Genomic DNA, 226845 nt, shown 5'->3' with positions numbered 1-226845 from the left:
GCGGCTCGTCGGCGCCGAGGACCCAGTCCAGCAGGTCGACGCTGACGAAGTCGGCGAACCGGGGGACGAGGAGGTCGACCACCTCCTCGGTGGTGCGCACCATGTCGAGGGTGGTGCCGATCGAGGCCGCGGCCTCGTTCAGCAGGGTCAGCCGCTGGCGGGCCAGGTACTGCTCGGTGCTGTCGAAGGAGGCCAGGGCGACTCCGACGACCTCGCCCGACGGCTCCCGCACGGGCCACATCTCGGTGGTCCACGCGTGCTCCCGGTTGAGGGAGGGGGCGCCGGTCCAGCTCTCGTAGCGGATCGGGCGGCCGGTCTCGGCGACATGGCGGAGGTGCCAGTCGAAGCCGAGGCTGTGCTCCTCCTCCTGGACGGTGTCCGGGAAGTGGCGGCTGAGCAGGGCCTCCTCGGGGACGCCCATGACCTTGCAGGCGACCTCGTTCAGACGCAGATAGCGCTGCCGGGGGTCGAAGACGGACATCGACATGGACGCCTGCTGGAAGGCCCGCTCCGCGAGGGTGGGTTCCGGGGCCGCGGACCGTTCGGCGGTGAGGGTCCAGCCGCAGGGCTCCCCGTCGGGGCCGAGCACCGGGCAGGCGGTGACGGTCAGGGTGACGGGCCGGCCGTCGCGGTGGCGTACGACGACGGGCCGGGTCCACGCCCGTCCCGGAACCCGGGTGAGCTCCTCGGCGAGCAGGCCGGTCACCGCCTGTCCCACGGCTTCCGCGGCCGCATGGCCCGTCAGCAGACGGGCACCCTCGCTCCAGCCCGTCACGATGCCGCGAGCATCGATGACCGCCGCAGCGACGACATGCTCCATGTCGTCCAGAATGGTCCCTTTGTCCCGGCGCCTCAACCGCGACGGGCCGGGCCGGGACGCACGGCGGCCCCGGCCGGCCCGGGTTCCCGGGCTCGCCGGGCTCCCGTGGCTGCCCGTCGGCGTCGCTCAGGCGCGGTGGGCGCGCAGTGCGGCGAGGGCCCGGTCGGCGTGGGTGTTCATCCTCAGCTCGCTGCGGACGACCTCCAGCACGGTGCGGTCCTGCGCGATGACGAAGGTGACCCGCTTGGTGGGGGCGAGGGAGAAGCCGCGCTTCACGCCGAACCGTTCCCGCACCGCTCCGTCGGCGTCGGACAGCAGCGGCATGCCGAGCGAGTGCCGTCCCGCGAACTCCTGCTGGCGGTCGACGGAGTCGCCGCTGACGCCCACCGGCCGGGCGCCCACGGCGGCGAACTCGGCCGCCAGGTCGCGGAAGTGGCAGGCCTCGGCGGTGCAGCCGGTGGTGAGGGCGGCGGGGTAGAAGAAGAGGACCACCGGCCCCTCGGCGAGCAGGCCGGTCAGGCTGCGCACCGTGCCGGTCTCGTCCGGCAGCGCGAAGTCCTCGACGAGGTCGCCGGTCTCCGGAGCCTTGGTCATGACCGTCCCCCCGTGATCTTCGCGGAGCCGGCACCGTCGGCGACGTTGCGGGCCCACAGGACGAGGGGCACCTGGAGGGGCAGCCGGGCCACGGCGGCGGTCTTGAGCGGGGTGGGCCGGTGCCGCCAGTCCCACGCCATCTTGACGTTGGCGGGGAAGACGCCGACGAAGAGTCCGGCGGCGGCCAGCGCCGCCGTCCTGCGGGTACGGGGCAGGGCCACTCCCGCCGCCAGAGCCAGCTCGGCGACACCGCTGGCGTACGTCCAGGCCCTGGGCGAGCCCGGGAGCGTGCGCGGGACGATCGCGTCGAACGGGCGCGGGACGGCGAAGTGGGCCACGCCCACGCCGGCCAGCAGGCCCGCCAGCAGCAGGGGTGAGCGTTCGGACCGGGGCACGGTTCCTCCTCTGATGACCTGGCGGCCGACATTACTGGAGGGTAGGCCGGCGTCCGGAGGCGGGGTCGCGAGCCGGGCCCCGGGGGCGGGCCTGCCGCCAACCCGACCGGGACGCACCGAGGTTGCCCACGGCGGGAGATAGCCTGCCGGGATGACCGTCTATCTGCTGTGGCACATCGGGCACCGCAACGAAGCCGGTGAAGGCGGGGCGACCCTGCACCTCGACGGCGAGACGGTGTATGTCGACGAGGAGGACGGCGACGACGCCAAGCTGCTCGGCGTGTACTCCTCGGCCGAGCGGGCGGCGGAGCGCAGGCGCCGGGCCCTGCTGCTGCCGGGTTTCGCCGACGAGCCGGACTGCTTCGTCATCGACGAGCACACCGTCGACGAGGACGAGTGGACCGGCGGTTTCGTGCGCGTCTAGGACAGGTCCCCGATGCTCCCGGGGTGCCGGCCCGGGGTGTACCCGTACGCCCTGCGGAAGACGTCGATGAAGGCGCTGGCGGAGGACCAGCCGCAGCGGTGGGCGACCGTCGTGACGGGCGTGCCGTCGGCCAGCAGGCGCAGGGCGTGGTACAGCCGGGACTGGGTGCGCCACTGGGGGAAGGTCATGCCGAACTCGCGGCGGAAGAGGCGACTGAGGGTGCGTTCGCCGCTGCCGGTGGCGGCACCGAGCGCGGCGAGGGTGCGCCGGTCGGACGGGTCGGCGTGGACGAGGGCGCAGACCTCGGCCAGCCGGGGGTCGGTCGGGGTCGGCAGCCGGGCCGGCTGCTGCGGGGAGGCGCGCAGCTGGTCGCGCAGCACGGCCAGCAGACGGGCGCGTTCGGGGCTCGTGTCGTCCGGGGCCCGGGTGTAGGCGAGGATCAGCTCCCGCAGCAGCGGGCCGACGGCGAGGACGGTCGGCACGTCCAGGCCGAGCGGGTTGTCGTCGGCGGGCAGGCCCACCAGATGCAGGTCGAGACGGCCGTATGCCCGGTGCGCGTGCACGGTTCCGGCAGGTACCCACAGCGCGCGGGTGCCGGGTGCGAACCAGGTGCCGGCGTCGGTCGTGACGGCCAGGACACCGGAACCCGCGTAGACGATCTGGTGGTCGTCGTGCCGGTGCGCGTCGATGCGCCCGCCCGCGGCCAGCGGCTGGAAGCGGGTGGGTGCGGTCGGCGTGTGGCGGATGTCCGGCACAACACGGCAGATTATCGGAAGCGCGACAGACCCGGCGGCCGTGACGATCGCAGCGTGCCGAGAAACCGAAACATCACCCTGATGTCCCTGGGCCACGCCTGCGTCGACGTGTACCAGGGAGCCGTGGCCGCGCTGGTGCCCTTCTTCGTCGCCGAGCGTGCCTGGTCGTACGCCGCCGCCTCGGGGATCGTGCTGGCGGCCTCCTTGCTGTCGTCGGTGGCGCAGCCGCTGTTCGGTGTGCTGACCGACCGGTGGGCGATGCCCTGGATGCTGCCGCTCGCGGCGGCGGCGTCCGGCGCGGGGATCGCCGTCAGCGGGATCGCCGGCTCGTACCCGCTCACGCTGGCGGCGGTGGCCGTGTCCGGGATCGGGGTCGCCGCCTACCACCCCGAGGCCGCGCGGGCGGCGCGGGCCGCCTCGGACGGTCGTCACTCGGCGATGGGCTGGTTCGCGCTCGGCGGCAACGTCGGCTTCGCGCTCGCTCCGCCGCTGGTCGCCGCCGTGGTCGCGACCTGGGGCCTGCGCGCCTCGCCGCTGCTGGGGGTGCCGGCCCTGGCGGGCGTGGCGCTGTGCGCGGCCGCCGTGCGCGCGGCGGCCGGCCGGGGCGGGTCCGTTCCGGTGCCGGCCGAGGGGGCGGGCCGGGACGACTGGCCGGCGTTCCTGCGCCTGTCGGGTGCCGTGGTGTGCCGCTCGGTCGTCTTCGTCGGGCTGAGCACGTTCGTCCCGCTGTACGTCCGGGAGCGCGCCGGAGGCGGGACGGCGGCGGGGACGGCCGCGCTGTTGGTGCTCTACGCGGGCGGCGCCGTGGGGACGGTGGCCGGGAGCCGGCTGGCCGGGCGTTGGGGGCGGCTGCGGGTCGTACGGCACTCGTACGCCGTGACGGTGCTCGCGGTGGCGGGCGTGATCGTGGTGCCGGGGCCGTCCCTGTACCTGTTCGTGGCGCTCGCCTCGGCCGGGCTGTACGTGCCGTTCTCGCTGCATGTGACGCTGGGCCAGGACTGTCTGCCCCGGCGCGTGGGCACCGCGAGCGGCGTCACCCTCGGACTGACGGTGAGCATCGGGGGCGCGACCGCGCCGGCCCTGGGCGCGCTCGCGGACGCCGCGTCCTTGCGGACGGCTCTGCTTCCCCTGCTGATACCGCCGGTGGTGGCCTGGTTCCTGCTGCGCGGGCTGCGCGAGCCGGCTCCCATCGCCGCCACCGCTCCGTCGGCGGTGGCCCGCTCACGCGTCTGAGGGGCACTCGTCCAGCGGTCAGGCGCGGGGGACCGCGGCGGGCTGCTCGGTGTCGTCGTCCACGGCGTAGGACAGGAAGTCGTCGACCATCCGGTGGAAGAGCGTGGCGAGCTGCCCCAGCTCGTCCGGCGACCAGTCGGCCAGCGCCAACTGCATCCCCCGGGCGCCCGCGTCCCGGACCCGGTCGACGGCCGCGCGGCCGGACTCGGTGAGCTGGATCCGCTGGGCCCGGCCGTCGTCGGGGTCGGGGACCCGGGTGACGTAACCGGACTTCTGGAGCTGCTGCACCGTGCGGGTCACATGGGAGGCCTCCACGCCCAGCCGCTGCGCCAGCTCCCCCGGCCGCAGCGGCTCGGAGTCGGCGACCTGCCGCAGCAGCGCCACGGCGGCGCGGTCCAGGGGGACGCCGGCCAGCGTCATCAGCCGGTCGTGCTGGCGGGCGCGGGTGCTCAGATAGGTGATGCGAGTGAGCGCCCGCTCGATCTCGATCACTTCCGGGGTCGCGACGGAGGGCAACGGGAGCGGTTCGGTGGACATGCGACCCACTTTACCATCTTGTTGCGTAACTCAAGTAATTTACCGCGCGCGTGGACGACGCCCACGGCGGACGGATGACGCCCGGACGGCACCTGGGCGACATCGGGATGATACGAGCTCACCCCCACCTCGCGGCAGCCCCGGCTCAGATCCGGCCCGCGCCGCGCTCCCCCCGCAGCAGCCACGCCAGGTACGCGCCGCCCGCCACGCCCGTCACCACGCCGACCGGCAGCAGCGCCGAGCCGGTGAGGCGCTGGGTGGCCAGGTCGGCGGCGGAGACCAGCAGGGCGCCGGTCCAGGCGGCGGGCAGCAGGTTCGGCCCCGAGGCGCGGGTGACCCTGCGCGCCAGCTGGGGGGCGGCCATCGCCACGAACGGGATCGGACCGGCCGCGGCGACCGCCATCGCGGTGAGCCCCGTACCGGCGCACAGCAGGACGAGCCGGCTGCGTTCGGGGGGCACGCCGAGCGCGGCCGCGGTGTCGTCACCCATCTCCAGGAGGGTCAGCCGCCGCGCGTACACCAGGACGAGCGGCACGAGCGGGACCAGGCCGAGGGCGGCGACGCGGACGTCGGTCCAGTCGCGCGCGTTGAGCGAGCCGATCATCCAGCTCGCCGCCTGCGCCGCCTTGCCGATGTCGGCGCGCACGTACAGGAAGCTGGTCGCCGAGCCGAGCACGGCGGAGGCGCCGATACCGACGAGGACGAGCCGGTAGCCGTGCACACCCCGCCGCCAGGCGAGGAGATAGACGGCCGCGGCGGTGGCGAGTCCGCCGCACACGGCACCGAGCGCCGTCTGCGGCCCGCCGGGGTCGAAGAGGATGATCGCGACGAGCGCGCCCGCCGAGGCGCCGTTGCCGAAGCCGATGACGTCCGGGCTGCCGAGGGGGTTGCGGGTGAGCGACTGGAAGACCGCTCCCGCCAGGCCCATCGCGAAGCCGACCAGAAGGGCCACCAGCGCCCGGGGCAGCCGCAGGTCGTTCACGATGAAGCCGGCGCCGGGCGGGCCGCCGCCCGCGAGGGTGTCGAGCACCTCCGCGGGGGTGAGCCGGTAGGTGCCCGTACCGAGGGCGAGCAATAGCGTGCCCGCGGCGAGCAGGGCGAGCACGGCGCAGGTCAGCAGCGTGCGGCCGGTGTAGCGCAGGGACCAGCGGCCGGTGCGCACCACGCCCGCGGTCCCGCGGTCTTCGAGCAGGGTCACAGCTGGGCCGCCTTCCGCCGCCGCACCAGGTGGATGAAGAGCAGACCGCCGAGGAAGGCGGTGACCGTGCCGACCTCGATCTCCGAGGGCGCCGCGACGATCCTGCCGAGCACGTCGGAGACGAGGAGCAGGACGGGCGCGTAGAGCGCGCAGTACGGCAGGAGCCACCGCGGGTCGGGGCCGCAGAAGGCGCGGGCCGCGTGCGGGATCATCAGTCCGACGAAACCGATCGGGCCGCACAGGGCGGTCGCGCCGCCGCAGAGCAGGGTGATGGCGACGAGGGAGAGCACGCGGGTGCGGCGCACCCGGGTGCCGAGGGCGCGGGCGTGGTCGTCACCGAGGGCGAGGGCGCCCAGCGGGCGGGCCAGGGCGAGCGCGAGGGCGGCTCCGGCCACGAGCAGCGGCAGCACGGTGAGCAGCAGGCCGGCGTCGCGTTTGGCGAGGGTGCCGACGGCCCAGTACCGCATCTCGTCCAGGGTGCCGAGATCCCACTGCTGGAGTCCGTTGACGTAGCCGAACAGGGCGGCGTTGACGGCGGTTCCGGCGAGGGCGAGGCGGACCGGGGTGGCGTACCGGCCGCCGCCGAGCGCCTGGACGGCGGTGGCGGCGAGGGCAGCGCCGGCGAGCGCGAACCACAGGTAGCCGGCGAACGAGGTGATGCCGAGCACGCTGATGGCGGTGACCACGGCGGCCGAGGCTCCCGCGTTGACGCCGAGGAGACCGGGGTCGGCGAGAGGGTTGCGGGTCAGGGTCTGCATGAGACCGCCGCCGAGACCCAGCGCCGCCCCGACGGCCACGCCGGTCAGCGTGCGCGGGAGCCGCAGGTCCCGCACGATCGCGTCGTTCTCGGTGCCGGTGGGGGCGAACAGAGCGGACCAGACCTGGTGCAGCGGTATCTGCCGGGTGCCCACGGCGAGCGAGAGCGCGGCCGCCGCGAGCAGCAGAGCCAGGCCCAGAAGGAGTCCCGCGGTGCGGACGGGTGGCCGTCTTCTTCCGGCGCGGGGGTGCGATCCATCGAACATGTGCTTAGCTTAGGCTAACCTAACAAGCGTTGTTGACGATTTCGTTGACCAGGTGCATTCCCATGCCCAACTACCCCTGAAAGCAAGCTTGTCGGCTTGCGGAAGGGGCGAACCTAGGGGGAAAGATGTCCGGAGGAACCCGATGATCCCGGGCCCACCACCCGCCCTGCGTCCCACCGCGGCGCCCGGGAGCGCCGGTGACTCCGTACGGCCGGCGCGTGTCACCGGTCCGCGGGTCGCGCGCCTCCTGGAGGACCTCGAACGCCTGGAACCCGCCGACGCCGCAGGGCGGGCCACGCTGACAGCCGCCTTCTGGAGCGAGGTCGAACGGCTCGGCACCCCGCTCGTGGAAGAGCTCGACGGGCGGCCCGCACACCGGGCGGTGACGTTCCTGTGGCGCGGGCACCGGACCACCCGTCAGGTGCTGCTGAACGCCAACCGCATCGTCGAGCGCGACCGGCTCGCCGAGGCGCTGCTGGAACGGGTGCCCGGTACCGACGTCTGGCACCTCGGTCTGCGGCTGCGGTCCGACCACCGGGGCTCCTACCGGATGGCGGCCGACGTCTCGGTCAAGGAACCGCCCACGGAGCCGGACCGGTTGCAGCAGCGGCTGCGGTCGCTGTCCGTGCACGCCGCCGCGGACCCGCTCAACCCGCGCCGGGTGCCGACCCGTTGGCACGGGGCGGACGGCTCGGTCTTCGCCCTGCCCGACGCGCCGTCCCGGCCCCGGGCCGAGGGACCGGGCGGCGGGCCGAAGGGGCGGGTGGAACGGCACCGGGTGAGCGCCCCGGCACTCGGCGGCGACCGTGACACCTGGGTGTATCTGCCGCCGGGGCACGACGGCGGGGACCGGCCGCCGCTGCCCGTCCTGGTGCTGTGCGACGGTGACATGTGGTTCGGCCGGCTCGGTCTCGGCCACACCCTCGACGCGCTCGTCGCCGACGGGATGCTGCCCCCGCTCGCCGCGCTCGCCCCGGACGCGGTGGACCGGGACACCCGCTGGCGCGAACTGGGCGCCCGCGAACCGTTCGTGACCTTCCTCGCGGACGACCTGCTGCCCTGGGCGGCGGGCCGCTGGCCGCTCACCACCGACCCGGCACGGACCGTCGTCGCGGGCCAGAGCCTGGGCGCGGTCACGGCACTGCACGCCGCATACCGGCGGCCGGAGCGTTTCGGCAACGTCCTCGCCCAGTCCACCTCCCTGTGGTGGCGGCCCGGCCTGCCGCCGCCCCGGGGCCCCAAACCCCCGGTGTCCGGCGTGCCCTGGCTGGTCTCGCGCTACGCCGCCTCGGGTCCGCGGTCGGTCGCCGTCCACCTGGACGTCGGTCTGCACGAAGGCCCCATGGTCGACCACAGCCGCGCCCTGTACCGGACGCTGCGCCGGGCCGGCCACCGCGTCTCCTACGCCGAGTACAACGGCGGCCACGACTACGCCTGTTGGCACGGCGCGCTGGCCGACAGCCTGGTGCGGCTGCTCGGCGCCTGACCTCTTCCCGCTCTCCCCCTCGTCCCCCCTCTTCTTCAAGGAGCCCTTCCGATGTCCTCTGCACGTACCTCCCGCCGGGCGGTCCTGAGGTCCGCCGCCGTCGCGACGGGAGTCCTCCTCCTGTCCGGCTGCGGTGACGACGGGCAGGACGCGAAATCCGGCGACGCGGCGGCGGGCACCCGTACCCTCACCGACGCGACCGGCCGCACGGTCCGGGTGCCGACCGCCCCGGCCAAGGTCGTCGCCCTCAGCGAGCCCACCCTGGACGCGGCGCTGGCCCTCGGCGTCACGCCGGTCGGTGCCACGGCCGGACGCGGACAGCGGGACGTATCCACCTACCTCGCCGACAAGGCGGGCAAGGCGCAGGTGGTCGCCACCGTCGCCGAGGCCGACATGGAGAAGGTGGCCGCGCTGCGGCCCGACCTGATCCTGCTCGACGAGACGACGGCCGTGAAGAGCGAGGTCGCCGAACTCCAGGCGATCGCCCCGACCGTGGTCACCGCACGACTCGACGAGGACTGGAGGAAGGCGTTCACCGCGACCGCCGACGCCCTCGACAAGAAGGCCGACGCCGAGCGGATCCTCACCGGCTTCGACGCCGACGTGGCCGCCGCCAAGGCGAAACTCGGCACGAACGCGGGCGCGGTCGTCAGCGTGGTCCGCTGGCAGAACGGTGCGCCCTCCGTGGTGGGCAAGGGCGTCGGCCACGTGGGGTCCACCCTGACCTCCCTGGGACTCGCGCGCCCGGCGGACCAGCAGGGCGCGAGCGCCGGGCACAGCGAGCCGGTCAGCCTGGAGAAACTGTCCACCGTCGACGGGGACTGGCTGTTCTTCGGCACCCTCGGAGACCGGGCGGACGGCGAGAAGGCGTACGCCGAGGCGAAGAAGGTGCCCAACTTCGGCCGGCTGAAGGCCGAACAGGCCGGCCGGGTCGTCGTCGTCCAGGGCTCGGCGTGGAACAGTGCGGGCGGCCCGCTGGCGGCCGGGATCGTCCTGGACGACCTGACCAAGGCGCTCATCCCGTGAGCCACGGGCTGGACGGCCGGTTCGCCCTGGTGACGGGCGCCGGCCGCGGCATCGGGGCCGCCGTGGCCACCGCCCTCGTCGAGGAGGGCGCCCGGGTGCTGGCCACCGACCTCGACCCGGCCGGGGTGCGCTCGCTCGCGGCGCGATACCCGGGCCGGCTGACCGCCCAGGCACTGGACGTCACCGACGCGGCCGCGGTGGAGTCCCTGTTCGACACCGCGGAGCGGGAGGCCGGGCCGGTGGACATCGTCGTCAACGTGGCCGGGATCCTGCGCAGTTCGGAGGTCGTGGAGCTGACCGACGAGGACTGGGCGGCGACCTTCGCGGTCAACACGGACGGTGTCTTCCACGTCTCGCGCGCGGCCGCCCGCCGGATGACCGAACGCGGCGCGGGCAGCATCGTGACCGTCGCCTCCAACGCGGCCGGCGTCCCCCGCGCGGGCATGGCCGCCTACGCCGCCTCCAAGGCCGCCGCCGTCATGTTCACCAAATGTCTCGGCCTGGAGGTGGCCGCGCGGGGCGTGCGCTGCAACACGGTCTCCCCCGGCTCGACCCTCACCGACATGCAGCGCGCCCTGTGGAACGGCGACGCCGAGGCCGCGGCCCGGCGCGTCGTCGAGGGCGACCTCGCCACCCACCGCACCGGCATCCCGCTGGGCCGCATCGCCGAACCGTCCGACGTCGCCGACGCCGTCGTGTTCCTGGTCTCCGACCGCGCCCGGCACATCACCATGCACGACCTGTACGTGGACGGCGGCGCCACCCTCCGGGCCTGACCCCGCCCACACGTCCCCCACTGGAGACACACCATGTCTGCCTCACTGCGTGACCATCCCGCTCCCGCTCTCCTGTCCCCCGGCGCGGCCACGGCCCTCCTGGAGGCCTACCGGCCCGCCACCGACCGCTTCCTCGCCTCGCCCCGGCACACCCTGCTGGGCCGTGGCAGCGCCGCCGCGATACCCCACGGCACGAGCCCGCTCGCGCACCGCGTCCGGGACGTCCTCGACGCGCTGCGCCGGCCGGACGCCCCGCCGCCGGTCGTCATGGGGTCGCTGCCCTTCGCCCCCGACGCCCCGCCCGCCCTCGCGGTGCCGGACATGGTGCACTGGGCGCCGCCGCTGCGGGAGGACCCGCTGGTCGCCCTGCCCGTCCCCCGCGACGAACGGCGGCCGGACTGGCGGGTGCGGGAGGTGCCCTCGCCCGAGCGGTACGGCGAGGCGGTCGCCACGGCCGTGGCCCGGATGCGGGCCGGGGAGTTCGACAAGGTCGTCCTCGCCCGCACCCTGGAACTGGCCTCCTCGCGGGAGCCGGACCTGCCGGCCATGCTGCGCAGGCTCGCCCGGCGCGACCCCGACGGCTACGCCTTCGCCGTGCCGAGCGGCCCCGGCCGCACCCTCGTCGGCGCCAGCCCCGAACTCCTCGTCTCCCGCCGGGCCGGCCTGCTGACCGCCAACCCCCTCGCGGGGAGCACGCCACGCAGCGCCGACCTCGCCGAGGACGTACGCCGGGCGGCGGCGCTCCTGGAGTCCCCCAAGGACCTGCACGAGCACGCCGTCGTCGTGACCGCCGTACGGGAGGCGCTCGCGCCGTTCTGCACCCGCCTGGAGGTGCCGGCCCGCCCCACGCTGGTGCGCACCGCCGCCTTGTGGCACCTGTCGACGACGGTCACCGGGGAGCTCCGCGACCCGGACGTGACCGCGCTGGACCTGGCGTCGGAGCTGCACCCCACGCCCGCCGTGTGCGGTACGCCGACGGACGTGGCCCGTGCCGTGATCGCCGCGTCCGAGCCGTTCGACCGGGGCCCGTACACGGGCATGGTCGGCTGGCAGGACGCGGACGGCGACGGCGAGTGGGTCGTGACGATCCGCTGCGCCGAGGCCGAGGGCCGCACGCTGCGGCTGTTCGCGGGCGCCGGGGTCGTCGCCGAGTCGACGCCGGAGGCCGAGACGGCGGAGACCGCCGCCAAGTTCCGCACGTTCCTGCACGCCGTGGGGGCCGACCTGTGACCCTCACCCCGGGCGCGGACGCCCCCACCTGGCCCGAGGAGTTCGCGGCCCGCTACCGGGCCGCGGGCCACTGGCGGGGCGAGACCTTCGGCGGCGTGCTGCGCGCCCGGGCCGCCGAACACCCCGACCGCGTCGCCCTGGTCGACCCCGCGCCGGAGCGTCGGACCTGGACGTACCGGGAGCTCGACGAGCGGGCCGACCGGCTGGCCGCCGGGTTCGCGGCACGCGGGATCGGCCGCGGCGACCGGGTCGTCGTACAGCTGCCGAACGTCGGCGAGTTCGTCGAGGTGGTGTTCGCGCTGTTCCGGCTCGGCGCGCTGCCGGTGTACGCGCTGCCCGCGCACCGGTACACGGAGATCTCGTACTTCTGCTCCTTCACCGAGGCCGTCGCGTACGTCGTCCCCGACAGCCATGCCGGCTTCGACCACCGGGAGCTCGCCTCCCGGGTGCGCGAGTCGGCCCCGGCGCTGCGGCACGTGTTCGTGGTGGGGGAACCGGGTGCGCACACCCCGCTGTCCGAGGTGCCGTGCGCGCCGCACGGCCGGCCGGCCGGACCCCGGCCGCACGAGCTGGCGTTCCTCCAGCTCTCCGGCGGCACGACGGGCGTGCCGAAGCTCATCCCCCGCACCCACGACGACTACCTGTACTCGATCCGGGGGTCGAACGAGATCTGCGGCGTGGACGCGGACACCCGCTTCCTCGTCGCGCTTCCGGCGGCGCACAACTTCCCGATGAGCTCGCCCGGTTGGCTGGGGGTGCTGTACGCCGGGGGTACGACGGTGCTGTGCCCGAAGCCCGATCCGGCGACCGCGTTCCCGCTGGTCGAACGGGAGCGGATCACCATGACGGGTCTGGTGCCGCCGCTGGCGCTGGTGTGGACGGAGGCCGCGGCCGCGGGCAGGCACGACCTGTCCAGCCTGGAGCTGACGCTGGTGGGCGGCGCGAAGTACAGCGCCGAGGCGGCCCGCCGTCTCGAACCCGCCCTGGGGTGCCGGCTGATGCAGGTCTTCGGGATGGCCGAGGGGCTCGTCAACTACACACGGCTGGACGACGATCCGGAGACGGTCGTCACCACCCAGGGCCGCCCGATCTCCGCCGACGACGAGGTCCGGATCGTCGACGACGCCGGACACGACGTGCCCGAGGGCGGGTTCGGGCAGTTGCTGACCCGCGGCCCGTACACGATCCGCGGCTACTGGAAGGCGCCGGAACACAACGCGAGGGCCTTCACCGAGGACGGGTTCTACCGCACGGGCGACATCGTGCGCCGTACACCGAGCGGTCATCTCGTCGTCGAGGGACGGGCGAAGGACCAGATCAACCGGGGCGGCGAGAAGATCGCGCCGGAGGAGATCGAGAACATCCTCCTCGCCCATCCGTCGGTGCACGACGTATCCGTGGTCTCCGCCCCCGACCCGTATCTGGGCGAACGCTCCCTCGCCTACGTGATCCTGCGCGAGGGCGCCGAACCGCTGAGGCCGGCCGCCGTGAAGCGGTTCGTGCGCGAGCGCGGTGTCGCCGCCTACAAGGTTCCCGACCTCGTCGAGTTCGTCGACGCCTTTCCCCACACGGGCGTCGGCAAGGTCAACAAGAAGCAGCTGCGGTCGTCCGCCGAGCAGCACTGAAAGGCCCCTGTTCCCATGGCACTTCCCGCCATCTCCCCCTATCCGCTGCCGTCCGCCCACGAGCTGCCCGACAACCGGGTGACCTGGAAAGCCGATCCCGCCCGCGCCGTACTGCTCGTGCACGATCTCCAGCAGCACTTCCTCTCCGCGTTCCCGGCGGACGAGCAGCCGCTGACCGGCATGCTCGCCAACACCGCCCGGCTGACGAAGGAGGCCCGCGGGCTCGGCGTGCCCGTCGCCTACTCGGTGCAGCGCGGCGGCCAGAGCGCCGAGGAGCGCGGGCTCCAGCTCGACTTCTGGGGCCCGGGCGTGGCGGACGACCCGGTCGCGCTCGCGGTGCCCGACGCGGTGGCGCCCGAGCCGGGCGACACCCTGCTCACGAAATGGAAGTACAGCGCGTTCGTGCGGACCGGGCTGGCGGAGCTGCTGCGCTCCACGGGCCGCGACCAGTTGGTGATCGCCGGCGTGTACGCGCACATCGGCGTGCTGATGAGCGCCTGCGACGCGTGGATGCGGGACGTGCAGGCGTTCGTGGTCGCCGACGCCGTCGCCGACTTCTCCCGCGCGGACCACGACATGGCGCTGCGCTGGGCGGCGGGCCGCTGCGCGTTCGTCACCACCACCGACGCGCTGTTCGAGGAGGCCGGACCGCCCCTGACCCTGGACCGGATCCGCGCCGACGTCGCCGACGTGCTCGGCGAGGAACCCGCGGACATCCCCGTCGACGAAAACCTCCTCGACCACGGCCTGGACTCGGTGCGCGTCATGGCCCTCCTGGAACGCTGGCGCCGGGAGCACGCCGTCACCGCGGACTTCGCCGACCTGGCCGAGCGGCCCGCCGTCGACGCGTGGGCCGCGCTGCTGGGGGCGACCGCATGAGCGCGACGCCGCCCCGCACCGCCGACGTCTCCCGGGAGACGCTGCCGCTCACCGCGGCCCAGTCGGGCATGTGGTTCGCACAGGCCCTGGACCCGCTCAGCCCCGCCCAGAACACCGCCGAGTGTCTGCGCTTGGACGGGCCGATCGATCCGGCGCTGTTCGCCGAGGCGCTGCGGCGGGTCGCCCGGGAGGCGGAGTCGCTGCGGGTACGGATCGAGGACACGCCCGACGGGCCGCGCCAACGCGTCGTGGACGCCGTCGAGTCGCCCCTCACGCTGCTCGACGTCCGCGACGAGGAAGAGGCCGACGCCTGGATGCGCGCCGACCTGGCCGAGCACTGCGACCTGACGGCCGGGCCGCCGTTCCGGCACGCTCTGTTCCGCGTGGGCGGCGACGACCAGCGCTGGCTGTGGTACCAGCGCATCCACCATCTGGTCATGGACGGCTTCGGCTACTCCCTGCTGGTGCGCCGTACCGCCGAGGTGTACTCGGCGCTGGCGCGCGGCGCGAAGCCGCCCGTCCGTTCCTTCGGGCGGCTCGCCGACCTGGTCGCGGACGACGCCGCCTACCGTTCCTCGGCGGCCTTCGCCACGGACCGCGCGTACTGGACGCAGGCGTTCGGGGACCGCCCGCAGGCACCCCGGCTCGCGGGGCGCGGGGCGCTGCCGTCACGGACGTTCCGTCGCCGGACGGCGCACCTGGCCCCCGAGGTCACCGACACCCTCCGTGGCGTGGCCACCCGGCTCCGGGCGACCTGGCCGGACGTGTTCATCGCCGCGCAGGCGCTGTACACCTCGCGGGCGACCGCGCAGTCGGACGTGGTGCTGGGTCTGCCGCTGATGGGCCGGATGGGCTCGGTGGCCCTGCGGGTGCCCGGCATGGTGATGAACGTCGTGCCGCTGCGGCTCGCCGTCTCCCCCGGGGCGACCTTCGCCGACCTGGTGCGGCAGGTCGTGCTGGGCATCCGTGAGGTGCGCCGCCACCAGCGCTACCGCTACGAGGACATCCGCCGCGACCTGGGGCTGCTCGGTGAGAGCCGGGGCCTGGTGGGCCCGCTGGTCAACGTGATGCCGTTCGACTACGGCGTGGACTTCGCGGGCACCCCGGCGCGGGCCCGCAACCTGTCCGCCGGTCCGGTCGACGATCTGACGGTCAACGTCTACGACCGTGCCGACGGCCGCGGCCTGCGCGTCGACCACGACGGCAACCCCGCCCTCTACGACGACGCCGGTCTCGCCGCCCACCAGGAGCGGTTCCTGCGGCTGCTGGAGCGACTGGCCACGAGCGACCCGCATCTGCCGCTCGGCGCCCACGCCATCGCCACCGCGGGCGAACGGGCGCTGGTCCTCGACGAGTTCAACCGCACGGACCATCCTGTCCCCGCCACCACCCTCATCGGGCCCATCGAGGCACAGGCCGCCCGCACTCCCGACGCGGCCGCGCTCGTGTACGGCGCCACCTCCCTCACGTACGCCGAACTCGACGCCCGCGCCAACCGGTTGGCCCATCACCTCCAGAGCCTCGGCGCCGGGCCTGGGTCGTCGGTCGCGGTGTCGGTGCCCCGTTCGACGGACCTGATCGTGTCCCTGCTCGCCGTACTGAAGGCGGGCGCCGCCTACCTGCCCCTGGATCCGGACTACCCGGCGCCCCGGCTGGCGTACATGCTCGACGACGCCTCCCCGGTGTGCGCCGTCACCGACCGCCCGGGCCGGCTTCCCGACGGGGCCACGCCGGTCGTGTGCCTGGACGGGCTGGACCTCTCCGACCGGCCGGCCGTCACCCCCGCCCGGGCCCTCACCCCCGCCCACCCGGCGTACGTCATCTACACGTCCGGTTCCACGGGCCGGCCCAAGGGCGTGGTCGTGTCGCACCGGGCGATCGACAACCGGCTGCGCTGGATGCAGCACGAGTACGCCCTGGACGCCGGCGACCGGGTCCTGCAGAAGACACCCTCGTCGTTCGACGTGTCCGTGTGGGAGTTCTTCTGGCCGCTCAGGACGGGGGCGACGCTGGTCGTGGCCGAGCCCGGCGGGCACCGGGACCCGGCGTACCTGGCCCGGCTGATCCGCGAACAGGCCGTCACCACCTGCCACTTCGTGCCGTCGATGCTCCAGGTCTTCCTGGCCGAGCCGGACGCGGCCGACTGCCGTGCGGTGCTGCGCCGGGTGTTCGCCAGCGGCGAGGCGCTCCCCCGCGAGACGGCGAACGCCTTCGGGCGCGCGCTGCCGGGAGTCGGACTGCACAACCTGTACGGGCCGACCGAGGCGGCCGTCGACGTCAGCTTCCACGCCTGCGCGCCGCACGGGACGGGCCCGGTGCCGATCGGGCGGCCGGTGTGGAACACCCGGCTGTACGTCCTGGACGCGGCCGGGCAGCCCTGCCCGCCCGGCGTGCCGGGTGAACTGTTCCTGGCGGGCGTGCAGTTGGCGGACGGCTATCTCGGCCGCGCCGAGCTGACCGCGTCCCGGTTCGTCGACGACCCGTTCGGGCCGCCCGGCGGCCGTATGTACCGCACGGGCGACCTCGCCCGCTGGAGCGCCGACGGCGAGGTGGAGTACCTCGGACGTACCGACCACCAGGTCAAGCTGCGCGGGCAGCGCATCGAACTCGGCGAGGTGGAGGCCGCGTTGGCGGCTCTTCCGGACGTCGACGCCTCCTGCGCGGCGGTCGTCGAGGACCGGCTCGTCGGCTATGTCACCGGGGACGCCGACGCCGTGGCCGTACGGGCGGCGCTGGCACGGGAGTTGCCGGAGCACCTGGTCCCGGCCGTGGTCATGGTCCTGGAGTCGTTCCCGCTGAGTCCCAACGGCAAGCTGGACCGGCGTGAACTGCCCGCCCCGGTCTTCGCGGGCGGGACGGGTGGAGCGGGACGGCTCCCGGCGAGCGGGTGGGAGGAGGTCCTCACCCGGCTGTTCGCGGAGGTGCTCGGCGTCGAACGGGTCGGACCCGACGACGCGTTCTTCGATCTGGGCGGCACCTCACTGCTCGCGGTGCGGCTGGTGGCGCGGGTCCGGGAGGAGTGCGCGGCCGAGCTGACCATCGGTTCGCTCTTCGAGGCACCGACCCCGGCCGCGCTCGCCGGCCGGATCGAGGCGGCGGGACCGGCCGCTCGGGACGCCCTGGACGTCGTCCTGCCGCTGCGGGTACGGGGCGGACGGGCACCGCTGTTCGCGATCCATCCCGCGGGCGGGCTGGCCTGGTGCTATGCGGGCCTCGCCGCACGCCTGGGGCCCGACCAGCCGGTGTACGGCGTCCAGGCGCGCGGCCTGGCCGGGGACGAGCCGCTGCCGTCGACGCTGCTGGAGGAGGCGGCCGACTACGCCCGGCGGATCCGGGAGATCCGGCCACAAGGGCCGTACCGGCTGATCGGCTGGTCGGTGGGCGGGATCCTCGCGCATGCCGTGGCCGTCCTGCTCCAGGAGGCCGGCGCGGAGGTCGAACTGCTGGCGCTGCTCGACGCGTTCCCGGCCGAGCAGTGGCGGGAGCGGCCGGCGCCCGAAGAGGGCGACGCCCTCACCGCAGTCCTGCGGATGGCCGGCTTCGACCGCACCGGCGAGCGCGACCGCGAGGACGTCCTGGCCACTCTGCGCCGGGCGGGCAGCCCGCTGGCGGGACTGTCCGACCACACGCTGTCGAAGATCGTCGACATCGTGCCGAACCACGCCCGCATGATGCGCGAGCACCGGCACCGGGTCTTCCAGGGCGACCTGCTGTTCTTCACGGCCGCCGCCCCGCGCGCCGAGGACTGGCTGAGCCGGGAGGCCTGGCGGCCGCATGTGAGCGGCGTGATCGTCAACCACGACGTGGACTGCACCCACCCCCAGTTGATGGCCGGCCGCCCTCTGGACGAGGTCGCCGCCCGACTCGCCGCCCGGCTCAAGGAGCTGGACGCATGAGCTCCACCAGTCCGTCGGCCAGTTCCGTGCGCCAGCAGAGGTAGTCGTGACCACCGTTGAACTCCCGGTAGGAGGAATCGTGACAGCCGAGGGCCCGCAGGGCGTCCCTCAGTCGGCGGGCGGCGGGCAGTGCGACCCACTCCTGCTCGCCGAAGGAGAGCCGCAGCCGCACCGAAGGCCGGACACCCTCGGCCAGGGTCCGGGTGAGCCACTCCGGCTCCGGGCCGACGGGCCACCAGAACGAGCCGGACTGCACCAGGGCGTTGCCGAACCGGTGCGGGGCGGCCAGGGCGGCGTAGGCGGCGGTGAGCCCGCCGAGGCTCTGGCCGGCGATGACGGTACGCGCCGGATCGTCGGTCAGCGGGACGGACTTCGCGGCCCACGGCAGGAGTTCGTCCGTGAGGAAGCCGAGGTACTCGGGACGGCAGGCGAGTTCACGCCAGCGGGTGGGCTCGTCGACGGACTCCGGCAGGACGGCGGCCGTCGGCGGGATCCGTCCGTCGGCGATGAGGTTGTCGAGGAGCCGGGACACACCGAGCCGCGGCTGCCAGTGCTCGCCGTCGAGCAGCACCAGCACCGGAAGCCGTTCCGGCCGGCCCCGCGTGCCCGCCGGCCGGTACAGCCAGCACCGGCGGGCGCCGCCCGGCAGGGCGCTCGGGACCGTGTGCTCGGTGACCGTGCCCCGGGCGACGTCCGGTCGTGGCTCCCAGTCCACCGCCCGGGGAGCGGCCGGCAGTTCGGCGTACGGCACCGGGGTGCCGTCCCAACGGTGCGGCAGCGAACGGGGGTTGAAGGGGTCGGGACGCCTTCGGGTGCGCAGCCACTGCCAGTGGGCCGGGCTCCCCGGCGCATCCCGGTCCGGGCCGTCGCCCTCGTCGACGTACAGGTCGTAGGTGCCGCGCCAGTCGTGCCGCAGCCGCAGCGTCCAGTGCCACACGTCGGTGCCCGGGACGCGCTCCATCAGGTTGTCCTCGGGCGCGCGCGGATCGCCGAGCTTGTTCGGCAGGACCTGCACGGCCCGGGTGGCCGGGGTGCCGCGCCACAGCCAGGTGACGGCGCGATGGTCCTCGCCGCCCTGCGGATCCGGTCCGACGATGGGCGTCCCGCGCCGGTGGACCTCGGCCCAGAACTCCTCGACGCCGTCCGGGGCGGGCAGCGCGCAGACCGGCCGTGTGAGGCGCGGAACCGGGTGGGGTCTCGGCAGCCGGGGCGGACGGTGCGGGGCGCCCTCGGGCGGCGCGGACCAGGACATACCAACAGACTCCCTCATTCGATAAGGCAAGCCTAACTTCACCGTCTTCCCGCTTGCCGTGCGGCACATCTCTCTCATCTGCCAGGAGCAGTTCTCATGACCTCTCACAGAATCGGCGGCCGGGTGCTCGCGCTCACCGCCGGAACCGCCCTCGGGCTCGGCGCGCTGGCCGTGGCCCTGCCCGTCGCCGGGGAGCGGCACGCCGCCGTGGCGCTCGCCGCCGACGCGGTCTCGCCCGCCGTCACGCTCGGCACGGACACCGTCCAGGCGGGCGGCGAGGTGTCGTTCGCCGTCGCCGGGTTCCCGGCCGGCGGCACGCTCAGCGTGAAGTTCGACGACGCGACCCTGCTCGGGCAGTTCACGATCGGCGACGACGGGATCGCGGCCGGGGCGGTGACCGTGCCGGCGGGCACGAGCGCCGGCGCCGGGCACTGGCTGCGGTTCCTCGCCCCGCAGACGAGTGTCAGGAGCACCGACCTCACGGTGACCACGGCGTCCCCCTCCCCCACGCCCAGCCCCTCCGCCGTACCCGCGGTGAAGCTCACCGGCGGCGCCTCGGTCACGGCGGGAAACAAGGTGGCGTTCACCCTGTCGGGGTTCGTCGAGGGCCAGACGGTCACGGTGAAGCTGGACGACACGTCGATCCTCGCCCAGTTCGGCAAGGCGGTCGCCGCGGACGGCACCTTCGCGGGCTCGGTGACGATCCCCGCTTCCACCTCGGCCGGAGCCCACTGGCTGCGCTTCCTGGCCCCGGATCCGGCGACCAGCCTCAAGGCCGACCTCGAAGTGACGGCGGCCGACGGCGGCAGCGGCACGGGCGGGAGCAGCACGGGCGGGAGCGGCGGCACCGGCTCGGGTTCCTCGGGATCCGGGGGCAGCGGTTCCGGCGGCACGGGCTCCACCGGTGGTTCGACGTCCACCGGGGGCTCGGGTTCCGTCGGGGGATCCGGCTCGTCCGACTCGTCCTCCCCGTCGGTCTCCCTCACCGCGGGAACACGCGTCGCCGCCGGCGGCGAGGTCTCCTTCCGGGTGAGCGGCTTTCCCGCCGGTCGGCAACTGACCGTCAAGCTGGACGACGCGGAGATCATCGGTCAGTGGCAGGGCGGCATCGGCTCGGACGGGACGTTCTCGGGCACGGTCACCGTCCCCGCCGACACCCCGGCGGGCGCGCACTGGCTCCGTTTCCTCGCTCCGAACCCGGCGACCAGCCTCAAGGCGTCCTTCACCGTCACGTCCTCGTCGGCCGCCACGTCCTCCCCCACCACTGGTGACGGCACGACGGGAGCGTCCGCGACGCCCGTACCGGCCGCGTCCGGCGAGCCGGCCTCCGCCACCAACTCGGCAGGCGCCAAGGCCGAGATCACCGCCAGCCAGGTGCAGGCGGGCGGCACACTGCACTTCGAGGTGACGAAGTTCCCGGCCGGCGAGACGGTCACCGTCAAGCTCGACGACGAGAGCATCCTCGGCCAGTGGAAGGCCGACGCACAGGGCTCGTACGAGGGTGACGTCACCGTCCCCGCGGGCACGTCGACCGGCGCGCACTGGCTGCGCTTCCTCGCCCCGAACCCGCCGACCTCGCTGAAGGTCGCGTTCACCGTGACCGGCGCGGCCGACGCCGGTTCCGCGTCGTCGTCCTCGTCGGCCGACGCGTCCGGCGCGACGGAGGAGCGCACCCTCGCGGCGGCGGCCTCGCTGGAAGCCCCCGTCTCCTACGCCACCATCGCCTGGTCCGCGGCCGCCGCGGCGGCCGGCGGCGCCGCCGGAGCCGCGGCCACCACGCTGTTCGTCGTGCGCCGCCGCCCCGTCGCGGCCGGCTCCGGCGACTGACGGGCCCCGGAGCCCCCAGAACCCCCACGGACTCCGGCACGTTCCGTGCCAGCCGGGGTGGAACCCCGGATCCCTCCTCACCGACACCGCACACAAGGGAGCACATCCATCATGACCACTCGTATCAGCCGTCGTCACACCCTGGCCTCGGCGGCGATCGCCGTGGCCCTCACCGCGGGCAGCACCCTGGCGCTGGCGGGGACCGCGTCGGCCCACGCGACGGCGTTCTCCGCGAAGACCCTGCCGCTGGCGGCCGGGCAGTACCAGTCGGCGTACTCCGAGCGCAACGACGCGCTCTGGGTGACCACCGCCGTGGGCCGCGCGGCCACCAGCACCAGTCTGCTGAAGGTCGACCCCGACACCCTGACGGTCGAGCAGACCATTCTCCCGCCGGTCCTCGACGCCACCACCGGTGCCCGCGAGGCGGTGTACGGCGTGGCCGTGGACGACGAGCACAACACCGTCTGGGTGACCAACACCCGCAGCAACACCGTCGCCGTCTACAGCCAGCGGACCGGCGCGCACCTGGCCACACTGGCGGACGTCGCGCACGCCCGTGAGATCGTCGTGGACGAGAAGCACGACACGGTGTGGGCCTCCGCGTTCGGCGCGGGCGCCCTCGTCGCGTACGACTCCAGGACGTTCACGGAGAAGAAGCGCGTCACGGTCGAGGGCTCCGGCCCGGCGGGTCTCGCGGTCGACGAGAAGACCGGCACGGTGTACGCCGCGGACCTCTCCAACGACCGCATCATCGAGGTGAACCGCGCCTCCGGCACCCCGCGTCTCATCCCGACCGGTGACGGCCCGATCTCCATCTCCCTGTCCAGGAACGGCCGTACGGCGTACACGGCCGACCAGACGGCGGGCGGCGTCTCGGTCGTCGACCTCCGTACCGGCACGGTGACCAGGTCGGTCGCCACCGGCGCGGGCACCCTGTCGGTCGCCACCGACGACCGCTCGGGCGATGTCGTCGTGGTCAACCGCACCGCCGCCACCGCGACGGTCGTCGACCCGCGCACGGGCGTCGTCGAGGAGACCGTGGCCACGGGCGCCAACCCCAACCACGTCGAGGTGGCCGAGGGCGTCGCCTACGTGGTCGACAAGTCGGGCGCGGGCGCCGGCGGCGAGGACCAGGTGACCGTGATCCGCCTCGGGCACTAGACACGACCGGGCCCCGGCAGGCTCGCACCGCCTGCCGGGGCCCCTGGGTGGTGGCGCGCGTCAGACCGGCACGCGCACGTGTTCGCTCCAGGTCGCGCCGGCGGCGATCAGCCCCCGCCAGAGCCGGATCGCCTTGGGCGGCATGCCGACCGCGAGCGCACCGCTCACCCGGTCACCGGTGCGGTACGCGGCCACGAACCGGCGCTCGGCGAGGTCGCCCTCGACGACGGCGACCTCGTCGTGGCCGCGCAGGAACCCGTACGCCTGGATCCTCATGTCGTACTGGTCGGACCAGAAGTACGGCACCGGCGCGAACGGCTTACGGCCGTCGGGGTGCAGCAGGTTGCGGGCGACGGCCATGCCCTGCTCGGCCGCGTTGGTGCGGTGCTCGATCCGCATGGACGTGCCGAACAGCGGGTTGTACCAGCGGGCCACGTCCCCGGCGGCGTACACGCCCGGGGCTGCCTCCAGGTACGCGTCGCACACCACGCCGTCGCCCACGGTCAGACCGCTGCGGGCCAGCCAGTCGGTGTTGGGCAGCGAGCCGGCCGCGACGAGCACCTCGTCGGCCTCGACGACCTCGCCGTCGTCGAGCCGTACGCCGTCCTCCGTCACCTCGGTGACGGTGACCCCGCAGCGCAGCCGTACACCCCGGTCGAGGTGGGCCTGCGCGAGGACCCGTCCGACCTCGGCCCCGACCGCGTGGGCCAGCGGCACCGCCGCCGGTTCCAGCAGCGTGACCCGCGCCCCGAGCCGCCAGGCCACGGCGGCCGCCTCCGCGCCGAGGAACCCCGCGCCGACGACGACCAGGTGCCGCCCCGGCAGCAGCCGTTCCCGCAGGGTGAGCGCGTCCTCCAGGGTGCGCAGCACATGCGCGCCCTCGCCGGGCAGCCGGCGCGGACGGACGCCGGTGGCCAGGATCAGCCGGTCGTACGGTACTTCGCTGCCGTCGGCCAGCCGCAGGTGGCGCCCGGCGGCGTCGAGGCCGGTCGCCGCGACGCCGAGCCGCAGGTCGAGGTCGAGGGCGGCGAGATCGGCAGCCGGACGCAGCCGGAGCCGGTCCTCCCCCCATGCGGAGGCGAGGACCTGCTTGGACAGCGGCGGCCGGTCGTACGGGAGATGGGGTTCGTCGCCGACGAGCGTGAGGGTGCCGGTGCAGCCCTCACGGCGCAGGGTCTCCACCGCCGCGAGTCCGGCGGCCGAGGCTCCGACGACCACGATCCGGTTCACCGCTCGACCATACGGATGGCCGCGGCGGGGCAGACCGCGATGGCCTCGCGGACGTCGTCGAGGTGTTCGGGCGCGGGACGCTCCTCCAGCAGGATCGCGATGCCGTCGTCGTCCTGGTCGAAGATCTGCATGGCGGCGACCACGCACTGCCCGGAGGCGACACATTTGTCGGCTTCCAGCTCCACCTTGGGTGCGCTCATGGGGTTCCCCTCTTCTTCACGTTCTGTCGTGGTCGGGCTGCGGGACGGGAACCGTCACCAGGTCACGGGCAGGGAGTGGACGCCGTAGATGAAGGCGTCGTGCTTGAAGCGGACGTCGTCCAGCGGGACGGCCGACCTCAGTCCGGGCAGGCGCTTGTAGAGGGTTCCGTAGACGACCTGGAGCTCCATCCGGGCCAGCGGCTGGCCCAGGCACTGGTGGATGCCGAAACCGAAGGCGACATGGCGGCGGGCGTCGCGGGTGAGGTCGAGCCGGTCGGGGTCGGGGAAGACGTCGGGATCCCGGTTGGCCATCTCGTTGACCATGATCACGCCCTCGCCGGCGCGGAGGACCCGCCCGGCGATCTCGATGTCCTCGGTGACCGCGCGACGCCGCCCCAGGTGGGTGATGTGCAGGTAGCGCAGCAGCTCCTCGACGGCGGAGGCGACGATCTTCGGGTCGTCGCTCTCGCGGAGCAGAGCGAGCTGGTCGGGGTTCTCGAGGAGGGCGAGGGAGCCGAGCGCGATCATGTTCGCGGTGGTCTCATGCCCCGCGATCAGCAGGAGCAACGCCATCTCGGTGGCCTGCCCGTGGTCGATCTCACCGGCGGTGACGCGCCCGGCGATGCTCGACAGCAGGTCCTCGCGCGGTTCGGCGATCCGCTTGCCGATGAGCCCGGCCAGGTATCCGGCGACCTCACGACTGGCCCGGCCGCGCTGTTCCGGGGTGGCGTCCCGGTGGACCATCGTCTTGGTGTTCTCCTGAAAGAACGCGTGGTCGTCGTAGGGCACGCCGAGCAGTTCACAGATCACCAGCGAGGGCAGCGGAAGCGCGAACCGCTCGACCAGGTCGGCCGGTCGGGGGCCCGCCAGCAAATCGTCGATCAGGTCGTCCACGATGCGCTGGACGGCGGGCCGCAGGGCCTCGATCTTCTTGATGGCGAACGGCGCGGTGACCATCCGGCGCAGCCGGGCGTGTTCGGGGTCGTCCATCATGATGAAGCTGAGCTTGCCCTCGCCGGCGTCGGGCGAGGCCTTGGTCGGGTAGCCGGGGCTGTCGGTATCCGCACTGACCCGCGGGTCGCCCATGATCGCCCGCTGGTCGGCGTAGCGGGTCACCAGCCACGGTTCGCTGCCGTCCCAGAGCCTCACCTTCGTCAGCGGCGCCCGCTCCTGGAGCTCCTTCAGGGCGGGCGGGGGGTCGAAGGGGCAGCGGGCGGCCCGGGGCATCGGGAACTCGGGTACCAGGTCCGGGGTTTCGGGGGCGGGGCCGGTCAGGATGTCGGCCATGGCTCTCCTCGGGGTGGGGGGCTCCGGTGGGGTCGGAGCGGCGGGGGGGAAGGGGGTCGAGGCCTCGATGAGCACATGCAAACAGAGGGGCCTGACGCCTGCCGGTCAGTCACCTGACGAGAACCTGACGTGACGTGGATCACATGACGTGTCGGCGCGGGCGGTCGCCGCAAAATGGTCACGTAACTCGGTTCAGTGCAGAACTATTTGATGGGCACTCAGCAAATCCGCCCACACGTCGACGGGCGGCGCCGCACGCTCGCGACGCCGCCCGCCGAGGGTGACACCTCACGACCTCGGTGTTTGCTCCATCGGTTTTCAGCTCTCGCCGGTCTCCTTGCCCAGCCAGTAGCCGAAGCCCCGCCGGGTATGGATCAGCGCGGTCGCTTCCCGGTCCACCTTGCGCCGCAGCCGGGAGACGAGTTGCTCGATCGCGTTGTCCCCCCGGAAGTCGCCCCAGACGTACCGGCTGATCTGCTCCTTCGACAGCACCCGGTGCGCGTTGCCGAGCAGGTGACGGAGCAGGCGGTACTCGGCAGGCGTGAGGTCGAGGTCGCGGGCGCCGCGCCGGGCCCGGCACAGGGTGTCGTCGAGGACCAGGTCCCCGTAGCCGGGGGCGCCACCGGCGGTACCGGCGGACGTGCCGCGCAGCAGCAGTCGCATACGGGTCAGCACCTCGGGAACCCGCAGCGGCTTGGTGACGTAATCCTTCTCGCCCAGGCCGAGTTCGGGCACGATCCGGTCGAGGCAGTCGTAGGAGGCGAGGTAGAGGACCGGCGGCCGATGGGCGATCACCGGGCGGCCCACCGCGTCGGCCCCGGTCAGGTCCGGCAGGGCGGTGTCGACGACCAGCAGATCGAATCGGTGGGCGCCGAGCCGGGCCAGCGCCTCGGCGGCCGTGCCCGTGAGGCCCACCCGGTAGCCGGTCAGTTCCAGGGTGGTGGCGAGCAGTTCGGCGAGATCCGGCTCACCCACGACGACCAGGACCGACTGACCGGCACCCCGGGCGAGCGAGGGTCTGCCCCTCACAGGTGACGACCCCTCCCCCGGACCGACACCCACGGGCGGAACCGGTGGCGGGGCGAGCCGACGGGTCGACGGCCCGCCGGATGCGGCGACACCCCGGTGGCCCCCGGGAGCGACCCGACCGTCGTCGCCGCGTGGGTGTCTTCGTGCCGGCATCAAAGGCGTGCCCTTCGTCGGCGGGATGAACCAGGAAGACGTCCACCGGACGGTGGCCCGATCTGCGGACGGGCACCGTCGGCCGGGTAACCGGTGCGCATGCTCAGCCGGCCGTGGCGCCGGACACGGGAGCCCGGAAGGGAGACCCGGGTGAGAGCACGCGCCCTCTCGACCGGCGCGGGCGAGGCGGGCGGCGGCGCCGACTGCGCGGGGGACATGACCCCACCTTACTCTTATGGTTGCCTAACTCAAGCAAATCAGCGGGCAACGGTGCGCGGGGCGCAACGCTTGCTTGACTCAAGTAATCGAGATGTGGTTGCCTAACTCAAGCAATCCGGGAGCCGCCCTGAGCGGAGTGTGGCTCCCGGCCGCCGAACCCGTGGGGACGGGGATCGGCGCGGTCCCCGGGCCCGGCAGCCGGCATCCCACCCGCCAGGCGCCGGGCCCCGGGACGCCTCCGACCTGCACGCACGCTCGGCCGCCCCGTGGGGGGTCGCGGTCCCCCGAACCGCCCCGGGCAACCGAGCGACCGAGTTGTCTCCAGCGAGAAAGGCCCCCTCATGAGCACGATGAAGTCCGTCCGGACCGGCGGTGCAGGCAAGATCGACGTCGTGGACGTCGAGCGGCCGGTGCCCGGGCCCAAGGACGCGCTCGTACGGATCCGCGCTTGCGGCATCTGCGGCACCGACGTCACCTTCCTGCACATGGGCGGCATGCCCGCCCGGGCCCATCTGGGCGGCGAGCTTCTCCCCGTGGCGCTCGGCCACGAGCCGGCCGGTGAGGTCGTGGAGGTCGGCGCCGAGGTGGACGGCCTCAGGGTGGGCGACCGCGTGGTCGTCAATCCGCAGGACGCGCCCACCGGCATCATCGGCTGCGGCGGGAAGTTCGGCGGTATGAGCGAGTACCTGCTGATCGAGAACGCCGAGGTCGGCAAGAGCGTCGCCGTCTTCCCCGACACCGTGCCGTTCGACGTGGCCTCGCTCAACGAGCCGATGGCGGTGTCCCGGCACGCCGTCAACCGCTCCGAGGCGGGGCCGGACGACAAGGTCGTCGTGTTCGGTGCCGGACCGATCGGTCTGGGCGTGGCGATCTGGCTGAAGCTGCGCGGCGTGCGGCACGTGGTGGTCGCCGACGTCATCCCCTCCCGGCTGGAGAAGGCACTGGCCGTCGGGGCGGACGCGGTCATCGACTCGGCCGAGGAGGACGTGGCCGCACGGCTGACCGCACTGCACGGGCAGAGCGCCAACGCCCTCGGGCAGCCCCGTCCGGGCACCGACATCTTCATCGACGCGGCCGGCGCCCCGGCCGTCTTCAACACCGTGGTGCGGTCGGCGAAGTGGCACGCGAAGCTGGTCATGGTGGCCGTGCAGAAGAAGGGCGAGATCGACCTCGGCGGCATGCTCCGCAGCGAACTCACCCTCATCGCCTCCCAGGGCTACCCGACCGAGATCTTCGAGGTGACCCCGGAACTGGTCGAACACCAGGAGCGGTTCGCCAAGCTGATCAGCCACCGTGTCCCGTTCTCCGAGGCAGGCCGCGCCTTCGAACTGGCCCTGACCCCGGGCGCGGCGGAGAAGGTCGTCGTCACGCTGGACGACCAGGACCTCGTGGACGACCGGGACCTCCGCACGCGGGGCCGACGGTCCGCGTGACCCCGCGGGCCGCCGGAGCGTAGGTGTCTGCCGGCCACCGGTTCGGGAATGTCCCCCGGCCGGCGGTCCGGGCCCCCTCGACCCGCCCCCCTCGGCCCACGGCCCCTCCCCCACCGTCCCGTCCCCCCTTCCCCCGCTTCTCCTCACGACAGGAACGGCACCCCATGCGCGCGACCCTGCGGCAGGCGGCGCGGGCCACGGTCCACCTCTTCCTGGCCGCCGCCATGGCCTTCGGGTCGTACCTCTTCATCACCGTCCTGCTGATCGCCGCCACCGGCACGGTCACGGGGGTCGGAATCTGGCTGCTGCCCGAGACCGTGCTGCTGATCCGCCGGATCGCCGGCGCCAAGCGGCGGTTGACGGCGTCCTGGACCGGCCGGGAGATACCGGAGGCGTACCAGGCGGTCACCGGCCCGCTGCGCGAGCGGCTGCGCACGTCCGTCGGGGACCCCGGCACGCTCACCGATCTGCGCTGGATGGGGGCGTACTACGCCTACGGATGGCTGACCGTGCTCGTGCTGCCGCTGTGGCCGGCCGGCCTGCTGGTCGACGGGGTGCGGCGCGGGCTGCTGGGCCGCGAGGCGATGGCGCTGCCGTTGCTCGGCCGGCTCGCCGACCTGGAGGCGGGCTGGTCGACGGCCCTGCTCAGGCCCTCCCCCGAAGCGCTGCTGGCCAGACGGGTCGAGCAGCTCACCGCGACCCGGGCGGACGCGGTCGCCACGCACGGCGCCGAACTGCGCCGCATCGAACGGGACCTGCACGACGGCGCCCAGGCCCGCCTGGTCGCCCTGTCGATGCGGATCGGACTGGCCGGCCGGGCGTACGGAACCGACCCCGCCACCGCGCGCAGACTGCTCTCCGACGCGCAGGACCAGGCCGAGGCGGCACTGACCGAACTGCGGCACGTCGTACGCGGCATCCATCCGCCGATCCTCACCGACCGCGGGCTCGTGGGCGCCGTGCGGGCGCTGGCGGGCGGCAGCGGACTGCTGGTGACCGTGCGGACCGACCGGCTCGCGGAGGAGCCGAGGGCGCCGGCCGCGGTGGAGGCGGCCGCCTACTTCGTGATCGCCGAGGCGCTCACCAACGCCGCCAAGTACAGCGGGTCGGACCGGGCCGAGGTCGTGCTGGCCCGCTCGCGGACCGGGCTGAGCGTGCGGGTGCGCGACGAGGGCCGCGGCGGGGTCGACGAGAGCGCCGGAACAGGGCTGCCGGGCATGCGGCGCCGGGTCGCCGCGCTCGACGGGACGGTGCGGGTGACGAGCCCTGCGGGCGGGCCCACGGTGATCCAGGTGGAGCTGCCGTGCGTGTGGTGAGGGCCGGCCCGTCGAGCGACGGTCGGGGCGGGCGGCCCTCCCCGCGCCACAGCCCCCTGACGGTGCGCACCCATGTGCACCGCGCCATGACGGAACTCCGCGCCCGGGACCGCGCCCAGCCGGTCGTCATCGCCTTCCGGTCGGGCCTCGTCCGGGTACCCGAGCCGCTGCCCGGCGACCGCTGAGCGCACGACCGGCACAGCGCCGTTCAGGCGAAACCGCGGCCTCTTCCGCGTGCCGCGGCCCGGCGGCGTCCACAACTCACCCGTGACCCTCCCTCTCATCGCCCCCATGCTCGCCACCCCGGGCCGGCTGCCGCCCGTCGCCCAGGACGCGCGCTGGGCCTACGAGACCAAGCAGGACGGGCAGCGCGCCGTGGTGTACCTCGCCGGAGACGGGAGCGTCACCCTGCGCGCCCGTTCGGGGGAGGACATCACCCGCGCCTATCCCGAGCTGCGGCCGCTGGGCGAAGCGCTCGGCGGCACGCCCGCCGTACTCGACGGCGAGATCCTCGCCCTGGACGGACAGGGCCGGGCCGACTTCCAGCTGCTCCAGTCCCGGATGGGCCTGGTCCAGGCGCCCGGCAAGGCCGCACGGCTGGCGGCGACGGCTCCCGTGCACCTCGTGCTGTTCGACGTGCTCCATCTCGGCGGGCGGTCCCTCCTACCGCTGTCGTACACGCGGCGCAGGGCGCGGCTGGAGGCGCTCGCGCTGGACGGCCCGTCCTGGTCGACGCCGGGCGCCCTGGTCGGGCACGGGCGCGAGGCGCTGGAGGCGACCCGCGCCCACGGTCTGGAGGGGCTGGTCTGCAAGCGTCTGGACTCGGCGTACGAGCCGGGGGTGCGCTCCCGCGCCTGGATCAAGATCCGGAACATGCGGGTCGCGGACGTCCTGGTCGGCGGCTGGCTGCCGGGCAAGGGCCGGCTGACCGGGCTGCCGGGCGCCGTCCTGGTGGGGCAGCGGGCCGCGACGGGACTGCGGTACGTCGGCGGGGTGGGCACCGGCTGGAGCGAGGCCGAGCGGGTCGAACTCGCGGCCCTGCTGCGGGCCGCCGCGACCGACGCGTGCCCCTTCGACGACGTGCCGCGGGCGCCGGGCGCCCGGTGGGTGGTGCCCCGGCTGGTCGGCGAGGTCCGGTACAGCACGCGGACCCGGGCGGGGCTGCTGCGCCAGCCGTCCTGGCTCCGGCTGCGACCGGACCTGACGCCCGAGGAGTCGGCGGCGGACCTGCCGGACATTTCCGCCTGACCTCCCCCCGGCAGCCAAGTATTGGGCCGTGCTTCACCACTGATACGCCTGCGGCCTCTTGGCGCGGCGGGGAAAACCCGGGAAGCTGAGCTGCTTTTCAACTCCCTCTCCCCACACAGCCGTTCGGCTGCGCCCGAAACCCCGAGGAGGACGCAGTGTCGTCACCGAAGTTCAAGGTCCACCGGAGGAGGTGGCTCACCGGGTTCGCCGGTGCCGCCGCGCTCGTCCTCGCCCTCCCGTCGGCGGCCTTCGCCGCCCCGCCGACGGCGCTGCCGTCCAACGCCGAAGCCGCCGAGCTGACGTACCAGCCCGCGTTCGACTACGACACCGACGGCTGCTACTCGACGCCCGCCATCGGTCCCGACGGCACGATCAACGGCGGACTGAACCCGACCGGCGCCCTCAACGGCAGCTGCCGGGACGCCTCCGACCTGGACAACACCAACAGCTACTCGCGCTACAAGTGCAACAACGGCTGGTGCGCGTACCTGTACGGCCTCTATTTCGAGAAGGACCAGGCCCTGGCGGGCAGCAGCATAGGCGGGCACCGGAACGACTGGGAGCACGTCGTGATCTGGGTGCAGAACGGCCAGGTCCAGTACGTCTCGACGTCCAACCACGGCTCGTTCACGGTGACCGCGGCCTCCGGCGTCCGCTTCGACGGCACGCACGCGAAGATCGTCTATCACAAGGACGGCATCGGCACCCACTGCTTCCGGCTCGCGAACACCAACGACGAGCCGCCGGAGAACCACAAGGGCACCTGGCAGTACCCGCCGTTGGTCGGCTGGAACGGCTACCCGGCGGGCCTGCGCGACAAGTTGAGCGCGTACAACTTCGGCAGCGCCAACTTCGGTCTGAAGGACGCCAACTTCACCAACCACCTCTCCTCGGCGAAGCCGTCCGGGATCGCCTTCGACCCGGCCGCGTGAGCCCCGGCCGCCGTCCACGGCCGGGGTGCGCGGTCCCCGACCGTGGACGGCGGCGCCGCCACGCCCCCATGATGTCCGGATGGATCTTCACGACGAACTGCCGCCGGCCGTACCGGCGAAGGAGCTGCTCGCCCTCGCCGACAGTCATCACGCCCGCGTCGCACGGCCGTTGGGGACGCAAAGGATCGCCGGGCACCTGGTCAAGGCGTACGCGCTGGAGGCCCCGGGACGGACGGTGACGGAACCCGCCGCCCGGGAGGCGCTGCGGGTCGCCGCCGGCCATCTGGAACTCGGGCCGTCGCGGGGCTCGCTCGGGCTCGCCGTCGTCCTGGCGCACGCGGGCGGCGACGGGGACTACCTCCTGGTCCACACCTGGATCGAGGGCCATATGGCGGACCTGGCGGTGTTCACGGGTCCCGCGGACCGGCCGAAGGACCTGCGGCCGGGGCGGTCGGGCCTGGCCCCCTGTGTGTGGGAGGCGGCCGTACTGGCCCATGAGCGCGACGCCTTCGCGCGGCACGTGCTGGACGGCACCGGTCCCCTCGTGGAGCGGCTGGCCGGCTGGGGCGCGGACACGATCGAGGGGGACGTCAGGTGAGCGCCGTCGCACGGGTCCGGGAGGCCGAGCGGTCCGATCTGCCGCGTGTCGCCGAACTGTGCGCCCAGCACGCGGAGTACGAGCGTGCCGCCCCGCCGGTGCCGGACCTCGCGAAGCGGCTGGCCCGGCTGCTCTTCGACACCCCGGCTCCCCGGATGTACTGCCTGGTCGCCGAACTGCCGGACGGCGAGGTCGTCGGCTACGCGACCTGCGCGCCGGAGCTCGCCACCTGGGAGGGCCGCGAGTACCTCGTCATGGACTGTCTCTTCCTCACTCCCGGCCATCGCGGCCTGGGGCTGGGCGCCCTGCTGGTGGAGGCCGTGGCGGCCCGGGCCAGGAGTCTGGGCATGAGCGAGGTGCAGTGGCAGACCCCGGCCTGGAACGAAGGGGCGATCCGCTTCTACGCCCGCCTCGGCGCGCTCGGCACCGACAAGCGGCGCTTCGTACTCGACGTGCGCTCCTGACGGGGCGCGAACGGCCGATCGCCACTCGACCGGGTTCCCTGCGGGCTCCGGCTTCGACGGGCCGGCCGCCGGTGGCCGAAACCGACCATCGGCACGGCGCACGGTCCACGAGGGTCTATCGTGTCCCGCATGTCCGTTCCGGAAATGATCCGTATCGTCTCCCGTGACTCGCCCATGGCGCTGGCCCAAGTGGAGCGCGTGCGCTCGGAGTTGGCCTCCCTGCATCCCGGTGTGCGCACCGAGGTCGTCCCCGTGAAGACGACCGGCGACAAGTGGATGGGCGACCTGTCCCAGGTCGACGGCAAGGGCGCCTTCACCAAGGAGGTCGACGCGGCGCTGCTGGCCGGTGCGGCGGATCTCGCGGTGCACTGCGTCAAGGACGTGCCGGCGGACCGGCCGCTGCCCGCGGGCACGGTGTTCGCCGCCTTCCTGCGGCGGGACGACATCCGCGACGCCCTCGTTCACCCGGGTGGCCGCACCCTGGACGAGCTCGCGGCCGGGACGCGGATCGGCACCTCCTCGGTGCGCCGGATCGCCCAGCTCGCCGCCACCCATCCCCACCTGCAATGTGTGCCGTTCCGGGGCAACGCCAACCGGCGGCTGGAGAAGCTGGCGGCGGGCGAGGCCGACGCGCTGCTGCTCGCCGTGTCCGGACTGGAGCGCATCGACCGGCGGGACGTGATCACCGAGGTGCTGTCGCCGGAGACGATGATGCCGCCGATCGGCGCGGGCATCCTCGCCCTCCAGTGCCGCGAGGGCGACACCGACGTCATCGACGTCGTCAGCGGACTGGGCGATCCGGCCACCCACCGGGAGGCCACGGCCGAACGCATGTTCCTGCATGTGCTCCAGGGGCACTGCAACAGTCCGATCGCGGGCTTCGCGCGTGTGGACCGAAGCGGCGAACTGTCCCTGCGCGCCTGCGTGTTCACCCCGGACGGGAAGACCCGGCTGAACGCCCACGAGTGGGCCGGCCGACTGGACCCGGCGACGCTCGGCACGTCGGTGGCGGTGTCGCTGCTGCGTCAGGGCGCGCGCGAGATCATCGACGGCATCCCGCGCTGACCGTCCGGCGGACCGGCGGCCCGCCGAAGGGCGCGGCACCCCTCAGGCGCTGCCCTCTTCGGCCTGGTCGCGCAGGAAGTTGCTGACCTGCCGGGCCAGACTGTCGCGTCCCGCGCCGGCCGGCGCCCCGGCGCTTTCCTCGGCCAGGCCGATGCCGCCCGTCCACAGCCGGCGGTCGGCCCAGTCGTCGTCGACCCGCAGCTGGATCTGGACGTCCACCTGGCCGAGCGACGCCTCGGGTCCCGCCGCGTACAGCACGGCGGTGGCCCGGCGCAGCGGATAGACGTCGAAGCCCTCGATGAACTGCGAGTTGCGCCAGTCGATGAACGCGCTCTCGCCCTCGGAGCCCAGCCGCACGTCGATCTGGCCGTCCTCGAGGTGGATCGTGGAGTGCTTGGCCCCCCGGTTCTCGACGGTGACGCGCAGACAGAAGTACGTCAGCCCCTCGGCCGCGTCGTCGCGTCCTCTGGGCGGCTCGCTCTGCTCCAGACGGTGGACGCTGACCCGCAGACCGGCATACTCGTCGTACTCCTGCCAGTCCCCGACCACGTTCGGCTCGTACACAGTCCACCTCTCGACTTCTACCGGCTGCTTCCTATCCGTGCGCCGATCGCACTGTCAAATGAGCAGAATGCGCTGTGGCCAGGGAATTCATCCCTTTTGATCGCTGATCAAGCCGTGCGCAGGAAGAATCCGCCGGCACGCCGCGACAGGGCTTGTCGCGGGCGTGCCGCACATCACGTTCCCGGGCGGGGGTCAGCGGGCCAGCCGGCCCAGGAGCGAGGAGGCCGCGGCGACGCCGAGCGCGGCGGCCACGATCAGCACCCCGAAGTCGAGGGCGAGGTGCGCGGGCGTGCCGAGGAGCAGCCCCCGCAGCGCGTCCACCTCGTAGCTGAGCGGGTTGACCTTGCTGACGGCCTGGAGCCACCCCGGCATGATGTCGACCGGGTACAGCGCGTTGGAGCCGAAGAACAGCGGCATGGTGATCGCCTGCCCGAAGCCCATGAGGCGGTCGCGGCTCAGGACGATGCCCGCGATGGTCATCGACAGGCAGGAGAAGAAGGCCGAGCCCAGGACGACGATCGCGGCGACCCCGAGCAGCTTCAGCGGGTTCCAGGTCAGGGCGACGCCGAGCAGGGCGGCGATGACGACCACGACCACCGCCTGGATCACCGACTTCAGACCGGCCGCGAAGGCCTTGCCGGTGATCAGCGCGGAGCGCGGGGTCGGTGTGACGAGCAGCTTGTTCAGCACGCCGGCGTCCCGCTCCCAGATGATCTGGATGCCGTAGAAGATGGCGATGAACATGGCGGACTGGGCGATGATGCCGGGCGCCAGGTAGTCGATGTAGGGGATGCCGTCGGTCGGGATCGCCTTGATGCGGGTGAAGGTCTGGCCGAAGATCAGCAGCCACAGGGCGGGCTGCACCGCCCGGGTGTACAGCTCGGTGCGGTCGTGGCGCAGCTTCTGGAGTTCGACGGCGCACAGGGCGGCGACCCGGGCGGGCACCAGCCGCCAGCCGACACGGGGCCGGGGCGGCCGCAGCAGCAGGTCGATGTTCTGCGGGCGGGCGTGGTCAGCCGACGCGGTGAGCGGTGCGGCGGGTGCTTCGGACATCGCGGAAATCTCCTGCCTGCTCGTCGAGGCCGCTGCCGGCGACGTCCCGGAAGACGTCCTCCAGGGTCGGCAGCGGGGCCGTGGTCGGTGCGCCCTCGGCGCGTCGTCGTTCGCCGAGGCCCTGCCGGAGCTCGGCCGGGGTGCCGAGGGCGCGGATCCGGCCGCGGTGCATCAGGCCGACCCGGTCGCAGTACTGGTCGGCCTCGTCCATGTAGTGCGTGGTCACCAGGACGGTCATGCCGGTGGCCTCGCGTACGGCGGTGATGTGCTCCCAGACACCCGTTCGGGCGATCGGGTCGAGACCGATCGTCGGCTCGTCGAGAATCAGCAGCCGGGGCGCGCTCACCAGCGCCTGGGCGAGTTCGAGACGGCGGACCATGCCACCGGAGTAGGTGCCGGCGAGCCGGTCGGCGGCGTCGGTGAGGCCGACGGCGCCCAGCGCCTGGTCGACGCGTTCGGCGCGCTCGCGCCGCGACACGTCGAAGACGCGGGCGAACAGGGAGACGTTCTCCCTGCCGGTGAGCCCCGAGTCGGCGGAGAGTTGCTGCGGGACGTAGCCGAGCAGCCGCCGTACGGCCATGCGGTCGCCGGCCGCGTCGTGGCCGAAGACCCGCACCATGCCGGACGGGACCGGCAGCAGGGTCGTGAGGCAGCGGATGGCGGTGGTCTTGCCGGCTCCGTTGGGCCCGAGCAGGCCGAAGACCTCACCCTCCCGGACGGTCAGATCGAGCCCGTCGACCGCCTTCGTGTCACCGAAGGCGTAGGCGAGCCGGGTGCAGGCGACGGCGTCCGTGGCGCTGTCGGTCGTCATGACTCCTCGGCCTCCTCGTGCAGGTTGACGGCGAGCGCGCGCAGGGCGGGGAGTGCCGCGCGCAGGGCTTCCCGGTCGGCGGCGTCCAGCCGGGCGACATGCCGGCCGACGAGGGCGGCGCGACGTTCCCGCCACGCCCCCAGGCGGGCCTCGGCCGCGTCGGTGAGCAGGAGCCTGGCGGCGCGCCGGTCGGCGGGGTCGGTCTCGCGGATGAGGTAACCGTCCTTGACCAGCTGGTTGACGAGAGTCGAGACGGAGTTGCCCGCCAGGTACAGCTCCTTGGCCGCGTCGGAGACGCCGATGCCGGGCCGGGCCTCGACGAGGCGCAGCAGCTCGACCTCGGCGCCGCGCAGCCGCGGCAGGGTCAGACCGGCCCGCAGCCGCCGTCTGAGCAGTCGCTGGACGCCGACGAGTGCGTCGGCGAGCTCTTCCGGGAACGTCTCCCGGTCCGTCTGCTGGTCCCACCGCTCCTGATCCACACGAGTGAGATTACCTCTGTGTCAGAGGTAAACCACCAAGGGCGCGTCAAGAGCACGGGTCGGGAAAAGGGCCGGGAGCGAGAGACCGGGTGACCGGGGCGCCGAGGCAGGAGACAAACGGAACCATAGGGAGCAAACAGTGAGGAACTGTTTCAAGATGGTTCATGACGGGAATCCATATGAGGTGCTTCGGACAGGAGGCACTTCCGTGGGATCCCGCCGAGCGGCCGGTCCCGGGTGTTCTCCCGTCCCCCCGAGTACGCGTTTCCCACGGTGTCCGGCCCTTTCTCGGCATCCTCCTGGAAGGCGCGCGAGATGCGTAGCACCGTCAGAACGAAGCAGCACCCCCACGACGACGCGCCGGACACCGGCGAGTCCTTCGTGCGGCTCGTCGGCCTGCCCGACGGGCCCGAGCGGCAGGCTCTGAAGGACGAGCTGGTCCGCCTCTGGCTGCCGATGGCCGAGCGGATCGCCGTACGCTTCCGGGGGCGCGGCGAGAACCTCGAGGACCTGTACCAGGTCGCCGCGCTGGGACTCGTCAAGGCCGTCGACCACTACGACCCCGAGCGCGGCCGTGCCTTCGAGGCGTACGCGGTGCCGACGATCACCGGTGAGATCAAGCGGCACTTCCGCGACCACATGTGGACGCTGCACGTGCCGCGCCGGGTCCAGGACCTGCGCAACCGGGTACGCAACGCCGCGAAGGAGCTGTCCCAGACGACTCCGGGGCGCCCGCCGACCGTCGCCGAGATCGCCGCGCACGCGCAGCTGAGCGAGGACGAGGTGCGGACCGGGGCGGAGGCGCTGGAGTGCTTCTCCGCGCTGTCGCTGGAGGCCGAGCTGCCCGGTACCGACGGTTACGCGCTGGAGGACGCCCTCGGCGACCCGGACCCCGGTTACGACGCCGTCGTCGACCGCGTGGCCGTGGCGCCCTGTCTGCGGGCCCTGCCCGAGCGTGAACGCACGATCCTGTACATGCGGTTCTTCGCGGGCATGACGCAGAGCCGGATCGCCGATCAGCTGGGCATCTCGCAGATGCACGTCTCACGCCTGCTCAGCGGCTGCTTCGCGCGGCTGCGCGAGGAGATCGCCGCCGAGGCGGACTGACCGCGCCCGGCCTGCCCCCACCCCCGACCGGACTCCGCCCCGAGGGGCCTCACTCCAACGGATCCAGGGGCGGCGCGCCGGGGATCTGGGTGGGACCGAGCCGGTCGAGGGAGTCCTCCAGCCGGGCCCGGATCTCGTCGGGCATCTCCCCCGTGCGCCCCCAGACGAGGATCAGCTCGGCGACGTTGCGCAGCCTGATGTTGGAGTGCTGGGAGACCTCCTTCAGCACGGTCCAGCCCTGGTCGGGCGTCATCCGCCCGAGAGCGACCACCACTCCGATCGCCTGGTCGACCACGGCGTGGGAGGCGACGGCCTCCTTGAGCTGGTCGACTTCCGCCTGGAGTGCGAAGACCCGGGCCGTTTCATCGGTCGTCGTGTGCGGTACTCGTGCCACCGCTCCATCGTGCCACCGGGTCCCTCGGCAGGCGCCCGGGACGGTTCCGGTCGGACACTGGTGGTAGCCCCCCGCCGTGGTGGCCCCCGCCGCCCGGCCGAGAGACCAGAAACGCGAGTGCCATGAACCGTCGCCCGACCTCCGCCCCCGGTGCACGGGGAGCCGTCTCCACGCACTCCGTGTTCGGTGCGCCCTGCTGGGTGAGCCTGACCAGCCGCGACCTGGACGCCACGCAGGAGTTCTACGGGGCCGTCCTGGGCTGGGAGTGGCGCCGGGGCGTGCTCGGCGACCACTTCCGGACGGCGCTGGTCGGCAGCGTCCCGGTCGCCGGGGTGGCCGCCGTGGCCTCGATGTGGCAGATGGCGGTCGCCTGGACGCCGTATTTCGCCGTACCCAGCGCGGACGACGCCGCGTCCCGGACCCGGGAGCGCGGCGGAACCGTGGCCGTGGGCCCGATCTCGCTGCCGCCGGGCCGGGCGGCACTGCTCGCCGACCGGGACGGCGCGACCTTCGGTGTCTGGGAGGGGGACCTGATCGGCAACTGGGAGGCCTGGCGGCAGGACGCGCCCGCCTTCATCAGGCTCCACACCCGCGACGCCTTCGACTCCGCCATCTTCTACGGCGAGATCCTCGACTGGGCCACGGACCGGCCCGGCTGCTGCGAGGTCCACTACGAGCGCGGCGAGGTCGTGCTGCGCAGCCGGGGCGATGTCGTCGCCCGGATCGAGTCGGGCGCGCTGGAGGCGGCGCCCGACCCGACGATCCGTCCGCACTGGCAGGTCCACTTCGCCGTCGCGGACGTGACGGCCTGTGCCCGGGCGGCGGAGAAGCACGGCGGCAGCGTGCTGATCGAGACCGCCCACGAGGCCGTGCTGCGCGACCCGGACGGCGCCCAGTTCACGGTGACGTCCAGCCGGCAGCGCTGACCGAGCGCCCCGGTCTCGGCCGGGGCGCCCTGACACTCGGCGGGAACGGCGGTCTCAGTCGGAACGACGCGGGGGCCGGGACAGCACGATCAGGCTGCGGGCCTCCAGCATGACCTCGACGCCCGCCTTGCACTCGGTCTCGTCCGGACCGCCGTCCGGCTCCGCGGTGTCGGCGCACACCGTCCAGCGCTCGCCGTACGCGGCGTCGGGCAGCCGGAAGACGACGGGCTCCCAGTAGCTGTTGAACAGCAGCAGGAACGAGTCGTCCACGACGGGCCGGCCGCGGGGGTCGGGTTCGGCGATGGCGTCGCCGTTGAGGAAGACACCGACGCTGTGCGCGTCGGCGCGCTGCCAGTCACGGTCCGTCATCTCGTGCGCGTCGGGCCGCAGCCAGACCAGGTCGGGCAGCGGCTGCCGGGCGTGCCGGACGGTCTCCCCCAGGAAGAACCGGCGCCGCCTCAGCACGGGGTGGGCGGCGCGCAGGGCGACGAGGCGCCGGCAGAAGTCCGCCAGGCCCCGCTGCTCGTCGGTCAACCGCCAGTCGATCCAGGAGACTTCGTTGTCCTGGCAGTACGCGTTGTTGTTGCCTCCCTGCGTGCGGCCGAGTTCGTCGCCGTGGCCGATCATCGGGATGCCCTGCGACAGCAGCAGCGTGGCGAGCAGGTTGCGCTGTTGCCGGGCCCGTAGTTCGAGGACCGCGGGGCGGTCTGTGGGGCCCTCGGCTCCGCAGTTCCAGGAGCGGTTGGTGCTCTCGCCGTCCTGGTTGTCCTCGCCGTTGGCCTCGTTGTGCTTGTCGTTGTACGAGACGAGGTCGCGCAGGGTGAAACCGTCGTGCGCGGTGACGAAGTTGACGCCGGCGCGCGGCCGGCGCCTGCTGTGGGCGTAGAGGTCCGAGGAGCCGGTCAGCCGGGAGGCGAACTCGCCCAGCGAGCCGGGTTCCGCGCGCCAGAAGTCGCGTACGGCGTCACGGTAGGGGCCGTTCCACTCCGACCACAGCGGCGGGAAGTTGCCCACCTGGTAGCCGCCCTCGCCCACGTCCCAGGGTTCGGCGATGAGCTTGACGCGGCTGATCACGGGGTCCTGCTGGATGAGGTCGAAGAACGCGGACAGCCGGTCCACCTCGTGGAACTGACGGGCGAGGGTGGCCGCGAGGTCGAAGCGGAAGCCGTCGACATGCATCTCCGTCACCCAGTACCGCAGTGAGTCCATGATCAGCTGAAGGACGTACGGGTGCCGCATGAGCAGGCTGTTGCCGGTGCCGGTGGTGTCGTAGTAGTGCGACCAGTCGCCGTCCACGAGCCGGTAGTAGGAGGCGTTGTCGATACCCCGGAAGGAGAGGGTGGGGCCCTTCTCGTTGCCCTCGGCGGTGTGGTTGTAGACGACGTCGAGGATCACTTCCAGGCCCGCCGCGTGCAGCGCCTTCACCATGGACTTGAACTCGGTGACCTGTTCACCGCGGGTGCCGTGCGCGGCGTAGGCGTTGTGCGGGGCGAAGAAGCCGATGGTGTTGTAGCCCCAGTAGTTGGACAGGCCCCGATCCGTGAGCACGCCGTCCTGCACGTACTGGTGCACGGGCATCAGCTCGATCGCCGTCACGCCCAGCGAGGTGAGGTGCTCCGTCACGGCGGGGTGCGCGAGGCCGGCGTAGGTACCCCGCAGCGCGGGCGGAACCTCGGGGTGGGTGCGGGTCAGACCGCGCACATGGGCCTCGTAGATCACCGAGTCGGCGTAAGGGCGCCGGGGCGGCGCGTCGTCGCCCCAGTCGAAGGCCGCGTCGGTGACCACGCCGAGCAGGGTGTGCCCGGCACTGTCCGCCGGGTCGGGACGGTCGCCGGCCCGCTCGAAGAGGGAGGCGTGGTTGTCGATCTGGCCGTCCACGGCGCGCGCGTAGGGGTCGAGGAGCAGCTTCGCCGGGTTGCACCGGTGGCCGGAGCCGGGGTTCCACGGCCCGTGCACCCGGAAGCCGTAGCGCTGCCCGGGACCGATCCCGGGCAGATAGCCGTGCCAGACGAAGCCGTCGACCTCGGTCAACGGGACCTGACCGGTGGTGCCGTCCTCGTCGACGAGGACGAGGTCGACGCGTTCGGCGACCTCGCTGAACAGCGCGAAGTTGGTGCCCTGTCCGTCGAAGTCGGCGCCCAGCGGGAAGGGGTGCCCGCTCCAGGCGGGCACCCCGCCACTCCGGTCCGTCCGGTCCGTCCGGTTCCCGCGGTCCTTGCGGTCCTCGGGGTCCTGCCGTTTCGGCCGTGAGGTCACCGGGCGGCCTCCAGGACGCCGTGCGACTCTTCCGCGGGGGCGGCCAGCGCCGCCACCGGCAGTTCGCGGGGCACTTGACGCACCTCGCGCAGGCTGGGCGCGGGCGCGGTCGGCACCAGCGGGACGCGTTCGCCGGAGCGGGCCCGCTGGGAGAACCAGATGACCTGGCTTCCGGTGCCGGTGGCGCAGCATCCCCAGCCGTCGCTCATCACGGCGATGCGTTCCAGACAGGCTCGCAGGTCCAGGTCGGGGCGCAGCCGGCCGTCGCGACCGCCGACGGCCGTGATCAGGTGCTGTCCGTTCCACCACATCTCGATCGAGGTGTGCTTGTCCGTGGCGTGCTCGTCGATCGCGGTCAGCAGCATCTCGGTGCCGCGACAGACGGTCTCGACGTGTGTCTCGAGTTCCCAGTAGGACAGGTGAGCGGCCAGGATGCGCCTGACCTGTCCGACCCGTTCCGGGCAGACGTCCACGTCGAGGTGGTAGTAGCAGGGGACTGCTGTCTTCATCGTCGTTCGCTCCTCACCGGCGAGGCTCCCACTCCTGCTCGGCCCGACGGGCCAGAGTTCCCCAATACGAAGCGTGAGCGGTAATCGCTTCAGAGTCACAACCACAGTGGGGTTGCTACGCCATTCGTGCAACACGAGCACACCACAACCAAGATCCAACAGGACGTTGGGTGATGCGCCGTGCACCATAAGTGAAGGCCTCGCAGGGATCGACACTTTCGCGCCTCCGCGCACGGGCCGACCCGGCCGCCACGAACGATCCCCCTTGCCCGAACTCCCGGAAGGTGCTGAGCGCGATGCTGCAACCAGCGAAGACAGAAGTCGCCAGGACCTTGCGCAGTTACCGGGCCCGGGAGCGGGACATGCTGGCGCGACCCGACGACCGCACGGCGCGGGCCGCGTTCGAGGACTGCGGCTACACCCTCTGTGTGCTGATGGGCAAGCGGTGCGCACGAGAGGCCGCGGACGCCGCCGAGCAGTATCTGCGGGCCGGTGTCGACGCCCTCCACCGGGAGCGCTGGAGCCGGAACCGGAGGAACGGCGTCGCGCGGCGTTCCGCGACGCGGCCACTCCCCTGCCTGCCCGCGGAGACATAGCCCTCCGCGCAGGTGCAGTCCGGCCGCCCAACACCGGGCGGACGAAGCCATTTTCGAGCTAGCGGAGGTGCAAGGGTGAAGTCCACCAGGGCGATCGGCCGTATCCCGGTGCGGGACGTCGAACCGCGTGTGGAGTGCGGTAGGCGGCCGGCGAAAGCCGTGACCGGGGAGACGGTGCGGATCTCCGCGACGGTGTTTCGCGAGGGCCACGACGCCATCGGCGCCAACGTGGTCCTCAAGAACCCGGACGGCGGCCGCGGGCCCTGGACGCCGATGCGCGAGCTCGCCCCCGGCAGTGACCGCTGGGGAGCCGATGTGACCCTGGAGGCCATGGGCCGCTGGACCTTCACCGTGGAGGCCTGGAGCGACCCGATCGCCACCTGGCGCCATCACGCGGAGATCAAGATCCCGGCCGGGATCGACCCGGGTCTGGTGCTGGAGGAGGGCGGTCAGCTCTACGAGCGGGCGGCGGCCCGGGCTCCGCGCGGACCGGAGCGCACCCTGCTGCGGGACGTGGCGAAGAAGCTGCTCGACGACTCGGCTCCGGTGGCCGAGCGCTACGCGGCGGCGCTGACCCCGGAGGTCGACGCCGTCCTGGGCCGCCATCCGCTGCGGGAGCTGGTCACCGCTTCCGAGCCGCTGCCGCTGCTGGTCGAGCGCGAACGCGCCCTGTACGGCGCCTGGTACGAGTTCTTCCCGCGTTCCGAGGGGACCGCCGAGCGCCCGCACGGCACGTTCCGTACCGCCGCGCGCCGGCTGCCCGCCATCGCCGCGATGGGCTTCGACGTCGTCTACCTCCCGCCGATCCACCCCATCGGCACCACGTTCCGCAAGGGCCGCAACAACGCGTTGAACGCCGCGCCGGACGATGTCGGGGTGCCCTGGGCGATCGGCTCGCCGGAGGGCGGTCACGACGCCGTCCACCCGGAGCTGGGAACGCTGGAGGACTTCGCCTGGTTCGTGGAGCGGGCACGGGGACTGGGCCTGGAGATCGCCCTCGACTTCGCGCTCCAGTGCTCCCCCGACCACCCCTGGGTGCACAAGCACAGCGACTGGTTCCACCACCGCCCGGACGGGAGCATCGCGTACGCCGAGAACCCGCCGAAGAAGTACCAGGACATCTATCCCCTGGCGTTCGACGCCGACATGAAGGGCCTGGTGGCCGAGTCCGTGCGGGTCCTGCGGCACTGGATGTCGCAGGGGGTGCGGATCTTCCGGGTCGACAACCCGCACACCAAGCCGGTGGTGTTCTGGGAGCGGGTCATCGCGGAGATCAACCGCACCGACCCCGACGTGATCTTCCTCGCCGAGGCCTTCACCCGCCCCGCGATGATGCACACCCTCGCGCAGATCGGCTTCCAGCAGTCCTACACCTACTTCACCTGGCGCAACACCAAGCAGGAGCTCACGGAGTACCTCACCGAACTGTCGGGGGACGCCGCGTCCTACATGCGGCCCAACTTCTTCGCCAACACCCCCGACATCCTGCACGCCTACCTCCAGCACGGCGGCCGCCCCGCGTTCGAGATCCGCGCCGTCCTCGCCGCCACCCTCTCGCCTACCTGGGGCGTCTACAGCGGCTACGAACTGTGCGAGGGCACCCCCTTGCGCGAGGGCGCCGAAGAGTACCTCGACTCGGAGAAATACCAGCTCAAACCCCGTGACTGGGCGGCCGCCGAGAAAGCCGGCCGCAGCATCGCGCCGCTGCTCACCCGGCTCAACGAGATCCGGCGGGCGAACCCGGCCCTGCACTGGCTGCGCAACCTCCGTTTCCACGGCACGGACAACCCGTCCGTCATCGCGTACAGCAAGCGCGCGGGTTCGAACACGGTTCTGGTGGTCGTCAACCTCGACCCCCACCACACCCAGGAGGCGACGGTGTCGTTGGACATGCCGCAACTCGGCCTGGACGACGGCGCGTCCCTGACCGTGCACGACGAACTGACCGGCGCGACCTACGCCTGGGGCAGGACGAACTACGTGCGCCTGGAGCCCGGCCGGACACCTGCCCACGTGTTCCACGTCCGGTGACCCGCACCGCCGATCGGAGGCCCCAGACCGCCATGACCGTCAACTCCCCTGTCCCGGACACCTTCGAGGACACTCCCGCCAAGGACCTCGACCCCGAGTGGTTCAAACGCGCCGTGTTCTACGAAGTCCTCGTCCGCTCCTTCCAGGACAGCAACGGCGACGGCGTCGGCGACCTCAAAGGCATCACCGCCAAACTCGACTACCTGCAATGGCTGGGAGTCGACTGCCTCTGGCTGCCGCCCTTCTTCAAATCCCCGCTACGGGATGGCGGATACGACGTATCCGACTACACCGCCGTCCTCCCCGAATTCGGCGACCTCGCCGACTTCGTCGAATTCGTCGACGCCGCCCACCAACGCGGCATGCGCGTCATCATCGACTTCGTGATGAACCACACCAGCGACCAGCACCCGTGGTTCCAGGAATCGAGGAAAGACCCCGACGGACCCTACGGCGACTACTACATGTGGGCCGACGACGACAAACAGTACGGCGACGCCCGCATCATCTTCGTCGACACCGAAGTCTCCAACTGGACCTTCGACCCGGTCCGCAAGCAGTACTTCTTCCACCGGTTCTTCTCCCACCAGCCGGACCTCAACTACGAGAACCCGGCCGTCCAGGAGGAGATCCTGGCCGCCCTCCGCTTCTGGCTCGACCTCGGGATCGACGGCTTCCGCCTCGACGCCGTGCCCTATCTCTACGCGGCCGAGGGCACCAACTGCGAGAACCTGCCGGCCTCGCACGCGTTCCTCAAGCGGGTACGTCGCGACATCGACACCCACTACCCGGACACCGTGCTCCTGGCCGAGGCCAACCAGTGGCCGGAGGACGTCGTCGACTACTTCGGCGACTACGCCTCCGGCGGCGACGAATGCCACATGGCGTTCCACTTCCCCGTCATGCCCCGCATCTTCATGGCGGTCCGCCGGGAATCCCGCTACCCCGTCTCGGAAATCCTCGCCAAGACCCCCGCGATCCCCTCCCGCTGCCAATGGGGAATCTTCCTGCGCAACCACGACGAGCTCACCCTCGAAATGGTCACCGACGAGGAACGCGACTACATGTACGCGGAATACGCGAAAGACCCGCGTATGCGCGCCAACATCGGCATCCGCCGCCGTCTCGCGCCCCTCCTCGACAACGACCGCAACCAGATCGAGCTCTTCACCGCGCTGCTGCTCTCCCTGCCCGGCTCGCCGATCCTCTACTACGGCGACGAGATCGGCATGGGCGACAACATCTGGCTCGGCGACCGCGACGCCGTCCGCACCCCCATGCAGTGGACACCGGACCGCAACGCGGGTTTCTCGTCCTGCGACCCGGGCCGACTGTCCCTTCCCGTGATCATGGATCCCGTCTACGGGTACCAGGTCACCAACGTCGAGGCGTCGATGTCGTCGCCCTCCTCGCTGCTGCACTGGACCCGGCGCATGATCGAGATCCGCAAGCAGAACCCCGCCTTCGGCCTCGGCACCTACACCGAACTCCCGTCCTCCAACCCGGCCGTCCTCGCCTTCCTGCGCGAGGCCCCGCTGGCGGCGGACGGAGGAGACGACGTGGTGCTGTGCGTGCACAACTTCTCCCGCTCCGCGCAGCCCACCGAACTGGACCTGCGCCGGTTCGACGGCCGCTATCCCGTCGAACTGTTCGGCGGGGTGCGCTTTCCGGCCATCGGCGAACTGCCCTACCTGCTCACCCTCGCGGGACACGGCTTCTATTGGTTCCGGCTCACCAGAGCCGCGTCCCGGATCGGCCGCCGCCCGTGAGCGAGCACCGGGGAAAGGATGGGTCACCGTGACGAAGACCGCACCCTTGCGACCGAGCAGCGCGAGCGGCGTCCGCTCGGTCGGACCGCTCGCCGCGCTGCTGTGCGAATGGCTGCCGCGGCAGCGCTGGTTCGCCGGCAAGGACCGGCCCCTCACCGACCTGCGCATGCTGTCGATGACGGAGCTGTACCCGGGCTGTCTGCATCTGCTCGTGCACGCCGATCAGTCGGGCGTCCCGACCCCCGGGGGCACTCCCCCGGCCGGCGACTGCTACCAACTGCTCCTCGGCGTCCAGGAACACCTGTCGCCGCGGCTGGGACGGGCGCTGATCGGCAGGGTGGAGAGCGGGCCACTGGCCGGTCTGACGGTGCACGACGCGCTGCAGGACCCACGGTCGGCGCATCTGCTCCTGGAGCGGATGCGGCACCCCGGCACGCTGGGCCCGCTGTGCTTCGAGTCGGACCCGTCCGTGTCGCTGCCCCCCGGGCTCGCCCCACGGCTGCTGGAGGCCGAGCAGTCCAACACCTCGCTGGTGTACGGGGACGCGTTCATCCTGAAGATCTTCCGGCGCATCCAGCCCGGGGTGAACCCCGATCTGGAGGTGCCGGTAGCGCTGGCCGGGCAGGGGTGCGGGCGGGTGCCCGCACCCGTGGCCTGGTTCCGCACCACGCATCCGCAGGAGGCGACCCTCGGCGTGCTCCAGCCGTTCCTGCCCGACGCTTCGGACGGCTGGACGCTGGCGCTGCGGGCCCTGGCCCGCGGGGAGGACTTCACGGCGGAGGCCGAGGAACTCGGACGGGCCACGGCCGACGTGCACCTCGCGCTGGCCGCGGCGCTGCCGACCGGACCGGACGCCGAGGACGGGCGGACGGCGGCGGCGATGACCGAGCGGTTGGAGGCGGCCGCGCACCATGTGCCGGCGCTGCGCCCGTTCGTGCCGGGCCTGACCACCGCCTTCGGCGCGCTCTCCGTGTGCGACGCCGGCCCGCCCGCCCAGCGCATCCACGGGGACCTGCACCTCGGGCAGGTCCTGCGCGCCGGGCGCGACTGGTTCGTCATCGACTTCGAGGGCGAGCCGTCCCGTCCGCTGGCCGAGCGCCGCAGTGCCCACTCCCCGGTCCGCGACATCGCCGGGATGCTGCGCTCGTTCGACTACGCCGCCCGCCAGCGCCGCCCGTGGCGGCCGGAGTGGGCGCGCCGCTGCCGGGAGGCCTACTGCGCCGGCTACGCGGCCCGCGCGGGCTGGGACCCCCGCAAGAAGCATGCCCTGCTGCGTGCCTACGAGACGGACCGAGCCGTGTACGAAGTGCTGTACGAGGCCCGTAACCGTCCCGACTGGCTGCCCGTACCCATGGCGGCGATCGAACGACTCGCCGTCCGAGGAGGCTGACCCCTGTGGCCCTGCGTGACACCTCTCCGCCCGAGTCGGCCGGCCCCCGCCCGCGGACGGCGCCCGCGCTCGACCCGGCCGACCGCGGACGCCTGCTCTCGGGCGCCCACCACGATCCGCATGCCCTGCTGGGCGCGCACCCGGTGCCGGGCGGGATCGTCTTCCGGGCGTTGCGGCCCTTCGCGGACGGTGTGAGCGTCGTGATCGACGGCGATCCCACCCCGCTGGTGTCGGAGGGCGACGGTCTCTTCTCCGTCGTCCTGCCGCTCGACGCGGTGCCCGCGTACACGCTCCTGGTGTCGTACGAGGGCGCCGAGCAGAAGGTGGACGACCCCTACCGTTTCCTGCCGGCCCTCGGCGACCTGGATCTGCACCTCATCCGTGAGGGGCGGCACGAGGAGCTGTGGAAGGCGCTCGGCGCGGAGCCGATGGCCCACCAGGGGGTGACCGGCACCCGGTTCACGGTGTGGGCGCCGAACGCCCAGGGGGTGCGCGTCGCCGGGGACTTCTGTTTCTGGAACGGGACCGCCTTCCCGATGCGGTCCCTCGGTTCGTCCGGGGTGTGGGAGCTGTTCCTGCCCGGCATCGGCGAGGGCACCCGGTACAAGTTCGAGATCACCTCGCGCCACGGGCACCGCTTCCTCAAGGCCGACCCGATGGCCCGGCGCGCCGAGGTGCCGCCGGACACCGCGTCGATCGTGCACGCCTCGCGCTACGAGTGGGCGGACGAGGAGTGGATGGCGCACCGGGGTGACGTCCCCGTGCATGAGGCGCCGTTCTCCGTCTACGAGGTTCATCTGCCGTCCTGGCGACCGGGCCTGACGTATCGCCAACTCGCCGAGGAGCTCCCGCCGTACGTCAGCGAACTCGGTTTCACCCATGTGGAGTTCATGCCGGTCGCCCATCATCCGTTCTCGGGCTCCTGGGGCTACCAGGTCACCGGCTTCTACGCGCCGGCCGCGCGCCTGGGCACGCCCGACGACCTCAAGTTCCTGGTGGACGCCCTGCACCGGGCCGGGATCGGCGTGATCGTGGACTGGGTGCCGGCGCACTTCCCCAAGGACGACTGGGCGTTGGGCCGGTTCGACGGGGAGCCGCTGTACGAGCCCGGTGACTCGCGGCGGGCCGAGCATCCGGACTGGGGCACGTACGAGTTCGACTTCGCACGTGTCGAGGTGCGCAACTTCCTGGTGGCGAACGCCACGTACTGGTGCGAGGAGTTCCACGTCGACGGGCTGCGGGTGGACGCCGTCGCCTCGATGCTCTACCTGGACTACTCGCGGGACTCCGGGCAGTGGTCGCCCAACGTGTTCGGCGGCCGGGAGGACCTGGACGCGATGGCGTTCCTTCAGGAGATGAACGCGACGGTGTACCGCCGCAACCCGGGGGTCGTGACGATCGCCGAGGAGTCCACCGCCTGGGAAGGGGTGACCCGGCCGACCGACAGCGGCGGTCTGGGGTTCGGGCTGAAGTGGAACATGGGCTGGATGCACGACTCGCTGGAGTACATCGGCAAGGAGCCGGTGCACCGCAAGTACCACCACAACGAGATGACCTTCTCGATGGTGTACGCCTACAGCGAGAACTACGTGCTGCCCATCTCCCACGACGAGGTCGTGCACGGCAAGCAGGCCCTGGTGTCCAAGATGCCCGGCGACTGGTGGCAGCGGCGCGCAAACCACCGCGCGTACCTGGGGTTCATGTGGGCGCACCCGGGCAAGCAGCTCCTCTTCATGGGCCAGGAGTTCGCCCAGGGCGCGGAGTGGTCCGAGGCCGAGGGCCCCGAGTGGTGGCTGCTGGACCCGGGGTACGCGTCCGCGGGCGATCACCGGGGGATGCGGGACCTGGTGCGTGATCTCAACACGGTCTACCGGGCCACCCCGGCCCTGTGGGAGCGGGACACCGATCCGGCCGGTTTCCGGTGGGTGGTCGGCGACGCCGCGGAGGACAACGTCTTCGCGTTCCTCCGCCACGACGCACACGGCGCTCCGCTCCTCGCCGTCAGCAACTTCTCCCCGGTCGTGCGGCACGACTACCGGCTCGCCGTGCCCGACGGGGTGCCGGCCTGGCGCGAGCTGCTGAACACCGACGCCGAGTGCTACGGCGGCAGCGGCGTCGGCCGGTCCGCTCCCGTCGCGGCGCGGGACGGGGGGATCGCTCTCACCCTGCCACCCCTGGCCACGGTGTGGCTGGCGCCGACGTCCGTGTGAACGGTTGCGGACGGGGCATTCGGGTGCGTACCAGCCGCCAGAGAGAGGTCGACATCCCGTGCGCACCGTCGGAGTGGAGGAAGAACTCCTCCTGGTCGATCCGGAGACCGGGGAGCCGCAAGCGCTGTCCGCCGCCGTCCTCGCCCGTGCCTCCCGGCGCGGGGCGGAGGAGGACGTCTTCGAGAAGGAACTGCACAACCAGATGCTCGAGTTCAACACCCACCCGCAGTCGGGGATGGACGAACTCGGCGCGGAGATCGTCCGGATACGCGGGGAGGCGGCCCGGCACGCGCGGGAGGCCGGGTGCGCGGTGGCCGCGCTCGCCACGTCTCCGCTGCCGGTGCTCCCGTCCGTCGGCAAGAACAAGCGCTACCAGTGGATGGCCGAGCAGTACGGCATCGCGACGCGTGAGCAGATGGTGTGCGGCTGCCATGTCCATGTGTCCGTCGACTCGGACGACGAGGGCGTAGCGGTCGTCGACGGGATCCGGCCCTGGCTGTCGGCGCTGACGGCGCTGAGTGCCAACTCGCCTTTCTGGCAAGGCCGGGAGACGGACTACAGCAGTTACCGCAGCCGGGTGTGGCAGCGCTGGCCGTCGGCCGGTCCGACCGAGCTGTTCGGGTCGGCGGACCGGTACCACCAGCGGGTGGCGGACATGGTGGCCACGGGCACGATCCTCGACGAGGGCATGGTCTACTTCGACGCCCGGCTGTCGGCGCGCTATCCGACGGTGGAGGTGCGGGTGGCCGACGTCTGTCTGCACGCGGACACCGCCCTGCTGATCGCCACGCTGGTGCGGGGGCTCGTCGAGACGGCCTCCCGGGACGCGCAGGCGGGCCGGGAGCCGCTGGACCACAGCGTGAGCCTGCTCCGGCTGGCCGGCTGGCAGGCCGCCCGCACGGGGGTCACCGGGGATCTGCTGCACCCGGCGACCATGCGGCCCGCGCCCGCCGAGACGGTCGTACGGGCGCTGCTGGAGCATGTCGAGGACGCGCTGGCGGACAGCGGCGATCTGGAGCGGGCCCGCGCCTCCTGCGCCGAACTGCTGCGGCGCGGCAACGGTGCCGTGATCCAGCGCGAGGTGTGGGAGCGCACCGGCAGTCTGCGCGACGTGGTCACCGCCTGCGTGGAGCACACCCAGGCCTGAGGTTCCACGTGCCGGTGCGGTTCCGTCCCGGTTCCGGTTCCGGTTTCCGGATCAGAGCATCAGGACGATGGCGTACGCCAGGAAGAACGCGGCGAACAGGACGACGAGGACGATGATCAGGGTGAGCGGGCCCTTGGCCCAGCCCTTGGTCGGGTTGTGCGTCTCCCGAGGGCCGGCGCCGGGCATGCTGCTCTCCGCGGGCGGGGTCTCGCCCGGGGGGACGCCGCCGCCCGGTTCCAGTCCGGTGGTGCGTTCGGGTTCGGGGTCGGGATTGATGTGGTCCATGTTCGCCGAGTCCCCCCGGAGCACCGACTTCACCGGTCGTGGGGCGCCGGAAGTGCCGGAAGCCGGGGGGCCGAGATCATCAACGCGGATTACTTATTCGTTCCAGGCCACAACCGGTCCCTCCTGGGCTAGATTCGACCACCGTCGATAACAGTCACCGTCGGCGGAGTCACAGTCCGTACACCTCAGGAGCAGCGCATGCGCGACTTCGCCCTCGCTCCCCCAGCCGTCACGCCCCTGACCGGGGGGCTCGCCGACACCGTCTTCGAGACAGCCGCCCGCACTCCCACCCTTCCCGTGCTCGCGCGCCGTCCGGACGGCGCCTCCACGGAGTGGGAGGAGGTGACGGCCGTCGAGCTGCGGGACGAGGTGATCGACCTGGCGAAGGGGTTCGTGGCGTCCGGGATCTCACCCGGCCACCGCGTCGCGATCATGGCGCGTACCCGGTACGAGTGGACGGTCCTCTGCCACGCGCTGTGGACGATCGGCGCCGAGGTCGTCCCCGTCTATCCGACGTCCTCGCGCGAGCAGGTCGAGTGGATCCTGCGGGACTCCAACTGCGTGGGTGTCGTCGTCGAGGACGAACAGAGCGTCATGACCGTGGGATCGGTGTGCGCGGCCCTGCGTTCCCTGCGCAATGTCTGGCAGTTGGACGCCGGTGCGTTCGAACAGCTCACGCGGCGCGGCGAGTTGGTGCCGCTCACCACGGTGGACTCGCTGCGCCGGATCGTGCTGCCCGACTCCACCGCGGTGATCGCCTACACCTCCGGGACCTCGGGCCGGCCGCTGGGCTGTGCGCTGAGCCACCGCAGCCTGGCCAGCCCCTGCGACACCCTGCTGGCCGGCTGGGGGCACACGGCCGCGCCCGCCGGCCGGCAGCCGAGCGTGCTCGCCTTCCTGCCGTTCTCCCACGTGTACGGGCTGATGATCCAGGGCCTGTGTCTGCGCGGCGGCATCCTGATGGCCCACGAACCCGATCTGAGCGCGGAGGCGCTCGCGGAGTCGCTGCGCACCTTCCGCCCGACGTATCTGCACGCCGTGCCGTCGGTCTTCGAGAAGATCTACAAGAACTTCCTGCGGGCGGCCCAGGAGGCCGGCCGTGGCGCTCTCTTCGAGCGGGCGGCGGAGACGGCCCGGGACTTCGCGGCCGCCGTCGAGCGGCAGCGGCTGGGCCGGGGCACGGGGCCCGGTTTCGACCTGCGGCTCCAGCACGCCCTGTTCGAACGCACGGTGTACCGCAGACTCCGGGCGGCGCTCGGCGGCCGGGTCCACCGCGCCACCTCGGGCGGTTCCCCGCTCCACCGCGACCTCTCCCTCTTCTACGAGGGCATCGGCATCTATGTGCACGACGGCTACGGCCTCACCGAGACCAGCGGCGGGGTCACGATGCAGCCGCTCGGCCGGGAGAAGTCGGGCACCGTCGGGCAGGCACTGCCGGGCATGGACATCCGGGTGGCGGACGACGGGGAGATCCTGGTGCGCGGCCCGTCGGTGTTCCAGGGCTATGTCAACGACGAGGCCGCGACCCGGACCGCGCTGTGGGGTGGCTGGCTGGCCACCGGCGACCTGGGGTTCCTGGACTCCGACGGGTACCTCACGATCACCGGGCGCAAGAAGGACGTCATCATCACCAGCAGCGGCAAGAGTGTGGCGCCGGCCTCGCTGGAGCAGCGACTGCGGATCCATCCGCTCGTTCATCAGGCCGTGGTCGTGGGTGACAACCGGCCCTGCGTGGGCGCGCTGATCACCCTGGACCCGGACTTCCTGGCGCACTGGCGCGGGAACCTGATGCTGCACGGCGACACCCAGAGCCGGGACGCCCGCGAGGAGAACGCCCTGCGGGAGGAGATCGGGCGGGCGGTGGCCGCCGCCAACAGCACGGTGTCCCGTTCGGAGTCGATCCGTGCGTTCCGCATCCTGCCGCAGCCGTTCGACCAGACCAACGGCCTGCTGACGCCCTCGATGAAGCTGCGCCGCGACTCGATCGTCACGCACTACGCGGCGGAGATCGAGGCCATGTACCAGGCGCGGGCGCGGCTGCCCCGGCAGAGCGCGCCGGAGGAGGTGCTGGGCTGGGACGACGCCGACGACGTGTTCCGGTGAGCCCGTCGGCCGGTGGACGGCGCCGGCCGGAGCCGGCGTGGTTGCGGGGGTTGTGCAACGAGTTCCGCCGGAGCCATATGCCGTCGGATGACGGACGCGTAGCCTGGCAGCCCTCGGGAACCCTGTAGGGGCGACGCCAGAGAGCCGTACGAGAAAGGACGACGGTCCCGGAGACTCAAGGGGCCGCACTGACGACATGGCAACCGAGCCGCGTGGAAACGACGCACTGTCCTCCTGGGCGATTCCCAGCCGCACGACCCGCTTCGCGGGCGAACCCCAGGACGTGACGGGTGCACGGCTGGCCACGGAGGAGTTCCTCCATGAGCTGGCCCGCACCGTGCCGCCCACGGCACCGGAGTGCTGGCACGACATCGTGCTGATCGTGACGGAGCTGTCCGCCAACGCCGTCCAGTACGCGCCCGGCCCCTTCGAACTGCGCCTGCGCCCGACCTTCGACGGTGTGCACGTGACGCTGCACGACAGCAGCAGCGTCCTTCCGTCCCCCCGGCCGTTCCACCCCGACAGCGGGGGCGGCGGTATCGGCTGGTATCTGGTGCACACGCTGTGCAGTCAGGTCAGCGTGGTACCGAACGAGGCGGGGCAGGGCAAGGGGAAGGACGTGCACGTCTTCCTGCCGTGGTGACCCGCGGCGCGCAGGGGCCGGAGGATCCCGCCCGGCCCGACCGACTCGCCAGGCCCGTCAGGCCGGGCGGCCGACGGTCCGGATCGGCACGAACACCCTGATCGTCTTCCCGCCGCCGCTCTCCCTGTCGATGGCGATGTCCCGGGCCAGACGGACGACGAGCGGCCAGCCGTAGCCCCCCACCCGCCGGCCCGCCGGACCGGAGCCCGGTCCGGCCATCGGGGCGGACACCATGTCGCTGTAGTCGCGCACGGCCAGCCGGACCCCGTCCCGTACCGGTGTCATCTCGAACCCGGCCAGTCCTCCCCCGTGCCGGAGGGCGTTGGCCACCAGCTCCGAGACGACCAGCAGCAGGTCGATGACGTCCTCCTCGCACGCCGGCCGGGCCGAGCCGCCCCACCGGGCGTCCACCACGGCGCGGGCGTGGGCCCGGGCCGCCGCGGCGGTCGTGACCGAGGTCTGCGGCGCCTCCCGGAGGGGTCCCGGGCGCGCGGGCGCGAGTCCTTCCTCCCTCATACCGATGGCGTCCCCCGAGGGGTCGGCCGGCGATAGTGGTCACCGACGGCGGTGAGGTAGGCCGGGTCCGTCGTCTCGCTGTCGGTGCGGAAGCGGGGCGCGTCCTTGACCTCGTCCCCGGTGCAGGCCAGCGACACCTTGCGCTCCGCGTGGTCGACGGCCGTCACGACGCCCACCGGGACGACGGCGCTCCTGCCGAACAGCCACACGCCCGTGTCGACGACCAGATGCCGCATTCCGTGGGGGTCGGCCTCGCGTTCCACATGGCCGAGGGTGCCGTCGGCCGTCGTGACGGCGTAGTCGGTCAGGTCCTCTCCTTCGGCGTGTCCGCTCTCCGGCGTGTACGACCAGATTCCGTCGATGGTCACACTGCTCCCTTCTCGCGCTTCACAGCTGCCATTACCCGCCCGTGGCGGACACATTCGAAGCGTGTCCGTCCCTTCCGGACCGAAGGAGGCGGGTTTCGACACCCGGGGAAGAGCCGTCGGAAAACTTCTTGCGGATTGCCCGGCATGGGATGCGGAACCCGGGGCAGACGCCCTTCGTCATCCATCGGTTCGACGAACGGAGTGAGCGGCATGAATGCCGTGACGGCACAGGCAACGACGGCCACGGCAGTGCGGGCGGGCACGGAGAGCTCGCAGGGTGGGGTTCCGCTCATCGAGATGCCCACCCAGGTGAGCCCGAAGGACGCGCGCGAACTCTCGCGCCGCTTCTTCGACCGGCTGGCCGTCGTGGAGGAGGGCACCCACGAGTACCAGTACGTGCGCAACACCCTGATCGAGATGAACCTCTCCCTGGTGCGCTACGCGGCCTCCCGCTTCCGCGGCCGGGGCGACTCCATGGAGGACATCGTCCAGGTCGGCACGATCGGGCTGATCAAGGCCATCGACCGGTTCGAGCTGACCCGCGAGGTCGAGTTCACCTCGTTCGCCATTCCGTACATCGTCGGCGAGATCAAGCGCTTCTTCCGGGACACGAGCTGGGCCGTGCACGTGCCGCGCAGACTCCAGGAGGCGCGGGTCGAACTGGCCAAGGCGACGGAGGAGTTGCAGACGCGCCTGGGCCGCATGCCCACGACGCGGGAGCTGTCGCAGCTGATGTCGCTGTCGGAGGAGGAGGTCATCGAGGCGCGCAAGGCGTCCAACGGCTACACCTCCGCCTCCCTCGACGCGGCCCTGACCTCCGACGGCGGCGCGGACGGCGAGTCCGTGCTCGCCGACTTCCTCGGTGCCGAGGAGCCGGCGCTGGAACTGGTGGAGGACTTCCACTCACTGGCGCCGCTGATCGCCGAGCTCGACGACCGGGAACGACGGATCATCCACATGCGGTTCGTCGAGGAGCGGACGCAGGCGGAGATCGGCCGGGAGCTCGGTATCTCGCAGATGCATGTGTCACGACTGATCAGCCGCATGGTGCAGCGGCTGCGGACCGGTCTGCTGGGAACCGAGGTCGCCTGACCCCGAAATCATCCGGTGGTGACATCGCCCGGGACGGCTTCTCGCCGCCCCGGGCAAAGCTGTTCGTGTACCCCGCTTCCGCTCGTGTATGCACGGTGCCCGGCTTCTGGAGTTCCTGTGTGTGCGAAGTGACGTGAGGCTTTGTTGCACCGCGCCCCGGTGGGTTAGCCTGCGGCGGATTTCTCTCATCGCGCACATCCGTGAACTGCGGAAATCCACGCACGACATGCGGGGCCGTCCACCCGGGCGGCCCGGTTCCGAGTCCCCGTCCGGGGGCTCCTGGGGAGTGGAACGAGGGTAGGCATGACCAGCAACGCGACCGAGTCCTTGGACACGGTTCCCGGCGACCACGAGCTCAGGCAGCTCCTGGCCGGTCTGACGGCCGTACGGGACGGGGACTTCGGCACCCGGTTGCCCACCGACGGCGACGGTCTGCTGGGTGACATCGCCAACGTCTTCAACGGCATGGTCGACCAGCTGTCCGTCTTCACCTCCGAGGTGACCCGGGTGGCCCGGGAGGTGGGCACCGAGGGCACCCTGGGGGGTCAGGCGGAGGTGCCGGGCGTCTCCGGGACCTGGGCCGACCTCACGGACTCCGTCAACGCCATGGCGGGCAACCTGACGACCCAGGTGCGGGACATCGCCCAGGTGGCGACCGCGGTGGCCAAGGGCGACCTCTCCCAGAAGATCGACGTTCCGGCCCGCGGCGAGATCCTTCAGCTGAAGGAGACCGTCAACACGATGGTCGACCAGCTGTCCGCGTTCGCCGACGAGGTCACCCGCGTCGCCCGCGAGGTCGGCACCGAAGGGCGCCTCGGCGGCCAGGCACAGGTGCCCGGGGTCGCCGGGGTGTGGCGGGACCTCACCGATTCGGTCAACTTCATGGCCGGAAACCTCACCAACCAGGTCCGCAACGTCGCCCAGGTGACGACGGCGGTGGCCAAGGGCGACCTCTCCCAGAAGATCACCGTCGACGCCCGCGGCGAGATCCTCGAACTCAAGAACACCATCAACACGATGGTCGACCAGCTCTCCGCGTTCGCCGACGAGGTCACCCGCGTCGCCCGCGAGGTCGGCACCGAAGGACGCCTCGGCGGCCAGGCCGACGTCAAGGGTGTCAAGGGCACCTGGCGGGACCTCACCGATTCGGTCAACTTCATGGCCGGAAACCTCACCAACCAGGTCCGCAACGTCGCCCAGGTGGCGACCGCGGTGGCCAAGGGCGACCTCTCCCAGAAGATCACCGTCGACGCCCGCGGCGAGATCCTCGAACTCAAGAACACCATCAACACGATGGTCGACCAGCTGTCCGCCTTCGCCGACGAGGTCACCCGCGTCGCCCGCGAGGTCGGCACGGCGGGCAATCTGGGCGGGCAGGCCACCGTCCGCGGGGTGTCGGGCACCTGGAAGGACCTCACCGACAACGTCAACGTCATGGCGTCGAACCTGACGGGACAGGTGCGCTCCATCGCGCAGGTCGCCACCGCCGTGGCCCGCGGCGACCTCTCGCAGAAGATCACCGTCGAGGCCAAGGGCGAGGTCGCCGCGCTGGCGGACGTCATCAACACGATGGTGGACACGCTGTCCGCGTTCGCCGACGAGGTCACCCGCGTCGCCCGCGAGGTCGGCACCGAGGGACGCCTCGGCGGCCAGGCGCAGGTGCCGAACGTGGCCGGCACCTGGAAGGACCTCACCGACAACGTCAACTCGATGGCCAACAACCTCACCGGCCAGGTCCGCAACATCGCGCTGGTGACCACGGCGGTGGCCCGCGGCGACCTGTCGAAGAAGATCGACGTGGACGCCCGGGGCGAGATCCTCGAGCTCAAGACGACCATCAACACGATGGTCGACCAGCTCTCCGCCTTCGCCGACGAGGTCACCCGCGTCGCCCGCGAGGTCGGCACCGAAGGACGCCTCGGCGGCCAGGCCGAGGTGGAGGGCGTCTCGGGCACCTGGAAGCGCCTCACGGAGAACGTCAACGAGCTGGCCGGGAACCTGACCCGGCAGGTGCGCGCGATCGCAGGGGTCACGAGCGCCGTCGCGGAGGGCGATCTGACCCGGTCGATCACCGTGGTCGCCTCCGGCGAGGTCGCCGAGCTCAAGGACAACATCAACTCGATGGTGGAGTCCCTGCGCGAGACCACCCGGGCCAACCAGGAGCAGGACTGGCTCAAGACCAACCTGGCGCGGATCTCCGGCCTCATGCAGGGCCACCGCGACCTGCCCGTCGTCGCCGAACTGATCATGGACGAGCTGGTGCCGCTGGTGTCGGCCCAGTTCGGTGCCTTCCACCTCGCCGAGGACGGCGAGCACGGACCGGAGCTGCGGCTCGTGGGCGCCTACGGCTACCCCGCCGACGACGAGCGTCCCACCCGTATCCCGTTCGGCCGCTCGCTGGTCGGCCAGGCCGCGCGCAGCCGCCGGACGATCATCGTCGACGAGCTGCCGGCCGGTTACGTCACCATCTCCTCGGGCCTCGGCCAGGTGGAGCCCAGCGCCCTGGTCCTGCTGCCCATCGTCTTCGAGGGGCAGGTGCTCGGCGTCATCGAACTGGCGTCGGTCGGCGCGTTCACCCAGATCCACCGGGACTTCCTGGAACAGCTGAGGGTGACCATCGGCGTGAACGTCAACACCATCGTGGCGAACGCCCGCACCGACGAGCTGCTCGACGAGTCCCAGCGGCTGACCGCCGAACTCCAGGCCAGGTCCGCCGAGTTGCAGTCCCAGCAGGAGGAACTCCAGCACTCCAACGCGGAGCTGGAGGAGAAGGCCTCCCTGCTGGTCGCGCAGAACCGGGACATCGAGGCGAAGAACCTCCAGATCGAGCAGGCCCGGCAGGAGCTGGAGGCGCGGGCGCAGCAGCTGTCCCTGGCCTCGAAGTACAAGTCGGAGTTCCTGGCGAACATGAGCCACGAGCTGCGCACCCCGCTCAACAGCCTGCTCATCCTGGCCCAGTTGCTGGCCCAGAACCCTTCGCGCAACCTCACGCCGAAGCAGGTCGAGTACGCGGGCATCATCCACTCGGCCGGCTCGGACCTGCTCCAGCTGATCAACGACATCCTGGATCTGTCGAAGGTCGAGGCGGGCAAGATGGACGTCTCGCCGGAGCAGGTGTCGCTGCGCCAGCTCATCGAGTACGTCGAGGCGACCTTCCGGCCCATGACGACGCAGAAGAGCCTGGAGTTCACGGTGACCACGGCCACCGGCGCCCCGGCCGACCTGCTCACCGACGACTCCCGGCTGCGCCAGGTTCTGCGCAACCTGCTGTCCAACGCGGTGAAGTTCACCGAGCGGGGCAGTGTCGAGCTGCGCATCGAGCCGGCCTCCGACGAGGAGGTGCCGAGCGGCGTGGTGCGCGGCAGCACCGTGGTGGCGTTCCGGGTGAAGGACACCGGCATCGGCATTCCGGAGCAGCAGCTGGAGACCATCTTCGGCGCCTTCCAGCAGGCGGACGGCACGACCAGCCGCAAGTACGGCGGTACGGGTCTGGGGCTGTCCATCACGCGGGAGATCGCGCATCTGCTCGGCGGCGCGGTCACGGTGGACAGCACACCGGGCCGTGGCAGCACCTTCACGCTCTACCTGCCGGTCGCGCGGCGCGACTTCCAGGAGGTCCTCGAGGGCGGCCGGCCGGTGGAACGCGCCCTCGCCGGGCCGCCCGCGGCGCTCCCCGTCGGCTCCCCCGGCACGCCCCCGGCCGCCGGCACGGCCGCACGGCGTCCGCGTCGGCTGCTGGTGGTGGAGGAGCGGCCCCGCGGTCTGCTGACCCTGGTCGCCGAGAGCGTCGTGGCGGACATGGCTCGCGGCCGGGAGGACGGCACGTCGGCGGCGCCGGTCGACATCGTCACCGCCGTCGGTGCACACGAGGCCGCCGGCGCGCTGGCCGCCGAACCCTGCCACTGCGTCGTCCTGGAACTGGGCATGCCCGACGCGGAGGCCTCCCGGTTCCTGGAGGCCCTGCACGACGACTCGGTGCTGACGGGCGTTCCGGTGCTGGTGCACAGCGGACACCGGGCGGACCTCGCCCAGGAGGAGAGCCTCCAGTCCCGGGCGGCCGGCAAGCCGATGGAGTTCCTGTCCAGCCTGGACGAGCTGCGCGAGCGCATCACCCTGCATCTCTCCGCCGAGCAGCCGGGGGACGTCCTCGCGCTGGTCCGTGCGGACGAGGCGCAGCACGTGGCGCCGCACCTCCCGGACGACGCGGTCGTGGGCCGGACGGTCCTGGTCGTCGACGACGACGCGCGCAACCTGTTCGCGCTCAGCGGGATCCTGGAACTGCACGGCATCCGCGTCCTGCACGCGGAGAACGGGCGCGAGGGGATCGACACGCTGCGCAACAACCCGGACATCGCGCTGGTGCTGATGGACGTGATGATGCCGGAGATGGACGGATACACGGCCACGGCCGAGATCCGGCGCATGTCCGAGTACGCCGATCTGCCCATCGTGGCGGTGACCGCGAAGGCCATGCCGGGGGACCGGGAGAAGAGCCTCGACTCGGGCGCCAGCGACTACGTCACCAAGCCCGTCGACACCCATGACCTCATGTCCTGCGTCCGACGCTGGCTGACCGTCTGAGGACGTCCGCCGCCCGAGCCACCAGGCGTCCCAGCCGAGGAGTCCGCACACCGTGAGCATTCCCGCACAGCCCACCAAACCCGGCGAGGGCCGGTCCCTGCCCGTACCGATGGCGGAACAGACCGGCCCCGAGGAGGGTGTGAACCTGCCGGAGGGCGCCGCCGCCGCGCCCTCCCCCGTGGGCCGACTGGCCGCCACCGTGGACCGGCTGCGCCGCGAGGTCATCAAGGCGCAGGCGGAGGCCGACGGGCGGGCCCTGGTCGAACTCGCCAAGGGCATCCTGGTGGAGCGCCTGGGCTGCGGCCCGAGCGAGGCGGCCCAGCAGCTGTCCGCGCTGGCCGGGCAGTCCGGTCTGAGTCCGCTGGAGTTCGCGGTGGACGTCATCAACCAGGCGGCCAAGGACCGGGTGTCCGAGGTGACGCAGGCCTTCCTGGCGTCCGTCGACAGGCCGGACGATCCGGCGGCGCAGTCGGCGGCCGTACGGCTGCGGGCCGCCGAGAGCGGGGCGCTGGCGGCGGCGCACGACACCCAGGCCGTCGCCGACGCCCTGCTCCAGCACGCGCTGGGCCCGCTGGGCGCGGTCGCCGTGGCGATCTGGGCGGCGGGCTCCGACGGTTCGCTGACCCTCGCCGGCAGCGCGGGCTTCTCCCCCGGCGAGGCCGAGCGCTGGCGGTACGTACCGCCGGACGTGGCCACGGTGGCGCGCTGCGGCCTCACCGAGGGGGCGACGCAGTGGATCGAGTCGCTGGCCCTGACCGGGCTGCCCACCATCGGCCGCCAGTCGCACCCGGACGGCGGCCGGGCGGCCGTGCCCGCGGGCAGCGCCGGCCGTGTGGACGGCGTCCTGGAGATCGCCTGGCCGGCCCCGCTGGAACGGCAGCCGCCCCAGGTGGTGCGCCAGGTGGAGGCCCTGGCGGACCTGTGCGCGCACACGCTCCAGGCCTACTCGCATGTCCGGGGCCCCGACCACGGGCCCCTGGTGCTGCCGGACACGGCTGAGCTGATGGACCTGACGGACGGGCTGCACGACCCGGCCCTGGTCCTGGTACCGCACGTCGACGCGGGCGGAAAGCTGGTGGACTTCCGTATCCAGCACGTCAACGACCGCTTCCTCGACCCGGCGGGCCGGCCCCGCGCCGTGGTCAACGGGGCCCTGCTGCTCGAGGCCTATCCGATGGCCGCCGGCGGCGGCGGTGACCTGTTCCAGCGGATCGAGCGCGTGCACGCCACCGGCGAGCCGTTCCGGGCGCGCCGGATGAGTCTGACCGCGCTGGTCGGCGAGGTGCCGCTGGCGGCGGTCGCGGACCTCAGCATCAGCCGGCACGGCGACTGCGTGCTGCTGATCTGGCGGATCGAGGACGAGGCGGCGCGCCTGGCCAGCCTGTTGCAGAACGCCCAGCGACTCGGCCGCATCGGCGGCTTCGAGGAGGACCTGCTCACCGGCGAGACCACCTGGAACGGCCAGCTGTTCACCCTGTACGGGCGGCCCGAGTCGAGCCCGCCGGTGCCGCTGGAGGACCTGGCGGCGCACACCCATCCCGACGACGCGGTCGTCGTCGGCCGGCTGCTGCGCACGCTGCTGCACCGCCGCCGTCCGGCGTCCGCCGCCTTCCGGCTCCAGCGGCCGGACGGGGTGACCCGGCACATGCGGATCGTCGCCGAGCCGGTGCTCGACACCGACGAACGGCTGGTCGCCGTGCGCGGCGCCTACCAGGACATCTCCTCGCAGCACTGGACGGAGGTGGCGCTCGCCGCCACCCGCGACCAGCTCGCGCAGAGCGAGCAGCACGCCAGCGAGCGCAGCCGGCTGGCCCTCCAGCTCCAGCACGCCATCATGCCGCCCACCCGGGCGCCGCTGGAGGCCCCCGGGCTCCAGGTGGCGGTCCGTTACCGGCCGGCCGAGGAGGAGCACCTGGTGGGCGGCGACTGGTACGACGCCGTCATGCTGCCCTCCCGGCTGGTGATGCTGTGCGTGGGCGACGTGGCCGGGCACGGCATCGAGGCGGCGACCAGCATGGTGGTACTGCGCAACGCGCTGCGCGGTCTCGCGGTGACGGGGGCGGGGCCGGGCCAGCTGCTGTCCTGGCTCAACATCGTCGCCCATCACCTGACGGGTTCGATCACGGCCACCGCCGTGTGCGGCCTGTACGACCCCTCCCGGCACACCCTGCGCTGGGCGAGGGCGGGGCATCTGCCGCCGGTGCTGGTGCGGGACTCCCAGGCGGCGCCGCTGCCCCTGCTCAGGGGCATGCTGCTGGGCGCCGTGCCGGAGACGGTGTACGAGGAGGAGGAGGTCCAGCTCGCGGCCGACGACACACTGCTGATGTACACGGACGGCCTGATCGAGCGACGCGACCGGTCGGTGGAGGAATCGCTGACCCAGTTGCTGGTGCAGGCCCGCACGGTGCCGCCGACGCTGGACCAGCAGCTGGACCGGCTGCTCACGTACAGCAGGTCGGACACGGACGACGACACGTGCATCGTCGGCATCCGGCTGCGCTAGGCCGTCCGGTCCCTCGGCGGACTCGGACCGGGTACGCATGGTGCGGGGATTCGGGGGTATCCGCCTGTGCGCGACACCAGGTCGGGGTCAGCGGGCGGAAGGGCGGGACACGCGGAACATGACGAACGTCCCGTGCGGCTTCCCGCACGTGCTCGCCCTCGGTAGCCGCGCATCGAAGTCGCCCACCGGGGTAGACGCTCCCGACCGTCAGCTTTCGGAGGTACGTGTGTCCATCGCCCAGAACCCCTTGTCCGTCGAGGTCACCCTCCCTCGCGAGGACGTCGCGCTGGTCACGGTCGAAGGCCATCTCGACCTCGACACCGCGACCGATCTACAGGCCCATCTGGCCAATCAGCTGCACCACGGCCGACGGCATTTCCTCCTGGACCTCTCGGCGGTCCCGTTCATGGACTCGTCCGGCATGAACATCATCCTGCGCGTGTACCAGGAGGCCCGGGGTCTGCCGGGGAGCGTGCACGTGATCGCTCCCACGCCGGCCGTGCGCCGGGTCCTGGACCTCACCGGGGTCAGCCTGACCGTGCCCATATCCGAGAAGGTGGACGAGGCTCTGGAGCTCGTCGACCGGCAACAGCTCGCGGAGGGCTCGCAAGACTGACCGGCGGCCGTCCCGGCCGTCCGGAGGACCTCGGGAAACCGAGCGGAGACGGCCGACTTCCGTCCAATACTTGTCATTTGACAACTGTGTACATAAGGCAACAAAGTGAGCGGGACAGTGATGCGAGAGGGAAGACGGATGTGCCGGTGGGCGAATCCGATCACCCGTGGCCCCCGTCAGGCGGTACGGGCGTCAGGGGCGTCGTCGTCGTGGATCTGTTCGGCCGCGGCCGAACAGAACGCCTCCAGCCCTGTCAGCAGCGCGGCCCTCTGCATGGCGGGCATCTGCTCCAACACGCTCTCCAGCGCGGCCTCCCGGCGTGATCTGAGGTCGACGAGGAAGGCACTCCCCCGGCGGCTCAGGAAGAGTTCGAGCTCCCGGCGGCTCTCGGCGGCGACCCTGCGCTCGACGAAGCCGACGGCCTGGAGGCGGTCGCACAGGCGACTGGTGGACGGCGGCGTGGACCCGAGGAACTCGGCGAGGGTGCGCAGGTTGATGCCTTCGTGGTGCTCCAGGATGAACAGCACGCGCAACTGGGAGGCGGAGACCGGTGCCGTCGAGGCACGGCCCCAGAGGACTTCCAGCAACTCCGCCGCCTGCGAGGTCACACGCGCCACCTGGAGTGGTTGCGGTCGCGAGGAGGGGGACATCACGGTCACACTCTCGCAGGCTTCTCCACGGCTGTCAGCCCGCACCCGCCGCCGCGGGGGCAGGGGGCTCGACGCCACGGCATCCCGGAGGGCGAAGTGAGCGACCCCGTGAACAGACTCGTCGCCGCCGGGCGCGCCCTGCGCTCCGCGGCCCCGCACCATCTGCCCGACACGCTGAGCCAGGTCCTGCGCGCCCAGTACGCGGCCGAGGCCGTTGAGCTGCGGCTGGCCGACTACGGGCTGAAGGTGCTGCTGCCCGTGCCGCCCGCACCGAGCGGCACCGAGCCGGTGCCCGTGCAGGGCAGCGCTCCCGGCCGGGCCTTCGGGTCGCAGCAGCCGTACGTCGAGGAGCCGGACGGCGCCCGGACGCGGGCGCATCTGCCCGTGACCGTGCGCGGCGACCGGCTGGGCGTGCTGTCCCTGACCCTGCCCGCGCCCGCCGGGGAGTCCCTCACCGAACTCACCGAGCTGGCGGAGCTCCTCGCGCACGAGATGGTGGTCGCCGAGCGGGACACCGACCTGTACGCGCGGGCGCGCCGCAGGGAGCGGCTGACGCTGGCGGCGGAGATCCAGTGGCAGCTGCTCCCGGCCCGCTCGTGCGCACGGGAGGAGTACGCACTGGGTGCCCAGCTCGAGCCCGCCTACGCCATCTTCGGCGACAACTTCGACTGGGAGGCCTCGGCCGACCATCTGATGATCTACGTCACCAACGGGATGGGCGAGGGCATCGAGGCCTCCCTGCTCACCAGCCTCGGCATCAACGCGCTGCGCAACGCGCGCCGCGCCGGCGTTCCCATCGAGGACCAGGCGGCCCTGGCCGACCAGGCGCTGCACGCCCACTACCGGGGCGAGGCGCATCTGTCGGTCCTGCTGGTGGACATCGAGCTGTCCACGGGGCGGATGCGGGTGGTCGACGCGGGCTCGCCGCGGCTGCTGCTGCTGCGCGACCGGGTGCTGTCCGTCGTGGATCTCGACGCGCAGCTGCCGCTGGGCATGTTCGAGGAGACCGACTACGTCGCCCAGGAGCTCACGCTGCTGCCCGGCGACCGGCTGCTCTTCGTCAGCGACGGCGTCCACGGGGTCGCCGCGCCGGGCGGTGAGTCGTACGGCGAGAACGCCCTGGCACGGGCGGTCGGCAACGCCTCCCTGCTGCCGGCGGCGGACGTCCCGGCCGCGGTGCTGCGCGGGCTGACCGGGCACCGCGGAAGGCCCGAGCCGGACGACGACGCGCTCGTCGTCTGTCTCGACTGGTTCGGGAAACGCCCCGCGTCGTAGGCCGCCGCCCACCGACCGCCCCACCGGCCGCCTCACGCGGGACCGCGGCGGCGACACAGAAGCCACGAGGACGAGGAGAGACTGACGTGCCGGAGCACGAAACGGCAGCGGAGCACATCACGCCGGCGAGCGACGTCGGCAGGTTCCTGCACCGCCGCCGTGAGCAGATCGCCCAGCGCTGGGCCGACGAACCCCTGTTCCGCACGGTGTTCACCGTCTCGCGGGACGAGGCGGTGGAAGCGGGCCGGGTCGTCGCCGACGCGCTCGCCCAGGTGGCCGACACCGGCCGGGTGGCGGACACGGACGCGGCCGGATTCACCGTGATCCGCGAGCAGCTCGCCGCGATGGCGGCCTCCCGGGTCCGCTTCGGGCTCACCTCCGGCCAGGTGTCCACCGAGGTGGACGGCCTGCGCGCCCCTGCCGTGGACCTCCTGGTCGCCGACCTGCCGGACGCGCCGCCCGACCACCTCCGGGAGTGCACCACGCTGCTGACCGTGCTCATGGGCACCCTGCGGCTGGTGGTCCTGGAGACCTCGCTGAGCGAGGGCCAGGCGCTCATCGACCGGCAGCAGACGGAGCTGCTGGAGGCCGCCACGCCGGTGATCCGGCTGTGGGACGGCATCGTCGCCGTGCCGCTCATCGGCACGCTCGACAGCGCCCGCAGCCAGGTCGTCATGGAGACGCTGCTGACGGCGGTCGTCGACCAGCAGGCCCGCTTCGCGATCCTGGACATCACCGGAGTGCCGATGGTCGACTCGCTGGTGGCCCAGCACCTGATGAAGACCGTCGCGGCCGTACGGCTGATGGGCGCGGAGTGCGTCGTCTCCGGCATCCGGCCCGCCATCGCGCAGACCATCGTGCACCTCGGTCTGGACCTGGGAACGGTGGTGACCAGGTCGAGCCTCGCCGACGCCCTGGGGTACGCACTGCACCGGCTGGGCGCCGACATCGTGCTCGCGACGCCCGGTGGTGCGGGTCCCCGGTGAACCACGACCTCTCCCTCTCGGGCACCGCCCACGTACCGGTTCTCCGGCTCGGCGACGTCCTGCTGATCACTCTCCAGGGCGACCTGCACGACGGTACGGCGGAGCAGCTCCAGCAGGACATCGCCGAGCAGATCGTCCGCAGCCGGGTGACCGGCGTGGTCATCGACATCTCCGGGGTGGAGATCGTCGACTCCTTCCTGGGGCGTGTGCTGGCCGAGATCGCCGCGAGCTCCCGGCTGCTGGCCGCGCGGACCGTGGTGGCGGGCATGCGTCCCGCGGTGGCGATCACGCTGGTGGAACTGGGGCTCTCGCTGCCGGGGCTGCGCACCGCGCTCAGCACCGAGGCGGCACTCGAACGGCTCGCCATGACGGCTCCGGGCGGCCCGCCCCGGGAGCCTCGGTGAGCGGCACGGTCGCGGGCGTCGAGGCCCGCCTGCCGATCCGCTCGGACCGGGACCTGGTGTGGGTGCGGCAGCATGTGCGCCAGGCGGCCGCGGCGCTCGGCTTCGGTCTGGTGGACCAGACGAAGCTGGTCACCGCGGCCAGCGAGCTGGCCCGCAACACCCTGGTGTACGGCGGTGGCGGCGAGATGGCGGCGGAGCACCTCGCCGACGGGCGGGCGCAGGGGCTGCGGCTGACGTTCACGGACCAGGGGCCGGGCATCGCCGACCCGGAGCGGGCGCTCAGCGACGGCTACACCTCCGGCGGCGGGCTGGGGCTCGGCCTGGGCGGGGCGCGTCGTCTGGTGCACGAGTTCTCGCTGGACAGCACGCCCGGAGTCGGCACCACGGTCACGGTGACGTCCTGGGCGGTGCGCTCGCCACGGCAGCGTGAGGAGCCGCGATGACGCAGGTGTGGGACGTCCCGGTGCACGACTCGACGCGGGTGCGTGACGCGCGGGTGGCCGCGGAGGACGCGGCGGCGCTGGCCGGTCTCGACCCGTCGCGCGCCGCCGACGCCGCCCTGGTGGCGACCGAGCTGGCGACGAACCTGCTCAAGCACGCGCGCGGCGGGCAGCTCCTCGTCGAGGCGGTCTCCCCGCCGAGCGCGCGGGAGGGGGGCCTCCTCGTGCAGCTCACCGCCGTCGACCACGGACCGGGCATGTCCGACGTGTCCGCCGCCCTGGGCGACGGCTTCTCCACGGCCGGGTCGCTGGGCGCCGGCCTCGGTACCTGCCGGCGGCTCGCCGACGACTTCGACCTGCACAGCGTCCCGGGCCGCGGGACGGTCGCGCTGGCCCGGATCGGCGGTCCGGCACGGACCCGCGGCCGCCGCGAACCGGCCTCCGGGCAGGGTCCCGGACAGGGTCCCGGCCGGACCGGGGCAGCCGCGCCGGACGAGGCCTCCCCCGGGTCCGCCCGCTTCTCCGTACGGGTCGGAGGCGTCAACATCCCCTTCCGGGGTGCCGCGTGCTCCGGGGACGCCTGGACCTGCGTCCGTGAGGGCGACCTGCTGACCCTGATGCTGGCCGACGGTCTGGGGCACGGTCCCGAGGCGGCCCGTGCCTCGACCACGGCGGTCCGCGAGGTGCGGCGCTCACCCCATCTGCCCCCGGCCGAACAGCTGCGCCGGCTCGACACCGCGCTGCGCGGTACGAGGGGCGCGGCGGTCGCGGTGGCCCGGCTCGACCTGCGCACCGGACGGCTGCTGTTCGCCGGCGTCGGCAACATCGGGGCACGGCTGCGCGAGGGCGACTCCTGGCGCCACCTGCTCTCCCGGCCCGGGATAGTCGGCACCCACCGGCCCACGACCCTGCCCGAGACCGAGGCCGCCTGGGCTCCGGACCGCCTGCTCGTCCTGCACAGCGACGGACTGCCCAGCCGCTGGGCGCCGCCGGTCGACCCCCGCCTGCTGTCCTGCGACCCCGCGGTCACCGCCGCCGTGACGGTCCGCGACGCCGGCAGCTCCGCCCGCCCGGTGCGTGACGACACCGCCGTGGCCGTCCTGTCCCCGACACCGCCGGATGGTCCATGAACCACACCTGGCCGATCAGCACGGTCGGCGACGCGGCACGCGCGCGGATCACCACCACACGGGTGGCCGCCGCGTACGGCGTGCCGCCGCTGGAACGCACCCGGCTGGCCGCCACGCTCGGCGCGCGGCTGCGCCGGTGTCTGACCAAGGGCGGCGGCTGGCAGTTCGTCCTGACGGTGACCGGGGGTTCGCTGCGGGTCGAGGTCTCCCCCTCGCCCGCCGACGGCGAGCGGCCGTGGTGCGTCACCGTGCCGTGCCCGGAGCCGGCCGCGGGCCCCGTCTGCGATGCGGCGGCGGGTGACCCTGCCTCCCTCTCCGAGGCCCTGCTCGGCGCCGACGAGGACACCGCGCTGGTGCTGGAGCGGTTGGCCGACCAGGAGGAGCTCGTAGCCTTCCACCGGGAGGAACTGCACCAGACCAACCAGGGCGTGCTGGCCCTGCACGCCGAGCTGGACGCCGCCGGCCGGGCGCAGCGCGAGGCCTTCGCGGCGGAGCGTGCCGCGCGCCGGGAGGCGGAGGACGCGCGGCGCCGGCTGACGTTCCTCGCCGACGCCAGCGCGGCGCTGACGGCCTCCCTCAACCACGAGGAGATCGCGCGCCTGCTGCCGGAGCTGCTGGTGCCCGAGTACGCCCGCACGGCCGACGTCTGGCTCTTCGACGCGGAGGACGAGCGGGTCCCGTCCGTTCCGCGTCCGGCGGCCGCCGTGATCGCGGCCCGCACCGGACGGCCGCAGTACGCGGCCGCGCACCCCGGGGGCCTGCCCGGGGTGGACGACCAGCCGCCGTCGGCGCTGCATCCCGGCCGGTCCCTGCTGTGCGTGCCGCTGCCGACCCGCGGCGCGCCCCTGGGCGTCGTGACGCTGACCCCGCCCGGCGAGCGCTGGAACCCCGACGACGCCGTCATGCTCGTGGAACTCACCCGTCGGGCCGGTGGCGCCCTCGACAACGCCCGTCGTTACGAGCACAACCGGGACATCGCCCAGACCCTCCAGCGCGCCCTGCTGACCGACCTGCCGACCACCCCGGGCCTGCGGCTGGCCGCCCGCTATCTGCCGGCCACGTACGGGCTGAACATCGGCGGCGACTGGTACGACGCGTTCCGGCAGCCCGACGGCAGCCTGATCACCGTGATCGGCGATGTGACGGGGCACGGGCTGCACGCGGCGGTGATGATGAGCCAGCTGCGTACCGCGCTGCGCGCCTACGCCGTGGACGGCGGCAGCCCGGGTGAGCTGCTGACCCGGCTGCACATGTTCCTGCACCACCTCCAGCCCGATCTGTACGCGACCGCCGTGATCGCCCGCTTCCAGCCCGGCGAGCCGGTGCTGACGTGGGCGGCGGCAGGGCATCCGCCGCCCGTGCTGCGCGGCCCGGACGGGCGGGTGCGCACCCTGGACGCCAAGCCGGGGGCGATGCTCGGCATCCCGCTGCACCAGGAGATCGCCGACCACCGGGTGCCGCTGGAGCCGGGTTCCACGCTGGCGCTCTACACCGACGGGCTGGTCGAGCGGCGGGCCCAGGGCATAGACCCGGGCATCGAGCGGCTGTCGGCGGCGCTCGGCGCGTTCCGTACCGAGGAGCTGGACGCTGATCTGGACGGTTCGGCGGAGCGCATCCTGGAGCCGATGCTGAGCGACTCCGAGCGGGACGACGACGTCTGCCTGCTGCTGTGCCACGTGGACGGCCAGGCCGGCGGCCTCGCCGGCGGACGTCCGCTGCCCGCGGCCTGAGGAGCGGTCAGCCGTCCGCCGGGCCCTCGGCCCCCCGGCCCGACGTGTGCGCCTGGTGGAAACCGCGGAGTCCGTGCTCCAGCGCGGTGCGCTGGGCCGGGGTCATCGCCTCGAACACGGACGCGAGTCGCCGTACGCGGCGCTCGGCGACATCGGCGAGCAGGCGTTTTCCGTAAACGGTCACCACGAGCTGCACTTCGCGCCGGTTGCTGGGCTGCACGGTGCGCTCCAGCAGCCCGGCGGCCTCCAGCCGGTCGCAGAGACGGCTCGCGGTGGGCAGTCCGACGCCCAGGTGCTCGGCCAGGGCCGTCAGATTGAGTTCCGGACTGGCGCGCACCGTCCGCAGGGCCAGCAGTTGCCGGGCGGGCAGCCGGGGTCTGGTCTCCTCCGCCGCCATGAGCCAACAGGCCACCAGGCTCTCCACGGCCTCGGCGAGTTGCCCGGCCTGTGTCCGACGACTCTCCCACCCGTCGTCGTCGGAGCCGTCCGCGCGCCACACCGCCACTATCCTCCGGCTTCCGCGATTGTCATGTACGACGGCCTACCCGAAGGCAACGGGCGTACACAGGCCCTTCCGGGGGTACGTCGGTGACCTCAGGAGAAACGTTCGTCTGCATGCCTCGCCCGGCTGGCGGATCCAGTCCGCGCGCGATGGGATCGACGAGGTGCGAGGGGCCCGCGGGCGGGGCACGCGCAACGTCGGGGCAGACCGCCTGGAGCCGCAGAAAGGGATGGACATCGTGACACGACCCAAGATCCTGGTGGTGGGCGCGGGCTTCGCGGGAGTGGGGTGCGTTCGACGTCTGGAACGCGCGCTCTCCGACGCGGAGGCCGACGTCACCCTGGTGACGCCGTTCGCCTACCAGCTCTATCTGCCGCTGCTGCCACAGGTCGCCTCAGGGGTGCTGACGCCGCAGTCGATCGCCGTTTCGCTGCGTCGCAGCAAGAAGTACCGCACCCGGATCATTCCCGGTGGCGCCATCGGCGTGGACCTGAAGTCGAAGGTCTGCGTCATCCGGACCATCACCGACGAGATCGTCAACGAGCCGTACGACTACATCGTGCTGGCTCCCGGCAGCGTCACCCGCACCTTCGACATCCCGGGGCTGACCGAGCACGCCTTCGGGATGAAGACCCTCGCCGAGGCCGCGTACATCCGCGACCACGTCATCAGCCAGCTCGACCTGGCCGACGCCAGCCGCGACCCCGTCGAGCGGACCTCGCGGCTCCAGTTCGTGGTCGTCGGCGGCGGTTACGCCGGCACGGAGACCGCCGCCTGCCTGCAGCTCCTCACCCACAACGCGGTCAAGCGCTATCCGAACCTGGACCCGAGCTTGATCAAGTGGCATCTGATCGACATCGCGCCGAAGCTGATGCCGGAGCTCGGCGACAAGCTCGGCCGCAGCGCCCAGGAGGTGCTGCGCAAGCGGGGCATCGACATCTCGCTGGGCGTGTCGATCGCCAAGGCCGGTCCGGAGGAGGTCACCTTCACCGACGGCCGGGTGATCCCGACCCGGACCCTGATCTGGACCGCGGGAGTGGTGGCCAGCCCGCTGATCGCGACGCTCGGCGCGGAGACGGTCCGCGGCCGGCTCGCCGTCACCGCCGAGATGAACCTGCCCGGCAATGACGGGGTCTTCGCGCTCGGGGACGCCGCCGCCGTACCCGACGAGGCCAAGGGCGACCAGGGCGCGATCTGCCCGCCGACGGCACAGCACGCGATGCGCCAGGGCAAGGTCGTCGCCGACAACGTCATCGCGGCGCTGCGGGGCCGGGCGATGCGTCCGTACGTGCACAAGGACCTCGGTCTGGTCGTCGACCTCGGCGGCACCGACGCCGTCTCCAAGCCGCTCGGCATCGAGCTGCGCGGGCTGCCGGCGCAGGCGGTGGCCCGCGGCTACCACTGGTCGGCGCTGCGCACCGGGGTGGCCAAGGCGCGGGTGCTGACCAACTGGACGCTCAACGCGCTCGCGGGCGACGATTTCGTCCGCACGGGCTTCCAGGCGCGCCGGGCGGCGAAGCTGAAGGACTTCGAGTACACGGACAGCTATCTGACGCCGGAGCAGGTGCGGGCACAGATCGAGGGGCCGGGGTCGCAGACCGCCTGAGGTCGGACGGACGGCGGGAGAGAGTACGGCGGCGTGAGGGCGGCGGCACGGGCGTTCGGGGCACGGTGGCGGGATCGGATCGCGGCGTCCGACCCCGGGCTGCTGCGGCTGGCGGCCGGGTTGCGCACGGTCGGGGCGATCTCTCTCACGCTGGCCGTGCTCTCGCTGCTGGGCGCGGACGTCTCGCACCTGGTGGCGGGGGCCATCGCCTCGATGGTCGCCACGTTCGCGATCCGGGAGAAGCAGCGCGACCGGCAGGCCGTCACGCTGGCGCTGGGTCTGCCGGTGGCGTACGCCTCGATGTCGCTGGCGGCGCTGCTCGGCTCCCGGCCGCTGGCCGGTGACGTCTTCTTCGTGGTGCTGATCTTCTGCGCCGTCTACGGCCGCCGGTTCGGCGACCGGGGCACGGCGCTCGGGCTGGTCGGCTTCCAGGTGTACTTCCTGTCGCTGTTCGTCGGCGTCACCGGGTCGACCCTGCCGGGGTTCTACGCGGTGCTGGCCGTCGCCTTCGTGTGCAGTGCCGCGGCGCGCTTCGCGCTGGTGCCGCAGACGCCGACCGGCATCCTCCAGCGGCTGCGCGAGGCCTTCCGGGCGCGGCTCGCGCAGTTGCTCGCCGCCCATCTCGAACTTCTCGACGCCGGTCCGGACGACATCGACAAGGCGCTGGCCCACGTGCGCGAGGGCACGGCCCGGCTGCACGAGACGGCCATGCTGATCCAGGGCCGGCTGGACGAGGGCACTCCGGACGAGGCGACGGCCCGGCTGGTGCAGCGCAGGATCGCCGACGCGGAGATCGCCGCCGAGCGGCTCGGGCTGCTCCTGCTGACGGCCCGCAGCGCCGAACGGGCCGACACACTGACCCTGCACCTGCCGGGCGCGCCGCTGCCGGAGGGCGGTCATCTCCCCGTACGGGACGAGGCCCTCGCCGCCCTGCGCCGTGATCTGGGGGCCCTGCGGCTGCTGGTCCGGATCTCCGTCGCGGAGGGCACGGCCACGGCCCAGGTGCGCAACCGGCTGCTCGGGTACCGGGACGAGGAGAACCTGCCGAAGGCGTCGCCGGCCGTGCAGGACGTCTTCCGGGGCGTCGGTGAGGCGGCGCGCGCGGTGCTGGGGCTGCGGGTCGCGCTCGACGGGCCGCAGGACGAGTCCGACGACAGTCCCGAGACGGCCCGCTCACGCGAGGAGCTGGACGCGGAGGACGCCGCGATCGGCGGGAGCGAGGACGACGAGGAGGCGGCCGGGGAGACGGGCCTGCGGCGGCCGACCACGCGGGCCGCCGTGCAGGTCGCCGTCGGGTCGTCGCTGGCCATCGTCGGCGGCGAGCTGCTCTCCGCGCACCGCTGGTACTGGGCGGTGCTGACCTGCTGGATCGTGTTCCTCAATACCGCCTCCACCGGGGAGATCCTGGTCAAGGGATCCCGACGGCTGCTGGGCACCGTGCTCGGAGTGGTCGCCGGCATCGCGCTGGCGGGGCTGGTCGGGCACCACACGTGGACGGCCTTCGCGGTGGTGCTGCTGTGCGTGTTCGCGATGTTCTACACGGCGCCGCTGTCGTACACGCTGATGTCGTTCTTCGTGACGGCCGCGCTGGGGGTGCTGTACACCCTGCTGCACACCTACAGCACGGCGGTACTGGTGCTGCGGGTGGAGGAGACGGCACTGGGGGCGGCCTGCGGCATCTTCGCGGCGGCGCTGGTGCTGCCGGTGCACACGGACCGGCGGACGAACGAGCTGCTGACGACCGTGCTGGACCGGCTCGCCGAGGTCACCGAGGCGGCCGTGGAGCAGCTGAGCGGCGGTGCGCCGGCCGAGCTGCTGGACCGGGCCCGTGATCTGGACCAGGCACTGGCCGATCTGCGGGGGGCCACCCAGCCCCTGACACACCCGGTCACGCCGTTGCGGACCCGGCGGGACACGGCCAGGTACGTGGTCGCGCTGCTCGAGACCTGTGCGTACCACGCGCGGACGCTGGCGGCCATGGCCGAGCTGCTGCCGACGCAGCGATCCATCGTGGCGGATCCGGGGCTGCGCCGCGCCGGGCAGCGTATCCGGCACAACATCGGGGCGATCTCCGCGCGCGTGGCGGGCGAGCCGAGCACCGCCGAGGTGCTGACCGGGCCGAGCATCGCCTCGCTGCTGGCGACCGGAGGGCCGGGAACGCCGCGCTACGGCCGGGTGACCGACCGCGTCCTGCGGCACCTTCAGCGCCTGGACGAAGCGGTCGTCGGTCTGGCCCGGCCGCTCGGCGCGCCGGTGGCCGCGCCGCCGAAGTGACGGCGGCTCCGTGCACGGTCAGAAGTCCGTGGGCATGTCGCTGGCCGCCGCGATGCCCCGCAGCTCCTCGGTGTCCTGGTGGCGCTGCCGGATACAGCCGGCGATCTCGGCGAGGCGGCCGGGGTCGGCCGCGGTGCCCGCGTCCGTGACCACCCGGACCGGGCCGGTTCCGTCGACGTCTATCTCCACCAGCTGGTTGTCCAGCCGGCCGGTGACTGCGGTGGCGATGACCAGGGCGGCCTCGTCACGGATCTCCTGGGGCAGTTGCCGGGTGTCCTGCGGGTCGAGGGCGAAGTCGAGACTTTCGGGTCGTTGTTCCTCGAGGGCGCGCAGCGCGGGAGCGACGACCTTCAGCAGCAGCTGGTAGTCCTCACTGTCCATGCGCACGCGCAGGAGGTCGAGGTACATGTCCACGGGCCGTCCGTCGCGCGGGAACTCTGATTCGTTCATCTGGTCCGTGTTCCCACGCATCCGGACGTCAGACCTTGCGCCAGCGGGCCATGGCGAACGAGAAGAGTCCGAAGAGCACGAGTCCGGCGGCTACGCAGGCCAGCAGGCCGGGGCCCGCGGGCGTGCCGGCGAACGATCGCAGGGTGTCGTCGATGCCCTTGGCCTTGTTCGGCTCGTATTCGACGGCGGCCCGGACCGCGAAGACTCCCGCGGCGGCGAACACCACACCGCGGGCGGCACCGCCGCCTACCCCGGTGACGTCGACCATGCGCCGCACGCGCGGGGACATCTCCCCCAGCCGCAGATGCTTGCGGTAGGACCGCATGACGGCGCGGGCGCCGATCCACACTCCCGCGATGATGATCCCCACGCCTCCGGCGCCGACGATCCACTGCCCGGCGGGCAGGTCCAGCGCCCGGGCGGTGACGTCCCGGGACTGCTCGTCGCCCCCGCCTCCGCTGCCCGATCCCGCGGCGAAGGCCAGCACGGAGTAGGCGACGAAGGAGTAGAAGGCGCAGCGGCCGAGGGCGAGCAGGCGCTTCTTGGCGCTGCGCCCGTCGGCGCCGACTCCGCCGAAGACGACCTGGGACAGCCGCCACAGGGCCATGCCCACGAGTCCGATGCCCAGTGCCCACAGCACCACGGCGCCGAAGGGCTTTTCCGATATCTCGGCCAGGGCCCCCTGGCGGTCGGCCTGTTGGCTGCCGTCGCCGAAGGCGATCTGCAACGCCAGCAGTCCGACCAGCAGGTAGATCACGCCTCGCGCGGCGAGCCCCGCCTTGGCGGCGCCCTTCGTCAGCGAGCCGCGCGCCGCCCGCTTCGCCTCGACCCGGCCGTTGCGCGCCAGAGCACTCGTATCCATGCCGCCCTCCCCGAACTCTCCCCGATTCCTGCGGGATCCGCATGCCCCGGCTCTCGCGCCGCACACGTCCGGTGCTCGTGGACGAGGCCTCCGCGCAAAAAAGCGGCGGGGTGGACGCCGGATCCGGTCGCGTCCACCCCGCCCTGTCAGGCGTACACGTGGGGGTCTTGGTCGGTCGGCGGGCTTATCGCGGCGTCGGCGCGCGACGCGGCGTCCAGCCACTGCCGGGCCGTCTCCAGGGCGTGCCTGACGTCGCGCGTGCCGGTGGACACGCACAGCGTGTAGGCCAGATCACGCGCCTGGGCCTGGTGCTGGGGCTTCGCCTCGGCGGGTCCGGCCTGGGTCAGCGCTTCGTACTCGTCGACGAGTCTGCGCAGGACTGCGGGGTGCGGCATGAGCATCGGTCTGCTTCTCCTCCGTTCGGATCGGGTGGGTGTCGCGTTGTTCAGCGCAGGGCTTCCTGGCGCACGCGCTCGCAGCTGCGGCTGATGAGCCGGGACACGTGCATCTGGGAGATGCCCAGTTGGTCGGCGATGCTGCTCTGGGTCATGTCCTCGAAGAACCGCATGTAGAGAATGGCCCGCTCACGCTCCGGCAGTCGGCGCAGGCCTTCCTTGGCGGACTCGCGATCGACCACGACGTCGAAGGAGGAGTCGGAGTCGCCCAGGGTGTCGGCGAGGCTGTAGCCGTCGTCACCGGCCGAGGTCTCCGCGTCCAGCGACAGGGTGCTGAAGCTCTCCAGGGCTTCGAGGCCGGCGCCGACCTCCTCCTCGGTGAGCCCGGTGTGGGTGGCGATGTCGGCCACCGAGGGCTCGGCCGCGCCGGGGTTCTGGGTGAGCTCCCGGCGGGCGATGCGCACCTTGTTGCGCAGTTCCTGTACCCGGCGGGGCACGCGCAGCGCCCACATCCGGTCCCGGAAATGCCGCTTGATCTCGCCGGTGATGGTGGGCACGGCGTAGCTCTCGAAGGCCCCGCGTTCGGGGTCGAAGCGGTCGACGGCCTTGACCAGTCCGAGCGCCGCCACCTGCCGCAGGTCCTCGATCGACTCACCGCGGTCGCGGAATCGCCCGGCGATGCGGTGGGCCATGGGCAGCCAGGCGGTGACGAGCTCGTCGCGTACGGCGTCCCGCTCGGGGCCCTCCTCCAGGGTGACCAGCCGCGCGAACCGGCTCATGGTGTCGGGCGCGTCGGCGTGGGTGCGACGCAGTTGCGCGGTGGCGGTGGCGGGGGCGGATGCGGAAGGACGGCTTGTCGACATGTCGATAGGCATGCGGTATCGCTCTCCTGAACGGTGGTTTCAGGGACTGACGACGGAGACTTCTGCCGTCCGGGGCGCGCGCGGCGCCCCGGAGCGGGCAACCCGCTCCGTCGGCGCGCCTCCGGTCCGAAGCACGAACCTCCGTCTGCCCTACCCCTGGAGGAACAAACTCCGCCTACCGAAAAGGCGTTCACAGGTTCGTGGTCCATGTCCCGGACCGGGCGGCGCGGGGGTCAGAACACGGGGACGACGGCGGTGATGCGCTTCCCGCCAGAGGGCAGGCAGGCCACCCTGACGTTGCGGGCCAGCCGGCAGACGATCGGCCAGCCGCGTCCGCCGCTGCGCTGTCGCCCCTGGTCGTCGAGCGGGTCGGTGGTGACGGGCAGCCGGTCGCTGCGGTCGCTGACGGAGACACACACGGACGGCCCGTCGATGTCGACGTCGAATCCGGTGATGCCGCCGCCGTGCAGAATGGCGTTGCTCGTCAGTTCCGAGGCGACGAGCAGGGCGTCCGAGAGGCCGTCCTCGTCGTACGGGCAGCCGATGGCCCCGCAGCGCCCGGTCACCGCCTGCCGGACGGCACTGCGGACGTCGGCCGGCCGGCACTGTTCGTGCCCGCGCCCGAAGACGCCGTCCTGCGTGGTCCCGAGGTCGGTCGAGTCGTTCGTACGCATCCCTTCGCTCCCCTGGCTGGTCCCGGCTGGTCGGGCGGCCGCACCGGCGCGGCGGTTCGGCGCCCCTTCCGCACCCGGTGCGCTTGCACCGGGGGATGCGGTTGTCTCCTTTTCGGCTGGCCGCCCCCGCGGCCGCCAAACCTCCCGGACAGGGAGCATTCGTCCCGCCGGATCGGGGTACGCGAACCGGATGACCGATGTGGTGGACTCGGACGAACTGCTGCGGCGCATCCGGCGGGCGAGGAGCTGCGCCCACGAGGAACTGCTGGCCTGGCGGGCCCGGAGCGCGGACCTCTCCCGGGCCGACGCGGACCGGGCGGACGACGCGCGGGACGCCCGGAGCCGGGCTCTCGCCTACGAAGCCGTGCTCAGGGTGCTGGACGAGATCGTGACGCCGGGCCGGAGCGCCGAGCCGCACTGACGCCGCCCCACACCGACGCCGGGCCGCGTCGACCGGGGGCGGGCGCGATTGGCGTCGCCCCACGCGGGCACCCGCCGGCCATGGCCGCCGATCACGCACGCGCACCCGTTCTGGAAGCACTGGTCGACTACCGCAGGCAGGGCCGCCTGTCGTTCACCCCGCCGGGGCACAAGCAGGCCCGCGGTGCCGATCCCGAAGTGCGGGCGGTGCTGGGGGACGCGGTCTTCCTCGGTGACGTGCCGGCGTCGGGCGGACTGGACGACCGGCTCACCCGGGGCCGGGTGCTGGAGCGTGCCGAGCAGCTGATGGCGGACGCCGTCCACGCCGAGCACACCTTCTTCTCGACGTGCGGGAGTTCCCTGTCCGTCAAGGCCGCCATGCTCTCGGTGGCCGGGCCGCACGAGAAGCTGCTGATCGGGCGGGACGCGCACAAATCGGTGGTGTCGGGTCTGATCCTGTCGGGGATCGAACCCGTGTGGGTCGAGCCGAACTGGGACGCCGGGCGCCACCTGGCGCACCCGCCGTCGGCCGAGAAGTTCGAGAAGGCCTTCCAGATCCACCCGGACGCGAAGGGCGCCCTGGTCACCAGCCCCACCCCGTACGGCTCCTGCGCGGACCTGCGGGCGATCGCCGACGTGTGCCACCGCCGTTCGGTGCCGCTCGTCGTGGACGAGGCCTGGGGGGCGCATCTGCCCTTCCATCCGGACCTGCCGTCCTGGGCGATGGACGCGGGCGCCGACATCTGCGTCACCAGCGTCCACAAGATGGGCAGCGGCCTGGAACAGGGTTCCGTGTTCCACCTCCAGGACGGACTCGTCACGCCGGAGCTGCTCGCCCTGCGCGCGGACCTGCTGGGCACGACGAGCCCCTCGGTGCTTCTGTACGCCGGACTCGACGGCTGGCGCCGGCAGATGGCGTTGCACGGCGAGCGGCTGATCGGCGCGGCTCTCGGGCTGGCGCGGGAGGTGCGGTCCGCGATCGAGGAGATCGACGGGATGCACGTCGAGGGCCGGGAGGACTTCTGCGGCCCGGGGCTCGCCGACGACTTCGATCCGCTGCCCGTGGTGATCGACGTGCAGGGGCTCGGGATCACCGGGTTCCAGGCCGCGGACTGGCTGCGCGAGCACCAGCTCATGGACATGCACCTGTCCGACCACCGGCGGATCGGCGCGCAGCTGACCCACGCCGACGACCGCGGGACGACCGGCGAACTGCTCGCCGCCCTCAAGGATCTCGCGCATGCCGCGCCCGAGCTGGACCCGGCCCCGCCGGTCGAGGTGCCGGCCCCCGCCGAACTGCGCCTGGCGCAGGCGCTGCTGCCCCGGGACACGTTCTTCGGGCCCGCCGAGAACGTGGCGCTGAGCGGCGCCGCCGGACGGATCGCCGCCGAGATGATCACGCCGTACCCGCCGGGTATCCCGGCCGTCCTGCCCGGGGAGCGGCTGACCGAGCCCGTGCTGCGCTATCTGAGCACCGGCCTGGCGGCGGGCATGAACCTCCCCGACCCGACCGATCCGGAACTGGGGACGATCAGGGTCGTCGTCCAGGACACCGGACGGAAACCGGGCACCGGACAGACTCCGGACACCGGGCGGACACCGGGCGGCGAGTGAAAGGCGAGTGAAACGGGTCACGTACCCGGGTTTCGGGTACACAAAATCTCCGCGAATGGTTTACCTTTCATTCATACCTGGTGAGCGGGGTCGCAGACACCTCTCCTCCGTGCACCACCCTTTACTGCCCTGGCTGGCCTCCCCCGTCCAGCCAGGGCTTTTCCGTGCTCGCCGCGCCCTTGTACGAAAAGTGCGGCTCTCCGAGGTGCCCGAGGCGTCGCCAACGGCTCAAATGGGAAGGGGAAGCACCCCCACGGATCGTCGGCGAGGAGCTCCGGGCCATGACCAAAGCGACCAAACTGCTGACCGCGCTTCCCCCGCCGCAGCGCCAGCGCCTGATGACCCTCGCGCGTGAGGTGTCCTTCCCGGAGGACGCCCGGATCTTCGACGCGGGCGGCACCGCCGACCGCTTCTGGGTCATCCGCTCCGGCGCGGTCTCGCTGATCCAGCAGGTGACGTCGCTGCGCCGGGTCACGGTCGCGAGCCTCGGCGCCGGCGACCTGCTGGGCTGGTCGTGGATGTTCCCGCCGTACCAGTGGGACTTCGGCGCGGAGGCCTTCAGCCCGGTACGCGCCTACGAGTTCGAGGCGCGCCCGGTGCTCGCCCTGTGCGACGAGGATCCCGCGCTCGGGCTGTCGCTGATACGGATCGTGGCCGAGATCCTCGCGCACCGACTGGAGGCGACCCGGGGCAAGCTGATGGACCAGTACGGGGCGAACCGGCGCGGGGTGCTGTAGGCCCGCGCCGCGCGCCCGTCCCGGGGGCTGCGGACCCGAACCGCGCACGCCGCGGGGGGCGGTGGACCCGAACCGCGCCGGTCTCGGGGAGCTGTGGGGCCGAACCGCGCTCGCCGCGGGGGCTGCAAACCCGCACCCCGCCCGCCTCGGGCGCCGTGGACCTGCGCCCCGCCCGTCCCGGGGGTCTTTGGACCCGCGCCCCGCTCGTCACTCAGACGCGGTAGCGGCGCAGCGCGGGGACTGCGGCCGCCAGGCCCAGCATCGACGCGACGACCAGCAGGCCGCCGCCCGTGACCGCGACCCGGGGTCCGAAGGCGGCGCCCGCCGTGCCGTGCAGGGCGTCGGCCAGCCGGGGGCCGCCCGCGACGACGACCGTGAACACGCCCTGCATGCGGCCGCGCATCTCGTCGGTGGCGGCGGACAGCAGGATCGCCCCGCGGAAGACCATGGAGACCATGTCGGCGACGCCGGCGCAGGCCAGGAACACCACCGCGAGCCAGAGGCTGCCGCTCAGCCCGAAGCCGGCGATCGCCGCGCCCCAGGCGACGACCGCGCCGATGACCATCCAGCCGTGCCGCCGGGCCCGGGAGAACGTGCCGGAGAACAGTCCGCCCAGCACCGCGCCGATCGGGATCGCCGCGAACAGCAGGCCCAGGGCGAGCCCTTCGCCGTAGGAGGCGTACGTCTCGGCGGCGAGCTGCGGGAACAGGGCCCGTGGCATGCCGAAGACCATGGCGATGACGTCGGCGAGGAAGGACAGCAACAGGACCTTGTGCCGGGAGATGTAGCGGAAGCCCTCCGCGATCTCCCGCACTCCGGCACGCCGGGCGGTGGCGCTCGCCAGGGGCGGCAGCGCGGGCAGGCGGGCCACGGCCCACAGCGTGACGCACAGCGCGACCGCGTCGAGGAGATACAGCTCGGGCAGGCCGATGACGGGGATCAGGGAGCCCGCGAGCAGCGGCCCGGCGACCAGGCCGGTCTGCATGACCGTCGATCCGAGGGCGTTGGCGGCGGCGAGCTCCTCCGCCGGGACCAGACGGGCGATGGAAGCGTTGCGGGCGGGCGCGTTGAGGCCGAAGAAGGCCTGCTGGGTGGCGAGCAGCACCATCAGCACGGCGACCGAGTCGAGTCCCGAGACCGCCTGGAGCCAGAACAGCACCGAGGTGACGGCGATACCGCTGTTGGTCACCAGCAGCAGTTTGCGCCGGTCGACGGTGTCGGCGACCGCGCCGCCCCACAGCGCGAACAGCACCATCGGCACCAGTCCGGCGAGGCTGGCGTAGCCGACCCAGGCGGAGGAGCCGGTGATGTCGTAGATCTGCTTGGGCACCGCGACGGCGGTGAGCTGGCTGCCCACGGCCGTGACGATGGTCGAGGACCACAGACGCCGGTAGGCCGGCCGGCGCAGCGGCCGGGTGTCCATCGCCCAGCGGCGCCAGCCGCGCCGCGGCCGGTCCTGCGGACTCGGGTCGGTCTCCTCGGCCTGGGGTGCGGTGCCGCTCTCGCTCGTGTCCACGCGATTCCTGGTTGCTCGTTACATCTTTCGGGTCCGGAGGTCACTATCCCAGCACCTGCTGTGCTTTCCCCGCTGCGTGGACACATGATCTCGAAGTGCGGACGCGAACAGCGGACTACGATCCGGGGGCTCGACCCCTCAGGCCCCGACGATGAGCGTCACCCCGAGGACGATCATCGTGGCGGCGACGAGGCCGTCCAGGACGCGCCAGGCGGTCGGCCGGGTCAGGAACCGGCTGAGCAGCCTGGCCCCGAAGCCCAGCGCCGCGAACCAGCACAGGCTGGCGAGGACGGCGCCGAGACCGAAGGTCCAGCGCAGCGGGCCACGGTCGGCGGCGACGGAACCGAGCAGGAAGACCGTGTCCAGGTAGACGTGCGGATTGAGCCAGGTCAGCGCCAGGCAGGTCAGCACGGCCCGGCGCACGGAACCCGCTCCCTCCCCCTCCGTCGCCAGGGCGCCCGTGGGCCGGAACACCCGCCGGGCCGCCAGCGCCCCGTAACAGAGCAGGAAGAGACCGCCGATCCAGCCGACCGCGGTCAGCGCCCCGGGCCAGGCCACCACCAGCGCGCCCACCCCGCCCACCCCCAGGGCGATGAGCAGCGCGTCCGACAGGGCGCAGATCCCGACGACGGCGAGGACGGCGTCACGACGGATGCCCTGGCGCAGGACGAACGCGTTCTGGGCGCCGATGGCGACGATGAGCGACAGACCGGTGCCGAATCCGGCGGCCGTGGCGGTGAGCGTGGGGGACATGACGTCCACGCTAGGGAAGCGATCACCGCAGGTACAGCTAAAGATTCTTACGTATCATCAGCTCTCGTGATGATCCGATGATGACGGACCTCCCGCTCGACCAGGTGCGCACCCTGCTCGCGGTGGTGGACGAGGGCACGTTCGACGCGGCCGCCGCCGCCCTGCATGTGACGCCGTCGGCGGTCAGTCAGCGCGTCAAGGCACTGGAACAGCGCACGGGCCGGGTGCTGCTGCTGCGCACCAAGCCGGTGCGGGCCACGGAGTCGGGCGAGATCGTCGTCCGGTTCGCCCGTCAGCTGGCGCGGCTCGAGCGCGACACACGGTCCGAGCTCGGCATGAGCGGCGAGGGCGAGCCGGCCCGGGTGACGGTGGCGGTGAACGCGGACTCGCTCGCCACCTGGTTCCTGCCGGCCCTGACCCGGGTGCCCCGGGAGCCGCAGCTCTGCTTCGAACTGCACCGCGAGGACGAGACCCGCACGGCACAACTCCTGCGGGAAGGGCTGGTGATGGCCGCGGTGACCTCGTCGCCCGAGGCCGTGACCGGCTGCTCCGTGCGGGCCCTGGGCACGATGCGCTACCTGGCCGCCGCCACCCCGGACTTCGTCTCCCGGCACCTGGCCGACGGCCCGCTCCACGCATCCCTCACCCGGGCGCCCGTGATGATCTTCGACCGCAGTGACGACCTCCAGGACGCGTTCGTGCGCGGCCTGCGCGGGGGCGCCGGCGGCGCCAGTCCGGTACGGCAGGCCGTGCCGACCTCCGAGGGTTTCGTGGCCGCCGTGGCCGCCGGCCTGGGCTGGGGCATGGTGCCCGAGGTGCAGGCGGACCTGCTGCTGCGCTCCGGCCGCCTGGTCTCCCTCGCCCCCGAGCGCCCGCTGGACGTCCCGCTGTACTGGCAGCAGTGGAAGCTGGACTCCCCGGCGCTGGCGGCGGTCGCGGACGCGGTGACGGCGGCGGCCGCCGAGACCCTCAGGAGCTGAGCCCGGCCAGCGTCGCCCGGGCACTGTCCAGCAGCATCTCCAGCGCCGTCGGATAGGCGCTGGTCACCATGCGGGTCGACAGCAGCGGGGCCGCCTCGGCGATCCGGGGGTGGGTCTCGGCGGGCAGCCGGGCGTACGTCGAGCGCCAGACCGCGTCGTCGGCGCGCTGCGCGGCGCGCGGCAGGGCCAGCGAGGCGGCGTCCAGCGCGGCGAAGGCCAGCGTCTGGTCGATGAAGGCATGGTAGATCCGCACGGTGTCCGCCAGCGGGAACCCGGCGGTGCGCAGCACGTCCAGGACGGCCTCGTCGGCGGCGAGTTCGTTGGCCCGGCCGGTCACCCGGCTCGCGGTGAGCTGGGCGGCCTGCGGATGGGCGACGTAGGCGGCGTGGATGCGCAGCCCGACGGCGTGCAGATCCGTGCGCCACTCCCCCGTCGGCCGCCAGCCGCGCAGCGCCTCGCCGACGAGCGCGTCGCCGATGGCCAGGGTCAGCTCGTCCATGCCCCGGAAGTACCGGTAGAGGGTGCTGGGGTCGCAGTCGAGGGCGATGCCGAGACGGCGGGCGGTGAGGCCGGCGCTGCCGTGCTCGCGCAGCAGGCGCAGCGCCGCGTCCACGATCAGCCGCTCGGACAGCACGGTGCCGCTCCTCGTGGGCCGGCGCCGGCGCCGCTTCTCCTCGGGTACGACCTGCTTGGCCACCGTCCCTCGCCCCTCTCGTCCCTCGTCCTCGCGCTTCGGTCCGCGGTTCTCGGTCCTCGGCGCCGGGTGCCCGGTGCAGGGTTCTCGTGCTCCGCCCGGCCTTATGCCAACGCCATTGACCTTACGCGCGCACACGGCGTTGTATCTCTCTCAGGGCCCCCCTTCGCACACCTTCGTTCCCATCCCAGCCGAGGGAGTTCTCGTCATGCGTGTCCTTCTCGTGGGCGCCGGCGGTGTAGGCACCGCCATCACCCGGATCGCCACCCGCCGTCCGTTCTTCGAAGCGCTGGTGGTCGCCGACTACGCCCCCGCCCGTGCCGCGGCCGCCGTCGCCGCGCTCGACGGCGACGACCGTTTCCTCGCCGAGCGTGTCGACGCGGGCGACGAGGCGGCGGTGGCCGACCTGCTCGCCCGCCACCGCTGCGACGTGCTGCTCAACGCCACCGACCCGCGGTTCGTGATGCCGCTGTTCCGCGCGGCGCGTGCCACCGGGGCCACCTATGTCGACATGGCGATGTCACTGTCGCGGCCGCACCCCGACCGGCCATACGAGGAGTGCGGGGTCCGGCTCGGCGACGCGCAGTTCGCCGAGGCCGACGACTGGGCCGCGGCGGGCGCCCTGGCCCTGGTCGGCATGGGGGTCGAGCCGGGCCTCTCGGACGTCTTCGCCCGGTACGCCGCCGACGAACTCTTCGACGAGATCGAGGAGATCGGCATCCGCGACGGCGCGAACCTCACCGTCGAGGGCCACGACTTCGCGCCCTCCTTCAACATCTGGACCACCATCGAGGAGTGCCTCAACCCCCCGGTGGTCTACGAGGCCGACCGCGGCTGGTTCACCACCGCGCCCTTCAGCGAGCCCGAGGTGTTCGACTTCCCCGAGGGCATCGGACCGGTCGAGTGCGTGAACGTCGAGCACGAGGAGGTGCTGCTCGTGCCGCGCTGGGTGAAGGCGCGCCGGGTCACCTTCAAGTACGGCCTGGGCGACGAGTTCATCGAGACCCTGAAGACGCTGCACCGCCTGGGCCTCGACCGCACCTCGCCCGTGACCGTACCGAGCGCGTCGGGACCGGTGCCCGTCTCGCCCCGGGACGTCGTGGCCGCCTGTCTGCCCGACCCGGCGACCCTGGGCGAGTTGATGCACGGCAAGACCTGCGCGGGCACCTGGGTGCGGGGCGTAAAGGACGGCGCGCCGCGCGAGGTGTACCTCTACCACGTGGTCGACAACCAGTGGTCCATGACCGAGTACGGCAGCCAGGCCGTGGTGTGGCAGACCGCCGTCAACCCCGTGGTCGCCCTCGAACTGCTCGCCACGGGCGCGTGGTCGGGCGCCGGCGTCCTGGGCCCCGAGGCGTTCCCGCCCCGCCCGTTCCTCGACCTGCTCACCGCGTACGGCTCCCCGTGGGGGCAACGGGAGCAGTGAACGTTTTTCCGGCCTGCCCTGTTTCACCGCCACCCTCCCGGTGACCCGATCGGGAGCAACTCATCCGGAAAAGCACATACGACGAGATCGCAGGTGACTTCGATGGACGACTGGCGAGAGCACGCCGAGTGCCGCCACGAGGACCCCGACCTCTTCTTCCCGATCGGTACCTCCGGTCCGGCACTGCTCCAGACGGAGCAGGCGAAGGCGGTCTGCCGACGCTGCCCTGTGCGGGAGCAGTGTCTGGAGTGGGCGATGGAGACCGATCAGACCCTCGGGGTCTGGGGCGGTACGGGCGAGAACGAACGACGTGCCCTCAAGCGGCGCATCAGGGCACGACGCAGTTCGTGACCAGGGCCGGGACGGGAGAGTCGGTGATCCCGAACGGTGATCCCGGTGTTCCCGAGGGTCGTGGCCCAGGTGGGGCAGGGTGGCCGGGCGGGAGCGGCCGGAGGGCGGATCGGCACCGGAGCCGGCCGCTCCGGCGTGTCGGCCCTCACCGGGCGGCGCCCAGTCGCAGCGGGCCGCCGGTCAGCCGTCTCCGGGGGCTTTCGCCGCGGGCAGTCGCAGGGTGAAGACGCTGCCCTCGCCCGGGGTGCTCGTCGCCCGCGCCGTGCCGCCGTGGGCGTCCGTCAGCTGACGGACGATCGGCAGGCCCAGGCCACTGCCGCCGGTGCGACGGCTGCGTGACTTCTCCGCCCGCCAGAACCGCTCGAAGACATGCGGCAGGTCCTCGGCGGAGATCCCCGTGCCGGTGTCGGCGACTTCGAGGACGACGTGCTCGCCGTCGCCCCGGGCGGTCAGCGTGACCGTGCCGTCGGGCGGGGTGTGACGTACCGCGTTGGTGACGAGGTTGCCGAGCGCCTGCCGCAGCCGCACCGGATCGGCGTCCAGCCAGACAGCGCCGTCTTTCCCGGTCTCCGTCTCGGCCATGGTGCGCAGGCGCACGCCGGCCGCGTCGGCGGCGACCCGGTGGGCGGCGGCGACCTGGGCCAGCAGATCCTCCACGGGCACCGGTTCGCGGTGCAGACGCAGGGTGCCGGCGTCGGCGGCCGCGAGGTCGCGCAGGTCGTCGATGACCCGCTGGAGTATCAGGGCCTCCTCGTGCAGGGCGCCGAGCAGTTCGGTGTCGGGTTCGACGAGGCCGTCGCGGGTGACCTCCAGCCACCCCCGGATATTGGTGAGCGGGCTGCGCAGTTCGTGGGCCACATCGCTGACGAAGGCCTTGCGCTGGGCCTCCAGCCGTTCCCGGCGCTCGGCCAGGTCGTTGAAGGCCTCCGCGAGGATCCCGGTCTCGTCGCGCGTCGTGACGGGCACCCGGACGTGCCGGTCCGGGGGCTGTTGCGCGGCCTCGGTCAGGGCGCGCAGGGGCCGGACCAGGCGGGTGGCGACGACGGCGGTGACGGCGACGGTGACGGCCAGCACCAGCCCGGCCGCGCCGACGACCTTCGCCTTGTTCGCCGGGGACATCACCCAGCGGGGCGCCGCGCCGCTCTCCCCGACGCCGAGGAACAGTTCGGCGACCGGGGCGACGTAGGGGTCCAACTGGTCGCGCCGGGCGGTCTCCAGGCAGGTCTGGGCCGCGCGCACGGCCTCCTTGCCGTCCACGTCCCTGCCGCCCCTCACCTTGACGAACGTGGGCGCCGGGGTAGGGGTCCGGCCGGACGTGCCCGGGAGGCCGGTGCCGAACAGCAAGGGCGTGTCGGGGTCCAGGCCCGCGCGGGTCAGGCAGCCGCCCGCGCGACCCTGGAGCGCGGTCAGCGCCTTCTCCTCCGTGGGCGCCGGCGTGTCCAGCCGTCCGTCCCCGCACTCTTCGAGCGCGTACGCGGACACGGCTGTGGAGTCCGTGGTGGCGACCACCGGTCGCCCGCTCGGGGTGTGCGTGACGGTCGTGTCGATGCCGTAGTGGGAGAGGCACTTCTGCCGGTCGCGGGCCACCGCGTCGAGCTTCGTGCGTTCGATCGCGGTGAGCCGGTAGGGGCCCACCACCCGCGGGTCGGTCCCGCTCAGCTGCGCGCCAGGCTCGCTGTAGGTGTCGGTGCGCAGCGGGTCGACGGTGGCGGCGGCACGCGGCGGCAGGGGCGTTCCGCGCGGCGCGGAGTCGGCCAGGGGGGTGCGGACGGCGGTGGTGAGGGCGATGCGCCGGCCGGTCCGCGCGGACAGGTCACGGAGCGTCGCCTCGACGCCCTTCCAGTCGGGGTGGGTGGCCGCGTAGCCGCTCAGCCGCGCGAGGATGTCCATGTCGTCGGCGAGGGACCGGGCCTGTTCCTCCCGTAGTGCGCGCGTGGTGGTGGTGACGGCGAGCCAGGCGGTGGCGGCCACCGAGCACACGGCGATCAGAACGGACGCGATCAGCAGGCGGACCAGCAGCCGCTTGCGCAGCGGTATGCGGGTACGGGTGCGGCTCGTCCTGCCGGGACGGGTGCGGGCGCCGATCACGCGTGGCCGCCGCTCAGCTTGTAGCCGACGCCGAACACCGTCAGCAGCCGCACCGGTCTGCGCGGGTCGGTCTCGATCTTCCGCCGCAGGTTCATGATGTGCACGTCTATCGCCCGTTCGGTGGAGGCCCGATCGAACCCGCGGGTGCACTGGAGCAACTGCCGTCGGGAGAAGACCCGTTCGGGTTCGGCGGCCATGGCCATCAGGATCTGGAACTCGGCCGGAGTGCACTCCACCGGCTCGCCGTCGCACCGCACCTCGTGCCGCTCGGGATCGACGGCGAGCCCCGCGGCCCGTACGACGGGACCGTCCCGCCGGTCGGCGCCGGTCCGCCCGCTGCGCCGCAGGACGGTTCGGATGCGGGCCATCAGCTCACGCGGGCTGTACGGCTTGGTCATGTAGTCGTCGGCGCCCAGTTCCAGGCCGAGCAGCACATCGTCCTCGCCGGCGCGGGCGGTCAGCATCAGTACCGGGATGTCGTCGTCCCGGCGCAGCACCCGGCACACCCCGAAACCGTCGATGACCGGCAGCATGAGGTCGAGGACGACGAGGTCGGGCCGGCTCCGCCGCACGGCGTCCAGCGCGGCCGCGCCGTCGTGCACGACGGTGGCGGTGTGCCCCTCGGCGAGCAGCGAGCGGCGGATGAGTTCGGCCTGCATCGCGTCGTCCTCGGCGACCAGTACATGAGCGCACACGCGACAACTCCGTTTTTTCAGCGGGCCAGAGAGGCATGGTCGCCCATGACGACCACGGGGTGCAGGGCGGGGTCGAGGGCGAGGAGCAGGTCCCTCATGTGCTCCTCGGCGATGCTCACGCAGCCGTGGGTGGGGCCGCCGTGGTCGACGTGCAGCCAGATGCCCCCACCGCGTCGCGTGCCGAGGGGACGGGTCCAGTCGAGGGGCGAGGTGCCGGGCCGGCGGTTGTAGTCGATGGCGATCACGTAGTCGAAGGAGCCCCGCAGCGACTCGCCCTCGAATCCGGTGCCCGGCGAGGTGAATCCGACGCCGCGGTCGTAGGAGAGCCGGGTGCCGGGGTCGCGCAGCAGCCCACCGGCGTCGGTGAGGCCGTAGACGCCGGTGGGCGAGCGCAGGTCGCCACCCATGTGGTGGTCGCTCCAGCCGCGCAGCGCGTTGTGCGCGGGCCAGTTCTCCCCCGCCTCCCAGCCGGCCCCGGTACGCCGGTACAGGACCACCGTGGAGAGCGGGGAGTCGCGGCCCCGCCCGGTCACCACGACCACCTGGTCCGCGTCGTCCGGTACGGCGGCCCGGGTCCTGGTCCCCAGGCCGGGGATCCCCTGCGGTGCCGCCTCGACGGAGACCGCCGGCGCGGAGGTGTCGGGCGCCGCCGGTGTGCCGGCGGCGGTGGCGCCGGGCCGGCGCTCGGGGGTGGCCGCGGCGCCGCCGCATCCGGTGAGCAGAAAGGACGCGGCGAGCAGCACGGCCCGGCGGCGATGGATGATCATCGTTCGACCTTCGCCGACAGGTGTGTGGAACTCGTCAGGTTCCGGGGCCTGTTCGGGCGTCAGGGCGTGCCGGGCTTGCCCCGGCCGTACAGCCAGGTCCGCAGCAGCGCGCCGAGGTCTCGTCCGGACTCCCGTTCCGCGAGCCGTTCGAACTGTGCGGTGGTGCCGTGGCCGTACCGGTGCCCGGCGGCCCATGCGCGCAGGATACGGAAGAACGCGCGGTCTCCGACCGTGGTGCGCAGGACGTGCAGGGTCATGGCACCTCGGGCGTAGACGGGGGTGCCGAAGATGTTCGCGCCGCTGCCGGGATCGCCGGGCGGGAACGCCCACAGGCCGTCGGTCGCGGGGCGGGCGTACAGGGCGTCGAAGGTCTTCTGAGCACTGGCACCGCCGTGCTGCTCGGCGTAGAGCCACTCGGCGTAGGTGGCGAAGCCCTCGTTGAGCCAGATGTCCTTCCAGGAGGTGAGGGAGACGGAGTCGCCGAACCACTGGTGGGCGCTCTCGTGGACGAGGGTGCTCAGGGAGGGCGCCTGGTCGTACACGGGCCGCGTCTGGGTCTCCAGGGCGTAGCCGACGTCCGGGGCGTGGTCGACGATGGCGCCGGCGGCGCGGAACGGGTAGGGCCCGAACAGCCCGCTCTCCCAGTCCAGTACGGAGGGCAACTGCCTGAGGACGGGCGCGGCGGCCGTGGCCTCGCGTGGGTCGACGGCGTCGTAGACCTTGATCCCGTCGCGGGTCGTGTACTGCTCGACTTGGAACTTGCCCACGGTGGCGGTCGCGAGGTAGGCGGCCATGGGTTCGCTCTGGCGCCAGCGGAAGGTGGTGCGGCCGTTCGCGGTGCGCTTTCCGAGCAGGACACCGTTGGCGACGGCGGCGCGGTCCGCCGGGACGGTGAGGGTGAAGTCGTAGGAGGACTTGTCGCGGGGATGGTTGTTCGCCGGGAACCAGGTCATGGCCCCCTGCGGTTCCCCCGCGACGAAGGCCCCGTCGTCGGTGGGGATCCAGCCGTCGAGGGAGCCGTCGGGGTCGGTGACCGGGCCGGGCGTGCCGTCGTAGGTGACGGCGACCTGGAACCGCTCCCCCTTGCGCAGGGCGCGTCGTGGGGTGACGACGAGTTCCTGGCCGGCGCGCTTGTGTGCGGCCTTGACGTGGTCGACGGTCAGGCCGGTGACCTTCAGCCCCTGGAAGTCGAGGTCGAAGCGGGTCAGCCGCCGGGTGGCGCGGGCGGTCAGCACCGCCTTGCCGTCGAGGTGCCGGGTGCCCGGGTCGTAGCGCAGGGTCAGGTCGTAGTGGGTGACGTGGTAGCCGCCGTTGCCGGCGAGCGGGAAGTAGGGGTCGCCGACGCCCGCGGTGCCCGTCGGTCCGGCCGCCGTGGCGGGACCGGCCGCCGTGAGCAGCGCCGCCAGGGCGACGGGGACGGTGGCGGCGACGGTTTCGCGACGAAGGAGGGTGGTGGCGCGTCTGCGAGGGTGTGTCACGTGCGCTCCTGGGGGGTGGCGTGTGATCAGACGTCCTCAGAGTAGGGACCGGGCGCCCCGGTCCTCTGCCTCGTTCAGGTCAAGCCGAGCGGTGTCGTCGGGCGTCCCGGGGCTACCCTCGACAGGACCCGCCAACCCGAGGACGGCCGCCCATGAGTGTCCGCGTGCGTCGCGTCTACGACCCGCCCGAACCCGACGACGGGGTACGGGTCCTGGTCGACCGGCTGTGGCCGCGCGGGGTGTCCAAGGACGCGGCCCGCGTGGACGAGTGGCCCAAGGGCCTCACCCCGTCCACCGAACTGCGCCGCTGGTACCACGCGGGCGAGGGGACGTACGAGGAGTTCGCGCGGCGCTACGAGGCGGAGCTGGCCGACCCCGGGGCGGCCGAACTCCTCGACACCTTGCGGGAGTCGGCCCGCGAGGGTCCGGTGACGCTGCTGACGTCCGCGAAGTCCCCGGAGCGCAGTCACACGGCGGTGCTGGTCCGCCTGCTGGAGGCGCGGGCGGACCGGCGCTGACGATGCGTGGGGCGTCGGCGGCGGGCAGGCCGAGCAGACTGCCGGTGCCGGTGCCGAGGGCGATGCCCACCGGTCGGGCCCGGCCGCAGCCCGTCGACCCGACCGGGCCGGCGCCTTGCCGGTGCCGCGTCGCTTAGCTCCCCCGCCGTCGCCGGTCAGGCCGCCCCTGCTGCCCCTGAGCCCGGGCCCGTCTGCCCGGCCGTCAGCCCGTCTGACGGGCCGCTGCCCGTCCAGCGGCCCGTCCCGAGAAGAGGCAGCCGCCGAGGAAGGTGCCTTCGAGGGCGTTGTACCCGTGCACGCCGCCGCCGCCGAAACCGGCCACCTCGCCCGCCGCGTACAGGCCCTCGACCGGCTGCCCGTCGGCGCCCAGCGCGCGCGAGTCGAGGTCGGTCTGGATGCCGCCGAGGGTCTTGCGGGTGAGGACGTGCAGCTTGACGGCGATGAGCGGGCCGGCCTCGGGGTCGAGGATGCGGTGCGGGGTAGCGACCCGGCCCAGCCGGTCGCCGATGTAGCGGCGCGCGTTGCGGATGCCCTGGACCTGCGCGTCCTTGCTGTACGGGTTGGCCATCTGCAGGTCGCGCGCCTCGATCTGCCGGCGCAGGGTGTCCACGTCGAGCAGCGCCTTCCCCGTCAGCCCGTTCATCTTCTCGACGAGCCTGTCGAGGGTGTCGGCGATGACGAAGTCCGCGCCCCGGTCGAGGAACGCCTGCACCGGCGCCGGGGCGCCCTTGCCGAGCAGCCGGTCGCGCAGGACGGCCTTGCGGTCCTTGGCGGTGATGTCGGGGTTCTGCTCGGACCCGGAGAGCGCGAACTCCTTCTCGACGATCTTGCGGGTGAGGATGAACCAGGAGTGGTCGTGCTCGGCGATGTCCTCGGTCGTCCGCAGGTGCTCGAGCGTGTTGAGGGTGTCGTAGCCCGGCAGACACGGGTCGGGCAGCCGGCGGCCCAGAGCGTCGAACCACAGGGAGGACGGGCCGGGCAGGATGCGGATGCCGTGGCCGGGCCAGATCGGGTCCCAGTTCCGGATGCCCTCGGTGTAGTGCCACATGCGGTCGCGGTTCACCAGCCGGACGCCGGCCTCGGCGCTGATGTCCAGCATGCGGCCGTCGACGTAGGCGGGGACACCGGTGACCATCTCGGCGGGCGGTGTGCCCAGCCGTTCGGGCCAGTAGCGCCGCACGATGTCGTGGTTGGCGCCGATACCACCGCTGGTGACGACGACGGCCTGGGCGGTCAGCTCGAAGTCGCCGACGCGCTCGCGGTTGGAGGCGACGCCGCGCGCGGAGTCGTCGGGGGCGAGGACGGTGCCGCGTACCCCTCGGGCGGCGCCGTCCTGGAGGACCAGCTCGTCCACCTGGTGCCGGTGGTAGAAGGTCAGCAGCCCGTCCTTCGCCGCCTGCTTGGCATGGCGCGCGAACGGCTCGACGACACCGGTGCCGGTGCCCCAGGCGACGTGGAAACGGGGCACGGAGTTGCCGTGGCCGTCGGCGCGCAGGTCGCCGCGCTCCGCCCAGCCGACGGTCGGCACGAAGGATATCCCGTGCCCGGCGAGCCAGCTCCGCTTCTCCCCCGCCGCGAACTCGACGTAGGCGCGCGCCCAGCGCACCGCCCAGGAGTCCTCGTCGTCGGCGCGGTCGAACTGCGCGCTGCCCTGCCAGTCGTTCCAGGCGAGGTCGAAGGAGTCCTTGATGCCGAGGCGGCGCTGCTCCGGGGAGTCGACGAGGAAGAGCCCGCCGAAGGACCAGAACGCCTGGCCGCCGAGGTTGGCGGCGTTCTCCTGGTCGACCAGGGCGACCCGCCTGCCCCTGCTGGTGAGTTCGTGCGCCGCGACCAGGCCCGCGAGGCCCGCTCCGACGACGATGACGTCCGCGTCCATGGCGTCCGCTGCCTTTCCCTAGAGGGTGTCATTCCGGGGTGCCGCTGCCGTCGGTCAGCAGCGCGGTGAGCAGTTGCTTCAGCCAGACACGAGCACCCTCGACGTCCTTGTCCAGCAGCAGTTGGGCGGTGACCCCGTCGTAGGCGGCGACCACGGCGTGCGCCGCGCTGTCGACGTCCCCGAGCACGGCCGGGGGTGCGGCGAGACCACGGGCCCGGGCGAGCCGGTCGGCGATCGCCCGCCGCAGCCGCGCGCGGTGTTCCAGCAGGGTCTGCGCGACGTCCGGAGCCCGCGCGGCGTGCACCAGGAAGTCCGTCTTCACCAGGAGCCAGTCCAGGTCGAGGAGGAGCACCTCGGTGACCCGGTCGACGGCGGCGGGCACGTCGAGGTCGGGGCCGTCGAGCGCGAGGGCCCCGGACACCTGCTCGGCGATCAGGTCGGCCCGTTGCCGGTAGAGGGCGAAGAACAGCTCGTCCAGGCTGTCGAAGTTGGAGTAGAAGGCGCCCCTGCTGTAGCCGGCGGCCTCGCAGACCTCCTCGATGGAGACCCGCCCGAAGCCCTTGGCGGCGAACACCTCGAAGGCGGCGTCCAGCAGCCTGGCGCGCGTGCGGACCCGGCGCCGGGTGACGCGCCCGGTCGTCCGCTCACTCTGCTCCGCCGCCATCCCGGACCTCCGTTCGATACGGGAATGTATCCGATACACCGATGTATCGAAAGCCCTCTCGAACCGGACCGCACGGCCCCCGCCTCCCCGTCACTCCACCCGTGTCCGCGCGCCGCACCACCCCCGTCTCCCGTCTCCCGCACGCACTCCGGGCTCGTGACAGCCGAAGGGAACATATTTTCGATTAAGGCGTACGCTGGACCCATGACCGCGCACCACCTCCAGGGCTCCCTCTTCGACCAGACCGACGAACCGCGACTCGGCCCTCTCGACGGCATCCGCCGCACCACGCTCGGCGCGGGCGCCTGGATCGACGTGCTGCCGGCCTGGCTCACCGGATCGGACGCCCTGTTCGAACAGCTGGCGGCCGAGGTCCCGTGGCGTGCCGAGCGCCGCGAGATGTACGACCACCTCGTCGACGTGCCGCGACTGCTGGCGTTCTACGGAGCCGGCGAGGAACTGCCCCACCCGGTGCTGACCCAGGCCCGTGAAACCCTGTCCGCGCACTACGCCGAGGAGCTGGGCGAGCCCTTCGCCACCGCCGGCCTGTGCCACTACCGCGACGGCCGGGACAGCGTCGCCTGGCACGGCGACCGGATCGGCCGGGGCGCCCGGGAGGACACCATGGTGGCGATCCTCTCCGTGGGCTCCCCGCGCGACCTGCTGCTGCGCCCGGCGGGCGGGGGCGAGACGGTGCGGCGCCCTCTGGGGCACGGCGACCTGATCGTGATGGGCGGCTCCTGCCAGCGGACCTGGGAGCACTGCGTCCCCAAGTCCACCCGCGCCGCCGGGCCGCGCATCAGCGTCCAGTTCCGTCCGCACGGGGTGCGCTGAACGGAGCCGCCCGGTGATCTGCTTTGCTGTCCCCGTCGGGCACGAATCTCCAGGACACGGGACGGCCATGCGGGCAGACGTACGGCAAGTGGCGGACGGCACCTACCTGGTGCACGGCAGCAACACCAACTGGGTGATCTTCACCGAGGGGGACGCCGTCACCCTGATCGACACCGGCTACCCGGGAGACCGGCAACTGGTCCTCGACTCGCTCGCCGCCGTGGGCAGTTCACCGGAGGCCGTCACGGCCGTACTGATCACCCACGCCCACAACGACCACCTGGGCTCCGCCGAACACCTGCGCTCCGCCTACGGCACCCCGGTCTATCTGCACGAGGCCGAAGTGCCGCACGCCCGCCGGGAGTTCCTCCAGCAGGTGACCGTGGGCCAGGTGCTGGGCAACATCTGGCGGCCCGGTGTGCTGCCCTGGATGGTGCACGTGCTGCGAGTCGGCGGCACCGAGCAGCACCCGGTCACCGCGCCCGAGGCGTTCCCCGGCGCCGGTGGACCGCTCGACCTGCCCGGCCGTCCCGTCCCGGTGCACACCCCCGGCCACACCAGCGGTCACGCCGTCTTCCACCTGCCGGCGGCGGGCGTCGTCATCTCCGGCGACGCCCTGGTCAGCGGCCACGCGACCGCGCGCCTGAAGGGGCCGCAGCTGCTGCCGGACATGTTCCATCACGAGCGGGCCCGCGCGGTGGAGTCCCTGGACGTGATCGAGGGGCTGGCGGGCGACCTGCTGCTGCCCGGGCACGGCCCGCTGCACCGGGGGTCCGTGAAGGCGGCGGCCCAGCAGGCCCGCGAACGCGCCGTCTAAGGTCGGGCCATGGCTTTGCAGATCAGCGCCACCAACCCGGAGCATCCGGCACTCCTGCTGGAGCTGCCCTGGCACCTGCCCCTGGAGGAGTGGCCCGAGGAGGTCCTCGTCCCGCTCCCGCGCGGCATCTCCCGCCACGTGGTGCGCTACGCCCAGGCCGGCGAAGAGGTGATCGCCGTCAAGGAGCTCGCCGAACGCCCCGCGCTGCGCGAGTACGAACTGCTGCGCGACCTGGACCGGCTCGGCATCCCCGCCGTCGACCCACTGGCCGTGGTCACCGGCCGCGCCGACACCGGCGGCGTCCCGCTGGAATCGGTGCTGGTCACCCGGCATCTGGGCGGCTCGATGCCGTACCGCTCGATGTTCGAGACGACGATGCGCCCGGCGACCATGCACCGGCTGATGGACGCCCTCGCCGTGCTGCTGGTGCGGCTGCATCTGGCCGGGTTCGCGTGGGGCGACTGCTCGCTGTCCAACACGCTGTTCCGGCGGGACGCGGGCGCCTACGCCGCCTACCTCGTCGACGCCGAGACCGGCGACCTGCACCCCCGGCTGAGCCCCGGCCAGCGCGACTACGACCTCGACCTCGCCCGCGTCAACATCAGCGGCGAACTGCTCGACCTGGAGGCCTCCGGGGCGCTGCACCCCTCGGTGGACCCGATCGAGTTCGGCACGGAGATCTGCGCCCGCTACGGGGCGCTGTGGCAGGAGCTGACCCGTACCTCGATCTACCCGGCGGGCAAGTACCACTACATCGAGCGCCGGATCCGGCGGCTCAACGAGCTCGGCTTCGACGTCGCCGAGATGCAGATCGAGCACTCCTCCAACGGGGACACGGTCACCTTCGTGCCGAAGGTCGTCGACGCGGGCCACCACCAGCGTCAACTGCTGCGCCTCACCGGCCTGGACACCGAGGAGAACCAGGCCCGGCGGCTGCTGAACGACCTGGAGAGCTGGATGGCCACCCAGGACGACTACGCCCCGGGCGACCCCCTCGCGGCCCGCCCGGAGGTGCTGGCGCACCGCTGGGTACGGGACGTCTTCCGGCCCACCGTGCGCGCGGTCCCCCTGGAGCTGCGCGGCTCCATGGACGCGGCGGAGATCTACCACGAGCTCCTCGAACACCGCTGGTACCTCTCGGAGCACGCGCAGCAGGACATCGGGCTCGACACGGCGGTCGAGGACTACATCAAGAAGATCCTTCCCAAGGCCCGGGAGACGCTGGAGCCTACGGTTCCGCAGTGAGCCGGTCCTGGGGGACGACGGCGACCGGGCAGTCGGCGTGGTGCAGGACGCCGTGCGCCACCGAGCCGATCCGGGAGCCGACGGCCGTGCGGTGGGCACGGCGGCCGACCACCATCAGCTGGGCCCGTCCGGCCACCGACAGCAGGACCTGACCCGCGCTGCCCATCTCCACGTGTTCCACCACCGGCACGTCGGGGAAGCGCTCCCGCCACGGTCGCAGGGCGGCGGCCAGCGCTTTCCTCTCGTACGGCTCCAGGCCGCCGGCGTCGTCGAGGAGCTTGAGCGAGCCGGGGCTGTAGGCGAACACCGGCGGGAGCGTCCAGGCCCGTACCGCACGGACGCCCGCGCCCCGGGCGGCCGCCGTCTCGAACGCGAAGCGCAGCGCGGGGCCGCTGTCCTCGGGTTCGCCGTGCTGGCCGACGACGATCTCGTGGCCGGCCGCCTCGGACGACGGCTTGTCGTCGGCCCGGACCAGCACGACCGGACGCGCGGCCTCGGCGATCACCTGCTGGCCGACCGAGCCGAGCAGGAACCCGACCACGGGTCCGTGACCGCGCGAGCCGAGCACGAGGAGTTCCGCGTCCGCCGCGGCGGCGACCAGCGACTCGACCGGGCCGCCTTCCTGGACGTCGGTGGTGACGGCGAGCGCCGGGTGCCGTTCGGCGACCGCCGCGACGGCCTGCCGCACGGAGTCCCGCACCCACCGCTCCTGGGCGTCCCGGTCCGCCACGTCGGCCGCCGCGTGCGGCTGGAAGCGCCAGGCGTGCACCACCCGCAGCTCCAGATCGCGCCGGACGGCCTCGCGGGCCGCCCAGGCGAGCGCCGCGAGGCTCTCGTCCGTCCCGTCGACCCCTGCCGTGATCGGGCCCGTCATCCCGCCGCCTCCTCGTGTCGTGATCACATCCGCCGGACCCCAGTCTTCACTACGCTTCCGGCATGGCACTGGAATGGGAACAAGTGATCGTCGATTCCGCCGACCCGGCGGAGCTGGGACGCTGGTGGGCCGCCGCCCTCGGGTGGGTCGTGGTCGACGAGGCACCCGGCGAGTACGAGATCCGGCCGGAGCAGGACCGGCTGCCGGGCCTGCTGTTCGTGACGGTGCCGGAGGGCAAGACGGTCAAGAACCGTCTCCACCTGGACTTCCGCCCGGAGGACCAGGAGGCGGAGGTGACCCGCCTGCTGTCGCTGGGCGCCCGCCGCACGGACATCGGACAGGGCGAGCAGCCGTGGGTGACGCTGGTCGACCCGGAGGGCAACGAGTTCTGCGTCCTGTCGGCGCGGCGGCCGTCTTGACCGCGTGCGCCCTGCCCTGGCCTGGCGGCGCACGGTCCGCCGGTATCCCGGAGCGGACGGGGGCGATCGAACATACGATGGGCGGAGCCGGCGCGGGCTTCGCCGTGCCGCCGTGAGTGACGACCCTCTCGGGGTGGGAGACGTATGGCACAGGCCGCCGATTCGGCGCGGACCGTCATCCTGACCGTGGACGACGACCCGGGGGTCTCCCGGGCCGTCGCCCGTGACCTGCGGCGCCGTTACGGCGCCGCGTACCGGATCGTGCGGGCCGAGTCCGGGGAGTCCGCGTTGGAGGCGCTGCGCGAGCTGAAGCTCCGGGGCGATCTGGTGGCCGTCATCCTCGCCGACTACCGGATGCCCCTGATGAACGGCATCGAGTTCCTCGAGCAGGCCCTGGACGTGTATCCGGGCGCCCGGCGGGTGCTGCTGACCGCGTACGCGGACACGAGCGCGGCGATCGACGCGATCAACGTCGTCGACCTCGACCACTATCTGCTGAAGCCGTGGGACCCGCCGGAGGAGAAGCTCTACCCCGTCCTGGACGACCTGCTGGACGCCTGGCGTGCCAGCGACCACCGGCCCGTGCCCGCCACGAAGGTGGTCGGGCACCGCTGGTCGGCACGGTCCTCGGAGGTGCGGGAGTTCCTGGCCCGCAACCAGGTGCCGTACCGCTGGTACTCCGCCGACGAGCCGGAGGGGCAGCGGCTGCTGGCCGCGGCCGGGGTCGACGGGCAGCGGCTGCCGCTGGTGGTCACCGCGGACGGCACGCCCCTGGTCGAGCCGGACGCGCCCGAACTGGCCGCCCACGTGGGGCTGGCGACGACGCCGACGGCCGAGTTCTACGACCTGGTGGTGATCGGCGGCGGCCCGGCCGGGCTCGGGGCGGCGGTGTACGGGGCCTCCGAGGGGCTGCGGACGGTGCTGGTCGAGCGGTCCGCGACCGGCGGACAGGCCGGGCAGAGCTCCCGCATCGAGAACTACCTGGGCTTCCCGGACGGGGTGTCCGGAGCCCAGCTCACCGACCGGGCGCGGCGGCAGGCCACCAAGTTCGGGGCCGAGATCCTCACCGCGCGTGAGGTCACGGGGCTGGAGGTCAACGGCTCGGCACGGGTCGTGCGGTTCTCGGACGGCTCGGCGGTGGCCGCGCACAGCGTGATCCTCGCGACGGGCGTGTCGTACCGGCAGCTGGCGGCGCCGGGCTGCGACGACCTGACGGGCTGCGGGGTGTTCTACGGGTCGGCGCTCACCGAGGCGGCCTCCTGCCAGGGCCAGGACGTGTACATCGTGGGCGGCGCCAACTCGGCCGGCCAGGCGGCCATGTACCTGGCGAGGGGCGCCAAGTCCGTCACGCTGCTGGTGCGCGGGGAGTCCCTGACGGCCTCGATGTCGTACTACCTGATCCAGCAGATCGAGGAGTCGCCCAACATCTCCGTGCGCCCCGGCACGATCGTCGACGCCGCGCACGGGGACGGCCGGCTGGAGCAGCTGACGCTGCGGGACGTGACCACCGGCGAGACCGAACTCGTCGACGCGCAGTGGATGTTCGTGTTCATCGGCGCGGCCCCGCTGACCGACTGGCTGGACGGCACGGTGCTGCGCGACGAGCGCGGGTTCATCCTCGCCGGGCCCGACCTCACGCCGGACGGGCGACCCCCGGCGGACTGGGAGCTGGACCGGCCGCCGTACCACCTGGAGACCAGCATTCCCGGCGTGTTCGTGGCGGGCGACGCGCGCGCCGAGTCCGCGAAGCGCGTCGCGTCCGCCGTAGGAGAGGGAGCCATGTCCGTGATGCTCGTCCACCGGTATCTGGAGCAGTCGTGAGCGGGCAGCCGATGCCGTGCAGCCCGACCGAGATCAGCTCGCTGTTCCTCTTCGAGAAGCTCTCCCCCGAGCAGCTCGGGCGGCTGTGCAGCGAGGGCCGGGTGGAGCGCTTCGAGCCCGGTCCGGTGTACACCGAGGGCGATCCGGCGACCTGCTTCTACGTGATGGTCGAGGGCACGGTCGTGCTGTACCGCCGGGTCGGCGGGGACGACGTCGAGGTGAGCCGCACCTCCCAGCGCGGGGTGTACGCCGGGGCCATGCAGGCCTATCTGGGGGACCAGGTGCCGCAGGTCTACAACAACTCGATGCGGGTGACCGAGCCGACGCGGTTCTTCGTGCTGCCCGCCGAGTCGTTCTCGGCGATCATGCGGGAGTGGTTCCCGATGGCGGCGCACCTGCTGGAGGGGCTGTTCTTCGGCTCGAAGAACACCCAGCGGGCCGTCGGTCAGCGTGAACGGCTGCTGGCCCTGGGCTCGTTGTCGGCGGGCCTCACCCATGAGCTCAACAACCCGGCCGCGGCGGCCGTACGCGCCACCGCGACGCTGCGGGAGCGGGTGGCGAAGATGCGGCACAAGCTGGCCGTCATCGCCTCCGGAGCGTACGACGCGGAAGCCCTGACCCGGCTGATCGAGATCCAGGAGCGGACGGCCGAACTGGTCGCCAAGGCACCGTCGTTGAGCCCGCTGGAGGCCTCGGACCGGGAGGACGAACTCGGCGACTGGCTCGACGACCACGGTATCCAGGAGGGCTGGCGGATCGCGCCCACCTTCGTGCAGGCGGGGCTGGACGTGGACTGGCTGGAGCAGGTCGCGGCCACCGTCGACGAGGACACCCTGCCGGGTGCGATGGGCTGGCTCAACTACACGGTCGAGACCGAGCTGTTGATGGACGAGATCGACGACTCCACCAACCGCATCTCGCATCTCGTCGACGCCGCCAAGCAGTACTCGCAGCTCGACCGCGCCCCCTACCGGGTCGTCGACGTCCACGAACTCCTCGACAGCACCCTGCTGATGCTGTCGGGCAAGATCGGGCAGCGCATCGAGGTCGTCAAGGACTACGACCGCACGCTGCCGGCGGTCCCGGCCTACCCGGCGGAGCTCAACCAGGTCTGGACGAACCTGGTCGACAACGCCGTGTTCGCGATCGACAGCGCGGGCGGCGAGGGCACGTTGACCGTGCGGACGGCGCGCGAGGGCGACCGGCTGCTGGTGGAGTTCCGCGACACGGGCCCCGGTATCCCGCCGGATGTCCGGGGCCGCATCTTCGACCCGTTCTTCACCACCAAACCGGTGGGTCAGGGCACGGGGCTCGGCCTCGACATCTCCTGGCGGATCGTCGTCAACAAGCACCACGGCAGCCTCCACGTGGAGTCCGTGCCGGGTGACACCCGCTTCCAGGTGCTGCTGCCGCTGACGGCTCCCGACCCCGACATCACCCCGGAGCCGGACGCGGAGCCCGGTCCGGACCCCGGGGGCGCGCCGACCCGTTGAGTCCCCGACTCCTCGGCTGCCCGGCTCGTCGACGCACCATCGTCTCGCCGTCTCGCCGTCTCGTCGTATTCAAGGACGTTACTACTAACTTTCTTGAGTATGATGGGCGCCTTCGAGCTGCATCGCCGGGACCGGTGCCCGCGGATCGCGGCCGTCCTCGAGGAAAGGCAGTCGACGCATGCCGAGCGGTGCATACCTGCGCTACGTCGCCCTGGGCGACAGCCAGACCGAGGGGTTGGGCGACGAGGACGACGGCGTCGGCCATCGGGGCTTCGCCGACCGGCTCGCCGAACGGCTCGCGGCCGTCAGCCCCGGACTGCGCTACGCCAACCTGGCCGTCCGGGGACGAGTCGCCGGCCAGGTGCGCTCTGAGCAGTTGGGGCCCGCCCTCGCCCTGGGCCCCGACCTGGCCACCGTCGTCGCCGGGGTCAACGACCTGCTCCGGCCCCGGTTCGACGCCGCGGAGGTGGCCGGGCACCTGGAGGAGATGTTCTCCGCGCTGACGGCCGCCGGGGCCCACGTGGTGACGCTGACCTTCCCCGACGTGGGCAAGGTCGCGCCGCTCGCCCGGCCCCTCAGGTCCCGCGTGTTCGCCCTCAACAGCCACATCCGCAGCGCGGCCGCCCGTCACGGGGTCGCGGTCGCCGAGACCGGCCGACATGCCGTCACCACGGACCCACGGCTGTGGAGCGCGGACCGACTGCACGCCAGCCCGCTCGGCCACGAGCGCATCGCCGCGGCCGTCGCACAGGCCATCGGCCTGCCCGGAAGCGACGACGCCTGGACGCTCCCCCTGCCGCCACGGACGGCCCCCGCGGGCTGGCAGGCCGCGGGAACCGAACTGCGGTGGGCCGCCGCGTTCCTCGGGCCCTGGCTCGGACGCCGGCTGCGCGGCCGGTCCTCCGGCGACGGCCGCACCGCGAAACGCCCCCACCTGCTGCCCCTGAGCGCCGTCTCCGGCTCCCCCGCGGACATCGCGCGACGGGCATCGTCGTAGGACCCGGGGCCGCGCGTACGCGCATGGTCGGTCCCGCTTGGCATGATGCAGAGACGGACCCCCAGACCTCCGAGGAGCCCCGATGACCGACGTAGACGCGATCGACCCGAGCGTCCCGCCCAGCGGCGCCGGCTGCGTGGAGTGCGACGCGGCGGGCGGCTGGTGGTTCCACCTGCGGCGATGCGCGAGCTGTGGCCATGTCGGCTGCTGCGACTCCTCGCCCTCGCAGCACGCCACCGCCCATTACAAGGCGACCGGGCATCCCCTGGTCCGCAGTTTCGAGCCGGGCGAGGAGTGGTTCTGGGACTACTCCACCGACGAGCTGTACGAGTCCGGACCCGAGCTCGCCCCGCCGGCCGCCCACCCCGCGGACCAGCCCGTGCCGGGCCCGGCCGATCGGGTGCCCGAGGACTGGGCGCGGTCCCTGCACCAGTGAGGCCGGGGCGCGGAGACCGGGGCACGGAGACCGGGCCGTCGCGACCACGTCGTCGCGGCCGGGCCGTCGAGATCGTCCCGGCAGGGCTCCGTTCCTGGTCGCGGGCCGCGTTGTCGGTGGCGCGTGCCAGGATGGAGCCGTGTCGCAGACCGTGTTCGCCACTCCGTTCATCGGCCGGGAAGAGGAACTCGCCCGGCTCTCCGGCGTGCTGGAGCGCGCCCGGGGCGGTGAGTCGCGCGCGGTGGTGATCGCCGGGGACGCCGGCGTGGGCAAGACCCGGATGCTGGACGAGGTCGCCGCGCGCGCGGCCCGCACCGGCATGACCGTGCTCACCGGGCACTGCGTCGACCTCGGGGACGTGGGGCTGCCCTATCTGCCGTTCACCGAGATCCTGGGCCTGCTCGCCGCCGAAGAGCGCTTCGCCGCCGTCCTCGCCGCGCACCCCCTGGTCGACCGGCTGCTCGGCGCGGACACGCGTTCCGCGCGGGACGACGCGGATCCCGCCCCGCGGCCCGGCGCCGGGGAAGGCCGGCTGAGGCTGTTCGAGGGCATGGCGGCACTGCTCGCCGACCTGTCGGACGTCACGCCGCTGGTCCTCGTCCTGGAGGACCTGCACTGGGCCGACCAGTCCTCCCGGGATCTGCTGCGCTTCCTGCTCAGCCGCGGCTTCCTCCAGCGGCCCTCGGGCACCGGTTCCGGTCCCCGGCTCGTCGTCCTGGCCTCATACCGCGCGGACGACCTGCACCGCCGGCACCCGCTGCGCCCGCTGCTCGCGGAGCTGGTGCGGCTGCCGGCCGTGGACCGGCTGGAGCTGCGGCCGCTGGCGGACGCCGAGGTCGCGCGACTGCTACGCGCCCTGGAGGACCGGCCGCTGCCGGACGCCACGGTGCGCCGCATCGTGGAGCGCGCCGAGGGCAATGCCTTCTACGCGGAAGAGTTGCTGGCGGCCACGGACACGGAGGCCGGCGGGATGCCCAGCGGACTGGCCGACCTCCTCCTCATCCGCGTCGAGCAACTCCCCGACACCGCCCAGCAGGTGCTGCGGACCGCCGCCGTCGCCGGCCGGCGCGTGGACCACGACCTGCTGCGGGACGCCGTCGGGCTCCCCGAGGACGAGCTGGAGTCGGCACTGCGGGAGGCCGTCGGTCATCAGCTCCTGGTCGCGGGCGGGGACGGCGCGTACGCCTTCCGGCACGCCCTCGCGCGCGAGGCGGTGTACGCGGATCTGCTGCCGGGTGAACGGTCGCGGCTGCACGGGGCGTTCGCCGCGCTGCTGGCGGGCCGGGGCCACCGCGCCGAGACCGCGGCGGAGCGCGCCCACCACTACCGCGAGAGCCATGACCTGGGCGAGGCCCTCGCCGCCTCGCTGGAGGCCGCCGACCACGCCCGGCGGGTCGGCGCACCCGCCGAGGAGCTGCGCCACCTGGAAGCCCTGCTCGACCTCTGGGAGTCGGTGCCCGCGACGGCCCTTCCGTCGGGTGAGGGGACCGACCGGGTCACGCTGATGCTGCGCGCCTCCGCGGCGGCCGCGCACGCCGGGGAGGCGCACCGCGCGGTCTCCCTGACCAGGGCCGCGCTCGCGGGCGTCGGCCAGGACGCAGACTCCGAACTCGCCGCACGTGTGCGGTACGCGCTGGCCGGCACCCTCATGGGCGTCGACAGTCTGACGGCCGCGTTCGCCTACAGCAGCGAGGCGTTGGCGATGATCCCCGCCGAACCGCCGTCGCCGACCTGGGTGTGGGCCGCCGCCACACATGTTCTGGCCGCCCGTCAGGTGGGCGACTCCGCCACCGCCCTGCGGGTCGCGCGCCGGGCACTGCGCGCCGCCGAGCAACTCGACCTGACGGACGCGCGTGCCGACCTCCTGGTGTCGCTGGCCAACCTCGAGGGCGACGGCCGCCGCTCCGCCGAGGGCCGCGCACGGCTGACGGAGGCCCGTGAACTGGCGCGCCGCGGCGGCAACGCGCCGGTGGAGATGCGGGCCCTGTTCACCCTGGCCATCGGCGCCTACGAGGCCGGAGAACCGGCGGAGTGCCTGCCCTGGCTGGCCGAGGGGCTGGACCGCGCCCGCCGGGCGGGGCTCCTGTCCTCGCCGTATCCGCTGGAGATGCGCTACCTCCAGTTGCTGGTGCTCTACACGCTCGGCCGCTGGGACGAGTGTCTGCGGACGGCGACGACCGACCTGGCGGTGCTGCCGGCGTCGGGGGGATACGCGGTGGGACCCGCCCTGTACGTGGGGCTCGCGCGCGGCGACAAGGGCGTCGCCGACCGGGCCCGGGCCCTGCTCGACGGGCGCTTCGACTGGATGGCGGCGCTCGTCGCGGGCATCGTGCTGACCGACGCGGCGGCACAGCGGGGTGACGCCGAGGAGGCGGTGACCCGGCTGCGGTCCTCGGTCGAGGCGCTCACGGACGACGCCGGCACGCTCCCGGACGTCACCGTCCGGCTCACCGCGCTCGCCCTCACGGCGGTCGCCGAGGCGGCGGCCGGGGCACGGCGCGGTGGTGACACGGCGGCGGCCGACCGGTGGGCGGCGGTCGCGACGGAACTGCTGGAACCGGCGCGGGCGGTGGCCCTGCGGGGTGCGACCGGCGTGCCGCAGGGCCCGGAGGGGCGTGCCTGGCTGGCCCGCGCGGAGGCCGAGTGGGCGTGGGCCACCACCGGACCGGACCCGGCGGCCTGGGACAGGGCGGTGGCGGCCTTCGGCCAGGGCGACACCTACGAGCTCGCCCGCTGCCGACTGCGGTACGCCCAGGCCCTGTTGGCGAACGGCCGGCGGGAGGAGGCGGCGACCGAGGCCCGCGCCGCCCGGGAGACCGCCGTCCGGCTGGGGGCGACGCCCCTGCTGGCGCGGGCGGACGACCTGGTCCGGCGCGGTCGCCTCACGGACGCCGGGTCGGCCGCCCGGGGCGGTCCCGTCGCCCTGACGGCCCGGGAGCGGGACGTCCTGCGGCTGCTGGCGCTCGGCCGCAGCAACCGGCAGATCGGTGAGGAACTGTTCATCAGCGGCAAGACGGCGAGCGTCCACGTCTCCAACATCCTCGCCAAGCTGAGCGCGGCGAGCCGTACGGAGGCCGTGGCGATCGCCTACCGCGAGCGGCTGCTCGAGCCGGAGCTCGGCGCGTCGGGCTGATCCCGGCGGCCCGCACGGGGGTACGGCCGGGCAGGCGTGCGGTTGCGGAGGGGTGTGTGCGGTGCGTGCCGTGGAGTGCCGTTACGTGCGAGGAACCCCGGGGGCTCGTCGCCCGTTGTCCGGACAGGCCCGCGGCGGGGCCTCCAGGACGACAGCGGGGCGGCAGGATGAACGTGTTGGTTCCCGGGGGCAACCTGCCCCTCCCGGGTGGCGCCCTGGCCGTCCGGGTGCCCGGCCCCTACGACGTCTGCGCACTCGTCACGGACGACAGCGGCAAGGTCAGGGGCGACGCCGACTTCGTGTTCTACAACCAGCCGACGGCACCGGGAGCCCGGCTGCGGGGCGACACTCTGACGTTGGAGCCCCACAGGCTGCGAGACGGCGCCACCCGCGTCACGGTGGTCGTCGGCGCCGCCGAGCCGGGCACGCCCCTGGCCCGTCTGCCCCTGCCGACACTGCACGTCACCGACGCGCCGGGCCGCGTACTGGCCCGGTTCACGCCACCCGCCACGCAGGGCGAGACGGTGCTGCTGCTCGCGGAGTTCTACCGGCGCGGCGCCGACTGGAAACTACGGGCGATCGGCCAGGGGTACGCGGACGGACTGGCGGGGCTGGCCCGGGACTTCGGGGTGGACGTCCTGACGGAGAACAGCCCGACCACGGAAGGACGGGCCACCACGGGACCACCGCACAGCCACAGCCAGGACTTCGGGCACCGCCGGGATGGCGAGCACCGCCGGGATGGCGGGCAAGGCCGGGATGGCGGGCTAGGCCGGGATGGCGAGCACAGGCTGGAAAGCGGGCACGGCTCCGATCCCGAGGGCTTCCTCGCCCTGGTCAACCCCGCTCGCCGCACGGCCGGTTCGCCGCCCGTGTCCCTCGACGGCCGCCTCGCCTCGGCGGCCCGGGGGCACGCGGCCGCCCAGGCCGCGGCGGGGCGGCTCGCCGCCGTGGGCGCGGACGGCGTCTCGGTGCACCAGCGGGTCACGTCCGCCGGATACCGGTATCTCGCCGTCGGCGAGCACCTGGTCTCCGGGCCCCGCACCACCGCCGAGTTCGTCGCGTACTGCCTGCGCACGGACCAGCCCCGGCGGACCCTGCACGACCCCGCGTTCACGCACACCGCGGTGGCCCGGGCCACCGACACACGCACCGGCGAGATCTACTGGACGGCCCTGTGGGCGAGCCCGTTCACCCCGGACGGCCTGGTCCGCACCGCCGCCGAGGTCGTCGCCCTCACCAACCGTGAACGGGCGCGGGCCGGGCTGCGCGCCCTGGCCGTCGATCCCCCGCTGACCACGGCGGCGCAGGCGCACACCGCGGACATGGCGGCACGCGCCTTCTACTCCCACACCTCGCCCGAGGGGAGCCGGCCCTGGGACCGGGCAGCGGCCGCGGGTTCGGCCCGGCGGACCATCGGGGAGAACATCGCCTGCGGCCAGCGCTCGCCCGCCGAGGTGGTGGAGGGCTGGATGAACAGCCCCGGGCACCGGGCGAACATCCTCCAGCCGGACTTCACCCACATCGGCGTCGGCTTCGCGGGCGGTGGCCCCTCGGGCACCTACTGGACCCAGCTCTTCGGCGCCTGACGCCCCGTCGGCCCCCGGAGTGATCTACGCCTCACAGGCAACCCCGCTCACCGTGCCCACGTCTTGACCGGCAGCACACCGCACTATCCCCACCGTGTATACACAGAGTGCATACGTGGATACCCCGGTGGTCTGCCGAAGGGAACCGATGTACGGCAAGGCATTCGCCCCGGAGTACCAGGGCGCTCTCACCACCCTGTCCGTGAACTCCTCGCTGGAGGACGTGCTGGCCGCCGGCACCGAGCGGTTGCGGGAGGCCGAGCGGTCCGGGGAACACGGCGAGGCGGCCCGCTCGGGGCTCGCGGTCGCCGAGGCGCACCGGCGGCTGGGGCAGGTGCGGGAGGCCGACCGGGCCTGGAAGGCGAGTTACCGGGCGGCCCGGGACGCCGGGGACGTCGCCGCGATGGCCTGGGCCCTGTGGAGCGGCGGCACCCTGGCCCGGCAGCGGGGCGCCTTCCCGCTGGCTTGGCGGCTCCTCGGGCTGGCGGCCGAACTGGGCGAGCGGGGCGGCGACATCGTCGTACGCGGCTACTCGCTGGCCGGGCTGGCGGAGACCGGACGCATCCAGGGCGACTACGAGGCCGTGGGCCGGCTGCACGAGCAACTGCTGGCGGAGGCGCGCAGGCGCGGCGAGGCACGGCACACGGTGTGGGCGCTGGAGGGCATCGCGCAGATGCGCCGCAACTCCGGCGACCACGACACGGCGTACGCCCTCTTCGACGAGGCGGCGCGGATCGCCGAGGGCGCCGAGGACCGCCGCGGTCACGCCTGGGCGCTGCGCGGGCTGGCCGACATCGTGTCCGCACGGGACGGGGACACCGAACGCGCGCTCGGCCTGCTGACGGAGGCCGAGGAGTCCTGCCGCGCGATGAACCTGTCCGGCGCGCTGGCCTACAACCACAAGATGCGCGGCAACGTCCTTTACCGGGCCGGGCGTTACCGCGAGGCCCGGCAGCTGTACACGCAGGCGCTCGGCGAGTTCCGCGCGATGGGCGAGCCCCGCGGCGAGGCCCTCTCCCGGCTCGGCCTGACGAAGTCCCTGGACCGGCTGGGCCGCGAGCGGGGTGAGACGGCCGCCGACCTGGCCGCGTTGGCGAGGGAGCTGGAGCGCATCGGCCTGCGGCACGCTCGGGAGATGGTCGCCCGGGCACAGACCGAGCTGGGAATCGAGGCGGCCCCTCCGGAGAAGCCGACACCGGCATCCGACCTCACCTCGACACCGACGTCGGCCTCCGCCCTCACGCCGGCACCGACTCCAGCACCCGCACCGGCACCCGCACCCGCACCCGCACCCACGGCCAGGGTTTCCGCCGAGCGGGCGGCGGTCGGCCGGTGACCGCGTTCGGCGCGACGGTGCGGGAAGCCACCGCGACGCGGTCCCCCGCTCCCCAGGTCCTGGCCCGTTGCCGGGCGTTGGTGCGCCCGGCGCTCATGGAGGCCGTCGGGCGGTCGCACCCCTGGGTGGGCGAGATGGCCGGCTACTCCTTCGGCTGGTGCGGGGTCGGCGGGGTGCCCGCGGCCGGGTCGGGAGGGAAGGGGATACGGCAGGCCCTCGCCATACTCGGCGCCGAGGCGGCCGGCGCGCCCGCGCGGGCCGGGGTGCCCGCGGCGGTGGCGGTCGAGCTGGTGCACGCCTTCTCACTGCTCCACGACGACATCATGGACGGCGACCCGACCCGGCGGGGGCGGGCGACGGTGTGGAAGGCGTACGGCACGGGACCGGCGGTCCTGGCGGGTGACGCCCTGTTCGCCCTGGCGGTGGAGACCCTCGCGCTCCAGCCGCCCCCGGCCGGCGCCGACGCGGTCCGTCTGCTGTCCGCCGCTCTCGGGGACCTCGTCCGCGGGCAGGCCGACGACCTGCTGTTCGCCACGCGGCCCTGGTCGGGGCCGCGACGGGTGCGGCCGGACGCCTACCGGGCGATGGCCGAGGGCAAGACCGGTGCCCTCCTCGGCTGTGCGGCCGCGCTGGGGGCGGTGCTGGGCGGCGCGTCCCCGGCCGCGGCGGCCGCGCTGGACCGGGCCGGGCGGCATCTGGGGGTCGCGTTCCAGGTGGTCGACGACGTGCTGGGCATCTGGGGCGACCCGGCGGTCACCGGCAAGCCCGTCCACGGCGATCTGCGCGAGCGGAAGAAGACGTTCCCCGTGCTGGCCGCGCTGGACTCGCCCGGTCCCGCCGCGCGTCGGCTGGCCGTGGTCCTGGAGCGGGACGGCGACCCGGGTGAGGCGGCGGTGCTCGTCGAGGCGGCGGGGGGCCGTGCGGCGGCGCTCGCCGAGGCGGGCCGGCAGGTCGCCGCCGCCGAATCGGCACTGGCGGATGCCCCGCTGTCCGCCGGTGCCGTCCGGGACCTGCGCTCCCTGGTCGGCTTCGCGGTACGCCGGGACCTGTGACCCGGCCCGTCCGTTCCCGGAACGATGTTCCGGTGACCCCGGCCGGAGCGTTGCGGCAAGGCGACTCGGCCGCGTCGGGAAAAGCGCGGGGAAGGCCTCCGAGCAGGAATGCGTCGCGGTCCGGATGGCCGTTCCGGGGAACCTCGACGAACCCCGCCCGGCCTGTTTACCGCTGGTTACACCGCAGGACGGGCCCAGGACGACCCCCGGCAATTCCCTTTTCCCCTACGCCCACTCGGACCAAAGCGGCGCGCCCTTTTTGAATAAAAGACAGGAATCACACCGGAGTTGCGCCGCAATTGAACGGACCCCCTCACGCCGGTCGTACCACTGGGAAAGGTGAGTGCCGGCGGTTCAGCGAGGGATGGCCATGGTCAAGACGCACGTCTCCACGAACGAGTTGGTCGCCGGGAGGTACCGGCTGCTCGACGTCGTCCACCAGGAGACGAACCGCGTCGGCTGGTACGGCGAGTACGTCGAGGACACCGGGACGGCCCGGCCCTGCCTGGTCACCGGAATCGGACTGCCGGCCGGCCAGGGCGAGGAGAAGGCCCGCCAGGCCGCCGACCGGGTCCTGCGCATGTCGGAGACGATGGCGCGACTGTGTCCCGGCCGGATCGCGGCGGTCGTCGACGCCGTGGAGGAGGCGGGTTCCCTGTGGACCGTCACCGAGTGGATCGATGGCCTGCCGCTCAGTCAACTCCTCGAGCAGAAGGGGGCGTTCAGTCCGGCCAAGGCCGCGTCGATCGGGCTGCAGCTGCTCGACGTGCTCGAGGTCGCGCACGGTGAGGGCATCACCCACGGCGAGCTGAGCCCCGGTCAGATCTTCGTGCGGACCCGGGGCCCCCTCGTCCTCACCGGGTTCGGGCTGGCGGGCGCGACCCTCGCCCCCCGGGTGGCGGCCCCGGCGTACGCCTCCCCCGAGCAGGCCCGGGACGACCGGATCGGCCCGGCGGCCGACCTGTGGGCGCTGGGCGCCATCCTGTACACGATGGTCGAGGGACGGCCGCCGTACCGGGACCGGGACCGCCCCGAGAGCACGCTGAAGGGCGTCGACCGGCTGCCCCTGCGCACGCCGCTGCGGGCCGGGTCGCTCACCCCGACCGTGCAGGGGCTGCTGCGCAAGGACTCCCGGGAGCGGCTGACCAGAACCGTGGTACGCCAGTCCCTCGCCCGGGTGCTGGACGAGGACCCGCACGCCGTCATGCAGACTCCCCGGCTGAAGCGTGCCTGCGCCGCCGCCCGGTACGTCGGTCCGCGGTGGAGCGGCCGGGCCATGGCGGCCGGCACGGCGCTGGCCGTCGTCACCGTGGCGGCCGCCGCTCTCGCCGTGACCCACCAGCTCCCCGACGGCGACGACACCGCGGGGGGCGGCACGCAGGCCCGGCCGTCGGCGTCCGCCGCGGCGCCCGGCGACGACTCCGGCGAAAGAGCGTCCTCGACGCCGACCCCGACCCCGCCGGACGGGACGGCACCGGCCCAGCCGGCGCCGGGCAGCCCGTCGCCGAGCGAATCCCCCGAGCCCTCCCCCTCGGCGCCCGCCGCCGACGCCCTCCCCGAGGGCTACCGCGTGTTCCGGGCGCCCCAGGGCTTCTCCGTCGCGCTGCCCGCGGGCTGGAAGCCGCTGGAGACCAAACGCGCCGACGGGGCGTATCGCGTCACCTTCGGCGCGACCGGCGATCCTCGCACGCTCGCGGTGACCTACAGCGAGAGCGCCGGACCGGACCCGGTGGCCGTCTGGCGGGAGGACGTCGAGCCCGGCCTGAAGAAGGAGGACGGCTTCCGCAGGCTCGGCGACATCGAGGCGACGACGTACCAGGGGTACAAGGCCGCCGACATGGAGTGGCTCATGGACCTCGACGGCACCCGGGTGCGCACGTTCGGCCGCGGTTTCCTGCTCGGCGGGCACCGCAGCTTCTCCCTGCGCTGGACGACGCCCGCCGCGGACTGGGGCAAGAGCGCCAACCGCGAGGCCCTGGACACGTTCCTGCGGACCTTCAGCCCGGGTTCAGCCGCCTGACCGCGCCGTCCGGCGAGGGGCGCGCAGGGAACGGAGCGGGCCGCCGTGCAGCGGCGTGGTGTCCCAGCGGGCGGTGAACGTGCCGTCGGCGAGCGAGCAGGTCACCCGCAGGCGGTGCGGGGTCTCGAGGAACACGATGTGCACCGCGAGGGTGCCCGCGTCGGTCCAGCCGCCACCGACCGCGGTGGGCGGCGATCCCTCGCCCGTCCGCCGGCCGTCGGATCCCAGGGGCAGCTCCAGCCGCCGGTCACCCGGCTGCTCGACGAGAGTCAGGGTCCAGCCGTCGGTGCCCTCGGTGACGACGGCCCGGGTCAGTCCCGGCTGGTCGGCGCAGACACCGCCGCGCGGGGTGAACCCGGCGCCCGACCACACGTCGCCCCGCCCGGGTGGCGCGGGCGCGCCGGGAGCGGGGGGCAGCGCGAGGTGCGCCAGGCGCCGCGCGAGGGCCGCGTCGGCGTCCTCCCGGCCGGCCGCCGGTCGTGGCCGGAACGCGGGCAGCAGATGCTCCCAGGCGAGGGAGAGCACGGCCTGCATGTCGTTCGTCGCCGCCGTCATGGCGAGCACGGCGTCCTGCTCGGGCAGGACCACGCAGAACTGGCCGTAGGCCCCGTCGCCCCGGTAGCCGTGCCGGGAGCGCCAGAACTGGAAGCCGTAGCCGCGCTCCCAGTCCGTGCGGTCCGCTTCGGCCGTCGCGGGGGCCGCCGTCGCCGTGTGCGCGCGGGTCGCCTCGGCCACCCACTCCTCGGACAGCAGCCGCTCGCCCTCCCAGACACCGCCGTCCAGGTACAGCTGCCCCAGTCGGGCGATCGCGTCGGTGGTGGCGTGCAGCCCGCTGAAACCGAGTTCACGGCCGGACCGGTCGGTCAGCCAGGCGATCTCGCCGATACCGAGCGGATCCAGCAGGCGCGGCCGCAGATACGAGGTCAGCGACTCCCCGGTGACGCGCCGCACGATCGCGGCGAGCGCGAAGGTGGCGGGCTGGTTGTAAGCGAACACGGTGCCCGGGTCGCGGTCCGGCGGCAGCAGCAGGAAGCCCCGCACGAGGTCGTCGGGATCGAGCGCGTGCGCCCGGTCGTACGTCTCCTCCCGGTGCCCGCTCGCCATCGCCGCCACGTGCCGCACCAGCATCGCGCGGCTGCGCGGGTCGGTGATGTCCGCGTCGAGCTCCGGGAAGTACGACAGCACGGGGTCGTCGAGGCCGATCAGCCCCTCGGCGACGGCCATCCCGACGGCCGTGGACGTGAAGCTCTTGCTGAGCGAGTACAGCAGGTGGAGCCGGTCGGAGGTGTACGGCTCCCACCATCCGGCGGCGACGACGCGGCCGTGGCGCAGGATCATCAGACCGTGGGGCTCGATCGCCTCGGCCGCCTCCACGGCGTCGAGAAAGGCGAGAACGCCGGTGGCGTCGACGCCCTGGGCGGACGGGGGACTCGAAGGCAGCGGGCGGGCGCTCATCCCCGCATCCTCCCCCGGACGTCCGGTGACGATCGACGGTCTTTTCCGTCGGGGGCACCCGTTTCCCCGTCCGGCGGCCGGGGACTCGGGCCTCATGGTGCAAATCGGATACACGATGATGACCGAACAGGCCGGCCCTCGTGACCTCGTCGACCATGTGGTGCGGGCCGAGGAGGCGGGTTTCGACTTCTCGGTGACCTCGGACCACTACTTTCCGTGGCTGCGCTCCCAGGGCCACGCGCCGTACGCGTGGAGCGTGCTCGGCGCCGCCGCCCAGGCCACGTCACGCATTCCGCTGATGACGTACGTGACGTGTCCGACCTTTCGCTACCACCCGGCGGTGGTGGCGCAGAAGGCCGCGACGATGCAGCTGCTGTCCGGGGGCCGCTTCCGGCTGGGCCTGGGCTCCGGCGAGAACCTCAACGAACACGTGGTGGGCGGCGGCTGGCCCTCCGTGGACGTGCGGCACGAGATGTTCGAAGAGGCCGTGGAGATCATCCGCGCGCTGTTCGAGGGCGACCACGTGACACGGCACGGCACCCACTACGACGTGGACTCGGCCCGGCTGTGGGACCTGCCCGACGAGCCGCCGCCGATCGGCATCGCCGTCTCCGGTGAGCGCTCGTGCGCACTCGCCGGACGGCTGGCCGACCTCGTGATCGCCACCGAACCCGAGGCCGACCTGCTCGCGGCGTTCGACCGCCACGGCGGCGCGGGCAAGCCGCGCGTGGGCCAGCTTCCGGTCTGCCACGACCGCGACCGGGACGCGGCCGTGCAGCGGGCGCACGACCAGTTCCGCTGGTTCGGCAGCGGCTGGAAGGTGAACTCCGAACTGCCCCACCCGGACTCCTTCGACGCGGCGACCCGGTTCGTGCGGCCGGACGACGTCGCCGCCTCGATCCCCTGTGGCGACGACCCGGACGACTTCGTCGAGGCCGTACGTCCCTATGCCGAGGCCGGGTTCACGGAGGTCGCCCTGGTGCAGATCGGCGGGGACACCCAGCACGCCTACCTGGACTGGTCGGAGAAGACCCTGCTCCCCGCGCTGCGCGACGCCTTCGGCTGACGGACGGCCCGGGCCGCACGCGGGTCCGGCAAAGGCTTGCCAAGCGGTGCATATAGGCTGCCGTTCTGCACTTTCGTGGTGCCGATCCTACGTTCAGCAGCCCGCAGAGGAGAGTCGTTCCGTGACCCTGGCGATCGACCTGCCCGAGACGCCCGCCGGCGCGCCCGCCGAGATGTCCCCCGCGCCCCTGTCCGATCTCGTCGCGCGGGACGCCCGTGAGTTCGGGGTCTACGCACGGACCGGCGGCTGGGCCTTCGGCCTGATGGTCGCGCGCAGCGTCCGGCCGGGCGGGCAGGGCGCGGACGAGACGCCGAAGGTGTCGGCGAAGGAGTTCGCCGAGCTGGCCGGCTGCTCCCCCGACCGCGTCATGCGGTACTACAAGGCCTGGGACCGGGCCGCCGACGACGCTCTCGTCCCGCACTTCGAGGAGCTCGCGCCGGGCCAGGAGGTCGAGCTGCCGGACGCGGAGGTGTGGCTGACCTACTACGTCTCGCGGTCCAGTGCCACGTCCGAGCGCGGTACCGCCATCGCGGAGGCCGCCGAGGCCGAGGGCATCCGTCCGACGAAGGCGCTGGAGGTCGCGGAGAACCCCACGGCCCTGCGCGCCGCGATCCTCGCCGACCCCTCCACCGCCCGGGCGGCCCGCGCCGCCCTCCTGGACCGCATCAAGGAGGACCCGGAACTCCAGACCGAGCTGGCCAGGGACGTGGTCCGTACCGACGACCTGAAGAAGGCCGTGGCCAGCGAGAGCCGCTCGGCCGACCGCATCGGGTACGTGCGTCAGATCGCCGAGTCCGGCCAGATCAAGACGCCCGCCGGGCAGATGCTCGACGCGCCGGCCGAGCTGCGCCAGGAGGCCGAGCGGCACCTCTCGCTGCTCGACGAGCTGAACGACGACGAGGACGCCGGCGAGTGGGCGAGCGATGCCTACGACACGATGAAGAGCCTGGTCGTGGAGACCGTCGAGGCCGACCCCGAACTGCGCGTCCAGGAGCGGCGCACGAAGTTCTACAGCAGCCTCCAGCGGGCGACGAAGGTGTTCGAGGAGCTCACCTTCGACGACGTCGACGCGCAGGAGTTCTACGAGGACGACATGGTCCAGCAGCTGGAGGAGCTCCGGCAGGCGATCGGCAGCTGTATCAGCGCGCTGCGCGGTGCCCGGGGCACCGCGCCGGAAGCCGGCCCGTCCCTGCGCGTCGGGTGACTCAGCCGGTCGTGTAGCGGCGCCGGGTCCACAGCGGCAGCACGAACCAGCACAGCGCGTACCACGCGACCACACCCGCGACGAGATAGGGCACGAACGCGTCGTGGGTGGCCACGCGCAGGATCAGCAGCAGCGAGGCGGTCATCGTGCAGAGCAGCAGGAGCAGGCCGACGAAGGTCAGCCGGGACGCCCACTGCACCGCCTGCGGTTTGACCCGCCGCCCGGAGACCAGGCGGTGCAGCGAGACGGGACCTATGAGGGCGCCCGTCGCGCAGGCACCCAGGACCACGGTCACGATGTAGATGACCTTGTCGACGTGTTGCAGGTCCGCGTAGCGCGGGGTGAACACGACGGTCAGCAGGAAGCCGAAGAGGATCTGTACACCCGTCTGGGCGACGCGGATCTCCTGGATGAGCTCCCCCCACATCCGGTCGGCTCTCTCCTCTTCGGTCTCGTCCCGCCCCGTACGCTCCTCGGCCTTCGCCGCCGTGTCCGTCACGTGTGCTGTCCTCCCGGTTCGAGTGGTCGGTCCCCTCTTCCCAGGCGAGTACCCCGTGAACGGCGGATTTCTCGGTCCGCCGTCCCGTTTCCGGCTACCAGCGTCCCTCGACCTGCTCCTTGACGCGCCGGTCGTAGAGGTCACGGACCGCCGCGAGGGTCTCCTCGGTCAGCTCCGGGAGCTTGGCGGCGGCGGCGTTGGCGCGGGCCTGCTCGGGCGAGCGGGCGCCCGGGATGACGGTGGTCACGCCCGGCTGCTGGACGATCCAGCGCAGCGCCAGCTGGGCCGGGGTGTACCCCTCGGGCGCGAGGGCCGCGAACTCGACGGCCGCCTCGACGCCGGTGGCGTAGTCGACGCCGGAGAACGTCTCGCCCTGGTCGAAGGACTCGCCGTGCCGGTTGTAGGCGCGGTGGTCGTTCTCCGGGAAGACGGTGTCCTTGGTGTACTTGCCGGAGAGCAGGCCGGAGGCGAGCGGGACGCGGGCGATGATGCCCACGCCGGCCTCGCGGGCCGCCGGGAGCACCTCGTAGAGGGGCTTCAGACGGAACGGGTTGAGGATGATCTGCACGCTCGCCACGCCCGGCCGGGCGATCGCGGTGAGGGCCTCGGCGCAGGTCTCGACGCTGACGCCGTAGTGGGCGATGCGCTCCTCCTCGACGAGGGTGTCGAGGGCGTCGAAGACCTCGTCGCTGGAGTAGACCGGGGTGGGCGGGCAGTGCAGCTGCACCAGGTCGATGCGGTCGACGCCGAGGTTGCGGCGGGAGCGGTCGTTCCAGGCGCGGAAGTTGTCCAGGACGTAGTTCTCGGGGATCTGGTCGACGCGGCGGCCCATCTTGGTAGCGACCAGCACGTGCAGGTCGGGCCGGCCGCTCAGGAAGGCGGCGATGGTCTGCTCGCTGCGTCCGTCGCCGTAGACGTCGGCGGTGTCGAAGAAGGTCACCCCCGACTCGGCCGCCGCCTCCAGAACGGTCAGGGCCTCCTTGTCGTCGACGTCTCCCCAGTCGGCGCCCAGTTGCCAGGTGCCGAGACCGACGACGGATGCGTGCTGACCAGACCTACCGAATTCGCGCTCGTCCATGACGTCAGTCTGTCATCCGCCGTGACCTGGTGCGGAACGGGCCGCTCCGGGCCGCCACCGGCGAATATTTCACCCGCACGAGTGACGCTGTTCGACACGGCGGCCGTACACGCGGACGGGCCCCTACCGTGAACGCGTGACTGATCGTTCAGTGAGCAACCATCAGCCGGGAGACCCCTCCTGGACCCGTCGTGGCCTCCTGGGCACCGCGGCCGCCGCCCTGCTCGGCGCGCCTGTCCTGGTGGCCGCCGATCCGGCCGTCGCGGCGCAGGAGCTGCCGGACTTCCCTCCGGACGTGCCCCTCTCCCGTACGGCGTACCGCAACTGGGACGGCGAGATCACCGTCACCGGTCTGTGGGCCTGCGCGCCCGGCGACCCCGCCCAGGCGGTGGACGTCGTCAACTGGGCCTGGCGGCACGGCTGGACCGTCCGGCCACGGGGCGCCTCGCACGGCTGGTCGCCGCTGACGGTCCCGGAGGGCCTGGCAGCGGAGTCACCGGTCCTGCTCGTCGACACGGCCGCGCACCTGACCGGCCTGGCCCTGGAATCGGCCGACGCGGTGCGTGCGGGGACGGGGGTCACGCTGGAGGCCCTGCTGACCTACCTCGAAGGGCACGGTCTCGGCGTCACCGCCGCACCGGCCCCCGGCGACCTCACCCTGGGCGGCGCCCTCGCCGTCGACGCCCACGGCACGGCCGTACCGGCACAGGGCGAGCGACGGCTGCCCGGACAGACGTACGGCTCGCTCAGCAACCGCGTGCTCTCCCTCACGGCCGTGGTGTGGGACGCGGACAGCGGGGCCTACGTCCTGCGGACGTACCGCCGCGACGAGGCGGACTGCGCCGCGCTGCTCACGCATCTCGGGCGGTCGCTGGTCACCGAGGTGGTGCTGCGGGTGGGGGCGAACAGCAACCTGCGGTGCGTGAGCCGTACGGACATCGCGGCGACGGAACTGTTCGCCGCGCCCGGCGCCGACGGGCGGAGCCTGGCGGACTTCCTGGCGGCCGAGGGGCGGGTCGAGGCCATCTGGTTCGCGTTCACCGAGTTTCCCTGGCTCAAGGTGTGGTCCGTCGAACCGACCCGGCCGCTCACCTCGCGGCGCGTGACGTCCCCGTACCCGTACCCCTTCTCCGACAACGTGCCGAAGCCGGTGGCGGACCTGGCCGGGCGGATGGTCTCGGACGCCGCCTGGTACCTGGCGCCGGTGTTCGGCAACGCGCAGTTCGACGTGGCCGCGCTCGGGCTCGTGGCGACCCTGTCGGCGGACATCTGGGGGCCGTCCAAGAACACGCTGCTGTACATCAGGCCGACCACCCTGCGGGTGCACGCCAACGGGTACGCGGTCCTGACCGGGCGGGACCAGGTCCAGCGTGTCGTCCACGAGTTCACGTCCTTCTACCGTGAGCGGCTGAGCGCGTACGCCGCTCTGGGGCGCTTCCCCGTCAACGGGTCGGTGGAGATCCGGGTGACCGGACTCGACGATCCGGCGGAGGCCGGACACACCGGCGCCGTGGCGCCCTCGCTCTCCGCGCTGCGGCCCGACCCGGACCACCCCGAGTGGGACACGGCCGTCTGGCTGGACGTGCTGACGCTGCCGGGAACGCCGTACGCCGACGCGTTCTACCGCGAGCTGGAGCGGTTCCTGCTGTCGACGTACGACGGCACGCACGCCCGCACCCGGGTGGAATGGTCGAAGGGCTGGGCGTACACGGACCAGGCCGCGTGGAGTGACGCGGACGTGCTCGGCACGGCGGTGCCGGAGTCCTTCGGCGGCGCGTGGGAGGAGGCGGCGGCCGTGCTGGAACGGCTGGACCCGCACCGGGTGTTCCGCGCACCGCTGCACGGGCGGCTGTTCCCCTAGGGGCGGACGGTCGGGGGCGGACGGCCGGGGCGGTCCGGAACGGTCAGGGGCCGTCCAGGTGGGCCTGCACGGTCGGCCCGTACCGCTCCACGATCCGCTCGATCGGCGCCGCCCTGAGCTCGTTCCCGCGGGCGATGCCGAACATCACGCCGAGGCCGAGCACGGTGGCGACGGCGAGTTCGGCACGGATCCCCGCGTCGGGGCCGGCGAGGCGGGCGGCCAGGCGTTCGGTGACCTGCGCGCGGAAGTTGGCGCGCAGGACGTCGCCGTGGTCGCCGTGCAGGGGCGCGAACGCGATGCGCAGCACGGGGTCGGCGCCGCGCTCGCGCTGGCTCGCCACCACGTGCCGGACCATGTGCGGGCCCAGCTCCGCCAGCGGGGCGTCGAGCAGGGCGTCGGCGTCCTCCTCGAAGGACATCACCCGCGCGAACAGGGCGTCCTTGTTCCCGAAGTACTTCAGGACCAGCGGCGCGCTCACCCCGGCGCGTTCCGCGACGGCCTTGAGGGTGATGTCGGCGTGCGCCTGGCGGGCGAGGAGGTACCGGGCGGCGCGCAGGATCGCCGCCTTGGTCGCCTCGGCGTCACGCCGGACGGGGGCCGGCGGGTCTGTCGGGGCCGGGGCATCGGAGGGAGTGCTCACGGCTCTCATGCTCCCTCCAACGCCCCGTCGCCGACGGAGCGGGTGCGGCCCCGGGCGCGCCGCGTGCCTCCCCGTCCGTCCGGTCCGGCGTCGCCGGGGATGGTGAGCGCCACCGCGCACGCGGCCAGGGCCACCGCGCCCGCGACGCCGAAGGCCAGCAGATAGCCGTGCAGGGTCGGCACCGGGGCACCGCCGACGAGTCCGGTGTGGTGCACGAGGACGGCGGCGACGGCGGCGCTGGAGGTGGCCTGGCCGATCGTGCGCATGAGCACGTTGAAGCCGTTCGCGGAGGCGGTCTGGCCGGGCGGGACGGCGCGCAGGATGAGCGAGGGCAGCGCAGAGTACGCGAGGGTGGTGCCGGTCGCCACGACCGTCGCCCCCACCATGATCATCCACAGGTCACGGCTGTCGACGATGCGCAGGGCGTACCCGCAGGCGATGACGGCGGCGCCGAGGGCGAGGGTGATGCGCGGCCCGCGGGTCTCGGAGATACGGGCGGACAGCGGCGAGAACAGCAGCATGGTGATGCCGCCGGGCAGCAGGCACAGGCCCGTCTGGACGATGGACAGCCCGAGCCCGTAGCCGCTCGCCTCGGGCGCCTGCACCAGCTGGGCGGTCACCAGGGAGTTGGCGTAGAAGGCGAAGCCGGTGAGCAGCGCCGCCACATGGGACAGGCCCACCCTCGGCCGGGACACCAACCGCAGGTCCACCAGGGGCTGTTCGGCGCGCAGCTGATGCCACCACCACAGGCAGAGGACGATCACGGCGGTGAGGAACAGGCCCAGGATCCGAGCGCTCCCCCAGCCCCACTGGCCGCCCTGGGACACGGCGAGGAGCAGGCTGATCAGCCCGGCGGCCAGCCCGAGCGCCCCCGTCACGTCGAACCGGCCGGGCTCGCGCACGGGCGATTCCGGCACCGCCCAGCGGATCAGCGCGACGCCGGTCGCGCCGAGCGCGGCGGTCACCCAGAACATCACGTGCCAGTTGGCGTACTGCACGACCACGGCCGCCGCCGGCAGCCCCAGCGCGGCGCCGATACCCACGGTCGAGCTCATCAGCGCCACGGCGGATCCCCGGCGCTCCGGCGGCAGTTCGTCGCGCAGGATGCTGATGGACAGCGGGACGACGGAGGACGCGGCGCCCTGGAGGGTGCGGGCCGCGATGAGCACCCCGATGTCGGAGGTCAGGGCGCAGATCACCGAACCGGCGGCCATCAGGGCGAACGAGACGAGCAGCACCCGCCGCTTGCCGTACATGTCCCCGGCACGGCCGAGGACGGGGGTGAGGACCGCGCCGGACAGCAGCGAGGCGGTCACCATCCAGGAAACGGCGCCCGGCGAGGCGCCGGTCAGCCGGGGCAGGTCGGGCAGCAGCGGGACGACGACGGTCTGCATGACCGCCATGAGGATGCCGCAGTACGCCAGGACCGGGATGGTGAGCCGGGCCCGCAGTGCGGCGGCTCCCCCGGCCGGGGCGGGTATCGGAGCGGGCGACGCCATGGGCACTCCAGCGGCCTCTGAGGACATGAAAAGGGTGAATGGCAATTCACCGTATCAGTGAATTGCCATTCACCCCATCGCCCGGGCGGGCCGCCGAGACCGCTTTCCGGCTACTTCCGCGAGGTCAGCGCCCTGGCGTGCGCGCCGCGCGCCAGCTTCGGCCCCAGCCAGCGCTTGAACCGGCGCAGGGCCTCCAGTTGCCCGGCGGCCCGGTCGAGCCGGTAGTACAGCTGAGGCGGGACGTAGGGCAGGAGCGGTGAGTGCCGCTGGCCGAGCAGGGCGAACATCTGCTCCGCGGGCAGGTGGATGTAGCGGGTGAGGTTCTCGTACCACTGGGCGCTGTAACGGGCGGCGCTCTGCGGCGACAGCAGGGCGGACATGCGTTCCTGCTGGTAGCGGGCGAGGGCCCTCGGCAGGTCGGCATGCTCGCGCAGGGCGTCGGCGAGGGCGATGGCGTCCTCCAGGGCGAGGGTGGTGCCGGCGCCGATCGAGTAGTGGGTGGTGTGGGCGGCGTCACCGAGCAGGACCAGGTTGCCTCGGTACCAGCTGCGGTTGGTGAGGGTGCGGAAGGTCAGCCACTGGGTGCTGCCGTCCGCGGCGGCACGGCCGATCAGGGGCCGGCCGTCGAGGATGTGCGCGAAGAGTTTCTCGAGGCGGGCCAGTCCGTCGCCCTCGCTCGCCCGGTCGAGCCCGAGTCCGGCCAGGGTCTCGGGGGCGCACTCGATGACGCAGGTGCTCTGCTCGGAACTGAAGGGGTAGCCGTAGCACCAGATCCAGCCGTGCTCGGTCTCCACGAACGCGAAGGTGAAGGAGTCGAACACCTTGGTGGTGCCGAGCCAGATGTAGGAGTTGCGCCCCGGGGTGAGTTCGGCGCCGAAGTCGTCGGCGTGGTGGGTGCGCAGGGCGCTGTGCACGCCGTCGCCGGCCACGACGAGATCGGCGTCCGGCAGGTTCTCGGCGGTGATGTCGCTCTCGTACTCCAGCCGTACGCCGAGGGCGCGGGCACGGGCGGCGAGGATCTCCAGCAGCTTGTGCCGGCCGATGCCGTGCCCTTCGTCGCCCGGCTGGCGGGTGGCCAGGTCCCCTACGTGGGCGACGCCCTCGTTCCAGCGGACGGACTCCGCCTCGATCGCGTGGGCCGACTCGGGGTCACAGACGCGGAGCCGGTCGAGGAGCCCCTGCCAGTAGGTGACACCCCAGCCGTAGGTCGAGCCCTCCGGGTTGCGCTCGTGGACGGTGACGTCGTGGGACGGATCCTGGCGCTTGAGCAGGATCGAGAGATACAGGCCGGCGGGCCCGCCGCCGACACAGGCGACCTTCACGCGCACTCCCGGGAGTTACCAGACGTGGTTGATTGACGACGCAGGGTAGCAGGACGCCACACCCGCACCAGGACGCCCCACCTGTCCGATCACGCCACTTTCCCCACGTGGGCCACGCCACCCCGGGCACCCCGTCACGCGAAAGATCACCGGAAGCGGTGCGTTCACGGAAAGGAATTGCCCCTTCCGGCCCGCCTGGTCCCTCGCCGACAACAAGATCATCTTCGTTCAAGATTGCACGACATGTAATTGATTGTCCGGATCACAGCCAACCACTCTCGGGCGGTTTCTCCCTTTCTCCACCGGGTCGATAGGCATACGGGGTCGTCAACCGAACGCACCCCAGGAGGTCCCGCATGCCGGAACTCAGCCGTCGTCGCGCACTCACCGCGGCGGCCGTCGTCGCCGGTGCCCCGCTGGTCGCCGTCCCCGCCGCCCGCGCGGCCGACCACGACTCCCACTCCCCCGCCTCCCCCGACTCGTTCGACGAGGTCTACAAGGGCCGCCGGATACAGGGCCGGCCCACCGGCGGAGGCGGTCATCACCACGGCGGCGGCTACGGCGTGTACGTCGACGGGGTCGAACTGCACGTGATGCGCAACGCCGACGGCACCTGGATCAGCGTGGTGAGCCACTACGACCCGGTGCCCACCCCACGGGCCGCCGCCCGCGCCGCGGTCGACGAGCTCCAGGGCGCGCGACTCGTCCCGTTCCCCACCGGCTGACCGGCCGACCGCCCCCCATCCGCGCACCCTTGGAGCACCGCACATGACCGTCCGCAAGAACCAGGCGTCCCTGACCTCCGACGAGAAGCGCCGCTTCGTCGCCGCCGTCCTCGAACTCAAGCGCAGCGGCCGCTACGACGCCTTCGTCACCACGCACAACGGCTTCATCCTCGGCGACACCGACAACGGCGAGCGCACCGGCCACCGTTCCCCCTCCTTCCTGCCGTGGCACCGCAGATTCCTGCTGGAGTTCGAGCGGGCGCTCCAGTCGGTGGACGCCTCGGTGGCGCTGCCGTACTGGGACTGGTCCACCGACCGCTCCCCGCGTTCCTCGTTGTGGGCGCCGGACTTCCTCGGCGGCAGCGGACGCAGCCGGGACGGCCAGGTGATGGACGGGCCGTTCGCCGCCTCCGCGGGCAACTGGGCCGTCAACGTCCGCGTGGACGGCCGCACCTACCTGCGACGCTCGCTGGGAACGGGCGTCCGTGAACTGCCGACCCGCGCCGAGGTCGACTCGGTGCTGTCGATGGCGACGTACGACATGGCGCCCTGGAACAGCGGCTCCGACGGCTTCCGCAACCATCTGGAGGGCTGGCGCGGGGTCAATCTGCACAACCGGGTCCATGTGTGGGTCGGCGGACAGATGGCGACCGGCGTCTCCCCCAACGACCCGGTGTTCTGGCTGCACCACGCCTACATCGACAAGCTGTGGGCCCGCTGGCAGCGCCGGCACCCCGGGTCCGCGTACCTCCCGGGCGGCGGCACGCCGGACGTCGTCGACCTCCACGAGACGATGAAGCCCTGGAACGACACCACCCCGGCCGACCTTCTCGATCACACCGCGCACTACACCTTCGACACCGACTGATCGCCGCCCACCCGGTTTGCCCCGCGGGCCACGGGTACCCGCGCCGGACACTCAGCGACGAGACGAACCACCAGCACGAAGGAGGAGACGATCGTGTCGCAGGTCGAGGAATCCATCGAGGTCGGCGTGCCCGTGCACACGGCCTACGACCAGTGGACGCAGTTCGAGACGTTCCCCGCGTTCATGAGCGGCGTGGACCGCGTCGAGCAGCGCACCGACACGCTCACCCACTGGGTGACCAGCGTGAACGGCGTGCACCGGGAGTTCGACGCGGAGATCACCGAGCAGATCCCGGACGAGCGGGTCGCCTGGACCACGGTCTCGGGCGAGGCCCGGCAGGCCGGCGTGGTGACCTTCCACCGGCTCGACGACAGCCACACCAAGGTGATGCTCCAGATGGAGTTCCAGCCGGAGGGCGTCGCCGAGACCGTCGGCGACAAGCTGGGCTTCGTGAAGCGGCAGACCAAGGGTGACCTGGAGCGCTTCAAGGAGTTCATCGAGGAGCGCGGTCTGGAGACCGGAGGCTGGCGCGGCGTGGTGGTGTGACCCGCCCGTCGCTCAGCCCGCGTCGGCGTCCGCCGTACGGCACTCCGGGTGCCCCCAGCCCTGCGCGTTCTTGGCGATGTCCTCGCCCGCCGCGTACGGGCGGCCGCACACACAGCGGCCGGGGAACTTGGCCTTGATCGTGCGCGACGCCGAACCACCGCTCCGTCGGGGGGACTTGCCCCCGGCGGAGCGGCCGCTTTTCGCGGACTTCGCCTTCGGGGTGTCCGGCGAGGGCGGCGGTTCCGGAGAACCCTGGTCACTGCCGGCCGGCTGCTGGACGATGGCCGCCTGGCTGGCGGCGCGGTCGGCGAAGTCGTTCAGCGGGTCGCCGTCGACCTGGTGGGCGGGCACATAGCGGAAGTCGACCGAGCGGCCGTCGAGCAGTTCGTCGATGCGGACGACGAGCTCCTGGTTGGCCACCGGCTTCCCGGCGGACGTCTTCCAGCCGTTGCGCTTCCAGCCCGGCAGCCAGGTGGTGACGGCCTTCATGGCGTACTGCGAGTCCATCCGGACCTCGAGCGGCACCGTCGGGTCTGTCGAGGCCAGCAGGCGTTCCAGCGCGGTGAGTTCGGCGATGTTGTTGGTCGCCCTGCCCAGCGGTCCCGCCTCCCAGCGGGTCGGCGTCTGCGCGTCCTCCGCGACCACCCACGCCCAGGCCGCCGGTCCCGGATTCCCCTTCGAAGCCCCGTCGCACGCGGCCACCAGTCGTTCACGCATGCGCCCGATCATGCCACGGCCGCGGAGACGCCCGGCCGGGCGGTCAGGAGACGTCCGTCGACCGCGGCATGTCGCCCGCCGTGGTGGTGACGTCGATCACGGAGAAGCTCGCGCCCTGCGGGTCGCTGATCGCCGCGAACCGTCCGAACGGGGTGTCCATCGGGCCGAAGCGCAGGACGCCACCGAGCCTGGTGGCCCTCGCGACCGCGTCGTCGCAGTTGTCGACCGTGAAGTACACGTTGACGTACGACGGCACCTCGGGCGGGAACTCCTCCGTCATCTTCATCCGGCCGAGAACCGTGTCGCCGTCGATCTCGAACATCCGGAAGTTCACCGCGTCGTCCTGGAGCTGCTTCGCCGTGTAGGGGAACACCGCCGGGAGGAACGCGTCCGTCTTCTCGGCATCGCGGGTGAAGAACTCCGCCCAGCAGTAGGCGCCGGGCTGCTCGGGCGGCGCCTCGAAGCCCTCGTGGACACCCGCCTGCCAGATGCCGAACACGGCGCCGCCGGGCTCGCGGGCCAGGCACATGGTGCCGAAGTCGCCGACCCGCATCGGCTCCATCAGCACCTCGCCGCCGTGCTCGCGGATCCTGCCCGCGGTCACCGCGGCGTCCGGGGAGGCGAGGTACAGGCACCACTGCGACTGGCCCTCCTGGCCGGGCATCGGCGGGACGACGGCGGCGACCGCCTTGCCGTCCACGTAGGCCTGTGTGTAGTTGCCGTACTCCGACGACGCATCGCCGAAGGTCCAGCCGAGGACCTCCCCGTAGAAGGTCTTCGCGCCCTCCACGTCGCTGAACATCGCGTCGGCCCAACAAGGGATTCCCTCTGGTCGTACGACCATGACCGCAGCCTTCCGTGAGACGGGTTGTCCGGTTTCCTCACGCTAGCCATCCGGCCGTCCGCCCGCGCGCCGAACACACCGGTAACCCCGAGTGACCCGCGAGCGCCCCGGCGCGCGGGAGCACCCGCAGGAAGCGGTGGCACACACAGGCCGTTTTCCGCCCCATCCGACAGGTTTGCACCTTCCGGGGCACGAAGCCGCCCCCTTCACGCCGTACCCACCCGTCACTCAGGGTGTTTGGCTGGTGCCCGCGGCTCAGCCGGAGTGAATCACTCCGGATGTTCCGCCCGTCTCCGTGCACCTCCTGGAGGGAATGTGTCCACACCGGACAGCGCCACCGGTCCCGCCCTAGACGAACCCGCCCCCGAGCCCGCTGCCGCCGCGCAGCTCACCAGCCTCAGCACCCAGGCGGCCCGTCAGCTCGCCACGACCCACAAGTCCGAACCGCAGATGCAGGCCATCAGCTCGCGCTGGCTGCTGCGGATGCTGCCCTGGGTGGACGTCAGGGGCGGCGCCTACCGTGTCAACCGGCGCCTCCAGCTGCGCGTCGGCCGGGGCCGGGTGCAGTTCGAGCACAACGGCGGGAACGACGTACGGGTCATCCCGGAGACCCTCACCGAGCTGCCCGTGCTGCGCGGCTACTCCGACAACGGAACCCTCGCCGAGCTCTCCTCCCGCTTCCAGGCCCGTGAGGTCCGGGCCGGGCAGGTCGTCGTCGAGGCCGGACAGCCGGTCACCGAGGCCTATCTCGTGGTGCACGGCCGGTTCACCCGCTTCACCGCCGGCAAGTACGGCGGCGAGGAGATCGTCGGGGTGGTCTCCGGCGGCGACCAGCTCGGCGACGAGGCCGTCGGGCAGGACGACCCGCTGTGGCTGACCTCGGTCCGCGCCGACACCGCGGGAGTGCTGCTGGCGCTGCCCTGGGACAGCCTGCGGGAGTTCGTGGGGCGTGTGCCGTCCCTCGCCACCCATCTGTCCGCCTACGCCGCCCGGCAACGGATGCCGATGAACCGCCGGGGCGAGGCCGACCTGCCGATCCAGGCCGGACACAGCGGGGAACCGACGCTGTCGGCGGGCTTCGTCGACTACGAACTCTCGCCCCGCGAATACGAGTTGTCACTGACCCAGACCGTGCTGAAGGTGCACACCCGGGTCGCCGACCTCTACAACAACCCGATGAACCAGACCGAACAGCAACTGCGCCTGACGGTCGAGGAGATCCGCGAACGGCAGGAGTGGGAGCTGGTCAACAACCGGGAGTTCGGGCTGCTGCACAACGCCGACTACTCCCAGCGCGTCAGCACCTTCACCGGGCCGCCGACCCCGGACGACATGGACGAGCTGCTGTCGATGCGGCGCAAGACCAAGCTGTTCCTCGCCCATCCCAAGGCGATCGCCGCCTTCTTCCGGCAGTGCAACCGGCGCGGTCTCATGCCCGGCACGGCCGTCGTCGAGGGGCACGAGATCCCGGCCTGGCGCGGGGTGCCGATCTTCCCCTGCAACAAGATCCCGATCAGCCCGCAGCACACCAGCAGCATCATCGCGCTGCGCACCGGCGAGGCCGACCAGGGTGTCGTCGGCCTCTACCAGACGGGCATCCCGGAGGAGTTCCAACCCGGCCTCAACGTGCGGTTCATGGGGATCGACGCCAACTCGATCATCCGCTATCTCGTGACCGCCTACTACTCGATGGCCGTCCTCGTGCCGGACGCCGCCGGTGTCCTGGAGAACGTCCAGGTCGGCCGGACGGCCGAGTGACGGCGGGGAGTTCGCGATGAGCACGCCCACGAGCACCGGGAGTGCGCTGCCCGGACCGCCGAACCTCGCCCGCGGCATGCGGGCCCGGCGCGGCGGGGCGGTCCCCGGTCTGCGGTACCGGAAGGTGGAGCCCGCCGACCCGGAGAAGGCCGCGGAGATCGACCGCAGGGTGGAGGCGTGGGCCCGCGGCCTGGACCTGTTCCCGACCGCCTGGAACGGGGACTTCGCGGGCTTCCAGTTCGGCCGCGCCGTGGTGCTCCAGCATCCGCGCGCGCTCGACCTGGAGCGCCTCACGGTGGCCGGCAAGCTGCTGCTGGCCGAGAACATCGTCGACAACTGTTACTGCGAGGAGGACGAGGACAAGGGCGGCTCGCGCAGCGGACTGGGCGGCCGGCTGGTCATCGCCCAGTCCGCGCTCGACCCCTACCACGGCCCGCCCGACCTCCAGGAGGAGTGGGCACGCGGGGTGCAGGCCGACGGCCCGCTGCGCTCGTACCACTGGGCGCTGAAGGACTACGCCGCCGTCGCCACGCCCAGCCAGAGCGACCGGTTCGTGCACGACATCGCGCGCCTGCACCTGGGCTACCTCGGCGAGGCCGCCTGGGGAGAGACGCGGTACGTGCCGCGGATCTGGGAGTACCTGGCGATGCGGCAGTTCAACAACTTCCGGCCGTGCCTGTCGATCGTCGACGCGGTGGACGGCTACGAACTGCCCGAGCAGCTGTACGCCCGCCCGGAGATCCAGCGGGTCACCGCGCTGGCCTGCAACGCCACCACGATCGTCAACGACCTGTACTCCTTCACCAAGGAGCTGGCGGCCGACCCCACCCATCTCAATCTGCCGCAGGTCGTCGCCGCCAACGACCGGCGCGGGCTGAAGGCCGCCTATCTGAGGTCGGTCGAGATCCACAACCAGGTCATGGCGGCGTTCGAGGAGGAGTCGGCCGTGCTCGCCGCCACCTCACCGCTTCTCGAGCGCTATCTCCAGGGGCTGTCGGACTGGGTGGCCGGCAACCACGAATGGCACGTGACCAACACCCACCGCTATCACCTGCCCGACTACTGGTGACCGCCGCCTTCCCGACCCACCGTCATGTCCCGCACCACGAGGAGCAACCGTTGACCACAGCCCCCGACGCCGGCACCACGACCGCCTCGGTGCCCACCCAGTCCACGTACCAGAACCGCGTCGCGGACTACTGGAACGCCGAGGAGAACCCGGTCAACCTCGAACTCGGCAGAATCGACGATCTCTACCACCACCACTACGGCGTCGGCGAGGCGGACTGGGCCGTGCTCGACGAACCCGACGCGGACCTGCGCCGCAAGCGGGTCACCGCCGAGCTGCACCGGCTGGAGCACGCACAGGCCGAACTGCTGGCCGCCCGCCTCGGCCGGCTCACTCCCGCAGACCGCGTCTTCGACGCCGGCTGCGGTCGCGGCGGCGGCAGCGTCACGGCCCATCTGCGCTACGGCTGCCACGCGGACGGCGTCACCATCTCCGCCAAACAGGCCGCGTTCGCGAACGAGCAGGCCCGCAGGCGGGGCATCGACGACCGGGTGCGCTACCACCACCGCAACATGCTCGACACCGGCCTGGAGACCGGCGCCTACGCGGCGTCGTGGAACAACGAGTCGACGATGTACGTCGAGCTGGACCTGCTGTTCGCCGAGCACGCGCGGCTGTTGCGCCGCGGCGGACGCTACGTCGTCATCACGGGCTGCTACAACGACGCCTACGGCCGGGCCTCGCGCGAGGTGTCGCTCATCAACGCCCACTACATCTGCGACATCCACCCGCGCTCGGCGTACTTCCGGGCGCTGGCCCGCAACCGGCTGGTGCCGGTCCATGTGGAGGACCTCACCGAGTCCGCCATGCCCTACTGGGAGCTGCGCAGTCAGGCGGACCATCTGGTCACCGGCATCGAGGAGACGTTCCTGACCGCCTATCGCAACGGCAGCTTCCAGTACCTGATGATCGTGGCCGACCGGATCTGAATTCCGTTGGACAGCGTCGAGGCCGCTCCTCTGCAATGGGCGCATGTGCGCGATGCGAATGCATACGGACGAGGTCGACCTCGACGCCCCGCTGGTGAGCCGGCTCGTCGCCACCCGGTTCCCGCGGTGGGCCGGGCTGCCCGTGCGGCGGCTGGCCTCCTCCGGGACGGAGAACGCGATGTTCCGGCTCGGCACGGACAAGGTGGTGCGGCTGCCCCGCCATCCCCGCGCCGTCGAGAGCGTGGCGCACGAGCAGCGCTGGCTGACCCGGCTGGGGCCGAGGCTGCCCGTCGCCGCGCCCGTGCCGCTGGAACTGGGCGAGCCGGGTGAGGGATTCGCCTGGCCCTGGTCGGTGTACCGCTGGCTGGACGGCGGCAATCCGGTCGCCGGCGCCGTCGAGAAGCCCCGGGCGCTGGCCAGGGACCTGGGCGGCTTCGTCACCGCCCTGCGCGCGATCGAGACGCAGGACGGGCCGCCGAACCACCGGGGCGTCCCGCTCGCGGAACGGGACGCCCCCACCCGCGACGCCCTCGCCCGGCTCGAGGGGCGCGTCGACACCGTCGCCGTCACCGCGCTGTGGGAGGAGGCGCTGCGGGCGCCGGGGCGCACCGGGCCGCCCGCCTGGGCCCACGCGGACCTGATGCCCGGGAACATACTGGTCCGGGACGGGCGGCTGTCCGCGGTGATCGACTTCGGCTGCGTCGGGGTGGGCGACCCGGCCGTGGACCTGATCGTCGCCTGGAACCTGCTGCCCGCCTCGGCCCGCGGGACGTTCCGGGAGGCGGTGGGCGCGGACGACGCCGAGTGGGCGCGCGGCCGGGGCTGGGCCCTGTCGATCGCGCTGATCGCGCTGCCCTACTACTGGGAGACCAATCCGCCGGTGGCGGAGAACTCCCGGCATGTGATCAGGGAGGTCCTGGCCGAGGCCGGGACCGCCGAGGCCCGCACCGAGACCGGTCCCTACTCGCCGTCGTAGGCCTTGTTCAGGGCGGCGATGTCGAGCTTGCCCATGGCGTACATGGCCTTGGTGGTGCGGGTGGCCTTCTCGGGGTCGGGGTCGCTGATCATCTCGATCAGCCCGTCGGGGATGACCTGCCAGGACAGGCCGTACTTGTCCTTGAGCCAGCCGCAGGGGCCGGGCTCGCCGCCGTCCGCGGTGAGCCTGGTCCAGTAGTAGTCGACCTCCTCCTGGTCCGCGCAGTAGATCTGGAAGGAGACCGCCTCGCTGAACTTGAACTGCGGGCCGCCGTTGATACCGACGAACTTCTGTCCGTTGGCCGTGAACTCCACCGCCAGTACGGAACCCGCCGGGCCCGGGCCGGCCTCGTTGTAACGGCCGATGTCGCCGATGGCGGCGTTCTTGAAGATCGAGACGTAGTGGTGCGCGGCTTCCTCCGCCTGGCCGTCGAACCAGAGACACGTGGTGAATCCGTCGGTGGTCATGAGTACCTCCTGGGCATGGAACGCGGTCATCAGTGTCGACTGCCGCCCACGCCGTAACTCATCGGCCGGGCCGTGGCTGAATCCGGATGGCCGATCCGCACGAGGGGCCGGGCCGGGCCGCGCAGGGAGGGACGAGGGTGCTCTGCCGGTGGCGAATCTGCCACGGGCAGAGAAACCGGGTACCGGCGTCCCGCGGGGCCAAGAGTGGAGTCGACGGCAGTCACGCCACGACGAGGAGAACCGATGACTCCACTCAGCACGCTCGCTCCCCGCGCCGAGGAGGGCGACACCGCGCCCTCCCGCTTCGACGACCAACTCGCCGCCCAACTGCTCGGCCGGCGGATCGTGTTGCTCGGCACCCAGGTCGACGAGGTCTCCGCGAACCGGATCTGCGCACAGCTGCTGATCCTGTCGGCGGAGGACCCGCGCACCGACATCGGCCTGTACATCAACAGCCCGGGCGGATCGGTGCACGCGGGACTCGCCATCTACGACACGATGCGGCTGATCCCCAACGACGTCTCGACGCTCGCCATGGGCTTCGCCGCCAGCATGGGCCAGTTCCTGCTCAGCGTCGGCGCGCCCGGCAAGCGGTACGCGCTGCCGAACGCGCGGGTCATGATGCACCAGCCGTCGGCGGGGATCGGCGGGACCACGGCGGACATCGAGATCCAGGCGGAGAACCTGGAGCACACCAAGCGGACCATCGAGCGGATCACCGCCGAGCACACCGGGCAGTCCGCGGAGACCATCTCGCGCGACGGCGACCGTGACCGCTGGTTCACGGCCGAGGAGGCCAGGGAGTACGGCATCGTGGACCGGGTCGTGGAGTCCCTCGCGGACATCCGCCCGGCCGCGCAGAAGCGACGGGTGGGGATGTGACATGGGGACCTACACGATTCCGAACGTGGTCGAGCGGACGCCGCAGGGCGAGCGGTCCTACGACGTGTTCAGCCGGCTGCTGTCCGAGCGGATCATCTTCATCGGCACCGAGATCGACGACGGCGTCGCCAACGTCGTCATCGCGCAGCTCCTGCACCTGGAGTCGGCGTCACCGGACAGCGAGATCTCGATCTATCTCAACTCTCCCGGTGGCTCGTTCACCTCGCTGATGGCGATCTACGACACGATGACGTTCGTCCAGGCGCCGATCTCGACCCTGTGCGTCGGGCAGGCCGCGTCCACGGCGGCCGTGCTGCTGGCGGGCGGGGACCCCGGCCGGCGGCTCGTCCTGGAGCACGCGCGCGTGCTGCTCGGGCAACCGGCCAGCGGCGGCCGCCAGGGCACCGTCTCGGACCTCGCGCTCCAGGCCAAGGAGATGGTCCGCATCCGCGGCCAGGTGGAGGAGGTGCTGGCCCGCCACACCCGCCACGACATCGCGGCCCTGCGCGCGGACATGGACCGCGACAAGGTGTTCACCGCACAGGAGGCGGTGGCGTACGGCCTGGCCGACGAGGTGTTGAGCCGGCGTCCCGTGGCGGTGTGAGACGCCGGCCCGCGCGGCTCGTCAGGCGGCCAGGCAGAGACCGTCGTACGACGACGAGGTGACCGTGCGGCCGCGGACGGGGTGGCGGCCGCCGAGCCGGACGAGATCTCCCTGGGCCCGCGCCAGCAGGTCGCCCAGGCTCAGGCCGAGGGCGTGGGCGGCCGCGGCGAGGACCTCCGAGGAGGCCTCCTTGCGGCCGCGCTCCACCTCCGAGAGATAGGGCATGGAGATGCGCGCCGAGTCGGCGACGTCCTTGAGTGTGCGTTCCTGGGCCTGGCGTTCACGGCGCAGGACGTCCCCGACCAGGTCGCGCCACAAGGGCTCGCGCGGCACGGGCCGGGGGACGGTCGCGGGGGCGTGGGGAGAGGCGGTGGAGGCGGTGGAGGCGGTGCCCGGGCGCTCGGCAGGCGGGCGCAGCCGGATCACGCGGGCTCGGTTCGGCGCTTCGTTGCTCACCTCCCCAGCCTAGGAATGCGGGCCGTCCGCGGAAGGCCCGGGCGTTGCGCCCTCGGTGGAATCGGACGAAACGCCCTCGGTGGAACGGGCCGGAACGCCCCCGTGGCACGATGGTGCGCAGCGCGGAGCATGGGTCCTCCCGAACGGGGTAGTCGCCCTCAGAGTGGGTCCGCGCGTCGGTGCTCGCTCACGGTACGAGTACAGCGGACATCGAACCGTGACCATGCTGGGAGAGGCGATGGAGACCGCAGTGATCCGGTCAGAGGCCAAGGCCACCGAGGACACCACCGCGACCGTCGGCACGTTCGGCGGGCCGCTCCCCGGCATCGAGGCACCCCGGAGCATCGCTCCGCGGGACGCGCGGGAGCTGTCCCGTCAGTTCTTCCAGCGGTTGTCCGTCCTCGACGAGGGCACGCACGAGTACCAGTACGCGCGCAACACCCTCATCGAGATGAACATGTCCCTGGTGCGGTTCGCGGCCGGCCGGTTCCGCGGCCGCGGGGACGACATGGAGGACATCGTCCAGACCGGGATGATCGGCCTGATCAAGGCCATCGACCGGTTCGAGATCTCGCGTGAGGTGGAGTTCACCTCGTTCGCGCTGCCGTACATCGTCGGTGAGATCAAGCGTTTCTTCCGGGACACCACGTGGGCCGTGCACGTCCCGCGGCGGCTCCAGGAGCTGCGCGTCGAGCTGGCCAAGGCCCGCGACGAGCTCTCCAGCCGCCTGGACCGGGACCCGACCGTGCCCGAGCTGGCCACGCTGATGAACCTGGAGGAGAGCCAGGTGGTCGAGGCGCAGATCGCCGCCAACGGCTACAACTCCTCCTCCCTCGACGCGGCGCTCACCGGTGACGGCCCCGAGCACGGCGAGTCGGTCCTCGCGGACTTCATCGGCGTGGAGGAGGAGAGGCTGGGGCTCGTCGAGGACTTCCACTCCCTCGCCCCGCTGATGGCCGAGCTGAGCGAGCGCGACCGCCGGATCCTCCACATGCGGTTCGTGGAGGAGGCCACCCAGGCGGAGATCGGCGAGCGCCTCGGCTGTTCCCAGATGCATGTGTCCCGCCTGATCAAGCGGATCATCACGCGACTGCGCCACGGGATGCTGGACGAGCTGGGCTGCGCCTGAGCAGCCTGCCCGCGGGGCCCGCGCCCCGCGGGCCCAGGGACCGTCGTCGTGGATCCCCCGCCATGATCCGGACGAGGGAGCTCAGGTCCCGAAGGCGAGCACGGCCCGGACCCGCTTGCCCACCGGCACCCGCTCGGCGGTGACCTCCGCCGCCACCGCGTGCACGATCTCCAGACCGTGCCGGCCGATGCGCTCGGGGTCCTTCGGGAAACGCAGGGGCAGGGCGTCGCTGCTGTCGTAGACGCAGACCGTCACCGAGGACTCCGTACCCTCCAGCTCCAGGATGTAGGGCCCGTTGCTGTGCCGGTCGGCGTTGGTGACGAGTTCGCTGACGACCAGCAGCACCTCACCGCTCGCCCGGTCGCCGACCGTGGCGCACCATTCCGTCCTGAGCTGGTCGACGAAGTGCGCGGCGAAGGCGCGGGCCTCGGCTATGCAGCCGGGCTCACCGGTGTAGTGCGCCGCTCGCCGCAGCGGTTCCACGGGTACGTCGAAACCAGTAGGTATCACTGCCCCGTCCAGGTGCTCGATCATGCGTTTCTCTCTCGAAGGCCGGAAATGGCCGGACGCCGCTGGGTGTGCATCTGTCCTCGTACCCCGTGCCGCGCCGTGCAGTCCAGGTCAGTTTTCCTCCGGTTCGCGCCACGGCCACAGGGGGCCTCACACGACGGGTGGGTCGGCCGGCGCCCCGGGAGCCGGAGAGCTGACGTCGGAGGATACCGCCGAGGTCGCGAGCGACTGACCGGGGCTCTCGCCCGACGACGGGGCACGCGCGGACGAGGAGGAGCTCGCGGGCTCGCTCGTGGGTTCGGACGGTGAGCTCGGCCGCGACTCGGAGCCCGGCGAGTCGGGCACCAGGTGCCGGGCGGACCGGGACGCGGAGGACGGGGGCGCGCTCTTGTCCGACTCCGGGTTCGAGGACGGTGGCTCGGGCTCTTCCGACGGGGGCCGCGACGAGGGCGCCTCCGAGGACGGGGACGACGTGGACGGCTCCGAGGACGAGGGCGGTGGGCAGCCCGGCGGCCGGTCGGCGGGCGGCGAGAGGCACGGCGGGGACGTTCTCGGGCCGTCGCTCGCCGGTGCGCTCGGCGTGCCGACCGTGATGGACGGCGTGAGCCTCGCCGGCGGCCGGGCCGGCCGGTCCTGGTGCGGCTTGTCGCCCGGCTGACGGGCGAACCAGTGGTGGGCGTGTTCGGGGTCGTAGAGCACGAACTCGTCGATCACGGTCACGGACGGCTTGACCACGACGGTGGTCGCGGGACTGTACGCGGGCCACGGGTCGCCGGTCCGCTTGAACCCGGCCCGCTGGGCGAGCGGCGGGGTCAACGGGTTGCCGCAGGCGCAGCGCACCCTCGGCACGCCGCGCCGGTCGACCAGGACGGCCGTACCCGCCTGGAGGACGGCCTGGTAGGTAGTGGCGGCGCCGTCGCGGTACCCGTGATTGGTGACGCGGGTGTCCAGGCGCAGCTGTACGGGGGTGAGGGAACGCAGGTGGGCCGGGACCCCGGCGGGGGCGACGCCGGCGACGGAGGCGAAGGCGCTGTTCTTGGCGGGATCCGCCCGGAGCGCCTTGATCTGCGCCTCCACATCACAGCTGGAGACGTTGCGGGTGCCGCCGTAGAGTCCCTGGTCGCCGCCGTCGACACCGGGGACGGTGTCCGTGGGCGGGGAGGAGCCCGAGGGGGCGACGGAGGCGGGCGGGAAGGAACTGTCGGTGGCGGGGGGCACCGTGTAGGGTTCCGGGCCCGTCTTGCCGGCCGGCTGCATGAAGACCTCGCCGGCCTGGGCGGAGCCGCCGCCGGATCCCGAGCCGCCTCCGTTGACGAGGGCGAGCACCAGGGCGAGCGCCGTCACGGCCACGACCGCCGTGGTGATGAGCGCGATCCGGGGCGCGGACCTCCACCGGCTCCGGGGCGGTTCCCCGTCGCCGCCCTCCGGAGGGCCGGCGTCGGACGGCTGGGAGGGCGGACCCGACGGCGGACCCGAGGGTGGCTGGGAGGGCGGACCCGAGGAGGGCTGGGAGGGCGGACCCGACGGCGGACCCGACGGCGGACCCGACAACGGGCCGGAGGGCGGTCCCGTGGGGTGGCCGGAAGAGGGCGGTTCGACGCTCACGAGCACTCCCGACGTGGGTTTCCCGCGGCGCTGCGACAAAGGGCCCCGAGAGGACCCGACGGGGAACGAATGGGGCGAATTGTCGAATACGCGCCGCTTTATTCCACAACGCACCATTGTGTGCGCCGGTCGGACGCGGCTCGCAAGCGGGGCGCGGACGACCCTCTCGACAGGCGCTCCCTCCCGGCGCTGCTTAGCGTGGCAGGGTGAGCGCGCCCACCCCGCACGACCAGGCAGTCTCCCGCCACGGCTGGGTGCGGGCGATCGTGGTGGCACTGGCCGGGCTGCTCGCCATGGGCGTGGTGGCCGCGCTGGGGCTGTGGGCGGCCGGAGCCACGGACCTGCCGCAGGGCGCCTTCCCGCGGGTGGTCGCGGCGACCGTGGTGACGGGTGTGGGCGGCACGGTCGAGCTCTCCGGGAACGCCGGCGGGCTCGCCGACACTCGGGCCGGTCTGACGGTGATTCCGCTGTCCGTCACCCTCGTCGGGGCGCTCGTGGTGGGCGCCGGATTCCTGCGGCCGCTGCGGCACCGGGCGGTGGCCGGCGCCGCGGAACTGGCCGGGTGGGCGGCCCGGATCGCCGTGGTGTGGCTGCTCGGCCTCCTCGCCCTCGCCCTGGCCGCACGGCAGACCTTCACGATCCCCCTCGGCGACGACACGCTGAGCGACCTCGGCGAACTGTTCGACATCAGCCCCGAGGCAGGCTTCACGACGGACGTCCCGCCGACCCTCGTCGTGGGGCTGGTGTGGCTGGCGGGTGTGCTGGTGCTGTCCCTGCTGGTCTCGCCCGGGGCGCCGTTGCCGCCCCGGCTGCTGCGCCTGCACGGGTCGGTGCGGCCGGCCGCGTACGCGATGGTGATGCTGCTGCTGTGCTGCGTCGTGCTGGGCGTCGTCGTCGCGCTCGTCGTCGCGGCGACCCGCGGGCACGTCGCCGAGACCTTCGCCGTGGTCCTGCTCGGCCTGCCCAACCTGGTGTGGCTGGCGTTCACCATCGGGCTGGGCGCCACCTGGAACGGCCGGGTCGCGGGTCCGTTCGGGCTGCCGATGCCGCGGGTGCTGGACGAGGTGCTGCGCGGCCCGGACGACGCCCGGCTCAACCTCGCCACCCTCGCCGAACACGACGGCCGCGTGTGGTGGCTCCTCGCCGCGGACGCCGTCCTGCTGCTGGTGGCCGCGTTCGTGATGGCGGCCCACTCCCCCGCCGGGACGCGCGCCTGGCGGCACGCCGTGCACATGGCGGTGGCGCTGGTGCTCACGGTGCTGATGATCTGTCTGGTCGGCCGGATCTCGGCGCACTACGGCCTGTCCGTGCTGGGCATCGGGGACCTGGGCGGGGACCTTTCCGGGGAGCTGTACCTGCGCCCCGAGGTGTGGTCGGCGCTGGGCCTCGCAGCGTTGTGGGGGCTGGTCACCGGCTTCCTGGGCGGCCTGCTGGCGGGAGCGGCCCGCGGCCGGGGCGGGAATCGACCCCCCTGACGGGCAGCGGTGGCCGCCCTCGCGTCGCCCGGAGTCCTCCGGCCACCGGAACCCTTCACCCGGGGCCGGCCGGGGAGTGGAAGACCGGCCGTGCCCAGCGTGGAGGTTGCGGCGCCGAGACCGGGGTGCCGGCCAGTTCCGTCGGCGGGTGACCCGACCTGAGGCCGCCGCCCGGCGTCGGCCGCAGCCCGGCGACGAAGGCACCGCAGGTGGGATGGCGGGCCTCGGGACTCTTGGCGAGGGCCCGGGCGAACACCGCGTCCATGAACGGGGGGAGCCCGGGGCGGGCCTCGGTCAGCGGGGGCGGATCGGCGTTCTGGTGTGCCCAGAGCAGGGCCACGTCGTCGTCGCGGAGGAAGGGCGGCCGGCCCGCGAGGCACTCGTAGACCACGGAGGCGAGGCCGTAGACATCGCAGCGGCCGTCGACGGGTTGCCCGGAGATCTGCTCGGGGGCGACGTAGTCGAGCGTGCCGACGAACTGGCCGACGGAGGTGAACCCGGTCAGCGAGAGCGACTTCTTCGTCAGGCCGAAGTCGGTGAGGTAGACGTGCTCGGGGTGGTCGCTGTCGGTGCCGCGGGCGACGAGGATGTTGCCGGGTTTGACGTCCCGGTGGACCAGGCCGTGCTCATGGGCGGCGTCCAGCGCGGAGGCGACCTGCGCGGCGATGCGGACGGCGGTGGCCGGGGGCAACGGACCCTCGCGGTCCAGCAGGTGGCGCAGATCGCTCCCGTCGACGTACCGCATGGCGATGTACAGGACCCCGTCGGTCTCGTCCGCCTCGAAGACGGGCACGATGTGCGGGTGGTCGATGGCCGCCGCCACCCGCGACTCATGGGTGAAGCGCTTGCGGAACACGTCGTTGCGGGCCAGCTCCGGGGCGAGCAGTTTGAGCGCGACGGTCCGGTCGAGCCGCAGGTCGTGGGCGCGGTAGACGACGGCCATGCCGCCGCGTCCGATCTCGCCCTCGATGCGGTAGCCCGCGATCCTCCGGCCGACCAGTTCGGAGGGCCGGCCGGAGAAGGGTGTCGTTCCGTGGGCCATCAGGGTTCCCGGTCGGGGTGCACGATCCGGGTGGCGGTGTGGTCCTGGTCCTGCGCCGCGTCCGGCGCCCGGTCGGTCGCGTAGGTGCTGAGGCGGGTGCCGTCGCCGTACAGCCAGCGCTCTCGCGCCGGGTCGTAGAGCCACACGTCCTCGCCGTCGACGACCACCCCGATCCGCAGTCCGTGGGTGCGGCGCCGGAAGGCCTCGCCGTCGAGGCCCGCGGCGGCCAGTTCCTCCACCGCCGCCCGGTACCGGGCGAGGGCCTGTTCGGCGCGGCCGAGGAGCGGGCGCGGGTCGGCGGCGGTCGCCAGGGGGTCGTCGGAGCGCGGCGGGTCCTGGGGGACGGCGATCAGATAGCGGCCGTCGACCCAGGCCGACCAGCCGTTGGAGCACAGCACCCGCCCCCAGTCGCCGCGCCGCTCCATGAGCCGGACGGGCAGCAGCGGGTCGAGGGGCACGGTGGGGCGGGCCGGGTCGGGGGCCTCCCAGGCCGGCATGCCGTGCTGGGGGACCACGTGGGTGGGCCGGAATCCGGGAGTCGTCATGGGCCGCCCCTACTTCCGCATCACGGCGGGCTCGTGCCGGCGCAGCAGCCGGGAGACGACGAATCCGCAGGCCACCGAGAGCACGACGAGCATGCCCACGTCGAGCAGCCACACCGCCGCCGAGTGCTCGAACAGCGGATCGGCGGTGATGTCCCCGGGCACGATCCTGGCCAGACCGACGGTGCCGGCCATCGCGCCGAGCGCCCAGCGGGCGGGCACCAGCCACGACAGCTGCTCCAGCCCGGGCACGCCGTCCAGCGTCAGCAGCGCCCCGCAGAAGACCACCTGGACGATGGCGAGCAGCACCAGCAGCGGCATCGTCACCTCCTCCTTGTGGACCATCGCGGAGATCAGCAGGCCGAGCATCATCGCCGTGAAGGCCAGCAGGGCCACGGCGACGGTGATCTCGATCAGGGGCGGCATCAACACACCCTCGCCGCCGGGAGCGTTGAGGTCGACGCCGAGCAGCGCGACGAGGGTCAGCACCACCGCCTGTACGACGGTCACCGCGCCGAGGACGACGACCTTGGACATCAGGTACGCCGATCTGGACAGGCCGACGGCCCGTTCGCGCTGGTAGATCACGCGTTCCTTGACGAGTTCGCGCACGGCGTTGGCCGCGCCGGTCAGGACGCCGCCGACGCACAGGATGAGCAGCACGTTCATCGCGTGCTCCCGGTCGAGCTCGCCGCCGGACAGGGCGCGGGCCATGGCGCCCATGACGAACGGCAGCGCGATCATGATCGCCAGGAAGGTGCGGTCGGCGGCGAGCGCGGCGGCGTAGCGGCGGACCAGGGTGCCGAGCTGGGCGGCCCGGCTGCGGGGCCGGGGCGGCGGCAGCATGACCACCGGGCCGGAGCGGGGCAGCCGGGGCTGCTCGCTGTCGTTGACGACGTACTGGCGCCGGAACGGCGAGTCACGGTACTCCCCGGCCCAGTCCCGGTCCTGGTCGCGTTCGAAGGCCTCGAAGGCCTCCGGCCAGTGTGCGAAGCCGAAGAAGGCGAGCGCGTCCTCGGGCGGACCGTAGTAGGCGACCCGGCCGCCCGGCGCGAGCACCAGCAGCCGGTCGCAGACGTCGAGGCTGAGGACGCTGTGCGTGACGACGATGACGGTACGGCCGTCGTCGGCGAGGCCGCGCAGCATGTGCATCACCGAGCGGTCCATGCCCGGGTCGAGACCCGAGGTCGGCTCGTCAAGGAAGAGCAGCGAGGGCTTGGTCAGCAGCTCCAGAGCCACACTGACCCGCTTGCGCTGGCCGCCGGAGAGGCTGTGCACGGGCTGGCTCGCGCGCTGCTCGAGTCCCAGCTCGCGGATGACCTCCTCGACCCGCTCACGGCGCTCGGCCTTGGCGGTGTCCTGCGGAAAGCGCAGTTCGGCGGCGTAGACGAGGGCGCTGCGCACGGTCAGCTGGGCGTGCAGGATGTCGTCCTGCGGGACCAGTCCGATGCGCTGACGCAGCTCGGCGTAGTCGCGGTAGAGGTCGCGGCCGTCGTAGACGACCGTGCCGTGACCGGCGGGCCGCTGGCCGGTGAGGGCCCCGAGCAGCGTGGACTTGCCGGCGCCGCTCGGGCCGACGACCGCGAGCAGGCACTTCTCCCCCACCGGGAAGGACACGTGGTCGAGGAGGACCTTGCGACCGCGGTCGACGGCGACCGTCAGGTCCTGTACGTCGAGGGAGACCTCGCCGGTGTCGACGTACTCCTGGAGCTGACCGCCGACGAGGCAGAAGTCCGAGTGGCCGATGCCGACGATGTCGCCGGCGTCGAGCGGGGCCTGGGTGACGGGCAGCCCGTTGAGGTAGGTCCCGTTGTGGCTGCCGAGGTCGACGATCTCGTGGCCGCCGTCGGGCAGCGCGCGCAGTTCCGCGTGCCTGCGCGAGACGACCAGGTCGTCGACGACGAGGTCGTTGTCGGCGGCGCGGCCGATACGGATGGTCCGCGACGGTATCGGCCGGACGCTGGTGGGCTCGCGGAAGGTGCCGGTCACGCCGGGCATGGAGACCGCGGAGGGGCGTTCCGCCGGGGGTGGGGGCCGTCCCGACAGCACGAGACACGGGCCGTCGTCCGGGCTGCCGACACGGATCACGCTGCCGGGGCCTACGCCCCACTCGTGGACGCGCCGCCCTTCGGTGTAGGTGCCGTTGGTACTCTGCTCGTCGGCGAGGGTCCAGTGGTCGCCGTCGGGCCGCAGCACCGCGTGGTGCCAGGAGACGCGGGTGTCGTCGATGACGATGTCGCTCAGCGGGTCCCGTCCGATGCGGTAGTAGTGGCCCGGGATCAGCACGCTGGAACCCGTCTCGGTCTCCAGCACGAGTTCGGGCGCGGTCGAGGAGACCGGTCGCTCCACCATGCCCGAATTCTATCGATTCGCACCTCTGCGTGCCCAACGGGCGGCGGGGTCTCAGCCGACGGGAAGGACGAGCGCCGGGACGGTCCGCTGCATCCGCAGCGCGTCGACGGATTCGGCGAGCAGCTCGTACTCGGTGGTCTCGTCGCTGACCGCGATCCGCACCAGCCGGCCGCCCGCCAACTCGTCGGCCACCAGCTCCTGCCGGCCCGTATCGGCACACCAGGCCCGCAGCAGTTCGGGGACGTCCGGCACGTTGTCGGCCACCGGGACGAGGGCGCCCGGCGGGATGTGCTCGCTCTCGGGCCTCGGATCCAGCCGTTCGGCCATCCAGGAGGCCCGGTCCCGCAGCCACCACAGGGCGAGCGCCAGCGTCGGCGCACGATAGGTGCCGAGCGGTACCCCGATCCGCCGGCCGTCGCAGACGCCGTATGCGGTGACATGGCACAGGAATTCGTCGTGCACGTCTCTCTCCCCCGGTGCTCGCCGGCCGGTAGTTCCTCGCTTTCCGTGCGGCTCCTGTGGGGTGAACTGCCCCTGACCTTCGAGTATGTTGACTACTGAAACACTGTCACCATGACTTTCCGGCCAGTCTCTTGGCATATTCCCTGCCGTTCATGGCCGAAATGCGGCGAGTGCCGGGACCCGTCGTCATTGGCCGACAGGAAATCGACCCGGGCGGCGGGTGCGGGCAAGGTGGTCACACCGGATCGGCGAATACCGGGAGCCGGTTCCTGACCAGGATCGATACCTCTTTGGGCGCCCATTCACGATGTCCGCGAACGCCGCTCGTCAGGGGAACGCCGTCGCCCGCTGCTTCGCGGCCTGGAACGCACGCGACCCCAAGGCTTTGGCCAAGGCTGTTACCGCCGCGTGGGCGGTGGACGGACGTTGCACCGGCACGCCCCCCGGAGGGGGCCCACCCGGCCGACGTCCGGGGCCACAGGCAGATCGCGGCCCTCACCGCGGCGGCCCTCCGCCTTGGGACATCTCGACCGGGTGGCCGCCGGAGCCTGAGTCGCGGCGCGCTGCCGATGAATTCCGCCGCTCGCGGCGATCACTCCAGGGAGATCACCGCGAGCGGCGGACGACAAGAACACAACCGGAAGCGGAAGCGGAACGGGAATCGGAACCGGAACCGGAACCATGAATGCCGAATTCACGGCCGTTCCGCGCAGGAGCCCGGCGAAAGGCGGCCGGGCCTATGCCGTCCGGCCCGATTCCGTCGAATTCCTCGGCACCCGCGGACTCGTCGAGATCCGCGGAACGGTCGACGGACATCCTTTCCGGAGTCCGAGTTCGTTCATGGCACTCGGGGACGGCAGCCACGAACTCCCCGTCGATGCCGAGGTGCGCAAGGCGATCGGAAAGCGGGAAGGCGACGCGCCGACCGTTCGCCCGACGGAACGGCTCAGCCGTTGATCACCGCGTCGATCCGGGCCAGCTCCTCGGCGTCGAAGTCCAGGTTGGCGAGGGCGCCGACGCTGTCCTCGATCTGCCGGGCGCTGCTCGCGCCCACCAGCGCGGAGGTGACCCTGCCGCCGCGCAGCACCCAGGCCAGTGCCAGCTGGGCGAGGGACTGGCCGCGGGACGTGGCGATGGCGTCGAGGGCGCGCAGCTTGCCGGTGAGCTCCTCGGTGACCGCCTCCGAGTTCAGGAACGGGCTGTCGCTCGCCGCCCGCGAGTCCTCCGGGATGCCGTTGAGATAGCGGCCGGTCAGCAGGCCCTGCTCCAGCGGCGAGAAGACGATCGACCCGACCTGGAGCTCGTCCAGGGCGTCGAGCAGACCCTCGCTCTCGGGACGGCGGTCCAGCATCGAGTAGCGCGGCTGGTGGATCAGCAGCGGGGTGCCCAGCTCGCCGAGGATGCGTGCGGCCTCGCGGGTCTGCTCCGCCGAGTAGTTGGAGATGCCGACGTAGAGCGCCTTGCCCTGCTGGACGGCGGTGTGCAGGGCGCCCATCGTCTCCTCCAGGGGAGTCTCCGGGTCGGGGCGGTGCGAGTAGAAGATGTCGACGTAGTCCAGGCCCATCCGGGTCAGACTCTGGTCGAGCGAGGACAGCAGGTACTTGCGCGAGCCCCACTCGCCGTACGGGCCCGGCCACATCAGGTAGCCGGCCTTGGTGGAGACGACCAGCTCGTCGCGGTAGGGCGCGAAGTCCGCCTTCAGCGCCTCGCCGAGCGCGGACTCGGCGGCGCCGGGCGGCGGCCCGTAGTTGTTCGCCAGGTCGAAGTGGGTGATGCCGAGGTCGAAGGCGCGGCGCAGGATGGAGCGCTGCGTCTCGACCGGGCGGTCCGGGCCGAAGTTGTGCCACAGGCCGAGCGACAGCGCGGGAAGCTTCAGGCCGCTGCGTCCGGTACGCCGGTAGGGCATGTCCGCGTAGCGGTCGGGATGTGCGGTGTACAACGCGACTCCAGGAAGGGTTGGCACGGAAGGTCGGTTTCGGGAACCGCCCTCCACTCTGGCCGACCTGCGGATAGTGGTCCAACAGAAGAATCCGATGGAATTGTGCGGTTACGCTTCTCAATCATGGAACTGCGCCACCTCCAGCACTTCGTCGCGGTCGCCGAGGACCAGCACTTCACCCGGGCCGCCGAGCGGCTGATGGTCTCCCAGTCGGGCCTGTCGGCGTCGATCCGGGCCCTGGAGCGGGAGCTGCGCGCTCCGCTGTTCGTCCGGACCACCCGGCGGGTGACGCTCACGGAGGCGGGCCGGGCGCTGCTGGCCGAGGCCGAGCGGATCCTGGCGCAGGTGCGGGCCGCCCACGAAGCGGTGGCGGCCGTGCAGGGCGTGGTGCGCGGCACCCTCTCCGTGGGCACCGAGCAGTGCATCGCCGGAGTGGACGTGGCCGGGCTGCTCGCGGCGTTCCGGCGCCGCCACCCGGATGTGGAGATCCGGCTGCGGCAGACCGGCTCCGGGGCGCTCGGCGAGGAGGTGGCGGCCGGCCGGCTCGACCTGGCCTTCGCCTACCGGACCCAGACCGACACCGACCAGCTTCGCTGCGCGCCGCTGGCCAGTGAGCCGATGTACGTGCTGTGCCATCCCGACCACCGGCTCGCCGGGGTGTCGGCGGCCCTGACGCCGCAGGACGTCGCGGGCGAGGTCTTCGTCGACTTCCATCCGGACTGGGGGCCGCGCCGCGCCACCGACGCCGCGTTCGCCGAGGCGGGGGTGCGGCGCACGGTCGCCCTGGAGGTCAACGACGTGCACAGTCTGCTGGACCTGGTGGACGAGAACCTGGGCGTCGCCGTCGTACCGCGCCACTTCCGGCACAAGCGGGCGGCGCTCACCGCGCTGCCCCTCAAGGGCACCGGCGAGGCGGTGTACGAGACGGTCGCGCTGCTGCCGCCCGCCCGGGCCACCAGTCCGGCGGCCAGGGCGCTGATGGCACTGCTGGAAACGGGGAGCGGGTGAGCGCGGAACCGGGGAGCGGGTGAGCCCGGGGAACGGGAAACGGGGAGCGGGTGCGCGCCGGGTGCGCGATGGTGGACGTATGCATGCCAAGGACATCCTCATCGACGGGTACAGCCGCATCCAGGAAGAGGTCCACGCCGCCGTCGAGGGCCTGGACCCCGACGACCTCAACGCCCGGCCCACGGCCGAGTCGAACTCGGTCGCCTGGCTCGTCTGGCATCTCACCCGCGTCCAGGACGACCACGTGGCCGACGCCTTCGGGCTCGACCAGGTGTGGCTGACCCAGGACTGGGAGAAACGCTTCGGCCTCGATCTGCCGCGCCGGGACACCGGATACGGGCACAGCGACGCGACCGTGGCGAAGGTCCGGGTCTCCGACGGAGGCCTGCTGACCGGGTACTACGACGCGGTGCACGCGCAGAGCCTGGCGGCGCTGCGCGCGCTGACCGCGGCGGACCTGGAGCGCGTCGTGGACGAGCGCTGGGATCCGCCCGTCACCCTGGGCGTACGCCTGATCAGCGTCCTGTCCGACGACCTCCAGCACGTCGGACAGGCCGCCTACGTCCGCGGGCTGCTTCAGAGCGCGGCGGCGTAACCCGGGAGGACGACGTCCTCGATGAGGGCGTTGCGCTCGTCGAACGGCACGAACGCGCTCTTGAGGGCGTTCACCGTGACGGTGCGCAGGTCCTCGACGGTCCAGCCCGCCTCCTGGACCAGCAGCGACATCTCACGGGTCATCGTCGTGCCGGAGACCAGCCGGTTGTCGGTGTTGAGCGTGACGCGGAAGCCGAGGTCCTTCAGCGCGGTGATCGGGTGCTCGGCGATCGAGGTGGCCGCGCCGGTCTGGAGGTTGGAGGTCGGGCACATCTCCAGGGCCACCCGGCGGTCGCGGACCCAGCCCGCGAGGCGGCCGAGCTTGCCGTCCACGATGTCGTCGGTGATCCGCACGCCGTGGCCGATGCGCTGGGCGCCGCAGACCTGGAGGGCCTGGTGGATGCTGGGCAGGCCGTGCGCCTCGCCCGCGTGGATGGTGAAGGGGACGTTCTCGCGGCGCAGGTGCTCGAAGGCGGCGAGGTGGTCGGCGGGCGGGAAGCCGTCCTCGGCGCCGGCGATGTCGAAGCCGACGACACCGGCGTCCCGGAAGGCGACCGCGAGGTCGGCGGCCTCGCGCACCCGGTCGAACATCCGCATGCCGCAGAGCAGCGTGCCGACCCGGACCGGCGTCCCGGCCGCGGCAGCCTTCGCCATACCGGCCGCGAGGCCCTCCTGGACGGTCTCCACGACCTCGGCGAGGCTGAGCCCGCCGTTGACGTTCAGCTCGGGGGCGTAGCGGACCTCGCCGTAGACGACTCCGTCGGCCGCCAGGTCGAGCACGTACTCCTCCGCCGTGCGCAGCAAGCCCTCGCGGGTCTGCATCACGGCGAGGGTGTGCTCGAAGGTGGCTATGTACCGCACCAGGTCACCCGAGTTGGCGGCCTCGAAGTACCAGGCGGCGAGTTCGTCGGGGTCGGTGGTGGGCAGGGTGTGGCCGACCGCGTCCGCGAGCTCGACGACGGTGGCGGGGCGCAGGCCGCCGTCGAGGTGGTCGTGCAGGACGGCCTTGGGCAGGCGGCGGAGAGTGTCGGTGTCGATGCGGGGCGCGGTCATGAGTGTGTTCCTCGGCAGGTGGTTCTCAGGTGGTGGCGGGCTGGAGCAGGTCCCAGCGGTTTCCGTACAGGTCCTGGAAGACGGCCACGGAGCCGTAGGCCTCGTGGCGGGGCTCCTCCAGGAAGGTCACGCCGGCGGCGAGCATGCGGGCGTGGTCGCCGGCGAAGTCCTCGGTGTGCAGGAAGAACCCGACGCGGCCGCCGGTCTGGTCGCCGATCCGGGCGCGCTGGGCGTCGTCCTTGGCCCGAGCGAGCAGCAGTGCGACGCCGTCCTGGCGGTCCCCCGGCCGCACGACGACCCAGCGGGCGCCGTCGGGACGGGGTTCGTCCTCGACGAGCCGGAAGCCGAGCGCCTCGGTGTAGAAGCGGATCGCCTCGTCGTAGTCGCCGACGACGAGCGTGACCAGGGCGATGCGACTCATCGTGGCCTTTCGGGGAGCGTGCGGAAGCGGTGGGGAGGTGCGATTGACGGGTGAGGTTATACGTAAAACGTTCCGTACGCCAGTCGCCTCCCGCGTCACGCCGGTGGCCGCCCGTCGCATGATCGAGGAGAGGCCTTAGGTCGCGAGGCCGAGGCGGGCCGGGACCCTGGTCCGAGGCGGACGGCCCCCGCCGCCGCTACCGTCCCGGTCATGAAGATCACAGAGCCTCCCCGCACCCCCGCGCAGCGCAGGCGGGACGTCACGGAGCGCCTGGAACGCGAGACCGACGTCTGGGTCGCCACGGCGGACCGGGAGGGGCTGCCGTGTCTCGTCGCCCTGTGGTTCGTCTGGGACGGCGAGCACCTGTGGCTCTCCACCCGCCTCACCAATCCCACCGGCCGCAACCTCCGGGACGGCGGCCGGGCCCGCCTGGCCTTCGGGGACACGCGGGACGTCGTCCTCATCGACGGCGAGGTCGACACGTACACCCCGCAGGACGTACCGGAGGAGGCCGCCCGGGCGTTCCTGGCGAGGACGGGCTGGGATCCGGGCCGGGACAGCGCGTCGTACGCCTATTTCAGGGTGCGGCCCGTCGCGGTACAGGCGTGGCACGAGGGGCACGAGTTGCCTCGGCGCCATCTGATGCGGGACGGGGTGTGGGTCGTCCCGGCGCCGGCGGGCTAGGCGGCGCGGTGGGCGGCGTTCAGGTGGGTCAGTTCCTCGGGCGTGAGGCGCAGCGCGCCCGCCGCGACGTTCTCGACGAGGTGGCCGGGGTCTCCGGTGCCCGGGATGGCCAGCACGTGCGGCCCCTGGGCGAGGGTCCAGGCGAGGCGGACGGCGGCGGGGGATGTGCCGTGGGCGTGGGCGACGGCGAGCACCGCCTCGTCGTGGGCGGTGGTGGCGCCCTGGGCTCCGCCGTCGCCGGCGATGGCGAAGAAGGGCACGAAGGCGATCCCCTGTTCACCGCAGACGCGCAGGAGTTCCCCGGTCGCCGGGGCGTGGTGGCCGAGCCCGTAACGGTTCTGCACGCTGACGACGGGGGCGATGGCCTGCGCCTCGGCGAGATGGCGGGGTTCCACGTCGGAGATGCCGAGATGGCGGACCAGTCCGGCGGTGCGCAGTTCGGCGAGGGCGCCGAAGTGCTCGGCGATCGACTCCTGGCGCATCCGGCGCAGGTACACCAGGTCGAGGTGGTCACGGCCGAGCTGGCGCAGGTTCTCCTCCACGTGGCCGCGCAGGTCCTCGGGGCGGGCCGAGGTGCCCCACTCCCCCGCGTAGTCGCGGAAGGGACCGACCTTGGTGGCGATGAGCAGGTCGTCCGGGTACGGGGAGAGCGCGCTGTTGATGAGCTCGTTGGCGGAGCGCAGGGCGGAGAAGTAGAAGGCGGCGGTGTCGATGTGGCGGACGCCGAGGTCGATCGCCTTGCGCAGCACGGCGATCGACCGGTCTCGGTCGCTGGGCGTGCCGAGATGGAAGGCCGCGCTGCCGGTCAGCCGCATCGCGCCGAAGCCGATGCGGCCGACCGTCAGGCCGCCGACGTCCCAGGTGCCCGCGGCATCCGCGGTGATCGTTTCGGAGGTCATCCGGGCAGTCTCGCACGCGCCGCGCGCGGCGGCCGGGGCCGACGGCGCCGACCCTCAACAGGCCACGGTCTCCTCGCACTTGCGGAGGGCCTCCTGCACGTCACGGCTCCAGTGCCGGGCCGTGCGGGGGGTGGCCGAGGACACCGTGTGCACGGTCGGCTCACGGCGTTCGGGCAGCCCGCCGGACCTGGCGCAGCGGCGCTCCTTGGCGGGGGGCGCGCCGTGGGCCACGACGTCCTCCACGATCTCGGCCAGATCGCCCTCGGGGAGCGGGAGTTCGAGGTCGTCGTCGACGAAGCCGACCACGGCCGGCACGTACTCCACCAGCGCCCGCAGCGCCTCGGGCAGTCCTCTGCCGCCGCGGCGCAGGCCGCTCAGCACGTGCAGGGCGGTGGCGATCTCCAGTTCGGTGGCCTCCCGGCTCAGGGTGGCGGGGGTGATCTCCGTGTGCCGCAGCCACCAGTCGGCCTCCTCGTCCTCCCCCAACGAGCGGTGGTGGAGGTAGAGGCAGTACGAGGAGACGGTGTCGGAGGCCCCCGCCCCGTACTGCCACCAGAAGCGGGCGCTGTCCTCGCAGTCGGCGAGGTACAGGAGGCTGCCGAGGATCCGGGCGCCGGAGGGCTCGGGCAGGGAGCTGCCGAGGAAGTTGCCGAGACCGGTCAGGGCTCCGGGCCGGGTCAGGAGCGCCTCGCACAGCGCTCTGAGATCCCGTGCCGCGGGGTGGACCCGCGGGGGCCTGCGGGCCGCCGCGGCGCGCTGCGGGCACACCCGCGCCACGGGTTCGCCGGGGCCGCCCGCCGCGACCCGGGCGGCGACACGGGCCTCCGCGGCCTCGATGTCCGAGCGGCCGTAGGGGGCCGTGGGTACCAGCCGCGCCCCGGCCAGCAGGGTGTCGATGTCGCTCTCGGTGTCGAAGGTCATGACCGCTCCGCCTCCTCCTTGGCGCACGATGTGTAGATCTCCCGCAGCCGGCGCTTGGCATAGCGTTCGGTGGACCGCACCCCGGCCTCGGTGATCCCCAGGTGGAACGCCACGTCGGCGGTGCTGTAGCACTCGCAGTAGCGCAGCCGGATGACGTCGCGCTGGCGCTCGGGCAGGGCGGAGATCGCGCGGAACAGCCGCAGGTTCTGCTCGATCACCTCGAAGGCGTCCTCGGCGCCCTGGAGGGTGACCGTCTCGAAGACGGCGGTGTCCATCAGCGTGGCACGCCGGCCACGAGCCCGGGCGTGGTCGACGACGCGGTTCTTCATCACCCGCCAGGCGTACGCGGCGGGGTTCTCGGCGCGCAGTATCCGCGGCCACTGCTGGGCGAGTTGGACGAACGCCTCGTCCACGGCCTCCTCCGCGTCCGCGCGGCAGCGCAGACAGCGTTCGGCCTCCCGGACGTACCGCGGGCGGTGCATCCGGTGGAAGGCGCTGAAGTCCAGGGGCAGCTTCTCGGGCGCCCGCGGGTTGCCCGCGGGTCGCAACTCCTCCTGGGTCACCGATCGCCTCCCGGAAGTCGGCGGTCCATCTCCCGGACGCCCACCCGCACGAGTGCGGCCACGAACCGACGCGCGAGGGTGAGGGCACCGGGCCCGAAAACCCGGAGGGCTAGCACGGACAACGCCACGTCGCGGGCGAGCTGTTCGAACTGGTCGTTCACGGACCCTTCGGTCCTTCCGCTGGCTGTGCGGGGCTCACGGTCCCCGGAAGGCATCGGTCACACCTTCTGCCTCCACGGCGTCCGGCGGTGCCGTTTCGTGCATGCCGGGTTCGAAAGTCCGACGGAATTGGCCGTTTCGGACTACGGACCGTGCCGTTCCGGGTCAATCCCCGGACGCCGACTGCCGCTTGGCGGGCTACTTCCGCTCACTCCCGTCCGTTTTCGCCCGCTCGCGTCCGCCCTCGTCGTGTCGCAGGCCACCCGGTGCCGCGCAGCCCCCGCTCACGGCCCGCCCGGCCCCCGCCGCAGCCGCCCCGCTTCAGCGCAGCGGCTTCTCCAGCACCGCCTTGCGGTGGCTGAACGTCTCGATGGAGTAGCGGCCGTGGTAGTTGCCCATGCCGCTCTCGCCCACCCCGCCGAACGGCAGGTCGGAGACGGTGAGATGGGCGAGCGGCAGGCCGTAGCCGAGGCCGCCCGAGGAGGTCTCGTCGGCGATGCGCTCCCGGGTCTCGCCGGATTCGGTGAAGACGTACAGGGCGAGGGGCTTGTCCCGGTCGTTGATGAACGTGATCGCCTCGTCCAGGCCGTCGACGGTGACGATCGGCAGGATCGGGCCGAAGATCTCCTCCCGCATCACGGGCGAGGCGGGGTCGACGTCGGCGAGGACGGTGGGCGCGAGGTACTTGTCGGTACGGTCGCTGCCGCCGCCGACCACGATCCGGCCGGAGTCGAGCAGCGCGGCGAGCCGGTCGAAGTGGCGTTCGTTGACGATGCGGCCATAGGCGGTGGAGGCCTGCGGATCGGTCCCGTAGAGCGTCTCGACCGCGCGGATCAGCAGGGGTTCGAGGGCGGCGGCCGTGCCGGGGTCGGTGAGGACGTAGTCGGGGGCGACGCAGGTCTGGCCGGCGTTGAGGAACTTGCCGCGGGCCAACCGGTCGGCGACGACCGGGAGATCGGTGTCGCGGTCGACGAACGCCGGCGACTTGCCGCCGAGTTCGAGCGTGACGGGGGTGAGGTGCTCGGCGGCGGCACGCAGGACGACGCGTCCGACGGTGCCGTTGCCGGTGTAGAAGATGTGGTCGAAGCGCTCGGCCAGCAGGGCGGTGGTCTCCGGGATCCCGCCCTCGACGACGGCGACCGTGTCGGTGTCGAGATACGCCGGCAGCAGACGGGCCAGCGCGGCGGAGGTGGCGGGCGCGAGCTCGCTGGGCTTGACGACCACCGTGTTCCCTGCGGCGAGGGCGCCGACCAGCGGGGCGAGCAGGAGCTGCGCGGGGTAGTTCCAGGGCGCGATGACGAGGACGACGCCGAGCGGGTCGAACCGCGTCCACGCGGTGGCGTCGGCGCCCAGATGGGCCGGGACCGGGGCCGGCTCCGGACGCAGCCACTCGTCCAGGTGGTCGAGGGTGTGGTCGATCTCGCGGACCGTGAAGTCGATCTCGGTGCGGTACGCCTCGGCGGAGCTCTTGCCCAGGTCGGCGTGGAGGGCGTCGGCCAGGTCGGCGCCGCGCTCCGTGAGCAGGTCGCGCAGGCGGCGCAGTTGCTCCGTGCGCCGGCCGACGGGCCGGGTGCGGCCGGTGCGGAACGTGGCGCGCAGCCGGGCCACGACGTCGGCGGGCCGCTCGGGAAGGGCCGCTACGACGTCCTGGGACTGCTCGGGAGTGGCTGCGGTGGTCACGGTGCCTCGCTGGGGGTGCGCGGGCCTTACGGCCCTGGGGTCTCGGTATCGGTACGGGCTGTCGATTCGTCCTTCGTGCGAGCGGTCGGGCTCGTTCTCGGGGCGGGCGGGCAGCTCGATGTATATACCAACCTTTCATGAGCCAAAATACATTCCCGGGAGCGGCGACTACTCACCGGCCTCTTCGGCGAGCGCGCGTGCGCGCCGGTCCAGGAAGGCCCGTTCCGCCGGGCTCTCACTCAGCGCGCGGGCCTTCTCGTACGCCCCCGCCGCCTCGGCCACCCGGCCCAGACGGCACAGCAGGTCGGCGCGGACGGCGTGCCAGACGTGGTAACCGTCGAGGCGCAGTGCGTCGACGAGGTCGAGGGCCCGGTCCGGGCCTTCCGTCTCCGCCACCGCGACGGCCCTGTTCAGCGCCACGACCGGGCTCGGGGCGAGCTCCATGAGCTGGTCGTACAGGCGCAGGATCTGCCGCCAGTCGGTGTCCGCGGCGGTCGGCGCGTCGCTGTGGACGGCCTGGATCGCGGCCTGGATCTGGTACGGACCGGGCCGGTTCCGGCGCAGACAGCGACGGACGAGCGACTGCCCCTCGGCGACCAGGTCCCGGTCCCACCGGCCGCGGTCCTGCCGGGGCAGCGGTACGAGCGTGCCGTCGGCGTCCTCCCGGGCGGCCCGGCGCGAGTCGACGAGCAGCATCAGCGCCAGCAGCCCGGTGACCTCCGGCTCGTCCGGCATCAGCGCGGTGAGGAGCCGGCCCAGGCGCAGGGCCTCGGCGCACAGGCCCGGGTCGCCCCCGTACCCCTCGTTGAAGATCAGATAGACGACGGCGAGCACGCCCCTCAGCCGGTCGGGCAGGTCGGCGTCGCGCGGCACGCGGTACGGGATGCGCGCGTCCCGGATCTTCGCCTTGGCGCGGACCAGTCGCTGGGCCATGGCCGGCTCGGGGACGAGGAAGGCGCGGGCGAGCCGGGCGGTGGTGAGTCCGCCGAGCAGACGCAGGGTCAGGGCGACCTGCGCCTGCGGCGCCAGCGCGGGATGGCAGCAGGTGAAGATCAGACGGAGCCGGTCGTCGCGCACGGGGCCCTCCTCCGCGGGCGGCTCGATGGCGTGGAGCAGGGCGGCCTCGGCCTGCCGGGCGTCCCGGGTGGACTCCCGGCGCAGCCGGTCGACGGCGCGGTTGCGGGCGGTGGTGATGATCCAGCCGGCCGGGCTCGGCGGCACACCGGTCTGCGGCCAGCGCCCGACGGCCGTGGTGAAGGCGTCCTGCACCGCTTCCTCGGCGAGGTCGATGTCACCGAGGAAACGGACCAGGACGGCGACGGCGCGGCCGTACTCCGCGCGGAACACGGCCTCGACGTCGAGAGGCATCAGGCCTCGCCCATGAAGGGCCGCACCTCGATGGGAAGGGTGGTGGCCCAGGTCGCCCGGCGGCCCCAGTGCAGGGCGGCGTCGAGGTCCGGCGCCTTGATCAGGCAGATCCCGCCGAGGTACTCCTTGCCCTCGGCGTACGGCCCGTCGGTCACGAGGACGTCGTCACCGCCCGGCCGGAGCACGGTGGCGGTCTCCGGCCCGTGCAGTCCCCCGGCGAACACCCACGCGTCGGCCTCGCGCAGCTCCCGGTGGAACGTCTCGAGATTGCGGCCGATCTCCGCCATCCCCTCGGCCGACGGCGGCTCGCCCTCGCTGGGCGTGATCACGCTGAGCAGGTAGTGCTTCATGACGTCCTCCACGTCTCGTGCCGTTCTGTCACCTCCTACACGAACGGCGACCCCCCGGATCGACACCCCGCGCCACGAAACCCGGAAGAATCCTGCCCATGACCGCTCCGCACCCCCTCGTCGCCCGCGCCCGCAGCCTCGCGGACGACCTCCTCGCCCCGCACGCCGAACAGGTCGACCAGGGTGAAGTGCCCGCGAGCCACCTCGCGGAGATCAGGCGCTCGGGCCTGCTCGGGCTGAACGCGCCGAAGGAGTACGGCGGGGCCGCGGCACCCGGTGCGGTGCTGCGCGAGACGACGGAGATCCTGGCCGGGGCGTGCTGCTCGACCTGGTTCGTCCAGGCACAGCACCACACGCCGGTGCTGACCCTGGCCCGGAACGAGGGCCCGGCGCGCGAGCGCCTCCTCGGCCCGCTGGCGACCGGCGAGCTGCTGTCGGGGGTGGCGTACGCGCACCTGCGGGCGTATCCGCGCGTCCCCGTCCGGGTCACCCGGGAGCGGGCCGGCCGGCGCTTCGACGGGGCGGTCCCCTGGTACACCGGGTGGGGCCTGAACGACCTGCTGCTGCTCGCCGGAGTCACCGACACCGGCGAGGTCGTGTTCGCGTTCACCGAGGCACGGGAGCAGCCGGGCCTGCGCGCCTCGGCCCCGATGCGCCTCGCCGCCCTCACCGCGGCCCGCACGGTCTCCCTGGAACTGGACGGCCTGTGGCTCCCGGAGGAGGCGGTCGCGCTGCGCACCCCGCACGAACGCTGGTCGGCCGCCGACCGCCTCAAGACGGCCAACGCCAACCCGGCGGTCTTCGGCGTCACGGAGGCGGCCCTGACCCTGCTGGACGAGAACACGGCGGCCCCGCTGCGTACCCGCCTCACGGAGGTCCGCACCCAGGCCTACGCCCTGGCCGACGGTTCGGCGCCCCACGAACGCCTGACGGACCGCCTGGCCCTGCGGACACAGGCCTCCGAGGTGATGCGGGCGGCCACCACGGCAGCGGTGGTGAGCGGCGGCGGGCGCTCCATGCTGCTGACGAACAAGGCCCAACGCCTGGCACGGGAAGCCCTGTTCCTCATGGTCCAGGCCCAGACCCGGGAGTCACGGTCGTCCCACCTCGACGCCCTGACGGGCTGACGGGCTGACGGGCTGACCGCTGACCGGCCGGCCCACCGGCCGACCGGCGGCTCACGGTGCGGCAGGGCGCGCCGGACGGGGTCGGGCGGTCAACTCGCCGCCGCCAGGTACGGCGTGCGCCCGAGAGCGGCCGAGAACTGGTCGACGACGTGGGTGAGCGCCTCGGTGGCGGTCGGGGCGACCGTCACGGTGCCGTCCTCGTGGGCGGTGATGTCCTTGTCGAGCGTGAACCAGCCCTGCACGACATGGGCCGCGCCCATGGAATTGAGCACGGGACGCAAGGCGTAGTCGATGGCGAGGACATGGGCGGTGGAGCCGCCGGTGGCCAGTGGCAGGACCGTCTTGCCGGTGAGCGCGTACTGCGGGAGCAGGTCGAGGAGCGCCTTGAGGACACCGGAGTAGGACGCCTTGTAGACCGGGGTGCCCACCACGACACCGTCGGCGCGCGCGAAGAGCTCGGTGGCCTCGACGATCGCCGGGTGGCGGAAGTCCGCGCCGAGCAGGGCCTCGGCCGGGATCGTACGGACGTCGAGCGGGATCACCTCGTGTCCCTGGGCCGCGAGCCGCTGGTCGAGATGGCGCAGCAGACGGCCGGTGCGGGAGGAGGCGGAAGGGCTGCCGGAGACGGACAGGACGGTGGCCATGGGTCCTCTTTCGAAGGAGCGCGGAGCGTCTCGCCGGGGCGGGGCGCTCCGGTGGGAGCGGTCGGGATCACCAGGTGGGTGCGGGCAGTTCGCCCTCGAGGACCCGGCTGCCGGCCTGGAGGCGCTGGTGCGCGACGGGATCGTGCAGCGCGTGAGGGCTACAGGACATGCGTGGGGATGAACTCTGCCCGGGTGTGCCAGAGTCGGGAGTCGGACGTGGGGAGCCTGAAGTCGGGAGTCGGGAGCCGGGCCTTCTGCTCGCGGACGGTGACGTTCACGGGCGGGGCGGTCCTGCGTGATTCCCGGTGCGCAACGCTCTCCGGCACGACGGACTCACGGCGCGGACCCGAGTCGGCGGTGCACCGGAGGCACGCTGTCACCGGCGGGGTCAGGACACCAAGAGACGAGCGGGCGCGGTGAGTTCGGCCGGAGAAGGAAAAGCGCGGCGGATCGCGAGAAGGGGATCAGGCCGCGGCGCAACAGGAGGCGCTGGAGACGCGCGCGAGGTCGACATGGCGTCGCCGCGTGAGGTCCAGTCGCATCTGCATGTCGTCGATCGTGGCAGCCGCCCGCGACGGCAGTCAAGGCAAACCCGGCAGGTCTCGTATCGCGGACCACGGACTTTCCCGAGGACGCGGCAGACGGACCCTTGCACGGACTCACGGACTCACAAGCTGCGGGATGCGGACGGCACGCGAAGTCCCGACGGCGAGCGCGGCACCCGGGCGCCGCGGGGACGGGACCACCGGGGTGTCCGTCCTGCCGCGCCCGGGCCGCGCGTGCCCGTGGGGGTTCAGTCCTCGTCGCCGAGGGGGACCACGACGAGGAAGGCGTCCGACTTCAGGTCCATGACCACGGTGGCGGGCTCCCCCTCGGCCCGCCGCCGAGCCGCGTACTCCTCCGCCGGCCATGATCCTCGCGGGGATCCTGCGGGGAATCGCTCCAACACCTTCGCGCTCATAGCGGCAGACACCTCCCGTGCGACACGGACACCTTCTCTGGGGTTCGGTTGCCCTGGATCGGCACGAGCATGTTCAGCTCCGTTCCGACGGTTCGTCAGCCGCCGCGCGTGGGCCGCGCCCGAGCCGTCCCGGCCACCAGGCGGGTGCGCCGATGTCCCGTACCAGCGCGGGCACCAGCAGCGAGCGCACCACGAGGGTGTCGAGCAGGACGCCGAAGGCGACGATGAAGGCGATCTGGGCCAGGAAGGCCAGCGGGATCACCCCGAGCGCGGCGAACGTGGCGGCGAGCACCACACCCGCCGAGGTGATGACACCGCCGGTGGTGACCAGACCCCGCAGGACGCCCTCGCGGACGCCGTGCCGCAGGGACTCCTCGCGCACCCGGGACATGAGGAAGATGTTGTAGTCGACGCCCAGCGCCACCAGGAACACGAAGCCGTACAGCGGTACGGACGGATCGGTGCCGCTGAAACCGAACACGTGCCGGAACACCAGAGCGGAGACGCCCAGGGTGGCGAGGAAGTTCAGCGCCACCGTGGCCACCAGCAGTGCGGGCATCAGCAGCGAGCGCAGCAGGGCCGTCAGGATGAGGAAGATGATGGCGAGGACGACGGGGACGATGAGGGTGCGGTCGCGTTCGGCGGTGCGCAGGGTGTCGTACCGCTGGGCCGTGTAGCCGCCGACGAGGGCGTCCGCGCCGGGGACGGCGTGCAGGGAGGTGCGCAGGCGCGCCACCGTCCGCAGTGCGGCGTCGCCGTCCGCGGCGGAGTCGAGGGTGACGTCCACCCGGACCCGCCCGTCGACCACCAGGGGTTCGCCGCCGGGCCGGCCGGACCCGGTGGTACCGGCCGCGGAGGCGACCCCCTCGGTGCCCCGGGCCGCGGCGAGGACCTCCGCCAGCCGGTCGGCGTCGGCGACGACCACGGTGGGGTTGCCGGAGCCTCCGGGGAAGTGCCGGCCCGGGGTCTCCTGCGCGGCGACGGAGGGGGCGTCGTTCACGAAGGTCTCGTCGAGGGGGACGCCCTTCGAGGCGAGCGTCGGGGCGAAGGCTGCCCCGGCCAGCAGGACGGCGAGGGTCACCGCCCAGACCCGGCGCGGCGCCCGGTCGACGAGGCCGGCGACGCGCTGCCAGACGCCGTGGCCCGCGCCGCCCGCCGCCATGCGGGCGGGCCAGTACGCGGCCCGGCCGAGGAGGACCAGGACGGCGGGCAGGAAGGTCAGCGTGCCGAGCACGGCGCAGCCGATGCCGATGGCGCCGACCGGCCCGAGCGCGCGGTTGTTGGTGAGGTCGCTGAGCAGCAGGGCGAGCAGCCCCAGGGCGACGGTCGCGGCACTGGCGACGACGGCGCCCCAGGACTTGCGCAGCGCGGCCGTGATGGCGGCGAACCGGTCGGTGCGCGCGGCGAGTTCCTCCCGGTACCGGGCGGTGAGCAGCAGGGCGTAGTCGGTGGCCGCGCCGATCACCAGGATGGAGAGGATGCCCTGGACCTGTCCGTCGACGCGCACGACGTCGTGGTCGGCGAGCGCGTACACGACCGCGCAGGCGAGGCCGAGGGCGAAGACCGCGCCGAGGATGATCACCAAGGGGAGCAGCACGCTGCGGTACACGAGCAGCAGGATGACGAGGACGGTGACCAGCGCGACGGCGAGCAGCAGTCCGTCGATGCCGGCGAAGGCGTCGGACAGGTCGGCCTGGGTCGCGGCCGGTCCGGCCAGCGCGACCGTCGCGCCGGGGACGCGGTCGGCGGCGGCTCGGATCCGGTCGAGGGTCGGGGCGAGGTCGTCCCCGAGGTCGGGGCGCAGGGGCACCACGCCTTCGATGGCCTCCCCGTCCTGGGAGAGCAACGCGGGCGACACGTCACCGGCCACGCCCGGGTCGTCGGCGAGCGAGGCGAGTGCCCGACCGGCGGCGCCCCGTCGGTCCTGGACCCCGGTCGCGGCCTCCGTGTCCGCGGTCCAGACGACGATCGCCGGGAGCGTCTCGTTCTGCCGGAAGGCGCGTTGCGCGGCGATGACCTCGGTCGACTCGGCGCTGCGGGGCAGGAACGCGGCCTGGTCGTTGGTGGCGACCTCGCCGAGACGGCCGGCGTAGGGGCCGAGGACGCCGCCCACGCCGAGCCATACGGCGACGAGGAGGACCGGCACGAGCCAGCGGGCGCGTCGGGGTGTGGTGGACATCGTTCTCCAGCTCGAAGAGTAAGTATCTCAACAACAAACAATCTCAATGATTGAGTAAGTTGCTGTCGAGCGATCGTAGACGTTGCCCGTCCTTCTGCCCTCGGCCGGTCCCCGGATGCGGCGGACCGGGGCCTTTTTCGGCGCGCACCGGGACCATCCGCGCCCGGCGCCCGTCCCCGCGCCTTGGCGACTCGGCGCCTTGGTGACGTGGCGCCCAGGTGACTCGCGTCGTTGTCGGTCTCAGCCCCGGGGAGAGGTGATCCCGGACAGTTCCTCGCCCATCGCCGTGAGGAAGCGCAGCACCACCGACAGCTCGGCCTCGGTGAACCGCGAGCGCGCGGCCTGGGTCGCCTCGGCCAGCGGCCGGAAGTAGGAGCGGGCCACCGACCGGGCGTCGGCCGCGTAGTACAGGTGGACCACCCGGCGGTCGGCACTCTCCCGCACCCGGCGGATGTGCCCCGCGCGCTCCAGCCGGTCCACGCACGCGGTCACGGCGCCGGAGGTGAGACCGAGATGCTCGCGCAGCCGCTTCGGGGTCATCGGCTCGTCCGCGTCCAGGATCGCGGCGAGCGCCTGGACGTCCGTGGCGTGCAGCCCCTGGTCGCCCGCGAACCCGTGCACCAGCCGGTTGATCTCGCCGTTCATCCTGCGCAGCCGTACGGCGAAGGCGTGCAGGTCGGTCGGCGTCCCGGACGCCTCGGACGGCTGTCCCGGCACCCGCCCCTCACGGTCGTTCGCTGTGGCCACGGAGCCAGCGTAGTCGCCGTCCGCGATCACTCGTTCGTGCACAACAGCCCCCGCCGCATCCGCGGGCCTCCCGCGCGTGGAAGCGATCTGCGAGAGGGCCACCGACGCGAAGGAGCGAGGACTCATGACCGCAGACGGCCGCGGCACCCTGTGCCTGGTCACCGGCGCCACCGGATACATCGGCGGTCGGCTCGTCCCGGAGCTGCTCGCGGCGGGCCACCGGGTGCGCTGTATGGCCCGCTCCCCCGAGCGGCTGCGCGACCACCCGTGGGCGGGTGACGTCGAGAGGGTGCGCGGGGACGTCACGGACGCCGCGTCGGTCGCGGCGGCCCTGCGGGGGGTCGACGTCGCGTACTACCTGGTGCACGCGCTGGGTACCGGCGAGGACTTCGAGGAGACCGACCGGCGGGCGGCACGCGTCTTCGGCGAGCAGGCGCGCGCGGCGGGCGTACGTCGCATCGTCTATCTCGGCGGCCTCACCCCGGCCGGGGTGCCCGAACGTGACCTCTCGCCGCATCTGCGCTCCCGCGCCGAGGTGGGGAGGATCCTGCTCGACTCGGGGGTCCCCACCACCGTGCTGCGGGCCGCGGTCGTGATCGGCTCGGGCTCGGCCTCCTTCGAGATGCTGCGCTATCTGACCGAGCGGCTGCCGGTCATGGTCACGCCGAGCTGGGTGCACACCCGGATCCAGCCCGTGGCCGTGCGCGACGTGCTGCGCGCCCTCGTCGGCTCGGCCGGGATGCCCCAGGACGTCAGCCGGGCCTTCGACATCGGTGGGCCGGACGTCCTGACGTACCGCGAGATGATGGTCCGCTACGCCGCCGTCGCCGAACTGCCCCGCCGGCTCATCCTGTCCGTGCCCGTGCTCACCCCGCGCCTGTCCAGCCACTGGGTCGGGCTGGTGACCCCCGTGCCGGCGTCGATCGCACGGCCGCTCACCGAGTCGCTGCGGCACGAGGTGGTCTGCCACGAGCGGGACATCGTCCGGTACGTGCCGGATCCGCCCGGCCATCCGCTCGGTTTCGACGAGGCGGTCCGGTTCGCCCTGCGCAAGGTGCGCGACGCGCGGGTCGCCACCCGGTGGTCCTCCGCCTCCGTCCCGGGTGCCCCCAGCGACCCGTTGCCCACCGACCCCGGCTGGGCGGGCGGCAGCCTCTACACCGACGTCCGCGAACTGGCCGTCGACGCCCCCCGGGAGTCTCTGTGGCGGGTGATCGAGGGCATCGGCGGCGACAACGGCTGGTACTCCTTCCCGCTCGCCTGGGCCGTCCGCGGCCGGCTCGACCGGCTGGTCGGCGGGGTGGGGCTGCGCCGCGGCCGCCGGGACGCCGCACGGCTGCGCGTCGGCGACTCGCTGGACTTCTGGCGGGTCGAGGAGATCGAGCCCGGACACCTGCTCCGGCTGCGGGCCGAGATGCGGCTGCCGGGCCTGGCCTGGCTGGAGATGTACGCGGAGACGGACGCCCGCGGCCGTACCCGCTTCCGTCAGCGCGCGCTGTTCCACCCGCACGGGCTGCTCGGCCATGCCTACTGGTGGAGCGTCTCCCCCTTCCACGCCCTCGTCTTCGGCGGCATGGCCCGCAACATCGCCCAGGCGGCGGTGGCGGACTCGGCGGCGCGGGAGCGGGAGCCCGTCCGCTGACGAGCTCCCGGCGAGCGACCAGCCCGGCGCGGTCCCGCCGCATGCCCCGCCACTCCCGCATCCGCCGCATCCCCTGCATCCGCCGCATCCGCCGGGCGCCGCCTCCCGGAAGCAGTTGACCGTCCGACCCCCCTGCCCCGGAGCCCTGCCATGAACGTCTCGGTCGTCCTGTTCACCGCGGACCTGCGTCTGCACGACCACCCGCCGCTGCGCGCGGCCCTCGACGGGGCGCGGGAGGTGGTCCCGCTGTTCGTGCGCGACCGGGCCGTGCAGAGGGCCGGGTTCGCCGCGCCGAACCGGCTGGCGTTCCTCGCCGACTGTCTGCGCGATCTCGACGCGGGGCTCCGCGCGCGGGGCGGCCGGCTCGTCATCCGCTCGGGTGAGCTGGTCGAGCAGGTGTGCCGGGTGGCCGCCGAGGCGGACGCGGACGAGGTCCACCTGGCCGCCGACGTGAGCGCGCACGCGCGGCACCGCGAGGAACGGCTGCGGCGCGCCCTGGAGTCGGAGGGTGTGCGGCTGCATGTGCACGACGCGGTGACCACCGCCGTCGGTCCCGGAGCGGTGACGCCGACCTCCTCGGACCACTTCGCCGTCTTCACCCCGTACTTCGGACACTGGTCGCGGTGGCGGTTGCGCGTGCCCCTCGACGCGCCGGGGACCGTGCGGGTGCCGGACGGGGTCGGCTCGGAGGAGCTGCCCACCCGGGCGGGGCTGCCGGGGCTGTCGCCGGGGCTGGCCGCGGGGGGTGAGGAGGAGGGCCGGGAGCGGGCCGCCGCCTGGCTGCGGTCGGGCATCGGCGCCTACGAGGACCGGCACGACGACCTGGCGGGCGACGCGACCTCCCGGCTCTCGCCGCATCTGCACTTCGGCACCCTGTCCCCGGTGGAGCTCGTGCACCGGGCGCGCCGCGTCGGCGGGCCGGGAGCCGAGGCGTTCGTGCGGCAGCTGGCCTGGCGCGACTTCCACCGTCAGGTGCTGGCGGCCCGGCCCACCGCGACGAGCGCCGACTACCGCACCAAACACGACCGCTGGCGTTCGGAGCGCACGGCACGCGAGGACGTCGAGGCCTGGCGGGACGGCCGTACCGGCTATCCGGTGGTGGACGCTGCGATGCGGCAGCTGCGCCACGAGGGGTGGATGCACAACCGGGGACGGCTGCTCACCGCGAGCTTCCTGACCAAGACGCTGTACGTCGACTGGCGCGTCGGCGCCCGCCACTTCCTGGACCTGCTGGTCGACGGGGACGTGGCCAACAACCAGCTCAACTGGCAGTGGATGGCCGGGACCGGCACCGACTCGCGGCCCAACCGGGTCCTCAACCCCGTCACGCAGGCGAAGCGTTACGACCCCGACGGGGCGTACGTACGGCGCTGGGTGCCGGAGCTCGCGGGCCTGACGGCACCCGGGGTGCACGAGCCGTGGAAGCTGCCGCACGCGGACCGGGCGGCACTCGACTACCCGGATCCGATCGTCGAGCTCTCCGAAGGACTCGCCCGCTTCAAGCGGGCCAGGGAACGCTCCTGAGCGTCCGTCACCGGACGGACGCCCCGCTCGCCGAAAGGCCACGGACCCGGGTCGCCTGCGGGCCGGGGGCGAAGGCCGCCGGAACCGTCCGAGCGGCCGGGGCGGGTGGCGCTCGTCAGGCGTTGTAGGCCCCGGCCAGGAGGGTCAGGGCGTCGCTCAGCCCGGTCGGGCGGGGCAGGCCCGGGGTGGGGCGGCCGGCCCAGCCGGGACCGGCGAGCATCACGGTCGGGGCCCGGCGGGCTCCGGTGACGCCCCAGCGGGTCTCGGCGATGTGCCGGGCGAGGGGCAGGCTCGCGGTGGAGCGGGCCTGGGCCCACAGGACCACGGCCACCGGGCCCAGCCGCTGCACGGCCGCGGTCAGCGCCTCGACGGGCACCGCCGCCCCGAACATCCGCGTGGGGACGCCGAGCCGGCCGAGCCCCGCGTTGAGCGCCTCCAGCGGCAGGCTGTGCTGCTCGCCCGGCACACAGGCCAGCACCACCGGCCCGGGCCCGCCCCCCGTGACGTCACCCGGCACGACCGGGCGGGTGGCGCTGCGCAAGGCGGTGGAGACGTGCCAGGAAAGCAGGTGCTCCACCTCGACGTACCGGTCGCCGGACGAGGCCCACTTGCGTCCCACGGCGTGCAGGGTGGGCACCATCACCTCCTGCCAGGCGACGGTGAGTCCGTGCCGTTCGACGGCCATGGCCAGTTGCTCCGCGACGGCGGGCGCGTCGAGCCGTACGGCGGCGCGGGCCAGCCCCCGGCACTCCTGGCGGACATCGCCGCCGAACGGGAGGGCCCCGGCGGCGCCCGGCCGCGCGGCGGCCCCGCCCGTCGGTTCGGGGGAAGGCTGCGGCGTTCCCCGCTTCGCCGCCCGGGCCGCGTCCGCGGGCGGCACACCGGACGAGGTGAGCCGGCACATCGTCTCCAGTACGGCCACGTCCTCCGGCCGCCAGCGCCGGTGCCGCCCGTCGGCGCGGACGGCGGGTCCGATGCCGTAGCGGCGGTCCCAGGAACGCAGGGTGGTGGGTGCCACGCCGAGTCGGCGGGCCAGTGCCCCGGTCGTCAGACCGGCGTCGTCGGGGCTCGGGAAAGCGCTCATGGAGCGACGATACGACGCAGAAACGACGCATGTTGAGGCGCATGGTCCGCGGCTCGCAGGATGAGGTCACCGGGGCCCGCCCCGGAGCATGTCCCGGAACGGTCTGCGCGCAGGCCGCCCGACGCGAGGAGCCGTCGTCATGAGCCCGCAGCCGACCGCCGTGCCCTGTCCCGACCCGACGCGGGAGCCGCTCGCCGACGAGGAACTCGCCCGGGGCCTGGTGTCGGGCGACGACGCGTTCTTGGCCGCCGTGTACCACCGCTGGCGCCCGTTGGTGCACTCCCTCGCCCGGCATTCGCTCGGCGACTCCAGGGAGGCCGAGGACGTCACCCAGCTGGTGTTCCTCGGGGTGTGGAGCGGCCGTGCGGGGTACCGGCCCGAGCGGGGCGCGCTCGGGGGCTGGATCGTGGGCATCACCCGGCGCAAGATCGCCGACGCGCTGGCCGCCCGCACCCGCCGTCAGGAACTCGTCGCCTCGGCCGGCTCCTGGCTGACCCTGCGCGACCCCGGCCGCGGTCGTCCCGAGGAGGCCCTCGACCGCGTCCTGGTGCGCGGCGAACTCGCCCGGCTCCCGGAACCCCAGCGGCAGGTGCTGCGCCTGACCTTCTACGAGGACCTGACGCAGACGCAGATCGCCGAGCGCACGGGCTGGCCGCTGGGCACGGTCAAGAGCCACGCCCGGCGCGGCATGCTGCGGCTGCGCGGCCGCCTGGAGCCCGGACCGCTCGGCTGAGCGCACCCGCCCGCACGCGCGTTCCCCGGGCGAACCCGAATTCGACGCACAAACGCTGCGTTTGGATCCGCCAGGAAATTCCGGCCGGGGACCAATCCCCCGCCCCTCCCGCACCGGATTACGCCCGGAAACCCCGTACTCCCGAAGGATCCCCCGTGAAGGAAGCCGTCCACATCGGCCGGAACCCGGCCACCCAGCCGGATCCCCAGGAGTTGCTGGGCGCCGTGGCCCTGGGCGACCAGGAGGCCTTCGCGGGTCTCTACGACATCGTCGCGGGGCCGCTGCTCGGGGTGGTGCGCGCGGTGCTGCGCGACCCGGCGCAGTCGGAGGAGGTGGCGCAGGAGGTGCTGGTGGAGGTATGGCGCTCGGCACCCCGGTACCGGCCCGAGCGCGGCTCGGCCGTCAACTGGGTCCTGACCATGGCGCACCAGCGGGCCGTCGACCGGGTCCGCTCGGTCCAGGCCGCGGCGGCGCGCGAGCACCGGGCCGCACTGCTCGACCACGCGCCCGAGTACGACGAGGTCATCGAGCAGGTGGAGGCGCGGCTCGAACGGGAACAGGTGCGGCGCTGTCTGCGCACGCTGACCGAGATCCAGCGGCAGGCGGTGGAGCTCGCCTACTACCGGGGGCTGACGTACCGGCAGGTCGCGGAGGCGCTGGCGGTGCCCCTCGGCACGGTGAAGACCCGGCTCCGTGACGGGCTGATCCGGTTGCGCGACTGCCTGGGGGTGAGCGCGTGATCACGTCGGATCCGCACACGTTGTCGGGCGCGTACGCCCTGCACGCCCTGGAGGACGACGAACGTGCCGCCTTCGCACGCCATCTCGCGGGCTGCGAACCGTGTGCCCGTGAGGTGGAGGAGTTCACCGCGACGGCCGCCCGGCTGGGGCTGGCGGTGTCGCTGCGGCCGGCCCCCGGCACACGGGAGCAGGTGCTGCGGCGGATCGCCGGGGTCCGGCAGGCCACCCCGGCCCGGGCGCCCTGGGACCGTTCGGAACGCAGGGCGCGAAGGGCGTGGTGGGCGTCGCGCTGGGTCCTGGCCGCGTGTCTGGCGGCGACGGCCGCGCTGGGCGGCACGACGGTGTGGCAGTACCAACGCGCCGAGGACGCCCGTGCCGTGGCCGGCCGCTCGGAGCGCGCGTCCGCCGAGCTGTCCGCGGTGCTCGCGGCGCCCGACACCCGCTCGCGTACGGTCCGGCTGGCGGACGGGGCCGAGGCGACGGTGGTGGTGTCGGCGAGCCTCGACCGTGCGGTGTTCCTCGCCGCCGGGATGGCCGAGCCTCCGGGCGGCAAGGTGTACCAGCTGTGGTTCGACGAGCAGGGCGTCATGCGCGACGCGGGGCTGATGGATCCGCGTCGCACGAGTCAGGCGGTGGTGCTGCGGGGGACGGTGGACGACGCGTCCCGGGTGGGCATCACGGTCGAACCGGCGGGCGGCTCCGAGAAGCCCACCTTGCCGCCCGTCGCCCTGCTGCCGTTCCCCGCCTGACCCCTCCGGCGGGGAACGGCAGGGACGGCCGTCCGGGGGGCTCGTCCACCTGCCCCCCCGGACGGCCGCCCGGGTCAGCTCCTGGGCGGCCGGGGGAAGAAACCGCTCGTGCGGGAGACGTACTCGGCGTATCCGGGCCGCCCGGCCATGTGCCGTTCCAGGAGGGGCTTTCCGCTGCCTCTGATCAGCAGGAAGCTCATCACGACCGGGGAGACGGCGCGACCAGGGCCGAGACGGCGGAGTCGGTGAACGCGACGCCCCAGGCGACGTCCACGAGACGGTGGACGCCCTTGCGTACGGCCAGGACGAAGGTGACGAGCAGCACGGGCGAGGACCGCTGCGGCGGCCCAGGCGGGATCGAGCGCGAACGCGCGCCGGGGAAAGCCGCTCACGACTGCTCCAGCCCTCGGTACCAGTTCTCCGGACTGCCCGACATCCCGCTGTCCCCGAGCGGGGTCGGCCGCACGCAGAGGATCTGGTCGACGCCCATGCGGCCCTCCTCGAAGGCGAGCGCCCCGCCGACCAGGTAGAGCCGCCACACCCGGGCCGTCTCCTCGCCGACGAGCCGCACCACGTCCGCCCACCGGTCCTCCAGCGTCCGGTGCCAGGCGGCGACCGTGCGCACGTAGTGCTCGCGCAGCGACTCGGCGGACCGCACCTCGAGACCCGCGCCCTCCAGGAGCGTGACGGTCTCGCCCAGCGGCCGCATGTGCATGTCGGGTGCGATGTACGCCTCGATGAACGGACCGCCGCCCGGCGCGTTCCGCCCCCGCGACATCTGCTGCACGAGGACCCGGCCGCGCGGGCGGACCAGCCGGCGCAGCGCGGCGGCGAAGGCGGGGTACTCGGCGTCCCCGACGTGTTCGCCCATCTCGAGGGTGGCGACGGCGTCGTAGGCCCCGCCGTCGATGTCCCGGTAGTCCTGGCACACCACGTCGACCCGGTGCTCAAGTCCCCGCTCGCGCACCTCGCGCCGCACGTACGCGGCCTGTTCGTGTGCCAGGGTGACGGCGGTGACCTGGGCCTTGTGCCGCTCGGCGGCGTACAGGGTGAGCGAGCCCCAGCCGCACCCGATGTCGAGCAGCCGCGCGCCGGGGACGACGGCGAGCTTGCGGCAGACCAGCTCCAGCTTGGCGTACTGGGCCTCGGCGGGCGTCCGGTCGGGTTCCCCGTCGGCCCAGTAGCCGCACGAGTAGGCCATCGGCTCGCCGAGGAGGAGGCGGTAGAAGTCGTTGGACAGGTCGTAGTGATGGCTGATCGCGGCCCGGTCGCGAGCCCCGCTGTGCAGACCGCCGCGTAGTCGGGCCTGGGCGGCGGGCGGGGCCGGACGTGGTCCGACGGCGCCGAGCCGCAGCGCCTCGGCCGCGGTGCGGGCGCGGTCGGCGAGGGTGGACCGGGAGGCGTGCGGGCCCCGGTCCCGGGCGGCCGCCCACAGGGTGCGCAGCGCGTGCGCGAGGTCGCCCTCGATGTAGAGTTCGCCGGTCACATAGGCCTGGGCGAGGCCGAGTTCGCCGGGCTCCCAGAGCAGGCGGCGCAAGGCACGCCGGGAGCGTACGACCACGACGGGGCCGTCGGCGGGACCGGCCTCGCTGCCGTCCCAGGCGCGCAGCCGGACGGGCAGCGTCGTGCCGAGCGCGTCCTCGACGAGAGCGGCGAGCCGGTGGGCGGTGCCGGGCCGGGCGGTGCGGGCGGTGTACGCGTCGGTCATCGGGTCGGGTCCTCCTTGGTGAACAGGTACTGCTGGACGTCGAGGAAGCCGGAGCGGAAGCCGGCCTCGGAGTAGGCGAGGTAGAGGGTCCACATGCGGCGGAAGGGTGGCGTCGAAGCCGAGGGCGGCGACCTCGTCCGGATGGCGGCGGACCCGGCGACGGTCGACCAGGGGCGCGCGACGACCGGCGTCATGAGGTGCGCGCGGAAGTAGAGGGAGAAGCCCTCGCGGTCGAGGAACTCCCCCAGGGCGAAGGTGTCCTCGGCTCCGTGGGCGAGCAGGCGGCGGGCAGCGCGGTGGAAGACGGGGACCTCGGCGGGCATCCGCAGGTAGGACGGGCGCACGGCGTTGCGGGTCCGGGCCAGAAGGCCGGCGGGGCCGCGGGGTCCGGCGTATTCGAGCCCGCAGCCGTCGCACCCTACGGACATGCTCATCTCCGACTCCTGGGTGGAGACGCCGAGATCGTCGAAGAGCCGCAGCAGGTGGGGGTAGGTACGGCGGTTGTGCACGATGAACCCGGAGTCGACGCGGTGGGCCCGGCCGTCGGGTGCGGTGAGGTCGTGGGTGTGGGCGTGTCCGCCGAGCCGGCCGTCGGCCTCGTAGAGGGTGACCCGGCGGTTCCCCGACGCAGTACGTGCGCGGCGGTCAGCCCGGCGACCCCGCTGCCCACGACCGCCGTCCGCCGTCGCCCGTCGGACCGGGCCCCGGGTCTTTCTCGTGGCGCGACGCCGGTCGCCGCTGTCCTCCGCACCATCGTCCGCTCTCCCGTCCGCCCCGGTCCGGGGCCGCCGGGGGTAATCCGAGGCTGCGGCGGGAGCGGATTGGCGCAGGGGCCGGGATTCTTTACCGGCGGGACGAATGATCGGATGCGTGGACAGTACGTGCGACCTCTACACATAAAGGACAAATAAGAGCAGACTGGAGAGGCGCGGCACTTACCGCACACCGCTCCGCAGCGGTCGGGCCTGGAAGTCGAAGGAGACGAATCATGGCCAACGTCTCGCCCACCAGAGGTGACATGTCGACGCACCCCGACGTTCCCGAGATGCAGGCGCGGTACGCCCGCATGCTCGGCGGTCGTGATGTGGCGCTCGTGGACGGACCCGTGTTCCTGCTCGGTCTGTACTGCGCCGTGTCCCCGTGGATACTGCACTACACCGCGAGCCAGCCCGCGCTCATGACCCACAACCTGATCGTCGGGATCGCGATCGGCCTGCTGGCGCTCGGCTTCACCGCGGCTCCCGCGCGGATGTACGGCCTGAGCTGGGCCATGTGCGCACTGGGCATCTGGATGATCATCGCGCCCTGGGTCGTCGGCGACAGCCCCGACGCCGGCGTCGTGGTCAACAACATCGTCATCGGCGCGCTGGCCCTGATCCTGGGGCTGATGTGCACCGCCACGGTGGCGAGGAGCACCCCGCAGCCGTAAGACCTGTTTCGCACCCCGGACGGCGGCCGGGTCGATCCGCCCGTGTGGACCGACCCGGCCGTCGTGTCATACGGCCGCCCGGCGGGGCGACCCGACCCGGCGTGCCGCTAGGTGATGTCGAGCGCCGTGTCGTCGACGACGAACGAGGTCTGGAGCTTGGAGCCTTCGGTGCTGGTGAACTTGAGCGTGACCGTCTGCCCGGCGTACCCGCTCAGGCCGAAGCTGCGCCGGGTGTAGCCGGAGGCCGCGTCGAGGTTCGAATACGAGGCCAGGGTGCCCAGGACCGTGCCGGAGCTGTTCAGGACCTGGATCTGGAGGGTGTCGTAGGCGGTGCTGGTCGTCTCCGCGGTGTCGATGTGCAGATAGAGACTGAGGGTGGCGGAGCAGCCCGACGGTATGGCCGCCGACTGGGAGAGGGTCTCGGTGCCCGCGGTGCCGTTGCCGCCCAGCCAGGCGTAGTAGGAGCCCGTACGGGCCGACTCGCTGCTGGAGTTGGTGATGACGCCACTGGTCGCGCTCCAGGTCGTGGCGCCGGACTCGAAGCCGGAGTTGCCGAGCACCTGGGTGTCGGCGCAGTCGGTGCCGCCGTCGTCGCCGCCCCCGCCGCCGCTCGCGCCGGAGAGCCACTCGGTGGCGTTCAGGGCGAGGGCCGCGTTGGTGGCGCCGGTGTCGTTCCAGCCGTCGTAGAGGGTGTTGCCGGACTGGCCGGTGCCGTCGTCGATGGGCGAGCTGTCACCCCAGAAGGCGACGCGGCCGATGCCGAAGGTGCTGGTGGCGAAGAAGGCGCCGGTGTTCCCGGAGTAGCCGCTGCGGTACAGCAGGCCCTTGACCGAGGAGTTGTCGGCCGGCTTGAGCGTGGCGGTGGTGCCGGAGGCGATCAGACTCTTGGTGACCGTCCCGAAGGAGCCGTGCAGGACCGGGTCGGTGCTGTCGCTGATCGCGGCCGGATAGCCGGAACTGATGGAGAGGGTGTCGACGGAGAAGCCGAACGGGTCGGTGGAGTCGACGCTGTTGTTGGTCATCAGATCGTTGAGGATCTCGACCGCGTCCTCGCCGTCGCTGTTGCGGTCGGCGCCCGTGTGGTCGGAGACCATGAACAGGCCGCCGCCGTTCTTCACGAAGTTCATGATCGCCGTCTTCTCGGCGGTGGTGAACAGCGTGTTGGGCTCCGGCAGGACCAGGGTGTCGAAGTTCGACAGGTCGGTGGCTGCCGTGCCGCCGTAGGTGAGGGCGCTCGTGGCGGTCTTGAGGCTGTAGTCGCCGGTCTTCTGGAGGGCGACGCCCCACGACGACAGCGCGCCGGTCCAGTCGGTCTCCGAGGACGGGGAGGAGTCCTGGGAGAGCGGGTCGGGCTTGCTGGACGAGACGATCCAGTCCGCGTTGCCCGCCTCCTCCGCGTGGCCGTCGTCGAACAGGATGCGGTGGGGGGTGGCCGCGTGGGCGGGCGTGGCGCTGGTGCTGACCTGAAGGGCTGCTCCGGTGACGAGCAGCCCGAGTCCGGCCAGGACGGTGGTGACCTTTCGACGGGATCCCTGTGATCCGAGCATCCGGCGAACCTCCGTGAGATGGGGGGACACGAGGCGGGTGCAGGTGCGGGCGCCAACATCTGCGCGCGTAGATTCCGCATTCGAGGGTTCTACCCGCGTTGAACGATTGAAAGGTACATGGCATGACGGAGCGGTGAACATCAAACGCCGGCAATAATGCGAGCGAAAACGTCAACACCTGGCGGCACGACATCACTCTTCAGTGTGCCGCCGACGGTCACGGTCGGCACGCGGTCGGCGCGGCGGCCGCGTCCGTCGTCCGGACGACCGGATCGGATGCCTCGACGAGACGACGTCCGGCCTGCGCGCCCGCCCGGTGGCACCCGCGGACGGACCGGGAGCCGCCGGACCAGGGGCGAGGAGCGTCGATCCCGAGGCGCCGGACCTAGGGCGTCGCCCCGGAAGCGCCGGACCAGCAGCGGGACCAGGAGCACCGAGTCAGGGGTCGCGCCCGCCCGTCGGGCGTCGGCCCCTACCGCGCGTACACGTACGGCGTCGTGGTGCTGAGGGGCGCGAAGCCCAGGCGTTCCAGGATGGGGCGGCTCTGGTCGGAGGCGTCGACCTGGAGGTAGCGGTAGCCGCGCTCGGCGGCGATGCGGGCGCGGTGGGCGATCAGCGCGCGGTAGATGCCACGTCCGCGCCAGCCCTCGACCGTGCCGCCGCCCCACAGGCCGGCGAAACGCGTTCCCGGGATGAGCTCCATCCGCGCCGAGCTCACCGGCACGTCCCCGGCCATCGCGAGGAGGGCCACGAGCGCGTCCGGGTCGGCGGCGAGCCGGGCGAGCAGGAGGTCGCGCAGCCAGGAGCCGTCGCGCCCGAACGCCTTCTCGTTCGCCTCGACCATGAGCTCGATACCCGCCCGGTCGGTGACGGGGACGATGCGGACGCCCTCGGGCGGCCCGACGTCGGCCGACTGGTCACCGGTCTCGCCGATCATCAGGGTCTCCTCGGGATCGGCGGTGAAACCGGCCGCCGTGAGCCGTTGCCCGAGGTCGGCCGGACGGTCGTGCCCGTGCAGCTTCCACTCGAACTCGTGGCCGAGCCCGGTGAAGTAGGCGACCTGCTCCGCGATCGCCGCGTCCGCGTCGGTCGCGTCCAGGTCCGACCAGAGCACCCCGCTCCAGCCGCCCTTGCCGCCGACATGGCGGACCACGCCCCCGGACCGTTCGACGCGCGCGTCGGAGCTCTCGGGGCGGGCGCCTTCGCGCATGTCCCGGTCGTACAGGGCGAGTACCGCAGCGTGATCCATCCGCCCACTCCAGCATCCCCGCCCGGCAGCGACAACGGAATTACCGGCGCCGGGACGAACGGGGCACCGCCGAGCCGTCCGGCCCTGCCGCCGACGGACACGCGCTCGACCGGCCGCGGTCACGGGCCGGGCAGGTGCGGTCGGGGTGGAGGAAGTTCTCAGGGTGAAGGAAAGCCCTCGGGGTGAGGGAGGGTCCCCGGGGGTGGAGGACGTCTTGTTCCTCGCAGTGGAGCGGCGACCGGGTGGGAACCCGGGGCAGGCCGGTCGCCCGGTGCCGCGGGGAGGCCGCCGAGGCGCTCGCCCGGGGATCCTGCCGCCGGCGATCCCTCGGCTGCGCCCTCACCTGGGGGGCGCAGGCCCCCGTGCGGGGCCCCGGGCGGGCCGCCGTGCAGGCCTCCCTCCACCGTCCGACGGGACCGAGGGGACCTGCACACCGTCGTCCCGAGCGGCGGCTCAGCGCTCCGCTTGCGGGCGGAACCGCCGCTGGAGGGCCAGGCCGCCGAGCAGCAGGGCCGCGCTGCCGGCCAGGGCGGGCAGGGTGGCGTCGGCTCCCGTGTGGGCGAGTGACGACGCGGCCTCGGGTACCTCGCTCCCGGGAGGTGCGAGGGCCGGTGCCTGCGGAACGGCCCTCGGGCCCGGGTGCTGGGGCTGTGAGGGCGGGTTGTGCCGGGTCGGCGGCTGCGGCTCGGACTCGGCGGGCGGCGCCGGCTCCTCACCGGACACGTTGACGGACTCGTTGCCGAACGCCGGGTTCGCGATGCCGACGACGTTCACGCTGTTGCCGCTGACGTTCACCGGGAGGTGGACCGGCAGCTGGACGCCATTGCCGGAGACGACGCCCGGGGAGCCTTGCGTGACGCCGTGCGCGGTGGCGCCACCGCCGGACGACGCGCCGCGCGATGACGTGCCACCGTCCGAGGAGGCGCCGTGCTTCCCGGGGGCGGCCGCCGCGCCCTTGTTGGCGCAGGTGTTGCCCGCGGCGGGGTTGAGCACGCCGACCACGTCGACCGTGTTCCCGCACAGGTTCACCGGGAGGTGCACCGGCAGCTGAACGCCGTTGCCGGAGATCAGTCCGGGCGAGCCGGCCGCGGAGCCGTCCGCCGCGGAGTCGGCGTGTGCGGGCAGCGTCACGGCCATCGCGCCGGACACTGCGGCGACGGCCATCACACCGGTTCGGGTAACCCGTCTCATGGGTCCCTGCCTTCCAGACATGGATCGCGGGCACTCGCCCGCACCCCGTAGAACGTCGGCGCACCATCCGGGTTATGCCTGAACACGTTTTCACCCTATTGGGGTCTCTTTGCGATCCCTCTCCGGTCCCCCGGTCGAACTGGTGTCAGCCCCGCCGCACGGGCTACGCCGGGCCCGCCGCGTGCGGTCCGCCGAGGGGCCCGGGGCCTTTCCCCACCGCCCGGAGGCGGGTCGTCACCAGGCCGCTTATCGTGAGCGAGGGCGCCGTTCCCGGACCGCTGCGGGCGTCCCTGGAGGCACTGATGCTGGCCAAGCTGCCGACGCGGCCCGGGCTGCGGCGCTGCGCGCTCGCCGCGACCGCCGCACTGACCCTGCTGGGCGCGGGCCTACCCACGGCGACCGCGAGCCGCGACGCCGACGGCGACGACCGCCCCGACCTCTCCCGGTTCTACGGACAGAAGGTCGCGTGGTCGGCGTGCGACGGCGACGGCATGCCCAAGGACCTCCAGTGCGCCGACCTGACCGTCCCCCTCGACTACGACCGCCCCAAGGCCGGCACGCTCGACCTCGCGCTCGGCCGGTATCGGGCCACGGGAGACAAGCGCGGCTCGGTGGTGCTCAACTTCGGGGGCCCCGGCGGCCCCGGCGTCCCTGAACTCGCCTACGGCGGCAAGGAGTTCATGGACCTCACCGATGACTACGACGTCGTCACCCTCGATCCCCGGGGCGTCGGCCGCTCCTCCCCCGTCAGCTGCGGGGAAGGCGAGGACAGCGGGCTGGCCTCCCTCGACGACGAATCGGCCCTCACCGACCCCCGGGCGCTCCTCACCAAGTTGAAGCGGGTCGCCGCCGACTGCGCCGAACACTCCGGACCGGTGCTGCCGCACATAGGCACCGTCGACGCGGCACAGGACCTGGACGTGCTGCGCGCGGCGCTCGGCGACAAGAAGCTCAACTACCTCGGCTTCTCGTACGGCACCCGGCTGGGCGCGGTCTACGCCGCCCGCTTCCCGGGCAAGGTGGGCCGGCTGGTCCTCGACGGCGTAGACACCCTGACCGAGCCGCTCACCGAGCAGGGCATCGCGGGCGCTCGGGGACAGCAGGTGGCGCTGGACGACTTCGTCAACTGGTGCACCAAGGACATCGCCTGCCCGTTCGGGCAGGATCCGCGCGTGGCCCGCGAAGAGGTCGTACGGCTCGTGCGCTCGCTGGACGAGGACCCGGTGCCGACCGACTTCGGCGAGGACTTCTCCGGCCAGGACCTCGTGGGCGCCCTCGGACAGGGGCTCTACAGCAAGGACCTGTGGCCCCTGCTGGAACGGGCGCTGGCGCAGCTCGTCGAGAGCGGCGACGCCAGCGGCGTCCTGGGCTTCACGACCGGCGGCTTCGCCCTCCCGCTGCCGTTCCCGCTGCGGGCCGCGGGCCGCGGTGAGCCCTCCCCCGGGGCGCTCGTCGACGAGGAGGACATCCCCCTCGACAACCTGCCCGCGGCACTGATGGCGATCAACTGCGCCGACGACCCCGACCGCCCCACGGCCGCGCGGATCACGGCGGACCTGGACCGGCTGCGCGCCGCGTACGACAAGGCCTCGCCGGTCTTCGGCCAGTACCGCCTCACCGAGGTCCTGATGTGCTACGGCCGCCCCAAGGGCACCGACTTCATCCGCGAAGAGGTGAAGGACCTGAGCTCCCCGGAGATACTCCTGGTCGGTACCCGTGGCGACCCCGCGACGCCGTACCGGTGGACCGTGGAGACGGCGAAGCGGCTGGGCGCCCCGGCCGTGGTGCTCGACAACAAGGGCGACGGCCACACCGGGTACGGCTCGTCCAAGTGCGTGCACCGCAAGGTCGACGACTTCCTGCTGTACGGATCGCTCCCGCCGAGCGGCAGCTCCTGCGGGCCCGACGAGGACGACGGCTGAGTGCGCCGGTTCCTGCCGCTGCTGCTCGTCTGCCTCCTCGCGGCCGGGGCGGCGGTCGCCTCGTCCACGCGATCCGCCTGGTGGTGGCTCGCGGCCGGACCGCTGCTGGCGTCGGCCTGCCTGGGCGGGTGGGACCTGCTCCAGCGCCGCCGGTCCGCACTGCGCAACCATCCGCTGGTCGGGCGGCTGCGCCGTCCGACGAGCCAGGTGCGCGGGCGTTCCGGGAGCGGCGACGCTCGGGGGCCGTTCGGCGAGGACCGGGACGCGTACGAGTATCTGGTGCCGTCGCTGCGGCCGGTGGAGCCGGCCGAGGAACCACCGGTGGTGCGGGTCGGCGGGCCGGACTGCTCACAGCCCTACGACATGGCGCTGCTGAACGTGTCCGCGATGAGCTTCGGGGCGCTGTCGCCGCGCGCGGTCCTCGCCCTCAACAGGGCCGCGGCGCTGGGGCGTTTCGCGCAGGACACCGGGGAGGGCGGGTTGTCGGAGCATCACCTGCGCGGCGGCGGCGACCTGATCTGGGAGATCGGGACGGGGTACTTCGGCTGCCGCGGCGCCGACGGGGGCTTCGACGCACGGGAGTTCGCGGACAAGGCGGCGCTGCCCGAGGTCAAGTGCGTGTCGCTGAAGCTGTCCCAGGGGTCGGCGCCGGGCAGCGGTGCGGTGCTGCCCGGCGTGAAGGTGAGCGCGGAGATCGCGCGGGAGCGCAAGGTCCCGGTGGGCGAGACGGTGGTCTCGCCGCCCTTCCACCGTGTGTTCTCGACCCCGCGTGAACTGGTCCTGTTCCTGGCACGGTTGCGTGAGCTGGCAGGCGGCAAGCCGACCGGGTTCAAGCTGTGCGTGGGCTCGCGGCGGGAGTTCCTCGCGGTGGTGAGGGCGACGGTGGCGGAGGGGGTGGCACCCGACTTCGTGGTGGTGGACGGCTCGGAGGGCGGCACCGGCGCCGGGCCGACGGGGTTCACAGGACGCCTCGGCATGCCGCTCACCGAGGGGCTGATCACCGTGCACAACGCCCTGGTCGGCGTCGGGCTGCGGGACCGGGTCCGGATCGGGGCGAGCGGCCGGGTGGCCACCGGGGCGGACATCGTCACCCGCCTCGCGCAGGGCGCCGACTACACCAACGCGGCCCGGGCGATGATGCGCGCCGTGGGCTGCGTCGGCGCCCTGCGGTGCCACACGGGGACCTGCCCGACCGGCGTCGCGACCCAGGATCCGCTGCGGGCCCGCGCTCTGCACGTGGCCGACAAGGCCCGGCGGGTACGGCGTTACCAGCGGGAGACGGTCCGCGACGCGGTCCGGATCATGGCGGCGATGGGCATCCGCGAGCCGGCCGAGCTCACCCCCGCCCATCTGGTCCGGCGGACGCGGCCGGGCACGGTCCGCTCGTACGCGGAGCTGTACGAGTGGCCGGCGCCGGGCGAACTGCTCGCCGGACCACCGCAGTCCTGGGAGGCGGACTGGAAGGCCGCGGACCCGGACAGCTTCGGCTAGCCGCCCCGAGGCCGACCCTCACCACGGCCACGACGACCACGAGGCCTGCAACCGTCAGGTGGGCCACGACCGTCACGTCGGCTGCGACGTCACGAGGACTGCGACCGTCACGAGGACTACGCCGGCTTGGAGGACTACGCCGGCTTGGCGGTGACGAAGGCGTCGATCGCCGCCGTCAGTTCGGCCGGCTTCTCGACGGGGAGCTCGTGGCCCGCGTCGAGGATCCGCACGGTGGCGTCGGGATAGGCCTTGGCCATGCGCAGCATCTGCCGCACCGGCAGCTGGATGTCGTGGTAGCCGTGGATCATCAGGGTCGGGGCCTGGATCTCGCCGACGCGGTCCAGCACGTCGAAGGCTCGCATGGCGCCGTACAGCGTCATGACCACCTCGCGCGGTGTGTCCGCGGAGGCCTTGACGTACGTGCGGATCTCCTCGCGGGGGTAGCCCGGCGCGAAGGCACGCTGGATGTTGGCGGCGACGAACAGCTTGAAGGGGACGAGCGTGGAGGCGCCCATCAGAAGGCCTCTGCCTCTGCTGTAGGTCATCCGGCCGATGGAGTTCACCAGCACCATGCGCTCCACCCGTTCGGGGTGGGAGAGGGCGACGGTCTGCGAGATCATCCCGCCCATCGAGTGGCCGACCAGCACGAACCGTTCGATCTCCAGGTGGTCGAGGAGGGCCAGGAGGTCCGTCGCCAGCTCCGCGACCGTCTTCACGCCCGCGCCGCTGCTCTCGCCGTGCCCGCGCAGGTCGAGCCGGATCACCCGGCGCCGCTCGGCGAAGTGCGCCACCTGGTGGTCCCAGCGGTGCCGGTTCGCCGTCCAGCCGTGCACGAACACCAGGGGTACCCCGTCGCCGTCGCGCGGGCCCTCGTCGTCGTACGTCAGTGCAGCGCCGTCGACTTCGAGCTGCGGCATGGGTGCCTCCTGCGGTGCGATCCCGGTTACTGACGCGTACGGTAACGGGCCGAGGGGGCCGCCGTCTCCGTCGGGTGCCCGCGAGATCGCGCTCGGCACCGCGGGCCCGGTCGCGCCTGGCCGGTGGACCCGGTTGCGGTCCGCGTCGAGGAGTGCTCCGCGGCGGAGTCGCGGGAGAGGCGTGCCCACGGCCGGGACACGCCTGCCGGCCACCCCTGCGACCTCGTCGTCACGGACGCTCGACGAGGGACCGTAATTGCCCCAAATGCCTGAAAGGCGATTGGGACCTATCGTGCTGATATGGAGCACGCACTGAGCCCAGCGACCCTCTCCGCACTGCGCCGCCCGCGCCCCTATCCCGCGGTGTCCGTGCTGACGCCGACGCACCGGCGGGAACCCGAGAACAGCCAGGACCGCGTCCGGCTGCGCAATGTCGTGGCCGAGGCGAAGAAACAGCTGGAGACCGACCCGGCGGTCAGCCGCGAGCGGCGCGCCGACGTCGCGGACCAGCTCGACCGGGCCCTGGCCGAGGTCGACCTGGCCCACACCGAGGACGGCCTGGTCATCTACGCCGCCCCGGGCGAGCACCAGGTGTGGTCCCTGGCCCGTGCCGTCCCCGAACGCGTCGTGCTCTCCGACACGTTCCTGACCCGCAACCTCGTCTCGGCCCAGGCCGCCGAACGGCCGTTCTGGGTCCTGTCGGTCTCCGCCGACCGCGTCACGTTGTGGAACGGTGGCGCCGACCGGGTCACCGAGGAACACGCGGGCGGTTTCCCGCTGGTCAGGAGTCAGCCGAACTTCGACGCCGAGCGCATGGAGCGGACCGGCGACCTGCCCAGCACTTTCCGCGACGAAGGCACCCGCCACTTCCTGCGCGAGGCCGACACCGCCCTGGGCCGGCTGCTGCGCGAGGATCCGCGACCGCTGTACGTCACCGGCGAGCAGGCGGCGCTGTCACTCCTCGACCAACTGGGCGGAGTCACCCGGGACGCGGTGCACGTCGCGCACGGCGGACTCTCCCACGGCACCCCCGACACCGTGTGGCAGGCGGTGCGCCCGCTGCACGACGCGGAGGGCCGCCGCGACACCGCGGCCGTCACCCGGGAGCTCGAATCGGCCCGTGGACACAAGACGTTCGCGGCCGGCGTCGACGAGCTCTGGCAGAGCGCTCGGGAGGGGCGGATCCGGCTGCTGGCCGTCGAGGAGAACTACCGGGTCACGGTCCGCGACGGCGACGACCACCTGATCCCGGCCGTGAGCGGTGATCTCGACGCCCGCGAGGACATCGTGGACGAGATCGTCGAGCAGTGCCTGGAGACGGGCGCCGACGTGCGCTTCGTCCCCGACGGCACACTGGGCGACTCGGACGGGATGGCGGGCGTGCTGCGCTACTGACTGACCCCGCTCGGCCGCGCCCCGGTCTCTCGCGCCGGCCTGGGGCCCGTCCGGCGGCTCCCACCGGCGGCGTACGCTACGGCGTGATCGTCGACCGGGAGGGTGAGCACGCGTGAGCGACCTGCTGGGCGTGGCCGTACTGGGTGCCGGACACATGGGGGCGGACCACATACGCCGCCTCGATCGCGTGGTGAGCGGGGCCCGGGTCGCCGCGGTGGCCGATCCCGACGCCGCGCGCGCGAAGGAGGCCGTGGCCGGGATCGAGGGGGTGACGGTCCACACGGAGGTCGAGGCAGCGCTCGACGCGCCCGGTGTCGAGGCCGTGCTGGTCGCCTCGCCCGGACCCGCCCACCAGGAGGCACTGCTCGCGGCCTTCGCCCGGGCGCTTCCGGTGCTGTGCGAGAAGCCCATGGTGCCGGACTCGGCCGGGGCGCTGCGCGTGCTGGAGGCGGAGGCGCGGTTGGGGCGGCGCCTGACGCAGATCGGGTTCATGCGGCGCTACGACGCCGGGTACCGCAGGCTCAAGGCGCTGCTGGACGACGGGCGGCTCGGTCGGCCGCTGATGCTGCACTGCGTGCACCGCAACGTCTCCTCACCGCCGGGTTTCACCAGCGCGATGCTGATCGACAGCTCGGTGTCGCACGAGATCGACGCGGCCCGCTGGCTGCTCGGCCAGGAGCTGACCGCGGTGACCGTGCGGCGCCCCCGCCCCTCCGCCGGCGCCCCGCAGGGTCTGCTGGACCCGCAGTTCGTCCTCTTCGAGACCGACGGGGGCGCGCTGGTCGACGTGGAGGTCTTCGTCAACTGCGGCTTCGGGTACCAGGTGCGCTGCGAGGCCGTGTGCGAGGCGGGCAGCGCGCGGATCGGCGACGACCAGGGAATGCTCCTCACCACGGGAGGCACCGCAGGCGCGGACGTGCCCCAGGACTACCTCGTGCGGTTCGCGGACGCCTACGACCGCGAGGTGCAGGCGTGGGTCGACGCCACCCGGCGCGGACTGGTCACCGGCCCGACCGTCTGGGACGGCTACGCGGCCTCGGCCGTCGCCGAGGCCGGGATCCGGGCCCTGGAGAGCGACACGCGTGTCGCGGTGGAACTCGCCCCGCGCCCCGGCCTGTACACCGCGGGCGGTCACTGACACCCGACGGGTGTCAGACATTGCCGAGCAGGGCCTCCAGTCCCTGGTCGACGGCGGCGCCGACATCCTCCCGGCCCGCCGCGACCACGGCGTAGCTGCGCAGCAGGAACCGGCGCAGGGCGCCGGTGTCGAACTGGAGCAGGGCCAGGCCGAGCGGAGAGTGGAACTCCACCACCGTACGGACCGGTCCACAGGGCCAGATGTGCACGTCCCCGCTGCCGGCCGGGTCGTTCACGCCCTGTTCCAGCAGGGCCCGGCCGAAGGTCCAGGTGACGGCCTCGCCCGCGAGGGAGACCTCCGGCGGGAAGTCGACGTGCACGGCGAACGGGTCGCCGGAGTCGTAGCGGAGCGTGGCGGGCACGGGCAGCTCCTGGTCCTCCGCGGTGATCAGGCGGGCGCGGACGGGTTGTTCAAGAGTGATGTCCATGCATGTACGACCTCGCAGGGGCCTCTTGCATTACGCGAAAGCGGTCTCCAATTCATGTGACCTGCGTCACAGGTGCCCTTGCCTGGAACATCAGCCCGCCGAACACATGGCCGATGGTCACCTCGACCCTCCCAGGAGTCCCTCAAGTCACGTACGCCACCTACGACTTGACCCCTCACAGACAGGGGTGGAGCACCTCGCGCCACCCCTCCTTGAAGACACTGGCATATGCCAGAAGCACCACCGAATCGTGTGTTGCCAAATCCCTTACACACCGTCGCGGGCTGTGCAACAGTCGTAACGGCCCTTGTGTCAGCCTTCGCCGTACCGTCCCCGCATCGGAGTGCGTCATGCCGCCCCATGTCTCCGCGGACCGCTCAGCCGCCCAGCCGCCGGGGCGCGGCTCGGTCGACGCGCTGATCACGCAGACACGGCGGCTCAAGGGCGACATGGACGCCGTACGGAAGGACACCCGCGGCGACACGGCGGACCCGCAGGAGCGCTGGCAGCGCGCGCTCTGCGACCTGGCACTGCACCAACTCGACGACCTCGACGCACACCTGGCCCAGTTGCGGGACGGCCCGCCGCCCGTACCGGCCGCCGATCACGCGCCCGCCACGACCGCCGCACCGGCCACCTCCCGGCGCGAGTCGCTGCTCAGCCGGGTCGGCAGCGCGGAGTGGAACCTGCTGACGGACGAGGCCGTCTGGTCCGAGGAGCTCTACGGCATCCTCGGCCGCGACCTCGCCGCTCCCCCGCTCACCCTCGACGAACTGCCCGCGCTCGTCCTCGACGAGGACCGGCCGAAGCTGACGGCGATGGTCACCGACTGCCTCATCGACGCCCGGCCCATCGACGGCGAGTTCCGCGTCCGGCGCCACGACGGCGAACACCGCACCCTGCACATGATGGGCGAGCCGGTGCTCGACGCCGAGGGCGGCACCACCTCGATGTGGGCGGTACTGCGGGACGTCAGTGAACTACGCCGCAACCAGCGGGCCGTGCGGGAGAGCCGCGACTCGCTCCAGCGGCAGCGGCACCGGGCCCAGACCGAACACCGGCTCGCGGTCGAGCTCCAGGAGGCCGTACTCCCGCCGTGGCGCGGCTCCCCGCGCCTGCCGCACCAGGGCCCCCGCTCCCTCGACCTCGCCGCCCACTACCTGCCCGCGTCGACGACCTCGCGGATCGGCGGCGACTGGTACGACGCCCTCGAACTCTGCGACGGACAGACACTGCTGAGCGTCGGTGATCTCACCGGCCACGGTCCGACCGTCACCTCCACCACCGCGATGCTGCTGGGCGCCCTGCGCGGAATGGCCATGGCGGGCACCCGGCCGGCCCAACTGATGTCCTGGCTCAACCAGTTACTGGACGCCACGGTCCAACCGGCCCTCGGCAGCGCGGTCTGCTGCCGCTACCGGCCGGACACCCGCACCCTGATGTGGGCGCAGGCCGGACACCCCGTGCCGTTGCTGTTCCGCGACGGGACGGGACGCCGACTCGACGCCCCGGAGGGCGTGCTCCTCGGGGCCACCGCACGCGCCGCCTACGGGCAGGCCGAGGAGACCCTCGAACAGGGCGACCTGCTCCTGCTGCACACCGACGGCCTGGCACCCGCCGACCGCCTCCTCGGCCTGGCCCCTCGTCTGGACAGGGCGCGCACCGCACAGGAGTGCGTGCGGATGGTCGTGGAGGAGTGCGGCGGGAGCGAACGGGCCGACGACGCCTGCGTGCTCGTCGCCCGGGTCACCCGGTGAGTGCACCCGACCGACGACAACCCGCTCACACCTGAGCGCCGTTGCCCCCCTTGCTCCCCCTGCCGCCCTTCTGCTTCGGCAACGCCAGCCTGATCTCCTCACGCAACTCGCTGATCCTCGGGTAGTTGGCGTACTCCGCGGTGAGCCGGTACATCTGGCTCAGCCGGTCCCAGGTGCGCCGGGAGGAGTTCGACCCCATCGACATCAGGGCCAGCCGCGCGAACCGGTCCGCCTGTTCGGGGTCGTCGGCGATGAAGCAGGCGGACGCCATGGACAGATGGTCGAAGATCTTCGACCGCTCCCGCCCGTCGACGCGCAGCGCCAGCGCCTTCTCCGCGTAGTACTGGGCGTGCGCGGCCGCCTGCGGCTCGAACTCCGCCAGCGTGCGGTAGGCCAGCGCCTGCATGCCGTACAGATCCTCGTCCTTGAAGGTCTGCATCCAGGACGGCGGTGTGACGTCGTCCTTGTCGGAGACGAAGAGGTCCTCCGCCTGGCCGAGGGTTCGGCGCATGGCCTGGCCCTTGCCCATCGAAGCCTGCGCCCAGGCCTCGATGGTGTGGAACATCGCCCTGGTGCGCGACGTCACGTTGTCGCCGGATCCGGACTGGGCGAGCTTCATCAGGTCGAGGGCCTCGCCGGGCCGCCCGAGGTGGACCATCTGACGGGCCGCCCGGGAGAGCGCCTCGCCGGCCCGGGGCCGGTCACCGCCCTCGCGTGCGGCATGGGCGGCGATGACGAAGTACTTCTGGGCCGTGGGCTCCAGACCGACGTCGTGCGACATCCAGCCCGCGAGGACGGCGAGATTCGCCGCGACGCCCCACAGGCGCCGCTGGAGATGGGCGGGGTGGCGGTAGGCGAGGATGCCTCCCACCTCGTTGAGCTGTCCCACCACGGCCTTGCGTTGCAGCCCGCCTCCGCGGGCCGCGTCCCAGGCCCGGAACACCTCGACCGAGCGCTCGAGTTCGTCCACCTCCTCCGTTCCGATGGGCGCGGCCTCGTAGCGGTCGAACCCGACGGGGTCGGCATGGTGGAGAAGGGGGTGGTCGATGACGGGAGCGTCGGAGGAGAGGGTGGGGTCGGTGTGCAGCCACTCGTACATGGCACTGCTGAGAGCTGATCCCGCGGCGAGCGCGGCACCCGCGCTCACCAAGCCGCGTCGGTTGAGCATGAGGTCCATTCCCGTGAATTCGGTGAGGACCGCAGCAGTCCGTTCGGGCGCCCACGGCACACCGTCGGGGTGTTCCACACTCCCGTCGCCAGGCCGTTTACCTGTACGCCCGTGCCGGACCAGACCGAGGTCCTCGATGGTCACGACACGGCCGAGACGCTCGGTGAACAGGGCCGCCAGCACCCGCGGCACCGGATCGCGCGGGATCTCTCCCATGTCGATCCACCGCCGCACCCGGGAGGTGTCGGTCGACAGCTGGGGGTGGCCCATGGCCGCCGCCTGCCGGTTGACCAGCCTCGCGAGTTCGCCCTTGGACCAGCCGGCCAGGCCGAACAGGTCCGAGAGGCGGGTGTTGGGTTGTCCGCTCACGTCAAGCCCCCAGGTTCTCGGCTGAGTTGACAGTAGCCCGGTGAAAGTTGCCGGGCGACTATTCGCCAGGGTTCGCCAGGGTGCGCCAGATGGTGTGCCACTGGGCGACGGGTGTCAGGTAGGAAAGCGCCACCCCGACCCGGTCGCCGAGGGACATTCCCCAGGGTGTACCCGAAAGGACCGGTCGGGGCAGCGCTCTGACGTCCGGCACACGAAGGGATCTGTTTCTCCCATGTACGCAGCATCGTCCTCCGTGTCCGCCCCGCCCCGGTCGCTGCACACCCGCCCGGGCGGCGGCGGCCCCTACCTCGACCCCGCCGCGCGGTCGGCGGCTCCCGCGCTCGGCGCCGGTCTCGCCCGGCGGCCCGCGGGGCTCGGCACGCAACCGCTCAGCGGGAGACTCGACCTGTCCGGCCCCCAGGGCGCCCAGCTGCGGACGGCCATCGCGTCCGTGCACCGGATCTGCCCGGAGTTCGCGCCGGTCCAGGTGCTGCGCCGCAGCGGACGCTCGGTGCTGCTGGTCGGCACGACCGGCCGCAGCACGGCGGTCGCGAAGTGTTTACTCGACCACTCCCCCGCGTGGGCGGAGCAGATCAGGCACGAAATAGCCGCATACCGCACGTTCGTCCGGCACCGCCCTCCGGTGCGGGCGCCGAGGCTGATCGCTGCGGACCCGGACAACTGCACACTGGTGATCGAGCGGATGCCGGGACGGGCGGCCGCACTCCAGCGGCACCCCACCGAGGCCCCGCCCCGGGCGGACATCCGGGCCGCGCTCGGCGCGATCTGCCGGCTCAACGCCTGGCGTCCGCCGGCGGGGACGTTCGACGCCCCGCTCGACTACGCAGCCCGTATCTCCCGCTACCACGAGCTGGGGCTGCTCACCGACCGGGACCTGGGCGACCTCCAGAAGCTGCTGCACGGCATCGCGGCCACCGCGGGCCGGCAGGGCATGGGCCAGTTCTGTCACGGCGACGCCCTCCTGTCGAACATCCTTCTGTCACCGGCCGGTCCAGTGCTGGTGGACTGGGAGCACGCGGGTTGGTATCTGCCGGGCTACGACCTGGCGACGCTCTGGTCGGCGCTGGGAGACGCGCCGGTGGCGCGTCGTCAGATCAGCCAGATCGCCCAGTCGGCGGGCCCCGCCTCACGGGACGCCTTCCTGGTGAACCTGATGCTGGTCCTGACCCGCGAGATCCGTACCTACGAGACGGCCGTGCAGCGTTCGATGCACGACATCACCCCGACGGCCCCGGGCGCCCATCCGGGTGGCGCGCCGTCCGGCGAGGAACAGCGCCTGCTCCTGCGACGACTGCACGACGACTGCCAGCTGGCCCGCCGGGCCGTCCGCGCGGCGGTCGGCACCCGATGAGGTGACGGGGGTTCCGCGGTTGCGCCTGAACGGTGGCGCGCCGCGGGCCCCCGCGGTGCGTCAGCGGTGTCTTGACGAGGGGGATCCCCTGTCTGTGGGCATGATTGACGGGTTGTCGGCAAGCCGGTGACAGATGGTCCCTGTCCGGCCCCGCACGTCCCGCCCGTTCGTCCCAGGAGGCCGCGTTGCGAAAACCCGTCACCCACCCCGGACCTGGCAGACACTCCCGTAGAGCCGCAGGCGCCATGGCGTCGGCGGCTCTGCTGCTCCCGCTGCTCGGCGCGGCCTCCCCGGCCGAGGCCACGGCGCCGTCGCTCTCCCCGGCCGGCAAGGCCACGACGGCGGCCGGCCTCCAGCGGGCCTTCGCCGTCGCGGCCGCCGAGTACCACGTGCCGCGGAGCCTGCTGCTGGGCGTCTCCTTCCTCCAGTCCCGCTGGGACACGCACGCCGGAGCGCCGAGCGTGACCGGCGGCTACGGACCGATGCACCTCACCGACGCCCGTACGGCGCTGGCCGCGGCCCCGCACCACGGCCAGGGCACGGAGGACGCCCGTGGCGACTCCGCCCGGCCGGCCCTGGTAACCGAGACGCGGCTCCCCGCCACGGACGAGATCCCGGCCCGGCTGCGGACCCTGCCGAGGGCGGCGGAGCTGACCGGCTTGCGCCCCGAGGAACTGCGTACGGACCCCGCGGCCAACATCGCGGGCGGTGCCGCGCTCCTCGCCGCCGCGCAACGGAGCCTGGGCGAGCCGCTGAGCGGCGACCCGGCGGACTGGTACGGCGCGGTGGCGCGCTTCTCCGGCGCGGACGACAGCGCGACGGCCGGGCGCTACGCCGACGACGTCTACGACGTGCTCCGCACCGGCGCGGAACGCACCACGGACGCCGGCGGGCCGGTCGCCCTGGCCGCGCAGCCGGGCCTCGCCCCGCGGACCGGCCAGCTACGGGAGACCGGGCTGCGCACGGCCTCCAAGGCCGGCACCGAGTGCCCGACGACGGTGTCCTGCGAGTGGATCCCGGCACCGTACGAGCAGTTCGGCGACAACGACTACGGCAACCACGACTTGGGCGACCGGCCCGCCGCGCCGGGCATCCGGTACATCGTCGTGCACGACACCGAGGGCGGCTGGGAGGGGGTGCTGAACATGGTCCAGGACCCCACCTATGTGTCCTGGAGCTACACCCTGCGCTCCACCGACGGTCACGTCGCCCAGCATGTGAAGGCCAAGGACGTGGCCTGGCACGCGGGCAACTGGTACGTCAACGCCAAGTCCATCGGGCTGGAGCACGAGGGCTTCCTCGCCCAGCCGGACTCCTGGTACACGGAGGCGATGTACCGGTCGTCGGCGCGCCTGGTGAAGTACCTGGCCGCGCGGTACGGCATCCCGCTGGACCGGCAGCACATCCTGGGCCACGACAACGTGCCCGGGCCGAACACCGCGACCGTCTCCGGGATGCACACCGACCCGGGCCCGTTCTGGGACTGGCGGCACTACTTCGAGCTGCTCGACCGGCCCTTCACGGCGGCGGCCCGCGCGAGCGGCGCTCTGGTCACGATCCGGCCGGACTACCTCGCCAACCAGCCGGTGTACACGGACTGTGTCACCAAGGGCCAGCCGTGTGCGGCGCACGGCTCCGGCGCGGTGCGGCTGTACTCCGACCACGACGAGAAGTCGCCCCTGATCAAGGACGTCGGCCAGGGCTCGGCCCCGACCACGGGCGTGAACGACACCTCCTCGCGGGTGTCCACCGGCCAGCAGTACGCCGTCGCCGACCAGTGGGGTGACTGGACGGCGATCTGGTACCTGGGTCAGAAGGCGTGGTTCAGGAACCCGAAGGAACATCCGACGGCGGTGCCGGCGGCGGGTCAGGTGATCACCCCGAAGGACGGCCGCGACAGCGTTCCGGTCTACGGCCGCGCCTACCCGGAGGCGTCGGCCTACCCGGCGGGCGTCCCGGCCCAGGCGGTGTCACCGCTCCCGTACACCCTGCCGAAGGGGCAGAAGTACGTGGTCGGTGACAAGGTGCCGGGCGAGTACTACTACGCGGTCACCTTCGACACCGGCTCGCACCGCGACGTGATCGGTGCGGACACGTACTACGAGATCCAGTACGGCCACCGGGTGGCGTTCGTGCGGGCCGCGGACGTGAAACTGGTGTCGTCGACGTCCTAGCCGCGCCTCAGCCCTGCTGGAACAGCTCCGCCGGGAGGGGTTTCAGCAGGGCGTACAGGTCGTCGGTGATGGGGCGGTCCCAGGCGGCGATGGTCACCAGGACGTTGTCGCTGCGGTCGAACTGCACGCAGGAGATCCGGCCCTCGGAGAGCTTGAGGCGGCGCACGATCAGGAGGTTGTCGCCCTGCATCACCGGCATGTCCTCGGTGCCGACGACGGTCACCTCCTCGTCGTTCTCCAGCGCGAGCAGCAGCTGGGCGACCTCGAAGGGGACCTCCCCCTCCTCCACCTCACGGGCCGGGGAGCCCTCGGGCAGATTACCGATGATCATCGCGGGGCCACGGCCGCCGAAGAGGTCGTAGCGCAGGAAGACACCCTGGCAGCTGCCGTCGGGGGCGGGCAGCAGCCCGGCACCCAGATTGCCGGGCCAGTCGCCCGGATCCATGGCCAGGACGTCGAAGTCGGGCCCGGCGGGAGTGGCGCTGCGGCGGCGGAGGAACGACATGCGGCCATGGTACGTGGACAGCGCCGTCCGGCGACCGCCGGGCGGGACGCGGTTCGTCGTCGCGGGGTGTGCCCTCCGCCCGGGTGGTGGCGGCCGCGGACGCCTGCCCGCCCGGGCCCCGCCCGGCCCCCGGCCCGGGCAGCCTCCTGGTACCGGCCGTCCGGCCGGCGCCGGTCTCAGGTCAGGTCGAACTCCCCCTCCCGCGCCCCCGACACGAACGCGCCCCACTCGGCGGGCGTGAAGATCAGGGAAGGGCTCGTCGGGCGGCCACTGTTGCGCATCGCGATGAATCCCTCGACGAAGGCGATCTGGACATCCCCCCGCCCCCGGCTGCTGGACTGCCACTCGGCGTTGCTGAGGTCCAGCTCCGGCTTGTCCCAGCCCGTGAGCGGCTGCTGCTGGATGGTGCTCTCGGCCACGTCCGTGCTCCTCCCGGTTCGTCGTCCGCGGGCCAGCCTAGCGATCGGTCACGGACCCCGACAGAGCACGTGAGGGGGACCTTTCAGGACTCCGGCGGCCGCGCTCCCACCAGCCACATGGAGAAGAACTGCGAGCCACCGCCATATGCGTGCCCGAGGACCTTCCGGGCCCGCTCCACCTGGTGATCCCCGGCCTGGCCGCGCACCTGGAGCGCGGCCTCCGCGAAGCGGATCATGCCGGAGGCGCCGATGGGGTTGGTGGACAGGACGCCGCCCGACATGTTGACGGGCAGGTCGCCGTCGAGTTCGGTCACGCCGGCCTCGGTCAGTTTCCAGCCCTCGCCCTCGTCGGCGAAGCCGAGGTTCTCCAGCCACATGGGTTCGTACCAGGAGAACGGCACGTAGATCTCGGCGGCGTCGATGTCCCGGCGCGGGTCGGTGACGCCGGCCTGCCGGTAGACGTCGGCGGCGCAGTCCCGGCCGGCCCGCGGCGACACGGCGTCCTTGCCGGCGAACAGGGTCGGCTCGCTGCGCATCGCGCCGCCGAGCATCCAGGCGGGCGGCCGGGGCGCGCGGGCGGCGCCGGCCCGGTCGGTGAGGACCATCGCGCAGGCACCGTCGGAGGAGGGGCAGGTCTCGGAGTAGCGGATGGGGTCCCAGAGCATGGGCGAGGCCTGGACCTTCTCCAAGGTGATGTCGTGCTCGTGCAGGTGGGCGTAGGGGTTCTTCAGCGCGTTGCGCCGGTCCTTGTACGCCACGAGCGAGCCGACGGTGTCGGGGGCGCCGCTGCGCCGCATGTACGCCCGCACGTGGGGGGCGAAGAATCCGCCCGCCCCGGCGAGCAGGGGTTGCTGGAACGGGATCGGCAGGGACAGGCCCCACATGGCGTTGGACTCGGACTGCTTCTCGAAGGCGAGGGTCAGCACGGTGCCGTGGACGCGGGCCGCGACGAGTTGGGCGGCGACGAGGGTGGTGGACCCGCCGACGGAGCCGGCCGTGTGCACCCGCAGCATCGGTTTGCCGACCGCGCCGAGCGCGTCGGCGAGGTAGAGCTCGGGCATCATGACGCCCTCGAAGAAGTCGGGGGCCTTGCCGATGACGACGGCGTCGATCTCGGCCCACGTCAGCTCGGCGTCGTCGAGGGCGCGCCGGGCGGCCTCGCGGACGAGCCCCGCGATCGACACGTCCCGGCGGGCCGCGACGTGCTTGGTCTGGCCGATCCCGACGACGGCCACGGGCTCCTTGCTCATCGCGGTTCCCCTTCGAGTACGGCGACCAGGTTCTGCTGGAGACACGGGCCGGAGGTGGCGTGGGCGAGGGCGCGGTCGGACTCGCCCCGGTGGATACGGGCGGCGGCCTCGCCGACGCGGATGAGACCGGCGGCCATCATCGGGTTGGCGGCGAGGGCGCCGCCGGACAGGTTCACCCGCACGCTGTCGTCGAGCCGCAGCGCCTTGCGCAGGACGACCTCCTGTGCGGTGAACGGGGCGTGCAGTTCGGCGGTGTCGACGGGCCGTTCGAAGGCGCCGGCCCGTTCGGCGGCCAGGCGGGTGGAGGGCGAGTCGGTCAGGTCGCGCACGCCGAGCGCGTGGGCCTCGATGCGGTGGTCGATGCCCCGGATCCAGGCGGGCCGTGAGCACAGCTCGCGGGCCCGTTCCCCGGCCGCGAGGATCACGGCGGCGGCGCCGTCGCCGACGGGTGGGCAGTCGCCGGTGCGCAGCGGCTGTACGACGTAGTCCCCCTGGGGGACGGAACCACGCAGCTGGGCGCGGGGGTTGAGGGTGGCGACCCGGCGGCTGCGGGTGCCGATCGCGGCGAGGGCACTCTCGTCGGTGTCTCCCGCGTCGATCAGGGCCTGTGCCTGGAGGGCGGCGAGGGCGACGGAGTCGGGCCACAGCGGGGCGACGTAGTACGGGTCGAGCTGACGGGTGAGCACGTCGCGCAGCGAGCCGGGCGAGGACTTGCCGTAGGAGTAGACGAGCGCGGTGTCGGCGTCGCCGGTGAGCAGCTTGGTCCACGCCTCGTACAGGGCCCAGGCGCCGTCCATCTCGACATGGGATTCGGAGATGGGCGGCCAGGCCCCGACTCCGTCGAGGGCGAGGGTGAAGGAGAAGGCCCGGCCGGCCAGGTAGTCGCTGGAGCCGGAGCAGGTGAAGCCGATGTCGGCGGTCTTCAGGCCGGTCCGGTCCAGGACGCTGTGCAGGACCGGCATGAGCATCTCGACCTCGGAGAGCTCGTCGGTGGTGCGCAGGACGTCGGTCTGCGCGAAGGCCACCACCGCGATGTCCCGGGTCACAGCAGCTCCTTGTAGGCGTCGTAGTCCGCGTCGGGTTCGCCGGTCGGCCGGTAGTGGTCGGGGTAGCGGGATCCGTCCGTCCACACGGGTTCGACGCGCAGGCCCATGCGCACCTGGTCGTAGGGGATGCCGCCGATGCGCGCGTGCAGGGCGAGGTCGGCGCCGTCGAGGGCGATGTGGGCGTAGACGTAGGGCACCTCGATGTCGAGGTTCTTCGCCTTGATGTTGACGATGCAGAAGGTGGTGACGGTCCCGCGCGGTCCGACCTCGACCCGTTCGGCGGTCGGGACGCCGCAGGTGGGGCAGGCCCCGCGCGGCGGCACGTACACCTTGCGGCAGGACGGGCAGCGCTCGCCGATGGTTCTGCGTTCGGCGAGGGAGCTGATGTACGCGGTCTGGGCGCGGCCGGGCGAGTACGTGTAGTCGAGCCGGGCGGCGGCCACGATGCCGGCGACCGGCTCCGCGAACTCGCCGGTGCTCCACGTGAGTTCGGCCGGTTCGCCGTCGTGGGCCTCGAAGCAGGCGATGTCGGTGATGGCGCCGGTGCGTTCCCCGGCCCAGCGGATCCGGACCCGCATCCCGGTGTGGACGGCGTCGGGGCCGTCGGCGTCGAGGGCGTGCAGGAGGGCGGTGTCGGCGCCGTCGAGGCGGACCAGGACCCAGGCGAAGGGCGTGCCGAGGGGCTGTCCGCGGCGGGGGGCGTGATTCCAGGCCCAGGTGGTGACCGTGCCCGTGGGGGCGACCTCGACCAGGTCACGCAGATCGTCGGCGGTGACCGGGTCGTACTCGACGGGCGGGACGAGGGTGCGGCCGTCGGTGGTCCTCACCCCGAGCACGACCCGCTCGCGCAGACCGGTGAGAAAGGCACTCTGGACGGGGCCGAGGGACCGGGTGAACGGGAACTCGACGACGAGTGGCGCTTGGAGAACTTCGGGCATCGGGGCTGCCTCCTCGGGAAGCCGACATCAGTGGGGCGCCCCGCAAGGGGCGCGGGGAACCGCGCGACCAGCCATGTCGGCCCCGCAGACCGCGAACGACATGCACCACCCGCTCACCCGGCGGAGGGTCACGCCCGCTTGTAGACCGGAGCCCGCTTCTCCGCGAAGGCGCGGGCGCCTTCCTTCGCGTCGTCGGTGTCGAACACCGGCCAGCCCCGGACGAGTTCGGCGGCCAGCCCGTCGGTCTCGGTCAGGTCGGCGGCCTCGTACACGGACGCCTTCACGGCCTCGACGGCCAACGGCGCGCAGGCGTTGACCCGTTCGGCGATCTCCAGGGCCTTGTCCAGGGCGGTTCCGTCGGGGACGACATGCCCGACCAGCCCGATGGCGGCGGCTTCGCGTGCGGTGTAGGGGCGGCCGGTGAGCAGCATCTCCAGGGCGTGGGTGCGCGGGATCTGGCGGGGCAGCCGGACGGTCGAGCCGCCGATCGGGAAGAGCCCGCGTTTGACCTCGAAGAGGCCGAAGGTGGCGGACTCGCCCGCGACGCGGATGTCGGTGCCCTGGAGCATCTCGGTGCCGCCCGCCACGCAGTACCCCTCGACGGCGGCGATCACCGGCTTGCGGGGGCGGTGGTGGCGGAGCATGGCCTTCCAGTGCAGGTCGGGGTCGGCCTTGAGCCGGTCGCGGTGCTGTTGGCCCTCCATGCCGCGGCCGGCCAGGGCCTTGAGGTCCATGCCGGCGCAGAACGAGCCGCCCGCCCCGGTGAAGACGATCGAGCGGATCGAGTCGTCGGCGTCGGCCTCCAGCCAGCCGTCGTACAGGCCGACGAGCATGGCGATCGAGAGCGCGTTCCTGGCCTCCGGCCTGTTGAGCGTGAGCACGAGTGTGGCGCCTTCGCGGCGCACGGTGAGGTGTTCGGTGCCGCCCATGGCAGATCTCCCCTCGGAAAGAACGAGAACAGGTTGCAGGAGGCGTGATGGCAGTTCAAGGGTTTTCTGACAGTCAGTCAGATTTCTTGGCGCGAGCCCTTCCCACTTGCCGCCCGCTTTGCTCAGATGACCGGCGAACCGTCGGAGTAGCAGGCCCCCCGGTCAGGAGGAGCGGTGGAGTACAACCTTGCCGACCTGTTCGAGTCGGTCGTCGACGTGGCGGCGGACCGTGAGGCGCTCGTGTACGTCGACCACCCCGGCACGGGCGCGGAACGGCGTCTGACGTACGCGGAGCTCGACGCCGCGGCCAACCGCGTCGGCCACCATCTCCTCGACAGCGGGATCCGCCCCGGCGAGCACCTCGGCCTGCACCTGTACAACGGCGTCGAGTACCTCCAGACGGTGCTGGGCTGCCTCAAGGCGCGGATCGTGCCGGTCAACGTCAACTACCGGTATGTGGAAGAGGAGTTGGTCTACCTCTACCGGGACGCCGATCTGGTGGCGCTGGTCTTCGACGCGGAGTTCACGGAGCGGGTGGCGGCGGCGCTGCCGCAGACCCCGGCACTGCGGCACCTGATACGGGTGGGGCCGCCCGTCGAGGGCATCACCTCCTTCGCCGACGCCGAGGCGAGCGGCTCCCCCGGGCGCGGGTTCCCGGACCGCTCGGGCGACGACCAGTTCATCATCTACACCGGCGGCACGACCGGCCTGCCGAAGGGGGTGATGTGGCGTCAGGAGGACCTGTTCTTCTCGGGGCTCGGCGGCGGTTCACCCACCGGCGAGCCGGTGAAGAAGCCGGAGGAGATCGCCGAGCGGGTCGCGGCCGGCGGCACCGGGATCACCTTCTTCCCCACCCCTCCGCTGATGCACGGCACCTCCACCCTCACCGCCTTCATCGGCTTCAACTTCGGGCAACGTGTGGTGATCCACCGCAAGTTCGTGCCCGAGGAGGTACTGAGGACGATCGAGAAGGAGAAGGTCACCAGCATCTCCCTGGTGGGCGACGCGATGCTGCGGCCGCTGATCGACGCGCTCGACGGGCCGCTGAGGGGCACGGACTGCTCGTCGGTGTTCAGTGTGTCCTCGTCCGGCGCGATCATGTCGGACACGGTCCGCCGCCAGTTCCGGGCGCTGATGCCGAACGCGATGCTGCTGAACAACTTCGGCTCCTCGGAGTCCGGGTTCAACGGCACGGCCACGGAGGACTCGGGGCCCGAGCGCGGCTTCCGGGTCCGCGTCAACTCCCGTACCCGGGTGGTCGATCCGGCCACCCACGAGCCGGTCGCCGCGGGCGAGGTCGGGCGGGTCGCCCAGTGCGGTCACGTACCTCTCGGCTACTACAACGACCCGGCGAAGACGGACGAGACGTTCTTCCGCAAGGACGGCCAACGCTGGGTGCTGCTCGGCGACATGGCGACCGTGGACGAGGACGGCGTGGTCGTCGTCCTCGGGCGGGGCTCGCAGTGCATCAACACCGGGGGCGAGAAGGTGTACCCCGAGGAGGTCGAGCAGGCGCTGAAGTCGCATCCGGACGTGTACGACGCCCTGGTGGCCGGGGTTCCGGACCCGACCTGGGGCAACCACGTGGCGGCCGTCGTGCAGATGCGCGACGGCGCCGGACGTCCCTCGCTGGAGGACATCCAGCGTCACTGCCGTTCCCGGCTCGCCGGCTACAAGATCCCTCGTCAGCTGGTGCTCACGGAGTCCATCCGACGCTCGCCGAGCGGAAAGGCGGACTACCGGTGGGCGCGGGAGGTGGCGGTCGCCGAGGACCGGTGACCCGGCCGGGCCTCAGACCCGGGGCGTGACCGTCGGCCGCACGGCCGCACCGGTGACCGGTGTGCCGTCGAGAAAGGCGGCGGTGCGTCCGGCGAACCACTCCGGGTCGTCCAGCCACGGATAGTGCCCGGCGCCGGGCTGTACGGCGAACTCGGCGTTCGGGCAGGCGTCGGCGAGGAGCCGGGCGAGTTCGGGCCGGGGTCCGCCGTCCACCTCGCCCGCCAGCACCAGGACCGGGACGGCCAGGTCCGCGAGGGCGGCCCGCAGGGCGACCGGGTCGAAGGCCTCCGGGGCCAGGAAGAGCCCCTCCGCCTCGTCGTTGGTCTGCTCGTCCGCGGCGGCGTCGTGGGCGCGGGCGGCCTCGTCCCACCGGCCGTGGAAGAAGGCGCCGACGACCGCCCAGTCCGGGTCGCCCCCGCCCGCGAGCCAGGCCTCGAACGCCGGATACGCCGCGGCGAACCAGGGTTCGGCCGAGCGCAGCCGAGCCGCCGTCAGCCGGTCCTCGGCCGTGGCCGGGCGGCCCAGGGCCCAGGGCGTGGCGGTGATCAGCGCGAGCCGGGACACCCGGTGCGGGTACCGGGCCGCGTACAGCAGCGCGAGGCTGCCGCCCGCCGAGTGGGCGAGCACGTCGATCCGCTCGTGTCCGAGATGGACGCGCAGCGCCTCGACGTCGTCGACCTGCCGGTCGCACCGGTACGTCGCCGGGTCGGCGGGGACGGCCGAGTCTCCGGTCCCGCGCAGATCGAGGAGGACCAGCCGGCGATGAGCGTCGAGACCGCCGAGATCGCCGAGGTAGGCGGAGGCGCGCATCGGGCCGCCGGGCAGTACGAGGAGCGGCTCGCCCTCGCCCCGCAGGTGGTAGGCGAGCTCGGTCCCGTCCGGGGCGGTGAAAATCGGCATGCCCCGATCTTCGACGGGGAGCGGACCGGTGCGCAACGCGGTTCTCCCGGGCGAAAGTCCCGGCCGCCCTCTTGCCTGCGGCCGGCCGGCCTGGATTACTGATCCCGAGGAAGATCGACCGAATGATCGGTCGCCCGTATTGACATGGTTCGACGACCGTGTCGGCGTGAGGCGGCGAGGGTGACGAGGGAGAGGGTCCCATGGCGGACGCGGGGAACCTGCTGGACAAGGGCGAACGCCTCGAAGAGGGCCCCCTGCGGGCCCTGCAACGGGAACGGCTGCGGGCCTCGCTGCGCCACGCGTACGCCAACGTGCCCTTCTACCGCGAGTCCTTCGACAAGGCGGGTGTCCACCCCGACGACTGCCGCGGCCTCGGCGACCTGTCCCGCTTCCCCTTCACCACCAAGGCCGACCTGCGCGAGCACTACCCGTACGGGATGTTCGCCGTCCCGCGGGACCGGGTCCGCCGCATCCACGCCTCCAGCGGCACCACCGGCCGCCCCACGATCGTCGGCTACACGGACGCCGACCTGTCCATGTGGGCGGACCTGGTGGCCCGTTCGCTCCGCGCCGCGGGCGCCCGTCCCGGTGACACGGTCCATGTGGCGTACGGCTACGGCCTGTTCACCGGCGGCCTCGGCGCCCACTACGGCGCCGAACGACTCGGCTGCACGGTGATCCCCGCGTCCGGCGGCATGACGTCCCGTCAGGTGCGGCTCATCCAGGACCTCGAGCCCCGGATCATCATGGTGACCCCCTCCTACATGCTCACGCTGCTCGACGAGTTCGAACGCCAGGGCGTCGACCCGCGGTCCACCTCGCTGCGCGTGGGCGTGTTCGGCGCCGAGCCGTGGACGGAACGGATGCGTGAGGAGATCGAGGGCCGGTTCGCGATCGACGCCGTGGACATCTACGGGCTGTCGGAGGTGATCGGCCCCGGGGTCGCGCAGGAGTGCGTGGAGACGAAGGACGGACTGCACATCTGGGAGGACCACTTCTATCCCGAGGTGGTCGACCCGGTCACCGGCGAGGTGCTCCCGGAGGGCGAGGAGGGTGAGCTGGTCTTCACCTCGCTCACCAAGGAGGCGATGCCGATCGTCCGTTACCGCACCCGGGACCTGACCCGGCTGCTGCCGGGCACGGCACGCGTCTTCCGGCGGATGCGGAAGGTGACCGGGCGCAGCGACGACCTGGTCATCCTGCGCGGGGTGAACCTCTTCCCCACGCAGATCGAGGAGATCGTGCTGCGTACGCCGGCCGTGGCGCCCCACTTCCAGCTCCGGCTGACCCGCGAGGGCCGCCTCGACGCCCTCACGGTGCGCGCGGAGGCCCGCCCCGACGCGACCAACGAGGACCGTGCCGCGGCCGCGCGCGCCATCGCGGCGGCCGTGAAGGACGGGATCGGCGTGTCGGTGGCGGTCGAGATCGTCGATCCGGAGTCGCTGGAGCGGTCGGTCGGCAAGATCAGGCGGATCGTGGACCTGCGGGAGTCATGAGGCGAACCGTTCGCGCAGCTCCCGCTTGAGGATCTTGCCGCTGGCGTTGCGGGGCAGCTCGTCCACGAACAGCACCCGCTTCGGCGCCTTGAAGTGGGGGAGGTTCGCGCGGGCGTGGGCGATGAGTTCCTCCTCGGTGGTCTCGCCGCGCGGGACGACCACGGCCGTGATCACCTCGATCCACTTCTCGTCGGGCAGCCCGATCACGGCGGCCTCCGCGACGGCGTCGTGGGTGTACAGCGCGTCCTCGACCTGGCGGGAGGCGACGAGGACGCCACCGGAGTTGATGACGTCCTTCACCCGGTCGACGATCGTGAAGTAGCCGTGGGCGTCGCGCACGGCGAGGTCGCCGGAGCGGAACCAGCCGTCGCGGAAGGCGGCGGCGGTCTCCTCCGGCTTGTCCCAGTAGCCCTCGCACAACTGGGGGGACCGATAGACGATCTCGCCGGCCGTGCCGTCCGGGACGTCCTCGCCGTGCTCGTCGACCACCCGGGCGTCCACGAACAGGACCTGGCGCCCGCAGGAGTCCATCCTGCCCTTGTGCTCGTCGGGGGCGAGGACGGTGGCGAGCGGACCGATCTCGCTCTGCCCGAAGCAGTTGTAGAAACCCAGCTTCGGGAGGCGCTCGCACAGTCGTTCGAGGACCGGTACCGGCATGATCGACGCCCCGTAGTACGCCTTGCGCAGCCCGCTCAGGTCGCGGGTGCCGAAGTCGGGGCGGTTGGCCAGGCCGATCCACACGGTCGGCGGGGCGAAGAGGCTGTCGACGCGGTTCGCCTCGATCAGGTCGAAGAGGCGGTCGCCGTCGGGCGAGTCCAGGACGATGTTCGTGGCGCCGACCGCGAGGTACGGCAGCAGGAACACGTGCAGCTGCGCCGAGTGGTACAGCGGGAGGGAGTGCGCGGGGCGGTCGCCGGCGCTCAGGTCGAGGGCGGCGATCGCGCTCAGGTACTCGTGCACCAGCGCGCGGTGGGTCATCATCGCGCCCTTGGGCAGGGCCGTGGTGCCCGAGGTGTAGAGCAGCTGCACCAGGTCCTCGGAGCGCGGCTCGGGGCCGTCGTACGCGGGGGCCGCGGGCAGCCGGGCGAGCAGGGAGTCGTCCGCGTCCCGCAGCGCCGACTTCCGGGTGCCGGCGGGGAGTCGGTCCGTCAGGTCCGGATCGGTGAGGACCAGCGCGCTGCCCGACTGGCGGAGGATGTACGCCAGGTCGTCGCCGGTGAGGTTCTGGTTGACGGGGACGTGCACCAGGCCCGCGCGGGCGCAGGCGAGGAACGCGATGAGGTAGGCGTCGGAGTTGTGGCCGTAGGCGCCGACCCGGTCGCCGGGGGCCAGACCCTCGCCGAGCAGGACGCTCGCCGCGCGCGAGACGGCCTCGTCGAGTTCCTCGTAGGTCCAGGTGCGGTCGCGGTACTCCACCGCGACGCGTGCCGGGGTGCGGCGGGCGCTGCGCCGCAGCACCCCGTCGACCGTGCTGCCATGTCCGGGCGTCATGGCTCATGATCCTCGGACGGCGGCCGGGGCGGGTCAAGTCGCCGGCGTACCGGGACGCCGGACGGGCCGTCGTGTGGCGCGTCCGGGAAGGAGGCGCCACGCGCGTCTTTCAGGCCCGCTCAGACGGGACGCGTCCGTCCCTCCCAGTACGGCTCGCGCAGCCGCCGCTTGTAGAGCTTGCCGTTGGGGTCGCGGGGCATCTCGGTGATGAAGTCGATGCTCTTGGGGCGCTTGTAGCCGGCCAGCCGTTCGGCGCAGTGGTCGAGGAGGGCGGCGGCGAGGTCGGGTCCGGGTTCGCGGCCGGGGGCCGGTTCGACCACGGCCCTCACCTCCTCGCCCCAGTCGTCGTGCGGGATGCCGAAGGCGGCGGCGTCGGCGACGGCGGGGTGGGCGAGCAGCGCGGACTCGATCTCGGCGGGGTAGATGTTGACGCCGCCCGAGATGATCAGGTCGATCTTGCGGTCGCGCAGGAAGAGGTAGCCGTCCTCGTCGAGCACGCCGAGGTCGCCGACGGTGAAGAAGTCGCCGATGCGGTTCTTCCGCGTCTTGTCGTCGTCCTTGTGGTAGGCGAAGCCGCCGGTGGTCATCTTCATGTAGACGGTGCCGAGTTCACCGGGCGGCAGCCGGTTGCCGTCGTCGTCGAAGACGGCCAGTTCGCTGATGGGCCAGGCCTTGCCGACCGTGCCGGGCCTCTTCAGCCAGTCCTCGGCGGTGGCGAAGGCACCGCCGCCCTCGCTGGCCGCGTAGTACTCCTCCACACAGGTGCCCCACCAGTCGATCATCGCCCGTTTCACATGGTCGGGGCAGGGCGCGGCGCCGTGGATGGCGTGCCGCATGGACGACACGTCGTAGCGGGCCCGGACGTCCGCCGGGAGGGCCAGCAGACGGTGGAACTGGGTCGGGACCATGTGGGTGTGCGTACACCGGTGGGTGTCGATGAGACGGAGCATCTCCTGCGGGGTCCACTTGTCCATCAGGACCAGGGGGTGTCCGATGTGCAGGGACGCGGCCGCGAACTGGAGCACCGCCGTGTGGTAGAGCGGCGAGCAGACGAGGTGCACGTTGTCGTCGAACGGCCGGACGCCGAAGATGCCGAGGAATCCGCCGAGGTACGCCTCCTCGGGCAGCTTGCCGGGCAGCGGGCGCCGGATGCCGCGCGGGCGGCCGGTGGTGCCCGAGGTGTAGTTCATGACCCAGCCGAGGGTGCGGTCGGCGGGCGGCGAGTCCGGTTGCCCTTCGAGGAGTTCGGCGTACGGCCGGAAGCCCTCGACCTCGCCGACGGCGTACCGGTGGGTGCCGGGCAGTCCGGCCTCGTCGGCGGCCCGGCGCGCCTGGTCGGCGAACCGCTCGTGGGCGAGGAGGACCTTGGCGCCCGAGTCGGAGACGATCCAGGCGATCTCGGGCCCCATCAGGTGGTGGTTGACCGGGACGAGGTAGAAACCGGCCTGGGTGGCGGCGAGATGGGCGGTGAAGAACTCCGCCGAGTTGGGCAGGACGACGGCGAAGGCGTCACCGCGCTCCAGACCGGCGGCGCGCAGTCCGTGCACGAGCCGGTTGGCGGCGGCGTGCAGGCGTCCGGCGCTCCACCGCGCTCCGTCCGGCGCGATCAGGACCGTGCGGTCGGGGTCCTGGGCCGCCTGGGCCCAGAAGCCCGCGGGGGGTGTGCTGGTCATGTGCCGCTCCTTCCGGCGATGCGGTTGACACGGTCCACGGCCTGCTCGAAGCCGCGGGTGAGGTCGTCGAAGACGGCCTGCACGCTGCGGACGTCGTTCATCCGGCCGACGATCTGGCCGACGGGCGTGCCGAGCAGGGGGTCGATCTCGTACTTCTGGATACGCGAGACGGCCTCGGCGACGAGCAGTCCCTGCAGTGGCATGGGGAGGGTGCCCGGCCCGTCGTCGGCGTCCCAGGCGTCGGTCCATTCGGTCCGCAGCTGGCGGGCGGGTTTCCCGGTGAGGGCGCGGGAGCGGACCGTGTCGCCGGAGCCGGCCGCGAGGAGTTTGCGGGTGAGGGCGGCCGAGTGCAGGTCGGCCTCGGCCGTGGTCAGCCAGACCGACCCGAGCCAGACGCCCTGGGCGCCCAGCGCGAGGGCGGCGGCCACCTGCCGGCCGCTGCCGATGCCGCCGGCGGCGAGGACCGGCAGCGGGTCGACGGCCTCGACGACCTCGGGGGTGAGCACCATGGAGGCGATCTCGCCGGTGTGGCCGCCCGCCTCGTAGCCCTGGGCGACGACGATGTCGATGCCCGCGTCCTGGTGCTTGCGGGCGTGCCGGGCGCTCCCGGCGAGGGCGGCGACGAGCACGTCCTGTTCATGGGCGCGGGCGACGATGTCGGCGGGCGGGGAGCCGAGGGCGTTGGCCAGCAGCCGGATCGGGTAGTCGAAGGCGACGTCGAGCTGGCTGCGGGCGACCTGCTCCATCCAGCCGGTGATCCGCCAGCCGGACGCCTCGCCCTCGGCCAGCTCGGGCACCCCGTACTTGGCGAGGGTGTCCCGCACGAACTGCCGGTGCGCCGCGGGGATCATCGCCTCGACGTCCGCCTCCGTGACGCCTTCGACCTTCTTCGCGGGCATGACGACGTCGAGGCCGTACGGCTTGCCGTCGACATGCGCCTCGATCCAGTCGAGGTCGCGTTTGAGGTCGTCGGGCGCGGTGTAGCGGACCGCGCCGAGCACGCCGAAGCCGCCCGCGCGGCTGATGGCCGCGGCGACGGCGGGAAACGGCGTGAAGCCGAAGACGGCGTGCTCGACTCCCAGTTGCTTGCTCAGCTCCGTCTGCATGCGCGCAGGATGCCGCAGCCGATGCGACGACGGAAGCCTCTTTCTGATACTCCGTCAGTTTTACTGTCGGCGACCGGGCGCGGCCGTCCGCCGGGAGGCGGGCACCCGGTGTCCCCGTCCGGCCCGACGCGCCGGCTCCGTGCGGCCGCTCAGCCGCCGGCCGGCGCCTCCAGCACCGCCATCGCCGCGTTGTGTCCCGGCACCCCGCTGACCCCTCCCCCGCGCACCGCGCCCGCGCCGCACAGCAGCACGTTGGCGTGCCGGGTCTCCACGCCCCAGCGGCCGGCGCCCTCCTGGGCGTACGGCCAGGCCAGGTCGCGGTGGAAGATGTTGCCGCCGGGCAGCCCCAGGTCGCGTTCCAGATCCAGCGGGGTCCGGGCCTCGACGCAGGGGCGGCCGTCGGCGTCGGTGGCCAGACAGTCGGCGAGCGGCTCGGCGAGATGGGCCTGGAGCTGGTCGAGGGTCGTCCTCAGCAGTTCCTCGCGCACGGCGTCGTTGTCCCGCTCGAAGAGCCGGGCGGGGGTGTGCAGACCGAACAGGGTCAGCGTCTGGTAGCCCCGCGCCACGAGGTCCGGCCCGAGGATGGAGGGGTCGGTCAGGGAGTGGCAGTAGATCTCGGAGGGCGGGGCGGCGGGCAGTTCGCCCGCGGCCGCCTGGGCGTGCGCGGTGGCGAGCTGCTCGTAGCCCTCGGCGATGTGGAAGGTGCCGGCGAACGCCTCGCGCGGGTCGACGGAGCTGTCCCGCAGCCTGGGCAGGCGTTCGAGCAGCATGTTCACCTTGAGCTGGGCGCCCTCTGCGGGGGCGGGCGGCGCGTCGCCGGTGAGGGCCGCGAGCGCCTGCGGGGAGGCGTTCACCAGGACGTGCCGGGCGGCGGCGACACCCTCGCCGTCGGCGGTGCGGTAGGTGACCTCCGCCGTACGGCCGTCCGTGTCGACGCGTACGGCCTCGTGCCCGGTGGCCAGGACGGCGCCCGCCTTCCTGGCGGCGTCGGCGAGGGCGTCGGTCAGGGCGCCCATCCCGCCGACCGGGACGTCCCAGGCTCCCGTGCCACCGCCGATCACGTGGTAGAGGAAGCAGCGGTTCTGCTTCAGGGAGGCGTCGTGGGCGTCGGCGAAGGTACCGATGAGGGCGTCGGTCAGGACCACACCCCGCACCAGGTCGTCCGTGAAGCGTTCCTCGACGGCGACGCCGACGGGCTCCTCGAACAGGATCCGCCAGGCCTCCTCGTCGTCGACGCGCCGGCGCAGCTCGTCCCGGGTGGGCAGCGGTTCGGTGAGCGTGGGGAAGACGCGCTGGGCGACGCGCCCGGTCATGCCGTAGAAGCGCTCCCAGGCCGCGTACTCGCGCTCGCCGCCGGTCAGCCGCGCGAACGCCTCACGGGTGCGTTCCCGGCCACCTCCGACGAGCAGTCCGGTGGGCTGTCCGCCGCGCTCCACCGGGGTGTACGAGGAGATGGTGCGGCCCTGGACGCGGAAGTCCAACCCCAGGTCCCGCACGATCTTCCCCGGCAGCAGGCTGACCAGGTACGAGTAGCGTGACAGCCGGGCGTCCACACCGGTGAACGGTCGGGTGGAGACGGCGGCGCCGCCGGTGTGGTCGAGCCGTTCCAGCACCAGCACGGACCGGCCGGCCCGGGCCAGATAGGCGGCGGCGACCAGACCGTTGTGGCCCCCGCCGACGATGACCACGTCGTAGGCGCGGTGCCCCTGGTGACTCCCGTGTCCCTCGCGTGCCTCGTGTGCCTGGTGTCGCTCGTGTTCAGCCATGCTTCTTCGTAACACGAGCCGATCAAGGTCGGCCAGAGGTGGCCACGGCCGGCGCGATCGGACCGCCGGGAAGGCCGGCGTGCGGTCGGTCTTCCCGTACCTGCGGGGATCGACCGCCCGCGCCTCCTCGATGGCCCGCGGCTCCACCAGCCCTTGTCGGCTCCCATACGATCACGATGGCCGCAAGTACGCGGCGTCGCACCCGTGTTGGACCCGAGGGGGAGCGCGTGACCATGGAGCCCGAGCCCGGACCCGAGCCCCGCGGGACTTCCGCGCCCACCCCGGGACCGCCCGCCCGGCGTACCGTCCTCAACGTCGTCGGAGTGCACCTCTATCTGGAGCGCGACGGCAGGATCCTCCTCGGCCTGCGGCACCCCGACTCGCCCTTCGCGTCCCTGCACCACCACTTCCTGGCCGGTCACTGCGAGCAGGAGTCCGCCGTCGCCTGCCTGATCCGCGAGGCCCGGGAGGAGGCCGGCCTGGAGATCGCGGCGGCGGACGTCGAACTGGCGCATGTCGTCCACGTCGTCGACTCGCCCGGGACGCAGCCGCGGATCCAGCTCGTGTTCCGCGCCGAGCGGTGGCGGGGCGAGCCGCGGCTGCTGGAGCCGGACAAGTGTCTCGGCTGGGACTGGTGGCCCCTGGACGCGCTGCCCGAGCCGATGGTGGGGTACGCGCGGGCGACGATCGCCGGGATCCGGGCCGGGCGGCTGTACACGGAGCTGGGCTGGGTCTGAGGACCTACGCCCCGCCCGCCGCGCGCTGCTGCTGGAGGACCGCCACCCTTCGGTACAGCTCGACCGCCTCCCGGGCCCGGCCGAGCCGCTCCAGGCAGTGGGCCTCGTCGTTGCGGCCGGCGAGGGTGTCGGGATGGTCGGCGCCCAGCACACGCTCGCGGGCCGCGGCCACCCGGCGGTACTCGGTCAGGGCATCGGCCCAGCGGCCCAGCCAGCCCAGACCGACGGCGACCTCGCGGCGGCTGACCAGGGTGTCCAGGTGGTCGGCTCCGAGCACGCGCTCACGGATGGCGCACACGTCCCGGGACTCGGCGAGAGCCTCCTCCCAGCGGCCCAGCCGGCCGAGGTTGACGCCGAGACCGTGGCGGGCCCGCAGCGTCTCGGGGTGTGTCGGGCCGTGGATGCGGGTGCGGTCTTCCACGAGGTCGCGGTAGAGCTGGAGCGCCTCCCCGCTGCGGCCGAGGCTGATACCGGTCTCGTAGCGGGCGGCCAGCGTGTCGGGGTGGTCGGGGCCGAGGGCCTGCGCGCGGGCCGAGGCGACCTCGCGGTAGGTCTGCAGGGCCTCCGGCCAGCGGCCCAACTGGCCGAGGGCGTAGGCCACTTCGTAGCGGGTGACCAGTGTGTCCGGATGGGCGGGACCCAGGACGCGGGCACGGGCGGCGGCCACCTCGCCCGCCATCCGGTGAGACTCCTCCAGACGGCCGAGCCTGCTGAGGTTGAACGCGAGGTTGTGGCGGCAGCGCAGGGTGTCGGGATGGTCGGGGCCCGTCGTGCGTATCCGGGCGGCGAGGACCGACGTGTACACCTGGTGGGCGTCGAAGTGGCGGCCCAGCCGGCCGAGCACGTAGGCCATCTCCTGCCGGGTGGCGAGAGTGTCGGCGTGATCGGCGCCGAGCACCCGGGTCCGGGCGGCGGCGACGTCCTGGTACTCGCGCAGCGCGTCGGCGGCGCGGCCGGTGCGGCTCAGGGTGAAAGCGACCTCGTAGCGGCTGGCGAGCGTCTCGGGGTGGTCCGCGCCGAGGAGATGAGCGCGTTCGGCGGCGACGGCACGGTGCACTTCCCCGGCCTCCGCCCAGCGGCCGAGCCGCCCCAGGCTGAGGCCGGCGCCGTGCCGGCCCGCGAGCGCGGCGAGCGCCTGCGGCGACGGCGTGTCCGGCGCCGGCGGGGCGGGGACCGCGCCGAGCGCCGGGCGGGGGATCCACTCGCCGGTCAGGGCCGCCCCGGCGTCCGGCGGCGGGACCCGCAGTCCGGTGCCGGTCGCCTTGTGACCGGTGGTCATGCCCTGCGTCCAGGACGGCAGCCGCGGCTCGCGGCCGGCGGCCCCGGGCCGGCGCGGCTCGGGCCGGGGCGTCACCAGGGTCGGTATGTACCCCGGCGCGATACGGCCCGCGGCGATGCGCCGGACGATCTCACCGGCGTCCTGGGGACGCCGGTCGGGCTGCTTCGCCAGCAGGTCCAGGATGATGCGGTCGAGATGTCCGGGCAGGTCGGGCCGGAGCTCGCGCGGCGGCCTGGGCGGCGTGTCCCGGTGGCCGACGAGGATCGCCCACGGGTCCTCCAGGTCGAACGGCGGGGCCCCGGTGGCCATCTCGTACAGCACGCAGCCCAGCGAGTAGAGGTCGCTGCGCGCGTCGACCTCCTCCCCACCGATCTGCTCCGGCGACATGTAGTGCGGGGTTCCCATGGCGATGCCGGTGCCGGTGAGACGGGAGGTGAAACCGATGTCGTGGCCGAGGCGGGCGATGCCGAAGTCGCAGATCTTCACCGTGCCGTCGGCGAGGCGCACGATGTTCGCGGGCTTCAGGTCGCGGTGCACGACGCCCTGCCGGTGCGTGTAGGCGAGGGCCGCGGCGACCTGGTCGGCGATCTCCAGGACCTCGGGCACGGGCAGCGGGCGGCGCTCGTTGTCGTCCAGCACCTGGCACAGGTTGCCGCCGTCGAGGAGCTCCATGACCAGGAAGAGGACACCGTCGCTGTCGCCGAAGTCGTGGACGACCGTCACGCCGCGGTGCTGGAGCGCGGCCGCGACGCGGCCCTCGCGCCGGAACCGTTCGCGCAGGACGCGCCCGGAGGCCGGGTCGTGGTGCGGGGCGATCGGTTTGAGGCACTTCACGGCCACCTGCCGGCCGAGGGACTCGTCACGGGCCCGCCACACCTCGCCCATGCCGCCGCGCCCGATCCGGTCCAGCAGCCGGTACCGGCCCTGGATCAGCTTGCTCTCCGCCATAGTGCGCCGCCGCCCCCGTTGCTTTCCGGCCCTCCCCTGGCCGGTCCAGTATGGCGGCCTATCGCCCGACTTTGAACGGGGCCGGCCGAGCTTCGGGGCCGAGCCTCGCCATGGCCCGCAGGACGTGTCTGGGCGGTAGTTGCCACCGGACACGTGCGGGAACACAGCGCAGCAGGGTGCCCAGGGCGCGCAACCGCCTGGTGACGACGGCGGGTTCCGGGGCCGCTCGGCCGTACAGCCGGTGGGCGTACGGCGGCAGGGAGGCGTACGCCAGGTGCGCCACCCGCCGCCACAACAGGGCGCGCGCGGGGACGAGCAGCGGGTGGACCGGCGGCCGCAGCAGGAAGTCGTCCACCTCGTGCGCCTCCGCCCCGGCGGCGAGTTCGGGGCGCGCCTTCTCGAAGTACGCGTCCATGCCGGTCCGGTCGGCGGGCACCGTGTCCGGGTCGAGGCCCACCAGGCGGGCACTGACGCGATGTTCGGCGAGGTAGCGGTCGGCCGCGGCGTCGGTGAGGGGATAACCGGAGCGGCGCAGGACGTGCAGGTAGGAGTCGATCTCGGCGCAGTGCACCCACAGCAGCAGCTCGGGTTCGTCGACGCCGTACCGCTCCCCCGTGTCCGGATCGGTCGCGGACAGCAGGCGATGGATCTTGCGGACGCGGGCGCCCGCCTTCTCGGCGGCCTCGGTGGTGCCGTACGTCGTGGTCCCGACGAAGTCGGCGGTACGCATCAGCCGGCCCCAGGCGTCGTGCCGGAAGTCGGAGTTCTGCATGACCCCGCGCACGGCACGCGGGTGGAGTGCCTGGAGGTAGAGCGCGCGGACCCCGGCCACCCACATCATCGGGTCGGCGTGCAGCTGCCACGTCACGCTCGTCGGGCCGAACAGCCCGGGGTCCGCCTTCATACCGGCAGGCTAACGCCGTACCCGTGGCATCCCCAGGCCGATCCACGAGATGATCTCCCGCTGGATCTCGTTGTTGCCGCCGCCGAAGGTGAAGATCACGGCGGAGCGGTAGCCGCGTTCGAGTTCGCCGTGCAGGACCGCTCCCGCCGAGCCCTCCTGGAGTGCGCCGGGGGCGGCGACGACCTCCATCAGCCAGGCGTACGCGTCCCTGCGGGCCTCCGAGCCGTAGACCTTGACGGCGGAGGCGTCCTGCGGAGTGAGGGTGCCGTTCTGGAGGGCACCGACCATCTGCCAGTTGAGCAGCTTGAGCGCGTCGAGCTTCACGTGGGTCCGGGCGAGCAGCCGGCGCACCCAGGGCAGGTCGACCACCCGACGGCCGTCGGCGAGCTTGGTCTCCGTCGCCCAGCGCTGCACGTCGTGCAGGGCGCGGATCGCCATCGTGCCGTGCGCGGCGAGGGTCACCCGCTCGTGGTTGAGCTGGTTGGTGATCAGCCGCCAGCCCTGGTTCTCGGCGCCGACGCGCCGGGAGACGGGCACCCGCACGTTCTCGTAGTAGCTGGCGGTGGTGTCGTGGGAGGCGAGGGTGCGGATCACCGTGCAGGAGTATCCGGGGTCCGTGGTCGGCACGAGGAGCATCGTGATGCCCTTGTGCGGCGGGGCCTCGGGGTCGGTGCGCACGGCCAGCCACACCCAGTCCGCGGTGTCGCCGTTGGTCGTCCAGATCTTCTGCCCGTCGACGACGTACGTGTCGCCGTCGCGTACCGCGCGGGTCTTGAGCGCGGCCAGGTCGGTGCCCGCGTCGGGCTCGCTGTAGCCGATCGCGAAGTCGATCTCCCCGGCGAGGATCTTCGGCAGGAAGTACGCCTTCTGCTCGTCCGTCCCGTACCGCATGATCGTCGGTCCGACCGTGTTGAGCGCCATCAGTGGCAGGGGCACGCCGGCCTGGGCGGCCTCGTCGAAGAAGACGAACTGCTCGATCGGGGTGAGGCCGCGCCCGCCGTACTCCTCGGGCCAGCCGACGCCGAGCCAGCCGTCCGCGCCGAGGCGGCGGATGGTCTTGCGGTAGAAGCGCTTCGCGGCGACCGGATCGATGTGCCGGGCGTAGGCGTTGTGCGGCACCAACTCGGCGAAGTAGGCGCGCAGTTCGCTGCGCAGCCGCAGTTGCTCGGGCGTGTGGTCGAGGTGCACGGCGCCTCCTGGCTCCCCAAGGCCGGTCCTGACGGCGCACACGGTAGAACGTGTTTCAGAAATTGGGAATGGCGGAGGCTCCTTTCCCTTTCCCTTCGCCTCGGGCCCCGGTTCGCCCGGCCTCGGTTCACCCGCCTCAGGCGCGCCCCGGTCTCCCGGGCTCGCCCACGTCTCAGGCCAGCGTCCCGATGAACTCCGTGCAGGCCGCGGCGCAGGCGCGGCACGCGGCGGCGCCCTCCTCGGCTCCGGGGTGCTTGTCGAAGACATGGGCGGTCTCCAGGCAGACGGTGCGGCACCACTCCAGCTGGGCGCGGATGCCGGCCTCGTCCAGGCGATTCTCCTCGGACAGCACACGACAGGTCGCGTCGCACACCTCCGCGCACATGATGCCCTTGCGGCGCAGCAGCGCCTGCTCGTCGGCCCCGTCCGGATTCACGAGGCTCGCCCGCAGCGCACAGGCCCGCGCGCACTCGGTGCACGCCTGGGCGCAGGCGAAGCGATCCTCCAGGAACCGGAAGAGCTCCTGTTGCGATGTCTGGTACGTCTGGGATGTCGTCGAAGTCACCCCTGACGGGTAGCCGGGCGGCGCGGGGCGAAACCCGCGGACCGGGCCGCAGGAGGCGCCGATCGCCGCGCGCGAGGACGCGGCGGCGGAGAGTCACGGGACGGGAATGGCGGGTTCATGCCGGATTAGGTGGGTATTCGCCTGATATGACTACCGCAAGCCTTCAGCTGGCCGCCGCGAGCGGTCTGCTCAGCCTCGCGATGTTCGTGGTGGGGCTGGTCCTCCTGGCCGTGCTGGGCGGCAGCTTCTGGTTGGGCACCCGCGTGAAGTCGCGCGAGTCCGCCAGGCCGCGCCCCGATGAACAGCCGCACCTCCCGCCCGAGGGCGCGGTGCGCGAGATACGCGAGAACCGGGAACCCGACGAGGTGCCCCGGATGGCGAAGGGCGGCCGTCCCCTGACGCCGTACGAGCTGACCAACATGCAGACGAAGGCCAGCGAGGACAAGAAACGGCCGCGCTGGAGCCGCGGCAGCAGTGGCTCCTTCGGCGGGGGCGGGCTGGGCTCCCACTGACCCGGCCCTGCCCCGTGGCCGCGGGGTGAGCGCCCGAAAGGACGAAGGGCGATCGAGGAGCGAAGGGCGACCGGACGCCGATCGGAGCGGGTCGGCGCCGGGCCGTACGGGAGGAGTCGAGCGGGGCGGGCCGTCACGACGGTGACGGCCCGCCCCGCTGTCCCTCCGGGTGACCCGCCTGCCCCGCTCAGGCGCCGACGTAGTCCGCGAGGTGCTCGCCGGTGAGGGTGGAGCGGGCGGCGACGAGATCGGCCGGAGTGCCCTCGAAGACGATCAGGCCGCCGTCGTGACCGGCGCCGGGACCGAGGTCGATGATCCAGTCGGCGTGCGCCATCACCGCCGGGTGGTGCTCCACGACGATGACCGACTTACCGGCGTCGACGAGCCGGTCGAGCAGACCGAGCAACTGCTCGACGTCGGCGAGGTGCAGGCCGGTGGTCGGCTCGTCGAGCACGTAGACACCGCCCTTCTCACCCATGTGCGTGGCCAGCTTCAGCCGCTGCCGCTCGCCGCCGGACAGCGTGGTGAGCGGCTGGCCGAGGCTGAGATAGCCGAGCCCGACGTCGGCGAGCCGGCCCAGGATGCGGTGCGCGGCCGGCGTGCTCGCCTCGCCGCCGCCGAAGAACTCCTCGGCCTCGCTCACCGGCATCGCGAGCACCTCGCTGATGTCGCGGCCGCCGAGGCGGTACTCGAGGACGGCGGCCTGGTACCGCCTCCCCTCGCACTCCTCACAGGTGGTGGCCACGCCCGCCATCATCGCCAGGTCCGTGTAGACGACGCCCGCGCCGTTGCACGTCGGGCAGGCGCCCTCGGAGTTGGCGCTGAACAGCGCCGGCTTCACGCCGTTGGCCTTCGCGAACGCCTTGCGGATCGGGTCGAGCAGTCCGGTGTACGTCGCCGGGTTGCTGCGTCGGGAGCCGCGGATCGCGCCCTGGTCGACCGACACCACGCCCTCCCCGGCGGGGATCGACCCGTGCACGAGCGAGCTCTTGCCGGAGCCCGCGACACCGGTGACGACGGTGAGCACCCCGAGCGGGATGTCCACGTCGACGCTTCGCAGGTTGTGTGCCGTCGCGCCGCGGATCTCCAGCGTGCCGGTGGACTTGCGCACGGTCTCCTTGACGGAGGCCCGGTCGTCGAGATGGCGGCCCGTGACGGTGTCGCCGGACCGCAGCCCCTCGACGGTGCCCTCGAAACAGACGGTGCCGCCCGCCGTACCGGCCCCCGGGCCGAGATCGACGACGTGGTCGGCGATCGCGATGGTCTGCGGCTTGTGCTCCACGACGAGCACCGTGTTGCCCTTGTCCCGCAGGCGCAGCAGCAGGTCGTTCATCCGGCTGATGTCGTGCGGGTGCAGGCCGGTGGTCGGCTCGTCGAAGACGTAGGTGACGTCGGTGAGCGAAGATCCCAGGTGGCGGATCATCTTGACGCGCTGCGCCTCGCCGCCGGACAGCGTGCCCGACGGCCGGTCGAGCGAGAGGTAGCCGAGACCGATCTCCACGAACGACTCGAGGGTGTGCCGGAGCGCGGTGAGCAGCGGCGCCACCGACGGTTCGTCGAGGCCGCGGACCCATTCGGCCAGGTCGCTGATCTGCATCGCGCAGGCGTCGGCGATGCTGACCTTCTCGATCTTCGACGAGCGGGCGCCTTCGCTGAGCCGGGTGCCGTCGCACTCGGGGCAGACGGTGAACGTCATCGCCCGCTCCACGAACGCCCGGATGTGCGGCTGGAGCGCCTCGACGTCCTTGGCCAGCATCGACTTCTGGATCTTCGGGATCAGGCCCTCGTAGGTGAGGTTGATGCCGTCGACCTTGATCTTCGTCGGCTCCTTGTGCAGGAGGTCGTGCAGTTCCTTCTTGGTGAACCGGTGGATGGGCTTGTCCGGGTCGAAGAAGCCGCAGCCGCCGAAGATACGGCCGTACCAGCCGTCCATGCTGTAGCCGGGGATGGTGAGCGCGCCCTCGTTGAGCGACTTGCTGTCGTCGTAGAGCTGGGTGAGGTCGATGTCGGAGACCGTGCCGCGGCCCTCGCAGCGCACGCACATGCCGCCGGTGCGGGAGTAGGTCGCCTTCACCGTCTTCTTGGCGCCGCGCTCCACGGTGATCCCGCCGCTCGCCCGGACCGTGGCGGTGTTGAAGGAGTACGCGGTGGGCGGGCCGATGTGCGGCTGCCCGAGCCTGCTGAAGAGGATCCGCAGCATCGCGTTGGCGTCGGTCGCGGTGCCGACGGTGGAGCGGGGGTCGGAGCCCATCCGCTGCTGGTCGACGATGATCGCGGTCGTCAGCCCGTCGAGCACGTCGACCTCGGGCCGCGCCAGTGTCGGCATGAAGCCCTGGACGAACGCGCTGTAGGTCTCGTTGATCAGCCGCTGCGACTCGGCGGCGATCGTGTCGAAGACCAGTGAGCTCTTGCCCGAGCCGGATACGCCCGTGAACACCGTCAGCCGGCGCTTGGGGATCTCGATGCTGACGTCCTTGAGGTTGTTCTCGCGGGCACCGTGCACGCGGATCAGACCGTGACTGTCGGCGACGTGCGGCACAGGCGGCGCATCCGTCTTCCTGGACATGCTCATCGTCTCTCCATCCGGTGTCCGGGACCGCCTGCGCGTCGCCTGCTCGTTCTGACCGACGCAACGCTAGCTGTGACCCCGTGGCCGGCGCTTCTCGAATACTGATCGGTTCGGTCGCGTTCAGGTTCCGACAGGGGGCGGACAGTAAGCGACAACGCGGAGCGCGGGCGGGTCGGAGGCGGTGAGATGGCCTGATTCGTCGTGCGGGATGAGGTGGAAGATGGCCGACGTGATACGGGCAGAACCGGTGCGGCGTGCGGGGGCGGAGGCGGGCCCGGGGGCGGGCACAGCGAAACGGAGCGTGCAGCAGAAGGCTCAGCGGAAGCAGAAAACTCAGCAGAAACGGTGCGGCTGCGGAGCGCCCTCGTCGGAGGGCGCGGTCGGCGGGGCCGAGGAAAGGTTTCGGGGTCTGCTGGAGGCGGCGCCGGACGCCATGGTCATCGTCGACGACTCCGGCATCATCAGACTCGTCAACGCCCAGACCGAGGCCCTCTTCGGGCACGGCCGCGAAGAACTGCTCGGCCAGCCGGTCGAGCTGCTCATCCCGCACCGGTTCCACCACCAGCACACCGCGCACCGCAGCGGGTACACGGCCAACCGCCAGGTGCGTCCGATGGGCGCCGGTCTCGAACTGCACGGGCTGCGCAAGGACGGCACCGAGTTCCCCGTCGAGATCAGCCTGAGCCCGCTGGAGACGGCGGACGGGCTCCTGGTGTCGGCGGCCGTGCGCGACGTCAGCGACCGCAAGGCGGCCGAGGCGCGCATCAACGAACTCGCCGCGCTCGTGGAGTCGTCGCAGGACGCCATCCTCGCCCACACCCTCGACGGGTACATCACCTACTGGAACGCGGCCGCGCAGCGCCTGTACGGGTACACGGCCGAGGAGGTCATCGGCCGGCACGTCTCGCTGCTGGCCCCGCCGGAGCTGCGGGGCGAGATCCGCGAGCTGCTCCAGCGGCTGCGGCACGCCGAGAAGGTCGAGCACTACGAGACGCTGCGGATGACCAGCACCGGAGTGCTGCGCGACGTGGACGTCACCCTGTGGCCCACCCGGGACACCCAGGGCGCCGTGGTCGGGGCGTGCGCGATCGTGCGGGACATCGGCGACCGCAAGCGCGCGGAGGCCGAACTCAAGGCCCTGTACGAACAGCAGCGGCACATCGCCCTGACGCTCCAGCGCAGTCTGATGGGCACGCCGCCCGACCTGCCGGGTCTGGCCACCGCGAGCCGCTACCGGCCCGCCACCCAGGGCGCCGGGGTGGGCGGCGACTGGTTCGACCTGATCCCGCTGGGCGCCGACCGGGTGGGGGTGCTGATAGGCGACGTGATGGGCCGGGGGCTGGAAGCGGCCGCCGTGATGGGCCAGTTGCGGTCGGCCGCGCACGCGCTGGCCAAGACCGGTATGCAGCCACGGCAGTTGATGCGTGCGCTGGACACCTGCGTCGCCGACCTCGACGTGCCCGACCAGCTCGTCACCTGCTGCTACCTGGTGATCGCCCCGGACACGGGCACGGTCACGGTGTGCTCGGCGGGACATCTGCCGGTGCTGGTCGCCGGGGTGGGCGCGGGCATCAGCGCCCTGCCCTGCCCGGTCAACGCGCCGCTCGGCGTGGGCGACATCCTGTACGAGCAGGCCAGCTCGGAGATACCGCCCGGAGCCACACTGGTGCTCTACACGGACGGTCTGATCGAGACCCCGGGCAGCGACATCGAGGTGCGGATCGGTGAACTGACCCTGCTGCTCGACACGTTGTTCGTCGGGACGCCCTGTCTGGAGGCCGCGGCGGACCATGTCCTCGCGGGTCTGCTGCCGGACGCCGACGGCCACAACGACGACGTCACGTTGCTGCTCGCGCAGCTGCCGGCCGCTCCGCTGGCGGCCGTCACCACCCACCTCCCGGCCGCCCCGGTGTCCGTACCGGAGGGGCGCGCCTTTCTGCACAAGGCGCTGACCTCGTGGAACTGTACGGACCGGGCCGGCGACGCGTTGCTGCTGCTGTCGGAGACGCTGACGAACGCGGTCCAGCACTCCGAGGGCCCGATCGGCCTGCATCTGCACCGCACCGCCACCGACCTCACGGTCGAGGTCAGCGACCGCAGCCCGCAGCTCCCCCAGCCGCGGGTGGCGGTCGAGGACGCGGAGTCGGGCCGGGGCCTGATCCTGGTCCGTGCCCTCGCCGCCGACTGGGGGGTGCGGCCAACGGACGAGGGCAAGACGACCTGGTTCACGCTGAGGCTGTGAGTCCCCGGGGCCGCCCGCCGACGGCCGGCGCGAAGGCGTCCAGATGCGCCTGTACGTACGGCACGGCCACCGCCCGCAGTTCCCGCTCGCCGTCGACGAAGGCGGGCTGGACGTTGACCTCGAAGACGACCCCGCCGTTCTCCGCGGCCAGGTCGACACCGGCGAAGGGGAGCCCGACCGACGCGGTGGCCGCGACGGCGAGTTCGGCCAGCCGGGGCTGGAGGTCCTGTGGGGCGATGTGGACGGCGGTGGCGCCCTGGCAGGTGTTGCAGGGGGTGTCGGTCTCCGGCTGGAGGTGCTCACGGGCGTGCACGACGCGGTCGCCCAGGACGAAGACACGGAACTGGTGGCGCCGGCCGTCGGCGGTGATGTTGCCGGCGTCGCGGGAGAGCAGCCAGTCGGTGCCGCGCTCGGCGTAATAGGCGGCGGCGCGCGCCAGTTGGGCGTGGGTGGTGACGTGGAAGGTGTCGTTGCCGCCGGTGCCGACGACGGGCCGGGCCCAGGTGTCGCGGCCGAGCCGGTCGAAGGTGTCGGCCGCCTCCCCGGGGGAGGGCCGGGACAGCACGGCCGTCTCCATCTGGGCGACCCCGTCCCGGAGGAAGCGTTCGACGGTGAGGTTCTTCTCGGTCGCGGTCCGCCAGGCGTCGGGTCCGGCGGCCAGGGTCACCACGTCGTGGCTCTCCAGCAGCTCCTGGAAGCCGGCGAGGGAGCGCCGGTGGTGCGGCGGGATCTCGTAGAGCAGGACGACGTCGGGCACGAAGTCCAGGCCCTGCCGCGGGACCTGGAGCCGTAACCGGCCTCCGTCGCGGACGCCCCGGCCGGTTCCCCCGGTCGCGAAGTGCCGGGAGTCGACCCGGACGGGCGGGGCGCCGGTGAGGAGTTCCACGGCGTCGGCGAGATACTCACGGCAGCCCTCGGGCGAGGTGGGGTCGGCGATCAGGGCGATGCACGGTCGGGACACAGCGGCCTCCAGCGGCTCTCGACGCGCGCTCGTACCGCGGACGGGCCCTCACACGGCACGAACGGTGTCACGGATGGTGTCTGTCGCGCGGGTGGTCGTCGCACCCGTCGTCCGGGGAGCCGCTCCGGTGCGCGGAGCCGTGCCCGGTTCCGGACGCGTGCCGGGCGGGGACGAGGACGACGGGTGAGCACGGGGGTGGGACTCGCCCCGCCGGATCCGCGGGCAGGGCTGGCCGACCACTGTAAGCACCGGGCGGCACGCCGTACCAGGGCGCACGACGGCCCGCCCGCTGCCCCTCCCCCTGCGCCGTCCGCCCCCGCCCGTGCGCCCTGCCCGGGCGGGGGCGGGGCCGCCGTCTCAGCCGGCGTCTCAGCCGTCCCAGGTCCAGTCGGTGACCTCGGGAAGGTCGGTGCCGTGGGTCCGGATCCAGTCGTGGTGGCGCAGTCGCGTGTCCTCCATGCGCTGCCGTACGGCAGCGGCACGCACGGCGAGGCCGGGGACGCGGTCGATGACGTCCATGACGAGGCGGTAGCGGTCGAGGTCGTTGCGCACGACCATGTCGAACGGCGTGGTCGTGGTGCCGAACTCCTTGTAGCCGCGCACATGCAGGTTCTTGTGGCCGGTGCGGCGGTAGGCCAGGCGGTGGATCAGCCAGGGATAGCCGTGGTAGGCGAAGACGACCGGCTTGTCGGCGGTGAACAGTCCGTCGTGCTCGAAATCGTTCATGCCGTGCGGGTGTTCACCGGCCGGAAGCAGCCGGGCGATGTCGACGACGTTGACCACCCGGACGGCGAGCTCGGGGAGTTCGCGGCGCAGCAACTGGGCGGCGGCCAGCACCTCCTGTGTGGGGACGTCACCCGCGCAGGCGAGGACCACGTCGGGTTCGCGGGTCCCGTTCTCGGTGCCGGCCCAGTCCCAGACGCCGGCGCCGCGCGCGCAGTGGACGCGGGCCTCGTCCATGCTCAGCCAGTCGAAACAGGGCTGTTTCCCGGCCACGATCACATTGACGTAGTCCCGGCTGCGCAGGGCGTGGTCGGCCACCGACAGCAGGGTGTTGGCGTCCGGCGGCAGGTAGACCCGGACGACCTCGGGGCTCTTGTTGAGGACGTGGTCGACGAAGCCGGGGTCCTGGTGGGAGAAGCCGTTGTGGTCCTGGCGCCAGACGTGCGAGGTGAGCAGGTAGTTGAGGGAGGCGACGGGTGCGCGCCAGCCCAGCTTGCGGGTGACGCGCAGCCACTTGATGTGCTGGTTGACCATCGAGTCGACGATGTGCGCGAACGCCTCGTAGCAGGAGAACAGCCCGTGCCGGCCGGTGAGCAGGTATCCCTCCAGCCAGCCCTGGCAGGTGTGTTCGGAGAGGATCTCCAGCACCCGGCCGTGCCGGTCGAGGTTCTCGTCGATCTGGAGGGTCTGCGCCTGCCAGGCCTTGCCGCTGGCGGCGTAGACGGCCTGGAGGCGGTTGGAGGCGGTCTCGTCGGGTCCCACGAGGCGGAAGTCGCGCCGGCCGGCGGTGGAACGCATGACCTCTTCGAGCAACCCGCCCAGCACCGCGGTGGGTTCGTGCCGGGTGCCGCCGGGCCTGTCGACCGGCACGGCGTGTGACTCCAGGGCGGGCAGGGGAAGTTCACGCAGCAGCAGCCCACCGTTGGCGTGCGGGGTGGCGCCGAGCCGGCGGGTGCCTTCGGGGATCCAGGCGAGGACGTCCAGGCGGGGGGCGCCGTGGGCGTCGAAGAGTTCCTCGGGCCGGTAGGAGCGCAGCCAGGTCTCCAGCTGGCGCAGGTGTTCGGGGTTGTCGCGGACGGCGGACAGCGGCACCTGGTGGGCGCGCCAGGTGCCCTCGACGGGCAGCCGGTCGACGTGGGCGGGTCCGGTCCAGCCCTTCGGGGTGCGCAGCACGATCACCGGCCAGCGGGGGCGCTCGCCCGAACCGTCCTCGCGGGCGGCGCGCTGGAGGGCGGCGATGCGGTCCAGGGCGGTGTCCATGGCCTGCGCCATCGCGCGGTGGACGGCGTTCGGCTCGTCCCCGGTGACATGGATCGGGTCGTGTCCGTAGCCGCGCAGCAGCTCGTCGAGCTCGGGTTCGGGGATCCGGGCGGGCACCGTGGGGTTGGCGATCTTGTAGCCGTTGAGGTGCAGGATCGGCAGGACCGCGCCGTCGTGGACGGGGTCGAGGAACTTGTTGGAGTGCCAGGAGGCGGCCAGGGGCCCGGTCTCGGACTCGCCGTCGCCGATCACGCAGGCGACGAGGAGGTCCGGGTTGTCGAAGGCGGCGCCGTAGGCGTGCGAGAGCGAGTAGCCGAGTTCGCCGCCCTCGTGGATGGAGCCCGGTGTCTCCGGGGCGACATGGCTGGGGATGCCGCCGGGAAAGGAGAACTGCCGGAACAGCCGGGCCATGCCGGCCGCGTCACGGGTGACGTCCGGATAGGTCTCGGTGTAGGTGCCCTCCAGCCAGGAGTTGGCGACGACCGCGGGACCGCCGTGGCCGGGGCCCCACACGCACAGGGCTTGCAGGTCACGGGCGCGGATGACGCGGTTGAGGTGGGTGTACACGAGGTTCAGCCCCGGGGAGGTCCCCCAGTGGCCCAGCAGCCTCGGTTTCACGTGCTCCGGCCGCAGCGGCTCGGTGAGCAGGGGGTTGGCCATCAGGTAGATCTGTCCGACGGCGAGGTAGTTCGCGGCACGCCAGTGGGCGTGCAGTGTCCTGAGCTCGTCGTCGGTGAGCGGGACGGACCTCGCTTGCGGTTCGACTGACATCTCGGGTTCCCTTCCGGATCGGGTCGCTCGGAGGCACGTGCCGGTCCGTTCCTCCTCACCCTCTCCGGCCGCCGGGTACCCGGCGGGGCCGAGCGACCCGTACGGAGGAGTGAAGCCGTCCGTAAGAGGGGCGCACGCCAGGACACGACCTAGGTTTCCGAGCGCGTCCGGGCGGCGTCGAGGCCGTCGACATGGGCCACGTTGCGCCGGTCCTCGGCGTCGCCGCCGGCCTCGGCGGCGAACCAGGCGTCGAGGATCTCCTTGAGCAGCGGCTCGGAGGTCAGGCGGAGGCTGAGGGCGAGGACGTTGGCGTTGTTCCAGCGGCGGGCTCCGTCGGCGGTGTAGGCGTCGGCGCACAGGGCGGCCCGGACGCCGGGCACCTTGTTCGCGGCGATCGACGCGCCTGTGCCGGTCCAGCAGCAGACCACCGCCTGCTCCGAGGTCCCGTCGGCCACGTCGCGGGCCGCCACCGCCGAGCACACCGCCCACCGGGGATCGTCGCCGGGGCGTAGCGCGCCGTGCGGCACCACGTCGTGGCCCCGGCCGCGCAGCTCCGCGACGAGGGCGCGGGCCACTGGTTCGTCCATGTCCGAGGAGACGGAGATCCGCATGCGGAGAGCCTACTGAGGATCGGGGCCGGCGGCACGGGTCCCGGGCCGGCGTCTCGCCGCCTTCGGCGAAGTCCGTCGGGGGTCCGGGCTCTGCACGCCGAGCCGGTCGGACGCTCGGGGCCGGCACCGGTCCGGCACGGATATGGACGCCGCCGTCGACGCTGATCTAGGGTGCCGGGGGAAAGCGCTTTCTAGCATGGTCATGCCATATCTGCAGCCGTCGTCACCACAGCTGTCGTCACCACAGCCGTCGTCACCGCAGAGGTCACCGCCGTAGCTGTCACCGCTGTAGCACTCACTGCCGAGTCCAGGAGCGTCGATGCCGCCCACCGCACCGCAGGACCCCTCGCAGCCGACCCGGAAGGCGTTCCTGCGGGGCATGACGGCCGTGGGGCTGGCGCCGCTGCTGCCCGCCGTGCTCCCGACGGTCGCGCACGCCGCGTCGGCGAACGCCCGTCCCGGTCTCGACCTGGTGCGGGACGGCCTCGCGGTCGAGGTGTTCGTGGACGCGGCCGACGATCCCGCCGTGATCCGCGCGGCCGGCGACCTCCTGGCCGACGTGGAACGGGTCTGCGGGGTACGACCCGGATTACGGCACACCCTGCCGGATCGCGCCACGGCACTGATCCTGGTGGGCACCCTCGGGGCGAGCCCGGTCGTCGACCGGCTCGCGTCGCAGGGACGGCTGGACGTCCGGCGGGTGGAGGGCCACCGGGAGGCCTCCGTGACCCAGGTGGTGGAACGCCCGTTGCCCGGCGTCGACCGCGCGCTGGTCATCGCGGGCAGCGACCGCCGCGGCACGGTCTACGGGATCTACGACACCTCCGAACGCATCGGCGTCTCGCCCTGGTACTGGTGGGCCGACGTACCCGTGGAACAGCGGGACACCGTCACCGTGCCCGCGGGCCCCTTCGAACGGCTCGAACCGTCGGTCCGCTACCGGGGTGTCTTCATCAACGACGAGCAGAACCTGACCACTTGGTCGCAGCGCACCCAGGAGCCGGACAAGAACATCGGCCCGAAGACGTACGAGCGCCTCTTCGAGCTGCTGCTGCGGCTGAAGGCCAACTACCTGTGGCCGGCCATGCACCCGTACTCCGACTTCTTCAACGAGTACCGGGAGAACCCCGAACTCGCGGACCGCTACGGCATCGTCGTCGGCTCCAGTCACCCCGAGGCCCTGCTGCGCAACGGCGTCCACGAGTGGGCGCCGTGGGCCGAGGAGCATCCGGGAGCCGACGGCGCGCTGCCGGTGTACGACTACACGGTGAACCCGGCCGTCATCTCCGGCTACTGGCGGGCGCGGGCCCGGGAGAACGCGGCGTACGAGAGCAGCTGGACCCTCGGCATGCGCGGTCTGCACGACACCGCGCTGGAGACGAGGTACGCCACCACGATCCCGGAGAAGGTCGTGGTGATGAACGACATCATCGCCGACCAGCGCCGGATCCTGGCCGAGGAGGTCGGGGCGGCGGCCGAGCCGCAGATCTTCATCCCGTACAAGGAGGTCCTGGACCTCTACAACGCGGGGGTGCAGGTCCCCGACGACGTCACCCTGATCTGGCCGGACGACAACCACGGCAACATGCGCCAGCTGCCGGACGACGCGGAACGCGCCCGGTCCGGCGGCAACGGGATCTACTACCACCTCTCCTACTGGGGCCGTCCGCGCAGTTACCTGTGGCTGGACACCACGCAACTCGCCAAGGTGTGGCAGGAGTTGCGTCGCGTGTACGAGCACGGCGTGGACCGGATGTGGATCTTCAACGTCGGTGACCTCAAGTCGATCGAGACGGGGCTGTCCTTCGCCATGGACATGGCCTGGGACGCGGACCGGTGGCAGGCCGACGATGTCGGGGACTTCCTCGCGGAGTGGTACGGACGTCAGTTCGGACTCCGTCATGCCCCGGAGATCGCCTCGATCCGCACCGAGTACTACCGGCTCGCGGCGGAGCGCCGCCCGGAGTTCATCGACCGGAACATGTTCTCCGTGGTGCACCACGGGGACGAGGCGGGACGCCGCATGGCCGCGTACGACCGCCTGCTGGCCCGGGCCGTGGCGCTGGCGGACGAACTCCCCGCGGCCTACCGGGACGCCTACTACGAGCTGGTCCAATACCCCGTGCACGGCGCGTACTTGATGAACCTCAAGTACTACTGGGCGGACCGCAACGCCCTCGCGGTACGTCAGGGCCGGGGCGCCGGAACCAACGTCTTCGCCGACCTCGCCGAAGCGGCGCACACCCAGGAGGCGGCGCTCACCAAGCGGTACAACACGGAGGTGGCGGGCGGGAAGTGGGACGGTTACATCAACCCCTACCCCTCGCAGATCCCGAAGGCGCCCGGCCGCCCGGCCGTCACCCGGGTCACCCGACAGGAGACCTCGGGTCTGGGCATCGCCTCCGAGGGGAACGAGACCGGCACGCAACGGCCGCTGTCCTTCTCCTCCGCCACCCGGGACCGGCGCTTCGTCGACGTCTTCAACACCGGTTTCCTCGCGGTCGACTGGGCCGCGGAGGCCGGACACCCCTGGGTGCGCCTGAGTTCGGCCGGCGGCACACTCACCGAACAGACCCGGGTGTGGATCGAGATCGACTGGGCGCGGGTGCCCGAGGGCGCGCAGGACGGCACGGTCGTCTTCACGAGCGGCGCGCGGCGGTTCGAGGTGCCCCTGAAGGTCGTCGCCGACGGTGAGCGGGCGCGCCGGCGTGCCCGCGGGTTCGTCGAGGCCAACGGCTACGTGTCGATCGACGCCGTGCACACCGAGCGCCGGGTGGCCCGCGGCCACGCCCACTGGAGGACCGTGCGCGGGCTCGGACGCCGGAGCGCGGCGGTGGAGGCGGTACCGTCCACGGCGGCCCCGATCACCGCCGACCTCGCCGCCCACGCACCGGAGTTGAGGTACCGGGTGCGGTTCGCCGGCACCGGCACCTTCCCCGTGACCGTCTTCCGGCTGCCCTCGCTCGACGAGCGCGGCGCCCGGCGGCTGGCCCTCGCCCTCGACGACCAGCCGCCCGTCGTCCTGTCGGGGCAGGCCGTCGCCACCGGCAACCGCGGCGACGCCTGGGCGCGCAACGTGGAGGAGGGCGTCGAGAAGCTGACCGCGACCGTCACGGTCACCGAGCCCGGCGAGCACGTCCTGCGGGTGTTCATGGTCGACCCGGGCATCGCCGTGGACCAGATCGTCGTCGACACCGGCGGACTGCCGGTCGGCGCCTACCTCGCGCCCCCGGAGAGCTACCACCCGGTGTTCAACCCCGAGCCGGGCACCGGCCAGGGCCTCGACGCGCCGAGCCGGTAGTTCGCTCCGCGTCGGCTTCCCCCCCGGGCGCGATGACCAAGTCGCCGTTCGTCGAGGCCGGCCGGCATGTACAGGCGCGCGGCGGCGGACTCGGCACGGCGTCGGCACCGGTCGTCCGACCCGGGCGAACGGGTGCGGGAGCGAGCCGCAGCGGTCAGGGGGTCGGGATGCCGGCCGGACGGTGGGGTCGGGCCGGGCGGTCGAAGCGGGCCGGGACGCCCGGCGAGTACAGGACGCTCACCGGCTCCCCCACCGGCGCGGGCAGCCCCGCCGCCGTCACCAGATCCTCCTCGCACGTCACGAGCTCGGCACGGTGCAGCGGCCACCGCGGATGGGCGTTCGGCAGGTACATGGACCGGCCGAAGAAGGCGCCGTGCATGCCCCAGCGCGCGGTCAGGAAGTGCTCCAGCGCGGTGGGCTCCCCGATCCGCTCGCCCACCCGCACGGTGAGCCGGCTGCTCGCCCCGCGCGGGCCGGGCCACCGGCGGCGGCTGGTGTACGTGACGGTGTCGGCGTCTGCGTCGATCGCCATGCGGGACCACACGTACGGCATCCGGAAGCCGAGCCGCGCCACGGCCACCGGCAGCAGCCGGGAGGCGTCGAGCGACCGGAAGACCACGCCCCGCCGCCCGTGCGCGTCGACCGAGTAGAGACGGACGTTCGTCTCGGGGAACGACCCGAGGTAGGGAACGCCCGGCAGACGGAACCAGCCGACGCGATGCATCCGGAACGCGACCAGGCCCACGTAGGTCACGCCGTCCAGCGTGTCCGGGACGGTCCCCGGCGGCAGCAGCCCGGCCACGTCGGCCGGGTCCGCGGCCCAGTGCAGGAAGGTGAGGTCGAGCCAGGACTGGGTGAGGAAGGGCCGCGCTATCGCGTCCGGCGCGTCGGGCGTGATGGGACGCGGGGGAACCAGGACCTGCGGCTGCGGTGTCGACGGCACCACGCCAGTATCCCAGAGGGCCGCCGCCGGCCCCCCCGAGAGGGCGGGCGGGGTGGAAGTGGGGTGCCGGGCGGTGTCGGCTGGGGCGCCGGGCGGTGTTGTGGCCGAGGCCACGGCCCGGACGGGAGCTCGGGCATGTTCTTCGGCGGGGGCCGCGGGCTACGGTTTGCGGAACCGTTTCCCCGCCGCACACCTCGGACGGCTCCGTGCTCGCAGATCTCTCCCCCGTCATCGCCGCCACCACCGAGTGGCTGACCCGCGCCTACCCGGCGAGCGGCGGCGCGCTCGCCTCCGCACTGTGCGAGGCGCAGGCCCGGCAGGCGGTGACCGTCGCGGCCTGGCTGCGCTATCCGACGGCCACCGACGCCGCGCTGCTGGGCATCGTCGGCCCGGGCGGCTCGGCCCGGCTGGACCGGGTCGGCGGCGCGGACACCGGCCCGGACGCGGACGGCGACGCGGACGGCGGCTCGCCCTGGCGGAGCTGGGTGGACGAGGTCGTGGCGAGCTGGGCGGCCTGCCTGCTCGCCGATCCGGAACTGGCCGCGGGCGCGGTGGCCGGGCTCGCCGGAGGCGACCACACCCGGGGGACGGCTCCGGACTTCCGGCGTCTGGTCGCACCCGACGACCGCGACCGGCAGGCGGCGGCCCTGCTGCGCCACCCCGACCTCCTCGCCCGCGTGGCCGGCCTCCACCAGGCCCAGCTGCTCGGCCGCCTCGGCCGGGGCCAGGCGCTCGTCGCCTGACGGCCACCCGCGCCCGGGTCAGTCGCCCTTGCCTCGGCCCGTCAGCGCGTCGCGCATGCGGTCGATCATCCCGACGCCCGGGGCCAGCATCTTGTTGGCCGGAGGCTTGTCCGGGGCGGCGGGGTGCGGACGGGTCGGAGCCGTCTTCTTCGCCCTGCGGACCTTGTCTCCCAGGTCGTCGAGGGCCTCCGCCGGACACGCCGCGCGCAGCCTCGGGAACAGGTTCTGCTCCTCGTCGGCCACATGCTCGCGGATCTCGCGCATGAGCATGCCGATCAGCCGGTCGAACTCGGGATCGTCGGCCTGGCAGCCCTCCAGGTCCTTCATCATCTGCTCGGCCCGCGCATGGTCCTCGAGTTCCTTGTCGGCCAGGGCCTCGCCACCGGGGACGTGCTCACGCACCGCCGGATAGAGGTACGCCTCCTCGGCCACCGAATGCCGGACCAGCTCCATCGTGGCCTGGTCCGCGTACAGCTTGCGGTCCTTGGCACCGGACGGCAGCGCCTCGATCCGGCCGAAGAACTCCTCGACCTCGTGGTGATCGGTCACCAGCTCGTCGATCACGTTCCCACCATGACCCATGTCCCACACCTCCAGTCTGGGCACGACGGCTCCGGGCGGGAGCCGCCACGCGCCGAGTGCCCGCCGTGGGCGGATCGACACGGCCGGCCGCCCTCCCCGCCGGGGAGCGACCGGCCCGCGCCCCGTATCCGGGCCGAGCCCGGCCGTCAGCGGGATCGGCGGGCGTTGAGCCGGGCGGCCTGGTGGGTCAGGTGGTCGCGCTCGGCGAGGTTGGTCGCCTTGTGGGCCGCCTCGGCGTAGAGCCGTGCCGCCGTGGCCAGGTCGCCGTCGCGTTCGCGGAGGTACGCCGCCACCGCGGTGTGGCGGGGCAGCGACTCGTCCACCGCCGCGAGCGCCGCGAGGCCCGCGCGCGGCCCGTCGGCCTCGCCGACGGCCACCGCCCGGTTGAGCCGGACGACCGGGCTGTCGGTGAGGCCCGCGAGCTCGTCGTACCACTCGACGATCTGCACCCAGTCGGTCTCCCCGGCGGTGGGCGCGTCGGCGTGCAGCGCGGCGATGGCTGCCTGGGCCTGGAACTCGCCCAGCCGGTCGCGGGCGAGGGCCGCCTGGAGGATCCCGACTCCCTCGGCGATCGACCGGGTGTCCCACCGGCCGCGGTCCTGCTCGGCGAGCGGCACCAGGCTGCCGTCGGACGCGGTCCGGGCGGGGCGCCGGGCGTGGTGCAGCAGCATGAGGGCGAGCAGTCCCGCCACCTCGGGGTGGTCGATCGCCGCCGCGAGCTGCCGGGTGAGCCGGATGGCCTCGGCGGCGAGGTCGACGTCTCCGGAGTAGCCCTCGTTGAAGACCAGGTAGAGGACGCGCAGCACGGTGGCCACGTCGCCCGGCTGGTCGAACCGCACGCCGGACACGGTGCGCTTGGCCCGGCTGATGCGCTGCGCCATGGTGGCCTCGGGCACCAGGTAGGCCTGCGCGATCTGGCGGGTGGTGAGGCCGCCGACGGCGCGCAGCGTGAGGGCGACCGCGGACGACGGCGTCAGCGAGGGGTGGGCGCACAGGAAGTACAGCTGGAGCGTGTCGTCCACCGCGGACCCGGGCCCGGGCGCCGGCTCCTCGTCGACGAGGTCCTCACGCCGGCGCCGGGCGGTGTCCGCCCGGGTCGCGTCCAGGAAGCGGCGCCAGGCCACGGTGACCAGCCAGCCCTTGGCATCCCGCGGCGGGTCGGCCGGCCAGACGCGGACCGCCTCGACCAGCGCGTCCTGTACGGCGTCCTCGGCCGCCGCGAAGTCGGCTCCGCGGCGGACGAGGATGCCGAGCACACCCGGCGTGAGGCGGCGGAGCAGTGCCTCGTCCATCGAGGAGGTCACTCCGTGACGGTGGGATGCGCGCCCAGGAACGGACGCAGTTCGAGCCACTCGTGGATCGGCTTGCCGCCGGCGCCGGGGGCGGCCGACAGCTCCCCGGCCAGCTCGACGGCGCGTTCGTGGCTGTCGACGTCGATCACCATCCAGCCGGCGATGAGGTCCTTGGTCTCGGCGAACGGGCCGTCGGTGACCGGCGGCCGCCCCTCGCCGTCGTACCGCACGAACGTGCCCTCGGGGGCGAGCGCCTGACTGTCGACGAACTCGCCGCTCTTCTCCAGCCGGGCCGCGAACTCGTTCATGTACCGCACGTGGTCCGAGACCTCCTCGGGCGTCCACTGGTCCATGGGCACGTCGTTGACCGCCGCCGGGGCGCCGCGGTAGTGCTTGAGCAGCAGGTACTTGGCCATGGTCGTTCTCCTCGGTACGGGTGCGACCCATTGTGGTCGCGTTCACCACGGGGACGAAGCCGGCCACGGGTTCTCGACATCACCGACCAAGGATTTTTTCGCGTCCGCCCGTCGTCCCTGCCGGGCACCGCTGACCGGACGAGCCGGGTGGCCGAGTCGGGTGGTCGGGCCGGGTGGTCGGGCCGGGTGGGCCGTCGCGTCAGCCGCTCGGTCGGCTGTCGGCGGGTGTCGGACGCGGGACCGGAACCCGGGCCCTGACCGGCAGCGCGCTCGAAGCGCTGGACGTGCTGGACGTGCTGGACGCGCTGGGCGTACTGGACGCGTTGGCCCGGAGGCAGAGGAAGCCCGGGGCGATCTCGCCCGCGTGTACCGGGTGTTGTGGCGTCTCCTGCTCGGCCGTGCCTTCGACTTCCACCCCGCCGAGACTCGCGCCCGGGCGGGACTCGATCCGCCGTCTCCCCTCGCGTGACCTTCCCGACCGCAAGGCCGATACTGGCAGGGCCAGGACTCGGGCCATGGCACACAGGAGGAATCGACGTCACCTGACGAGCCGTCATCCGCGGCGGGCGGTGGTCGTGCGACAGCGCCGCCGGAGCCCGCCGCCCATCGCTGGGCACCGACCGGATCGACCGCTCGCCTTTCCAGCCCCGACTTGGGAAAATACAGTTCACGAGCCTGTCCGCAGATCTGTCCGGGAGGTACTCATGAAGATGTTGATCAACGTTGCGGAGACCGTGGTCGCGGACGGGCTGCGCGGGATGGCGGCCGCCCACCCCGAGCTGACCGTCGACGTCGAGAACCGGGTGGTCGTGCGGCGGGACGCTCCGGTGGCGGGCAAGGTGGCGCTGGTGTCCGGCGGCGGTTCGGGGCACGAGCCACTGCACGGCGGGTTCGTCGGGCCCGGAATGCTCTCCGCCGCCTGCCCGGGTGAGGTGTTCACCTCGCCGGTGCCGGACCAGATGCTGCGGGCCGCGGCGGCGGTGGACAGCGGGGCGGGCGTGCTGTTCATCGTCAAGAACTACACGGGCGATGTGCTCAACTTCGACATGGCGGCCGAGCTGGCCGAGGACGAGGGCATCCAGATCGCGAAGGTCCTGGTGGACGACGACGTCGCCGTGACCGACAGCCTCTACACGGCCGGGCGGCGCGGCACGGGCGCGACGCTGTTCGTGGAGAAGATCGCGGGCGCGGCGGCCGAGGAGGGTCAGGCCCTGGAGCGGGTCGAGGCGCTCGCCCGGCAGGTGAACGAGAA

Annotated in this window: 202 protein-coding genes and 4 pseudogenes (2 of these 206 running past the window's edge); 102 read left to right on the top strand and 104 right to left on the bottom strand. The window is 72.8% G+C overall.

Annotated features, from left to right (window positions below; all coding sequences use genetic code 11):
- From OG440_RS35190 to OG440_RS35180, 3 genes are all read right to left on the bottom strand, one after another.
- On the bottom strand, positions 1 to 820 hold the start of the coding sequence (locus OG440_RS35190) for a SpoIIE family protein phosphatase (RefSeq protein WP_406010798.1). It extends 1523 nt beyond the left edge of the window; only the first 820 of its 2343 coding nucleotides appear in the window; it begins with the start codon at positions 818 to 820; its stop codon lies beyond the left edge, outside the window.
- A gap of 126 nt (positions 821 to 946) precedes the next feature.
- Positions 947 to 1414, bottom strand: a complete 468-nt coding sequence (locus tag OG440_RS35185) for a peroxiredoxin (protein ID WP_406010797.1) — start codon at positions 1412 to 1414, stop codon at positions 947 to 949.
- On the bottom strand, positions 1411 to 1809 hold the full coding sequence (locus OG440_RS35180; RefSeq protein WP_406010796.1) for a hypothetical protein: 399 nt from the start codon (positions 1807 to 1809) through the stop codon (positions 1411 to 1413). The genes OG440_RS35185 and OG440_RS35180 overlap by 4 nt, the downstream gene beginning before the upstream one ends.
- A gap of 151 nt (positions 1810 to 1960) precedes the next feature.
- Between OG440_RS35180 and OG440_RS35175 the strand changes: the two genes are divergently transcribed.
- Positions 1961 to 2233 (top strand): hypothetical protein, encoded by a 273-nt coding sequence (locus OG440_RS35175; protein ID WP_406010795.1) that lies wholly within the window; start codon positions 1961 to 1963, stop codon positions 2231 to 2233.
- Here the strand turns inward: OG440_RS35175 and OG440_RS35170 are convergent.
- Positions 2230 to 2988 carry an AraC family transcriptional regulator gene (locus OG440_RS35170; RefSeq protein ID WP_406010794.1) on the bottom strand — a complete coding sequence of 253 codons (759 nt, stop codon included), beginning with the start codon at positions 2986 to 2988 and terminating at the stop codon, positions 2230 to 2232. The genes OG440_RS35175 and OG440_RS35170 overlap by 4 nt on opposite strands.
- 81 nt (positions 2989 to 3069) lie before the next feature.
- Here OG440_RS35170 and OG440_RS35165 point away from each other — a divergent pair, with 81 nt between their 5' ends.
- Positions 3070 to 4221, top strand: a complete 1152-nt coding sequence (locus tag OG440_RS35165; protein WP_406011548.1) for an MFS transporter — start codon at positions 3070 to 3072, stop codon at positions 4219 to 4221.
- A gap of 18 nt (positions 4222 to 4239) precedes the next feature.
- Here the strand turns inward: OG440_RS35165 and OG440_RS35160 are convergent, their stop codons facing one another.
- From OG440_RS35160 to OG440_RS35150, 3 genes are all read right to left on the bottom strand, one after another.
- Positions 4240 to 4758, bottom strand: a complete 519-nt coding sequence (locus OG440_RS35160) for a MarR family winged helix-turn-helix transcriptional regulator (protein WP_406010793.1) — start codon at positions 4756 to 4758, stop codon at positions 4240 to 4242.
- Between the two features lie 145 nt (positions 4759 to 4903).
- A complete protein-coding gene (locus tag OG440_RS35155; protein ID WP_406010792.1) occupies positions 4904 to 5956 on the bottom strand; it encodes a FecCD family ABC transporter permease in 1053 nt (350 codons plus the stop codon).
- Positions 5953 to 6978 carry a FecCD family ABC transporter permease gene (locus OG440_RS35150; RefSeq protein ID WP_406010791.1) on the bottom strand — a complete coding sequence of 342 codons (1026 nt, stop codon included), beginning with the start codon at positions 6976 to 6978 and terminating at the stop codon, positions 5953 to 5955. Before OG440_RS35150 ends, OG440_RS35155 begins: the two co-directional genes overlap by 4 nt.
- Before the next feature lie 142 nt (positions 6979 to 7120).
- Between OG440_RS35150 and fes (OG440_RS35145) the strand changes: the two genes are divergently transcribed.
- From fes (OG440_RS35145) to OG440_RS35110, 8 genes and pseudogenes are all read left to right on the top strand, one after another.
- Entirely contained in the window at positions 7121 to 8464 is a 1344-nt protein-coding gene (fes, locus tag OG440_RS35145; protein ID WP_406010790.1) for an enterochelin esterase, read from the top strand.
- 51 nt (positions 8465 to 8515) lie between these two features.
- Positions 8516 to 9490 (top strand): ABC transporter substrate-binding protein, encoded by a 975-nt coding sequence (locus tag OG440_RS35140; RefSeq protein ID WP_406010789.1) that lies wholly within the window; start codon positions 8516 to 8518, stop codon positions 9488 to 9490.
- On the top strand, positions 9487 to 10266 hold the full coding sequence (locus OG440_RS35135) for a 2,3-dihydro-2,3-dihydroxybenzoate dehydrogenase (RefSeq protein WP_406010788.1): 780 nt from the start codon (positions 9487 to 9489) through the stop codon (positions 10264 to 10266). The genes OG440_RS35140 and OG440_RS35135 overlap by 4 nt, the downstream gene beginning before the upstream one ends.
- Before the next feature lie 33 nt (positions 10267 to 10299).
- Positions 10300 to 11496, top strand: coding sequence for an isochorismate synthase (locus OG440_RS35130; protein ID WP_406010787.1), 1197 nt, complete (start codon positions 10300 to 10302; stop codon positions 11494 to 11496).
- Positions 11493 to 13121: a (2,3-dihydroxybenzoyl)adenylate synthase gene (locus OG440_RS35125; RefSeq protein WP_406010786.1), complete on the top strand. Its 1629-nt coding sequence runs from the start codon at positions 11493 to 11495 to the stop codon at positions 13119 to 13121. Before OG440_RS35130 ends, OG440_RS35125 begins: the two co-directional genes overlap by 4 nt.
- A 15-nt stretch (positions 13122 to 13136) precedes the next feature.
- Positions 13137 to 13763, top strand: a pseudogene (locus OG440_RS35120) (isochorismatase family protein); the annotation flags it as partial.
- A gap of 48 nt (positions 13764 to 13811) precedes the next feature.
- Positions 13812 to 14000, top strand: coding sequence for a phosphopantetheine-binding protein (locus OG440_RS35115; RefSeq protein ID WP_406011547.1), 189 nt, complete (start codon positions 13812 to 13814; stop codon positions 13998 to 14000).
- On the top strand, positions 13997 to 17896 hold the full coding sequence (locus OG440_RS35110) for an amino acid adenylation domain-containing protein (RefSeq protein WP_406010785.1): 3900 nt from the start codon (positions 13997 to 13999) through the stop codon (positions 17894 to 17896). The genes OG440_RS35115 and OG440_RS35110 overlap by 4 nt, the downstream gene beginning before the upstream one ends.
- Here OG440_RS35110 and fes (OG440_RS35105) read toward each other — a convergent pair.
- The gene (fes, locus tag OG440_RS35105; protein WP_406010784.1) at positions 17877 to 19148 is read right to left on the bottom strand and encodes an enterochelin esterase; all 1272 of its coding nucleotides are present in this window, start codon (positions 19146 to 19148) and stop codon (positions 17877 to 17879) included. The genes OG440_RS35110 and fes (OG440_RS35105) overlap by 20 nt on opposite strands.
- A 96-nt stretch (positions 19149 to 19244) precedes the next feature.
- On the opposite strand from fes (OG440_RS35105), the gene OG440_RS35100 reads away from it, so the two are divergent.
- A complete protein-coding gene (locus OG440_RS35100) occupies positions 19245 to 20975 on the top strand; it encodes a hypothetical protein (protein ID WP_406010783.1) in 1731 nt (576 codons plus the stop codon).
- A 111-nt stretch (positions 20976 to 21086) separates the two neighbouring features.
- Positions 21087 to 22136, top strand: a complete 1050-nt coding sequence (locus OG440_RS35095; RefSeq protein ID WP_406010782.1) for a YncE family protein — start codon at positions 21087 to 21089, stop codon at positions 22134 to 22136.
- 60 nt (positions 22137 to 22196) lie between these two features.
- On the opposite strand, the gene OG440_RS35090 is transcribed toward OG440_RS35095, so the two are convergent.
- From OG440_RS35090 to OG440_RS35075, 4 genes are all read right to left on the bottom strand, one after another.
- Positions 22197 to 23366 (bottom strand): NAD(P)/FAD-dependent oxidoreductase, encoded by a 1170-nt coding sequence (locus OG440_RS35090; RefSeq protein WP_406010781.1) that lies wholly within the window; start codon positions 23364 to 23366, stop codon positions 22197 to 22199.
- Positions 23363 to 23566 (bottom strand): ferredoxin, encoded by a 204-nt coding sequence (locus OG440_RS35085; protein ID WP_406010780.1) that lies wholly within the window; start codon positions 23564 to 23566, stop codon positions 23363 to 23365. Before OG440_RS35085 ends, OG440_RS35090 begins: the two co-directional genes overlap by 4 nt.
- A gap of 54 nt (positions 23567 to 23620) precedes the next feature.
- Positions 23621 to 24853, bottom strand: a complete 1233-nt coding sequence (locus tag OG440_RS35080) for a cytochrome P450 (protein ID WP_406010779.1) — start codon at positions 24851 to 24853, stop codon at positions 23621 to 23623.
- A gap of 318 nt (positions 24854 to 25171) precedes the next feature.
- Entirely contained in the window at positions 25172 to 25882 is a 711-nt protein-coding gene (locus OG440_RS35075) for a response regulator transcription factor (RefSeq protein WP_406010778.1), read from the bottom strand.
- A 713-nt stretch (positions 25883 to 26595) separates the two neighbouring features.
- On the opposite strand from OG440_RS35075, the gene OG440_RS35070 reads away from it, so the two are divergent.
- The 8 genes from OG440_RS35070 to hemC all read left to right on the top strand — a co-directional run bounded on the left by OG440_RS35070 (position 26596) and on the right by hemC (position 33310).
- Entirely contained in the window at positions 26596 to 27687 is a 1092-nt protein-coding gene (locus OG440_RS35070; RefSeq protein WP_406010777.1) for a zinc-binding dehydrogenase, read from the top strand.
- A gap of 164 nt (positions 27688 to 27851) precedes the next feature.
- Positions 27852 to 29003, top strand: a complete 1152-nt coding sequence (locus OG440_RS35065; RefSeq protein WP_406010776.1) for a histidine kinase — start codon at positions 27852 to 27854, stop codon at positions 29001 to 29003.
- Complete coding sequence (locus OG440_RS35060; RefSeq protein ID WP_406010775.1) at positions 28991 to 29188, top strand: hypothetical protein; 198 nt, start codon at positions 28991 to 28993, stop codon at positions 29186 to 29188. Before OG440_RS35065 ends, OG440_RS35060 begins: the two co-directional genes overlap by 13 nt.
- 82 nt (positions 29189 to 29270) lie before the next feature.
- Positions 29271 to 30251, top strand: coding sequence for an ATP-dependent DNA ligase (locus OG440_RS35055; RefSeq protein ID WP_406010774.1), 981 nt, complete (start codon positions 29271 to 29273; stop codon positions 30249 to 30251).
- A gap of 155 nt (positions 30252 to 30406) precedes the next feature.
- Positions 30407 to 31183 (top strand): NPP1 family protein, encoded by a 777-nt coding sequence (locus OG440_RS35050; RefSeq protein WP_406010773.1) that lies wholly within the window; start codon positions 30407 to 30409, stop codon positions 31181 to 31183.
- Between the two features lie 79 nt (positions 31184 to 31262).
- Positions 31263 to 31781 carry a hypothetical protein gene (locus OG440_RS35045; protein WP_406010772.1) on the top strand — a complete coding sequence of 173 codons (519 nt, stop codon included), beginning with the start codon at positions 31263 to 31265 and terminating at the stop codon, positions 31779 to 31781.
- The gene (locus tag OG440_RS35040; RefSeq protein WP_406010771.1) at positions 31778 to 32245 is read left to right on the top strand and encodes a GNAT family N-acetyltransferase; all 468 of its coding nucleotides are present in this window, start codon (positions 31778 to 31780) and stop codon (positions 32243 to 32245) included. The genes OG440_RS35045 and OG440_RS35040 overlap by 4 nt, the downstream gene beginning before the upstream one ends.
- 129 nt (positions 32246 to 32374) lie before the next feature.
- Positions 32375 to 33310 (top strand): hydroxymethylbilane synthase, encoded by a 936-nt coding sequence (hemC, locus tag OG440_RS35035; RefSeq protein WP_406010770.1) that lies wholly within the window; start codon positions 32375 to 32377, stop codon positions 33308 to 33310.
- A 42-nt stretch (positions 33311 to 33352) separates the two neighbouring features.
- Here the strand turns inward: hemC and OG440_RS35030 are convergent, their stop codons facing one another.
- The 4 genes from OG440_RS35030 to OG440_RS35015 all read right to left on the bottom strand — a co-directional run bounded on the left by OG440_RS35030 (position 33353) and on the right by OG440_RS35015 (position 36217).
- Positions 33353 to 33874, bottom strand: coding sequence for a hypothetical protein (locus OG440_RS35030; RefSeq protein ID WP_406010769.1), 522 nt, complete (start codon positions 33872 to 33874; stop codon positions 33353 to 33355).
- Positions 33875 to 34066: 192 nt separating this feature from the next.
- The gene (locus OG440_RS35025) at positions 34067 to 34927 is read right to left on the bottom strand and encodes an ABC transporter permease (protein WP_406010768.1); all 861 of its coding nucleotides are present in this window, start codon (positions 34925 to 34927) and stop codon (positions 34067 to 34069) included.
- Entirely contained in the window at positions 34887 to 35738 is an 852-nt protein-coding gene (locus OG440_RS35020) for an ABC transporter ATP-binding protein (RefSeq protein WP_406010767.1), read from the bottom strand. The genes OG440_RS35025 and OG440_RS35020 overlap by 41 nt, the downstream gene beginning before the upstream one ends.
- Positions 35735 to 36217 (bottom strand): MarR family winged helix-turn-helix transcriptional regulator, encoded by a 483-nt coding sequence (locus tag OG440_RS35015; RefSeq protein WP_406010766.1) that lies wholly within the window; start codon positions 36215 to 36217, stop codon positions 35735 to 35737. Before OG440_RS35015 ends, OG440_RS35020 begins: the two co-directional genes overlap by 4 nt.
- Positions 36218 to 36532: 315 nt before the next feature.
- Between OG440_RS35015 and OG440_RS35010 the strand changes: the two genes are divergently transcribed.
- Positions 36533 to 37324, top strand: coding sequence for a SigB/SigF/SigG family RNA polymerase sigma factor (locus tag OG440_RS35010; protein ID WP_406010765.1), 792 nt, complete (start codon positions 36533 to 36535; stop codon positions 37322 to 37324).
- Positions 37325 to 37373: 49 nt separating this feature from the next.
- Here the strand turns inward: OG440_RS35010 and OG440_RS35005 are convergent, their stop codons facing one another.
- Positions 37374 to 37718, bottom strand: a complete 345-nt coding sequence (locus tag OG440_RS35005; RefSeq protein ID WP_406010764.1) for an ANTAR domain-containing protein — start codon at positions 37716 to 37718, stop codon at positions 37374 to 37376.
- A gap of 122 nt (positions 37719 to 37840) precedes the next feature.
- Between OG440_RS35005 and OG440_RS35000 the strand changes: the two genes are divergently transcribed.
- Positions 37841 to 38644, top strand: coding sequence for a VOC family protein (locus OG440_RS35000; protein ID WP_406010763.1), 804 nt, complete (start codon positions 37841 to 37843; stop codon positions 38642 to 38644).
- A 54-nt stretch (positions 38645 to 38698) separates the two neighbouring features.
- Here OG440_RS35000 and glgX read toward each other — a convergent pair whose 3' ends face one another.
- Positions 38699 to 40816 (bottom strand): glycogen debranching protein GlgX, encoded by a 2118-nt coding sequence (gene glgX / locus OG440_RS34995; protein ID WP_406011546.1) that lies wholly within the window; start codon positions 40814 to 40816, stop codon positions 38699 to 38701.
- 80 nt (positions 40817 to 40896) lie between these two features.
- On the bottom strand, positions 40897 to 41409 hold the full coding sequence (locus OG440_RS34990) for a pep a2 (protein WP_406010762.1): 513 nt from the start codon (positions 41407 to 41409) through the stop codon (positions 40897 to 40899).
- Positions 41410 to 41705: 296 nt separating this feature from the next.
- On the opposite strand from OG440_RS34990, the gene OG440_RS34985 reads away from it, so the two are divergent.
- The 6 genes from OG440_RS34985 (at position 41706) to OG440_RS34960 (ending at position 50552) form a co-directional block, all read left to right on the top strand.
- The gene (locus tag OG440_RS34985) at positions 41706 to 42005 is read left to right on the top strand and encodes a DUF5133 domain-containing protein (protein WP_406010761.1); all 300 of its coding nucleotides are present in this window, start codon (positions 41706 to 41708) and stop codon (positions 42003 to 42005) included.
- A 75-nt stretch (positions 42006 to 42080) separates the two neighbouring features.
- A complete protein-coding gene (locus tag OG440_RS34980) occupies positions 42081 to 44036 on the top strand; it encodes an alpha-1,4-glucan--maltose-1-phosphate maltosyltransferase (protein WP_406010760.1) in 1956 nt (651 codons plus the stop codon).
- Between the two features lie 32 nt (positions 44037 to 44068).
- On the top strand, positions 44069 to 45805 hold the full coding sequence (gene treS, locus OG440_RS34975) for a maltose alpha-D-glucosyltransferase (protein WP_406010759.1): 1737 nt from the start codon (positions 44069 to 44071) through the stop codon (positions 45803 to 45805).
- A 28-nt stretch (positions 45806 to 45833) separates the two neighbouring features.
- On the top strand, positions 45834 to 47195 hold the full coding sequence (locus OG440_RS34970; protein ID WP_406010758.1) for a maltokinase N-terminal cap-like domain-containing protein: 1362 nt from the start codon (positions 45834 to 45836) through the stop codon (positions 47193 to 47195).
- 5 nt (positions 47196 to 47200) lie between these two features.
- Positions 47201 to 49405, top strand: a complete 2205-nt coding sequence (gene glgB, locus OG440_RS34965) for a 1,4-alpha-glucan branching enzyme (protein WP_406010757.1) — start codon at positions 47201 to 47203, stop codon at positions 49403 to 49405.
- A gap of 58 nt (positions 49406 to 49463) precedes the next feature.
- Complete coding sequence (locus OG440_RS34960) at positions 49464 to 50552, top strand: glutamate--cysteine ligase (RefSeq protein ID WP_406010756.1); 1089 nt, start codon at positions 49464 to 49466, stop codon at positions 50550 to 50552.
- A gap of 51 nt (positions 50553 to 50603) precedes the next feature.
- Here OG440_RS34960 and OG440_RS34955 read toward each other — a convergent pair whose 3' ends face one another.
- Positions 50604 to 50837, bottom strand: coding sequence for a DUF6480 family protein (locus tag OG440_RS34955; protein WP_406010755.1), 234 nt, complete (start codon positions 50835 to 50837; stop codon positions 50604 to 50606).
- A 198-nt stretch (positions 50838 to 51035) separates the two neighbouring features.
- Here OG440_RS34955 and OG440_RS34950 point away from each other — a divergent pair, with 198 nt between their 5' ends.
- Entirely contained in the window at positions 51036 to 52940 is a 1905-nt protein-coding gene (locus OG440_RS34950; protein WP_406010754.1) for an AMP-dependent synthetase/ligase, read from the top strand.
- 196 nt (positions 52941 to 53136) lie between these two features.
- Entirely contained in the window at positions 53137 to 53583 is a 447-nt protein-coding gene (locus OG440_RS34945; protein WP_406010753.1) for an ATP-binding protein, read from the top strand.
- A gap of 57 nt (positions 53584 to 53640) precedes the next feature.
- Here the strand turns inward: OG440_RS34945 and OG440_RS34940 are convergent, their stop codons facing one another.
- Together OG440_RS34940 and OG440_RS34935 are read right to left on the bottom strand one after the other, a co-directional pair.
- Positions 53641 to 54099: an ATP-binding protein gene (locus OG440_RS34940; protein ID WP_406010752.1), complete on the bottom strand. Its 459-nt coding sequence runs from the start codon at positions 54097 to 54099 to the stop codon at positions 53641 to 53643.
- The gene (locus OG440_RS34935; RefSeq protein WP_406010751.1) at positions 54096 to 54467 is read right to left on the bottom strand and encodes a PRC-barrel domain containing protein; all 372 of its coding nucleotides are present in this window, start codon (positions 54465 to 54467) and stop codon (positions 54096 to 54098) included. The genes OG440_RS34940 and OG440_RS34935 overlap by 4 nt, the downstream gene beginning before the upstream one ends.
- A 297-nt stretch (positions 54468 to 54764) precedes the next feature.
- Here OG440_RS34935 and OG440_RS34930 point away from each other — a divergent pair, with 297 nt between their 5' ends.
- The 4 genes from OG440_RS34930 (at position 54765) to OG440_RS34915 (ending at position 63259) form a co-directional block, all read left to right on the top strand.
- Complete coding sequence (locus tag OG440_RS34930; RefSeq protein WP_406011545.1) at positions 54765 to 55559, top strand: RNA polymerase sigma factor SigF; 795 nt, start codon at positions 54765 to 54767, stop codon at positions 55557 to 55559.
- 303 nt (positions 55560 to 55862) lie between these two features.
- Positions 55863 to 60140, top strand: coding sequence for a HAMP domain-containing protein (locus OG440_RS34925; protein ID WP_406010750.1), 4278 nt, complete (start codon positions 55863 to 55865; stop codon positions 60138 to 60140).
- Positions 60141 to 60249: 109 nt separating this feature from the next.
- Positions 60250 to 62643 carry a SpoIIE family protein phosphatase gene (locus tag OG440_RS34920; RefSeq protein ID WP_406011544.1) on the top strand — a complete coding sequence of 798 codons (2394 nt, stop codon included), beginning with the start codon at positions 60250 to 60252 and terminating at the stop codon, positions 62641 to 62643.
- Positions 62644 to 62869: 226 nt separating this feature from the next.
- On the top strand, positions 62870 to 63259 hold the full coding sequence (locus tag OG440_RS34915; protein ID WP_406010749.1) for an STAS domain-containing protein: 390 nt from the start codon (positions 62870 to 62872) through the stop codon (positions 63257 to 63259).
- Positions 63260 to 63435: 176 nt separating this feature from the next.
- Here the strand turns inward: OG440_RS34915 and OG440_RS34910 are convergent, their stop codons facing one another.
- The gene (locus OG440_RS34910) at positions 63436 to 63909 is read right to left on the bottom strand and encodes a MarR family winged helix-turn-helix transcriptional regulator (RefSeq protein WP_406010748.1); all 474 of its coding nucleotides are present in this window, start codon (positions 63907 to 63909) and stop codon (positions 63436 to 63438) included.
- 108 nt (positions 63910 to 64017) lie between these two features.
- Here OG440_RS34910 and OG440_RS34905 point away from each other — a divergent pair, with 108 nt between their 5' ends.
- The 6 genes from OG440_RS34905 (at position 64018) to OG440_RS34880 (ending at position 69874) form a co-directional block, all read left to right on the top strand.
- Positions 64018 to 65184, top strand: a complete 1167-nt coding sequence (locus tag OG440_RS34905) for a PP2C family protein-serine/threonine phosphatase (RefSeq protein WP_406011543.1) — start codon at positions 64018 to 64020, stop codon at positions 65182 to 65184.
- A gap of 86 nt (positions 65185 to 65270) precedes the next feature.
- The gene (locus OG440_RS34900) at positions 65271 to 66170 is read left to right on the top strand and encodes an STAS domain-containing protein (RefSeq protein WP_406010747.1); all 900 of its coding nucleotides are present in this window, start codon (positions 65271 to 65273) and stop codon (positions 66168 to 66170) included.
- Complete coding sequence (locus OG440_RS34895) at positions 66167 to 66574, top strand: STAS domain-containing protein (RefSeq protein ID WP_406010746.1); 408 nt, start codon at positions 66167 to 66169, stop codon at positions 66572 to 66574. The genes OG440_RS34900 and OG440_RS34895 overlap by 4 nt, the downstream gene beginning before the upstream one ends.
- Positions 66571 to 67017 carry an anti-sigma regulatory factor gene (locus OG440_RS34890; protein ID WP_406010745.1) on the top strand — a complete coding sequence of 149 codons (447 nt, stop codon included), beginning with the start codon at positions 66571 to 66573 and terminating at the stop codon, positions 67015 to 67017. The genes OG440_RS34895 and OG440_RS34890 overlap by 4 nt, the downstream gene beginning before the upstream one ends.
- Positions 67014 to 68144: a SpoIIE family protein phosphatase gene (locus OG440_RS34885; protein ID WP_406010744.1), complete on the top strand. Its 1131-nt coding sequence runs from the start codon at positions 67014 to 67016 to the stop codon at positions 68142 to 68144. The genes OG440_RS34890 and OG440_RS34885 overlap by 4 nt, the downstream gene beginning before the upstream one ends.
- Entirely contained in the window at positions 68141 to 69874 is a 1734-nt protein-coding gene (locus OG440_RS34880) for a PP2C family protein-serine/threonine phosphatase (protein ID WP_406010743.1), read from the top strand. The genes OG440_RS34885 and OG440_RS34880 overlap by 4 nt, the downstream gene beginning before the upstream one ends.
- 7 nt (positions 69875 to 69881) lie before the next feature.
- Here the strand turns inward: OG440_RS34880 and OG440_RS34875 are convergent, their stop codons facing one another.
- Positions 69882 to 70373, bottom strand: coding sequence for a MarR family winged helix-turn-helix transcriptional regulator (locus tag OG440_RS34875; RefSeq protein WP_406010742.1), 492 nt, complete (start codon positions 70371 to 70373; stop codon positions 69882 to 69884).
- A 232-nt stretch (positions 70374 to 70605) separates the two neighbouring features.
- Here OG440_RS34875 and OG440_RS34870 point away from each other — a divergent pair, with 232 nt between their 5' ends.
- Both OG440_RS34870 and OG440_RS34865 read left to right on the top strand, forming a co-directional pair.
- Positions 70606 to 71982 (top strand): NAD(P)/FAD-dependent oxidoreductase, encoded by a 1377-nt coding sequence (locus OG440_RS34870; protein WP_406010741.1) that lies wholly within the window; start codon positions 70606 to 70608, stop codon positions 71980 to 71982.
- A gap of 33 nt (positions 71983 to 72015) precedes the next feature.
- On the top strand, positions 72016 to 74256 hold the full coding sequence (locus tag OG440_RS34865) for an FUSC family protein (RefSeq protein WP_406010740.1): 2241 nt from the start codon (positions 72016 to 72018) through the stop codon (positions 74254 to 74256).
- 18 nt (positions 74257 to 74274) lie between these two features.
- On the opposite strand, the gene OG440_RS34860 is transcribed toward OG440_RS34865, so the two are convergent.
- From OG440_RS34860 to OG440_RS34840, 5 genes are all read right to left on the bottom strand, one after another.
- Positions 74275 to 74706, bottom strand: coding sequence for a hypothetical protein (locus OG440_RS34860; protein ID WP_406010739.1), 432 nt, complete (start codon positions 74704 to 74706; stop codon positions 74275 to 74277).
- A gap of 28 nt (positions 74707 to 74734) precedes the next feature.
- Positions 74735 to 75568, bottom strand: a complete 834-nt coding sequence (locus tag OG440_RS34855; RefSeq protein ID WP_406010738.1) for a DUF1206 domain-containing protein — start codon at positions 75566 to 75568, stop codon at positions 74735 to 74737.
- A gap of 146 nt (positions 75569 to 75714) precedes the next feature.
- Positions 75715 to 75969, bottom strand: coding sequence for a DUF5133 domain-containing protein (locus tag OG440_RS34850; protein WP_406010737.1), 255 nt, complete (start codon positions 75967 to 75969; stop codon positions 75715 to 75717).
- 44 nt (positions 75970 to 76013) lie between these two features.
- A complete protein-coding gene (locus tag OG440_RS34845) occupies positions 76014 to 76838 on the bottom strand; it encodes a SigB/SigF/SigG family RNA polymerase sigma factor (RefSeq protein ID WP_406010736.1) in 825 nt (274 codons plus the stop codon).
- Positions 76839 to 77059: 221 nt separating this feature from the next.
- The gene (locus OG440_RS34840; RefSeq protein ID WP_406010735.1) at positions 77060 to 77500 is read right to left on the bottom strand and encodes an ATP-binding protein; all 441 of its coding nucleotides are present in this window, start codon (positions 77498 to 77500) and stop codon (positions 77060 to 77062) included.
- 190 nt (positions 77501 to 77690) lie between these two features.
- Between OG440_RS34840 and OG440_RS34835 the strand changes: the two genes are divergently transcribed.
- The 3 genes from OG440_RS34835 (at position 77691) to OG440_RS34825 (ending at position 80271) form a co-directional block, all read left to right on the top strand.
- Positions 77691 to 77921 carry a hypothetical protein gene (locus tag OG440_RS34835; protein WP_406010734.1) on the top strand — a complete coding sequence of 77 codons (231 nt, stop codon included), beginning with the start codon at positions 77691 to 77693 and terminating at the stop codon, positions 77919 to 77921.
- Between the two features lie 80 nt (positions 77922 to 78001).
- The gene (locus OG440_RS34830) at positions 78002 to 79534 is read left to right on the top strand and encodes an aminotransferase class I/II-fold pyridoxal phosphate-dependent enzyme (protein WP_406010733.1); all 1533 of its coding nucleotides are present in this window, start codon (positions 78002 to 78004) and stop codon (positions 79532 to 79534) included.
- A 281-nt stretch (positions 79535 to 79815) separates the two neighbouring features.
- Positions 79816 to 80271, top strand: coding sequence for a cyclic nucleotide-binding domain-containing protein (locus OG440_RS34825; RefSeq protein WP_406010732.1), 456 nt, complete (start codon positions 79816 to 79818; stop codon positions 80269 to 80271).
- 211 nt (positions 80272 to 80482) lie between these two features.
- Here OG440_RS34825 and OG440_RS34820 read toward each other — a convergent pair whose 3' ends face one another.
- The gene (locus tag OG440_RS34820) at positions 80483 to 81787 is read right to left on the bottom strand and encodes an MFS transporter (protein ID WP_406010731.1); all 1305 of its coding nucleotides are present in this window, start codon (positions 81785 to 81787) and stop codon (positions 80483 to 80485) included.
- 138 nt (positions 81788 to 81925) lie between these two features.
- Positions 81926 to 82540 carry a LysE/ArgO family amino acid transporter gene (locus OG440_RS34815; protein ID WP_406010730.1) on the bottom strand — a complete coding sequence of 205 codons (615 nt, stop codon included), beginning with the start codon at positions 82538 to 82540 and terminating at the stop codon, positions 81926 to 81928.
- A gap of 77 nt (positions 82541 to 82617) precedes the next feature.
- Between OG440_RS34815 and OG440_RS34810 the strand changes: the two genes are divergently transcribed.
- Positions 82618 to 83520: a LysR family transcriptional regulator ArgP gene (locus tag OG440_RS34810; RefSeq protein WP_406010729.1), complete on the top strand. Its 903-nt coding sequence runs from the start codon at positions 82618 to 82620 to the stop codon at positions 83518 to 83520.
- Here OG440_RS34810 and OG440_RS34805 read toward each other — a convergent pair.
- Complete coding sequence (locus OG440_RS34805; protein ID WP_406010728.1) at positions 83510 to 84217, bottom strand: TetR/AcrR family transcriptional regulator; 708 nt, start codon at positions 84215 to 84217, stop codon at positions 83510 to 83512. The genes OG440_RS34810 and OG440_RS34805 overlap by 11 nt on opposite strands.
- A 205-nt stretch (positions 84218 to 84422) precedes the next feature.
- Between OG440_RS34805 and OG440_RS34800 the strand changes: the two genes are divergently transcribed.
- Together OG440_RS34800 and OG440_RS34795 are read left to right on the top strand one after the other, a co-directional pair.
- Positions 84423 to 85640 carry a saccharopine dehydrogenase family protein gene (locus OG440_RS34800; protein ID WP_406010727.1) on the top strand — a complete coding sequence of 406 codons (1218 nt, stop codon included), beginning with the start codon at positions 84423 to 84425 and terminating at the stop codon, positions 85638 to 85640.
- 102 nt (positions 85641 to 85742) lie between these two features.
- Positions 85743 to 85991, top strand: coding sequence for a WhiB family transcriptional regulator (locus OG440_RS34795; protein ID WP_406010726.1), 249 nt, complete (start codon positions 85743 to 85745; stop codon positions 85989 to 85991).
- A 180-nt stretch (positions 85992 to 86171) separates the two neighbouring features.
- Here the strand turns inward: OG440_RS34795 and OG440_RS34790 are convergent, their stop codons facing one another.
- The 4 genes from OG440_RS34790 to OG440_RS34775 are packed head-to-tail and all read right to left on the bottom strand — an operon-like array spanning position 86172 to position 91019.
- Positions 86172 to 88079: a sensor histidine kinase gene (locus tag OG440_RS34790; RefSeq protein WP_406010725.1), complete on the bottom strand. Its 1908-nt coding sequence runs from the start codon at positions 88077 to 88079 to the stop codon at positions 86172 to 86174.
- Positions 88076 to 88774, bottom strand: a complete 699-nt coding sequence (locus OG440_RS34785; protein WP_406010724.1) for a response regulator — start codon at positions 88772 to 88774, stop codon at positions 88076 to 88078. The genes OG440_RS34790 and OG440_RS34785 overlap by 4 nt, the downstream gene beginning before the upstream one ends.
- 17 nt (positions 88775 to 88791) lie before the next feature.
- On the bottom strand, positions 88792 to 89541 hold the full coding sequence (locus OG440_RS34780; RefSeq protein WP_406010723.1) for a L,D-transpeptidase family protein: 750 nt from the start codon (positions 89539 to 89541) through the stop codon (positions 88792 to 88794).
- Between the two features lie 59 nt (positions 89542 to 89600).
- Positions 89601 to 91019, bottom strand: coding sequence for a M1 family metallopeptidase (locus tag OG440_RS34775; protein WP_406010722.1), 1419 nt, complete (start codon positions 91017 to 91019; stop codon positions 89601 to 89603).
- Between the two features lie 152 nt (positions 91020 to 91171).
- On the opposite strand from OG440_RS34775, the gene OG440_RS34770 reads away from it, so the two are divergent.
- Positions 91172 to 91537: a DUF488 domain-containing protein gene (locus OG440_RS34770; protein WP_406010721.1), complete on the top strand. Its 366-nt coding sequence runs from the start codon at positions 91172 to 91174 to the stop codon at positions 91535 to 91537.
- 202 nt (positions 91538 to 91739) lie between these two features.
- Here OG440_RS34770 and OG440_RS34765 read toward each other — a convergent pair whose 3' ends face one another.
- Together OG440_RS34765 and OG440_RS34760 are read right to left on the bottom strand one after the other, a co-directional pair.
- A complete protein-coding gene (locus tag OG440_RS34765; RefSeq protein WP_406010720.1) occupies positions 91740 to 93413 on the bottom strand; it encodes an FAD-binding dehydrogenase in 1674 nt (557 codons plus the stop codon).
- A 28-nt stretch (positions 93414 to 93441) separates the two neighbouring features.
- Positions 93442 to 94077: a TetR/AcrR family transcriptional regulator gene (locus tag OG440_RS34760; protein WP_406010719.1), complete on the bottom strand. Its 636-nt coding sequence runs from the start codon at positions 94075 to 94077 to the stop codon at positions 93442 to 93444.
- 204 nt (positions 94078 to 94281) lie between these two features.
- Between OG440_RS34760 and OG440_RS34755 the strand changes: the two genes are divergently transcribed.
- From OG440_RS34755 to OG440_RS34745, 3 genes are all read left to right on the top strand, one after another.
- Entirely contained in the window at positions 94282 to 94911 is a 630-nt protein-coding gene (locus OG440_RS34755) for an alpha-ketoglutarate-dependent dioxygenase AlkB (RefSeq protein ID WP_406010718.1), read from the top strand.
- A 67-nt stretch (positions 94912 to 94978) separates the two neighbouring features.
- Positions 94979 to 95728: an MBL fold metallo-hydrolase gene (locus OG440_RS34750; RefSeq protein ID WP_406010717.1), complete on the top strand. Its 750-nt coding sequence runs from the start codon at positions 94979 to 94981 to the stop codon at positions 95726 to 95728.
- A 9-nt stretch (positions 95729 to 95737) separates the two neighbouring features.
- Complete coding sequence (locus OG440_RS34745) at positions 95738 to 96973, top strand: DUF4032 domain-containing protein (protein ID WP_406010716.1); 1236 nt, start codon at positions 95738 to 95740, stop codon at positions 96971 to 96973.
- Here the strand turns inward: OG440_RS34745 and OG440_RS34740 are convergent.
- Positions 96957 to 97847, bottom strand: a complete 891-nt coding sequence (locus OG440_RS34740) for a universal stress protein (RefSeq protein ID WP_406010715.1) — start codon at positions 97845 to 97847, stop codon at positions 96957 to 96959. The genes OG440_RS34745 and OG440_RS34740 overlap by 17 nt on opposite strands.
- Before the next feature lie 62 nt (positions 97848 to 97909).
- On the opposite strand from OG440_RS34740, the gene OG440_RS34735 reads away from it, so the two are divergent.
- From OG440_RS34735 to OG440_RS34690, 10 genes are all read left to right on the top strand, one after another.
- A complete protein-coding gene (locus tag OG440_RS34735; protein WP_406010714.1) occupies positions 97910 to 98266 on the top strand; it encodes a VOC family protein in 357 nt (118 codons plus the stop codon).
- A gap of 144 nt (positions 98267 to 98410) precedes the next feature.
- On the top strand, positions 98411 to 100087 hold the full coding sequence (locus tag OG440_RS34730) for an FAD-dependent oxidoreductase (protein WP_406010713.1): 1677 nt from the start codon (positions 98411 to 98413) through the stop codon (positions 100085 to 100087).
- A gap of 11 nt (positions 100088 to 100098) precedes the next feature.
- Positions 100099 to 101580: an ATP-binding protein gene (locus OG440_RS34725; protein WP_406011542.1), complete on the top strand. Its 1482-nt coding sequence runs from the start codon at positions 100099 to 100101 to the stop codon at positions 101578 to 101580.
- Positions 101581 to 101758: 178 nt separating this feature from the next.
- Positions 101759 to 102577: an SGNH/GDSL hydrolase family protein gene (locus OG440_RS34720; RefSeq protein ID WP_406010712.1), complete on the top strand. Its 819-nt coding sequence runs from the start codon at positions 101759 to 101761 to the stop codon at positions 102575 to 102577.
- Between the two features lie 82 nt (positions 102578 to 102659).
- The gene (locus OG440_RS34715) at positions 102660 to 103013 is read left to right on the top strand and encodes a UBP-type zinc finger domain-containing protein (protein ID WP_406010711.1); all 354 of its coding nucleotides are present in this window, start codon (positions 102660 to 102662) and stop codon (positions 103011 to 103013) included.
- Between the two features lie 139 nt (positions 103014 to 103152).
- Positions 103153 to 106146 (top strand): ATP-binding protein, encoded by a 2994-nt coding sequence (locus OG440_RS34710; RefSeq protein WP_406010710.1) that lies wholly within the window; start codon positions 103153 to 103155, stop codon positions 106144 to 106146.
- A gap of 167 nt (positions 106147 to 106313) precedes the next feature.
- Positions 106314 to 107735 carry a CAP domain-containing protein gene (locus tag OG440_RS34705; protein ID WP_406010709.1) on the top strand — a complete coding sequence of 474 codons (1422 nt, stop codon included), beginning with the start codon at positions 106314 to 106316 and terminating at the stop codon, positions 107733 to 107735.
- 148 nt (positions 107736 to 107883) lie between these two features.
- Positions 107884 to 109071, top strand: a complete 1188-nt coding sequence (locus tag OG440_RS34700; protein WP_406010708.1) for a tetratricopeptide repeat protein — start codon at positions 107884 to 107886, stop codon at positions 109069 to 109071.
- Entirely contained in the window at positions 109068 to 110123 is a 1056-nt protein-coding gene (locus OG440_RS34695; RefSeq protein WP_406010707.1) for a polyprenyl synthetase family protein, read from the top strand. Before OG440_RS34700 ends, OG440_RS34695 begins: the two co-directional genes overlap by 4 nt.
- 364 nt (positions 110124 to 110487) lie before the next feature.
- The gene (locus OG440_RS34690; protein WP_406010706.1) at positions 110488 to 112143 is read left to right on the top strand and encodes a serine/threonine protein kinase; all 1656 of its coding nucleotides are present in this window, start codon (positions 110488 to 110490) and stop codon (positions 112141 to 112143) included.
- On the opposite strand, the gene OG440_RS34685 is transcribed toward OG440_RS34690, so the two are convergent.
- Positions 112132 to 113598: a serine hydrolase domain-containing protein gene (locus OG440_RS34685; protein WP_406010705.1), complete on the bottom strand. Its 1467-nt coding sequence runs from the start codon at positions 113596 to 113598 to the stop codon at positions 112132 to 112134. The two genes, OG440_RS34690 and OG440_RS34685, sit on opposite strands and share 12 nt — an antisense overlap.
- Before the next feature lie 94 nt (positions 113599 to 113692).
- Between OG440_RS34685 and OG440_RS34680 the strand changes: the two genes are divergently transcribed.
- Both OG440_RS34680 and OG440_RS34675 read left to right on the top strand, forming a co-directional pair.
- Positions 113693 to 114664 (top strand): LLM class F420-dependent oxidoreductase, encoded by a 972-nt coding sequence (locus OG440_RS34680; protein ID WP_406010704.1) that lies wholly within the window; start codon positions 113693 to 113695, stop codon positions 114662 to 114664.
- Positions 114665 to 114785: 121 nt separating this feature from the next.
- Positions 114786 to 115868 carry a hypothetical protein gene (locus OG440_RS34675; protein ID WP_406010703.1) on the top strand — a complete coding sequence of 361 codons (1083 nt, stop codon included), beginning with the start codon at positions 114786 to 114788 and terminating at the stop codon, positions 115866 to 115868.
- 1 nt (position 115869) lies between these two features.
- Here the strand turns inward: OG440_RS34675 and OG440_RS34670 are convergent, their stop codons facing one another.
- Complete coding sequence (locus tag OG440_RS34670) at positions 115870 to 116295, bottom strand: DUF6328 family protein (protein ID WP_406011541.1); 426 nt, start codon at positions 116293 to 116295, stop codon at positions 115870 to 115872.
- 166 nt (positions 116296 to 116461) lie between these two features.
- Entirely contained in the window at positions 116462 to 117445 is a 984-nt protein-coding gene (locus OG440_RS34665; protein WP_406010702.1) for an aldo/keto reductase, read from the bottom strand.
- Positions 117446 to 117581: 136 nt separating this feature from the next.
- Here OG440_RS34665 and OG440_RS34660 point away from each other — a divergent pair, with 136 nt between their 5' ends.
- Positions 117582 to 119306 carry a cholesterol oxidase substrate-binding domain-containing protein gene (locus tag OG440_RS34660; protein WP_406010701.1) on the top strand — a complete coding sequence of 575 codons (1725 nt, stop codon included), beginning with the start codon at positions 117582 to 117584 and terminating at the stop codon, positions 119304 to 119306.
- A gap of 43 nt (positions 119307 to 119349) precedes the next feature.
- On the opposite strand, the gene OG440_RS34655 is transcribed toward OG440_RS34660, so the two are convergent.
- The 3 genes from OG440_RS34655 to OG440_RS34645 all read right to left on the bottom strand — a co-directional run bounded on the left by OG440_RS34655 (position 119350) and on the right by OG440_RS34645 (position 122767).
- Positions 119350 to 119955: a TetR family transcriptional regulator gene (locus tag OG440_RS34655; protein WP_406010700.1), complete on the bottom strand. Its 606-nt coding sequence runs from the start codon at positions 119953 to 119955 to the stop codon at positions 119350 to 119352.
- Positions 119952 to 121445, bottom strand: a complete 1494-nt coding sequence (locus tag OG440_RS34650) for an MFS transporter (RefSeq protein WP_406010699.1) — start codon at positions 121443 to 121445, stop codon at positions 119952 to 119954. The genes OG440_RS34655 and OG440_RS34650 overlap by 4 nt, the downstream gene beginning before the upstream one ends.
- Before the next feature lie 110 nt (positions 121446 to 121555).
- Positions 121556 to 122767 carry an FAD-dependent monooxygenase gene (locus OG440_RS34645; RefSeq protein WP_406010698.1) on the bottom strand — a complete coding sequence of 404 codons (1212 nt, stop codon included), beginning with the start codon at positions 122765 to 122767 and terminating at the stop codon, positions 121556 to 121558.
- 356 nt (positions 122768 to 123123) lie between these two features.
- On the opposite strand from OG440_RS34645, the gene OG440_RS34640 reads away from it, so the two are divergent.
- The 3 genes from OG440_RS34640 (at position 123124) to OG440_RS34630 (ending at position 124906) form a co-directional block, all read left to right on the top strand.
- Positions 123124 to 123492 carry a tyrosinase cofactor gene (locus OG440_RS34640; RefSeq protein ID WP_406010697.1) on the top strand — a complete coding sequence of 123 codons (369 nt, stop codon included), beginning with the start codon at positions 123124 to 123126 and terminating at the stop codon, positions 123490 to 123492.
- 43 nt (positions 123493 to 123535) lie between these two features.
- Positions 123536 to 124360, top strand: a complete 825-nt coding sequence (locus OG440_RS34635) for a tyrosinase family protein (protein WP_406010696.1) — start codon at positions 123536 to 123538, stop codon at positions 124358 to 124360.
- A 93-nt stretch (positions 124361 to 124453) separates the two neighbouring features.
- Entirely contained in the window at positions 124454 to 124906 is a 453-nt protein-coding gene (locus OG440_RS34630; RefSeq protein WP_406010695.1) for an SRPBCC family protein, read from the top strand.
- A gap of 12 nt (positions 124907 to 124918) precedes the next feature.
- On the opposite strand, the gene OG440_RS34625 is transcribed toward OG440_RS34630, so the two are convergent.
- Positions 124919 to 125635, bottom strand: a complete 717-nt coding sequence (locus tag OG440_RS34625; RefSeq protein ID WP_406010694.1) for a ribonuclease H — start codon at positions 125633 to 125635, stop codon at positions 124919 to 124921.
- A gap of 31 nt (positions 125636 to 125666) precedes the next feature.
- On the bottom strand, positions 125667 to 126425 hold the full coding sequence (locus OG440_RS34620) for a VOC family protein (RefSeq protein WP_406010693.1): 759 nt from the start codon (positions 126423 to 126425) through the stop codon (positions 125667 to 125669).
- A 357-nt stretch (positions 126426 to 126782) separates the two neighbouring features.
- Here OG440_RS34620 and OG440_RS34615 point away from each other — a divergent pair, with 357 nt between their 5' ends.
- From OG440_RS34615 to OG440_RS34600, 4 genes are read left to right on the top strand one after another with little or no spacing between them, the layout of a single operon-like run.
- A complete protein-coding gene (locus OG440_RS34615) occupies positions 126783 to 128225 on the top strand; it encodes a family 2B encapsulin nanocompartment shell protein (protein WP_406010692.1) in 1443 nt (480 codons plus the stop codon).
- A 16-nt stretch (positions 128226 to 128241) separates the two neighbouring features.
- Positions 128242 to 129294 carry a family 2 encapsulin nanocompartment cargo protein terpene cyclase gene (locus OG440_RS34610; RefSeq protein WP_406010691.1) on the top strand — a complete coding sequence of 351 codons (1053 nt, stop codon included), beginning with the start codon at positions 128242 to 128244 and terminating at the stop codon, positions 129292 to 129294.
- Between the two features lie 50 nt (positions 129295 to 129344).
- Positions 129345 to 130223 (top strand): geranyl diphosphate 2-C-methyltransferase, encoded by an 879-nt coding sequence (locus OG440_RS34605; protein ID WP_406010690.1) that lies wholly within the window; start codon positions 129345 to 129347, stop codon positions 130221 to 130223.
- A gap of 43 nt (positions 130224 to 130266) precedes the next feature.
- Positions 130267 to 131199: an aminoglycoside phosphotransferase family protein gene (locus OG440_RS34600; protein ID WP_406010689.1), complete on the top strand. Its 933-nt coding sequence runs from the start codon at positions 130267 to 130269 to the stop codon at positions 131197 to 131199.
- Here the strand turns inward: OG440_RS34600 and OG440_RS34595 are convergent.
- Positions 131184 to 131666 carry a VOC family protein gene (locus tag OG440_RS34595; protein WP_406010688.1) on the bottom strand — a complete coding sequence of 161 codons (483 nt, stop codon included), beginning with the start codon at positions 131664 to 131666 and terminating at the stop codon, positions 131184 to 131186. The two genes, OG440_RS34600 and OG440_RS34595, sit on opposite strands and share 16 nt — an antisense overlap.
- A gap of 243 nt (positions 131667 to 131909) precedes the next feature.
- Between OG440_RS34595 and OG440_RS34590 the strand changes: the two genes are divergently transcribed.
- Both OG440_RS34590 and OG440_RS34585 read left to right on the top strand, forming a co-directional pair.
- Positions 131910 to 132548 (top strand): ATP-dependent Clp protease proteolytic subunit, encoded by a 639-nt coding sequence (locus OG440_RS34590; RefSeq protein WP_406010687.1) that lies wholly within the window; start codon positions 131910 to 131912, stop codon positions 132546 to 132548.
- A gap of 1 nt (position 132549) precedes the next feature.
- Positions 132550 to 133152: a ClpP family protease gene (locus OG440_RS34585; RefSeq protein ID WP_406010686.1), complete on the top strand. Its 603-nt coding sequence runs from the start codon at positions 132550 to 132552 to the stop codon at positions 133150 to 133152.
- A gap of 21 nt (positions 133153 to 133173) precedes the next feature.
- Here the strand turns inward: OG440_RS34585 and OG440_RS34580 are convergent, their stop codons facing one another.
- Positions 133174 to 133608, bottom strand: a complete 435-nt coding sequence (locus OG440_RS34580) for a helix-turn-helix domain-containing protein (protein ID WP_406010685.1) — start codon at positions 133606 to 133608, stop codon at positions 133174 to 133176.
- 238 nt (positions 133609 to 133846) lie between these two features.
- Between OG440_RS34580 and OG440_RS34575 the strand changes: the two genes are divergently transcribed.
- Positions 133847 to 134737 (top strand): SigB/SigF/SigG family RNA polymerase sigma factor, encoded by an 891-nt coding sequence (locus tag OG440_RS34575; protein WP_406011540.1) that lies wholly within the window; start codon positions 133847 to 133849, stop codon positions 134735 to 134737.
- Between the two features lie 81 nt (positions 134738 to 134818).
- On the opposite strand, the gene OG440_RS34570 is transcribed toward OG440_RS34575, so the two are convergent.
- Entirely contained in the window at positions 134819 to 135271 is a 453-nt protein-coding gene (locus OG440_RS34570; protein WP_406010684.1) for an ATP-binding protein, read from the bottom strand.
- Positions 135272 to 135610: 339 nt separating this feature from the next.
- Positions 135611 to 136852: pseudogene (locus tag OG440_RS34565) on the bottom strand (DUF6777 domain-containing protein); the annotation flags it as partial.
- Positions 136853 to 137058: 206 nt separating this feature from the next.
- Here OG440_RS34565 and OG440_RS34560 point away from each other — a divergent pair.
- Positions 137059 to 138327 carry a streptophobe family protein gene (locus OG440_RS34560; protein WP_406010683.1) on the top strand — a complete coding sequence of 423 codons (1269 nt, stop codon included), beginning with the start codon at positions 137059 to 137061 and terminating at the stop codon, positions 138325 to 138327.
- 55 nt (positions 138328 to 138382) lie between these two features.
- On the opposite strand, the gene OG440_RS34555 is transcribed toward OG440_RS34560, so the two are convergent.
- The 4 genes from OG440_RS34555 to OG440_RS34540 are packed head-to-tail and all read right to left on the bottom strand — an operon-like array spanning position 138383 to position 142725.
- Positions 138383 to 139369: a serine/threonine-protein kinase gene (locus OG440_RS34555; protein ID WP_406010682.1), complete on the bottom strand. Its 987-nt coding sequence runs from the start codon at positions 139367 to 139369 to the stop codon at positions 138383 to 138385.
- A complete protein-coding gene (locus OG440_RS34550; protein WP_406010681.1) occupies positions 139369 to 139914 on the bottom strand; it encodes a hypothetical protein in 546 nt (181 codons plus the stop codon). The genes OG440_RS34555 and OG440_RS34550 overlap by 1 nt, the downstream gene beginning before the upstream one ends.
- Positions 139915 to 139923: 9 nt before the next feature.
- Positions 139924 to 142263 carry an FHA domain-containing protein gene (locus OG440_RS34545; protein ID WP_406010680.1) on the bottom strand — a complete coding sequence of 780 codons (2340 nt, stop codon included), beginning with the start codon at positions 142261 to 142263 and terminating at the stop codon, positions 139924 to 139926.
- Positions 142264 to 142314: 51 nt separating this feature from the next.
- A complete protein-coding gene (locus OG440_RS34540; RefSeq protein ID WP_406010679.1) occupies positions 142315 to 142725 on the bottom strand; it encodes a hypothetical protein in 411 nt (136 codons plus the stop codon).
- A gap of 681 nt (positions 142726 to 143406) precedes the next feature.
- Here OG440_RS34540 and OG440_RS34535 point away from each other — a divergent pair.
- Positions 143407 to 143682 carry a DUF1905 domain-containing protein gene (locus OG440_RS34535; protein ID WP_406010678.1) on the top strand — a complete coding sequence of 92 codons (276 nt, stop codon included), beginning with the start codon at positions 143407 to 143409 and terminating at the stop codon, positions 143680 to 143682.
- On the opposite strand, the gene mgrA is transcribed toward OG440_RS34535, so the two are convergent.
- Positions 143672 to 144664 (bottom strand): L-glyceraldehyde 3-phosphate reductase, encoded by a 993-nt coding sequence (mgrA, locus tag OG440_RS34530; protein ID WP_406010677.1) that lies wholly within the window; start codon positions 144662 to 144664, stop codon positions 143672 to 143674. The genes OG440_RS34535 and mgrA overlap by 11 nt on opposite strands.
- A gap of 123 nt (positions 144665 to 144787) precedes the next feature.
- Here mgrA and OG440_RS34525 point away from each other — a divergent pair, with 123 nt between their 5' ends.
- Together OG440_RS34525 and OG440_RS34520 are read left to right on the top strand one after the other, a co-directional pair.
- Complete coding sequence (locus OG440_RS34525) at positions 144788 to 145672, top strand: LysR substrate-binding domain-containing protein (protein WP_406010676.1); 885 nt, start codon at positions 144788 to 144790, stop codon at positions 145670 to 145672.
- Positions 145673 to 145751: 79 nt separating this feature from the next.
- Positions 145752 to 146267 carry a DUF664 domain-containing protein gene (locus tag OG440_RS34520; RefSeq protein WP_406010675.1) on the top strand — a complete coding sequence of 172 codons (516 nt, stop codon included), beginning with the start codon at positions 145752 to 145754 and terminating at the stop codon, positions 146265 to 146267.
- On the opposite strand, the gene OG440_RS34515 is transcribed toward OG440_RS34520, so the two are convergent.
- Together OG440_RS34515 and OG440_RS34510 are read right to left on the bottom strand one after the other, a co-directional pair.
- A complete protein-coding gene (locus tag OG440_RS34515; protein WP_406010674.1) occupies positions 146249 to 147319 on the bottom strand; it encodes an adenosine deaminase in 1071 nt (356 codons plus the stop codon). The two genes, OG440_RS34520 and OG440_RS34515, sit on opposite strands and share 19 nt — an antisense overlap.
- A gap of 25 nt (positions 147320 to 147344) precedes the next feature.
- On the bottom strand, positions 147345 to 147740 hold the full coding sequence (locus tag OG440_RS34510; RefSeq protein WP_406010673.1) for a VOC family protein: 396 nt from the start codon (positions 147738 to 147740) through the stop codon (positions 147345 to 147347).
- Between the two features lie 210 nt (positions 147741 to 147950).
- Between OG440_RS34510 and OG440_RS34505 the strand changes: the two genes are divergently transcribed.
- Positions 147951 to 148424 carry a pyridoxamine 5'-phosphate oxidase family protein gene (locus tag OG440_RS34505; RefSeq protein ID WP_406010672.1) on the top strand — a complete coding sequence of 158 codons (474 nt, stop codon included), beginning with the start codon at positions 147951 to 147953 and terminating at the stop codon, positions 148422 to 148424.
- Here OG440_RS34505 and OG440_RS34500 read toward each other — a convergent pair.
- The 6 genes from OG440_RS34500 to OG440_RS34475 form a co-directional block, all read right to left on the bottom strand.
- Positions 148421 to 149323: an aldo/keto reductase gene (locus OG440_RS34500; RefSeq protein WP_406010671.1), complete on the bottom strand. Its 903-nt coding sequence runs from the start codon at positions 149321 to 149323 to the stop codon at positions 148421 to 148423. The genes OG440_RS34505 and OG440_RS34500 overlap by 4 nt on opposite strands.
- Before the next feature lie 54 nt (positions 149324 to 149377).
- Positions 149378 to 150244 carry a hypothetical protein gene (locus OG440_RS34495; RefSeq protein WP_406010670.1) on the bottom strand — a complete coding sequence of 289 codons (867 nt, stop codon included), beginning with the start codon at positions 150242 to 150244 and terminating at the stop codon, positions 149378 to 149380.
- Positions 150241 to 150807: a sigma-70 family RNA polymerase sigma factor gene (locus OG440_RS34490; RefSeq protein WP_406010669.1), complete on the bottom strand. Its 567-nt coding sequence runs from the start codon at positions 150805 to 150807 to the stop codon at positions 150241 to 150243. The genes OG440_RS34495 and OG440_RS34490 overlap by 4 nt, the downstream gene beginning before the upstream one ends.
- Positions 150808 to 151287: 480 nt before the next feature.
- Complete coding sequence (locus tag OG440_RS34485; RefSeq protein ID WP_406010668.1) at positions 151288 to 152646, bottom strand: aldehyde dehydrogenase family protein; 1359 nt, start codon at positions 152644 to 152646, stop codon at positions 151288 to 151290.
- 168 nt (positions 152647 to 152814) lie between these two features.
- Positions 152815 to 154014, bottom strand: coding sequence for an RNA polymerase sigma factor (locus OG440_RS34480; RefSeq protein ID WP_406010667.1), 1200 nt, complete (start codon positions 154012 to 154014; stop codon positions 152815 to 152817).
- Positions 154014 to 154364 (bottom strand): YciI family protein, encoded by a 351-nt coding sequence (locus tag OG440_RS34475; RefSeq protein ID WP_406010666.1) that lies wholly within the window; start codon positions 154362 to 154364, stop codon positions 154014 to 154016. The genes OG440_RS34480 and OG440_RS34475 overlap by 1 nt, the downstream gene beginning before the upstream one ends.
- Before the next feature lie 98 nt (positions 154365 to 154462).
- On the opposite strand from OG440_RS34475, the gene OG440_RS34470 reads away from it, so the two are divergent.
- Positions 154463 to 155491, top strand: a complete 1029-nt coding sequence (locus OG440_RS34470) for an acyl-CoA dehydrogenase family protein (protein WP_406010665.1) — start codon at positions 154463 to 154465, stop codon at positions 155489 to 155491.
- Between the two features lie 89 nt (positions 155492 to 155580).
- Here OG440_RS34470 and ssuE read toward each other — a convergent pair whose 3' ends face one another.
- The 5 genes from ssuE to OG440_RS34445 form a co-directional block, all read right to left on the bottom strand.
- A complete protein-coding gene (gene ssuE, locus OG440_RS34465) occupies positions 155581 to 156135 on the bottom strand; it encodes an NADPH-dependent FMN reductase (protein WP_406010664.1) in 555 nt (184 codons plus the stop codon).
- Between the two features lie 464 nt (positions 156136 to 156599).
- Positions 156600 to 156677, bottom strand: coding sequence for a putative leader peptide (locus OG440_RS34460; protein ID WP_350786652.1), 78 nt, complete (start codon positions 156675 to 156677; stop codon positions 156600 to 156602).
- Between the two features lie 251 nt (positions 156678 to 156928).
- On the bottom strand, positions 156929 to 157096 hold the full coding sequence (locus OG440_RS34455; protein ID WP_176741484.1) for a hypothetical protein: 168 nt from the start codon (positions 157094 to 157096) through the stop codon (positions 156929 to 156931).
- A gap of 73 nt (positions 157097 to 157169) precedes the next feature.
- Positions 157170 to 159275, bottom strand: coding sequence for an MMPL family transporter (locus OG440_RS34450; protein ID WP_406010663.1), 2106 nt, complete (start codon positions 159273 to 159275; stop codon positions 157170 to 157172).
- A 240-nt stretch (positions 159276 to 159515) separates the two neighbouring features.
- Positions 159516 to 160022: a MarR family winged helix-turn-helix transcriptional regulator gene (locus OG440_RS34445; protein WP_406010662.1), complete on the bottom strand. Its 507-nt coding sequence runs from the start codon at positions 160020 to 160022 to the stop codon at positions 159516 to 159518.
- A 124-nt stretch (positions 160023 to 160146) separates the two neighbouring features.
- Between OG440_RS34445 and OG440_RS34440 the strand changes: the two genes are divergently transcribed.
- Both OG440_RS34440 and OG440_RS34435 read left to right on the top strand, forming a co-directional pair.
- A complete protein-coding gene (locus OG440_RS34440; protein WP_406010661.1) occupies positions 160147 to 161664 on the top strand; it encodes an SDR family oxidoreductase in 1518 nt (505 codons plus the stop codon).
- A 150-nt stretch (positions 161665 to 161814) separates the two neighbouring features.
- Positions 161815 to 163188 (top strand): cryptochrome/photolyase family protein, encoded by a 1374-nt coding sequence (locus OG440_RS34435; RefSeq protein ID WP_406010660.1) that lies wholly within the window; start codon positions 161815 to 161817, stop codon positions 163186 to 163188.
- A gap of 115 nt (positions 163189 to 163303) precedes the next feature.
- Here OG440_RS34435 and OG440_RS34430 read toward each other — a convergent pair whose 3' ends face one another.
- The gene (locus tag OG440_RS34430) at positions 163304 to 164272 is read right to left on the bottom strand and encodes a MerR family transcriptional regulator (RefSeq protein WP_406010659.1); all 969 of its coding nucleotides are present in this window, start codon (positions 164270 to 164272) and stop codon (positions 163304 to 163306) included.
- 139 nt (positions 164273 to 164411) lie between these two features.
- On the opposite strand from OG440_RS34430, the gene OG440_RS34425 reads away from it, so the two are divergent.
- The 3 genes from OG440_RS34425 (at position 164412) to OG440_RS34415 (ending at position 166494) form a co-directional block, all read left to right on the top strand.
- Positions 164412 to 165005: a sigma-70 family RNA polymerase sigma factor gene (locus OG440_RS34425; protein ID WP_406010658.1), complete on the top strand. Its 594-nt coding sequence runs from the start codon at positions 164412 to 164414 to the stop codon at positions 165003 to 165005.
- Positions 165006 to 165160: 155 nt separating this feature from the next.
- Positions 165161 to 165745 (top strand): sigma-70 family RNA polymerase sigma factor, encoded by a 585-nt coding sequence (locus OG440_RS34420; protein WP_406010657.1) that lies wholly within the window; start codon positions 165161 to 165163, stop codon positions 165743 to 165745.
- Complete coding sequence (locus tag OG440_RS34415; RefSeq protein ID WP_406010656.1) at positions 165742 to 166494, top strand: anti-sigma factor domain-containing protein; 753 nt, start codon at positions 165742 to 165744, stop codon at positions 166492 to 166494. The genes OG440_RS34420 and OG440_RS34415 overlap by 4 nt, the downstream gene beginning before the upstream one ends.
- Before the next feature lie 74 nt (positions 166495 to 166568).
- Here OG440_RS34415 and OG440_RS34410 read toward each other — a convergent pair whose 3' ends face one another.
- The 5 genes and pseudogenes from OG440_RS34410 to OG440_RS34390 all read right to left on the bottom strand — a co-directional run.
- Complete coding sequence (locus OG440_RS34410; protein ID WP_406011577.1) at positions 166569 to 166694, bottom strand: hypothetical protein; 126 nt, start codon at positions 166692 to 166694, stop codon at positions 166569 to 166571.
- On the bottom strand, positions 166694 to 166819 hold the full coding sequence (locus OG440_RS34405) for a hypothetical protein (RefSeq protein ID WP_406011576.1): 126 nt from the start codon (positions 166817 to 166819) through the stop codon (positions 166694 to 166696). The genes OG440_RS34410 and OG440_RS34405 overlap by 1 nt, the downstream gene beginning before the upstream one ends.
- Positions 166820 to 166882: 63 nt before the next feature.
- Positions 166883 to 168202 (bottom strand): class I SAM-dependent methyltransferase, encoded by a 1320-nt coding sequence (locus OG440_RS34400; RefSeq protein ID WP_406010655.1) that lies wholly within the window; start codon positions 168200 to 168202, stop codon positions 166883 to 166885.
- Positions 168199 to 168340 (bottom strand): annotated as a pseudogene (locus OG440_RS34395) (SAM-dependent methyltransferase); the annotation flags it as partial. The pseudogene OG440_RS34395 and the gene OG440_RS34400, both read right to left, overlap by 4 nt.
- Positions 168341 to 168366: 26 nt before the next feature.
- Positions 168367 to 168872 (bottom strand): annotated as a pseudogene (locus OG440_RS34390) (NAD(P)-binding protein); the annotation flags it as partial.
- A 318-nt stretch (positions 168873 to 169190) separates the two neighbouring features.
- Here OG440_RS34390 and OG440_RS34385 point away from each other — a divergent pair.
- Complete coding sequence (locus OG440_RS34385; RefSeq protein ID WP_406010654.1) at positions 169191 to 169631, top strand: SPW repeat protein; 441 nt, start codon at positions 169191 to 169193, stop codon at positions 169629 to 169631.
- Positions 169632 to 169738: 107 nt separating this feature from the next.
- On the opposite strand, the gene OG440_RS34380 is transcribed toward OG440_RS34385, so the two are convergent.
- The 3 genes from OG440_RS34380 to OG440_RS34370 all read right to left on the bottom strand — a co-directional run bounded on the left by OG440_RS34380 (position 169739) and on the right by OG440_RS34370 (position 173591).
- Positions 169739 to 171178, bottom strand: coding sequence for a hydrolase (locus OG440_RS34380; RefSeq protein ID WP_406010653.1), 1440 nt, complete (start codon positions 171176 to 171178; stop codon positions 169739 to 169741).
- 472 nt (positions 171179 to 171650) lie between these two features.
- Positions 171651 to 172427, bottom strand: coding sequence for a GNAT family N-acetyltransferase (locus OG440_RS34375; RefSeq protein ID WP_406010652.1), 777 nt, complete (start codon positions 172425 to 172427; stop codon positions 171651 to 171653).
- A 453-nt stretch (positions 172428 to 172880) separates the two neighbouring features.
- A complete protein-coding gene (locus tag OG440_RS34370) occupies positions 172881 to 173591 on the bottom strand; it encodes a chaplin family protein (protein WP_406010651.1) in 711 nt (236 codons plus the stop codon).
- A gap of 329 nt (positions 173592 to 173920) precedes the next feature.
- On the opposite strand from OG440_RS34370, the gene OG440_RS34365 reads away from it, so the two are divergent.
- Together OG440_RS34365 and OG440_RS34360 are read left to right on the top strand one after the other, a co-directional pair.
- Positions 173921 to 175540, top strand: coding sequence for an alpha/beta hydrolase (locus tag OG440_RS34365; RefSeq protein ID WP_406011539.1), 1620 nt, complete (start codon positions 173921 to 173923; stop codon positions 175538 to 175540).
- On the top strand, positions 175541 to 177031 hold the full coding sequence (locus OG440_RS34360) for a glutamate synthase-related protein (protein WP_406010650.1): 1491 nt from the start codon (positions 175541 to 175543) through the stop codon (positions 177029 to 177031).
- A gap of 134 nt (positions 177032 to 177165) precedes the next feature.
- On the opposite strand, the gene OG440_RS34355 is transcribed toward OG440_RS34360, so the two are convergent.
- A complete protein-coding gene (locus OG440_RS34355; protein ID WP_406010649.1) occupies positions 177166 to 177948 on the bottom strand; it encodes an alpha/beta fold hydrolase in 783 nt (260 codons plus the stop codon).
- A gap of 300 nt (positions 177949 to 178248) precedes the next feature.
- Between OG440_RS34355 and OG440_RS34350 the strand changes: the two genes are divergently transcribed.
- Positions 178249 to 179343 (top strand): chemotaxis protein, encoded by a 1095-nt coding sequence (locus OG440_RS34350; RefSeq protein ID WP_406010648.1) that lies wholly within the window; start codon positions 178249 to 178251, stop codon positions 179341 to 179343.
- 112 nt (positions 179344 to 179455) lie between these two features.
- On the top strand, positions 179456 to 180481 hold the full coding sequence (locus tag OG440_RS34345) for a Gfo/Idh/MocA family protein (RefSeq protein WP_406010647.1): 1026 nt from the start codon (positions 179456 to 179458) through the stop codon (positions 180479 to 180481).
- A 13-nt stretch (positions 180482 to 180494) separates the two neighbouring features.
- Here the strand turns inward: OG440_RS34345 and OG440_RS34340 are convergent, their stop codons facing one another.
- On the bottom strand, positions 180495 to 180908 hold the full coding sequence (locus OG440_RS34340; protein WP_406010646.1) for an SsgA family sporulation/cell division regulator: 414 nt from the start codon (positions 180906 to 180908) through the stop codon (positions 180495 to 180497).
- Between the two features lie 350 nt (positions 180909 to 181258).
- Here OG440_RS34340 and OG440_RS34335 point away from each other — a divergent pair, with 350 nt between their 5' ends.
- Positions 181259 to 182665, top strand: a complete 1407-nt coding sequence (locus OG440_RS34335) for a PP2C family protein-serine/threonine phosphatase (protein WP_406010645.1) — start codon at positions 181259 to 181261, stop codon at positions 182663 to 182665.
- Between the two features lie 25 nt (positions 182666 to 182690).
- On the opposite strand, the gene OG440_RS34330 is transcribed toward OG440_RS34335, so the two are convergent.
- Positions 182691 to 184202: a hypothetical protein gene (locus OG440_RS34330; RefSeq protein WP_406010644.1), complete on the bottom strand. Its 1512-nt coding sequence runs from the start codon at positions 184200 to 184202 to the stop codon at positions 182691 to 182693.
- A gap of 232 nt (positions 184203 to 184434) precedes the next feature.
- Between OG440_RS34330 and OG440_RS34325 the strand changes: the two genes are divergently transcribed.
- Both OG440_RS34325 and OG440_RS34320 read left to right on the top strand, forming a co-directional pair.
- Positions 184435 to 185574, top strand: coding sequence for an aminoglycoside phosphotransferase family protein (locus OG440_RS34325; protein WP_406010643.1), 1140 nt, complete (start codon positions 184435 to 184437; stop codon positions 185572 to 185574).
- Between the two features lie 245 nt (positions 185575 to 185819).
- The gene (locus OG440_RS34320) at positions 185820 to 187748 is read left to right on the top strand and encodes an N-acetylmuramoyl-L-alanine amidase (RefSeq protein ID WP_406010642.1); all 1929 of its coding nucleotides are present in this window, start codon (positions 185820 to 185822) and stop codon (positions 187746 to 187748) included.
- Positions 187749 to 187755: 7 nt separating this feature from the next.
- Here the strand turns inward: OG440_RS34320 and OG440_RS34315 are convergent, their stop codons facing one another.
- The 6 genes from OG440_RS34315 to OG440_RS34290 all read right to left on the bottom strand — a co-directional run bounded on the left by OG440_RS34315 (position 187756) and on the right by OG440_RS34290 (position 192835).
- Positions 187756 to 188253 carry a hypothetical protein gene (locus OG440_RS34315; protein WP_062646030.1) on the bottom strand — a complete coding sequence of 166 codons (498 nt, stop codon included), beginning with the start codon at positions 188251 to 188253 and terminating at the stop codon, positions 187756 to 187758.
- Positions 188254 to 188429: 176 nt separating this feature from the next.
- The gene (locus OG440_RS34310) at positions 188430 to 188672 is read right to left on the bottom strand and encodes a DUF397 domain-containing protein (protein ID WP_406010641.1); all 243 of its coding nucleotides are present in this window, start codon (positions 188670 to 188672) and stop codon (positions 188430 to 188432) included.
- Between the two features lie 83 nt (positions 188673 to 188755).
- The gene (locus OG440_RS34305; RefSeq protein WP_406010640.1) at positions 188756 to 189922 is read right to left on the bottom strand and encodes a thiolase domain-containing protein; all 1167 of its coding nucleotides are present in this window, start codon (positions 189920 to 189922) and stop codon (positions 188756 to 188758) included.
- Entirely contained in the window at positions 189919 to 190968 is a 1050-nt protein-coding gene (locus OG440_RS34300; RefSeq protein ID WP_406010639.1) for a thiolase domain-containing protein, read from the bottom strand. The genes OG440_RS34305 and OG440_RS34300 overlap by 4 nt, the downstream gene beginning before the upstream one ends.
- Entirely contained in the window at positions 190965 to 191906 is a 942-nt protein-coding gene (locus OG440_RS34295) for a Zn-ribbon domain-containing OB-fold protein (protein WP_406010638.1), read from the bottom strand. The genes OG440_RS34300 and OG440_RS34295 overlap by 4 nt, the downstream gene beginning before the upstream one ends.
- Before the next feature lie 128 nt (positions 191907 to 192034).
- A complete protein-coding gene (locus OG440_RS34290) occupies positions 192035 to 192835 on the bottom strand; it encodes a crotonase/enoyl-CoA hydratase family protein (RefSeq protein WP_406010637.1) in 801 nt (266 codons plus the stop codon).
- Positions 192836 to 193009: 174 nt separating this feature from the next.
- On the opposite strand from OG440_RS34290, the gene OG440_RS34285 reads away from it, so the two are divergent.
- Positions 193010 to 194614: an acyl-CoA synthetase gene (locus tag OG440_RS34285; RefSeq protein ID WP_406010636.1), complete on the top strand. Its 1605-nt coding sequence runs from the start codon at positions 193010 to 193012 to the stop codon at positions 194612 to 194614.
- Between the two features lie 12 nt (positions 194615 to 194626).
- Here the strand turns inward: OG440_RS34285 and OG440_RS34280 are convergent, their stop codons facing one another.
- The gene (locus OG440_RS34280) at positions 194627 to 195514 is read right to left on the bottom strand and encodes an alpha/beta fold hydrolase (protein WP_406010635.1); all 888 of its coding nucleotides are present in this window, start codon (positions 195512 to 195514) and stop codon (positions 194627 to 194629) included.
- Between the two features lie 200 nt (positions 195515 to 195714).
- On the opposite strand from OG440_RS34280, the gene paaK reads away from it, so the two are divergent.
- Complete coding sequence (paaK, locus tag OG440_RS34275; protein WP_406010634.1) at positions 195715 to 197010, top strand: phenylacetate--CoA ligase PaaK; 1296 nt, start codon at positions 195715 to 195717, stop codon at positions 197008 to 197010.
- Here paaK and OG440_RS34270 read toward each other — a convergent pair.
- From OG440_RS34270 to OG440_RS34255, 4 genes are all read right to left on the bottom strand, one after another.
- Complete coding sequence (locus tag OG440_RS34270) at positions 197005 to 198501, bottom strand: acyl-CoA synthetase (RefSeq protein WP_406010633.1); 1497 nt, start codon at positions 198499 to 198501, stop codon at positions 197005 to 197007. The two genes, paaK and OG440_RS34270, sit on opposite strands and share 6 nt — an antisense overlap.
- A gap of 119 nt (positions 198502 to 198620) precedes the next feature.
- Entirely contained in the window at positions 198621 to 200174 is a 1554-nt protein-coding gene (locus OG440_RS34265; RefSeq protein WP_406010632.1) for an acyl-CoA synthetase, read from the bottom strand.
- Positions 200171 to 201280 carry an NAD(P)H-dependent flavin oxidoreductase gene (locus tag OG440_RS34260; RefSeq protein WP_406010631.1) on the bottom strand — a complete coding sequence of 370 codons (1110 nt, stop codon included), beginning with the start codon at positions 201278 to 201280 and terminating at the stop codon, positions 200171 to 200173. Before OG440_RS34260 ends, OG440_RS34265 begins: the two co-directional genes overlap by 4 nt.
- Before the next feature lie 149 nt (positions 201281 to 201429).
- Positions 201430 to 203046, bottom strand: a complete 1617-nt coding sequence (locus OG440_RS34255; protein ID WP_406010630.1) for a phytoene desaturase family protein — start codon at positions 203044 to 203046, stop codon at positions 201430 to 201432.
- A 233-nt stretch (positions 203047 to 203279) separates the two neighbouring features.
- Here OG440_RS34255 and OG440_RS34250 point away from each other — a divergent pair, with 233 nt between their 5' ends.
- Positions 203280 to 203783: an NUDIX domain-containing protein gene (locus OG440_RS34250; RefSeq protein ID WP_406011538.1), complete on the top strand. Its 504-nt coding sequence runs from the start codon at positions 203280 to 203282 to the stop codon at positions 203781 to 203783.
- 4 nt (positions 203784 to 203787) lie between these two features.
- On the opposite strand, the gene OG440_RS34245 is transcribed toward OG440_RS34250, so the two are convergent.
- The 4 genes from OG440_RS34245 to OG440_RS34230 all read right to left on the bottom strand — a co-directional run bounded on the left by OG440_RS34245 (position 203788) and on the right by OG440_RS34230 (position 208667).
- Complete coding sequence (locus OG440_RS34245) at positions 203788 to 206010, bottom strand: tetratricopeptide repeat protein (protein WP_406010629.1); 2223 nt, start codon at positions 206008 to 206010, stop codon at positions 203788 to 203790.
- 58 nt (positions 206011 to 206068) lie between these two features.
- Positions 206069 to 206914, bottom strand: coding sequence for an oxygenase MpaB family protein (locus tag OG440_RS34240; protein ID WP_406010628.1), 846 nt, complete (start codon positions 206912 to 206914; stop codon positions 206069 to 206071).
- Positions 206915 to 206923: 9 nt separating this feature from the next.
- On the bottom strand, positions 206924 to 208102 hold the full coding sequence (locus OG440_RS34235; RefSeq protein ID WP_406010627.1) for an acyl-CoA dehydrogenase family protein: 1179 nt from the start codon (positions 208100 to 208102) through the stop codon (positions 206924 to 206926).
- Between the two features lie 172 nt (positions 208103 to 208274).
- A complete protein-coding gene (locus tag OG440_RS34230; protein ID WP_406010626.1) occupies positions 208275 to 208667 on the bottom strand; it encodes a ferredoxin in 393 nt (130 codons plus the stop codon).
- A 146-nt stretch (positions 208668 to 208813) separates the two neighbouring features.
- Here OG440_RS34230 and OG440_RS34225 point away from each other — a divergent pair, with 146 nt between their 5' ends.
- On the top strand, positions 208814 to 209179 hold the full coding sequence (locus OG440_RS34225; RefSeq protein ID WP_406010625.1) for a DUF6479 family protein: 366 nt from the start codon (positions 208814 to 208816) through the stop codon (positions 209177 to 209179).
- 187 nt (positions 209180 to 209366) lie between these two features.
- On the opposite strand, the gene OG440_RS34220 is transcribed toward OG440_RS34225, so the two are convergent.
- Positions 209367 to 211751, bottom strand: coding sequence for an ATP-binding cassette domain-containing protein (locus OG440_RS34220; protein ID WP_406010624.1), 2385 nt, complete (start codon positions 211749 to 211751; stop codon positions 209367 to 209369).
- A 298-nt stretch (positions 211752 to 212049) separates the two neighbouring features.
- On the opposite strand from OG440_RS34220, the gene OG440_RS34215 reads away from it, so the two are divergent.
- On the top strand, positions 212050 to 213990 hold the full coding sequence (locus OG440_RS34215) for a PAS domain S-box protein (protein WP_406010623.1): 1941 nt from the start codon (positions 212050 to 212052) through the stop codon (positions 213988 to 213990).
- On the opposite strand, the gene OG440_RS34210 is transcribed toward OG440_RS34215, so the two are convergent.
- From OG440_RS34210 to OG440_RS34200, 3 genes are all read right to left on the bottom strand, one after another.
- A complete protein-coding gene (locus OG440_RS34210) occupies positions 213974 to 214951 on the bottom strand; it encodes a RimK family alpha-L-glutamate ligase (RefSeq protein WP_406010622.1) in 978 nt (325 codons plus the stop codon). The two genes, OG440_RS34215 and OG440_RS34210, sit on opposite strands and share 17 nt — an antisense overlap.
- Before the next feature lie 369 nt (positions 214952 to 215320).
- Positions 215321 to 217705, bottom strand: coding sequence for a phosphoketolase (locus OG440_RS34205; RefSeq protein ID WP_406010621.1), 2385 nt, complete (start codon positions 217703 to 217705; stop codon positions 215321 to 215323).
- A 149-nt stretch (positions 217706 to 217854) separates the two neighbouring features.
- Positions 217855 to 218316: an RpiB/LacA/LacB family sugar-phosphate isomerase gene (locus tag OG440_RS34200; protein WP_406010620.1), complete on the bottom strand. Its 462-nt coding sequence runs from the start codon at positions 218314 to 218316 to the stop codon at positions 217855 to 217857.
- A gap of 319 nt (positions 218317 to 218635) precedes the next feature.
- Between OG440_RS34200 and OG440_RS34195 the strand changes: the two genes are divergently transcribed.
- Complete coding sequence (locus OG440_RS34195) at positions 218636 to 221617, top strand: glycosyl hydrolase 115 family protein (RefSeq protein WP_406010619.1); 2982 nt, start codon at positions 218636 to 218638, stop codon at positions 221615 to 221617.
- A gap of 154 nt (positions 221618 to 221771) precedes the next feature.
- Here the strand turns inward: OG440_RS34195 and OG440_RS34190 are convergent, their stop codons facing one another.
- Positions 221772 to 222560, bottom strand: a complete 789-nt coding sequence (locus OG440_RS34190) for a YqjF family protein (RefSeq protein WP_406010618.1) — start codon at positions 222558 to 222560, stop codon at positions 221772 to 221774.
- Between the two features lie 206 nt (positions 222561 to 222766).
- Here OG440_RS34190 and OG440_RS34185 point away from each other — a divergent pair, with 206 nt between their 5' ends.
- Positions 222767 to 223303 carry a hypothetical protein gene (locus OG440_RS34185; RefSeq protein WP_406010617.1) on the top strand — a complete coding sequence of 179 codons (537 nt, stop codon included), beginning with the start codon at positions 222767 to 222769 and terminating at the stop codon, positions 223301 to 223303.
- An 18-nt stretch (positions 223304 to 223321) separates the two neighbouring features.
- Here the strand turns inward: OG440_RS34185 and OG440_RS34180 are convergent, their stop codons facing one another.
- The 3 genes from OG440_RS34180 to OG440_RS34170 form a co-directional block, all read right to left on the bottom strand.
- Positions 223322 to 223885: a hemerythrin domain-containing protein gene (locus tag OG440_RS34180; protein WP_406011537.1), complete on the bottom strand. Its 564-nt coding sequence runs from the start codon at positions 223883 to 223885 to the stop codon at positions 223322 to 223324.
- A gap of 146 nt (positions 223886 to 224031) precedes the next feature.
- Positions 224032 to 225177 (bottom strand): RNA polymerase sigma factor, encoded by a 1146-nt coding sequence (locus OG440_RS34175; RefSeq protein ID WP_406011536.1) that lies wholly within the window; start codon positions 225175 to 225177, stop codon positions 224032 to 224034.
- Positions 225178 to 225185: 8 nt separating this feature from the next.
- Complete coding sequence (locus OG440_RS34170) at positions 225186 to 225593, bottom strand: YciI family protein (RefSeq protein WP_406010616.1); 408 nt, start codon at positions 225591 to 225593, stop codon at positions 225186 to 225188.
- A 704-nt stretch (positions 225594 to 226297) separates the two neighbouring features.
- Between OG440_RS34170 and dhaK the strand changes: the two genes are divergently transcribed.
- On the top strand, positions 226298 to 226845 hold the 5' portion of the coding sequence (gene dhaK / locus OG440_RS34165; protein WP_406010615.1) for a dihydroxyacetone kinase subunit DhaK. The gene runs 445 nt beyond the window's last position; only the first 548 of its 993 coding nucleotides appear in the window; its start codon is at positions 226298 to 226300; the stop codon falls past the right edge of the window.

The sequence above is a fragment of the Streptomyces sp. NBC_00637 genome, from assembly GCF_045161545.1.
Lineage (GTDB): Bacteria > Actinomycetota > Actinomycetes > Streptomycetales > Streptomycetaceae > Streptomyces.
The sequence above is the reverse complement of the archived record's forward strand: the minus strand, read 5'-3'. Positions and strand labels throughout refer to the sequence as shown.

Bases quoted from the DNA above. Each gene is read 5' to 3' on its own strand.
- OG440_RS35185 (WP_406010797.1), bottom strand. From the start codon at position 1,414: ATGACCAAGGCTCCGGAGACCGGCGACCTCGTCGAGGACTTCGCGCTG.
- OG440_RS35175 (WP_406010795.1), top strand. From the start codon at position 1,961: ATGACCGTCTATCTGCTGTGGCACATCGGGCACCGCAACGAAGCCGGT.
- OG440_RS35165 (WP_406011548.1), top strand. From the start codon at position 3,070: ATGTCCCTGGGCCACGCCTGCGTCGACGTGTACCAGGGAGCCGTGGCC.
- OG440_RS35160 (WP_406010793.1), bottom strand. From the start codon at position 4,758: ATGTCCACCGAACCGCTCCCGTTGCCCTCCGTCGCGACCCCGGAAGTG.
- OG440_RS35150 (WP_406010791.1), bottom strand. From the start codon at position 6,978: ATGTTCGATGGATCGCACCCCCGCGCCGGAAGAAGACGGCCACCCGTC.
- fes (WP_406010790.1), top strand. From the start codon at position 7,121: ATGATCCCGGGCCCACCACCCGCCCTGCGTCCCACCGCGGCGCCCGGG.
- OG440_RS35140 (WP_406010789.1), top strand. From the start codon at position 8,516: ATGTCCTCTGCACGTACCTCCCGCCGGGCGGTCCTGAGGTCCGCCGCC.
- OG440_RS35130 (WP_406010787.1), top strand. From the start codon at position 10,300: ATGTCTGCCTCACTGCGTGACCATCCCGCTCCCGCTCTCCTGTCCCCC.
- OG440_RS35110 (WP_406010785.1), top strand. From the start codon at position 13,997: ATGAGCGCGACGCCGCCCCGCACCGCCGACGTCTCCCGGGAGACGCTG.
- fes (WP_406010784.1), bottom strand. From the start codon at position 19,148: ATGTCCTGGTCCGCGCCGCCCGAGGGCGCCCCGCACCGTCCGCCCCGG.
- OG440_RS35100 (WP_406010783.1), top strand. From the start codon at position 19,245: ATGACCTCTCACAGAATCGGCGGCCGGGTGCTCGCGCTCACCGCCGGA.
- OG440_RS35095 (WP_406010782.1), top strand. From the start codon at position 21,087: ATGACCACTCGTATCAGCCGTCGTCACACCCTGGCCTCGGCGGCGATC.
- OG440_RS35085 (WP_406010780.1), bottom strand. From the start codon at position 23,566: ATGAGCGCACCCAAGGTGGAGCTGGAAGCCGACAAATGTGTCGCCTCC.
- OG440_RS35080 (WP_406010779.1), bottom strand. From the start codon at position 24,853: ATGGCCGACATCCTGACCGGCCCCGCCCCCGAAACCCCGGACCTGGTA.
- OG440_RS35070 (WP_406010777.1), top strand. From the start codon at position 26,596: ATGAGCACGATGAAGTCCGTCCGGACCGGCGGTGCAGGCAAGATCGAC.
- OG440_RS35065 (WP_406010776.1), top strand. From the start codon at position 27,852: ATGCGCGCGACCCTGCGGCAGGCGGCGCGGGCCACGGTCCACCTCTTC.
- OG440_RS35045 (WP_406010772.1), top strand. From the start codon at position 31,263: ATGGATCTTCACGACGAACTGCCGCCGGCCGTACCGGCGAAGGAGCTG.
- hemC (WP_406010770.1), top strand. From the start codon at position 32,375: ATGTCCGTTCCGGAAATGATCCGTATCGTCTCCCGTGACTCGCCCATG.
- OG440_RS35025 (WP_406010768.1), bottom strand. From the start codon at position 34,927: ATGTCCGAAGCACCCGCCGCACCGCTCACCGCGTCGGCTGACCACGCC.
- OG440_RS35020 (WP_406010767.1), bottom strand. From the start codon at position 35,738: ATGACGACCGACAGCGCCACGGACGCCGTCGCCTGCACCCGGCTCGCC.
- OG440_RS35010 (WP_406010765.1), top strand. From the start codon at position 36,533: ATGCGTAGCACCGTCAGAACGAAGCAGCACCCCCACGACGACGCGCCG.
- OG440_RS35000 (WP_406010763.1), top strand. From the start codon at position 37,841: ATGAACCGTCGCCCGACCTCCGCCCCCGGTGCACGGGGAGCCGTCTCC.
- OG440_RS34990 (WP_406010762.1), bottom strand. From the start codon at position 41,409: ATGAAGACAGCAGTCCCCTGCTACTACCACCTCGACGTGGACGTCTGC.
- OG440_RS34985 (WP_406010761.1), top strand. From the start codon at position 41,706: ATGCTGCAACCAGCGAAGACAGAAGTCGCCAGGACCTTGCGCAGTTAC.
- treS (WP_406010759.1), top strand. From the start codon at position 44,069: ATGACCGTCAACTCCCCTGTCCCGGACACCTTCGAGGACACTCCCGCC.
- OG440_RS34955 (WP_406010755.1), bottom strand. From the start codon at position 50,837: ATGGACCACATCAATCCCGACCCCGAACCCGAACGCACCACCGGACTG.
- OG440_RS34950 (WP_406010754.1), top strand. From the start codon at position 51,036: ATGCGCGACTTCGCCCTCGCTCCCCCAGCCGTCACGCCCCTGACCGGG.
- OG440_RS34945 (WP_406010753.1), top strand. From the start codon at position 53,137: ATGGCAACCGAGCCGCGTGGAAACGACGCACTGTCCTCCTGGGCGATT.
- OG440_RS34940 (WP_406010752.1), bottom strand. From the start codon at position 54,099: ATGAGGGAGGAAGGACTCGCGCCCGCGCGCCCGGGACCCCTCCGGGAG.
- OG440_RS34930 (WP_406011545.1), top strand. From the start codon at position 54,765: ATGCCCACCCAGGTGAGCCCGAAGGACGCGCGCGAACTCTCGCGCCGC.
- OG440_RS34925 (WP_406010750.1), top strand. From the start codon at position 55,863: ATGACCAGCAACGCGACCGAGTCCTTGGACACGGTTCCCGGCGACCAC.
- OG440_RS34920 (WP_406011544.1), top strand. From the start codon at position 60,250: ATGGCGGAACAGACCGGCCCCGAGGAGGGTGTGAACCTGCCGGAGGGC.
- OG440_RS34910 (WP_406010748.1), bottom strand. From the start codon at position 63,909: ATGTCCCCCTCCTCGCGACCGCAACCACTCCAGGTGGCGCGTGTGACC.
- OG440_RS34885 (WP_406010744.1), top strand. From the start codon at position 67,014: ATGACGCAGGTGTGGGACGTCCCGGTGCACGACTCGACGCGGGTGCGT.
- OG440_RS34880 (WP_406010743.1), top strand. From the start codon at position 68,141: ATGAACCACACCTGGCCGATCAGCACGGTCGGCGACGCGGCACGCGCG.
- OG440_RS34870 (WP_406010741.1), top strand. From the start codon at position 70,606: ATGGACATCGTGACACGACCCAAGATCCTGGTGGTGGGCGCGGGCTTC.
- OG440_RS34860 (WP_406010739.1), bottom strand. From the start codon at position 74,706: ATGAACGAATCAGAGTTCCCGCGCGACGGACGGCCCGTGGACATGTAC.
- OG440_RS34855 (WP_406010738.1), bottom strand. From the start codon at position 75,568: ATGGATACGAGTGCTCTGGCGCGCAACGGCCGGGTCGAGGCGAAGCGG.
- OG440_RS34850 (WP_406010737.1), bottom strand. From the start codon at position 75,969: ATGCTCATGCCGCACCCCGCAGTCCTGCGCAGACTCGTCGACGAGTAC.
- OG440_RS34845 (WP_406010736.1), bottom strand. From the start codon at position 76,838: ATGCCTATCGACATGTCGACAAGCCGTCCTTCCGCATCCGCCCCCGCC.
- OG440_RS34840 (WP_406010735.1), bottom strand. From the start codon at position 77,500: ATGCGTACGAACGACTCGACCGACCTCGGGACCACGCAGGACGGCGTC.
- OG440_RS34835 (WP_406010734.1), top strand. From the start codon at position 77,691: ATGACCGATGTGGTGGACTCGGACGAACTGCTGCGGCGCATCCGGCGG.
- OG440_RS34830 (WP_406010733.1), top strand. From the start codon at position 78,002: ATGGCCGCCGATCACGCACGCGCACCCGTTCTGGAAGCACTGGTCGAC.
- OG440_RS34825 (WP_406010732.1), top strand. From the start codon at position 79,816: ATGACCAAAGCGACCAAACTGCTGACCGCGCTTCCCCCGCCGCAGCGC.
- OG440_RS34815 (WP_406010730.1), bottom strand. From the start codon at position 82,540: ATGTCCCCCACGCTCACCGCCACGGCCGCCGGATTCGGCACCGGTCTG.
- OG440_RS34810 (WP_406010729.1), top strand. From the start codon at position 82,618: ATGATGACGGACCTCCCGCTCGACCAGGTGCGCACCCTGCTCGCGGTG.
- OG440_RS34800 (WP_406010727.1), top strand. From the start codon at position 84,423: ATGCGTGTCCTTCTCGTGGGCGCCGGCGGTGTAGGCACCGCCATCACC.
- OG440_RS34795 (WP_406010726.1), top strand. From the start codon at position 85,743: ATGGACGACTGGCGAGAGCACGCCGAGTGCCGCCACGAGGACCCCGAC.
- OG440_RS34780 (WP_406010723.1), bottom strand. From the start codon at position 89,541: ATGATCATCCATCGCCGCCGGGCCGTGCTGCTCGCCGCGTCCTTTCTG.
- OG440_RS34770 (WP_406010721.1), top strand. From the start codon at position 91,172: ATGAGTGTCCGCGTGCGTCGCGTCTACGACCCGCCCGAACCCGACGAC.
- OG440_RS34765 (WP_406010720.1), bottom strand. From the start codon at position 93,413: ATGGACGCGGACGTCATCGTCGTCGGAGCGGGCCTCGCGGGCCTGGTC.
- OG440_RS34760 (WP_406010719.1), bottom strand. From the start codon at position 94,077: ATGGCGGCGGAGCAGAGTGAGCGGACGACCGGGCGCGTCACCCGGCGC.
- OG440_RS34755 (WP_406010718.1), top strand. From the start codon at position 94,282: ATGACCGCGCACCACCTCCAGGGCTCCCTCTTCGACCAGACCGACGAA.
- OG440_RS34750 (WP_406010717.1), top strand. From the start codon at position 94,979: ATGCGGGCAGACGTACGGCAAGTGGCGGACGGCACCTACCTGGTGCAC.
- OG440_RS34745 (WP_406010716.1), top strand. From the start codon at position 95,738: ATGGCTTTGCAGATCAGCGCCACCAACCCGGAGCATCCGGCACTCCTG.
- OG440_RS34740 (WP_406010715.1), bottom strand. From the start codon at position 97,847: ATGACGGGCCCGATCACGGCAGGGGTCGACGGGACGGACGAGAGCCTC.
- OG440_RS34735 (WP_406010714.1), top strand. From the start codon at position 97,910: ATGGCACTGGAATGGGAACAAGTGATCGTCGATTCCGCCGACCCGGCG.
- OG440_RS34730 (WP_406010713.1), top strand. From the start codon at position 98,411: ATGGCACAGGCCGCCGATTCGGCGCGGACCGTCATCCTGACCGTGGAC.
- OG440_RS34725 (WP_406011542.1), top strand. From the start codon at position 100,099: ATGCCGTGCAGCCCGACCGAGATCAGCTCGCTGTTCCTCTTCGAGAAG.
- OG440_RS34720 (WP_406010712.1), top strand. From the start codon at position 101,759: ATGCCGAGCGGTGCATACCTGCGCTACGTCGCCCTGGGCGACAGCCAG.
- OG440_RS34715 (WP_406010711.1), top strand. From the start codon at position 102,660: ATGACCGACGTAGACGCGATCGACCCGAGCGTCCCGCCCAGCGGCGCC.
- OG440_RS34705 (WP_406010709.1), top strand. From the start codon at position 106,314: ATGAACGTGTTGGTTCCCGGGGGCAACCTGCCCCTCCCGGGTGGCGCC.
- OG440_RS34700 (WP_406010708.1), top strand. From the start codon at position 107,884: ATGTACGGCAAGGCATTCGCCCCGGAGTACCAGGGCGCTCTCACCACC.
- OG440_RS34690 (WP_406010706.1), top strand. From the start codon at position 110,488: ATGGCCATGGTCAAGACGCACGTCTCCACGAACGAGTTGGTCGCCGGG.
- OG440_RS34685 (WP_406010705.1), bottom strand. From the start codon at position 113,598: ATGAGCGCCCGCCCGCTGCCTTCGAGTCCCCCGTCCGCCCAGGGCGTC.
- OG440_RS34680 (WP_406010704.1), top strand. From the start codon at position 113,693: ATGGTGCAAATCGGATACACGATGATGACCGAACAGGCCGGCCCTCGT.
- OG440_RS34670 (WP_406011541.1), bottom strand. From the start codon at position 116,295: ATGTGGGGGGAGCTCATCCAGGAGATCCGCGTCGCCCAGACGGGTGTA.
- OG440_RS34665 (WP_406010702.1), bottom strand. From the start codon at position 117,445: ATGGACGAGCGCGAATTCGGTAGGTCTGGTCAGCACGCATCCGTCGTC.
- OG440_RS34655 (WP_406010700.1), bottom strand. From the start codon at position 119,955: ATGAGAGCCGTGAGCACTCCCTCCGATGCCCCGGCCCCGACAGACCCG.
- OG440_RS34650 (WP_406010699.1), bottom strand. From the start codon at position 121,445: ATGGCGTCGCCCGCTCCGATACCCGCCCCGGCCGGGGGAGCCGCCGCA.
- OG440_RS34640 (WP_406010697.1), top strand. From the start codon at position 123,124: ATGCCGGAACTCAGCCGTCGTCGCGCACTCACCGCGGCGGCCGTCGTC.
- OG440_RS34635 (WP_406010696.1), top strand. From the start codon at position 123,536: ATGACCGTCCGCAAGAACCAGGCGTCCCTGACCTCCGACGAGAAGCGC.
- OG440_RS34625 (WP_406010694.1), bottom strand. From the start codon at position 125,635: ATGATCGGGCGCATGCGTGAACGACTGGTGGCCGCGTGCGACGGGGCT.
- OG440_RS34620 (WP_406010693.1), bottom strand. From the start codon at position 126,425: ATGTTCAGCGACGTGGAGGGCGCGAAGACCTTCTACGGGGAGGTCCTC.
- OG440_RS34610 (WP_406010691.1), top strand. From the start codon at position 128,242: ATGAGCACGCCCACGAGCACCGGGAGTGCGCTGCCCGGACCGCCGAAC.
- OG440_RS34600 (WP_406010689.1), top strand. From the start codon at position 130,267: ATGTGCGCGATGCGAATGCATACGGACGAGGTCGACCTCGACGCCCCG.
- OG440_RS34595 (WP_406010688.1), bottom strand. From the start codon at position 131,666: ATGACCACCGACGGATTCACCACGTGTCTCTGGTTCGACGGCCAGGCG.
- OG440_RS34590 (WP_406010687.1), top strand. From the start codon at position 131,910: ATGACTCCACTCAGCACGCTCGCTCCCCGCGCCGAGGAGGGCGACACC.
- OG440_RS34585 (WP_406010686.1), top strand. From the start codon at position 132,550: ATGGGGACCTACACGATTCCGAACGTGGTCGAGCGGACGCCGCAGGGC.
- OG440_RS34575 (WP_406011540.1), top strand. From the start codon at position 133,847: ATGGAGACCGCAGTGATCCGGTCAGAGGCCAAGGCCACCGAGGACACC.
- OG440_RS34570 (WP_406010684.1), bottom strand. From the start codon at position 135,271: ATGATCGAGCACCTGGACGGGGCAGTGATACCTACTGGTTTCGACGTA.
- OG440_RS34555 (WP_406010682.1), bottom strand. From the start codon at position 139,369: ATGGCCCACGGAACGACACCCTTCTCCGGCCGGCCCTCCGAACTGGTC.
- OG440_RS34550 (WP_406010681.1), bottom strand. From the start codon at position 139,914: ATGACGACTCCCGGATTCCGGCCCACCCACGTGGTCCCCCAGCACGGC.
- OG440_RS34545 (WP_406010680.1), bottom strand. From the start codon at position 142,263: ATGGTGGAGCGACCGGTCTCCTCGACCGCGCCCGAACTCGTGCTGGAG.
- OG440_RS34535 (WP_406010678.1), top strand. From the start codon at position 143,407: ATGAATGCCGAATTCACGGCCGTTCCGCGCAGGAGCCCGGCGAAAGGC.
- OG440_RS34525 (WP_406010676.1), top strand. From the start codon at position 144,788: ATGGAACTGCGCCACCTCCAGCACTTCGTCGCGGTCGCCGAGGACCAG.
- OG440_RS34520 (WP_406010675.1), top strand. From the start codon at position 145,752: ATGCATGCCAAGGACATCCTCATCGACGGGTACAGCCGCATCCAGGAA.
- OG440_RS34515 (WP_406010674.1), bottom strand. From the start codon at position 147,319: ATGACCGCGCCCCGCATCGACACCGACACTCTCCGCCGCCTGCCCAAG.
- OG440_RS34510 (WP_406010673.1), bottom strand. From the start codon at position 147,740: ATGAGTCGCATCGCCCTGGTCACGCTCGTCGTCGGCGACTACGACGAG.
- OG440_RS34505 (WP_406010672.1), top strand. From the start codon at position 147,951: ATGAAGATCACAGAGCCTCCCCGCACCCCCGCGCAGCGCAGGCGGGAC.
- OG440_RS34500 (WP_406010671.1), bottom strand. From the start codon at position 149,323: ATGACCTCCGAAACGATCACCGCGGATGCCGCGGGCACCTGGGACGTC.
- OG440_RS34495 (WP_406010670.1), bottom strand. From the start codon at position 150,244: ATGACCTTCGACACCGAGAGCGACATCGACACCCTGCTGGCCGGGGCG.
- OG440_RS34480 (WP_406010667.1), bottom strand. From the start codon at position 154,014: ATGCCTCTCGACGTCGAGGCCGTGTTCCGCGCGGAGTACGGCCGCGCC.
- OG440_RS34475 (WP_406010666.1), bottom strand. From the start codon at position 154,364: ATGAAGCACTACCTGCTCAGCGTGATCACGCCCAGCGAGGGCGAGCCG.
- OG440_RS34470 (WP_406010665.1), top strand. From the start codon at position 154,463: ATGACCGCTCCGCACCCCCTCGTCGCCCGCGCCCGCAGCCTCGCGGAC.
- ssuE (WP_406010664.1), bottom strand. From the start codon at position 156,135: ATGGCCACCGTCCTGTCCGTCTCCGGCAGCCCTTCCGCCTCCTCCCGC.
- OG440_RS34460 (WP_350786652.1), bottom strand. From the start codon at position 156,677: ATGCGACTGGACCTCACGCGGCGACGCCATGTCGACCTCGCGCGCGTC.
- OG440_RS34455 (WP_176741484.1), bottom strand. From the start codon at position 157,096: ATGAGCGCGAAGGTGTTGGAGCGATTCCCCGCAGGATCCCCGCGAGGA.
- OG440_RS34450 (WP_406010663.1), bottom strand. From the start codon at position 159,275: ATGTCCACCACACCCCGACGCGCCCGCTGGCTCGTGCCGGTCCTCCTC.
- OG440_RS34440 (WP_406010661.1), top strand. From the start codon at position 160,147: ATGACCGCAGACGGCCGCGGCACCCTGTGCCTGGTCACCGGCGCCACC.
- OG440_RS34435 (WP_406010660.1), top strand. From the start codon at position 161,815: ATGAACGTCTCGGTCGTCCTGTTCACCGCGGACCTGCGTCTGCACGAC.
- OG440_RS34430 (WP_406010659.1), bottom strand. From the start codon at position 164,272: ATGAGCGCTTTCCCGAGCCCCGACGACGCCGGTCTGACGACCGGGGCA.
- OG440_RS34425 (WP_406010658.1), top strand. From the start codon at position 164,412: ATGAGCCCGCAGCCGACCGCCGTGCCCTGTCCCGACCCGACGCGGGAG.
- OG440_RS34410 (WP_406011577.1), bottom strand. From the start codon at position 166,694: ATGAGCTTCCTGCTGATCAGAGGCAGCGGAAAGCCCCTCCTGGAACGG.
- OG440_RS34400 (WP_406010655.1), bottom strand. From the start codon at position 168,202: ATGACCGACGCGTACACCGCCCGCACCGCCCGGCCCGGCACCGCCCAC.
- OG440_RS34385 (WP_406010654.1), top strand. From the start codon at position 169,191: ATGGCCAACGTCTCGCCCACCAGAGGTGACATGTCGACGCACCCCGAC.
- OG440_RS34380 (WP_406010653.1), bottom strand. From the start codon at position 171,178: ATGCTCGGATCACAGGGATCCCGTCGAAAGGTCACCACCGTCCTGGCC.
- OG440_RS34375 (WP_406010652.1), bottom strand. From the start codon at position 172,427: ATGGATCACGCTGCGGTACTCGCCCTGTACGACCGGGACATGCGCGAA.
- OG440_RS34370 (WP_406010651.1), bottom strand. From the start codon at position 173,591: ATGGCCGTCGCCGCAGTGTCCGGCGCGATGGCCGTGACGCTGCCCGCA.
- OG440_RS34365 (WP_406011539.1), top strand. From the start codon at position 173,921: ATGCTGGCCAAGCTGCCGACGCGGCCCGGGCTGCGGCGCTGCGCGCTC.
- OG440_RS34355 (WP_406010649.1), bottom strand. From the start codon at position 177,948: ATGCCGCAGCTCGAAGTCGACGGCGCTGCACTGACGTACGACGACGAG.
- OG440_RS34350 (WP_406010648.1), top strand. From the start codon at position 178,249: ATGGAGCACGCACTGAGCCCAGCGACCCTCTCCGCACTGCGCCGCCCG.
- OG440_RS34340 (WP_406010646.1), bottom strand. From the start codon at position 180,908: ATGGACATCACTCTTGAACAACCCGTCCGCGCCCGCCTGATCACCGCG.
- OG440_RS34335 (WP_406010645.1), top strand. From the start codon at position 181,259: ATGCCGCCCCATGTCTCCGCGGACCGCTCAGCCGCCCAGCCGCCGGGG.
- OG440_RS34325 (WP_406010643.1), top strand. From the start codon at position 184,435: ATGTACGCAGCATCGTCCTCCGTGTCCGCCCCGCCCCGGTCGCTGCAC.
- OG440_RS34320 (WP_406010642.1), top strand. From the start codon at position 185,820: ATGGCGTCGGCGGCTCTGCTGCTCCCGCTGCTCGGCGCGGCCTCCCCG.
- OG440_RS34315 (WP_062646030.1), bottom strand. From the start codon at position 188,253: ATGTCGTTCCTCCGCCGCCGCAGCGCCACTCCCGCCGGGCCCGACTTC.
- OG440_RS34305 (WP_406010640.1), bottom strand. From the start codon at position 189,922: ATGAGCAAGGAGCCCGTGGCCGTCGTCGGGATCGGCCAGACCAAGCAC.
- OG440_RS34295 (WP_406010638.1), bottom strand. From the start codon at position 191,906: ATGCCCGAAGTTCTCCAAGCGCCACTCGTCGTCGAGTTCCCGTTCACC.
- OG440_RS34290 (WP_406010637.1), bottom strand. From the start codon at position 192,835: ATGGGCGGCACCGAACACCTCACCGTGCGCCGCGAAGGCGCCACACTC.
- OG440_RS34280 (WP_406010635.1), bottom strand. From the start codon at position 195,514: ATGCCGATTTTCACCGCCCCGGACGGGACCGAGCTCGCCTACCACCTG.
- paaK (WP_406010634.1), top strand. From the start codon at position 195,715: ATGGCGGACGCGGGGAACCTGCTGGACAAGGGCGAACGCCTCGAAGAG.
- OG440_RS34270 (WP_406010633.1), bottom strand. From the start codon at position 198,501: ATGACGCCCGGACATGGCAGCACGGTCGACGGGGTGCTGCGGCGCAGC.
- OG440_RS34265 (WP_406010632.1), bottom strand. From the start codon at position 200,174: ATGACCAGCACACCCCCCGCGGGCTTCTGGGCCCAGGCGGCCCAGGAC.
- OG440_RS34260 (WP_406010631.1), bottom strand. From the start codon at position 201,280: ATGCAGACGGAGCTGAGCAAGCAACTGGGAGTCGAGCACGCCGTCTTC.
- OG440_RS34255 (WP_406010630.1), bottom strand. From the start codon at position 203,046: ATGGCTGAACACGAGCGACACCAGGCACACGAGGCACGCGAGGGACAC.
- OG440_RS34250 (WP_406011538.1), top strand. From the start codon at position 203,280: ATGGAGCCCGAGCCCGGACCCGAGCCCCGCGGGACTTCCGCGCCCACC.
- OG440_RS34245 (WP_406010629.1), bottom strand. From the start codon at position 206,010: ATGGCGGAGAGCAAGCTGATCCAGGGCCGGTACCGGCTGCTGGACCGG.
- OG440_RS34240 (WP_406010628.1), bottom strand. From the start codon at position 206,914: ATGAAGGCGGACCCCGGGCTGTTCGGCCCGACGAGCGTGACGTGGCAG.
- OG440_RS34225 (WP_406010625.1), top strand. From the start codon at position 208,814: ATGACTACCGCAAGCCTTCAGCTGGCCGCCGCGAGCGGTCTGCTCAGC.
- OG440_RS34220 (WP_406010624.1), bottom strand. From the start codon at position 211,751: ATGAGCATGTCCAGGAAGACGGATGCGCCGCCTGTGCCGCACGTCGCC.
- OG440_RS34205 (WP_406010621.1), bottom strand. From the start codon at position 217,705: ATGTCAGTCGAACCGCAAGCGAGGTCCGTCCCGCTCACCGACGACGAG.
- OG440_RS34200 (WP_406010620.1), bottom strand. From the start codon at position 218,316: ATGCGGATCTCCGTCTCCTCGGACATGGACGAACCAGTGGCCCGCGCC.
- OG440_RS34195 (WP_406010619.1), top strand. From the start codon at position 218,636: ATGCCGCCCACCGCACCGCAGGACCCCTCGCAGCCGACCCGGAAGGCG.
- OG440_RS34180 (WP_406011537.1), bottom strand. From the start codon at position 223,885: ATGGGTCATGGTGGGAACGTGATCGACGAGCTGGTGACCGATCACCAC.
- OG440_RS34175 (WP_406011536.1), bottom strand. From the start codon at position 225,177: ATGGACGAGGCACTGCTCCGCCGCCTCACGCCGGGTGTGCTCGGCATC.
- OG440_RS34170 (WP_406010616.1), bottom strand. From the start codon at position 225,593: ATGGCCAAGTACCTGCTGCTCAAGCACTACCGCGGCGCCCCGGCGGCG.